A 230,686-nucleotide genomic window follows, 5' to 3' on the forward strand; every position below is an offset into this window, starting at 1 on the left:
TGAAATCATTTAAATATCCATTAGCTGGCGAATTTTCTTTTAGAAGAAATATCTTGCCAGAGTTAAGAATTTCATCGGACTGGGGGATAGAAATTGGAATTTTATCTGAGATGCAAAGAAATTTTTCACCACAAAACATTTGTCAAATTGATTTGGCTGATAGTTATGATCATAAACATCAGGATTTATCTATTGATGATGAAAAAAAAGGTCTATCAAGGATGTCTATTGATATAATAAAAACATTTATTAAAAAACTTGCTACTCAAGGACACTCCTTTAGTAGAGAACAATTAAGATCCTTAAAAGCAACGTATTACAGATCTGCTTTAGACTTAATAGATGCATATAGATCTGATGCTGAAATAAATGGTTTAAATTTTGACTCACATTCTGAAGAAAAAGCAGTTGAATTATTTTCTAAAAATATCATTAAAGCAGGAGAAGACTTTTATTTAAATCCTATGGATGCTCCATTTATACCAACATGGAGTAGAGTTAAGAGTGCTATCCCAGATTTTTTAATAAGATTAGAAGAAGCTGTTAATGAAGATAATAAATATTATCTTTAAAGAATTTTAAGTAACTTTTGTCTACCAATTTAACTACAAGGTGTTCTGTTCTGCTTTTAGATATCAATTTATATGTTTAACACAACTTGTAATTTTAAAAAAACCTTTTATGTTCAAAGCCTAATAGCTTAAACATCTTAATAAAGGTTTTAATATTTTATAATGATAAATGAAAGATATAAGAACTTCTTATCCAAAAATATATCAAATTTAAAATATTATTTATTCTATCAGTTTTTTATTAAAAAAGTAGATATCAAAACAACAAATGAGATACATGTTTTTTGTCAAGGAGAAAGTTTAACACATTATGATAATTTAACAAAAGGTAATGAAAAATTTAAACCGGACATCGCTATACTTGCAAATTTTGAAAAAAATAATTTAGTTGATAGTAAACTTAAGAAAAATTTAAAGAGTATACCATTAGTTTTTGTAGCAAATATAACCGAACCAGTTCCATATTTTTCTAACATCAATGGAATGAAATTATTTAAAGTATTTATTGGAAGATTTGTGGGTAATTATTCTCATGGAACATACAAAAGAACAAATTGTAGATTAAATAAAATTTCCAATGAAGTAAGTTACATGCCAGAAGAACTTAATTCATTTTATAATAGTCTAATAGATAATGATGGAAAAATTAATATAGGTATAATGTCTTTATTAATTGCTTGTTACTATAAACCAAAAAAAATCAAAATATTTGGATTAGATTTTTATGAAACTGAATACTTTGATGGCAATCTATTATCCGATATGACAGCAGAGCATAAAAATTTTGTAAAGAATAATTCATTTAAGGTTAAGAATAGCTTTATAAAAATTGTGCAAAACTTTAAAAATATCAATTTTGAAATTTATACAAAAAGCTCAATAGTAATTTCTGAAAAAAATATTGAGATTATTAAATTATAAGGATTTAGTTTGACCACCATCAATTGTAATTAATGAACCATTTAAAAAATTATTTTTTTGATTAATTATATAAGAAATAACATTAACTATATCGTCAACACTTCCAAAACGATTAATTGGTACATTTTTTTTTATATAATTAATAACATTTTTTTTATTTTTTTTTATTTTTTTATCCCAAACAGAATCTTTAAACATTAGATTACCCGGTAAAATAGCGTTTAGAGATTTATTAGATTTTGATAAATTGTGTGAATAAAATTTTACAAAAGCATTGACTGCTGATTTAGCAACTGAGTAGTTAATTGGAGCGCCATCCAAGTACTCTTTACCACAAATAGATGAAATACAAATTATTTTACCATTTCTTTTAACTAATTTTTCAAAATCTAATACACTATTAACTGTAGTCCAAAAATTTTTATCAATGATCTTTTTCCATGAATTAGAGGTGTTTGAATTTTTTTTAATATTCCCACCTGCATTACAAATCATCACATCTATTGAATTAAAAATCTTTTTTATTTGTTTTGAAGCAAGTTTACGACTTTTCTCATCATTTAAATCAGCAACAACAATATTTTTTAGATGAAAATATTTAATTAATTTTTTTTTGTTTTTTTGATTTCTTACGTTAACTATGACTTCATAATTATCTTCTTTTAATTTTTGAGCAAGAAATAAACCTAATCCTGAACCAGATCCTGTTATAAATATTTTTTTTTTCATAATAAATTTTTCACAAAACTAATATTTTCATGAAATTCTTTAATATCATTATTGTCTTTAGACCTGGCGCTTTGTAAAATTAAATTTCCTTTATAGTTAATTTTTTTTAAATATTTGAATAAAGCAACAAATTCACCAGAACCTTTTCCAAATTTTACTGTCTGACCCTTTAGCTTTCGGTCCTTCAAATGAATATTTTTAATAAGAGAGCTGTAAGTATCAAAGTCCTGTTTAATTTTATGTCCCAAAGACGCACTATTTCCTAAGTCATAATTAATTCCATAATTTTTTTTATTTAAATTTTTAAAAAAAAGTTTTATTTTTTTTGACTCAAAATTACTTTCAAAAAGAAAAATTAAATTTTGAAATTTTTTTTTTCTTACAATTTTATTGAGAATATTTTTTAGTATCACTCCTTGTTCATCTTTATTTATTGAACCATTATCAACTAAAGGAACAATTATTTTTTTAATTGAGATTTTTACACAATTATTTAAAAAGTTCTCAAAATCTAGTAATAATTTTTTATTATTTTTTATTTTCCAAAATGGTTTATTCATTAAAAAGTCACATGTCACACTATCTATTTGAATTTTATATTTTTTTTTTAAACTTTTAATTTCTTTATGACAGCTCTTCTTCATTAAAGGATTTTCATAGAAATAATCATAATCTATTGTCCATTCCATTTTTTTTAAATTCATTAAATTTGCAATTGGAAATTCATTTTTCCAATTTTTAATAGGAAATGATTGAATTTTATTAAACTCTTTAATAGATAATCGACCTTGCATAAAACCTATTTTATTTATTAAATTATTTTTTTTCATGATTTAAGCTCTTCCACTAATTCAACAAACAAAGAGTCATCAACTCTTGCGTAAACAACTTTTACTTTTTTATCTACTGAAAGAATTGGTTTAGATATAAATTTTATTTTATTATTTAATTTTTTATAAATTTTGTCTAAATTTTTTACTGTTAGTGCAAAGTGAGTTAATCCTAGAGAATTTACCTTAATTTTCTTTTTTCTAATTTTTGGAGTCTTGAAGCTAATTAATTCTAAAAATAATTTATTAGTTTTATCTACCAACTTTACTGATCGAATTATTGTCCCTTTAGTTCCTAAAACTTTGCTAATTTGCTCACCTTTTTCCAATTTATTTGAGGAAATTTTAAATCCAAAATTTTGAGTCCAAAATTTCAAACTTTTTTGATGATTCTTTACAACCAACCCAATATGTCTAAATTTCATAAAGCTTTCTAGTTTCAGCAATTGTATCTTCTAAAACTTTTATTCCTTCTAATATTGCACTATCTGTTATTACTAAAGGTGGTCCAATTTTTATTGCAGCTTTTTTTGTATCAATAAAAAGAACACCTTTTTGCATGCATTTAAAAACAATATGAGTAATAAATTTATTAATTTTTTTATTATTTTTATTAAATATTATTGCTGCAATTAATCCTTTTGATGAAATGTGCTTTATAATATTTTTATTTTTTATCTTAATTCGTTTCAATTCTTTAGATAAAATCTTTCCTTTTCTAGAAACCTCACTGTTTAAATTTTTTTTATTTATCTCGTCTATAACTGCATTTCCAGCCTCACAAACCAATGGATTAGCTGAATGAGTGCTGCTCATACTTCCAGTATCTGGAAGATCTAATAATTCTTTTTTCCCAATAACACCTGATATTGGAAGTCCTCCCCCCATCCCTTTTCCACAACAAATAAGATCAGGTTCCACACCATAATGCATAAATCCAAAATTTTTTCCTGTTCTTGAGAAACCAGATTGCATTTCATCAAATGCAAAAATTATATTATTTTTTTTACAGAAATTAGACAAATATTTCACAAAATCTTTAGGGTAAAATAAAGCTCCCCATCCTTGAAAAGTTTCAAGAATTAGCCCACATACATCACTTTTAAAATTTAATTTTTTATTCTTTTGCAACTTTAAAATTTGTTTTTTTGCAAAATCAGCACCTGAAATATTTTGCTCTTTTAAAATCCATGGATATGGAAAATCAATAAAATTTACATCTTTTTTATTACTTAACCATTTACTCTGTGATTTATCTGAGCTCAGAGACTGAGCACCCATTGTCCTTCCATGCCAATTACCATTTATTGAAATGACTTTTAATTTGTTTTTGTTTTTTTTTAAGCCATATAATTTCATTAATTTCAAAACTACCTCCGAAGCTTCTGTACCTGATGATAGAAGAAATCCTTTTTTAAACTTATTTCCTGCAAACTTTAATAATTTTTCCAAATATTTAGTTCTGATCTCGTTGGCAAAAGAATAAGTGCTCAATAAATTATTATTTAGAGTTTTTTTTAACCTTTTAATTAATTCTACGTTTGAGTGACCAATATTGGCAACAAAAATTGTTGAGGTAAAATCAATAAATTTATTTCCAGCAATATCATAAACATTAAAATTTTTTGCTTTTTTCCATACAATGGGCATCTGCCCATGCATTGATCTAGACTCGATTGCTTTAAGCTTTTTTAAAATTTTTTCAGTTCCAGGGGCAGGAATAGATGTATAAATAATTCTATTTTTTGTTTTTATCTTAAGGTTTTTATTTGCCATTTTCATTTATTTTTTATTTAATAAATAGTTTAAGTACAAAAAATTGTCCATATTATCTATTTCTATAACACTTTCTGTAACATACGCTGCTGTATATTTTCCATACAAACTTTTTTTTTTTAGATTTTCCGTCTTATAAATATCCATATATCCGTTTGGAAAAAAGGTGTCTGGGAAATATTGTCTTGGCTTATTAAAATAATCTAACTTTTTATTAGTTTTAACTATTGGTTTCAAAATATTTTTATTATTTATTATAAAGCTTTTGTAACTACTCTCTGTCATTTTTTGAACAGTTCTCAAGGAGTCGTATTTCTGAACGTTTTTTTTAAAAAAATTTAATATTTTTTTCATAGTGTCTAAACTTCTCAAAGGTGTTGTAGGCCTCATATGAACTAAGTAATTATAAGGCAATTTTTTTTTATTATAGAAAGAACAAATTTCGTTCAAAAAATCGATATCTTCAGATTTATCCTGAGAATTTTTTTTAGATCGTAAAAAAGGGACATCTGCACCATAAGAAATTGCAATCTTGGCGTATTTTTCTGAGTCAGTGCTGACTATAACTTTATCAAATTCTCTAATTTTTAAGCAATCTCTAATTGTCCAACCAATTAATGGTATTCCTTGTAATTTTTTAATATTTTTATGTTTAAAGCCTTTAGAGCCCGATCTTGCAGGAATTATACATAAATATTTTTTCATTATTAACTTTTATAAAATTTTAGATTTTTAATACTTGGTGGACCTATAGGTTTTGCATCTAAATATAGTATATGCATATCCAATTTTTTTACATATTTGCTTAGCCATTTTCTTCTTAAATAAGATTTTAAAAATTCAACATTTGCGCCCCGACCATCAACTACAATAATTGTTCCTGGTCTAAGGTAAAATTCAAATTTTAAAATATCCAAATTCATTGGCATCATGTCATCATTCCGGACATGAAAGTTATTTATTTTACCTTTTATTTTAAATTGATCAGGACCATCGAGGTAAATCAAATCTGGATTTATTAATGGGAGATCAGAGTATTCATGGCAAATTCTATTATCGTGTTTGCACATTTTAACATTACTAAAATGATAGTTGATATTAATTCTATTTATATTTTTGTAAAATTTTTGAATTCTCTTCCTTGCTATATTTAAAAATTTTTTTTCATTATCAACAGTCACTAAAGTAAACGGCTTTTCAAATCTTAAACTTTTTACTTTACTAGAATAATTTTTTTTATTCTCAAGTAAACCTATAGATAGTGCTAGAGTTGACCAACCTGAGCCAAATTCCAATATACTAAGTCTTTTATTTAAAGTTACGAGTTTATATAAAAAATATAAGTCATAAATTTCTGGTGGATATGGTTTAATATATTTTTCTATTTTATCAGGGTTATTATAATATTTAAATTGTTTTAAATTATTTTTTCCAATTTTTTTGATAAAACTATTTACATATTTAGAGTTAACAATTGGAATTTTAATTTTCTTGTTAATATCCATCAATTATATTTTTTAAGAGAGTGATCTTAACTTTTCTTTTATAACTTTTTCTTTCTCCGAAACAGTTTTTTTGCCTGTTCCAAGTATAAGAGGAATTTTTCTTATAGCTTTACAAAAATTTACTAATACATCAGCTTCTATTGATGCAGCTTGGTCAGATCCATACATTGCTCTATCCAAAGTAATGTGTCTCTCTATTGATGTTGCTCCAAGGACTACAGCAGATATGCACACTTTTAGAAGAGAGCTTTCGTGACCAGAATATCCAACGTGACAATCATATTTATCTTTTAACATTTTTATACAAAGTAAATTGGCATCTTCTTCTTTCATTGGATATGTGCTGTTACAATGCATTAATTCAAATGGACAATTGTTATCTTTAAATACATTTACAGCCTTATCTATTTCTTCCATTGTTGACATTCCTGTAGAAATAAATGTTTTCTTCTTTTCTGAAGAAACCAGCTTTAATAACTCTAAGTTTGTAAGCATTGGAGATGCAATTTTGTTAAATTTTAAATCATAATTTTGTAAGAATTTTTGAGACTTTAAATCCCACGCCGATGCAGACCAATCAATAGATAATTCTTTACAATATTTATCAATTTCATCATATTCTTTTTTTTCAAATTCCAGACCTTTCTTTTGATCTCTTTGTGTTTTTCCCCAAGGGCTTTCTCTGGGACTATCAAGATATTCTTTTGAATAAACAGACTCCAAATCTCTCTTCTGAAATTTAACTGCATCAAATCCAGCTTCTTTGGATTTTTTAATCAATTTCTTAGCAATGTCTAAATCACCATTATGGTTAATTCCTATTTCAGCTATCAAATAAATATTGCTACTCATTTTAATTTTAATTCAACTAACTCGCACAAATTATGCAATAAAACAAGATGCAATTCTTGAATTCTGTCAACTCGTTTAGCTGGTGCATTTATTTCAATATCAACTAATTTTTTAAACTTAAATTTATTTTCCCCTGTAAACAAAACTGTTCTCATACCTTTACGCTTAGCTGCTTTTATGCCTTCAATTATATTTGCGCTTTTTCCACTAGTTGAAAGTGCAATAAGGATGTCTTCTTTATTTCCAATTGCTCTAATTTGTTTTGAAAAAATTTCTTTAAAACTATAATCATTACCAATTGCAGTAATGATTGAATTATCTGTTGTTAGTGAAATTGCTGGTTGTTCATCTCTCTCTTTCAAGTATCTGCCTACAAATTCAGCTGCAATATGTGAGGCTTCACTAGCAGACCCTCCATTTCCACAAAACAAAATTTTTTTTCTTTTTCTTAAAGAATTAATGATTAGCTTTGATAACTTATCTATAACATCAAGCAAATCAGAATTGATAAGAGTGTCTAAATTATTTTTTGTAACTAAAATATTTTTTTTTAATATTTTAATGTTGTCTACCATGCAGTTCTACCTCCATCTATAACCAAAGTTGATCCTGTCATATAAGAAGATGAGTCGGAAATAAGAAATAAAATTGTGTTTTCATATTCACCAGGATTAGATAATCTACCTAACGGGATTAAATTAGAAATTTTTTTTATAAAGGATTTTGGCTGATTGTTAAATATTCCACCTGGAGCTAAAGCGTTGCATCTAATTTTTTTTTTTGCCCAGTAGGTTGCTGTATATTTTGTTAAACCGATAATACCATGTTTTGAAATTGAGTAGGATACTGGCTTAACAAAATCAAATTTATTTTTATTATTATAAATTCTATTGTCAGGAGAAATTAAAGCAAGATCTGACGCCACATTCAATATTACACCTCCATATTTTTTGGACATATAGCCTCCAAATACTTTAGTACACAATAAAGCTCCAATAATTGATACGTTTAAATCATTTTTAAGGTGTGAAATATTAAAATTTTCTAATTTCATAAAACTATTTTTTTTTTTTGGAGCATAATTTAAAGAGGCATTATTTATTAATATATCTAATTTTTTAAATTTTTTTAGGATGATCTTTAAAGTTGTTTGTACAAATTTTTCATTAGTAATATCACCGTTTAAAAAAATTATTTTGTTTTCATTTTCAAAATTGATTTTTTTTTTAAGTGCATTCAGTTTTTTTTTGTTAATATCAATTGCGACAACTTTGCCGCCGTTATTTAAAATAGCATTTACATGCTGAATTCCTAAAAAACCAGCTGCACCCGTTACAATACCGACTTTATTTTTTAAAATTTCCATTAAATAATTTTATAAACAACTTTCCATTTAAATTTAATTGAGCTTTTTAAATTTTATAACAAATTCTTTAAATATACTCAAAATTAATTTAAATATACTTTAATTTCTTAACTTCACTAAATGTTTTGAAAGTCTTAAACAGAGAGTCATTACAGTCCATGTAGGGTTTGTAAAGCCATTGTTAGGAAAAACATTTGAACCTAATGTATATACATTGGAATATTGATTTAGTCTAAGATCTTTATTTACGCCAATGATATTTCTCTTTCTTGTAATAGGAGTTGCGCAGCTAGGGTGAATACCTGAGTAAACATTTTTTAATGATTTAGAAAAATTATAATTAGTACTCAAACCAAAATTTTTAAGAGATTTATTTATAATGGATTTATAATATTTTTTATCTTTGTTCAAAATTTTCCAATTAATTTTAATTTTTTTTAGTTTAAATTTATCTAGTTTATTACCTAAACAAATTTTTCCTGAGTATTTATTTTGAGAGAAAGAAAATTCTAAACAATAAATTTTTCTTAAATTAACTAATTTATAAAAGTAATAGTAAAATTTAATTAAAATAAAATTAAAAAATAACTTGTATCTATTTTTTGACTGATATGTTTTTTTAATCAAATTTCGCAAAAGATCATCATATGAATAAACCGATATTTGGATAACTGCAAAAGTATTTTTTATCTGATCAAATATATTTTTTTCTAAATTTTTTTTTGATAAAAAATATTTTGAATATTCTTTAAAATTTTTAAAAGTATTTTGAGAAAAACTACCTATTTTTAAGTGCGGATGATCTACAAAATTTAAATGTTTATCTTTGAATTTTTTAAAAAGATTGAGAATAATATGTGCGTTACCTAGGCCACCGCAAGCTAAAATAAGAGATTTTTTTATGTTAATGATTTCAACTTTTTTGAAATCGTTTATAATATTTATTTTATTTACAAAACCTCTATTGTCTTCATAAATTTTTATTGGAGAACTATCTTCGATAACTGTAATATTTTTTTTATTCCTAATATTAAAATAATTAAATGTATTATTAAATTTAAACCTTATGGATTGTGAAATATTAAATTTATTTTCTTTAAAAAATTTAATTGAATTTTTAGTAATCCCAAGTTTTTCTTGAAGTTGAAGGCTATTTTCTTGTAATTCATTATATGAAAAGTTCCAATCTTTTTGCTTAAATTCATTTTTTGAAATCAAAAAAATTTTATTATGCCAAAGTTCTGAATTACCACCTGCTTTATTGCTATAATACGGCAAATAATCAAAGCTTGAAGTTTCAACAAAAGGATTTTCATAAATTATTTTGTTATTTGATCTTTCAATTATACAAATTTTATATTTTTTTTTAGATAATAACCATGCTAGCAATGAACCAGCTGGCCCAGTGCCTACAATTACATAATCATAAAAACTTTGTTTTTTCAAATTAACTAATTATTTTAAAAAATTAATTTTTATTAAATAAAACATTTTTTAACAAATCTCCTTTAATGCTCTTTCAAGATGTTTTTTGTCTAAATTACAATCTTTATAACCTTTTTTAACAATATTTAAGTATCTTTCCGTTGGAAACTTAAATTGTGATTTTTTGACCATCGTATAAGTCATCACTTTTTTTTCATAATAATAAAAAAAATACTTTTTATAAAGTATTGGGAAATCCTCATAAACATCTAATTTTTTTTCATCGCTTTTGGAAATTTCAAACAACGCCCCTGGTACAATAGAATTTATTTTAGGTTCAATATCCGCGGCTCTATATTTGCTTCTAAATGTTAATCTGAAATTTTTTAAATTTATTTTTTTTATGAAAATACTATCTTTACATCTTCTTTTCATTTGAAAATGATTAAGATTACTACCATATGCAAAGTAAAGCATTATCTATCCACTACTTTGATTTTTTTTTCATTTACAAATTTTAAAATTTGAGAATTACAATTGTCAATTTTATTTTGATCTTCTGACCTTATTACTATTGAAACACCCAATTTACCTGCATGAAAAAAAGGATAGCTTCCTATTTCAACATCTTGATTATCATTTTGAACTTTAGTTAAAGAGTTGGCTATTTCACTCTCAACAGTTTTTAAACTTATTGTCAAACTTTTTATAGGTTGCCCCCCTACAATACTGTTAGTTAAGCCACCTAGCATTGATTTTAAAATAGAAGGAACCCCTGGTAAAGAAAAAACGTTTTTTACATTAAATCCTGGAGCACCACTTGTTGGGTTTAAAATTAATTTTGCATTCTCTGGCAACCAAGCCATTTTTTGTCTTCCTTCATTAAATTCACCTGGTTGATAATAAGCCTCTAAAATTTTAAAAGCTTCTTTATGAATCTGATATTTTATTCCAAATGCTTTTGATACTGATTGGGCAGTAATATCGTCATGAGTAGGTCCAATACCTCCAGTTGTAAAAACATAATCATAATTTGATCTTAATAGATTTAAAGTTTCAACAATAATCTCCTCAATGTCAGGTATTACTCTTACCTCTGAAACATTAACCCCAATTGAATTAAGCCAAATAGCTAAAGTTGAGGTATTTGTATCTTGAGTTCTGCCAGATAAAATTTCATTGCCTATAATCAAAATCGAAGCGTTAACTTTTACTTTTTTATTCATATGAAATATATAGTTTAGTAATGGAATTTACCAAGTCTTTAAAAAAAGGCAAACTAATCAAACGTTATAAAAGGTTTTTTACTGACGTTAAGCTTGGTAAAGAAATTGTCACAGCTCACTGTCCCAATACTGGATCAATGAAAGGTTTGTTAGATAAAGGAAATGAAGTTTATTTACTTCCTAATAACGATCCAAAACGAAAGCTAAAATATGGATTGGAGATTATTAAATCTAGAAAAAATTTAGTTGGGGTAAATACTCACTTGGCAAATAGAATAGTTGAGAATGGCCTCAAAAATAATCTAATAAATGAACTAAAGAATAATGACATTATAAAGCCTGAGGTTTTTTTTAATAAAGAAACAAGATTTGACTTTTTATTAGAAAAAAAAGGACAAAAAATGTTTGTTGAGGTTAAAAATGTTACATTATTTAGAAATAAGGATACTGCCGAATTTCCAGATGCACCAACTAAAAGAGGAAGTAAGCATTTATTAACCCTTATTGATGCCATAAAAAAAAGTTATAAAACATACTTAATATTTTTAGTTCAAATTCAAAATATGAAATATTTTAAAATAGCTAAAGATATAGACGAAGAATATTATAAAAACTATTTAATAGCTAAAAAAGCTGGTGTAAATTTTTTAGCTTATAGATGTGATATAAGTTCTAAAAGAATTTTTATAGATAAAAAATTAAAAATTATTGATGACTGATTATAAGGAGAAATTTGAAAAAATGAGAGTTGCAGGAAACTTGGCTGCAAGAACTTTAGATATGTTAACTGAGAATATTAAAGAAGGTATATCCACAGATCATATCGATAAACTTGGTTATGAATTTATTAGAGATAATGGTGGCTACTCAGCACCACTATATTATAGAGGATTTACAAAATCTCTGTGCACATCTTTAAACCATGTTGTATGTCATGGAGTACCTTCAGATAGAATTTTACAAGAGGGTGATGCAATTAATGTAGATGTAACTGCAATTGTAGATGAACACTACGGGGACACAAGCAGAATGTTTTGTATTGGAAAAACCCCTGTAAAGTTAAATAATCTTATAGATGCTACTTATGAATCTATGATGAAAGCAATTAGTATTTTAAAACCTGGAATTAAACTAGGAGATATTGGTTATGAAATTCAATCTTTTGTAGAAGAAAAAGGTTTTTCAGTCGTCAGAGATTTTTGTGGTCACGGAATAAGCACCACATTTCATGAGCCACCAAATATTTTACACTATGGTAAAAAAAATACAGGCATGGAATTAAGACCTGGCATGACATTTACAATAGAACCGATGATAAACGCAGGTAAATACGATGTAAAAATGTTGAATGATGGTTGGACAGCCGTTACAAAAGATAAATCTTTATCTGCACAATTTGAACATACGTTAGGAATTACTGAAAATGGTTATGAAATCTTTACAGAATCTGCTAAAGGTTATTCAAAGCCTCCATACTTATAATTAATGATTAAAAGATACTCGCGAAAAGAATTAACTGATATTTGGTCAGAAGAAAATAAATATAAAATCTGGTTAGATGTTGAAGTTGCAGCAGCAGAAGCAATGGAAAAACTTGGTCAAATTCCAAGAGGTGTTGCTTCAATAGTTAAAAAAAAAGCTAGAATTAATGTAAGCAGAATTCACAAAATAGAATCTGAGGTAAAACACGATGTAATAGCTTTTCTAACCTCTGTTACTGAAAAAGCAGGAATTAAAGCACGTTACCTACATCAAGGAATGACATCATCAGATGTTTTGGATACTAGTTTTAATATTCAATTGGTACAATCGGGTAAAATCATTTTAAAAGATATAGATCAAATTTTAAAAGTTTTAAAAAAACAGGCTAAAAAGTATAAATTTACTCCTTGTATGGGAAGAAGTCATGGTATCCATGCTGAGCCAATTACTTTTGGTTTAAAATTAGCTTCGTTTTATGAGGAATTTAAACGAAATAGAAAAAGACTTAATGATGCCATTGATGAAGTTTCTACATGTGCAATTTCAGGTGCAGTTGGTACATTTGCTAACATAAATCCAAATGTTGAAAAACATGTTGCTAAAAAATTAGGTTTAAAAGTTGAACCAATATCTACACAAGTAATTCCAAGAGATAGACATGCATTTTATTTTTCTGTTTTAGGTATTATTGCAGGATCTATTGAAAGGGTGGCAGTTGAAATTAGGCACCTACAAAGAACTGAAGTTTATGAGCTACAAGAATATTTCTCTAAAAATCAGAAAGGATCATCAGCAATGCCTCATAAAAAAAATCCTATTTTAAGTGAAAATTTAACAGGCTTAGCTAGGATGGTTAGAAGTGCAGTTGTGCCAGCTCTTGAAAACATAGCTCTTTGGCATGAAAGGGATATTTCTCATTCAAGTGTTGAAAGAAATATCGGACCAGATGCCAATATAACAACTGATTTTGCGTTAGTTAGACTTACAAATATTTTAGATAAAATGATTATTTATCCAAAAAAAATGCTTGAAAACCTAAATTTAACAAAAGGTTTAATTTTCTCTCAAGAAGTTATGTTGGAGTTAACTAAAACAGGATTAAGCAGAGAAAAATCTTATAAATTAGTACAATCTTATGCAAAAAAATGTTTTGTGGAAAATTTAAACTTAATTGATGTCATTTCATCTGATAAATTTATAATGAGTAAAATTTCGCCAAAAAAACTAAAATCTATATTTAATTATTCTAAACACTTTAAAAATGTAAATTTTATCTTTAGAAGAGTTTTTAAATAATGAAAAAAGGTAAAAAATTATACGAAGGTAAAGCTAAAATCATTTATGCAACAAATGATAAAAATTTAGTTATTCAATATTTTAAAGATGATGCTACTGCATTCAATAATCAAAAAAAAACTACTATTGAAGGTAAAGGTGTTCTAAATAACAGAATATCAGAACATATACTCTCTAACCTCTCTCAAATAGGAATTAAAAATCATTTAGTAAAAAGGTTAAATATGCGTGAGCAAATTATAAAGCTTGTAGAAATAATTCCGATCGAATTCATTGTGAGAAATGTTGCAACAGGTTCAATTACTAAAAGATTGGGTATTGAGGATGGTACTGTTTTAAAAGAGCCTCTAATAGAATACTGCTTAAAGGATGACAGGCTTGGAGATCCATTAATATCTGAAGAGCATATTTTAGCATTTGATTGGGCGTCAAAAACAGAAATAGATAAAGTTAAAAAAATGATTTTAAGAATTAATGATTTTATGATTGGGATGTTTAGAGGTGTTGGAATTAAACTTATCGATTTCAAATTAGAATTTGGAAGAATTAAAATTGATGGAAAAAATGAAGTTATTTTAGCAGATGAAATTAGTCCTGATACATGTAGGTTATGGGACAGTATTACAGAAAAAAAATTAGATAAAGATAGATTTAGAAAAGATCTGGGAGATTTAATTCCTGCCTATACAGAGGTTGCTAAAAGATTAGGTATACTTCATGAACAATCCAATGTTACAGCAGTAAATGTAACTAAACTATCTTCGGTTAAAGGAAAGAAAAAATGAAAATTTCCGTAATCATCACTCTAAAAAAAGATGTGCTTGATCCACAAGGAAAAGTTATTCAACAAACCTTGAATGGAATGGGTTTTGATGATGTGAATGAAGTTAGACAAGGTAAATATTTTGAAATAGATTATAAAGAAACTGATAACGACAAAGCAAAAGCAAAAGTTGAAGAAATGTGTAAAAAACTTTTGGCAAATCTTGTAATTGAAAATTACAAAATTATTGATCCAAAGTAATTAATGAAATCATCAGTTATTACTTTTCCAGGTTCAAATTGTGACAGAGACATGGATGTTGCTCTAAAAAAATTTGGATTTAAAAATAAAATGATTTGGCATGCTGATACTGAATTACCCAAAAGTGACTTGGTTGTATTGCCGGGTGGATTTTCATATGGTGATTACTTGAGATGTGGAAGTATGGCGTCTAAATCAAAAATAATGCAGTCTGTTATTAATTTTGCAAAATCAGGAGGTATGGTAATGGGTATCTGTAACGGATTTCAAATATTAGTTGAAACTGGTTTAATTCCAGGTGTTCTGCTTAAAAATAAATATTTAGAATTTATTTGTAAAAATGTCTTTGTAAAAATTAATAATAAAAAAAATAAATATTTTGAAAATATTGGTAACCAAGTTTTAGAATTTCATATAGCACATAATGAAGGAAATTATTTTTGTACTAATGATCAATTAAAAGAAATTGAAGATAATAGTCAAATAGCTATTAATTATTGTGATCCAAATGGAAAAATTGAGGAAAAATTTAATCCTAATGGATCTATAAAAAATATTGCCGGTATATTTAATAAAGAAAAAAATGTTCTAGGAATGATGCCCCACCCTGAAAGAATGATTGATACATCTCTATCTGGTGAGGATGGGTCTTTATTTTTTAAAAACCTAATGGATAACTTAAAATGATTGTAAACGAACAAGTAGCAGTTGATCATGGTTTAAAAAAAGATGAATATGCTAAAATTTGTGAGCTATTGAACAGAACTCCTAATATTACAGAACTAGGAATTTTTTCTGCAATGTGGAATGAACATTGTTCTTACAAATCATCCAGATTACATTTAAAAAAACTACCTACTAAAGGAAAAAAAGTTATTCAAGGTCCAGGAGAAAATGCTGGTGTTATCGATATTGAAGATGATGATGCAATAGTTTTTAAAATAGAAAGTCACAACCACCCTTCATTTATTGAGCCATACCAAGGTGCTGCAACCGGTGTTGGAGGAATAATGAGAGACGTATTTACAATGGGTGCTAGACCAATAGCTAACTTGAACTCCATACATTTTGGATCACCACAGCATAAAAAAACAAAAAATTTATTAAGAGGTGTTGTTCATGGCATAGGTGGTTACGGAAATTGCATGGGTGTACCAACTATCGCTGGCCAAACAAGTTTTGATAGTTCTTATAATGGAAATATTTTAGTAAATGCCATGACTTTAGGACTAGTCAAAAAAAATAAGATTTTTTACTCTAAAGCTGCAGGTTTAAACAAACCAGTTATATATGTCGGATCTAAAACTGGAAGAGATGGAATTCATGGGGCAAGTATGGCTTCAGCTAGTTTTGATGAAAAAATTGAGGAAAAAAAACCAACAGTTCAAGTTGGAGATCCATTTACAGAAAAACTTTTGCTTGAAGCCTGTTTAGAATTAATGGCTGGAGACTCAATTATAGCCATTCAAGATATGGGAGCAGCAGGATTAACTTCTTCAAGTATTGAAATGGCTTCAAAAGGAAACCTTGGAATTGAAATTAATTTAAACAAAGTACCTTGTAGAGAAGCCAAAATGACTCCTTATGAAATAATGCTTTCAGAGAGCCAAGAAAGAATGTTAATTGTTTTAGAAAACGGTAAAGAGCAACAAGCAAAAAAAATATTTGATAAATGGAACTTAGATTTTTCCGTAATCGGTAAAACTACTAAATCAAAAAAAATAGAACTGTATTTTGATCAAAAAAAAGTTGCTGATATACCGGTTAACACCTTAGTTGAAAACTCGCCAATGTACGATCGAAAATGGAAAAGAGCAAAGCTTCCAAAAAAAAATAGGATTGCAAAAGAGGATATTAAACATCTAAAAATTATTGATGTTTTGAAAAAAGTTTTGGCAAATCCAAATGTATGTAGCAAAGAATGGATTTGGCAACAATATGATCACACTGTTATGGGAGATACGATACAGAAACCTGGTGGAGACGCTGGCGTTGTAAGAGTTCATGGAACAGATAAAGCTGTTGCTGCTTCAGTAGACTCTTCAGCAGTTTATTGTTGGGCTCATCCATTAACAGGTGGAAAGCAAGTAGTATGTGAAAGTTTCAGAAATCTAATATCTGTTGGTGCAAAACCAATTGCAATTACTAATTGTTTAAATTTTGGTAGTCCTGAAAAAGAGGAAAATATGGGTGAGTTTGTTGAATGTGTTCAGGGAATTGGAGAGGCAAGCGAATATTTAAAGTTTCCAGTCGTTTCTGGAAATGTATCATTCTATAACCAGACAAAAGATAAAGGTATAAAACCTACACCTACAATTGGTGGAATTGGATTAATTAAAGATTATAAAAATATGATCACTATGGAATTTAAAGAAGTTGATAATTTAGTTTTAGTAATTGGAAAAACTGAAGGACATATTAATCAAAGTTTATTTGCGAGAAATATTTTAGATGAGAAAAATGGACCACCACCAGAAGTAAATTTATTTAATGAAAAAAACAATGGAGAAACAGTGCTTAAATTGATTGAAAATAACTTAATTAAAAGTGCGCATGACGTTTCTTTAGGTGGCATAATAACTGCAGTAGCAAAAATGTGTATTAAAGGAAAAAAAGGAATAAATATTAAAAAACCTAAATATCTTATTAATGAAATAGAATACTTATTTTCTGAAGATCAAGGTAGATATATTCTAGAAATAAACAAAAAAGATTTTAAAAAAGTGGCCGATATATTGAATAAAAATGCTGTCCATTTTGATGAACTTGGAACAATTAATGAAAATGAACTATATATTAACGATAAGACAAAAGTTACAATTGACGAATTATCAACTTCTAATAAAAATTGGCTTTTGAACTATATGAGTAAATAATGGCAATGGATTTAAAAGAAATTGAGAATTTTATAAAAGAAGCAATGCCAGATGCGGTTGTAGAGATTCAAGATTTAGCCGGAGATGGGAATCATTATTCCGCGACTGTAACTTCGTCTCAATTTTCTGGTAAAAGTAAAATTGAACAACATAAAATGGTTTATAATTCATTAAAAGGCAGAATGGGAAATGAATTACATGCTTTAGCAATTAAAACAAAGGAGAACTAAAATGGATCAACAGACAAATGAATTGATTAAAAATGAAATAAAAAACAATGATGTTTGTTTATTTATGAAAGGTACACCTGATGCTCCACAATGTGGTTTTTCGATGGCTACTTCTAATATATTAAAAGTTCTTGAGGTAAATTTTAAGGGTGTAAATGTTTTAGAAAATCAAAATTTAAGAGAGGGTATTAAAGTATTTAGCGATTGGCCAACAATTCCTCAGCTATATGTAAAAAATGAATTTATTGGTGGTTGTGATATAGTTAAAGAGATGTACGAGAGTGGTGAACTAGCAAAACTTTTTGAAAGTAAAAATATAAATTTTAAGACTAAAAGCTAATTATCTAGAATAATATTCAATTACTAAATTAGGTTCCATAACAATTGGATATGGAACTTCTTCAAATTTAGGTACTCTAACAAATTTAAGTTTTTTATTTTTCTCATCCAACTGAATATATTCTGGAGTCTCTCTCTCCTTATTAGCAAGAGCAATATCGATGATTGCAAGTTGCTTAGATTTATCTCTTATTTCTATTGAATCTTCTTCCTTAACTAAATAACTTCCAATGTTTACTTTTTTACTATTTACTTTGACATGGCCGTGGTTGATTAATTGTCTGGCTGAAAAAATTGTTGTTGCAAGTTTTGCTCTATAGATCACAGCATCTAATCTTCTTTCTAAAAGACCAATTAAGTTTTCACCAGTGTCACCTTTAAGCATTACTGCTTTTTTGTAAATATTTCTAAATTGTCTTTCGTTAATATTTCCATAATAAGCTTTTAATTTTTGCTTCGCTTGAAGCTGAATTCCATAATCAGAGGGTTTTGAAGTTTTAGTTTGGCCGTGCTGACCTGGTCCGTATGCTCTAGTATTAAAAGGACTTTTAGGTCTGCCCCAAAGGTTTACTTTTAATCTTCTGTCTATTTTATGTTTAGAGTTTAATCTTTTTGTCATTTAATAGTGGGCTTTATAAACTTACTCTTAATTTTGTCAATCAACGTTTTTTACCTAAACTTGCGAATACACCTGATAAAATACGTGTTTCTTTAGATGATAATTCCATCCTATAAAAAATATTCCTTAGGTTTTCTAGCATTATCGGCTTCTTATCTTTTGTTTTGAAGAAATTAATATCCTCAAGATTTTTAATACAAAGATTTGCCATAGCAACTATTTCTTTTTTAGATGCTGATTTCACTTTATTTGATTTCTTAAAATTAGATACTTTTGAATTGATTATACTTGATAAATATTGTGCAATTATTATTAGGCTGTGTGATAAATTTAATGATTTAAAATCAGGATTTGTTGGAATTTGAAGAGTATAATTTGCATAACTTATTTCATTATTTGATAAACCTGATGCCTCTGACCCAAATAAAAAAGCTACATTTTTTTTGTAATTTATTTTTTTTAAATCTTCTAATTGAATATGTTTAATATTTTTATTTCTAAATCGTGCAGATGTTGCAATTACAATATCAATATTCTTTAAAGATTTTTCTACATTTTCAAAACTCTTAGCTTTAATAATTATATTTTTAGCTCCTACAGAAGTTGCTAAAATTTTATCATTTGGAAAAATTGGTTTGGGATCAACAATAATAAGTTTGTTAAAATTAAAATTTTTCATTCCTCTTGCACAGGCTCCAATATTTTCAGAAAGTTGAGGCTTGTGTAAAATGAAAGAAATATTATTAACAGACATTAATCTATGCCATGATTTCTGTTGTAATTTGAAATAACCGATGGCTTGATATTATTTAAATATTTAGTGTCTATTGTCCAAATAGAAACTTTTAAGGGATAACATTTTGCTACATCAGATGAATGCTCAGATCCACAATCACCACCTGGACAAGCAGAAAGTGCACCTAATAAATCTGTTTCAGCAAAAAACTCCAAATAATCACCTGGTCTAACTGGACTTGCTTTCATAAAGTATTGTTTTGTATCATTAGTAAATCCAGTTAACATAAATACATTTAATACATCATGAACAATTTTTTCAGCATGGTCTAATTGTATATTTTTTTCTTTAACTAAAGCTCTTGTTAAATTTGAATGACAACAATAGTGATAATCATTATCACTAAGAAGTTTTGATGTATAAGGATCACATCTTGTGCCAATCACATCATGAACCGATGCTCCATCTTTGTCATAATCATACCAATCTAAAGTATCCCATGTAATCGTTGCCAAAGATCTTAGATATGGAAAACTACTAAACATTTTATCTCCTACCGAAACATGAGTTCCATATAGAGCCCTTGTTTTTCCTGAATAAAACTTTTCTTCTAAATTTTTTAAATTGAATAAATTTAGATCTCCTACTTGTGGACCATCTATACTCTCAATTCTAAAGAACTCTCCAAATTTAACCTCAAATGTTTTTGCATCTCTGGGAGGAATAATTACCTCATCTTTTTTAACCAAATGTTTTCTAGCAGAATGTAAAATACTTAAATTTTTTTCTTCAATGTTTGTATTTGGATAGCAAACTATTGGTTTAGCACCAACTCTTGTTTCTAAGTCTAATGGTTTCTCTGAAAATTTTTTAATTTTCATTTTACAGACTTCCAGGAGCTTTATCCTTAAATAACTTATAATCTAGACTATCCACTAAAGCTTTGAAAGATGCATCAATAATGTTTGGAGACACCCCAATAGTAAACCAATTAATACCTTTAGAATCTGTGCTTTCGATACTTACCCTTGTTACAGCTTCAGTACCAGTATTTAAAATTCTAACTTTATAGTCAACAAGTCTTAAATCTTTTAAATATTCAGAATATTTTGCAAGCTTGGTTACATTCCTCCTAATTGCATTATCCAAAGCATTAACAGGGCCATTTCCTTTACCTTCACACAAAATCTTTTCCCCATCTACTTCTAATTGAGCTTTTGCGTGTGAAATTATTTCTCCTGCATTATCTTTTTTAACTGAAACATCATATTCATTAATAGAGATATATCTCGGTATCTCACCCATTAATCTTCTGGCTAACAATTCAAAAGATGCATCAGCGCCATCATAACTATAACCAATAAACTCTCTATCCTTAACTTCTTCCAAAAGTTTTTTAATTTTTGGATCACTTTTTTCTACATTTATTCCTATAAGGTTCAATCTTGACATAATGTTTGATTGTCCAGACTGATCTGAAACAATTATATTTCTTGAATTTCCAATCTCTTCAGGATTAACATGTTCATAAGTTTTTGGATCTTTTTGAACAGCAGAAACATGCATACCACCTTTGTGCGAAAAAGCAGAGGCACCAACATAAGGAAGATGTTTGTTTGGTTTTCTGTTTAATAGTTCATCTAATAATCTTGAGCATTGTGTTAAGTTTTTCAAATTTTCACGTTTGATATTTAATTCATAATTTTCATAAAAATCTTTTTTTAAGAAAAATGTTGGAATTAGTGAAACTAAGTTTGCATTTCCGCATCTCTCACCTAATCCATTTAAGGTACCCTGGACTTGTCTTACTCCAGCTTGAACAGCAACTAAACTATTAGCAACTGCATTTTCAGTATCGTTATGAGCATGAATTCCTAAATTTTTACCTGGAATATGTTTGATAACTTCTTTAACAATTTTTTCTACCTCATGAGGAAGAGTGCCACCATTTGTATCGCATAAAATAATCCATCTAGCACCATTATCATATGCTGCTTTTAAACATGAGATTGCATATTCAGGATTTGATTTATATCCATCAAAGAAATGTTCAGCATCAAACATGAATTCTTTGCCAGATTTAACAATATGTTTTGCGCTTTCACTAATATTTGAGAGGTTTTGATCATTTGAAATACCGAGAGCAACTTCCACTTGAAAATCCCAAGATTTTCCAAACAAACATACTGATGAACTTTTTGAATTTATTAATGAAGATAACATTGGATCATTATCAGCACTATGTTCTGTTTTTTTTGTCATTCCAAATGCTGTTAATTTTGCTGATTTAAAATTATGATCCTTGTTAAAAAATTCAGTGTCTGTAGGATTTGCTCCAGGCCATCCTCCTTCAATATAGTCAACTCCCAAAGTATCAAGAGATGAAGATATTTTTTCTTTATCATCAATTGAAAAATCAACACCTTGAGTCTGTGCGCCATCACGTAGTGTTGTATCAAAAATATATAACCGATCTTTACTCATTTAAATTTCCAGACCGTTTTACCATCTTTATCTTCTATTAAAACACCTTTGTCCAAAAGCTCATCTCTTATTTTATCAGCTTCCTCATAATTTTTATTAACTCTAGCTTCATTTCTCTGATTTATTTTCATTAAAATTTCATTTTCAGAAATTGATACCTTTTTTTTCTTAAATTTAAACCAATCCTCTTTGGTTTCATTCAATAATCCAACAAAATTACATGCTGAAATAAATATTCTTTTATCCTCATCGGATCCTTTTGATGCTTTGTCATATAATTTATGTAAATTAGCAATATAACCTGGTGTGTTTAAATCATCTAGAAGAGGTTTTAGAATTTCGTCTGAAATTTCAAGTTTTGTTTCAATGTTTAAATAAACATTATACCATTTATTAATTGTGTTTTCACAATCTTCTAAAAGTTTATCATTCCAATCGAGTGGCTGTCGATAATGTGCACTCATTAAAGCTAATCTTAATACTTGACCACTTTTATTATTTCTAAAATCTTTAATTTTTAAAATATTACCTTGAGATTTTGCCATTTTTTCATTGGACATTGTTATAAAAGCATTATGCAACCAATAATTAGCAAATACCTTACTATCGTTTGCACATCTTGATTGAGCTATTTCATTTTCATGATGAGGAAATAACAAATCAATACCTCCTCCATGAATATCAAATTCTTTTCCTAAATATTTTTTAGACATTGCTGAACATTCTAAATGCCAGCCAGGTCTTCCTTTACCCCAGGGAGAGTGCCATGATGGCTCATTTGATTCTGATGGTTTCCATAGAACAAAATCTTCAGGATTTTTTTTATTATCACTTACTTCAATTCTTGACCCTGAAACCAATTCATTTAAATTTTTATTTGATAATTGACCATAATCTTCAAATTTTTTAACCTCGAAATAAACATGCTTCTTTTTTTCATATGCAAATCCTTTGTTAATTAATTCAGAGATCATTTCAATCATCTCGGAAATATGTTCAGTTGCTTTAGGTTCATAATTTGGTTTTTCACAATTTAGATAAATACAATCTTCGTTAAAGTTTTGAGTAACTTTTTTTGTAAGATCTAAAATAGTAATTTTATTTTCATTTGCAGATTTAATTATTTTATCATCTACATCAGTGATATTTCTTACATATATTACATTTGGATATTTATTTTTTAAAATTTTAAATAAAATATCAAATATAACTACTGGTCTGGCATTACCAATGTGTGGATCGTCATAAACAGTTGGGCCACAAACGTACATTCTTACATTGTTTTTATCTTGAGGAATAAATTTTTCTTTTTTGTTAGTAAGATTATTTGTTAAAAAAATATCTAAACTCATAGCTGAAGAAATATACTTAAATTATAGATTTGTGAATCTATTTGATTAATTTGGAATTATGCACACTGGAATTGGCTCCATTTTATGCATATTTTGTTTTCTAATGTTTTCGTATTTAACACGATTCGGAGAATTTGGATTTTCCATTGCCTCTTCTAATTCATTATACTTTAATCCTAGTTGACCTTCATCAGTTCTACCATCATCCCATAATCCATCAGTTGGGGGTGCATCAATAATTTCTTTCAAAATTCCAAGCTCTTTTCCTAATTCCCATACTTGAGTTTTATTACAATCAGCTATTGGTGAAATATCTACGCCACCATCACCATACTTTGTATAAAACCCTACTCCAAAATCCTCAACTTTGTTTCCTGTTCCTACAACAATTCCTTTATTCGCTGCTGCTACCTGATAAAGAGTGGTCATTCTTAGTCTAGCTCTTGAATTAGCCATACCATGTTCATTATCAAATTTTGATAAGCTTGCATTAAATGCTAAAAATAACTCGTCTAAATTAATTGTATGCGCTTCAACATTTTTGAAATTTTTTACTAACCATTCTTGATGCTTTAAACTTAAATCATGTTGATGTGATTTCTGTTTGATTGGCATAGATAAAACAATAGTTTTTATTCCAGTCATAGCACTAAGTGTGCTCGATACTGATGAGTCAATTCCTCCAGAAATACCTATTACTAACGACCCCGCCTTTGTTGGCATGTTTTCTACATAGTTTTTGATCCAATTAGAAATAAATTTAACTTTTTCTGCAGGTGTCATAATTTGAAACTATTTATTATTAATAATTTTACAATGTATTAAGATGCCGCTCTGTCTGCATTTTTTGAATACGAGCTATTCTTTTTAATCTCATCTGATATTAAAAATGCTAATTCTAAAGCTTGATTTCCATTAAGTCTTGGATCACAGTGAGTGTGGTATCTAGAAGATAAATCTTTTTCAGATATTTTTTGAGCACCTCCTATACATTCAGTCACATCTTGACCAGTTAATTCGATATGTAGACCGCCTGCATAACTTCCCTCACTTTGATGGCATGCAAAAACCTCTTTTACTTCTTTTAAAACACTGTTGAATGGTCTTGTTTTGAACCCTGTTGCTGCTTTGATTGTATTACCATGACAAGGATCACACGACCAGATCACATTTAATCCCTCTTTTTTAATTGCTCTAATTAATTTTGGTAAAAATTTTGATACATTATCTGCTCCAAATCTTGATATTAAAGTAATTTTACCCTTTTCATTTTTTGGATTAATTCTATTACAAAGATTAATTAAATCATCAGCCTTTAAGGTTGGTCCACATTTAATTCCAATTGGATTTTCTATACCTCTGCAAAATTCAACATGACCACCATCTAATTGTCTAGTTCTATCTCCGATCCAAACAAAATGAGCTGAAGTATCATGATTTTCACCAGTGGTCGAATCTGTTCTAGTCATTGACTCCTCGAAAGGTAGTAGTAAAGCTTCATGTGATGTCCAAAAATTTACTGTGTACAATCTATTATTAAAATCTGAAGTAATTCCACATGCTCTCATAAAAGCAATAGCATCAGCAATTTTATCTTCAAGATCCTTGAATTTTTTAGCTTGTGGACTTTGTTTAATGTAATCTAAATTCCATAAGTGGACTTTATTTAAATCTGCAAAACCTCCTTTTGAAAAAGCTCTAATAAGATTAAGGGTTGCTGCTGATTGAGAATAAGCTTTAAATAATCTTTTTGGGTCTGGAACTCTAGCTTTTTCAGTAAATTCCATTGCATTTATGTTATCACCTAGGTAGCTTGGCAGTTCTACACCATCTTTTATTTCTGTTGGAGCACTTCTGGGTTTTGAAAATTGTCCAGCAATTCTTCCAACTTTTACTACTGGTAATGAAGCTGAGTAAGTTAAAACTAATGACATTTGCAACATTAGTTTAAATGTATCTCTAATATTATCTGGATTAAATTCTGCAAAACTTTCAGCGCAATCTCCACCCTGAAGTAAAAACGCTTTTCCGTCTACGACATCTGCTAACTGACTTTTAAGATGTCTTGTTTCTCCAGCAAATACTAATGGAGGGAATGTTCCTATCTTATCCAAAACTTTATCCAGTTCTTTTTTATCTGGATATTCTGGAATATGTTTTACAGGATATTTTCTCCAACTATTTTTTTTCCAACTTTTCATATTCAACCTAAGGGTGTTTTAACAGAGTTTAAAGTTTATTCAACAGTGACAGATTTAGCCAAATTTCTTGGCTTATCAATGTCATAACCTTTTTTAAGAGCAGAATAATAAGCAAGTTTTTGCAATGGAATAGTCAAAAGGAATGGAAGCAAGTCATTATTTGTATTCTCAACTTCAATAGTTTCCCAAATATTTTCTGATACAACTTCATCTTTACTTTTATTGGTTACCAATAATACCTTTGCTCCTCTAGCAATAACTTCCTGCATGTTTGAAATGGTTTTTTTATAATAAGTATCTCTAGGAGCCAAAACTACTACTGGCATCCCTTCTTCAATTAAAGCCAATGGCCCATGTTTCATTTCTCCTGCTGGATATCCTTCAGCATGAACATAGGAAAGTTCTTTAAGTTTTAATGCTCCCTCTAAAGCTATTGGATAAGAAAAACCTCTTCCTAGAAACATTGAACCTTTAGCCTCATTAAATGTCGAAGAAATTGACTGAATATCATTATCATATAATAAGGTTTTTTCTATTAACCCTGGTAAAGTTTTTAAGTCTTTAATCTTTTCTTGGTATTCTTTTTTTTTAATTTCTTTTCTTAATGAACCGAATTTTAAGGCTAATATATATAAAACTAGTATTTGACCTAAAAATGCTTTAGTTGATGCAACTCCTATTTCAGGACCACAATGAATTGGAAGAACAAAATTAGAGTCTCTTGCAATTGAGCTTTCTATTACGTTGACAACAGCACATGTTTTCATATTATTTTTGTTACAAAGATCTAGGGCTGCATAAGTATCTGCCGTTTCTCCAGATTGTGAAACGAAGATATATAAACTGTCTTTTTTAAATCTATTATTTCTATATCTAAATTCAGAAGCTATATCTATATTAACATCTAAAGTTGTTAATTCTTCAAACCAATATTTTGCCATCAAGCATGAATGATATGCGGTTCCACATCCTACTAAAGTTATTGACTTAATATCTTCAATTTTCCAAGGAAAATTGAAGATATTTATCTCTTTATTAACATTATCCACATATTCATTAATTCCAGTTTTAATTGTTGTTGGTTGTTCTTCAATTTCTTTTGCCATGAAATGTTTAAAATCACCTTTGTCGTAGCTTGTTTCATCTGAAGATAATTTTAGTATTTTTTTATTAACTTTTTTACCTTCTTCATTAAAAAAAAGAACCTGGTCTTTTTTTACAATACAAAATTCACCATCATTAAGATAAGTGATTTTGTTTGTCATAGATTTCAAAGCATAAGAGTCTGATCCTAAATAATTTTCACTAGGTCCATAACCAACTGCTAATGGCGATCCCCTTCTAGCACCAACAATTAGGTCAGGTTTATCCTTAAAAACAATACCAAGAGCAAAACTTCCATGAAGTTGTTTTAAGGTTTTTGTAATAGCTTCCTCTAATTCTGAGGTTTTCAAATGCTCAGTTATCAAATGAACAATTACCTCTGTGTCTGTTTGAGATTTAAAATTGTGACCTTTGTTAATTAAATGTTTCTTTAATATTGTAGAATTTTCAATGATGCCATTGTGAACTACAGAGACGTTATGTGAAGAATGAGGGTGTGCATTTAAACTATTAGGAATTCCATGTGTGGCCCATCTTACGTGTCCAATACCAATATTTCCTTTTAAATTTTTTAAGTCAAAATTATTTTCTAAATTATCCACTCTTCCTTCAGATTTTACTTCATTTATTTGTCCATTTGAAAGTGTTGCTATTCCTGCTGAGTCATAACCACGATATTCTAATTTTTTTAACGAATTAATTATATTTGCTGAAACCGGTTTGCTGCTTGATATTCCAATTATTCCACACATAATTTATTTTTTCTTTTTTTTGTAATTTTTAATTTCGAATTGTGGCGATCTTGTTATTGCTAAGGATTTTATTTTAACATTTTTTGTTATTACTGATCCAGCTCCAACAACACTATCTTCATTAATTGTAATTGGAGCAACCAAGGAAGAGTTTGAGCCTATAAATACTTTATCTTTAATTTTTGTCTTGTTCTTTTTTACCCCATCATAATTGCAAGTGATGGTGCCTGCTCCAATATTTACTGACTTTCCAATTTGAGTATCTCCAATATATGACAAATGATTTACTTTAGATTTATTTCCTAGAGTACTTTTTTTAATCTCTACAAAATTACCTACTTTGGATCCTTCTTTTAAAATTGTATCAGGTCTTATTCGAGCATATGGACCAATTTCAACTTTACTTTCAATTTTACACGACTCTAAATGTGAAAAAGATTTTATAATTACATTATCACCAATTTTAACCTTTGAACCAATAACAACATATGGTTCTATAGTTACCTTTTTTCCAATCTTCGTATCTTTAGAAAAAAAAATAGTTTCGGGACCTATCATCTTGACACCTGACTTAAAAAATTTTTCTCTAAGTTTTTTTTGATTTAAAACTTCCATTTAGAAATGATTTACATTAAGTATATATATTGATTAATTCACAATTTATTTCTTTAAAATACTTTTAAAATGAAACAAAAATTTACAATTTTATTTGATTTAGATGGTACATTAGTAGACACAGCACCGGATCTAATGCTTGCTCATAACCATGTTATGAAGAAATTTGGATACCCTACCAAATCTCTTGATGAGCTCAAAAGTGCTGTTGGTCAAGGAGCTGGGGTAATGATTGGTAGATCTATATGGAGCCAGGCTAAAAAAGAATTAACTTCGATTAATGAGAAAATTAAAAATGAAATGACTGATGAGTTTATTTCTTATTATGGAAATAATATTTTAAATAAAAGTACTCTGATGATTGGTGTAAAAGATTTTTTAAATTGGTGTAAAAAAGAAAATATATCAATGGCTGTATGTACTAACAAAACTGAACATCTTGCAGTAGATCTTCTAAAAAAAATTGGGATATACGATTACTTCGAGTATGTTGCTGGTTATAATACTTTTGATTATTGTAAACCTGATCCAAGACACATAACAACTATCATAGAAATTTTAGATGGTAGTAAAAATAAATCAATTATGATTGGCGATAGCGAGTCGGATGCGAATGCCGCTAAAGCGGCTGAAATCCCAATGATTTTATTAGAAGATGGATATACTGAAAAAAATATTGATGAAATTTATCACAATCACTTAATAAAAGACTTTGTAGGTATTGAAAAAATTATTTCTCAATATCTTTAATATTGATTAATTTATTTTAACTATTAAAACAAAATCACAAATTAGGAGTTATTTTGTTATTACATACAGTTAAAGTATATCCATCAAAAACTAATCTTCCAAAGAGGAATCAGCTTGCATGGAAAATTGCAGAGATAGCAAGTGACAATGCAAAATTAAATAAAGATGCAATTGAAATGGTTATCAATAGAATAATAGATAACGCTTCGGTTGCTATCGCCTCATTAAATCGAAGACCGGTAATTTCGTCTAGAGAAATGGCTTTAAGACACCCTAGAAAAAATGGTGCAACTCTTTTTGGTATTAATTCAAAGTTGAAATTTGATTGTGAATGGGCTGCATGGTCTAATGGGACTGCCGTTAGAGAATTAGATTTTCATGATACTTTTTTAGCAGCAGATTATAGTCATCCTGGAGATAATATCCCTCCTCTTATAAGTGTAGCACAACAAAATAAAAAAAGCGGTTTAGATCTATTGAAGGGAATAATTACAGCATATGAAGTTCAGGTTAATTTAGTAAAAGGAATATGTTTGCATAAACATAAAGTAGATCATATTGCGCACCTAGGTCCGAGTGTAGCTGCTGGATTAGGAACAATGTTAAAATTAAATACTGAAACTATTTATCAAGCTGTTCAACAGGCACTACATACAACAATTTCTACAAGACAATCTAGAAAAGGGGAAATTTCAAGTTGGAAAGCTTATGCTCCAGCTCATGCTAGTAAACTAGCAATAGAAGCTGTGGATAGAGCTATGAGAGGTGAAGGTTCACCTAGCCCTATATATGAAGGTGAAGACAGTGTGGTAGCAAGAATATTAGATGGAAAAAAAGCAAACTATAAAGTACCACTGCCTAAAAAAGGTGAAATTAAAAAAGCTATTCTTGAAACTTATACAAAAGAATATTCGGCAGAATATCAGTCTCAGGCTTTAATTGATCTTGCAAAAAAAATTAAAATAAAAATTCCTAAATTAAATCAAATTAATAAAATTGATATTTTTACAAGTCATCACACCCATTATGTTATTGGAACAGGTGCTAATGACCCACAAAAAATGGACCCAAATGCAAGTCGGGAAACCCTAGACCACTCTATAATGTATATATTTGCTGTAGCTTTAGAAGATGGAGACTGGCATCATATTAAATCTTATACTAAATCAAGGGCAAATAGAAAAAGCACAATTAATATTTGGAGATCAATAAAAACTTATGAAGATAAAAAATGGACAAAAAAATATCACAACCCAAACCCAAAAAATAAATCATTCGGTGCAAAAGTTGTAGTTACTCTAAATAATGGAAGGAAAATTATTGAAGAATTAGACAGAGCAGATGCTCACCCTTATGGTGCAAGACCTTTTAAAAGACAAAATTATATCAATAAATTTTTAACTTTAACTGATGGTATTTTAGAAAAAAAAGAAAGTAATCGTTTTTTAAAAAATGTACAAAATTTAAAAAAATTAAAGCCTGGACAACTTGATAAATTAAATATTGTCGTTAAAAAAAGTAAGATAAAGAAAAACTTAAAAAAAGGAATATTTTAATGCACTTTGTAGAAAAAGAACCTAGAGAAAAAAGAATTGATTTTGACACAAAATTAAAATCAAATAAGATTTTAAGAGTTCCTGGTGCATATAATCCACTCACAGCGAAATTAATTGAGGAAATTGGATATGACGCAGTTTATGTGTCTGGTGGTGTTATGGCTAATGACCTTGGTTTTCCGGATATTGGATTAACAACGGTACAAGATGTTAGTACTAGATCATATTTAATTTCTAGAGTAACAAATTTACCAACAATTGTTGATATAGATACAGGATTTAAATCTTGTAAAGAAACAATAGAAATATTTGAAAAATTTGGAATAACAGGAGTTCACATTGAGGATCAAATTGAGAGAAAAAGATGTGGGCACCTTGAAAACAAAGAACTTATTTCAAAAGATGCCATGGTAAAAAAAATTAAAGAATGTGTAAGCTCTAAAAAAGATAAAAATTTTAAAATTATTGCAAGATCTGACGCAAAAAGTGTTGAAGGTATAGAAAAAATGATTGAAAGATGTAAAGCCTATATAGATGCTGGAGCACAAATTATTTTTCCTGAGGCATTACAGGATGAAAAAGATTTTGAAAAAGTAAGAAAAGAATTGTCTGGATATCTATTAGCAAACATGACTGAATTTGGTAAATCAAAATTGTTAAACTATAAAGAATTAGAAAATTTAGGATATAACATAGTTATTTATCCTGTAACTACGCAGAGATTAGCAATGAAAAATGTGGAAGATGGATTAAGAGACATTTATGCAAATGGACACCAAAATAATATCATTGATAGAATGCAAACTAGAAAAAGATTATATGAATTAGTTGATTATGAAAAATATAATTCACTAGATGAAAAAATTTATAATTTTAGCACTAAAGGACATGAATAATGAGCGATGATATTAAGAAAGGTTTGTTAGGAATTGTTGTTGATGAGACTGAAGTTTCTAAAGTAATGCCTGAAATTAATTCTCTTACCTATAGGGGTTATGCCGCTCAAGATTTATGTGAGTATTGTAGATTTGAAGAAGTTGCCTACTTAATTTTGAATAAAGATCTTCCAAATACTATAGAACTTAGAAAGTTTGAAAAAGAAGAGAAGAACAATAGAGAATTAACAAAAAATTTATATGAAATTATAAAACATATGCCAAAAAAATCTCATCCGATGGATGTCGCAAGAACAGCTGTGAGTGTAATGGGACTAGAAGATAAAGAAACTACAGATTCTTCACCAGAAGCAAATATGAGAAAAGCGTTAAGGATTTTTGCAAAAACACCAACAGCGTTAGCTGCATTTTATAGAATTAGAAAAGGTAAAAAAATTATTAAACCAAAAAAAAATTTGACTTTTGCCGAAAACTTTTTCTATATGTGTTTTGGTAAAGTTCCTCAAAAAGAAATAGTTAAAGCGTTTGATGTTTCTTTAATTTTATATGCCGAACACAGTTTTAACGTTTCAACATTCACTGCAAGAACAATTACAAGTAGTTTATCTGATATTCATGGAGCAATTACTGGTGCTATTGCTAGTTTAAAAGGACCACTTCACGGCGGAGCTAATGAAGAAGTAATGCATATGATGAATAAAATAAAAAAACCTGAAAATGCATTAAAATGGATAAATAATGCTTTAAAAAATAAAGAAGTTATCATGGGATTTGGACATAGAGTTTATAAATCTGGTGACTCTAGAGTTCCAACGATGAGAGAATATTTTAGTAAAGTTGCTAAAGTAAAAAAAGATAAAAAATTTGAAAAAATTTATGACATTGTAGAAAAAGTAATGATTAAAGAAAAAAATATTTATCCAAACGTAGACTACCCTACTGGTCCAACTTATCATTTAATGGGTTTTGACACTGATTTCTTCACACCTATTTTTGTTATATCTAGAATTACTGGTTGGTCCGCTCACATCATGGAGCAACATGCTGCAAATAAACTTATAAGACCATTGGCTAGTTACAAAGGAAACAAGCATAGAAAAGTAATGGAATTAAATCAGAGATAGTTCAGTTTTTCTCTAGTTTTGCAAATCTATGATTATACAGTATAGAACATTTAAAGCTATTACTTAAGGTAAATTCATCTATAGCTTTTTTAACACCAGGAGCATACGATAAATTATAATCATCACAAAGTACAGTTCCACCATTTATTATAACTTCTCTACAGCAATTTAAATCATTTTTAACAGTTTGATAATCATGACCTCCGTCAAGAAAAACATAATCAATTTTAGACATATCAATTTGTTTTAATATAATATTTGAATTTCCTTTAATTAAAGAAATATTATTTTTAAATTTTTTAAGGAGATTTTCAACAGCCTCTAAACTATATGGATTTTGTTTTTTAATATAATTAAAATAAATATTTTTTAATGGATTCGAAAACTTTGTGTTAGGTATTATTTCACCTTTATTTTCTAAAGTTTCTTCAAATAAATCTAAACCTACGTATTTAAAATCTTTACCGTGAAGCCTATAAAGTAGTTCACAAACATTTCGGGCTGTAACTCCATGAAAAACACCTACCTCGAGAAGGATTTTTGGACGCTTTATAGCTATTTGATTTAAAAAGAACTCTCCCACTCCTTTTTGCTTCAAACTTGTCTTTCTAAAATACTTTTCATATTTCAAGTTTAACTCAGTCAAATTTTAAATCACCACATTGAACTCTAGAAAAAACACATGTTGAATAATGATATAAAGATTTTACATCTCTAGCAATACCTTTTCCAACTCCTGAACCTTCAACTGTATTTGTTAAAGTATTACAAGAATTTAGTGCCAGTAATAAAAATAAAATTAATAGTTTCTTGGTGAATAAAGTGATTGATTTTAAAAATTTCACCATTGCATATTGAGACTTAATCTAATCTTAAATCTCCACACTGTACTCTGGTAAATACACATGTGGAATAATGATAAACAGTTTTTACGTCTCTTACTACACCCATACCTGTGCCTTCTATACTTCCAGTTACAGTGTTACAACTTGCTAGCATTTGTATAATAAACAAAAATACTAAAGTTTTTTTAAACATTATTATGTTTTTAACTAAATGCCTCCGCCCAAGTGCCTTGAGTTGATGCTTTAGAATACTCGGTTGCCCTACCTTCAAAAAAGTTCATGTGTTCAACAGCATTAAGCATTGTATCTAACCAAGTTAGTGGATTTTTTTGAACATCATAAATTGGCTCTAATCCTAATTGAATAAGTCTTCTATTAGCAATGAACCTAATGTAATCTTTAACTTCTTGAGCAGTTAAACCTTCCATTGGACCCATTTCAAAAGCTAAATCAATAAAAGCATCCTCATGGTCAACAATTATTCTGCAAGCTTCATAAAGTTCTTTTTTAAGTTTAGGTGTCCAAATTTCAGGATTTTCTTTTATAAACTCCTTAAAAATTCTGATCATAGAATTACAATGAAGTGTTTCATCTCTTACAGACCAAGTAACTATCTGCCCCATTCCTTTCATTTTATTATGTCTTGGAAAATTCAATAAAATAGCAAAACTTGCAAACAATTGTAGTCCTTCTGTAAAAGCACTAAACACAGCAACTGTTTTTGCAATATCCTCTTTTGAATTTACATTAAAACCTTGCATATAATCATACTTGTCTTTCATCTCTTTATATTTCATGAAAGCTGAGTATTCAGATTCAGGCATACCAATTGTGTCTAAAAGATGAGAATAAGCAGCTACATGAACTGTTTCCATTGCGGCGAATGCTGTCATCATCATTAACACTTCTGTAGGTTTAAATACAGTTGTGTAATGTCTTAAATAACAATTATTAACTTCTACATCTGCTTGAGTAAAAAATCTAAATATTTGGGTTAATAAATTTTTTTCTGGCTGAGATAAATTCTTTTGCCAATCCCTAACATCATCCCCCAAAGGAACTTCTTCTGGCAACCAATGAATTCTTTGCTGAGTTAACCATGCATCATAACACCATGGATATCTAAAAGGTTTATAAACAGGGTTCTCAACTAGTAATCCCATTTTTTTTGGTTGAATAATTTCTTTATTAATCTTTTCTGCTACTGACATGATAAACACTCCTCGTACTCTTGCTCTTCGTTAGATGGTTGATTTTTAGATTTATAAACATTAGCTGTAATATCTGTTGATTTAGCATCATTAATATTTTCAGCCCTTTGAATTGATTTTGATCTACAGTAATAAAGGCTCTTTAAACCTTTCTTCCAAGCATCAAAATGAATTTTGTGTAATTCCTTCTTATGGACATCTGCAGGTAAAAATAAATTTACAGACTGCGCCTGTGAAATAAATGGAGTTCTGTCACCACTTAATTCAATTATCCAATTTTGGTTAAGCTCAAATGCAGTTTTAAATACATCTTTTTCAAGATCTGTAAGGAAATCTAGATGATTAACTGAGCCTTGATTAGTAGTAATTGTAGACCATGTTTCATCATCATTTTTACCATGCGATTGAAGAATTTCCTCTAAATATCTATTTCTAACATTAAATGATCCTGAAAGAGTTTTATGTGTATAGCTATTTGCAGCAATGGGCTCTACTCCTGGAGATGCTCCACCACAAATAATTGAAATCGAAGCTGTTGGAGCTATAGCTGTTTTATTAGAAAATCTTTCTTTATAACCATACTCAGCCGCATCTGGACATGCTCCTCTTTCTTCAGCTAAATCTTTCGATGCTTGATTTACTTTTTCATGAATGTTTTTAAATATTTTTTTATTCCAAGATTTTGCCATTACCGACTCAAGTGGAATTCTATTTTTTTGCAAAAATGAATGAAAACCCATCACCCCTAATCCAACGCTTCTTTCTCTTTCGGCTGAATATTTTGCATCTTTGAATTGATCTGGTGCTTTATTTATAAAATCAGATAAAACATTATCTAGAAATCTCATCACATCACTAATCATATCTGGATCATCTTTCCATTCATCATATTTCTCTAAATTTAAAGATGACAAACAACATACCGCTGTTCTATCTCTTCCGTCTTTATCAATACCTGTTGGTAAAGTTATTTCGCTACAGAGGTTTGAGGTTTTAACTGTAAGATTTGCTAACTTATGATGTTGCGGGATTTGTCTGTTAACTGTATCAATGTAAATTATATATGGTTCACCAGTTTCAATTCTTGCGGTTAATAATCTTATCCATAAATTTCTTGCAGAAATAGTTTGTTGAACACTACCATCAGCAGGACTTTTTAATGCCCACTGCTCATCTGTTTCAACTGCTCTCATAAAAGCATCGGAAACTAAAACGCCATGGTGTAAGTTTAATGCTTTTCTATTTGGGTCACCACCTGTCGGTCTCCTCATTTCTATAAACTCTTCTATCTCCGGATGATCAATTGGAAGATAACAAGCCGCAGATCCTCTTCTTAATGAACCTTGGCTAATTGCCATAGTTAATGAGTCCATAACTTTAATAAACGGAATTATTCCTGAGGTCTTTCCAACCTTTCCAATTTTTTCTCCAATAGAACGTAAGTTACCCCAATAACTTCCTATACCACCACCTTTTGCAGCAAGCCAAACATTTTCGCTCCAAAGATCTAAAATTCCACCCAAGCTGTCTGAAGCTTCATTTAAAAAGCATGATATTGGTAAACCTCTTTTAGTTCCGCCATTTGATAAAACTGGTGTTGCTGGCATAAACCAAAGATTGCTAATGTAATTATAAATTCTTTGAGCATGCAGATTATCATCTGCATATGTACTAGCCACTCTAGCAAATAAATCTTGATAAGATTCGTTTAAACCTAAATATCTATCTTTTAAAGTTGCTTTACCAAAGTCAGTTAGATTTGCATCTCTAGAACGATCAATTTTTATTATAATGCCTTTGTCGTTTTGAAATAATTCTGTCTCGTTATTTAAAGAAAAAAGATCAGGCTTATTTATTTTAGAAACTTCTTTAATAACTGGGCTATATTCAGAGACAGCTTTTTTGAGGGCCTGAGAAAGAATCTTATTCATAAAAGTTTAATATATTTTGTTATTAGTACGAAAACAACTATATGTTGTAGGCGTTTGCTGTCAATACACTATATAAACATTTTAACAACAGAACATTTATAGAACGCGACAATATAATTTTCAATAAAAAAATTGAATTTTTTCCAAGAAATTAACATAAAAAGGTTAAGTAAATACCTAATGAATCAAAACGTAAAAATAGACCCCTATGGATTTAGAGAATATGACGCTCGTTGGTTGTATGAAAAGGACATAAATTCAATTGGAATAGAGAATCTTGGTAAAGGACTTGGAACACAAGTAAAAATTCATACTAAAAAAGAAAATCCAAGAATAATAGTAGGTCACGATTATCGTTCATATAGTGAAGAAATAAAAACGGCTCTTAAAAAAGGATTAATATCTACTGGATGTAATATTGAGGATGTGGGTCTATCATTGTCTCCAATGGTTTATTTTGCGCAATTTAATTTGAATGCAGATGCGGTAGCTATGATTACAGCCAGTCATAATGAAAATGGGTGGACTGGTGTCAAAATGGGAATCAAAAAAGGACTTACTCATGCACCTGAAGAAATGAAAGAATTAAAAGAAATTACATTAAATCAAAATTTTTCTAAAGGAGAAGGAAATGAAAAAAAAATAAATAATTTTGATAAAATTTATAAGGATGACTTAATTAGTAAAAATAAAATTAGGAAAAAAATAAAAGCTGTAGTGGCTTGTGGAAATGGAACAGCAGGCGTTTTTGCTCCAGATATTCTAAGAGGTATTGGATGTGAGGTAATAGAGTTAGATTGTAATCTAGATTGGAATTTTCCTAAATACAATCCAAATCCTGAGGATATGGAAATGCTGTACGAAATAGTAAAAGTAGTCAAAAAAAACAATGCTGATATAGGTTTTGGATTTGATGGTGATGGAGATAGGGTTGGTGTTATTGACGATAAAGGTAATGAAATATTTTCAGATAAAATTGGTCTTCTAATTGCTAGAAATTTATCTAGTGAACATAAAAATTCAAAATTTGTAGTAGATGTAAAATCAACAGGTTTATACTCAACAGATAAAATCTTATTAGAAAACAACTGTGAAACAATTTATTGGAAAACAGGTCATTCTCATATTAAAAGAAAGGTGAATACTGAAAAGGCATTAGCAGGTTTTGAAAAAAGTGGTCATTTCTTTTTCAATCAACCTTTAGGATATGGTTATGACGATGGAATTAACTCAGCAATTCAAGTGTGTCACTTATTAGATAATCAAAATAAAAAAATGAGTGAAATTACTAGTGAATTACCTAAAACATTTCAAACACCAACAATGGCACCTTTTTGCAAAGATGAAGAGAAATATATTGTTGTTGAAGAGCTGGTTAAAAAAATTAAAAATTTACAAAAAAACAAAACTGAAATAGATGGCCAAGTTATTAATGATATTTTAACTGTTAACGGAGTTAGGTTTTCATTTGAAGATGGTTCTTGGGGACTTATAAGAGCATCTTCAAACAAACCATCTTTAGTTATTGTTACTGAAAGCCCAACATCAGATGAAAGAAAGAAAAAAATCTTTGATTTTATTGACGATTTGTTACAAAAAACAGGTAAGGTCGGTGAATATGATCAGAAAATTTAATTCTTTAAATTATCTTCATCGTTTTTATTTTCTAAGTTTTTGTTATCAGTTTTAGTTTCTAAATTATCGCCATCCTTATTATTTTCTTCTTCAGGAGTTTCGTCGCTATAAAACTTTCTAACCAATTCCTCCTCTTTAAGTCTTTGTTCTTCATCAAATTTTTTCTCCCATTCTTTCATTCGCCTATTTTCCTCATCTTCTCTCTCTTTTTGAGTAATTTCAGCTAATCTAATTCTCTCATTTTCTTCATCAATTCTTTTTTGTCTTTCCTCCTCTATTTTCAATTCTCTTTGTCTTTGACGTCTTTCATTTTCTTTGTTTATTCTCTCACGTTCAGCTTCTTTAAGTTCTTTTTCTTTATTTCTTAATTCCTCTTCTTTCGCTCTTTGCTCAGCCTCTTCTTTTAAAATTTGTCTTTGAATTTCTTGTTGTCTTTCAGTTTCTAGATCTCTTAATCTTTCTTCCATTTCTTTAAGTTTTTCTTGCTCATATTTAAGCTTCCTAGCTGCCTCTCTTAATCTTTGTTCTTCCTCAAGTCTATTTTTCCTTTCAATTTCTTTTAATCTTATTTTTTCTTGTCTTTCTTTTTCTTTTTCATCTCTTCTATTTTGAGCTTCAATTTCTTTATTTTTTAATTGTTCCTCTTTAATTTTTATATTTTCTTCTCTAATTCTTTGTCTTTCTAACATTTTTAACCTTAAATCTTCTTCTTTAAGCTTTCTGGCTTCCTCTCTAAGTTTTCTAGTTTCTTCGTCTTTAATTTTTTTCTGTTCTATTTTAATTCTTTGAGCTTCTATTTTTTGTCTTTTTTCTTCATTCTTTTTTTTTTGCTTTTCATTTTCAATGATTAATTTTTTTTGAAAAAGAAGTTTCTTTCTTTCTTCTTTAAGTTCGTCTTGTTTAGCTTTTTTTGCTAATTTTTTTTCTAAAATTAATTCTCTTTTCTTTTCTCTCTCTAATTGTTTTTGTAATGCTAAATCTTTTTTAACTTTGTTTTTTTTAAATTCTTTTAAAAGCGAGGAAAACTTATTTTTAGTTTTATCTATTGGATCAAATAAATTTTTTTTAATATTTTTATTAATGTCTTTTATTGAAACCATTTTTAAAAGTATCAATTAGAATAATAACACTAAATATTATGTGTGGCTAAATTGAGTTTTTTTTTCAAACTAAATACAACTTAAGATTGTTTGATTTTAAAATAGTTAATAAAAGGCATTTTCAACTAATAAGTGTTCTTAAATATTTAAAGAATCACTTAGTTTGAATTTGTGAGGTGATGGAGGGAGACTGAAATCACCTCTTTTTTATTGCTTGTTATAATTTTAAGTATTCGTAAAAAAATTTAATCGAAACCACTAAAAGAAAAATTCCAAAGAACTTACTAATTTTATTCTTATCAATACTGTGTACTGTTTTAGCTCCTATCCGAGCCATGAAAGTTGTAATTGGTATAAATATTAAAAATGCTGGTATGTTTATAAAACCAATACTTAGTGGAAGACTAGAATTTAAAAAACTTCCTGATAGAAGAAATCCTATTGCTCCAAATAGAGCAATTAGAAAACCTATGGCTGCTGCACTCCCTATAGCTTTATTTATTGAATAACCAAAAAACTTAAGGATAGGTACATTCATTACAGCTCCTCCTATACCCATAGGAGCAGATATAAACCCAACAAGAAAACCAAGAATTACTTTTAAATGTAATTTCATTTTAACAATTATGTTTTGCTCCTTTTCTTTTATTAAAAGTAAGTAAATTCCTAAAAATAAGATCATTATAGAAAAAAATAAAACCAAAGATTTAGTTTTTAGAGAAGCTGCAAAAACAGTTCCAACAATCACTCCTAGTACAACAAAAAGACCGTAATTCTTTACAATTTCAAAATCAACTGCTTTAAATTTATGATGTGTTAAAACTGAAACTATAGAGGTTGGTATTATGATTGCAAAAGAAGTTCCAACAGCAAGATGCATTACATATTGAGGATCAATTTCTAAAGAACCAAAAATAAAATATAAAAAAGGAACAGTTATCAACCCTCCACCTATACCAAATAATCCAGCCACAAAACCTACAGGAATAGCTGTTAAAGCCATTAATAAAATAATATAACTGTATTCGTTTGTTAGAATTGAATTAAGCAGACTGTCCTACTCTAGTATCTACATTGTTATATTTAATTTTATCCATTATGTGATCAATTTTTTTGACATCAGCATCTCTCACACACATGTTTTCACTTAAATATCTTTTCCAATAACTTGCACCTGTTTGACCATGAAATAAACCAAGAGTATGTCTCATAATTTGATTCAATCTTGTTCCTTTTTTTAATTCTTCTTTAACATAAGGAATGAGTTGTTCAATCACATCTTGTCTACTTGGCACATCTTCATTATTAAATATTTCTCTTTCAATATCAGCTAAAATATATGGGGTATGATAAGCGGCCCTTCCAATCATTACACCATCTGTTTTTTCTAAATGAGGCTTTATTTCATTTACTGAAGTTATTCCCCCATTAATAATGATTTCATCATTAGGAAAATCTTTTTTTAATTTATAAACATATTCGTATTTTAGAGGAGGAATATTTAAGTTTTGCTTAGGTGTAAATTTACCCAACATTGCTTTTCTTGCATGAATGATGAAAGTTTTAACTCCAGTTGCTTTTAAAGTAGAAATAAAACTATGTAAATTCTCATAATCTTCTACATCATCGTAACCAATTCTTGTTTTTATAGTTAATGGTAGATTTGTAACTGATTGCATTTTACTTAAACAATCTGCCACTAAATTTGGTTCTTTCATTAAACAAGCACCAAATCTATTTTTTTCAACTTTTTTACTAGGACAACCTAAGTTTAGATTAATTTCATCATAACCAAAATCTTCGCCTACTTTAGTGGCTTCAGCTAAAAGTTTAGGAGAGGAGCCTCCTAATTGAAGTGCTACAGGTTTCTCATTAATATTAAACTCCAATAACTTTTTTTTATCTCCTCTATTTATAGCTTCATCGACTACCATCTCAGTGTAAAGAAGAGTGTTTTTGGATATTAATCTTAGAAAAAATCGTTCATGACGATCTGTGCAATCCATCATAGGAGCAACTGATACTTTCCTATTCATGGTATAACTTTATATTATTTTTTTATGAGTTTGAAGCTTCAGTATCATCTAAAGATACATCTGGCTCTTGATTTTCTGATTCTGATACTTCATCTAAAGAAACTTCTCCTTGCTCATTCATCGTTTCTTCTCCCACTGAATTATCAACTTCTGCTGTAGCTGTTTCAGATAGCTCAGCCAAATCTTCTTTTGTTACTTGAATTTTTTCTGGAGTTTTTCTTGCTCTTTTAGATGGTAAAATTGGAGTACCACTTTTTGAAATTTCACCTTTGTAAAGATTTTCAAAATCATCACCTATTTCTTCATCATCCTCAGCGGTATCGTCAACTTGTTCGACATGTTTTCTAAGTTTGTAAACTGCGCTATCAGTTAAATCTGAAACTTTAATTTTTTCTTCAGCAATTTCTCTTAATGAAATAACTGTATTTTTATCGTTATCTCTATCAATTGTTGGTTCTATTCCTGCATTAAGTTGGGTAGCTCTCTCTTTAGCAACAAGTACTAATTCGTAAGGACTTTCTACTTTATCTATACAGTCTTCTACAGTAACTCTAGCCATGCGGAGTATCTACACAGTGAGTCTTTAAAAATCAAGGCCTATTTTTATAAATAATGAGGATTTAACTTATTTTTAACTAAATAAAGAAGAATAATTGATCCAAAGATATAAGTTCCTGAAACAACGGCTATGTCTTCAATTGAAAAACCAATATCAATCAGAAAACCAAATAGGGCCGTACCAAATGCTGTTGAAAACACCATCAATGCAGTTGTTAAGGCTTTTATGGACCCAATATATTTAACACCATAAATCTCAGCCCAAGTTGAGGAACCAAGAACGTTTGCCAAACCATTGGTTACCCCCACTAAACCAAAAAATACAAAAGAAGACAGCGATGCATTAAAATAGTAGAGAACTGTAGTACCAAAAAGAAGTGGGATATTCATATAGATTAATAATTTTCTACTTGAAAATTTATCAATTAAAAAACCAGATATAAAAAGAGTGATCACGGATAAAATTGAGTAAGCCATAAATGATTGAGCAATCACATAAGGACCCCATTCTTTAGATGAAGATATAAAAGACTGATAAACAAAAGATCCAGTTGCAATCCATGGCATAGCAAGCATTGTCATACAGATGATGTAAAATCTATAATCTTTTAAAACTTCAATTCTTTTCCATTGTTTGATTTCTTTATAGTTTTCTTCTATTTTAGTTTCTTCTCTGGTATCAAGCTTAACGTCTTTAACTAAAAGAAAAGTTGCAACAGGTAAAACAAGTATAACTAAGATAGATATTGAGACCCAAATATCTCTCCATTCTATAAAAGTTAATAAAAAAACAATTAAAACTGGCATTATAAATTCAGCCAATGACAATCCTAACCAACCTGTACCTAAGGCTCTGCCTCTATTTTTTTCAAAAAAACGAGATATGGTTGTTGTTGCTGTATGACTTGATAAACCTTGTCCAGCTAATCGCATTAAAAAAATTCCTACAAATAAAAAAATAACAGATGAAATTTTTGAAAATATAAAACAAGAAGCAGATAGAAAAATAATTACATAAAAAGCAAACTTTAATATGTTTACGTCATCAATTTTTTTTCCAATCCAAACTAAAACAATACTACTCAGTAAAGTGGCTGATGCATAAATTGAGCCAAATTGTCCGTGTGTAATTGATAAGGCGTCTCTAATACTAGAATTAAATAGGCCAAGAAAAAAACTCTGTCCAAAACTTGAAAAAAATGTAAAAATAAACCCAAATACAATTACTTTTAAACTTAAACTTTTAAACATAGAAATAAATTATGACTTGTAATGTTGCTTTCATAGGTCTTGGGGTTATGGGCTACCCAATGGCTGGATATATATCAAAAGCCGGACACAATGTAACTGTTTTTAATAGAACAAAATCTAAAGCTGAAAAATGGATTGGTGAATATAAAGGTAAAATGGCCAATACGCCTGCAGAGGCTGCAGATGGTGCTGATTTTATTTTTACATGTGTTGGTAATGACGATGATTTAAGAGAAGTGGCAACTGGGGAAAATGGTTTATTTAACACAGCAAAAGCTGGATCTATTTTTATTGATAACTCAACTGTATCAGCAGAAGTATCAAGAGAATTAAATAAAAAAGCAAATGATAAAGGTTTTAGTTTTTTAGATGCTCCTATTTCAGGAGGACAAGCTGGTGCTGAAGGTGGAATATTAACGGTAATGGTTGGTGGTGATGAAGAAGTGTTTAAAAAGGCTGAGCCTGTAATTGATTGTTATAGTAAAAAAGTAAAATTAATTGGTCCTTGTGGAAGTGGTCAGTTAACAAAAATGATGAACCAAATGTGTATTGCTGGAACAGTTCAAGGTTTATCTGAAGCAATCAATTTTGGAATTAACGCCGGTTTAGATATGGATAAAGTTATGGAAACAATATCTAAAGGCGCAGCACAATCTTGGCAAATGGAAAATAGATACCGAACTATGACTGATGATAAGTTTGATTATGGTTTTGCTATTGATTGGATGAGAAAAGATTTAAAAATTGCAATCGAGGAAGCAAAAAAAAATGGTTCACCTGTTCCAATAACAGAAATTATTGATGGTTATTACGCTGAGGTTCAAGAAATGGGTGGCAATCGTTGGGATAGTTCAGGTTTGATTGCAAGATTAAAAAAGAAAAAATAATTTTGTGACGGATACAGTTCCTTATTACGAGGACTTTACAGAGATCAAAAAGAAAATTTGGTCAATGTTTGATAATGCTGTTAAAGATAGAGGTTCACAATTTAGAATACCTGTATTTATTTGTGGGGATCAATCTGACTTAGATGGAAGAATTGTAGTTTTGAGAAAATCAGACCAATCAAATAATATATTGCAATATCATAGTGATATTAGATCAGATAAAATAGAAAAACTGAAAGCAAATAAAAATGCTGCAATGTTATTTTATGATAAAGATGAAAAAATACAGGTCAGATTAAAAGTAGAATGCATTATTAATCACAATAATGACGTAACAAAAGAATCTTGGTCCAAAACTCAGCATATAAGTAGAAAATGTTATTTAGTTGATAATGGTCCCGGAACTGAATCAGATCTACCAACCTCTGGTCTAAAACCGGAATTAGACAATTTTGACTACACCAAAGAACAAAGTGAGGAAGGTTATAAAAATTTTACAGTTATTCAGTGTAAAATTAAATCTATAGAATGGCTTTATTTAGCAGCTAAAGGTCATCGAAGAGCAAAGTTTAATTTAGAAAATAATAAAGATACTTGGTTAGTTCCATAGATGGTAACTGAATACATTTTTACAGCATTTCTTATAATTTTAGGATTAGGTGTAATGAGATTTGGGAGTATTCATTTTAAAAAATTTAAAGAGGGTAAAACCAAAATTAAATCTAAGTTAAGTGGGCAATTATCTTTCTTAATTTTATTTATAGTAATACTTGGATTGATCATTTATTCGGTGAACGATCTATTATTTAATTAAACCAATTATTCTTTCAAATACCTTTGATAATTATATTTGTACCTTCGGAATTATCTAATCTTATTTGTTTTATTGGTTTGTATTCTTCAGAATTGTACCATTCTAATGCTTTTTCATATGTAGGAAATTTAAGAATAATAATTCTAGGAAAATTTGTTTCACCATCAAAAATTTGAAATTCACCACCTCTTACCAAAAATTCTCCACCAAATTTTTTTACAATTGGATTAACTTTTTCAACATATTCTTTATAATTTTCAGGATTAGTTATTTTCAATTGTGCAATTACATATCCTGCCGACATTTAACTCCTTTAAAAAATTGATTTCGAATATTTTTTCCAATTATCTTGATAATGTTTTGTGTTTTCAAATACTGCTTTTTTTTCTTCCTCTGAAACTTCTCTAATAATTTTACCTGGTGAACCAACAACCAGAGAGTTATCTGGTATGATTTTATTTTCTGTTATCAAAGCTTTAGCTCCAATAATACAATTCTTTCCAATAATAGCTTTATTTAAGATAACAGCTCCAATCCCAATTAAACTATTGTCTCCAATGGTACATCCATGAAGCATAACTAAATGTCCAACAGTAACATTTTTTCCTACTTTTAAAGGACATCCAGGATCTGTGTGTAATACGCTTCCATCTTGTACATTAGATCCTTCACCAATATGAATATTTTCAATATCTCCTCTAAGCACTGCATTAAACCAAATACTTGTATTTTTTTCTAAAGTAACATCTCCTATTATTGTAGCATTCGGAGCTACCCAATTTTCGCCAGAGTTTTTTGGTTTTTTATCTTTTAAATCATAAAACATAATCTATATATTTTACATTATGCCTATACAAACTCCAATATGTGATTTTGGTCAAAAAGCTATTCCATTTGAATTAAAATCTACTGAAAATAAAATTCTATCCTTAAATGATATCAAAGGTGAAAATGGAACTTTGATAATGTTTATTTGTAATCATTGTCCATATGTAAAAGCTATTACAAAAGAATTAGTTGAAGATTGTAGCGAATTAAACAAAATTGGTATCAACTCAGTTGCGATCTGCTCAAATGACTTTGTTAATTATCCAGACGACTCATTTGATAACATGATCAAGTTTTCAAATGAAAATCATTTCAATTTTCCTTACTTACATGATGAAACTCAAGAAATTGCTAAAGCATATGATGCTGTGTGTACTCCAGATTTCTTTGGCTACAATAAAAATCTAGAACTTCAATACAGAGGACGATTAAGAGAACTTAGGAAGTTTATTCCAGTTAAAGACGGAGAAAGTGATCTGCTAACAGCTATGAGACAAATAGCTAATACTGGAAAAGGTCCTGAGGATCAGATACCCAGTGCGGGCTGTAGTATTAAATGGAAGTATGATTAATGTATCTAATTGTAACTAGATCTTTCCCACCTGAGCTTGGTGGTATGCAAAATCTAATGTGGGGTCTTTCAAGAGAATTAGCTAAAAACTTCATGATAAAAGTTTTTGCAGATCATATAGAGGGTCACAAAAATTTTGATGAACAAGCTTCCTTTTCAATCGAAAGAGTTGGTGGGATTAAATTACTTAGAAAATATAGAAAGGCACAATTAATCAATGAATATATTAAAGAAAACAAAATAGATGGCATTATTGCGGATCACTGGAAAAGTTTAGAACTTATTAAAACTTCTAAGAAAAAATACTGTTTAATTCATAGTAAAGAAATCAACCATCCTAAAGGTTCTAGTCAAAATAAAAGGGTGATTAGTGTGTTAAATAATATTGAAAAAGTTATAGCAAATTCTCAGTTTACAAAAAATCTAGCGATTGAACTTGGAGTTAATGCAAATAAAGTAATTGTAATAAATCCAGGTGTGGATCCTGTTGAAGAATTAAACAAAAAAACTTTAGATAAAGTTGAAAGCATTCTTAAAATTAAGAAACCAAGATTAATTACAGTATCAAGATTTGACAAACGTAAAAACCATGAAAAAATAATCATGGCTTTAAGAAATTTAAAACAAAAATATCCTGATATTGTTTACATTTGTGTTGGATATGGAGAGGAAGAAGAAAATATCAAAAAACTTGTAAAAGAATTAGATCTTGAGGCCCAAGTCATGTTTTTTAAAAATATAAGTAATGATCTTAAAAATGCTTTAGTTGCAAAATCAAACATTTTTGTGATGCCCTCTATAATCCACAAAAAATCTGTTGAGGGGTTTGGTATAGCGTATGTTGAGGCTGCACAGTACGGTGTTCCATCAATTGGTGGTAAAGATGGTGGGGCTGCTGATGCAATTAACCATGATAAGACTGGTTTAATATGTGATGGAAATAGTCTAGATGATATTTATTCCTCAATTAATTCAATGCTTGAAAATAAAAAGTATTTAGAACTTGGAAAAAATTCCAAAGAATTTGTTAATAAATTTCAATGGTCTAAAATAATTCAAGAATACAAGAAGATATTAAATTGATTTCAAACAATAAATTAGCAATTTTTTTAATTGTAGCTTCAGTATTATTTGGAACACTGATGCTTACATTTTTAAAATTAGCTCAAGAAGAAGTTAATGTTTACGTCGCAGGATTTTTTAGATTTTTATTTGGTTTTCTAATTATTTTGCCCTACATATTAAAATCCAAGTTCACAGTATTTAAAACAATTCATCATAAGAAACATTTTTTTAGAGCTTTTTTAAACTTACCTTCCATGCTTTTATATTTTTCAGCTTTAGTAATGATGCCAATTGAAAAAGCTACAGCAATTTCCTTTGTTGTCCCTTTCTTAGTAACAATATTAGCTGTTTTATTTCTTGGAGAAAAAATTTACTTATACAGGAGCTTTGCTTTAGTTTTAGGATTTATTGGTATGATGATAATTTTAAGACCTGGAATAATTGAAATATCTCTTGGCGTTTATATGGCTTTAGCCTCCTCTTTTATGTGGTCTGTTGTGATTATAATTACAAAAAGTATAGCAAAAGATGATAGTTCAATAACAATTTTATCTTATGGATACACATATATGACAATCTTTAGTTTTATTATTGCGTTATTTCATTGGCAAACACCTGGTTTACAGACTTTAATTTATTTATTTTTTGGAGGATTATTTGGTACTTTGTTGCACCTTTGCATTAATCATGCTTATAAATTAGTTGATGTTAGTGTCACTCAACCATATTCCTTTTTGAGTCTAGTATTTGCATCTTTGATAGGTTTCTATGTATTTAATGAAACTCCTGATTTATTTACATGGATTGGTGCAAGTGTAATTTTTTTAGGAGTTTTAATTATTTCATATAGAGAAATGAAATTAGAAAAAGAAATAATTAGAAAAAGTATAGATATTAAAAATTAAAAAATAATTTTAGATAATCTTTCAAAAACTTTTTCTACTGACAGTTTTGATAATTCAGGAGCCTGTATCGCTTTAAAATTTTCTCTTTCAATACTTACTTTAAAAGGAGTTGTATGAGATCCAAATAATGAAATTCCTTTTGATCCTAAATGAGCTGCCATGTGTGCAGGTCCAGTATCATTTGCAACAACAAATGAACTGTCTTTAATTAATGCTGCTAACTGAGAAATATCTAATGCTTTGCTGTTATCTAAAATACAAAGCGCATTAATATTTGATGCCTCTTTAATTTCATCTGGTCCAGGTGCTACAACAACTTTAAATTTATTGTCTGACTTTTTATTAATCATAGAAATTAATTCGTTATAGTAAGGCCATTTTTTAGATGTTAAATGGGGTGAGCAGAAAGGAAAAAGAAGAATATATTTATCTAATTTATGAAAATTTTTTATTTGAGATATGTCTGTTGTGCTCCATGAAAAATCAGGTTTTAAAGTATGATTTGTACTTATGCCTGAACTTTTTAATTGATAATCAAATCTAGACAAAACAGAGTCTTTTTCAAAATCTTGTTTAGTTGTTCCTTCAGGTAATGTTGTATCAGTAGATGACCAAGTATCTTTTGTTGCTTTTGGAAATAAAATTTTTTTATAAAAAGCTGTTCTGCTAGAGTTCTGTAGATCATAAACTTTATAAAAATTATATTTTTTTATACTTTTCATTAATGAATATAAATAAATGAGGTTTAATCTCGATAACCGTTTATCTATAATAATATTTGAAATATGTGGATTTTTTTTAAATAAATCAAAGTATGGTTTAGTTGTAAGCAAATGAATTTCATCTTCTTTATGATTCTCAGAAATATCTTGAATTGCCCCACATGCTTGAGCTATATCTCCCAAAGACCCATGTTTGATTATTAAAATATTCGACATATTTTTAACAATTTAACATAGTATAAAATTTAATGAATAAAATTATAGTAGAAGTATCTGTAGGTGAGCTTTTAGACAAAATTTCAATCTTGGAAATTAAAAAAGAAAAAATTAAAGATCCTGAAAAACTAAATTTTGTATCGAATGAACATTCGATTCTTAAAGATCAGTTAGAGAAAAATGTTAAATCAGACGATAAACTGAATAAACTATTCCAAGATTTAAAAGAAATTAATGCTAAACTTTGGGTTATCGAAGATAATAAAAGAGATTGTGAAAAAAATAAGGACTTTGGTGATAAATTTATAAAATTATCTAGAGATGTTCATTTTTTAAATGATGATCGAGCAAAAATAAAATTAGAAATTAATAATCACACTGGATCAAGTATTAAAGAAATTAAAGAATATACTAGCTACTAAAAACTTTAGGAAACCAATCATCTCTCATCAAATCTCCCGTTTTTAAATTAATTCCATCAAATGGAGGCGAAGTTGGCCCTCCTCTATCAATATATTTTACATCATCTCCTATAAATCGCATCGAAAATGCTCTTCGTGGTTTAGAAGAATTGTTTCCTGTTGAACCATGTACAATTTTAAAATTAAATAAAACAGCATCACCCAAACTTAATTCTGGAATTAAAATATTTTCTTCAAATTCTTTTAATGGCGGTAAATCCATGAAAGAACTATCATCATCATACCAAGATTGGTTGTTTGACCATTTTGTAGGTCTAATTAACTTTGGCCATTTGTGAGATCCTAAAATTAATTTAAGATTATTTTTCAGATCAACTTCATCTAATGGAATCCAAAAACTTCCAGTATCGTTTCCATTAACACAGTAATAAGGCATATCTTGATGCCATGGAGTTTCTTTATAAGTACCTGGATCCTTTATAAAAATGTGTTCATGAAAAATTTGAGTAGATTTAGAATTAGTTGCTTCTGCAACTATTTGAGCTCCTGGTGAATTATATAAGCAATCCTTAAATTCTTCTATCCTTTCCCAGTTGCAATAATCCTCAAAAAATCTTCCTTTATCACTGCTTACATTTTCTCTACCGTGTTTACTTGGATTATCTAATACTTTTTGAAATCCTTTTCTAAGTGGTTCAATCCAATCTTTAAATATATCCTTAATTATTATTACACCATCTTTTTGATAATAATTAATTTGTTTGTCTGATAAAAACATTTTTATTGCTGAAAGCTGTACTTTTTTTCCAAATATTTAATCACATTATGAATAATAAAGGTCATGAATAGATAAATTCCACCCGCAACAATAAATACCTCTATTGGTTTGAAAGTTGTTGAAATTATATATTTAGCAACACCAGTTAAATCCATCAGGGTTACTGTGCTTGCTAAAGAAGTTCCTTTCATCATCAATATAATTTCATTTCCGTACGCAGGAAGTGATTGTCTAATAGCAATTGGAATTTGGATTTTATAAAAAATTATTTTATTTGATATTCCCAAGCTTTTTCCAGCCTCGATTATACCTGGTTTTATTGTTTGAAATGCTGATCTTAAAATTTCTGAGGTATATGCGCCAGTGTTTAAAGTAAAAGCTATAATTGCACACCAATAAGGTTCTTTTAAAATTACCCACAGGAATGTTGTTCTTAAATATTCAATTTGACCCAATCCAAAATAAATTATGAAAATCTGGACCAATAAAGGTGTTCCTCTAAATATATATGAATAGCCATAAGCAAATTTATTAATAAATATATTTTTATTTAATCTTAAAATTGCAAAGAAAAGACCTAGGAATAATCCAAAAAATAATGATGCAGATAATAATTTTAAAGTAACTACAGTTGCTCCTAAAAGTTTGGGGAAACTAGTGATCATTAAATCAAAATCCATTAATACCCCCTGCTATACCTAACTTCTAGTTTGTTAATTAATTTCATGCTCACGTAGGTAAGCAAAAGATATAAAACTGCTGCAAAAGAATAAAAAAATAGAGGATCTCTTGTTGAACCAGCCGCAATGTATGATTGTCTCATTATTTCAACTAAACCCGTAACTGAAATTAGAGAGGTATCTTTTAAAGTTATTTGCCAAACATTGCTCAAATTTGGAATAGCCAATCTTAACATCTGGGGTAATATTATTTTATAAAATTGCCCAAATTTATTTATTCCAAGAACCTTTGCAGCTTCAAATTGACCTTTGTCTATTGATTGAATTGCTCCTCGAAATACTTCAGTCGAATAAGCTCCGGAAATAATACCAATAGCCATTGATCCTGTAATAAAAGCATTTATTTCTATGTATTCATAATAACCAAATATTGAAGCCACATACATGATAGCTCCACTTCCTCCAAAGAAGAAAAGGTAAATTACTAATAGTTCAGGTACACCTCGAATTACCGTTGTATAAAAATTGCCGACTAAATTCAGAGTTTTATATTTAGAAAGTTTTAAAGGAGTAAAAATTAATGCAAAAAAGAAACCAACTAACATTGCTGTAATTGATACAGCGATTGTCATCAAGGTTGCGTAAAATAACTCGTCACCCCATCCTGTTTTACCAAATGCTAGAAGTTCCATATAGATTGGCGACTATATATTATAGTCGCCAGATCTGAAATGAATTACATAGAAGCGTCGAAACCAAAGTGCTTAATAGCAAGTTTGCTAATAATTCCTTGTTTTCTAGCTTTGTTAATTGCTTTATTGAAGTCTTTTAAGATTTTGGCATCTCTTTTACCAATAGCACTATCGCTAGCTTGTCTTATACCAACACCTACACCATTACCAAATGCACCACCTGAAAAAGTTGGACCAACTAATACAACTGATTTACCTGATTTGTCTGCATAATCTGTAAATGCTACTGCTGCAGCTAAAGCAACATCACATCTTCCAGAAGTTAAATCTAAGTTAACTTCATCTTGAGTTTTATAAGTTCTAACATTTACACTACCTACATCACCAGACTCTAAAAAGTTTTGGTGAATTGTACCTGTTTGAGTACAAACAGTTTTACCAGCAAGTGCTCCTGTCAATGTCTTAAGAGCTTTTTTAACATCAGATCCACCCAATGATAAATTAATACCTTCTGGTGTATCCATGCCCTCTAAGCTTGAACCTTTCATTACTGCAAGAGAAGCTACTTCGTCAGCATAACCTTGTGAAAAAGTAATTGTTTTTTGTCTTTCAGCAGTAATTGACATTCCAGCCATTATTGCATCAAACTTTCTCATGACTAGAGCTGGAATCATACCGTCCCAATCTTGTTCAACAATTGTACACTCATACTTCATAATTGAACAAAGTTCTTGAGCGAGCTCTACCTCAAAACCAATAAGATTTCCTGATGCATCTTTTGAATTCCATGGAGGGTAAGCACCTTCAGTTCCAATTTTTATTTTTTCAGCGGAAACGTTTCCAATGATAAATAAAGAAGCAAGAACTGTTAAAATAGTTTTTTTGAATATATTCATTATTTTCTCCTTTAATTAAGGTGAATTATTTCACAAATTTAAATAAGAAAAAAGAAAAAATTAGTGATTTATTGATGAAGAAAAATTCCAAGAGCAATCAAAGCTGGGTATATAAACTCTTGCTAATTTTGCGTTTCCAAAATTTTGATTAAAAACATTCAACCAGTTTTCAACCTGTTGTGGTTTTTTGTCTTGACTTCCTACTTGGGCAGTAATAACTCCTTTGGGTTTTAAAATTCTCACCAATGAATCCATATTTTTAGATGCTAAATCTATACAATATTGATCATCATTAAGATCTACGAATATATGATCATAAGTATCATCACCAACTGACTTAATACTTTTGAAGGCGTCACCCCAAACACATTTCACAGAATTTTTTTCAGTCGCTTTTTTTCCAATATCCCCAAGGTGTTTGTTACAAACATCCACAACTTCAGGATCAAGTTCATACCAATCTATAAAGTTAAAATTTTTAGAAATACATTCTCTTGCAACTCCACCATCTCCACCACCAATAATTGCCACTCTTTCATTATCTTTATTTAAGTCTAAGCCCGAGCCAACAAATGTTGAGCTGTATAAATGTTCGTCTGTTGAAGCTACTTGTATTTCACCATCAATAAACAAAGATTTACCAAATTGCTCTAAATCTAAAATTTCTATGTGTTGACCTACTTTAGATTTAAAGTCTTCTAAAACATCATTTACTACATATGATTTTTGTAATCCTGGTGAACTATAAATGTCATGATAAAGAGATTTAGTGTCTCTATTGAATTCTTTTTTAACTATTCTTTTGTGTTCAAATTCTTTTTTTATAATATCTATCGCCACTGATGGGTTTACTTTTCCACATGTAAAGAAATCAAAACTTATAATTCCTTTTTCTGGAAATGTATGAAAACTAATGTGACTTTCTGCTAACAATGCAAGAATAGTAAAGCCCTGGGGTTCAAATTTGTATTTAGATATGTTTAGAATTGTTACTTTTGCAACTTTTGCAATATCATTAATTACTTTTTCAAATACTTTAGGATCGTATTCTTTTGTTGTACCAATAATGTCTAGAGTTATGTGCTCTCCAACTTTAGTCATTAGCTATCCTTTTTTATAATTCTTTGCTTTGGATAAAACTTTTTTCATTTCATTAATTGAAAGAATCTTAGGCCTACCCAATTTAAGGCTCGTTATATACTGAAGCGATATATTTTCAACCTCTTCAGCAAGTTCAAATGCTTTTGATAAACTTTCTTCAAATGCAATCTGTCCGTGATTTGAAATTAAACAAGCTTTCCGACCTTTTAGTGCTTTCAAAATATTTTCTGATAATTTTCTTGTTCCAAATGTTGCGTATTTTGCACATTTGATATCATGACCTCCAGCCATTGCTACCATATAGTGAAAGGAAGGTATTCCTCTCTTGTGAGTAGAAACTGCTGTAGCGCATGTTGAGTGTGCATGAACAATTGCTTTTGCTTCTTTTTTTTTTCTGTAAATATCTTGATGAAACTTCCATTCAGATGAAGGAATTCCTTTTTTTTTATCAAAGTATCCGTTTAAGGAAACAAAAACTATATCATTGTTCTTTAATGTTGAGTATTTTTTTCCTGAAGGAGTAATTAAAAAACCATCTTTGTACCTTGATGAAATATTGCCAGATCTTAATGCTGATATCTTTTTTGAATTCAACATTTTTGAATATTTTATTATTTCAGATCTTAAATTTTTCATTTAAACAGTTTTTTTAAACCATCAAAAGAGGCTTCGGTAATCCCTCTTTCAGTAATTAAACCTGTCACATATTTTGCAGGTGTAACATCAAATGCTAAGTTCATTGCTTTACTTTTATATGGATATATCAAAACTTTCTTAATTTTATTGTTCTCATCTACACCTTCAATATGAGATAATTCCTCTGAATTTCTCTCTTCAATTGGAATATCTTTTGCATCTTTTATTTCCCAATCTATTGTTGAACTAGGAAGAGCAACGTAAAAAGGAACATTATTATCATGAGCGGCTAATGCTTTAAGATAAGTTCCAATTTTATTGCAAACGTCTCCGTTGGATAAAGTTCTATCAGTTCCTACAATACACATGTCAACTTCATTTCTCTGCATTAAAATACCCCCTGTATTATCTGCAATAATAGTATTGGGAATTTCTTCTTCGTTTAATTCATATGATGTTAAGTTTGCTCCTTGGTTTCTTGGTCTTGTCTCATCTACCCATACATGAACTGGTATTCCTTTTTTATGAGCATGGTAAATTGGTGATGTTGCTGTGCCCCAATTAATAGTTGCCAACCAACCTGCGTTACAATGAGTTAAAATATTTACAGTATCCTTCTTTTTATTATAAATTTCCTCAATTATTTTTAATCCGTTAATTCCAATATTTTCACAAAATTTTTCATCCTCATCACATATTTCTTTAGCTTCATTTAAAGCAATATCCAAAATCTGATCACTATTAATACCTGAAATTGTTTTCAACATACGATCAATTGCCCATTTTAAATTAATTGCGGTTGGTCTTGAATCAATTAATTCTTCTGAACTTTTTTTTATAAACTTTGTGTCATTGTTTTCTTGTATTGCTAAAACTAGACCATATGCAGCCGTTCCTCCTATTAGAGGTGCGCCTCTCACTTCCATTGTTTTTATAGAGTTAATTGCGTCTTTTACTGTTTTTAATTCTTTGATTATAAACTGATGTGGAAGTTTTGTTTGATCTATTATTTTTACAATATTTTTTTCAAACCAAATGGTACGATATTCTTTGCCTTCTATTTTCATTTAGAAAATTTCTTCTAAATATTTTATTATATCTTTATTTTTCTTTTCATACTCTGCATAACATTTAGTTAGCGTTATTCCATGATAATTATTCATTGGCTCAGCTTTTTTACAACCAGAATTAGTTAAATTTACAAATTTAACTGAATTTATACTTTTAAATAAAGAATAGTCATTTGGAGAATTATAATGATCTTTATCATGTGCAATAATAATTGCATTTACTTGAGATAAATCCTCAACAAAACCATAATATCTTACGTCTTCCCACCAAGGCCAATCTTTTCTATTTTTAACAGTTCCACCAGCTCCAGGATTAAGACCTATAACACCTTTCACCAGCATTGGGAATTCTGCTTTTATTTTTAATGATTGCCAGCCACCTGATGAATGACCAGCAAGAATAATATTCTTAAATCCATCTTCAATAAAATTATCAACTTTATCTTTTATAACTCTTCTTCTTTGGTTTTGTTTTTGTTTATTAATTAATGGAATTCCATCTTTGTCTTTTAATTCTATGGCCAATTTTCCTTTTTTTTCATGAGCTTTCCACATTTTAGTTTGCTCTTTTTTTGACCATCCTTTTGCACCTGTACATAATCGATATATTTTTACTTTTAAATTTTTAATGTTTTTGTCATGTAGGTCTCTTATAACTTTGGGAACATCGTTTCCTGGAACTGCACATTTATCACTTTTTTGATCATTGTCTGAGCCATGATTGTAAATAATTAAAATTGAATTTTTTTTGTCTTTTATTTCGTTCTTGGAATAAATTTTTCCTTTGCTATCTATAAATCCATTATCTTTAGAAAATTTTTTAAGATCTTTATCAAATTTTGGGCTTGAATAAGCATTGGTTACGAAAAAACTTACAACTAAAAAAATTATTATTCTGATCATTTTAATAAAATTCTCCCAGCAACAGTTTTTAATTTCTCAATTGTTTTTTTAGTTCTTTTTTCTGGAGCTGTTATTATTGCTACATCTAGACAATTATTAGTTGGATCATTTGGATCAATGTGATTTTCAAAATTATCAATTAAACTTTTAATCATAACTTTTGCTTTTTCAGCGTTTCCTAATAGTACTTTAATCACTTGTTGTACATCAACATTTTCATGATCTGGATGCCAACAATCAAAGTCTGTAACCATTGATACTGATGCATACCGTATTTCAGCTTCTCTTGCGAGTTTTGCTTCAGGCATATTAGTCATTCCAATTACATCTGCTTTCCATGATCTATATAAATTTGATTCTGCTAATGTAGAAAATTGTGGCCCCTCCATAACAACATATGTACCATTTCTTTGATAATCTATGTTTGATTTTTTAATTGCTTCTTCGCATGCATTCATTAATCCGTTTGAAGTAGGATGAGCCATAGATACATGAGCTACAATTTCATCATCAAAAAAAGTTTTGGCTCTTGCAAAAGTCCGATCAATAAATTGATCTACGATTACAAATTTTCCAGGTGGTAAATCTTCTTTAAGCGAACCAACTGCTGATACAGAAACAATATCTGTAACTCCTAGTTGTTTAAGGGCATCTATATTTGCTCTAAAATTAATTTTTGAGGGAGAAACAAAATGTCCCCTTCCATGTCTTGGTAAAAAATAAACTTCCTTACCATTATATTTGGTTTTTAAAATTTGATCTGATGGTTTTCCCCAAGGGGTTTTAAAATCAAATAATTCTCTATCTTTAAATTCCTCAACATCATAGAGACCGCTACCACCAATTATTGCTAATTTATTTGTTGTCATAATTAAAAATATATTTATTTATACTTTTATAATTAACTATTATGAACTTAAAAAATTATATTAGGTCAATTCCTGATTATCCAAAAAAAGGTATTTTATTTAGAGATATAACAACGCTAATAAAGGATGAAAATGCATTTAAAGAAACGATCAACCAAATTATTGAAAGATCAAAAAAATACAATTTTACAAAGATTGCAGCAATAGAGTCTAGAGGATTTGTCTTTGCATCTGCTGTTTCGTTTGTGCTTAAAAAACCATTCATAATGCTTAGAAAAAAAAATAAGTTACCAGCAGATGTTCACTCAGTAGACTTTGAGCTTGAGTACGGAACAGCAACAATTGAAGTTCACAAAGACTCTATAAACGAAAAGGACACAGTTTTAATAATAGATGATCTTATTGCAACTGGGGGCACTGCTGAAGCAGCTGCAAAATTAGTTGAAATTTCTAAAGGTAAAGTTGCTGCTTTTATTTTTGTTATTAATCTTTTTGATTTAAATGGATCTGACAATTTATTAAAGAATGGTTATAATGTTGAAAATTTAATTAATTTTCCTGGACACTAGTTTTCTATATTTGGTCTATAATAAGATTTTCTACCCAATACAGCATTTAAATATCCTAAAGCTCTATGAAGATAAATTTCCTTTTTTTTGTTATTTTTAGAAACTGAATATAATAAGAATTTAATTACTGATGAAAGAAATGTTGGTAGACCTTCAAACAGAGCAATTAAATAACCTCGGTGTTTTTTGTTGTAATAAAACTTAGACCAAATCCAATGCCAATTTCTTGAGAGTTCTATTTGATAAGAAAATTTTTTGTTAACACCACTTGCACCAAGGTGATTTACTTTAGATTTTGGAACAACATAAATATTTTGATTATTATCGATTAATCTTTTGCATAAATCATCATTTTCTAAAAATAAAAAAATATTTTCATCAAAAAAATTGTAATCTTTAAAACTATCTATTTCTTTTAATTTTTTTAAATTCAATAACATCGCAAAACCATCTACACTCTTAACTTTAAACGGGTTATCATCATCACTTCTGATTTTTTTTGAATCAAATAATTTATAGTTTAAATTTTCTTTAGAGTTAATTGCTGGAGCAATAATCCCAAAACTTTCAATTTCTTTTGCAGCATCAATTAATAGATCAATTGTATTTTTTTCTAAAACGACGTCAGGATTTAAAATAAAAGCATAATCAGTGTTTATATGTTTTAACCCAAGATTATTTCCTGAGCCCATGCCTAAATTATTCGTTGAAAGCAAACATTTTACGTTTTTATATTGTTTCTCAATACTTTCTTTAAAGCCTTTATTTCCAGAATTATCAACTACTAAAATATTAACATCTTCAGGAATTGATTGGACACAGTTATGAATTACTTCTTCACTAAAAAAACTAACTATAACAACTGATAAATTTTGCCTAGATATTGACATAAGAGTTAATTAAATCAACTATACTAATACTTTTTAGTAATGTAAAAAAATAATTATAATAATGAAAAAAATAATTGTTACTGGTGGACTTGGATTTATTGGAAGTAATTTAATTAATCTATTAATAAAAAAAAATTTCTTCGTTATAAACATTGATAAAATTTCATATTCCTCAAGTTTTTATAATACAAAAGAGTTTAAAAGCTTAAAAAATTACAAGTTTATTAAGTGTAATATTGGTGAAATCAAATTTAAGAAAATACTTTTTAAATATAAACCTATTTGTATATTTAATTTAGCAGCAGAAACACATGTCGATAGGTCTATAGACAATCCAGAAAATTTTATTCAAAGCAATATAGTTGGGGTTTATAATTTGTTAGAGTATTTTAAACAGTATTCAAAAAAATTTAAAACTAAACTAGTTCATATTTCAACTGATGAAGTTTATGGAGATGTAATAAAAGGGAGAACATCTGAGAAATACCCTTATAAGCCAAGTTCTCCTTATGCAGCAAGCAAGGCTGCCTCAGATCATTTGGTCAGTTCATATATAAGAACTTATAAAATTCCAGCTATAATCACAAACTGTTCAAACAATTATGGCCCAAAACAACATCCTGAGAAATTAATACCAAAATTAATTTATAACATTATTAACAACAGAGCATTACCAGTCTATGGCAAAGGAAAAAATTCCCGAGAATGGATTTATGTGAAAGATCATTGCGAAGCTCTTATAAAAATATTTCAGAAAGGAAAAATTGGAAACTTTTATAATATTGGATCTAATAAAAATCTTTCAAATATTGAGGTATGTAAAAAATTAATAAACTATTCAAAAAAAATCATAGGTTTAGGTAATAATGTTAAAATTAAATTTGTTAAAGATAGACCTGGCCATGATATAAGGTATGCTTTAAATAGTAATAAATTGAGAAAAGAGCTAAATTGGAAACCACAGACAAACTTTAAACAAGGAATTAAACTCACTATTAATTGGTACAACAAAAATAAAGGGTATTATAAAAGCCTTAAAAAAAAAGACATCCAAAAAAGATTGGGAACAAAATGATTAAAAAAGGAATAATACTTGCTGGTGGCATGGGAACAAGGATGAGTCCTCTGACAAAGGCTGTAAACAAACAGCTGCTACCAATATATGATAAACCATTATTGTTCTACCCACTATCTATTTTAATGCTGGCTCAAATAAAAGAAGTTTTAATAATTGTTAATAAAGGTCAATTAAAACAATATAAAAAGTTAATACCTGACGGAAATAGACTTGGAATGAAAATAAATTATATAGAACAAGATAAACCCAGGGGTCTTCCAGATGCTTTTATACTAGGTGAAAAATTCATAAAAAAAAATAATGTAGCTATGATTTTAGGAGATAATTTCTTCTACGGCCAATCTTTAAGCAAAATGCTTCAGGAATGTGTTAAAATAAAAAATGGAGCTAAAGTAGTTTTGCATAGAGTTTCAAATCCTGAAAAATTTGGAATAGCAACAGTTAAAAAAGGTAGGATAATAAATTTAAAAGAAAAACCAAAAAAAACTAAATCTAACTTAGCTGTAACTGGTCTATATTTTTTCGACAATAAGGTGATTAAGTATGCTAAAGAGCTTAAACCTTCAAAAAGAAATGAGTTAGAAATAGTAGATTTATTGAATAAATATAAAAAAAGAAACAAACTTTCAGCAGAATATATAGGTCGTGGTGGTGCTTGGCTTGATACAGGTTCTATAGAAAACTTTTACAAAACAAGTGAATTTGTATCATCAATAGAAAATCTACAAGGATTTAAAATAGCTTGTCTAGAAGAAATCTCTTTAAATAATAAATGGATAAATAAAAAGAAAGTGAGGCAGTCAATCAAATTTTATGGAAACTGTGAATATTCTAACTATCTTAAAAAAATTATATTACAGTGATTAAACAAACAAAATTCAAAAATCTTTTTTTAATTAAAAATAAAACATTCAAAGACTCAAGGGGATATTTTAAAGAAATTATTAGGGAAAATAAGATTAAAGAAAAGTTTCCTTTTTTTGTCATGTCCTACTCTAAAAAAAATGTAATAAGAGGAATTCATTTACAAATCAAAAAACCGCAAGGTAAATTTATAACTGTTATAAAAGGTAAAATTTTTGATGTAGCAATTGATTTTAGAAAAAATTCGAAAACATTTGGAAAAATATTTACTTGTACTTTAAGTGAAAGAAATTCAAATTCTATATTTATTCCAGCTGGATTTGCCCATGGTTTTCAGTCTTTAGATAAAGAAAATTATATTATTTATAGTTGTACAAATTATAGAGATAAAAATTCTGAGGTTACTATAAATATTAATGATAAGAACTTAAATATAAAATGGCCACTAAAAAAACAAATAGTTTCAAAAAAAGATAAAAAAGGAATTTCATTTATAAAATTTAAGAAAAAATATTCAATATGAAAAATTTAATTTTAGTAACAGGAGGAAATGGTAGGTTTTCTAAAGTGTTAAGAAAATATAATACAGATTTAAATCTTTATTTTGCCAACAAGAAGGAATGTAATATCTTGAAATTAGAAACAATTGATAAAATTGTAAAGAAAATTAAGCCTAAAATGATTTTACATTGTGCTGCATTGTCAAGACCAATGAGCATACATGAAAAAAATATTATAAAGAGTATTGATCTTAATATTATTGGAACATCTAATGTTACAAAAGTGTGTAAAAAAAATAATATTAAATTAATTTATTTTTCTACAGGATATGTTTATGAAGGTAAAAAGGGTAATTATAAAGAGGAAGACCCTGTAAAACCTTTTAATAATTATGGTTTATCTAAGTTGGGAGGAGAGTGCGCAGTAAGAATGTATAAAAACTCACTTATTTTAAGAATAACAATGACACAAAAACCATTTAATTTTAAAGAAGCTTACTCAGATTTAATATCAAATTTTATGTTTCATGAAGATGTTGTGAAAATTTTACCAAACATTATTCATCAAAGAGGAATAATTAATATAGGTGGTAAATCGCAATCAGTATATTCTTTTGCCAAAACCTTTAATAAAAAAATAAGAAAAGTGATTTCAAAAAATAGATCCAAATTACCTGTCAGGCAAGATATGAATACCTCAAAATTAAAGAGGTTATTATCCAAAACTAACATTAAAAACTTATCCACAGGCTCTAAATTAATTTGAATTTAATATTTATAATTATAATTTAATCTTATGAGAATTGAGGAAGAATTAAAATTAGACTATTCCGATGTTTTATTCAGACCAAAAAGAAGTACTTTAAAAAGTCGAAAAGATGTAAATTTATTAAGAACATACAGATTCAAATATAGTAAAAATGAGTGGTCAGGTATTCCAATAATGGCTGCAAATATGGATGGTGTCGGGGAGTTAAGTGTTGCTGAAAAATTAAATGAGTATGGAATGATTACATCTTTAACAAAACAGCATGACATTAAAAAGATTAAGCAAAATAAAAATATTAAAAAAATATACCCCAATATTGCACTTAGCGTAGGTATAAAAAAAGAAGACTTTCGAAATTTAGATAAAGTATTAAAAGAATTTAGTTTTTTTAAATTTATTTGTATTGATGTTGCAAATGGTTACACAGAACATTTTACAAATTTTATTAAGTCAGTAAGGGATAAATATCCTACTAAAACAATAATTGCTGGCAATGTAGTAACTGCCGATATGACACAAGAACTTGTTCTGAGTGGTGCAGATATTGTTAAAATTGGAATTGGACCTGGAAGTGTTTGTACTACAAGAATTCAAACTGGGGTTGGTTATCCACAATTAAGCGCAGTTATAGAATGTGCAGATGCAGCTCACGGACTAGGTGCACATGTAATAGCTGATGGTGGTTGTACATGTCCTGGTGATGTTGCAAAAGGATTTGGAGGAGGTGCAGATTTTGTAATGCTTGGAGGTATGCTTGCAGGTCATGATGAAGGAAATGGCAAAATTGTTAAAATAAATGGGGAAAAATATATTGAGTTCTACGGTTCTAGTTCTGAAGTTGCTAATAAAAAACATTATGGAGGACTTTCAGATTATCGAAGTAGTGAAGGAAGAAAAGTAAGAGTAAAATATAGAGGAAAAATTAATGATACAATCTTAAATATTCTTGGCGGTATAAGAAGTAGTTGTACTTATGTTGGCGCTCCTTCACTTAAACAATTAAGCAAATGCACTACATTTGTGAGAGTATCTAATCAGTTTAATGATAGTTTAATTAAATAATTTATTTTTCAAACTTAAAGTCTTTTACATTTGTAGTTTCATATTTCTCAAATGGCATATGTATCCACGGAGAATTAATTAAATATTCAACAGAATAATCAGGTTTAAATTTTGATGAAGATTTATGCCATATGACTGCAGTTTTAATTTTTTCTTCTAAATAAAATCCGTAAAAATGCTCCAACCATTTAATACTTTTAATCAAAGTTTTCCCAGAGTCTGCTAAATCGTCAACCAATAAAACATGTGATCCTAAATTTGGAGTAGTTTTTGCTAAATCTCGTGAGAAGGTAAACTGTCCTTGTTGATTTTTTATATCATTACTATCACCATGATAAGATTCAACAGACAAGATGGCCAAAGGAACATTAAAAAGTCTACTAAAAACATCTCCTACTCTTAAACCACCTTTTGCAATACAAATGATTTGATTAAATTTTAAATTATCCTCATGAACCTTTTTAGCTAATTGCTCAATTTTATAATGGTAATCTTCCCAAGTAATATAGATATCTTTCATAATTCATGGTAGCGGGAAGTGGGATCGAACCACTGACCTCGGGCTTATGAGTCCCGCGCTCTAACCAACTGAGCTACCCCGCCTTAATTAATAAATGAGTTATAATAGAAATCTTTTTTGTTTCAATAAACTTTTTGAAACCAATTTTAAATTAAATAATAAAATAAACAGCCAACGAACTAACTAAACTAGCTAAAATAATTGAAAAAATAATTCTTTTTTTTAAAGTTCTTTTCTGATCTAATCTTACCCTATTCAGTAAAATATTTACATTTGTAGTTTTTATCTTTTCTATTTTTAAATCTTTGTTTGAATTAGTATTAGAATTAAATAATGCAGTTTCTTGGTTACTTTTTTTCACAGTTAATTTAACCAGCTAATTTAACTAAATTCAACAAAATTAGTAGAAACTAAGCTCTTTTAAAATCTTTTGAGTTTAGTGGTTTTGAAAGTATTTCGACTGAATATTTCGTCTTCTCAACTTCTATAAACAAATTTTTATCTCGAAGTGTTTCTGTGTTGTTTCCTGAATTAACATATCCAAATGATAAATTTTTATCAAAGCAAAATGAATAATTTCCTGATGTTGTTCTTCCAATAATTCTATCATCTAGATATATGGGTTCTTCATTAAGCAACAAAGGTTCACCTGGTTTGCTATTTTTAAACGTAAACATCATCATTGTTTTGCTCAATTTACTATCTTTAATTTTTAACAAAGCGTCCTTTCCAATAAAATCACAATTTTTTTTATAGCTTATTGCAAATTCCAAGCCAGCTTGATATTGGTTTTCCTCTGGTGAAATATCGTGACCCCAATGCACAAAACCACTTTCCATTCGCATTATATCCATTGCGTGCATACCACAATGGGATAAGTCAAATTTTTTACCGTAATTAATTAAAATTTTATATAAATCCAAAGCATATTTTTTGTCTACATATAATTCAAAACCAAGTTCTCCCACATAAGAAATTCTTTGCGCCCAAACTTTTATATTCTTGATAGATACATTTTTACCTGTGCCAAATTGAAAATTTTTTGATGAAAAATCTTCTTCACTTAACTTTTGAATCATATCTCTACTTTTAGGACCAAATAAACCCAGACAACAAATCTCTTCAGTAACATCAGAAAATTTTACATCCTCAGATAAATATTTTAAAATATGAAATTTATCTCTTTCTCTTGTAGTTGCTGAACTTACTATTCTAAAATAATTTTTATCTATACAAACTACAGTTAAATCTGTTTCTATTCCACCATCCTCATTTAACATTTGAGTATAAGTAGTTTTACCAACTTCATTTTTAATGTTAGCCGTGCAAATTTTTTGTAATTCGCCATGAGTCTTTTCACCCTTTAAATCAAATTTTGAAAAAGTTGAAAAATCAAAAAGTCCAACATTTTTTCTGGCATTTGTGGTTTCGTATTTTGCTGATGGATACCAATTTTGGTAATTAAAACTATATTTATATTTTGGCTCATCTCCATTTAAAGAGTACCACATAGGTCTCTCAAACCCTCCGGCTACTCCAAAACATGCACCTACTTTTTTTAATTCATTATGATAAGGTAATAATTTTATGTTTCTAGAAGTTGTTTGTTGTTTATATGGCCAATGCATTCCATATAAATCTCCTAAGGTTTCAGTAACCCTATTCATGATAAATTTTTTGGATGAATGAAACTTTTGAAATCTTTTAATATCTAATGAAAATAAATCTTCGTTTATATGACCATTAATCATCCATTCTGCAGTCACCCTTCCTGCTCCTCCAGAACTTGCGATTCCAATACTGTTAAAACCACAACATGTATAAAGATTTTTAACCTCTGGTGTTTCCCCAAGTAAATACTGAGTATCAGGTGTAAATGATTCAGGACCTGAAAAAAATTTTCTAATACCTGTATTTTGTAACATTGGAAGTCTATGAAAGGATTTTTTAAGGTAGGGTTCGAAGTGATCAAAATCATCGGGAAATTCACCAAATGAAAAATCATCAGGAACTCTTCCACTTTCTTTAAAAGCAGGTTTTGCATTAGGTTCGAAAATTCCAACTAACATTTTTCCAGCATCTTCTTTTAAATAAAGACAAGCATTGTAATCCCTCAAAACAGGCAAATCTTTAGGTAGATCTTTCATTGGTTCTGTAATGATATAAAAGTGCTCATTAGGATATAGCGGAACACTAACGCCAGTATCTTCTCCAATTTGTCGAGACCACATTCCTGAAGCTAAAACTACATATTCACAATCAATTTTTCCTTGAAAAGTTTCAACACCACATATTCGTTTGTTTTTTAATAAAATTTTTTTTACTGGTGACTTCTCAAATATTTGAACACCTAACATTTTAGCCGCTTTACCTAATACATTGGTAACTCCAACAGGGTCTGCCTGACCATCTTTTGGCATATAAACACCACCTACTAGATCCTCGTTTTTTAATACCGGATATAATTCTTTTATTCTTTTTTGGTTTAAAACCTCAACTTCAACATTAGATAGTTGTGCTGTTGTGGCTTGTCTTAATAATTCCTGCATCCTATCTTTAGAAGATGCAACTGTTATTGCTCCATTTTGTTTAAGACCAGTTGATAAATCAGTTATTTTTTCTAGCTCTTTATAAAGATCCAAAGAATATTTTCTTAATTTAGTAATTGTAGAAGTAGCTCCTAATTGACCTATTAATCCTGCTGCATGCCAAGTTGTACCAGATGTTAATTGATCTCTTTCTAATAAAACAACATCTTTCCATCCAAACTTTGCTAAATGATAAGCGCAAGAAGTGCCAGCAACGCCACCACCTACTACAACCACCTTTGCGCTTGAAGGATAGTTTTTTTCCATCTCTAGTGTTTGATAGCTTCTCCAGGTTCCACAAAATTATGTCCAAAGACATCCGCAACAGCTTTATAAGTTACTTGTCCTTTATAAACATTTAACCCTGCCAAAAAGTTTTTGTCTTCGCTTAATGCTTTTTGATAACCTTTATTTGCTAATTTTACTAAATAAGGAAGAGTTGCCTTATTTAATGCAAATGTAGAAGTTCTTGGAACTCCACCAGGCATATTTGCAACACAATAATGAACTACATCATCAACAATATAAGTTGGGTCTCCATGTGTTGTGGGTTTGCTTGTTTCAACACACCCACCTTGATCAATTGCAACATCAACGATCACTGAGCCTCTTTTCATTAATTTCAACATATCTTTGGTTACTAGTTTTGGAGCTTCCGCGCCTGGGATTAATACACCTCCAACTAAAAGATCTGCCTCAGCAACCAATTTGTTTAAATCAACTTTATCACTTTGTTCAGGTATAATTTTATCACCAAACATCTCTACAAGTTGTTTTAATCTTGCTTCTGATTTATCAACAATATGAACTTTCGCTTGCATCCCAGTTGCAATTGTTGCTGCATTCTCTCCAACTACACCACCTCCCAGAATTAATACATTAGCTGGTTCGCCTCCAGGAGCTCCTCCTAACAATACGCCTCTACCTTTTTGGTTTTTTTCTAAACAATGAGCACCAGCTTGAACAGACATTCTTCCTGCAACAGCGCTCATGGGTGCAAGTAATGGAAGTCTTCCATTGTCGTCAGTTACTGTTTCGTAAGCAATATTAATACTTTTAGATTTTATTAATCCCTCGGTTAATTCTTTTGCAGCTGCTAAATGGAGATAAGTATACACAATTTGATTTTCTCTAATCATATCTACCTCTACTTTTTGAGGTTCTTTAACTTTAACAATTATCTCCGCATCATTAAAAATATCACATGCAGTATCAGCAATTTTAGCTCCAGCTTTTAAATATTGATCATTCTCAAATCCAGCTTCAAACCCGCCATTGTTTTCTACTAAAACTTCATGACCTTCTGAAACTAAAATTTTAACACTTTCTGGTGTTAAACCAATTCTATTTTCTTGTGGTTTAATTTCTCTAGGAACTCCAATTTTCATAATTGAAAATTAATTTTTTTTACTTTTTGCGTAATTTGATATTCCAGTCCGAAGTTTTTCAATTATCTCATCTATGTGTTTTTTTTCACAAATAAACATTGGGGCAATGATTAAACAATCACCTGTAGCTTTGAAATTTACACCTGCTTCATAGCAATGTTTAAAACAAGTAAGTCCAGCGGCACCTGGTTTTTTATCCATTACAATATCAATACCACCCATCATTCCGTATCCTCTAATGTTGTCAACGACATCGATATCTTTTAAAGACATTAAACCCTCTTGGAAATAAGGTGCTAAATTTTTAGCCCTATTAAAAATATCATCTTTTTCAATAATATCTTGTACTGCTAATCCAGCAGCTACTGAAATTGGTATACCTGAATAAGTATATCCATGAAATAATTCTATAGTTCCTTTTGGAGCATTTTCTGCAATAGCATCATAAATATCCTCTTTACATGCAACTACTCCCATTGGACTAATACCGTTTGTAGTAGCTTTTGCCATTGTTATCATATCTGGAGTTACTCCATACTCTTGTGATGCAAATGGAGATCCAGTTCTTCCCCAGCCAGTAATTACTTCATCAAAAATTAAAAGTATTCCATGTTTATCACAGATTTCTCTTAATCTTTGCAAGTATCCTTTTGGTGGAACTAATGTACCGGTTGATCCGGCAATAGGTTCAACAATACAAGCTGCAATATTTTCAGCTCCAAAATTCATACAAATTCTTTCTAAATCCTCAGCTAACTCAATACCTGTTTCAGGTTGACCACTAACAAATTTATGCTCTGGTAAATGAGTGTGTCTCATGTGTACAACACCTGGCATTAATACGCTTGCAAAAGTTTTTACGTTGTTAACCATACCTCCAACAGAAGTCGCTCCAATATTCATTCCGTGGTATCCTCTTTCTCTACCAACAAATCTAAATCTTTGACTATCTCCTCTTGCTCTATGGTAAGCAATTGCAATTTTAATTGCAGTTTCCACAGCTGTTGAACCACAAATAGTATAAAACATTCTATTTAAATTTCCTGGGGTATGTTTTGAAATTCTTGTAGCTAATTCAAATGATCCACCAAATCCTTGTTGGAAAGGTTGACAATAATCTAATGTTTTTAATTGATTTGTTATTGCCTCAATAATTTCTTCTCTACCATGACCTAAAGGATTACAAAATAATCCTGAACTTGCATCGATTTGGGTTTGTCCTTGATGGTTTTTTAAATACACACCTTTTGCTTCAACAATTAATCTTGGGTTCTCTTTAAAATCCTTGTTAGATGTGAATGGCATCCAATGTTCATTCAAAGAATTTGGTATTGCTGTTTTGTTTTGTGTACTCATAAAAATTACTTTCTAAATATATTTTAAAATTAATCTTAAGGCCTCTTTAGACTAAAATAAATGGATTAACTACCACATTATTGACACAACCATTGATTGTATAAGCTTTCTTTTTTGTTTTACTTCAGGCACAATTTGAATTTAAATATCGATAATTTAATTAATTAAACATAGGGGTATAAATGAAAAAAATACTAAGTTTTATTCTAGGATCTATTTTTGCACTTAACCTATCAATTTCAGTTGCTAATTCAGCTGCAAATGAGGTTAGAGTTGCATACTTTCTAGAATGGCCAAGTCCAAACCTAGAGGACATGATGAAGAAAAATTACTCAAAAGCTTTAGGAGTTCCAGTCAAGTGGACAAGCTTCAATACTGGTGTGGAAATGACAGAAGCCATGCTAGCAGGAGATATTGATATTTCTTACTCACAAGGTTTAGTGCCTTTTATCAACGCTGTAAAATCTAATGCACCTATCAAACTAATTGATATTGCAATGGAATACGGAATGGGTGGAACTACATGTGTCACATCTAATGCTTCTGGAATTACAAAAGCAAACGCTAGTGAATTAGAGGGTAAAAAAGTTGCAGTGCCTTTAGGTACTATGGCTGATTATGTTTTTACTGCAAGTATGGAAATTGTTGGTGCCGATCCAAGCAAAATGACTGTTATTGATATGGTTCCAGAAGATGGAGCTGCAGCTTTAGTAAGTGGTGATGTTGCAATGGCATGTTTATTTGGTGGTAATTCAATTGCAGCAGCCACAGAAGTTGGTTCTAGATTAATTTCAGTTGAGGAAGCTAGAGCTGGAGGTATTCTAGGTATAGATATTACTTCTGTAACTAATAAGTTTATGAATGAAAATCCAGGTATGGTAAGAACTTTTGTTGAAGTTACTCATGAAGCCAATGCAAGATATAATTCAGGTAAAAGTGATATGAATTCTATGTCTAAAGCATCTGCGATGGAAGTATCAAAAATGAAAGGTACTTTAGATGGATTTAAATTCTTAACTCCTGAAGAAACTAAAAAATCTATGGAGAGTGGTAATCTAGCTGGTTTCTTGGATGGAATGGGAACACCAAAAGGAAACGTAGATACAAGTTTCTTACCTTTATAATTTAAAAGGTTTAAAACTTTTTAAATAGGCACTGATTTAATAATTAGTGCCTATTTTTTTTAAAAAATTTCAAATATAAGGGCACTATGAGTGATCTTGTTTCTCAAAATCTAAATATGATTTTTAAAACTCCAAAAGGAGAAACAGTTCATGCGCTTAAGGATGTAAGTTTTACTTTAAAAAAAGGGGAGTTGCTTACGGTTCTTGGTCCTTCTGGTTGCGGAAAAACAACTTTACTAAACATTACTGCCGGATTTTTAAGACCTACTTCAGGAAAAATTACATTAAATAATAATGAAATTGATGGGCCTGGTGTTGAAAGAGGAATGGTATTTCAACAAGGTGCTTTGTTTGAATGGTTAACAGTAGCTGAGAATGTAAATTTCGGACTTAGGATGAAAAAAGAAGATCCTGAAGTTACAGGTAATAAAGTTGAGGAATGGTTAGATATAGTTGGTTTGAAAGGATTTGGTAACACTCCTACTTATCAATTGTCAGGTGGTATGCAGCAAAGAGTTGCTCTTGCAAGATGTTTAATAAATGATCCTGATCTAATTTTAATGGACGAGCCATTAGGGGCTTTAGATGCATTAACAAGAGAAAAGATGCAGTCATTAGTTTTAAAAATTTGGAAAGAAACCGGAAAAACTATTATTTTAATTACTCACTCCGTGGAGGAAGCTCTCTTACTTGGTGAAAGATTATATGTTATGGCACCAAGACCAGGAAGAATACATAAAGAATACAATCTTCCATTTGCAGAAATGGGTCTTACACAAGATTTAAGAGAAATTAAAAAAAATAAAGAATTTTCATCTACTAGAGAAGAAATTTTATCTATGATCTGGAACATGGAAGAAGAAATAATGGGAAAAGATAATTAATGCTAACCCAAATTGTAACAATACTAATTGTAGTATCTATTATTGGATGCGTTCTTTATGGAAGAAGATTAATTAAAACTGAAAAAGTTGATGCTGTATTTGGTAATCCAGAAAGATCTAAAGGTGGAACGCACTGGGTAATTGTTGGTAGTAGTGCAATATTAATTTTGTGGCTTTATTATTCATGGGATATAGCTAGAGGTTTTTATCCAAAATCTGCAAACGAATTGTGTCAAGTTGCTAAAATAAATGAATCATTATTAGGCTTAAAATATCAATTTCCTATTGAAGAGAGAGAGTTCAAAAGTACTTCTATTATAAAAATTGAAAATAAAAATCTTATAAAAATTGCAAATGAAATTAAAGGATCCACAGATCTAAACGATCAACAAAAAAAAATCCTTGTAAGTTATATTGATAGAACCTCTAAATTAATTCCATTGTTAACAAGTGAAGAATTAATAGAAATAGAAACCAAAATTAAAATTCAAGAAATGACTGAGCAAATAAAGCAACTCAGTATTAATTTTCAAAAGGAAAATTATCCTTTTGAAACAGACGCTCAAAAAATTGAAAGACAAAAACTTGTTGATGAACAAGGTGGTTGGGGAATTGTCACAATAGACTCTGGAAGTGGCTCAATAGAAAACACTATTGAGATACCAACTGCTCCTCAGACTATTAAAGGTTTAAAATTTCATGCAGCGGCAAAAGAACTAAGTTTAATAAATGATAAGTTTTTTAAATTAAGAAATCACAATCCATTATTCAAAAGCACAATAAAACAATTAAAAGATGATATTAAAGCTTATAGAAAAAGTTTAGATGATAGTAGTGAGATAGCATCTGACTATGCAAAAAATATCGTTAAAATTGCAAGAAGAATAGAATTTGCAAGCATTTATCCTCCTAATGCTTTAAATGAAATGCAAGAAGCCATCTTAGAGTTTGATGAATTGCAAAACAAAGAACAGGGTGGATTAAGATTAATTGATATACTTTTGTTTCCTTCAGGAACAATTGTAGCAAGTGGAGCAACTTGTTCTGAACAAGGTTCAGGCAGATGGCTACCTAAACCATCTGATACATTTAATAAATTTGTTGAACTATCAAAACCAAGTGTTGGATACAAGAATGTTCCTCTTTTATGGATTGAAATGGTTGATGTCAGTAAAATGATAGGCTTCATTTTACCAGATTGGATAGCAGATATATTACCTGGTGAATATCCAGTTCATACAAAAGATGGAATTGTAAAAGAAAACTTTAAAAGTAATGTTTTAAAAGTTGCAACAGGTGACTTTAAATTACTGAAAGTTCCCGTTCCATACGGACATATCTGGGACTCTTTTATGAGGGTGTTTTTAGGATTAGTGTTTGGAATTATTATTGGTGTTCCATTGGGGTTATTTATGGGTCTAAATAGATTTGCCAAAGGTTTCTTTGATCCTTTAATTGAACTTTATAGACCGGTCCCTCCTCTCGCATGGGCACCTTTAATTATTTCTGTGCTTGGAATTGATAACTCTGGAAAAGTATTTTTATTATTTATGGTCTCGTTATCTATTATGATTATTTCTGCAAGAGCCGGTGCTTCAGGAACACAACTCTCAAAAATACATGCAGCACACTCATTAGGGGCTACTAAAAAACAAATTTTAAGACATGTAATTTTCCCAAATTCACTTCCTGAAATTCTTACAGGAATTAGAGTTGCTGTTGGTATGTGTTGGGGAACACTTGTTGCTGCAGAGTTTCTAGCAGGTACAACTGGTATTGGTTTTGTTGAAAATGTTGCAAAAAAATACTTCCAGTGGGAAGTTATTTGGATAACAATAATTATTATGGGTCTACTAGGTCTTTTGTTTGATATTACATTAAGAAAAATAATTGATAAAACTATTCCTTGGCGTGGAAAAGGATAATTTATTAAAATTAATTACTATCAATGAAAATTATTGATTGCACCACTTATTACTCAGAAGATTTAATGTTAGATATTAGATTTAACATTCTCAATGAGTTTGTAGATAAATTTATAATAGTCGAAGCAAAGCACTCACATAGTGGCGAAAAAAAAACACTTAATTTTAATATTAACAACTTTCCTAAATTCAAAGACAAAATAGAATATCTAATAATTGAAAATGAACCTGAGGGTATCATTGAAAATACTGACAAAAGCTCAGTTAAAAGAATGAATAGTTTGTTGAGAATTGAACAATCTTACAATTATATTTTAAATGCATTAAAAGATGTTTCCGAAGACGACTTAATTTGTCTAAGTGATAATGATGAAATACCAAATTTTGAATCTACAAGTTTTAAAAACTCAAAAAATGATATCTTTATTTTTAAACAATTATTTTTTTACTATAAATTTAATCTATTTTATGACTTAATGCCTTGGTTTGGCACTAAAGCATGTAAGAAAAAAAAGCTAATTTCTTTATCTTGGCTAAGAAATTTAAAAAATAAAAAATATCCATGGTGGCGTATAGATACTTACTTTTCAAAAAATAAACAAAATAATCTTCAAATTGTAGAAAATGGTGGCTGGCATTTTACTAATGTTAAAACTGCAGAGGATTTACATAAAAAACTTTTAAATTTTGGTCATCATAATGAATATGAGGTTTCTGGATTAACTGCTAAAGATATTCAATATTGTATTGATAATCGAATAGTTAATTATGATCACTTTGCTGATAAAACAAAGGAGAATAAATATAACGCAAAATACAAATTAAAATTAGCTGACGATCAAATGCTGCCTAAATTTCTTATTGAAAATAAAGAAATTTATAAAAATTGGTTTGATCATTTTTAATGATTAATTGGGGTATTTTAGGTTTAGGAAGAATGGGCATGGCTTTTGCAAATGCCATAGAGGAAACAGACAATGCACTGTTAAAAGGAGTTGCTAGCAAATCTGGTAAAAGATTTAAAAACTTCGAAAATTTTTCTTATGAAGATTTAATTCAAAGAGAAGACATTGATGCAATATATATTGCTACTTTAAACAATACTCATATTGATTTAATTAAGCATATTTCTAAAGAAGGAAAAAAAATTTTATGTGAAAAACCTGTTTCATTATCTTTAGAGGATCTAATCGAAACAGAAGCCTTAGTAAATAAAAAGAGTATTAAATTTTATGAAGCAATAGCCTATTACTCTCACCCTCAAACTACTGAAATATTAAACTTATATGGAAAGAATGACTTTGGAAAAATAAAAAGTATTGAATGTAACTTTGGTTTTAAAGCAAAATTTAAAACTAGCTCAAGACTTTTTAATAAATCTTTAGGTGGCGGCTCAATATTTGATCTTGGATGCTATCCAATAAGCTTTTTTATGTTATTTGTTGAAAATTATGAAAAAATTTCTATTACTTCGAAATCTTTAAATTATGCTAAAAATGGAGTTGATGATGAGGCAGAATTAATTTTAAATTATGATAATAAATTTGAGGGTAAATTAAAAGTCAGTCTTAAATCAGATTTAGATAATATCTGCAAAATTAACTTTGAAAATGGATATATTAAGATTAACCAACCATGGTTACCTGAAAAAAAAACTAATATTGAGGTTTTAATAAAAGATCATTACTTTATTAAAACAATACATTCAGATTTATCTGTATATGCTAATCAAATTCAAAATGTTTCGGAATGTTTTATAAACCAAAATAAACAAATTAATTTATTTGACATAAATAAATCTATAATAAATATGAAGATAATCACTGATTGGTTGAAAAAAAATGATTAAAATGAAACCTAATATTTTAAAAAAACAAATAATTAAAATATTCATGAAATTTGGTTTAAGTAATGATCATGCATTAATTTCAACTAATGCACTGATAAAAGCTGAATTAGTTGGGGCTTATGGACATGGTTTATCAAGACTTAAGATGTACTGTGATCGAATTTCTAAAAAAGTAATAAATCCAAAGCCAAAAATTAAAATTAAAAAAATTTCTCCCTCTATTTCACATATTGATGCAAATAATAGTATTGGATTTGTAGCTGCTGATCTAGGAATTAAAACTGCAATTAAACATGCACAAAAAACAGGTATTGGAATGGTGGCAGTTAAAAATAGTGGTCACTATGGTTTATCTGGTTATTACGCAGAACAAGCGGTAAAGAAAAATTTAATTACAATGATCTATACAAATGCTCCTCCAGCAGTTGCTCCGCATGGTGCATTAAAAACTTTATTTGGAACTAATCCAATTTGTTTTGGATCCCCTACTGGTTCTAAAATTCCATTTATTTTAGATACATCAATCTCAATGATTAATAGAGGAAAAATAAGAGTTGCAGCAAGAAACAATCAATCAATTCCTGCGGGTGTTGCCTTAGATAAGTTTGGCAAACCAACTATTGATGCAAAAAAAGCATTAGCGGGTGTACAATTACCAATTGCAGGATTTAGGGGTTCTGGACTTGCCTGGATGGTGGACATTTTAAGTGGAGTTTTAACTGGAGGCAATCACGCTGGAAGAGTTAAGGATCCATTTGATGATTTTTCAGGACCACAAAATATTGGTCATTTATTCATAACTTTTAGAGCAAATTTATTTCAAAAAAATTATAACCAACGAATTAAAGATAATATTAAAACAATAAAAAAACTTCCTAAGATCAAAGGAGTTAAGGAAATAATGTATCCAGGCCAAAATAAATTCAAACGGTATCAAAATAACTTAAAAAAAGAAATTTCTATACCAGATATAATAAAGAAAGATTTGGAAAACTTAATAAGTTAACATTGTTAGAGCACCTAAAGAAACTATAACAGATGATAAAATTATAGTTCGTTTAACTTTTTCCTTTTTTTTTTCTTGTAAAAGCCTTTGCTTTAAAACATCAACATTAACTCTTTTCGGAGCTTCAACAAATTGGGAAGGGGTCTCTAACTCGGATGTTCTATTTAAGCTTTCTGTACTCATTCATTAAGTAAACATAAATTTATTTTTTTTAGAATAGGTATATTTGTCCAAAATGGGTTGACTCATTATTTTATATTGTTCATATTGGGTTTTTTTAAAAATATGAATACTTTACCTAGTATATCCGAACACATTGATGAAAAAATAATCAATAAAGTAATTCAAGATAATTTTGCCGCACTAGCACCCTACTATTTTACTTTAACAAGTAATTGGTTTGTCAGAGCCTATGATCATTGGAAAGATATAGATAAGTTCGTCATTATTATATATTTGATACATCAAGATCTTGTGTATTTCAGGCAAAATGGCTTAAAAATTAATTACGAAACATTTTATGAAAAAAAATCAATTGAAATTGATAAAATAAACATTTCAGATATCTCAAAAGATCTAGGAATTCCGAAAGAAAGCATCAGAAGAAAAGTTATAGAATTAGAAAAACTAAAAGTAATTAAAAGAATTGGTAAGAAAATATTTGTTGTAAGAGATACTCTCTATTCGGCTAAAGCAGTCGATACTCTTACAGAGGTTGCAAATATCTTACATGAATTTAATAAAATTTTAATAAAGGAAAATTTAGTAAATGAAGTTTATACTGTTAAAGAAATAATATTAGCAATAAAAGAAAATTTTTCTTACTGCCTATATCAGTTTAATAAATTTTGGTTTATTTATATCAATAGATGGAGAAAAGAGCTTAAAGATTTAGAAACTTTATGTATTGGTATGGTTGTAGTAATTAATGCAGTTAAAAATAAAGATTTTAATCCAAAAAAAAATATGCGTTCATTCCATAAAGAGGTTATGGGCTCTGATAGTAGAGGTGTAAATGCTATGTCAATTTCTGAGATAACTGGTATTCCAAGGCCTACAGTTGTTAGAAAACTGAAATATTTAATTGACAAAAAATATCTTCATATGAATGAAAAAAAATTAATTTCATTTAATGCTAAAGATAGTGCATTTATAACAACTAAGGGAATGGTGAATAAAAATATGGTTAGCTTAAGTCATTTTATTTATAAAGTTTTTAATCAGATAAGAATAATAAATTCTTAATTAGACTTTCTTAAAATATAAATAAAAATAAATCCTGTAATGTACATGATTAGTGCATAAGCAGCTGTTGGTATTGCATATAATATATCAGTGCCGAAAATTTGTGTTGAAACAAATATAGCTAAAGTACCATTTTGCAATCCGCATTCTAAGGCAATACATCTCATTTGTTTAACTCCTGAAGTAAAAGCTTTTGCGATATAGTACGCAATAACCATCATCGATACATTTAATATTAAAGTAATTAAACCAGCTTGCATTATGAAACTAATTAAATTGTCTTTTTCTTCGTAAAACGCAGCGAAGAAGAAAATTACAAATAACACAATATTAAGTTTGTTAAATATTCCAACTTTAGAAGATATAAAATTTTCAGCAAATTTTCTTATAATCATTCCTAAAATTACAGGTACCGTTACAACTAAAAACATTTTTAAAGCTATTGCTGTCATTGAAATATTTCGATAGACTTCTGTTATTCCTAACATATCTGCAGATGTAAAAATTATTAATGGAACTGTTATTATGCTTAATAAACTAATTACAGCTGTTAAAGATATTGATAATGCAACATCTCCGTCAGCAAATTTTGTCATAATATTCGATGTTACTCCACCTGGAGCCGCAGCTATGATCATAACCCCAATTGCAATTTCTGGGGGTGTTTTAAAAATTAAAATTAATATGTATGCTACAATTGGAAGAATTACTAATTGAGAAATAAAACCAACTATAAAATCTTTTGGTGTTTTTAATACTCTGCTGAAATCCTCTAGTTTTAATCCTAGGCCTAAGCCTAACATTATCAATGCCAAAATAATTGGCGCAATTTTAGTTACAATCTCCAAAGTGTTAACCTGTTAATATCTAGATTATAACTTTTTTTGTAATTTGTTTAGACGATTTTTTTCTATATACATGTTGAGTTTTTTGACTTATTTAAAGAAAATGCTTTCAAACAAAGAAATTGTCTGTCCAAATAACTTATTAGATTTAGCTCATAAAAAAAAGGGAGTTAAAGTTGCAGTTGTAAATGCAGGAAAACCCTTACCCATGTTATCAGTTCAGGACGCAGTAAAAGAAAAATTAATTGAACCTATTTTTATTGGTCATGAAGTAGAAATTCAAAAATGTGCTGAAGATATAAAATGGGATATTTCTAATTATGAACTTATTCACGTGCCTGTTGAAAACGACACTGCAAAAATAGCGGCTAAATTAGCAAGTGATAGAAAAGTCCAAATAATAGTTAAAGGCCATATTCATACAGATGTTTTGATGAAAGAAGTTTTAAAAAGAGAGTATAATTTGCTTGGTAAAACAAGGCTGAGTCATATCTGGCATATGACCATTGATAAAGAGGATAAGCCTTTAATTATTACCGATGGAGCATTAAATGTTTTGCCAAATTTGAAAACAAAAATGCATATTCTTAAGAATGTTGTAAATTTTTCAAACAGAATAGGAATAGAAAGACCCAAAGTATCTGTATTGTCTGCAACTGAAGAAGTTTTAGAAAGTGTACCAAGTTCCATTGAAGCTGCTGAAATTACTAAACTAGCTACAAAAGAAAATTTAAATGCTGATGTTTTTGGTCCATTGGCATTTGATAATAGTATTTCAAAAAAGTCAGCAGCAATTAAAGGAATTAAAAACTTGGTTGCTGGAGAAGCGGATGTATTGTTGGTACCAAGTGTGGAGACTGGAAATGCATTGGTCAAAATGCTTATTTATTTCAGTGGTGCATGTGCCGCAGGAGTAGTTGTTGGAGGGAAAGTGCCTGTAGTAATAACAAGTAGATCAGATGAAGCACAAGCAAGACTAGCATCGATTGCTGCTGCTGTGGTTGCTTTAGACTAAATGTTTCATTGAAATTTAAAAAAATTTCATTTAAATAAGTTTAATTTTAAAGGAGTAAAATGGCTATTACATATCTAAAAAGATCACCTAAGACTTCATCTACAGATGATACTAAGACGCGAGAAATAGTAGAAAATATTTTAAAAGATATTGAAAAAACCAAAGAAGAGGGATGTAAAGAACTTTCAAAAAAATTTGACAAATATGAAGGTGATGTAATTGTTTCTAAAGAAAAAATTGAAGAGATTAAAAAAAATTTAGATCAAAAAACTAAAGATGATATTCAATTTTCCCATGAAAGAGTGAGGAAATTTGCTGAAGCACAATTAAAAAATTACGGTCGAGATTTTGAAGTTGAATTATCTGATGGTCTGTTTGCAGGTCAAAAATTAATTCCGGTAAATACTGCTGGTTGTTATGTCCCAGCTGGTAGGTATGCTCATATAGCATCTGCTGTAATGAGCGTAACAACAGCCAAAGTAGCAGGAGTTAAAAATATAATAGTCTGTAGCTCACCTAAACCTGGTGTTGGTGTGCATCCATCAATTGTTTATACGGCAGATTTATGTGGTGCTGATGTAATTATGAATTTAGGCGGTGTTCAAGCTATTGCAGCAATGACTAACGGATTATTTGGAAATGCACCAGCAGATATTTTAGTTGGACCAGGAAATCAATTTGTTGCTGAAGCAAAAAGACTTTTATTTGGTAAAGTTGGTATCGATTTATTTGCAGGACCAACGGAAATTGCAGTAATTGCAGATGAGACGGCTGATCCTGAAATGGTTGCCTACGATCTTGTTGGACAAGCTGAGCATGGCTACAATTCTCCTGCATGGTTATTTACAAAAAGCAAAAAAGTTGCTGATTATGTATTGCAAAGGGTTCCTGAATTGATCGAAGATCTTCCAGATTTACCTAGAGAAAATTCTGGTGCAGCATGGAGAGATTATGGTGAAGTAATATTATGTGATACTGATGAGGAAATTGCAAAAGTAAGTGATGATTATGCGCCAGAGCATTTAGAGGTTCAGACAAAAAATTTACAATGGTATCATGATAGACTTAAAAATTATGGCTCTTTATTTATTGGAGAAGAAACAACAGTAGCTTATGGTGATAAATGCTCAGGTACAAATCATATTTTACCAACGAAAGGTGCTGGAAAATATACAGGCGGTTTATTTGTTGGAAAATTTATCAAAACACTAAGCTTCCAAAGAATGAGTAAAGAAGCAACGAAAGAAGTGGGAGCAGCTTGTGCTAGAATTTCTAGATACGAAGGCATGGAAGCACATGCTCGAACAGGTGATGTTAGATTAAGAAAATACGGCTTTTCAAACTAATTTTTATTAAGTTTTAAGTCTAAGTAAAGAGCTGCTGACCAAGAAAAATTTTTTGCACCCATTGGTTTACCGTTCTTACAGCTAAAATATTCAAAAAAACCTTTTTTTTCTAATATTTGAATAGTTTTATTTCTTATTTTATTAGAAAAAAGTCTATCTTTATTTTTTAGTCCTTTATAAATAAACCAATTACAATTAATCCACACAGGACCACGCCAGTATCTTTTCTCCTCAAAACTTTTGTGATTTGATTTAATTGATGAAAAAAAATATTTTTCTTTTAAATTATGTTTTTTTAGGTTTTGGATCAATATTTTATTTATTTTATCATTATTTAAATCAGCAAATAACAAAAAATAATTTGTAATTGATGGAATAAAAATCTTTTTTTTATTTTTTATATCTTTTGAAAAAAAAGTTTTTCTTTTTTTGTCATATAATTTTAGAAAATTTTTTTCTGTTGCTTTGATATAATTTTCTATTTTTTTTTTGTTTAAACCAAATCTATCTAGTAATGTAACAAGATCTTTGTTTGCTTTTAAAAATATTGAATTAAAACCTACATCTACAACATTAAAAAATGAAGATTTATAAACTTTTTTTGGATTATATTTCAATTTTCTCAAATTGTTTTTGATTGTTACATACCGATCGTAATCAATATCTAAAGGTCTAAAATCTGGATTTACAACTTTATTATCAGCTCTCTTATATTTAATATTTTTCTCAATTTTTACTTTATTCATAGGATCATCCCATAAAGGAGAATTATCATATCCACTTTCCCATGGATGCAAAATCGATACTAAACCAGTTTTTTTTGGATCTCTAAATTGAATAAACCATTCATGAAATTTATTTATTTTTTTAATTATTTTTTTTATATTTAAAAGTTGAGTTTTGTTAATTTCATTTTTATTTAAAATTTCCTTTAAAATTGTTGCTAATATTGGTGGTTGTGTTATTCCAGATGAATGAATTTTATTACCACAATTCCACGCAGTGTAATTTGGATAATAATTTGTTTTTGTATTATGAAATAAAATATGTGGAACCATTCCATCCTTCCATTGTCCATCTAATAATGTATTAATTTCTTTTAAGGCAAAGTTTAAGTTAAAGTAAGAATACCCCAAAGCTATAAATCCTGAGTCCCAATTCCACTGAGCTGGATAAAGTTTGTTATTAGTTGGCAAAGTATACCCTCTCCTTCTATTGCCAAGTAAAGTTTTTTTTGCTTTATTAATTGAAATTTTCATTAACCTTTCACACTTCCAGCCGTGAGACCACTTACTAGATATTTTTCAAAATAAACAAATATAAACAATACGGGCAATGTAACAACAACTGATCCTGCCATTAAATATTGTCTTGGAGTTTCAGCATCACCACTTAAATATTGGATTGCCCTTGATAGTGTAAATGAATTGGGATTATCCAAGAACATTAAAGAAAATAAAAACTCATTCCATGCAATCATAAATACATATAGTGCAACAGAAGAAATAGCAGGGATACTTAATGGAATTATAATTTTTGTTATAATTCCGAACCAACTCAATTTGTCTAATATTGCTGCTTCCTCTAATTCTTTAGGTATGCTTTTAAAATAACCTTGCAGCATATAAATTGCTACTGGAAGTGTCGTTGCTGTATAAACTATCAATAATCCCTCTATTGAATTTCGCAAACCTAGTTGACTAAAAATTGTGTAAAGTGGAATTACAAGCACAATTGCTGGGAACATATATATTATAAGTATGGATGTAGACAAAAATGTTTTTCCAAAGAAATTTAATCTTGCTACTGCATAAGCAGCAGGAATTGCAAAAAGAAGAGTTATAATAACTGTGCCAACGGAAACTATTGTACTAGTCAGAATATATTTACCAAATTTATAGGATTTAAAAATAACAAAGTAGGATTTAAATAAATCTTTTATATCTTGCCCAAAATTAATACTAAAATCCAAAGGATTTACTAACAAAGCAATCTGTGTCTTAAAACTTGTAACTAACATCATATAAAATGGAAACAATATTACGAATGAAAAAAATAAAATTCCAAATAAAGTTAAAAAGTCAAATAAAATTACTTGAGTTGAGTGCTCTTCTTTTAAACCAATAAAACTATATTTGCCAATTTTATAACTAAAAAAATATAATATTAAAAATACTCCCACATTATACCAAACAGGTAATTTTTGAATTAAATAACCATCACAAAAAACAAATACTGATGAAAAAATTATTGATTTATAAATTGATTTAATTTTATTACCTATTCCAAGGTGACTTAATGATATTAAAAATCCTAGTAAGAATAGTACTTCTATATTAAAACTATTGATGCTTAAACCTTGTAACGTAGCTAATATTTTCCAAATCGAAATTAAAAAAATTAAGAATAATGTGGAAATTAATGAAAATATAATTGTGTTTTTAGTTCTCATCTACCCTCTTCCCTAAAAGTCTAAAATAAAAAAACATAAACATTAAAAGTAATACAACTATTACTATTGAAACAGCTGAACCCATTCCAATATCTGATATTGCAAAACCTTGCTGATAAACATTTATTGGTAAAGTCCTTGTTCCTGATGCGCCCCCAGTTAATAAAAAGACATCCTCAAATTTATTAAAATTCCATATAAATCTAATCATGAATAAAATCGAAATTACCGCAGTAATTTGTGGAAGCGTAATTTTAAAAAATTTTTGAAATGGACTTGCGCCATCAACATCGGCAGCTTCATATAATTCTTTTGGTATTGCTTGAAGTCTTGCAAGAATAAATAAAAAGGCTAAAGGGAAATACCTCCAAATTTCAAACATTATAACTGTAGTTAGAGCAAGTCTTAATTTAAAATCAAAACCAAAAATACTAATTTCAATATATTTTTGTCCAAGTAAATTTATTGGAGTTTCAATGATTTGATAATTTAATAATAAGCTATTAAGCGTACCACTATTTGGGTCTAATAGAAGTTCCCAAGTGTAAGCTAAAGCCACAACTGGAGCAACATATGGAAAAAGCAAAACACTTCTCATAAATGTTCTTCCATAAAACTTTTGATTAACCATTTGTGCAGTAAGAATACCAAATACTATAGAGCCAACAGTTCCAAAAAACGTGTAATAAAAAGTTGTTAGTAGTAAATCTACAAATTCATTCTCAAATAAAACTTTTTTAAAGTTTTTTAAGGTGAAGTTGGTATTTAGTAATATGTTATCAGATTTTCCATTTAGTTTCGGTTTAACTGATTTTATAATTTTTTTATCAATTTTTGATCCATCGTTTGTTGAAAAAATTACTTGAAAATTTTCCTTATATTTAGCTGGCCAATTGCCAAATTCACATTTTAGTGAGGACTTTTTATAATCACATCTTGGGTCTAAATTTTCAATTTCAAAATTTTTTGGAAAGTTATCTTTAAATGAAACTTCTCTGATTTCTTGAAGTAGTGAGCTATTTCTTAATTTATATAATATTTTTATTTTTGAGGGCTCATCTGAGATAGATTTTACAATCTTTTTAGCTCTTGGTTCAGGAATTCTAATATCTTTTAACTCGACTTCTTTAAAACTAATCCAAACATTTGCAAAAATTGGAAAGAGAATTATTGCAAAAACTAAAAGGACTGCAGGTAGAGTTAATATGTAAGCAGTTTTTTTTTCTGTATTTGCTAAAGTATCATTCATAAAAAAAGCGGATAATTCATATTATCCGCTTTTTTAAAAAATTAAAATTATTTGAATTTAGCTAATGATTTGTTAATCATATCAACAGCCTCATCAACATCGATTTGATCGTCAATATAAAGTCTAGTAACTCTATTTATAAATTGAGAATTTATGACTTTTGATGCTCTTGATAGTTCACCTTCTTTAACACCCCATCTATTTGCAGTATCTAAACCAGCTACTATATTATTTATAACATCTGGGTCATAAAGATCTGACAAAGGAGCTTTTCTATCAACTCCAACAGGTAGTTTACTCCAAGCTTTTGTGAAAGCTTCAGGGTCACTTGAATTTCCTCTTCTTACAGGAAATTTACCCTCTGGAGCAATGGATAGTGTGCTTGCATAACCTTCATCCATTGAGTACATGACAAATTGTTTAGCTTCATCAGTATCAGCATCAGCTGTTATACCGAAGTATCTAATATCTGCCCATGCAGCACCTTTTTTGTTACTAGGCCCACTAAAATTAGTAATAAAACCAGTTTTAGATGCTAGTTCAGGTGATGTTGGGTCACTGTTAATTGTTGGTGGAGCTGAGTCTCTTAAACCAGCAAGTTCATCCATGATGAATGGAGACCAAATGATCATTGGAGTTTTACCTGCAAAGTAAAGTGCTCTAGATTGCTTCCAGTACAATTCGCCTGGAGGACTTGCTTTAGCAATTACTTTATAAAACTCTAATGCCTCTTTTAGTTTCTTACCTTGTTTCTTGATACCACCCTTTTTAACAATATTAACACCGTTTGCCAAAAGAACATGCTCTAAAACCTGACTCATGAAATTTTCATCAGTTTTTGTTGCAGCAACAAAACCAAACATACCATTTTGTTTTGATAATTTCTCAACCGCAGCAACAATGTTTGCATAACTTGTTGGTGGTGCTAAATCCGCATTTTCAAAAAGGTCTTTTCTATAAACAACCATTTGTGTCCATCCATCAACTGGAACAGCTGCAATTTTTGAACCCTTTTTAGCCATATTAAGTGCACCTGGTGCAAATGTATCTTTACCTAGGTCTTTAACTACGTCATTGTTAGCGTCTACGTCTAAAATTCCTGCTTCAGCCCATGGTAATACATATTGTAGAGTATGGTAGATTACATCTGGTAAATCACCCGCAGCAGCAGCAGCTGTAGCTCTAGTTCCCAAATCTTTCTCTTCTACTGGGATCACCTCTACTTTAATTCCTGTTTTAGCTTCAAAAGCTTTTGCCATTTCCTCTTGCTTAGCCATTCGGGCAGGCTGAACTTCTGTAGTCCAAAACTTTATGTCTGCGTAAACAATACTTGAAATAAAAAAAGATATTACGCAAAACAATCTTATTATGTTTTTCATTTCCCCTCCTATTTATAATTAAAACTATATTAATTTGAGAATGTTTCGCAAACTACTCACTGTCACATATCAGATATGTGCTAGTCTCATAGCAAATATTAAAAAATTGGGGAAAAATTGAAATTTGTCAATTGTAAGTTGTGTTAAGATTTTAGTCTTCTTCCATTTTCATCAAAAATAAAAATGTCATTTAGATCAAATCCAATTTTATTTCCAATTTCTATGTTGCTAGGGATTTTGGCACTTAATTGATGTTCCTCTTTTTTCATATAAGCAATTTTTTCGTTACCTAAGTTTTCAATTAATTCAATTTCAGGATTAAAAGTAAATTGATTTTCTTGATTTGCTTTTAAGTGTTCAGGTCTAATGCCTACAAAATGTTTTGATTTATTGAGTTTTAAGTTATCAAACACAATATCATTACCTAATAACTTAATTTTATTATCAGAAATTATGTTTTTTTCATCAACTTCCAGAATATTCATTTTGGGTGTACCAATAAATTGAGCCACAAAAATATTTGCAGGGTCATTATAAATTTCTTCAGGAGTCCCAACCTGTTCAATGTTGCCTTGATTTAAAATAACTATTCTATCTGCTAAAGTCATAGCTTCAACCTGATCATGAGTAACATAAATCATATTGGTTTTTATTTGATTGTGTAATTTTGATATTTCCACCCTCATTTCAGCCCTTAAAGCAGCATCCAAATTTGATAACGGTTCATCGAATAAGAATATTTTTGGATTTCTTGTGATAGCTCTTCCTATTGCAACCCTTTGTCTTTGACCTCCAGACAATTGTTTTGGTTTCCTCTCAAGAAGTTCTTCAATTTTTAGAATTTTTGCAGCTTGCATAACTTTTGAATTGATTTCCTCCTTTGGTCTTTTTTCAATTTTTAAACCGAAAGACATGTTTTCATAAACATTCATGTGAGGATAAAGAGCGTAAGATTGAAAAACCATTGCAGTTTGACGCTTTGAAGGATGAAGTTCATTAATTTTTTGTTCGTTAATAAAAATTTCACCTTCATCAATTTTTTCTAATCCAGCAATCATTCTTAATAATGTTGATTTTCCACATCCAGATGGTCCAACAAGAACAAGAAACTCATCCTCTTTTCCTAAAAGATTAAAATCAGTAATGATTTTGTTTGATCCAAATGATTTATGTACACCAGTAAATTTTATATTTGCCATTTTATTTTTTTATATTTTCTAAAATATCTAGTCCAATTTGTTTCAATATGTGAACTATATCAATTGGAACCCAATTTTCACGAATTTTTCCTTCATCATGATGGTAAAAATCCATAACCCTCATAGTTACTTTTTGATTTTTAGCTTTATAACCTAGCCAATCTTCAGTTCCATAAGTAGCATGAATACTATTCCAGCCAGCAGTTAAGGAAAATTTTCCATCTCCTAATTCACAATAGTGACCAAGTTTCCAATAATTTCTTTCTTTAAATGTTTTTCTAAAAGGTAATTGATGATCATCAACAAACCCTTCTAAAGTTCTCGCTGTACCAATTCCACTTGGTCCATACCATACCATTTTATCATGCCAATAATCATTTTGAGGGTGATTGATTAATCTTTCCTTAAGATCTTTATCAGAAGAAACTTCTAATTCAGGTTTAATATTTAAACTTCTCTGCATAATAAGTGATTGTTCTAAACTAGCTTTAGAAACTTGCATATCTTTTTCAAAAAAATTTACACCATCTGTATTTATTGGGCTCAACCAACTACCTTCCGAGCCTCTCGAGGTCTTTAATGGATTTAATCCAATTTGATTTAAGAGATCTATTAAATCAATCAAAATATAGCTCTCAATAATTTTATTATTTTTAAGTTCATGAATTTCACAACATTTTAGATTTACCATTTTCATATTTGGTTTAATGCCTAACCACGTTTTTTTGAAAACCCCTGATAAAGTTGAGATTGTTCCAACTTGAATTTTGTCCCTAAAAGCTCCACTTATTACTAGCTGTTCTCTTCTTTCAATGTCAGGAAATGAATTAAATAAAGGCTTCCAGAACATTTCCTTAAATTCGTCTATTCCAATAAATTCATTTAATGGATAAAAACAATTAATTTTAACATTGTTAGAGAACGCATTTTGAAGATTTTGATCTAGATTAGAAATACCTTCTTTTACTATCGTACCTAAATATTTTCTAACAACCTGTTTATAATTATAATTTTCCTCAGGAGTTATAACTATTTTTTCAACATTCTCTTGACCCTTAAGACCTGTATCAAATTGTTCTATTTGCATAAATTTTTTGTTATATAAATTTAGTATCACAAAATATAGTTTAAAAAAATATGAATAATCGATTAGCTAAATTTGAGGACCTTGTTCCAAGTACTTTACCATTTGTTGAGGGAAAGCTTGAAGGACACAAAGAAAGAAAAAATTATTCTATTGTAGGTCCTGGGGTTGCCGAAGACAGTAAACAATTTGTTAAAATAGCTATGCCTCATAGCTTTAATCTAGGTGCCGTATCAGCATTGCCAAAAAATGGTTCAGGCCTACACAGTCATACTACCGCTGAAGTTTTTATTATCTATTCTGGTAAGTGGAGGTTCTATTGGGGCGCTGAAGGTAAAGATGAAACAATTCTTAGCGCAGGAGATATAATTTCTATGCCAACTAATATGTTTAGAGGATTTGAGAATGCAGGGAATAAAGAAGGATTAATTTTTGTTGTATTAGGTGGAGATGATCCTGGAATAATAACTTGGGTTCCAAGTGTCTTAGAAAAAGCTAAACAGACAGGAATGGCTCTTTTAAATGATAATTCTCTAATTGATTTATCTATAAATGATATTCCTAAAAACAAATCTCTCCTAGAACCAATTTCCTCTGAAGAAATTAAAAAATTTGATAATTATAAATTAAATGAACTTGAAAATTACATTTGTAAATTTTCTGACAGAATTAATTATGAAAATAAAATAAGTGAGGATTTTAATTTAATTCAAGTATTAGGTGATACTTTTCAAGATAAAAAGTTTAATCCTGTTATAAATCATAATACAGGTTTTAACTTATCAATTTTAAAAGCAAAAAAAGGTAAATTAGAAAATTTGAAATTTTCAAAGCCCGCAATAATGTTTTCACAGAAAGGAAGTTGGCAAATAAAAATTGATGATTTTTTAGTGAAACTCAATCCTAGAGATACAATTTCTATTCCAATTAATTCACAAGTAAATATTAAAATTAATGATCATGAAGAAAGTTTATTAAACTGTGTAACTCAAATCTAATGAAAGGATTTGATAATAAATATAAAAGTTTTCCTGATTTTATACTGAAGATTACAAAACAAATTTGGGAAGGTAAAGACGTTAAATCTATAGCAAATTTTTATACCAATGATATTCCTGTAAGATCTCCTTTTGGTGTTACCTATGGAAATAAACCAGTTATTGATGCAACGTTTAAAACATTAAAAGAATTCCCGAACAGACAATTATTGGGAGAAGATGTTATTTGGAATGGAAAAGATGATGAGGGTTATCATTCCTCTCACAGAATTTTAAGTAAAGGCACTCATCTTGGAGAAGGTTATTACGGTAAACCAACAGGAAAAAATATTTATTATAGAGTTATTGCAGATTGTGCATGTAAAGATAATCAGGTTTACGATGAGTGGATTGTAAGAGATCAAGGTGCTATGGTTAGACAGATAGGTTTTACTCCTAAAGAATTTGCTCAAAAAATTATTGAAAATGAAGGTGGACTAGAAAAAGCACAAAAATTATTTAATTCTAAATCTGATATGAAGTCAGAGTATAAACCAACTCCTGCCCCAAAAAACTCTGTTGGTATAAAATATTCAAATATACTAAATAAAATTTTCAACAATGATTATGATTTTTCTGACTATGCCAGAGCAGCGAGTATTTATTGGCCAGGTAATAGAATTGGACATGGTAGAGAAGATATTGTGAAATTTTGGAAATTAATAAAGGATGCTTTAGGTAATATTAAATTTTCTGTTGAACATATTGGGTATTTAGAGGAACCAAATAAGAATCATAAAGCATCAATTAGGTGGTTTTTAGAGGCTGATCATTTAAATGATACTTCTGAGTTTGGTGAAGCAACAAATAAAAATATTTTTATAATGGGTATTAATCATGCGGAAATAAGTGATGGAAATGTTATAAGGGAGTGGGTTCTATTTGATGAAGTTGCGATCTGGAAACAAATTTTAATGAAATAATTTATGGTCAAAATTAAAACAACACATGTTGGAAGTCTACCAAGATCAAATGAATTATCAGATCTTTTATTTAAGAAAGATCAAAAGCAAAAAATAAATTTAGGTGTATTTGATCAAATAGTTAACAGAGACGTGAATGAGGTTGTTAAAAAACAAATCGATGTAGGAATAGACTTTATCAGCGATGGTGAAATGTCTAAAATAAGTTATGCTACTTATGTAAAGGATAGAATTGATGGTTTTTCTGGTGAAAGTGAAAGAAAAGCACCAAAAGACTTAGATGATTTTCCATCTTTTAAAGAAAGAATAGCTAGAACAGGTGGAACACCTACTTATACAAGACCTTGTTGTACAAATGAATTAAAAGTAAAAGACAAGTCTTCTCTAACAAAAGATATTAATAATTTTAAAGAAGCTTTAAATAAAAATAATCACAAGAATGGATTCATGAATGCTGCATCACCAGGTGTCATATCAGCTTTCTTACCTAATAAATTTTATAAAAATGATGATGAATATTTAGAAAACTTGGCAAATATAATGAAAGAAGAATATGAAGAAATTACATCGAGTGGAATAAAACTACAGTTGGATTGTCCTGATTTAGCATTAGCTAGACACATGACATTTAAAGATTTTTCAGAAGATGAATTTTTATTAAGAGCTGAAAAACAAATTGAATGTCTGAACAGTGCGATAAGTAATATAGATAGCTCAAATATTAGACTTCATATTTGTTGGGGAAATTACGAAGGTCCACATTTACATGATATTGCACTAGAAAAAATAATGCCAATTGCATTAAAAGCAAATGTACAAACTTATCTAATTGAGTCATCTAACCCTAGACATTCTCATGAATGGCAAACTTTTGAAAATTTAAAAATACCAAAGGATAAAATTATTGCTCCAGGTGTAATAGATTCTACCACAAATTTTGTTGAGCATCCTGAAGTTGTGAAAAATAGAATTTTAACTTATGCAAAAGTGATTGATATTGAGCAACTATTAGCTGGTACTGATTGTGGATTTAGTACCTTTGCTGGTTTTGGAAATGTAGACGAAAATATAGTTTATAAAAAACTCGAAGCGCTCGTGAGGGGCTCAGAGCTTGCGTCAAAAGTGATTTAATTATCTCTTTTATTCTTTTTGAGGAATAGATATAATTTTTGAACTTAAATTATAATTTAAATAACAAACATAGAGAGAAAAAAATATGAGAAAAATACTAGTTACTTTATTGTTTCTACTATTTGGAACTTCTGCTTTTGCAGATTGTAACATTAAAAGTGGTTCAATAAATATTTTGGCTAATGATTTTCCTGCATTAAGAACTTTCGTTGAAACTTCTAAACAATGTAAAGGAAGTGCTGATTTTAAAGTGACTCACTCATCTGAGCATAATAAAATCGCAGTGCCAGCGTTAACTGCAAATCCTTCTGAGTTTTCTGCTAGGATTGCTGCTAACAGTTCAATTGTTCCTTTAATGAACCAAGATTTAATTAGACCATTAGATGATCTTGTTAAAAAATATGGTAAAGGAATTCAGGACTCACAATTAATCACAATTGATGGAAAAGTAATGGCTGTAGCTTTTATGGCTAATACTCAACACTTATACTATAGAGAAGATGTTTTGAAGGATCTTGGTATAGCAGTTCCAAAAACATACGAGGAAGTGGTTGCTGCATCTGAAAAAATTAGAGCTTCAGGTAAAATGCAATATCCTTATGCTGCTGCATATAAAGCAGGTTGGAATTTAGCAGAAGAGTTTGTAAACATGTTTATTGGTCATGGTGGTGAATTCTTTAAAGCTGGTGGTGCACAACCTAATATTAATAACGCAAAAGGTGTTGCTACTTTAAACATGCTTAAAAAATTATCTGAACTAAGTAATCCTGATTACTTAACTCACGATAGTGAAGCTATTAAAGTTGAATGGGAGTCAGGTAATGTTGCATTAATGACATTATGGGCTTCAAGATCAGGTACTCTTTTAGATGATGAAGGAGATCCAAACATTACTAAAGCAACAAAATTAACCGGACCAGCTACAGTGGGTGGTGGAAATATTCCAGCAGCTACATTATGGTGGGATGGTTTCACGCTTGCTAAAAATAGATCGGATTCAGACGCCGAAGCAACATTTAGAGCTTTAGCGCATGCAGCATCAAATAAGAAAATGGTAGCTGACGCTGCTGATCAAGCTGTTTGGTTAGTTGAAGGATTTGTACCAGGACCAAAATCTATTGGTGTAATTGAAGCTGTAAAAATGGGAGCAAAACCATATCCAATGTTACCGCAAATGGGTTTAATGCATGGTGCATTAGGAAGTGAAATTGTTGAATTTTTACAAGGAAAAGAGTCTGCAGAACAAGCATTGAAAGATGTTGAGGCTGCTTACATTAGTAAAGCTAAAGAACAAGGCTTTCTATAAAATTTAAAAACTTTTAAGTGGGGATTTATTCCCCACTTAATCAAAATTTAAATGCCTAATAAAACTTTTTTTTGGTTTTTTTTGCCAACAGGTCTAGCAATGATCCTGTTTATTGGGCTACCAATCATATCAACTGGTATCCAATCTTTTTATGCTCAACATGATCAAGTAGTTAAAGAAGTTAAAAAGTGTGACCCTTTTGGCTGTACTGTTTCAATTGTAGTTGATAACGAGTTAACAACAAAATTAAGAGAGGATAAGCCGCTTGGTAAATTTAATGGGTTTGGAACCTATATAGATAGAAATCATCTTGCTATTGATGAAATTAAAAAATTTTGGAATGAAACTGATAACTTTGGTGCTTTCGTAGATCAAGTAACCAATCTTCCATTTTACAAGGCGTTAATATTTACACTAACCTATTGTCTATTTGTTACACCGAATGTTCTTTTATTAGGATTTATTATTGCTTTAAGTTTAAATGCTGTTGCAAGAAAAATTAGGGGTCCACTAATTTTTGGTACGATATTGCCTATGATTGTTACGCCTCTAGTAGGGTCTCTTGTATTATTTTGGATGATAGATTCTCAAGGAATTATTGGAGCTAATATTCAAAATTTAATGAATGATCCGTATTTATCACTTAAATCTTCTAAAACATTAACCTGGATCACTATTATTATATATGGAATTTGGCATCATTCACCTTTTGCATTTGTAGTATTTTATGCGGCTCTTCAAACGGTCCCTCAAGAACCAGTAGAAGCTGCAATTATTGACGGCGCATCAAGATTTCAAAGAATTAAACATATAGTGTTACCGCATATTTATCCTGTGGTTACTTTTGTAGCTTTGATTTCGTTAATGGATAACTTCAGGGTTTTTGAGCCAATAATTGGCTTTAGCGCTGAGGGAAGTGCACAATCATTATCGTGGTTAATCTATGATAATTTAGTAAATGAGGAAGTAATATTATTTGGATCTGCTGCAGCAACCTCTATGATGACGATTGTTGGTATAGCAATTTTATTAGCTCCAGTTTTAATAAGGACATGGAAAGAATTTAAGACAGCGAGATAATTATGGATTATGGTTTAGATAAAAAATCAACAAGTTTAAAAACTTTTAACACAATCTTTATTATCGTTTGGCTTCTAATTGCTTGCTTTCCTTTCATTTGGACTTTTTGGGGATCATTTAAAGTTAGAGCTGATTTTTTTTCAAGATCAGATTGGTGGTATGCTATTTCTGCATTCAATACTTTAATTGAAACCGGTGGAAAATTTACAACAGATGCATATACCCAAGCCTGGACTGAAGGAGAGTTTTGGAAAGCATCCAAAAATACAATAATTGTAACTGTATTTGTTGTAAGCATTTCATTATTTTTAGGAACACTTGGTGCATATGCACTTTCAAGATCAACTGAAAGATATGCGTTTTGGATATTAATTGCAGCATTAATTTTTAGGGCAATGCCTCACATCACTCTAGTATCAGGATATCTATTTCCATTTTTTCAATTACAAATATGGGGAATTCTACCTACAACCATTATTGTGCTAGTTGCAATTAATCAACCATTTACTTTATGGTTACTATATTCGTTTTTTAAAACAGTCCCTAAAGAACTTGATGAAAGTGCTTTAATAGATGGATGTTCATACTTTCAAGCTTTCAGACATATTATAATGCCAGTGATGTGGCCAGGAGTAATTACTGCAGGATTATTTAGTTTAATGCTTGCTTACAATGATTTCACAGTAACTGCATTACTTTTAAACCAAGAAAATCATACAATGGTTCCAAAAATTCAAAGTTATTTAGGAACAAATCAACATGAAGGTAATTTAATGTGGGCAGTTTCTGCAGTAGTTTCAGCAACAGCTCCTCTATTTATGTTGGTGATGTTTTTTCAAAGACAAGTTATTAGTGGTTTAACTGCTGGAGCTGTAAAAGGTTGAAATATTACAAAGCTTTACTTTTTGGTTCTATTGGATCAATTGTCGAAACTTCAGAGATTCAAAGAAAGTCATTTAACAAAGCATTTAAACAATATGGGCTTGATTGGAATTGGACTAAGCGAGAGTATTTAAGTTTACTAAATAAATCTGGGGGAAAAGATAGAATATCTAGATACGCAAAGAAGAATAAAGAAATTGTAAATTCTACATATTTAAGAAATTTAAAAACTAAAATATTCAATAATTATCTTAAAAAAAACCAGCTTAAATTAAGACCAGGTGTTAAAAATTTAATTTTATTCTGTAAGAAAGAAAAAATAAAATTAGCTTTTGTCTCATCAACATCTACGAATAATATAAATGCAATATTATATTCATTGAGAAATTCAATAAATAAAGAAGATTTTAGTTTTGTAGGTAATTCAAAATTAGTTAAAAAATTTAAACCAAATCCTGCAATATACTTGCTAGCGCTTAAAAAACTTAAGCTTAAAGGTAATGATTGTTTGGCTATAGAAGATACTCAAGAAAGCCTAAATTCAGCTAAGCGAGCTAAAATAAAATGTATAATTTTTCCTGGAAAATTTCATTCTTCAAGAAAGTTTATTGGTGCTTATAAAAAAGTTTATAGACTTAATAAAAATATTATTCTGAGATAAATTCTTCTACTAAAATATTAAATTGATCAGGCTTTTCTAAATGAACATTATGAGCACAATCTTTAAAAATTTCTAAACGACTATTCTTAATATTTTTTTTTAATGTATCAACCTGATCAAAATTGTACGAAATATCTTTATCACCCCAGATAATCAAAGTTTCATTCTTTATATTTTTTAAATCTTCTTTTCCACTCCAGTTTTTCATTGCCAATAAAGCATTATCAGCGGTCTCTAAAGAAACATCTTTAACTGCATTTTTGCATAAATAATAATTTTTATCTTTATCTCCTTTAACAAACCATTTTTTTGGAACTCTAGAAAACGAAACTTCAGTTCCATCTTTTTTTAATTTTTCTCTTGTTTCATCTATTGTTTCAAATCTACCAGGTATTTCTCCAATTGATCCGGTAGCAAAACAAATTAATTTATTAACTCTATTACCAATTAGTTTTGTAATTTCTTGAACAATCATTCCTCCCATTGAATGTCCAATTAAATTAAATTTTTCAATATTTTTTTGATCTAGTAAATCTATTATTTGTCTGGCCATTTTATTTATAGAGTCTAAAGATTTAACATTATGACTTTCACCAAACCCTGGAAGAGCTGGAATTATTACACGATAATATTTTGAAAAAAATTCTTTTTGAAAGTTCCACATTTCAGATGAGCCTAAATATCCATGAACAAAAACAAATGGAAACCCTTTGCCTATATCCTCTACATAAATATTTTTCATAATATTTCCTTAATAATAAATAGAATTAACACAGTCATAAAACCAATAATAAAAATATTAATTACTCTCCAAACTATTTTACTTTTAGCATACTCTGATAAATAATTAGATAAATAACCCAATATAAAAAAAAATAAAAATGATGCTATAGACGCACCTACCCCAAATAAAATTTTTTGATTTAGTAAATAATTTTTTGAAAAATTTCCAAGAAAAAAAACTGTATCAGAATAAACGTGTGGATTTAAATAGGTAAATCCTAAAGTTTTAAATATGATATTTAACTTTGAAATATTATTTTGTTCAATGTTAAAATTAAAATCTGAATAATGAGATTTTATTTTTTTATAAATAAAGTGAATTAAAAATAAAATTAAAAATAAATTTAAAATTAGTTCAATTAAAGAATTAAAATATTGATTAAAATAATGGAAAAGGAAAATACCTAAAAAAATTAATATCAAATCTGATAAAGAACATATTAAACAAATAATAAATACGTGTTGTTTTTTTAAACCCTGTTCTATTACAAATATATTCTGGGCACCTATAGCTAAAATTAAGCTAATCCCTGTGAAAAAGCCTAATACTAGGTATTCCATTAAGGTTTGGATTATTCTGGATTTGCTGTTAAAGTTTTAATTTCTAGTATATTTTCGTTTGGGTCTTTAACAAAGAAAGTTTCTTGCTCGTATTTTGTTCCTTTAAATCTCAAATAAGGTTCGTCGTAATACTTAGTTCCGCTATCCTTTAATCTTTGTTTTAGAGCATCAAAGTCTTTTCTTGATAAATGAACACCAAAATGCGGAACTGAAACATTTCCCATGTCTACATCATGTCTCTCATTATCTAATTTATGTTCACTTTTATGCAAGGTTAATTCATTGCCCCAAAAATCTACATCTGCCCACTCTTGTGCTGAGTTATCTAATCTACATCCCAAAGTTTCACTGTAAAACTTTTTTGCAATCTCCAAGTCTCCACACGGGATGGCTAGATGAAAACAATTGGTGTTTTTATACATTTAAACCTCTTTAAATTAAGCAATTATGTACTATATAAGGCATATTATTTTTTAATCAACAGCAACTAAACTAAAAATATGAGCGATTTTTTACAATCCATAATTGATAGAGATCCTGCTGCAAGGTCTAAGTTAAGTTTAATATTAACTTATCCTGGTGTTAAAGCAGTTTTTTTTCATAGAATAGCAAATTTTTTTAGTACTGCAAAATTTCATTTGATAGCAAGAATCATTTCTCAATTTTCAAGATTCTTAACTGGAATAGAAATTCATCCTAATGCAAAAATTGGAAAAAATTTATTTATAGATCATGGAATGGGTGTTGTGATTGGTGAAACTTCAGACATTGGAGATAATGTAACTATCTATCACATGGTTACTTTAGGTGGAATTGCTCCAAGTATTAATTCAAATGACCAAAGAAACATGAAAAGACATCCTACTATAAAAGAAGATGTTGTTATTGGTTCAGGTGCACAAGTTTTAGGTCCTGTAGTCGTTGGAAAAGGTGCTAGAATTGGAGCAAATGCAGTTATTACGAAAGATGTTTCAGAAAATGCTGTAATGGTTGGAATCCCTGCAAGAAGTGTTGGAATAGCAGATAGTGAATTTAAACCATATGGAATTACTTCTGATAGTGATAAAAAATCAGATAATGAATAATACCCAAAACGATTTTATTTCTGGAATAGGAAATACTCCATTAATTAAACTCAGAGCAGCCTCTGAAATTACTGGGTGTAACATTTATGGAAAAGCAGAATTTTTAAATCCTGGAGGATCTGTAAAAGATAGAGCTGCACTTGCATTAATTAAAGATGCTCAAGAAAAAAAATTAATTTCTAAAGGTGGGACTGTTGTTGAGGGAACAGCTGGTAATACAGGTATAGGTTTGGGTCTTTTAGGAAATTCTCTTGGTTACAAAACAATAATTGTAATGAATGACAATCAAACACAAGAAAAAAAAGATTTACTTAGAAACCTTGGAGCTGAATTAAGATTAGTTCCACCTAAGCCTTATAAAGATGATAACAACTTTGTAAAAGTAGCAGCGAGACTTGCAAATGAACTAAGACCTACAAATAATAACGGGGTTATTTGGGCTAACCAGTTTGATAATACTGCAAATGCTAGAGGACATTATGAGGGAACAGGTAAAGAAATCTGGGAACAAACTGATGGTAAAGTTGATGGTTTTGTTTGTTCTTCAGGTACTGGAGGCACAATTTCAGGTGTTAGCAACGCTCTTAAAGAAAAGAACAAAGATATAAAAATTTATTTATCAGATCCAAAAGGTTCTGCTCTTTATAATTACATTAAAAATGGTGAACTTAAATCAGAGGGTGGTTCAATTACTGAAGGTATTGGTTCAAGTAGAGTGACTGCCAACTTTGGTGAGGCAAAAATTGATGACGCATATTCAATTGATGACCATGAGGCTCTACCTATTCTATATGATTTAATTCAAAACGAAGGTTTAAGTCTGGGAACAAGCTGTGGGATAAATATTGCAGGAGCAATTAGAATGGGAAAAGAGTTAGGGCCAGGAAAAACTATTGTAACTATTCTTTGTGATAGAAGTGAAAAATACGCAACTAAAATGTTTAATAAAAAATTTTTAGAAGAAAAAGGTTTGCCGATACCTAATTGGTTTTAAATATAAATTTTATCAGCTAATCCGTAAGTAAGAATAGCACTTAAAATCGTAAGTACTCCAGCAGCTATTACACCTTCACTGTTAGTCTTTTCAGTGTGTCCAAGTTTATTTATGTAAATGGTATAAATACCAAATATTAAGTACATTAAATTTTGAACAAATACTAAATTAAAGAACGCCCAAGTTCCATTTACTCCACCATCTCTTACAAACATGATATAAAGAGCCATTAAGAAAGACCCAACAAAAGGAGCTCCAAAAAATCTTGTGATTACTGCTGCTGAATGATCGATGTTATATTGGTCCATAAAACCTTTAGTTCCAACTATAGCTCTGAAAGCATAAACAGCATAAACAAGGAAATGAACAACAAAAATGATTAGATAAACAATTCCATTAAATTTTTCGATCATAAATAATTATTATCAAATGTTTTATTTAAATTATATAGCATAATCGACATTTTTTACACTCTCAAAATGCATATCTGTCGCGCGTTATAAACACAAGAGACTCATTGTTAAAAATGTAACACTCTTTTAAATAATTTATTAATTACAACTTATAGGAAAATAATGAAAAAAATAATTTTCACGTTTTTATTGTTTCTGCTAACAGCAACTTCACACGCAAAAATAAGTAATAAAGAAATATCAGAATCTTTAAAATGTGCAGGAATTTTTACATCTACTCAATTTATTAAACAAGGTGAGCTTCCAAGTGGAGATTTGGCTTACAAAGAAAATAGTCTGGCTGCAGCAAAGGTTACTAGAGAATTTCTTACAAATGAGGGTGTTTCAGAAGATAAAATAAATTCAAGTATAAATTCTACTGTTGATGAAATGTTTGGTAAACCTTATCAAAAAACTTTAATGGATAATTGCTATGCATTTATTTTCAAATTAATACCAAATGGTATAGAAAAAGTAGAGGAGACTTCGAAAACAATTTATGGAGGATAGAATATGATTATAAAAATAGAGGAAAATATAAAATCGTTTTCAGCATGGAGGGATATGGTTAAAGCTAATGCTGAAAAAATTAAAGGATTTGGTGCAACCATTATTTTCGCTGGTGTATCAAAAGAAGATGCTTCAAAATTTACAGTGATTGTAAAATATGCAACTATGGAAGGGTTTGAAGCATTTAAAAATGATAAAGAGCTTCACGCAGCAAGAGCTGCAGCTGGAGTTGATTTAGACTCAGCAAAAATCACTCCAATGGATGGGGACTTTATGGAAAATTTTTCAGGATAATAAAATAGGAGGTTAAAATGAAAGATATCTTAGTAGTAGGAAAGTTAAAAGAAGGAGCCTTTGAAAAGTTTATGGGCTTTATGCAATCAGATGAGGGTATGGCTGAAAGAAAAAAAGTTGCGGATGTTTCAAAAACAATAGCTAGTGTCTCACCTGATAAATCAACAATAATGTTTAAAATTGCAGTTCATGACATGGCAGCACTTCATTCATTTTTAGATGGATCAAATCCAGTCTCAAAACCTGTATTTGATGAGGTAATGGCTGGTTATGAAATTTACGAATTAGCTAAAGTATAGTAGAAGACTGAGTCTACACATACTGACCAATCTCTGCTAGACTATTTAAGTAAATAATTGGTAACAAGGAGGAAAAATGGCTGGTATAGAAGTAAAAAGTTTTGATAAAGCAGATGAAGTAAATGATAATTTTAATAATGCTAAAATCGAAGCGGTCAAAGTTGGAAATCAAAGATTGATGAAACTTACTTTGCAACCAGGTTGGCAATGGTCAAAAGATATAAAGCCAACAGTTGGTGGTGACAGCTGTCAAGCTACACATCTTGGTATAATTATCTCGGGTGCTGTTTGTGCAAAACATAATGATGGAACTGAACTAACTTATAAAGCTGGTGATGCATACTCAATACAACCAGGTCATGATGGATGGGTTGTTGGAGATAAACCAGCAGTAGTATATGAATTTCATGGGATGTGGGGTGAATAATGTCTAAATTTTATGTAATTGGAAAGGCAAGTCCTGAGTTATTAAAAAAAATGCATTCTGACCCTGCTGCAGATAGAAGTGCGGTAATGAAATCCATGTGTGATAGCTTAGGAGTAAAAGCTGTAAGTTATGAATGGTTAAGAGGACGTTTTGATGTTCTTTTTTGTGTTGAAGGAGATTATGAAAGTGTTCTTGCTATGAAAGTAACTGTTTTAAATAGTGGAATGATGTCGGATTTGATGGTTCATGAAGTATTTGATTATAACAGTGCATTTAAAAAGGCAGCTGATGTTTCAAAAAGTTATAAAAAACCAGGTGAATAAATAGAAAGGAATAATATGTCTATATTAGAAAAATATAGTGCTGCAATAAAAAACAAAGATGAAGCAGTGATGAATGATCTTTTGCATGATGATTTTAAATTCACAATGCATAAGTCAGGAAATGTTTTAGGCAAAAGTGATGTTATCAAATGGGCAATGAGTGGCGACATAAATCAAGATAAAGTAAGAGTTGTTTATGAAAATGACGAAGTTGGTGTTCATCATTCATTTGTTACTTTTGATGATGGAAATGTAGAGGCTGTAATGGCAGTTTATAAATATGATAATGGAAAAATTGTCAGTTTAGAAACTGGTGCTACACCTATGCCAAAGTAAGTGAGTGGTATTGATTTTTATTTTTCAATAGGGAGTACTTACACCTATCTTTCTGTAACCAGAATACTTGATGTTGAAAAACAACATCAAGTAAAATTTAATTGGAAACCCTTTTCAGTTAGAGCAATTATGAAGGAAATGAATAATATCCCATTTCCAAAAGACAAAATTAATAAAGTCAATTACATGTGGAGAGATATTGAAAGACGAGCAGAAGGATATGGTTTTTTTGCTAAGACACCGGTTCCCTACCCTTTATCTGAATTCGATTTAGCAAATCAAATAGCAATCTTTGGTTTTGAAAAAGGTTGGGGAGAAAAATTTGTGATGCTGACTTATAAAAAATGGTTCCAAGAAGGTAAAGAACCTGCAATTGAACCTAGCATTTCAGAGGTTTGTACTGAATTAAATTTAAATAAGGATGAAATAATAGCAGAGGCAAAATCAGAAAATATAGAGGCAAAATATAACGAAAACACAAATTCAGCTCGTGAAAATAAAATCTTTGGTAGTCCATCTTTTATAGTAAAAAATGAACTCTTCTGGGGTGATGATCGAATGGAAGATGCTATTAGATGGTCTCTTAAATAATTCTATATATTCTCTTAAAATTCATTTAAAATCATTGTATGAGTCTTGCTAGTTCATATTTATTTTTAGGTATTGCAGTATTTTTGGGTGTTACCTCAAACAGTTTTGCAAAAAGTGCTGAGGGTTTTACACTATTTGTTCCAAGTATAATTACTGCAATTACTATTGTATTGTGTATGTATGCACTTTCATTAGTAATGAAAAATATTCCTATGGGAATTACCTACGCTTCTTTCGCTGGACTTACAATTATTGCAACAGTCATTGTTGGTGTAATTAAATATAATCAAGTTCCAAATTTATATTCTATGATAGGCCTAGCATTTATTATAGTTGGAGTATTAATGGTAAATTTATTAGGAAATCAATAATATGAAACCATTGTTAGGCTATTTATTTTTAGCTTTAGGTATTTCTTTTGGAATTGCATCTAATAGCTTGGCCAAAATTTCTGAAGGATTTACAAAATTAACTCCTTCTGTTTTATGCATTCTGTTTATGTGTATTACAATGTTTTCAATTGCAAAAGCAATGCATGCTCTTCCAGTTGGTTTTGCTTATGCTACATATAGCGGACTAACAGTAACGGGAGTTGTTCTGTTTGCAGTGTTAAAACTTAATCAGGTCCCAAATATTTACGGAATTGTAGGAATAATATTAATTATTGTTGGTGTAATTATGGTTAATTATCTTGGACGGCTAAACTGATATTTTTTTAAAATCTCTGGAAGTATATGATTTCCATCATCATTTAATGGCAACTCAAACTCTTCCTCAACATTTGCAATGTCTAAAGGCGAATATAAATGAGGATACATATCTCCATTTGAAGCTTGTTCCCATAGTAAGTGCTCAAGTTTAAATGCATTCACTTTTAATAAAAATAAATTATCTTTTTTTGGATAATGTCTTCTAAGTGTTTCCTCTACTTGATCTTCTTCTGAGAAATGTATGTAACCGTCTTCAATATCTTTTTTTGATCCTCCATAAGTTCCAGTTTGTTTAGCTTTTTGCCAATCGTCTTTATCAATAATTTTGAAAATAAACTCTAGATTCATTTTACCAAGAAGAGTTTGGACCTTTTAAGAATTCTTTTTCTTCTTCGGTAGATTCTCGTCCTAACATTTCATTTCTATGTGGATATCTATGAAATAATCTAATAGCTTTTGTATGATCCTGCCAAAACTTTTTTATTTTATGATATTCTTCATGCTCTCTTAAATATTTGTTTAATAAATAATATGCCATTTCGTGATCACTAATTTCCTCACTATGAATTAAAGGTAATAGCATAAAAAATCTTTGATCAACATTCATGGCTTCTAAATAGCCAGAGTAAACTGCATCATTTACAATTAATCTTGTTTTTTGGTCCTGATCAAAAGCTTTTTTATCACCTCTAAATAAATTTCGAGAAAACTGATCAAACAAAATTACAAGAGCTAAGCAGCTCATTGGGTTATCTTGCCAGTCGTCATACTCATTATTACACGCAAGCTCATAATCTTTTAGAAAATTATCTCTGATTTTTTTATCAAAGATTTCATCTTTTTTGAAACGCGTTTCAAAAGGAGTTTCTTTAAACCAAAAATCTAAAATAACTTGTGCTCTTTCTGGTATCATTTTGATACTGGTTTTAATAATTTTAGAAAATTATTATGAATTTTTTTATTTGAAGAAACTAAGATATTTCCAGCATTAGTAGCATCTCTATTATCCCAAGTACTAATAATACCGCCTGCTGCCTTTATAATTGGTATAAGTGGGTGAATATCCCAAATTTTATTTGAGCACTGTATTACTATATCAACTCTTCCCTCCGCTAAATGAGAATAACTTAAAGCATCACTGCATGGAAATTGCATTAATTTCAAAATTTTTGGAATTTTTTTTTGTTTATTTAACGACAACCATCCATGAAATGCTGCTGAAACCTTTACATTTTTAAACGTAGCTTTTTTATTTACCAATAATTTTTTCTTTTTTCCTTGAGAAACAACATAAGCAAGTTTGTCAGAATAATTTAAATAATATTTTTTTAGAACTGGAAAGTTTGCTAATCCTAAAATTGGTATTCCTTTAAAATTTAATGAAATTAAGTTACTCCAAGTTGGGTTTCCTATAACGTAGGATCTTGTTCCATCTATAGGGTCAATTACCCAAGTATAATCACTTTTTGAATTTGTTGAACCATATTCTTCACCAATAACTTGGTGTGTAGGAAATTTTGTTTTAATTTTTGAACGTATAAATTTTTCAAAAGCCCTGTCTGAGGTAGTTACTGGATCATAACCTTTACCTTTAAGCTTGTTAGATACTTTAAAGGTTCTGTTCAATTTTGAATTATAGAACTTAGTTAAATCCTTTGCTAATTTATTTAAAAAACTAGCGAATATAGGGTATTTTTTTCTATCAAAATTAATCACACAGAACTCTTACTATTTAATTTATGTTGATTAAAGTTAAATTTTAAATAATCCTCAGGTGGTAATTATGAAAATTGAGCTAAATCAAAATAAGGTTTTTTACAATAATGGATCTGAAAAAAAAGAAATTCACCCATTCTGGTTACGTGAAAGAGTAAATGGCGAAGAATACCTAGATAAAGGAACTCAACAGAGACTTTTTGATCCTACCTCCTTAAGTAGTGATATTTCAATAAATAAGGCAAATATTAATGAAAATTATTTGGAAATTGATTTTAATGATGGTGTAACTTCAAAACTAGAAATTGATAAAATTGCTTTAGAATTTTCTAAAGAAGATATTGTTATTAAATCAATAGAAAAAACTAAATGGGACTCGCGACTTAAAAATATTAAAAATTTTCAGTACCAAAAAGATTTTTATGAAAGTAAGGAAATGCATGATTTGCTTGTTTCTTTTTATCAATATGGATTTGTTATTATAAAAAATATTCCAACATCAAAAAACTATATTGTAGAATTTGCAAATTCCATAGGAAGTGTACGAAGAACAAATTTTGGGGAATACTTTAATGTTAAATCTAAACCAGACCCTAATGATCTTGCTTACACATCCTTAGCCTTAGCTCCTCATACTGATAATCCTTACAGAAATCCTGTGCCGTGTATTCAGTTATTACATTGTATTGAAAGTAAAGTGTCAGGTGGACTATCATCTTTAGTTGACGGTTATACTGTTACAGAAGAATTAAGAAGTAAATTTCCAGAATTTTATGAAATTTTAACGGAAGTAAAAGTTAGATTTAGATTTATAGATAAAGAAGTAATATTAGAAACCATCTCTCCATTAATTGAGCTTAACGATGATAAAAGTTTTAAACAAGTTAGATTTAGTCCTAGACTAGACTACGTTCCAATTTTAGATAAAGAAAAATTAAATCTTTATTATCAAGCAAGAAAGAAACTATCTGAAATGTATAATTCTGAGAAATATAGAATTGAATTTAAACTTGAGCCTAAAGACTTAATAATGATGGATAATCATCGATTACTACATGGTAGAACATCTTATGAAACTAAAGAAGGTGAAAGATTTTTACAAGGTTGTTATATTGATTTTGATAGCACCGAGGGTAAACTTAGACATTTAAAAAGAAAGTTTAATCTTTAAATAATTTTTCAATTTGTGCCTCTGCATCACTTATTGATTTTTCATAATCTAATGCCATTTGATCTGCGCTAATAGTATCTACTTTTTCAATCCCAAAAAAATTAAGAATAAATTTTAACCAAGGGGTTAAGAAATCCTCAGAGCTATTTAATTTTGTTCCTCCAGAGGTTATTACTAAATAAGCATGTTTATTTTTTAATAAGCCTTCCCGTCTCCCATTAGGTTTAAATCTAAATGTTTCCCCTATTCTAGCTGCTAAATCTGACCAGGCTTTAAGTGTTGCGGGGGGACCATAATTGTAAATAGGAGCTGAAATTATAATCACATCACTTTCTTTTAACTCCTTTACTAATTTATCAGAAAGTTCGAACATTTTTTTGTGGTGCTCTGTCTGATCTTTTTCTTCAATTTTCATACCCGACTCCGTAAGTCCACTTACAAAAAACATCTCATCGTCTAAATCACGATAGATAACCTCATCTCCAGGTTTTTTAATTTTCTCTAAAAGTTTTTTAGCAAGTGCGCGTGAGGTTGATCCTTTTTTTCTAGCGCTTGAATCTATTTGATAAATCTTCATTAATACCTTTTATCCGAATTTTTGCATAAAAGGAAAGATTTCAATTATATAAAATCCAATTGCTTGTAATTGATTGGTTAATATTAAAATACCTGTAATTAAAAGAATTATTCCACCAATTTTTGAAATTAAATTAATATTTTTCCTAAAGTTCTTTGAAAATAATAAAAATTTTTGAATTAAATATCCTGATAAAACAAAAGGAATTGCAAGACCTAATGAATATAAAATTAATAATATTACTGCTCTTGATAAGGTTTCTTCAATAGATGCTAAAGCTAAAATTGAACCTAAAATTGGACCAATACAGGGTGTCCATCCAAAACCAAAAGCAACACCGATTACATATGGAAAAAGAATATTTCTTGATTCTTTAGCATCAAATCTTTTTTCAAAATTTAGGTAGGGGATATTAATTATTCCAATTAATTGAAGAGAAAAAATTATTATAATTATTCCTGCTGCAATTCTTAAAATTTCTGAATTTTGTAAAAGTGTCTGACCTAAAAATGATGCGGATGCTCCTAAAATAACAAAAACAGTTGAGAACCCAAGACAAAATAAAATTAACGGAAAAAAGTTTATTTCTTTTTTATTTAGTATTTCTTGTAAGGATTGACCAGAGATATAAGAAATATATCCAGGTATTAAAGGTAGAACACATGGAGATAAAAAACTTATAAGTCCTGCTCCAAAAGCAATTAAATATTCAAACATTTATCCAGTATTTTTCATCGCAGCAGATATGCCCGCGATAGATGTCATTAAAGCGTCATCAAGAAATTTTTTATCTAATTTTTTGTATTTTTTATTTGTTAATTTATTCATTATATTTGCCTGTAAAATATTTAACATCTCTGTATAATTGCTTCTAATAAATAGTGCTTTTCTAAATTTTTTTCTTTCTTGTACCACTTCCCTTGGAGTTATTTTATTATGCAATTTGACCAATGCATCAAATTGATATCTTAATTTTCTACCAATTCTCCTTAATGAAGCATCAGCCAAATTATTTTCGTATATAACTGAGATTTCTGGATCAACCTTTGAAATTACCATATCTAAAATATCCATAGTCGAAATAAAATATGGCCAGTTCTTTTCCATATCCATCATAGTTTTTTTAAACTTTTTAATTGATCCATATCTCAAAGCCTCGGTTGTTCCTAACCAAGCTGGTAACATTAATCTAATTTGTGTCCAAGCAAATACCCAAGGTATCGCTCTTAGACCTTGAATGTTATCAACATTTTTTCTTTTTGTTGGTCTTGAGCCTATAGCTAGCTTTCCTAGAGACTTGTGAGGTGTAACAGTTTTAAAGTATCTGATAAAGTCTTCGCTTTGATTTAAATATTTCCTATAAGCAGATGTAGAAATTTCAGACATATTCTGAATTAAATCTCGCCAATTAGGTTTTGATTTTGGTGGTGGATTTAAAGAAGCATCCATAACCGATCCGATATAACTACAAAGATTATATTCAGCTAGAGGCTTATATCCATATTTCTGTTGAATTACTTCACCCTGATCAGTAATTCTGATTTTCCCATTCACAGTTCCTGCTGGTTGAGATTTTAATGTTGCTTGGATTGGTCCGCCTCCTCTTCCTGGAGATCCTCCTCTTCCATGAAAAAATACTAAGTCAATTTTGTACTTTTTTGACAATGCTCTTAACTCTTCTTGAAGTTTGTATTGATGCCAACTTGCTGATAATTTTCCTGCATCTTTACTTGAGTCTGAGTATCCAATCATTACTTCCTGTTTAGAATTAATCAATTTTCTATACCAATAAAGTTTGAATAAATTTTTCATAACATCTTTGGCTTTTATTAAATCATCCAAAGTTTCAAATAATGGAACAACTCTTAATAAATTTTTAATTTTTGCTTGTTTTTGTAAAAAATATACAGACAAAATGTCAGAAGCATTAGATGTCATTGATATTACATATGCACCTAAACACTCATTTGGGGTAGATGAAATCAGCTTAAAAGTATTCCACACCTCTCTATTTTCTTTATTTTGAATTTTTATTTTATCTACAAAAAATTTCTTCTCTTTAATTGATTTATTCAATAATTTAATTTTATCTATCTCACTTAAATTAGAATATTTAATTTTACTTTTCTTATTGAAAATTTCATTTAGGAGTTTTTCATGTCTATCAGCTTCTTGTCTGATATCTAATCTTGCAAGATTAATGCCAAAACACCTAACTCTCCTCATTAAATCTAATAGATCTGCATTGGCAATATGATCTCCTTTATTTAGTTTTAATGAGTTTCTTACTTCTCTTAATGGAATAGTAATTTCATGTTTGTTTTGAATTAACTTTTTTTCATTTAAGTTTGAATTATTATTTAAATGATTTTCAATTAATTGATGGGTTAGCCTTACTTTATCTCTTATTGGCCTTAAATACACTCTATATGGCTCAAAACTATTTCCAGTCGCTTTTTTAATTTTTGCAGAACATTCTTCCATTGATAAATCTTGAATTAACTTAGTAAGTTCTTTTTCATATAATTTTGCAGCTTGCCACCTAGAAAATAATATTACTTTCTTAGTTACTTCAGCTGTCACATTAGGATTTCCATCTCTATCACCACCCATCCATGATCCAAACTGAATAGGGTTAAAATCTCTTGGTAAATCCTTTTTTAAATTTTTTCTAAATATATCGTTTAGTCTTTTGTAAACTTTAGGAATTGTGTCCCATAAACTATCCTCAATTACGGCTAATCCCCATCTAGCCTCATCTAATGGAGAGGGCTTGGTTCGTTTTAACTCATCTGTTTTCCATATAATTGCTATTTCTGAATATAATTGTCTATCTAGTTCGATAATCTTTGATGGATATTTTTTATATAGATGTCTCTGCTCCATAATATAAATCAAATTTGCATATTTTTGTATTAAAGTTCTTCTTTTTACTTCAGTTGGATGAGCAGTAAGAACAATCCCAATATCAAGTTTTTTTGCCTGCTCATAAATATTTTTGTCAGAAATTTTTTTGTTTTTAAATAAGCCTTCAATTATATCTTCTATAAATAAATTTTGATTTTTACTTTTAAAATAAGGATTTTCGTACTCATTTAACTTTCTTGATGCATCAAGGGACTCTACTAGATTCAGTAAATTTAAAATATGTGAAAATGCTCTACTTAATTTAAATGTGTTCTCCGGAGTTAGTTTTTTAACTTCATTTGAAATTCTTAATAGTACTTTTCTTTTATTTTTATCAGAGAGAGTATTTTTTGATAGCACTCTAAATTTTTCGACAATTTTAAAAAATGCTAGACCTTCTTGATCTTTAATGACTCTACCTAGGAAAGTACCTAGTAATCTAAAATCTTCTCTTAAAAGCTTAGTAGGTATTCTCTCATAGTAAAGATCTCTTTTCTTCATTATTTAAAACAAATTTTTTTTGTAAAATTCCTTTTATGTTTGTTTTTACACTAAAAAAGAAACCAGAATATCTAAATTTTTGCAAATCTGCTTTGTTCATGCCTTTAGTTGCTGTTGAAACATAAAGTTCTTTAGTATTTTTACCTCCAAATGCACAATTAGTTATATTTTTTGCAGGAAACTGAATTCTATGAATTAATTTTGCTTTTTTATTAAAAACAGAAATACAAGCACCATGAAAATGAGCTACCCATAAATTTTTATTTTTATCTAATGTCATTCCATCTGGCGAACCTTCATCAAAAGATAATTTTTTAAATATTTTTTTGCTAACTATTTTATTATTTTTATTTATTTTAATTTTATAGATAGTTTTTTTTGGACTATCTGTATGATAAAAATTATACTGATCAATAAAAGCTGGTCCATTAGTAATTCTATAATTTTTATCAACTTTTATTAATTTAAGATTTTTATCTAATTTATATAAAGAACCTTTTTCAATTTTTCTTTCCAAGTTGTCCATGGTGCCAAACCAAAGATTTCCAGCAGGATCTGTTTTACCATCATTAATTCTATTTAGTTTCAAGTTTGGTTCTATCTTTATTGATTTTAAAATTTTTTTTGATTTTAAATTTTGAATTCTTAATTCTCCCTGCAGACCTAAAATAAAAATATAATCTTTGATATGAGCAATAAAACCAATTTCTTTATTTACTTTAAAGATTTTCTTTTTTTTGTTTTTAATATTTAAAGAGCAAATTTTCTTTTTTTTAATATCTACAAAATAAATTGAGTTATGTTCACTAACCCATAATGTTCCCTCACCTAAGGTACATCTTAATTTCCAAAGGGGTTTTGGTTCTGATGTTTTAATTTTATTCATTTACTTCAAACTCTTTAATAAAATCTTCATTTGGGTTTATACCAATACCTATATTATCTGTTACTGATGCATAACCGTTATTGTTTTTAACTTGGTCTAAAATTGAAAATTCTTCATTTGGCAAATCTGTTATAAAAATATTTTTTTCTGTTGTATCAAATTCAAGCATTGATTTTGATGGAAATAAACCACCAGGCATATCTGGTTGTGCTGTCAACAAATGAAGGTTGACCGCAATACTAACTGCAGAACCCCAAACATGATTGATTACTGGTATAAAATTTGCTTGCGCTAGTGCTGCAACTTTTAAATACTCCGTAATTCCACCAAGTCCACAAACCTCTGGTTGAGCTATATCAATACATTTATTTGATATTAATTTACTCCAGCCATATTTGGTAAACTCAGCTTCTCCTCCTGCAATGCTAGTAGAGATTTTTTGTTTTAATTCTCTGTAACCCTCATAATCTTCAGGTGCCACAGGTTCTTCAAACCAATAAATATTTAGTTCATCTAAACCTTTTCCAACATAAAGAGCATCCTTCAAATTATAAGCGTGGTTGGCATCAACCATTAATTTAAAATCTTTACCAACAGAGTCTCTTACAGCTTGAACTAACTTTAAATCTTCTTTTGGACCTAATCCAACTTTCATTTTCATAGCTTTAAAATTTTTTGATTTTATTTGCTTAGACTCTTCTTTGAACAAGGTGATCAATTCATCAACTGTTTTTTTTTGTAACATCATTCCATATCCATAAACAGGAATGTCATTAGTACATTTACCACCAACAAGTTGATAAAGAGGAGAGTTTGTTTTCTTTCCAAGAATATCCCATAGAGCAATATCCACACCTGATAATGCTTGAATTGGCATTCCCTTTTGACCACTATCTCTTAAAAGGTTGTATACTTTTTGCCAGATATGCTCTTTGTTTAGAGGGTCTTCACCAATCACCAAAGGCTGTATAACCTTTTCAACAATAAACTTGTTTGCTAAAGCTATGTTTCCAGGGCCAAAACATTCTCCCCAACCAGTTATTCCTTCATCTGTTTGGACTTCAACTAAATGGGCTGTGCGATGTTTGTAATATTGTTGTGAATATCCAAGTTCTTTTTCTAACTCATATTTAAGTACATGACTTTTAATAGAGGTTATTTTCACAACAAAATTATAAAGCAACTACTTTCGAGTTTTGCTCTCCTAAGTTTTCAACTGATAATTTCATCACATCACCAGCTTTTAAGAACTGCTGTGGCTTCATTCCCATGCCTACTCCTGGAGGTGTCCCGGTTGTAATAATATCTCCTGGTAAAAGAGTCATATACTTACTCAAATAAGATACTATCACATCAACATTAAATATCATTGTGCTTGTATTACCTGTTTGCATTCTTTTTCCATTTACATCTAAGCTCATTTTTAAATTATTAACGTCTAATATTTCATCTTTTGTAACTAAATGTGGACCAACAGGGCCGTAAGTATCATGAGATTTTCCTTTAACCCATTGTCCCATTTTTTCAAGTTGCCACTCACGTTCACTTACATCATTTACTAAACAATAACCTAAAATATGATCTTTTGATTGATTTTCTGAAATATGTTTGGCTTCTTTACCAATTACAATGCCAAGCTCTACTTCCCAGTCTAATTTTTTTGATCCTGAAACTATTTCAACATCATCGTTGGGTCCAACTATACAGCTAGTTGCCTTCATAAAAACTATTGGTTCTTTTGGTATATCAGCACCAACTTCAGCAGCATGATCTGAATAATTGAGGCCTATAGCTATAAACTTACGTGGGCTTGTTATACAAGAACCTATTCTTTCATTTGAAGATATTTCAGGTAAATTCGATAAATCAGCATTTTGTAACTTTGCAAAAGTCTCAAAGTTTAAAAAATCAGGATTTAAATCTTTAATATGAGAACTTATATCCCTAATTTTACCATCCTTATCCATGACAGCTGGCTTTTCAGTTCCTTTTTGTCCTACTCTTAATAATTTCATATTTATCCTTTTGTTGTTTAATTATATTGAAATTCCACCATCAACTGAAATTGTTGTTCCTGTTGTAAATGTTGCATCATCGCTTGCCAAATATACAGCTACTGCGGCTATTTCTTCAGCAGTCCCTAATCTTCCCATAGGTTGTCTAGCAATGAAATCTTTTTTTGCCTGAACTGGATCTGGGCTTTGATTAACTCTATCTTGCCAAGATGGTGAAAAAACTGTTCCTGGTGCAATTGAATTACATCTTATATTTTGTTTAACAAAATCTGCTGCTATTGATTTTGTTAAACCAATAACTGCGCCTTTTGTTGCTCCATAAACAAACCTGTTTGGAAAACCTTTTAAACTTGATGCACATGATGATACATTAATAATGCTTCCACCATTTTGTTTAACCATTAAAGGTAGGATAGCTTTACACATAAAATACATAGACTTTACATTCACAGTTGAGGAAAAATCCCAATCTTTTTCCTCACACTCTAAAATTGTACCATGATGAACAAAACCCACTGCATTAAACAAAACATCAACTTTATCTAAAGTTTTAGTGAATTCTAAAATTGCAGTGTTATCAGTTGAGTCAAGTTTTTGAACTTTTATCTCAGGATATTCTTTATTTAAATCAGCCAAAGTTTTATCATTTAAATCCGTTGCAGTGACATTGGCCCCCTCTTTATGGAATGCAATTGCTGTCGCCTTTCCAATACCTTGACCCGCTGCTGTTACTAGAATTTTTTTACCTTCTAATCTTCCGCTCATTTTTTATTTATCCTTTCGATTTCATTATAAAGTGAACTATGATCAGTGTTTCCATGACCATTATCGACAAGAGTTTTATACATTTCTTTCACTAAATTTGAAATAGGTAAATGCGTATTATAGGAGTTTGCGCACTCTAAAATGTTGTTCATATCTTTTAAATGAGTTGATGTTTTACCTTTTGGACTAAAATCTTTATCTATCATTCTTTTTCCGTGGGTTTGTAAAATTTTACTATCCGCCCAACCTCCAGAAAGAGCTTTAATTAGTTTTATTGGATCAGCACCAGCTTTTTCACACAAGGTTATGGCCTCAGCAACTGCACCTATTGTAACCCCCACTACAATTTGATTTGCTAACTTTGAGACTTGTCCACTTCCTATAGGTCCAACTAATGTTGGGTTTCCCATGGCTTTTAAAATATTTAGAGAATTATCAAAAACACCTTGTTCACCTCCAACCATAATTGCTAAAGACGCTTCCTCTGCGCCAATAGTTCCTCCAGAAACTGGTGCATCTAAATAATTCACATTTTTTAACTTTAAAGTATGTCCATATTTTGTTGCAGTGGTTGGTTTGACAGAGCTCATATCAATAACTGTTGATCCAGATTTTAAATTTTCTGAAAGATCTGAATTATTCATAATTTCATCAACAGCACTATCATCTGTTAACATTGTAATTACATAATCTTTATCTTTAACAACTTCGCTTAATGTTTTTGATATTTCTGCACCAAACTCTTTTAAAGGTTCAGCTTTATTTATTGTTCGGTTGAAAGCACTTAATTTCAATCCTGACTTTAATATATTTTTTGCCATTGGAAGGCCCATAAGACCTGTTCCAACAAAACCAATATTTATCATGGCTTAGGTTTAAACTCGTGGAAATTTTGTGTCATTGCCTCTGGAAAGAACATAACACATGCTAATACTATTAACTGAATTACTATAAATGGAGCAAAACCTCTGAAAATATCTGTTAATGAAATATGTGGAGGTGCAACTGATTTCAAATAGAAAGCTGCAGGACCAAATGGCGGACTTAAAAAAGAAACTTGCATATTCACACAGAACAAAATTCCAAACCAAATAGGATCCATACCTAGTGCTATAACAATTGGTAAAAATACTGGCATTGCTAATAAAACAATTCCAACCCAATCCATAAATGCTCCCATAATTAGAAACATTATTTGCATCATGAAAATTAAATACATTGGTTTTAAATCATAAGCTAAAATAGTCTCTGCAACATAAGTCGGTCCACCGGCAAGTGAATAAGCACCTGCAAGTACTGTAGCACCAAAAGTAATTGTTAAAATTGTCCCCGAAGCTTTAAATGTTCTAACCAATGCATCTTTAAATAAAAACCATGTTAGCTCTCTTCTAGCAAAAATTATTATTAAAGTAGCAACAACACCCATTCCAGCCGCTTCTGTAATACCGGTCATACCAGAGTAAATTGAACCTAAAACAATTATTACAATACCAATTGGTGGCAAAAGACCTGGAAGGTAAGACATTTTTTCTTTAAAAGTTAAGGCTGGCTCATCACTTAGTGGTGCAAGATGAGGTTGCAATCTTGTTCTGATAAGAATGTAAGTAATAATTAATCCTGAAATCATTAAACCTGGAACAATTGCCTCTTGGAATAACATCGTAATTGAAGTTTCGGTTGTTAATCCATAAATAATTAAAACAATTGATGGGGGTATCATTGTTCCTAGGGAACCTGATGCACAAATAATACCTATCGACATATCCTGATCGTATTTCAATCTCAACATCTGAGGGAGCGCAATCAATCCTAATAAAACTATTTCTCCTCCAATAATTCCACTCATTGCAGCCATAATTGTTGCCATGATTGCAGTCACTACACCTACTCCACCTCTGGTTTTTCTTAACCAAGCATTTAAAGCATCATATAAATCTCTCGCAATGTTCGAGCGTTCAAGCAGGGATGCCATAAATATAAATAAAGGAACAGATAAAAAAGAATATGTAACAACAAGAGAATAATATCTTGAGAGTAAAATTCCCAATGCATGCTCACCAATATATAAAAATACAAGTACTGCACCCATAAAACCAGATGCAAATCCCATTGGAACACCAATGGATATAAGAGCTAATAATCCAACAATAAGTATGATCGAGAGTGTACCTATCTCAAATTCCATCTTATTTTAAATCTTTAGCTGGTTGGTATTGTTTTTCTTTAGGATTTTTCCAATCAATAATTAAATTATTTACAGATTGAAGTGCAATAAGAAATAAGCATATCAGTGTAAGAGGTTTCATAGTAGCTGGAATCGGTGGATCCCAATATGTTGCAAATCTTTCCCAATTTATGAATGATCTATGAGCATCTTCAAAACCGCCATAAATTACAGCAGCAGCAAAAACCACAATTATAGTAGTGCTAATTAAATCAAAAATTCTCTGAACTGGTCTGCTGACATAGTCATACAATAAAACTATTCTAATATGACTTCTTAGTCTTGTAGCATATATTCCACCTACTAAATAACAAACACCAGCTAACCACAAACATAACTCGTTAGCCCATAGGGTTGGTTTAAGTAAAACATATCTCATAAAAATTTCATACATCATCACAATTACAATTATAGGAATTAAGTATTTAATTGTGTGACTTAAAAATAAGGAAATTCGGTCTATCCAATTTATTGGAAAATCATCTTTACTTGCAACTTTTTCACTTTGCTCTTGAAGTTGTTTATCTTGTAAATCTTTATCTCGCATAAGTAAAAAATTTTTTGTTAGAAGGGCCTTTTCAGGCCCTTCAAGATTTTTTAAATACTATTAATTATAGGATACCGTTAGCTTTCATGTAAGCTTTATGTATCTCTATAAGTGCAGCAGCCTCAGGTGATTTAGTCTTCCATTCTTCCCAAGCACCAAGTGCAGCTTGTCTAAATTTAGCTCTATCTTCTTTAGACCAGTCATGAAGAGTAACTCCCATTTCATTTAAAGCTTTAACTGCTTCTGCATTTTTTCTCTCAACCAAACTAGTGATAGTTCTACCACAAATTTCGATTGCAGCTAACATAGCACCTTTTTCGTGAGGCTTTAACTTGTTCCATACTTTTGTGTTACAAGCTAAATGGTCAGCTGGCATAGAGTGGAAACCTGGGTAAGTAGCATATTTATTTTGCTCATAGTGTCCACCTGCATAGTTAGTCGCTAAAGATGAGTAATCCGCACCATCGATTAGACCAGTTTGTAAAGCAGTAGGAACTTCACCAAAGTCCATAACAATTGGCTTAGCACCTAAAGCTGTGAAGATCATACTTTCCATTCCTGGAGGCGATCTGAATTTGAAGTCTTTCAATGAAGCAACATCTGGAATTGGTCTGCTAGAAATTAAAGACTCATGTCCTGGTATCCACCAACCAATCAAAGTCATTCCATATTTGTTATAAAGTGCATCAACAGCTTCTTGAGCTCCTGGGAAATTTAGGAATTCATATTGTTGATAAGGGTTATCGTACCCACCCATTACATCTCCTGCAAATTGAAATGCTGCATTTTTACCAGTTTGGTATCCTGCACCAGTCATATCACAGTCTATAATTCCAGTTTGTGCTGAGTTAAATACCTCAGCTGATTTACCAGTTACTGACGATGAATAAAACATTTGCACTTTTAAGCTTCCGCCAGAAAACTTTTCAACGTTTTTAGCGAATTGAGCGGCAACCTCACCATTTGGTGAACTAGCAGTAAAGTGTGTTTCAATCTTTAAAGTCTTTGCATGAGCAGAGACAAATAAAGCAACTGAAACAATAGCTACTGCAGCTATAGTTTTTGATATAAGTTTAAACATTATCTTCCTCTCGTTTGTGTTTTTTTTGAAATTTAATCATAAATGTTTTTTGAGATCAACGAATTCGTTTAATGTTTATATATAGAAATTATATATATTATCTAAACTAACAACTCTCAGTTGTTTTAAACTACTTCAGAAATTAGGGGTTTTTTATTAAAAAAACAATAAATGTTATCTACTGCCATCATGCTCATTGCCAATCGAGTCTCATGAGTCGCACTTCCAATATGTGGTAAAACAAAACAGTTATCTAATTTTAAATATCTTTTATCTAAATTAGGTTCATTATTAAATACATCTAAACCAGCTGCATAGATTTTTTTATTCTCGAGAGCATCAATTAAATCATCATCATTAATAGTTGATCCTCTTGAGGTATTTATAACAACAGCATGCTTAGGTAATAAATTTATAGTTGAAGCATTTAATATGTGTTTGGTCTCAGATGTTGCTGGCGTATGAATACTAACAAAGTCACACTCGGGTAGCATGGACTTGATATCAGAAAAATACTTTGCCCCATCCTCTTGATAATCAGAGAGTTTATTTCTGTTATGATAAACTATCTTCATTCCAAATGCTTTAGCACTTTTTGCAGCCATTCTTCCGATACGCCCCATACCAATGATACCTAAAGTTTTACCTGTAACAGAGTTCCCAATCATAAATTTTGTAAGATCAGGTTTTTGATTTTTCCAATTATCTGTTTTCACTAGACTGTATGCTTCGCCAATTCTTCTTGAAGCTGCCAGAATTAATAGAATAGTCGTTTCTGCTACTGCTTCATTTAAAACATTAGGCGTATTAGTAACTTTAATTTTTTTTTCTTTTGCAGATTTTATTGAAATATTATCATAACCAACACCAACTTGAGCAATAATTTTTAATTTACCATTTAAATTATTAAAAAAATTTTCAGTAATTTTATCAAAACCAGTCGAAATCATTCCATCATAATCATTTACAATTTTTATTAAGTCGCTTTCTGGAATAGGTTCGTCTTTTGGATTTAAAGTTACTTCAAACTCTTTTTGAATTTTCTCTTCTGCTAAATCTGATATTTTTCTGGAAACTAATATTTTTGGCCTCATTAATGGGAATTTCTTGGTAAACCTTTGGTATGTGATACATCTAAGTATTTACCTCGAGAATTAATGCATGCACCATCATCCAATTGACCAACAGTATTTCTAAATATTTCCTGCCAAGGAGTTTGGTTTTTTGGCTTAAATACTTTTTTGTTTTTTCTTCGTTTTTTAAATTCAGCTTGAGAAATCAATAAATCAACTCTTCTCTTATTTAAGTCTATTTTTATTTTATCGTAAGTTTTAACAATGCCTAAATCTCCACCTACTGCTGACTCTGGTGAAACATGAAGTATTGATGGGCTCTCGGATGTTCCACTCTGTCTTCCATCTCCCAAAGTTGGTAAATGTCTTATTCCTTTTTTTAATAATCTGTCAGGTGGTTGCATATTAACCACTTCTGCTGATCCAGGATATCCAACCGGTCCGCAACCTCTGATAATTAATATTGAGTTTTCATTTATTTTTAATTTTTTATCATTAAGTCTTTTATGATAATCCTCAGGTCCTTCAAAGACTATAGCTTTACATTCAAAAACATTAGGGCGTTTAGGATTTGATAAGTATTGATCTTTAAAATCCTTACTAATTACAGACGTTTTCATTATAGCGGACGAGAAAAAATTACTTTTCATAACTAAAAAACCAGCTTTTTCAGTTAACGCATTTTTAAAAGTTTTAATTACTTTATTGTCTATATCAACTTTCTTTCTTAAATTTTCACCTACAGTTTTACCAGTGACAGTCTTTATGTTTGTATGAATTTTTTTATTTTTAATTAATTCCTTCATCACTGCAGGTATTGCCCCAGCTCTGTGAAAACTTTCCATTAAGTATTCTCCTGCAGGTTGGCAATTTACCAACAACGGTATTTTGTGCCCAAGTTTTTGCCAATCAGAAAGATCAAATTTAATTCCCATATGTTTTGCGATAGCACTTAAATGGGCTGTACAATTACTAGATCCGCCTATAGCACTTGCTACTACTACTGCGTTTTCAAAAGCTTTACGTGTCATAATTTTTGATGGGGTTAAATCTTCATAAACCATTCCAACAATTCTTTTTCCTGTTTCGTAAGAAATTTGTTCTCTTTCTCTATAAGGAGCGGGAATAACCGCACCTCCTGGCAAAGACATTCCTAATGCTTCTGCTACTGAGTTCATTGAAGAAGCTGTTCCCATTGTATTACAATGGCCAGCACTTGGTGAGGATGATGAAACCATATCCATAAATTCCTCATATTTAATCTCTCCTTTAGCTAACATTTTTCTAGCTTCCCAAACTACCATTCCTGATCCAGCTAATTTTCCCTTATAAACTCCATCTAACATAGGGCCACCAGATAAAACTATTGCAGGAATATTTACAGTCGCAGCTGCCATCAAAGCTGCTGGAGTGGTCTTATCACATCCTGTTGTTAATATAACTCCATCAAGTGGATATCCATATAAAACTTCTACTAATGACAAATATGAAAGATTTCTATCCAACATTGCAGTAGGCCTTTTTCCTGTTTCTTGAATTGGATGAGTTGGAAACTCCATAGGTATACCTCCTGCTCTTCTGACTCCATCTTTTATTCTCTTACTCAGTGACATAAAATGCCTATTACATGGTGAAAGGTCACTACCAGATTGAGCTATTCCTATTATTGGGTTTCCAGATTGCAATTCTTTTCTCGTAAGACCATAATTTAAATATCTTTCTAGATACAAAGCCGTCATATCTGGGTTTTTTGGGTTATTAAACCACTGCTGACTTCTGAAACTTTTTTTTCTTTTTTTAGGCATAATTGTTTAATGGTCTCTTTAGATTTATAGTTATATAATAATTTTATGAATAATCTAATAGTTTTAAATAAGAATGACAATGTGGGTGTTAGTCAATTTATTATTCCTGAAAAAACAAAAATTGAAGGTCATGAGATTAGTACTATCGATCCAATACCTTTTGGACATAAAGTTTGTTTAAAAACAATTAAAAAAGGTGATCCAATCATTAAATATGATCAAATTATTGGTTTTGCTTTAGATGATATTAAACCTGGACAACATGTCCACTCGCATAATTTAGAATTTAGAGAGTTTAAAAGAGAATTTAAAGTAACAGACAAAAAACACACTGTAGATGAAAAAGCAGATACCTTCTTTAATGGAATTTTAAGAGATAATGGACAGGTCGCTACTAGAAATTATATTGGAATAGTAAGCACAGTAAACTGCTCAGCAACTGTCACTAAAATGATTGTTGAAAGGATTAAATATTCTGAAATTTTAAAAGATTACCCAAATATTGATGGCATAGTGCCAATTACTCACTCAACTGGATGTGGAATGAATACAGAAAGTGAGGGAATGCAAATTTTCCAAAGAACTATAGATGGCTTTAAAAATCATCCAAACTTTTCTCATGTTTTTGTAATTGGTTTAGGTTGTGAATGTGCTCAAGTCAGTTTGTTTGATGAATCTTTAAAAAAACATAACCGAATTCATTTTCTAACAATTCAGGATGAAGGCGGAACTAAAAAAATAGTTGATAAAGTATTATCTCAAATTAAAAATCTACTTTCAGAAGCAAACAGTATTGAGAGAACTTCACAACCAGTAAGTCATTTAACTTTAGCTCTTCAGTGTGGTGGCTCAGATGGATATTCTGGAATAACTGCAAATCCTGCATTAGGTGTTGCAGCAGATCTCTTGGTTAAGAAAGGTGGAAGTTCAATTTTATCTGAAACTCCAGAGATTTATGGAGCTGAACATTTATTAATTAATAGAGCTAGCTCACAAAAGACTGCCGATAAACTAATTAAAAGAATTGAATGGTGGAAACATTATACTTCAATCAATAATAGTTCTATGGATAACAACCCAGCCCCTGGAAATAAAAAGGGTGGCCTCACAACAATTTTAGAAAAATCCTTAGGTGCTGTTGCAAAAGGAGGCAATTCTATTCTTCAAGATGTACTGCACTATGCAGAACCCTTAAAAAACAAAGGATTTAATTTTATGGACTCTCCTGGTTACGATCCTGTATCTGTTACAGGTCAAGTAGCATCAGGTGCTAATGTAATTTGTTTTACAACAGGACGTGGATCTTGTTTTGGTTGCAAACCAGTTCCAAGTTTAAAACTTTCAACAAACTCAGCAATGTTTGAAAAAATGTCTGAAGATATGGATATTAATTGTGGAACAATTGCTGAAGGTAAAGAAAAAGTTGAAGAAGTTGGTCAAAAAATATTTGAACTAATTGTTAATACTGCTTCAGGAAATAAATCAAAAAGTGAAATCAACGGCTACGGTGACGAGGAGTTCAATCCTTGGCAAGTAGGCGTAGTGATGTAATTTTAATTTCCAGTGCCACAGCAAACATCATTAATTAATGTAATTTTATTAGCTGCAGGTGGCTTTTTCATGTTTGTATGTATGGACTCCACAGCAAAGTACCTTGGTACAGTTATGCCAGTTACTCAAGCAATTTGGGGTAGATTTTTTTTTCACCTAGTTTCTTTAGTTATATTTTTTTTAATATTTAAACCTAAAGTAAATTTAAAAAAAAATTTTAAGGTTCAAATAATAAGATCAATATTGATGGTTACAGCAACGTCATTTATGTTTTATTCTTTACAAAAATTTGACTTAGTAGACATATATGTAGTTTTCTTTACAGCTCCCTTGATAGTTTCTTTGCTTTCAGCATATTTTTTAAAAGATATTTTAACACCTAAGGGTATACTTTTAATGTTACTTAGCTTTGGTTCAATTATTTACTCCTTAGGACCAAGTATGAAAATATTTAGCATTGATTTAATTTTTCCAATAGTTCCGCCAATTTGTTGGGCTCTTTATCAATTTTTTACTAAACTTGTATCAGGTGACAATGACCCATTTGCTGCGATATTCTATACCTCAATTTTAGGAGCAATTATATTTAGTATATTTATTTTTTTTAATTGGGTTCCATTAGAAAAAAATATTTTTTGGCTTTATTTATCATTACTTGGTGTGGCAGGTTTTGTTAGTCATTCTCTAATAATTTACGCAATTCAACTCTCTAATTTATCATTTGTGACAAACTTTCAATATTCACAACTCGTTTGGTCAACTATTATTAACTTCTTAATTTTTGGTGTACCCTTTGATTATAACAAAATTGTAGGTGTGGTAGGAATTATTGTTTTTGGTATAATGTTTATAAGAACTGAAGGGACAAAGAAAAGTTAATTATTGAAACAACTATGAAAAATATTGGATTTATTGGTGTTGGTTATATGGGTTATGGAATAGCCAAAAACATTTTGAAACATAAAAATAAACTTTTTGTTATTGCAAATAAAAACAGAAAACCAATTGAAAAAATTATCAGCGATGGTGCAGAAGAAGTAAAATCTTTTGAGGATTTTGCAGATAAAAATCTTGATGCTTTGTTTATGTGTGTAACAAATACCCCAATTGCAAAATCAATATCTGAAAAAATTTCAGCAATTTTAAACAACAAAACTATAATTATTGATATCACAACTCATAACAAAACTGGTTCTATCGAAACTGAAGCTATATTTAAGAAAAATAATATTAAGTATGTTGAATGTCCTGTAATGGGTGGTCCTGTTCAAGCCGAAGAAGGAGTTTTAGGAGGAATAGTAGGAGCATCAGATGAAAATTTTAAAATAGCTGAACCTTATTTTAAGTTTTTTTGTAAAGAATATTTTCATTTTGGCACCGTCGGAATGGGTGCAAAATCAAAACTTTTAAATAATTTTTTATCCCTTGGAAATGCTGCGTTAGTTAATCATTTAGCTAAAAGTGCTAAAGAAATGGGTTTGGATTTAAAAAAGATTTTTGATGTTGCTAAGCTTGGTTCGGGTAATTCTGCTGCTCTAAATAGAGTTTTTGATAATTTATTAAAAGGAGATTTTACTGGATTTAAATTTACCGCCAGTAATTCTGTAAAAGATTTAACTTATATTCAAGACTTATTAAAAGATTTTCCTGAAGCAGAAAAAGTTGCTGAAGTTAACAAAAATTATTTTCAAAAAGCTGTTGATAACGGTTTTGGTGAAAATTTTATTAGTGAATTAATTAATAAAAAATAATTTAAAGTAGATAAATTAGATACCGGGAATCTACTAAAGCACCAGGTTGTATTCAAGAATTTTATTTAACCAAAACTGAAATAAATTTATTGAATTTGTATTAAATATAATTACCTTTTTTTTAGAAGGAGGTTTATGTTAATACTTTCACCACCTGATACTTAGCTGAAGTCTTTTAAATACCAAAAAAGTTAATAACATTAAAATCCGTTTGGATTAAAATGCCAAAGAGGCTTAAAAAAGGGAGCTCTTTAGGTATTCGCTTAAAGAGCGAACCCTTGAAAACAAATTTTAATGGGGCATCCGGTACTTGCTATGACAAGCTTTGCAATTACTCCACATCAATTGTTTTAATGTACCTCTAATATCATCGCTGTCTTCAATAACAGATGCAAGTTTAACCATATCATCAGATGCTTTTTTCATTAGAGTATTAAAAGCATCTTTTTCCTCCCAAATGATTGGTAAGGCTTCTGTTTTAAAACCTTCCTTGGTGTTTTCAGGAAATAAATCAATCAGAACTTTATAATTCTCGCTCATTTCTAACATTAATTCTATTGATTTATCGAAATCTCCATTTGAAGCAAAAGCTTGAACTCTTTTAGCAGTACTATAATTCTTACTAAATAATGCTTTTCGCCCCTTTATAATATCTTCAACACTTTGTTCAGCATTACTAACTGAGACCAAAAGCACAGTAAAAATTGATAACAATAATATTTTAATAAATGAGGTTATGTGATTAAATAATTTATGCATGTTACAAATACCCTAACAGAGTATGGTATTATTTCAAAGCTGTTACATTGGCTAAGTGCGTTATTGCTTCTAATCCAAATCCCATTAGGTTTTTATTTAGTTGATTTGGATTTTGGTGAAGAAAGAATAACATTTGAAAATATTCATGTAACAATAGGTTTAACTATATTTTATTTAGTAATTTTAAGGTTATTAAATAATATACTTAATCCTAAGCCCAAACTTAATCCAAGTATTTTCGTTGGACAAAAATTTATAGCAAAATTAAACCATGTTCTTTTATATGTGGCAATTTTGTCAATCACGATTTCAGGAATTTTAAAAAAATTATTTAATGGAGAAACTTTAGTAATTTTTTTTAAAGAGATAAAAATTAAAGATAATTTTGAATTAGCAGATCAATTTTATAATATTCACATATATTCAAATTATACAATTATAGCTCTAATATCTCTTCATATTTTAGCAGTGATAGCTCACAGAATATTGTTTAAAGATAATTTATTGAAAAGAATGCTCTAAATTAATGACAAGCAACTCCATATTTTTTTAATCTCCAATAATTATAAGGCCAAGGAGTTAAAAAACCTACGATTAACATTATTGGAACAACCCACCAAGTCAATATAGCGCCACCAGTTAAAACATAATCTGTCAAATTCATCATAATTTCCATACTGATCATTGATATTAAACTCATTCCACAAGCAGTTTTAAACGCATTAATAAAATTGAAATTTTGTGTCATTAAAATAATTGTTTCTAAAATAATACTTGTAATCAAACCATTAATGATTGCTAAAATCATAATTCCTAAAACTGGAAAAGGAATTTCGGTTAATTGAAAAAATAAAATTGTACCAAAATCACCTATAGCACAACCTAATACACACCAAGCTGTATTATTTGCGCTTCTTTTCCAAGTATGTTTACAAGACCAATTAAATGTAGCAGTAGAGGTATTCACAATAATTTGATACTAATGAAAAATGATTTTTAAACAAGTATTTGATCAAAAATCGTCTACTTACACTTATTTAATTGCATCGGCAAAAGGTCGCGAAGCAGTAATTATTGATCCAGTTATTGAAAATGTTGATAGCTATATAACTTTACTAAATGAATTAGATCTTAAACTTGTAAAAGTAATTGATACACATATTCATGCAGATCACATAACAGGTGCTTCAAAATTAAAAAAAGTTACAAATTGCTCTACAATCATGGGAGAACACACTCCTGCTGATGCAGTAGAAGTCAAAGTAAAAGATGAAGAAATAATTAAAATTGATCAAATTGAAATTAAAGCAATGTATACACCTGGTCATACTTCAGATAGTTATAGTTTTTTGATGGATAAATATTTGTTTTCAGGTGATACATTGTTAATTAATGGTACAGGTAGGACAGATTTTCAAAATGGTAGCTCAAAAGATGCTTATAATTCTTTATTTAATAAACTACTTAAATTACCTGATGATACTTTGCTTTATCCAGGACATGATTATAACGGGAAACTCGTTAGTACTATTGGAAATGAAAAAAAATCAAATCCAAGACTTCAAGTTAATAACGCTGATGAATATGCTGAGATAATGTCAAATCTTAATTTATCTAAACCTAAGTTAATGGATATCAATATTAGAAGTAATATTAAGTTAGGTGCTAGCTAAAAATAACAAAAATTAAAAACCAATAAGAAACTAATCCTGCTAAAATAGTTGCAATAATATTTTTTGAAAAATAACCCACAATAACTGCTACTAATGCTCCAAAAATTTTTGGATCGTTCATTTCTATAAAAGTTCCAAAATCATTTATAAATATTCCAGGAAATATTATGGCTGGGAATACTGCAGATGGAACATATTCTAATACAGCTTTGACTTTATCTCCCAACATATCTCTACTGATTAATGCAACCATAGTCATTCTAGTGAAGTAAGTTAATATACCAGCAAAGATGATTGATACTAAAGTCACTTTTTTAACCTCAATAATAACCAAGCTACAAATAAAGCAATAACTGGTGAAATAATTATATAAGATTTAAATGGGGCTTCAAAGAATAACAATGAGCTTAAACCACAAGTGATCATTACAATTACATGATCAATTTTTTTTAAATCTTGAACAACAATAGCAATAAATGTAAGAGGGATTGCAAATTTTAATCCAAGTTCTTCAGGAACAAATGATCCCAAAATAATTCCTGAAAGTGTAGCGATTTGCCAACAAACCCACATCGTACACCCAGTTCCTATTAAATGATAATGCAAATATTCTTCGGATCTATTTTTTTTAAAAAATTTATTTGACTCTGCAAAGCCCTGGTCAACTATTACATATGATATTAATAATTTTTTAATTAAAGATAATTTATCCAAATATTCAGATAAAACTGCTCCATATAATAAATGACGAGAATTAATAATACCAACAGAAGTGACAGCAACCAAACTCGACGCACCTCCAGATAAAAGCTGCAAAAAAACTATTTGCGAAGCACCTCCAAATATAATGAAGGACATTGCATAGACTAAATAAGGATTAAAACCTAGTTCAACTCCGATAGCTCCACAAATAATTCCAAATGGAATTACTGACAACATATGCGGAGAAATATCCAGCATACCTCTGGTAAATAATTGTTTTTTTGAAAGCATTCGCTTGTTTTATTAAAAACAAACTATGTGATCAATATGAATCGGTCTTTTAATTCCAAACTTTTCGTCAGCTTCATGCTGATGCTCATGATGAGAATGAACAAATACTGGTATCAATAAATCACTACTAGTTTTTAAGGTGTAAATAAAGTTGGTACCTCTAAATTTTCTGTCAACAACCTCTAATTTTAGATTGCTTTTATCATCATGCTCAAGATCCTCTGGCTGTAATAATAATTGTACGTTCGATCCTTTTGGATAATGCTTAATAAAATTCCCATTAATCGTTCCAAGATCATCATTTTCTAATGAATTTTCTCCTGTTACTTTTGCTGGAATTAGAATTCCACGATTTAAAAAATTAACCACTTCAACTGAATTTGGAAAATGATAAACATTGTAAGGGTCGTCAAACTGTTTAATTTGACTGTCTAATATAATTGCACATTTATTACCTAAATAAAAAGCTTCATAGGAGTCATGGGTTACAATTATTGTTGTAATTTTTAATTTACTTAAAATTTTTTTTAATCTTACTTGAATTTCTTCTTTAAAACTTTGATCAACATTTGATAATGGCTCATCTAATAACAAAAGATCAGGTTGTGTTAATAAAGATCTCGCAAGAGAAGCTCTTTGTGCCTCTCCAGCACTTATTTCATGAGGATATTTTACAAGTATTTTTGAAATATCAAGTAAATCAACAATTTCCTTAAAAGTGAGTTTTTTTTTCTTTTTTGTTTTATTCCTCTCGGTGCCTAACAGTATATTCTTTTCCACAGTGTAATGTGGAAACAAGCTGTTATCCTGAAAAGCTAAAGATACATTTCTATCTTCAGGTTCAACATGTATATCTTTAGATGATATTAATTTTCCGTTTAATTTAATTGAACCTTTTTCAATTTCCTCTAAACCAGCGATAGTTCTTAGTATCGTAGTTTTTCCAATTCCTGAGGGACCTAAAATACATAAAGTCTCTCCTTCATTTTCTATAACAAATGAAGCATTTTTAACCTTAGGTTTTCCACCAATTATAAAATCAACATTTTTAATCTCTAAAAAATTATTTTTCATTTTCTCTTAGAATATATTTAGCTGTAAATATAATAAATATAGTTGCAATTAAAATTAAAAATAACGACGGAACTGCTGCAGCTTCTAATAAATCCTCAGATGCAGATATATAGGCAGTTGTTGCAAAAGTTTCAAAATTAAATGGCCTTAAAATTAAGGTTATTGGAAGCTCTCTTATAATTTCTAGAGAAATCAATATTGCCACAAATAAAAGGGAATTTCTCAGAAAAGGAACGTGAATATTGAGAAAAGTTTTTTGCTTAGAATAACCAAGCAAATATGAGCTTTCATCAACTGAAATATTTATTTTTTCGTAACCTGATTTTATTCCATTAAATGCTAATGAATAAAATCTGACAAAATAAACTAAAACCAGTCCAAGAACAGAACCAATAAAAATTTTTTTAATAGATAAAAACCCTAAGGTCTTTACAATATTTTCATCAAACCAAGCAATAAATGTAATAAAAGCTACTGCCAAAATAACACCTGGAATGGCATAACCTGAAATTGATATTGTTGATAAAAAATTCAAAATTTTATTTCTAGAAACTCTATTTCCATAATTTGAAATTAGAGAAAATAAAATTAATACGAGACTAGATAAAAGAACTAAATAAATTGTATTTAAAGTAAGTGAAAATACATCAATATCAAAAAGATTTTCTGGAAACTTTATTGTCCAATATAACATTTGACTTAAAGGAAATAAAAAACTTAAAAGAAAAATGATAAAACAAAACAAAAATGCAAAAAAAGATTTTTTTCCAGTTAAATTAATTTTTTCTTTTTGTTTAAATCCACCCTTTGAATTAAAATGGTATTTAGCTTTTTTTCTAGAATAATTTTCAATTACAAAGCATGCAAATATAAATATAAGCAAGAAAAATGATAACCTATTTGAAAAAGCTAAATCGTCAAATGTAATCCAAGAATTATAAATACCAGTGGTTAGTGTATTAATTGAAAAAAAATCAACTGCACCAAATTCTGCTAAAGTCTCCATTGCCACAAGAGACAATCCAGCGACAATTGCAGGTCTAGCAGCTGGTAGTATTAATGAGTATAAAGATTTAAATTTCGAAAAACCCAAACTTCTTCCTAGATCAATTAGGTTTTGAGATTGATACAAAAATGATGCTCTAGAAAGTATGTATACATAAGCATATAATGAAAATGAGAGTGAAAGAACTGCTCCAAGAAGACCGTCAAATTTTGGAATATATTTATTATATTCTCCCTCCCCAAATAAATTAGTTAAAATTGTAAAAGCTGTACCGTAATTTTCAAAAAAAGCTGTCAGAGAATATGCATAAATATAGGGGGGGACGGCAAAAGAAAGTATAAGAGCCCATTTAAAGAAATCACTTAAAGGAAATTTATAAAATGAGACTAAATATGCGCAAGTAGTTCCTATTATGAAAGTTAAGGCCAAAACACAAACTAATAGAAAGAAGGAGTTAAAAATATATTCAAATAAAAAAGTATCTTTTAATATTTGATAATAATTTGAAGTTTCCTCAAAAAAACTAAAAAAAACTGTAACTATTGGAATTAATACACCTATAGAAATCAATAGAGACGAGAGAAACCATATGTTAAAATTTTTTACCATTAAGGGTTTTATAGTATAAAAAAATTTTTTTAATATAATTTTACTTTGATGCAGAAAGATATTTTAGGGTGTTTTCTGGTGTTGTTTCTATATATGGATCATCATCAGAGCCTGAATTATTAATTCCAGGCTCTTGCCACCATTTTTCAACAATACCGTCATTAATAATTGCCATATATCGCCAACTTCTCTGACCAAATCCATCGTGATCTTTGGAAATTAGCATTCCCATATATTTTGTAAAAAGTCCTGACCCATCTGGAATTACTTTCACGTTAGAAATATTCATCTTTTTAGCCCATGCGTTCATAACGTAAGAGTCATTCACCGAACAACAATAAATTTCATCAATACCTAATTTTTTTAATTCATTAGCATTTTGTTCAAACCCAGGTAATTGTTGAGAGGAACATGTTGGTGTAAAAGCCCCGGGTAAACTAAATAAAATTACTCTTTTATTTTTAAAAAAATCATCAGTAGACTTGTTTGTCCACTTACCTCCAATTGCGCATGCTATTTCATTATCAGAAGTATCACCTTCTCTTATTCTAAAAGTTACTTGGGGTATTTTAAATCCTTCAATCATACTTTTTTGATGCCCACGACAATTTCTAGGAAAGGGTAAAAATCCTAGAGGAGAGTGACGCGGGCACTATCTAAAAAGAAATATATCATTATTTAAAAGGAGTGAGGATGTCTAGGGCCTCGTCTTTTTCAATCTCTGATAATTTTCTATTATTTATTTTACTTTTAATTTTTTCACACTCTGACGAGCAAGGTTCACATGTTATCTGACCCTCAAGTGAACCGCTCGATTCAGAAGAACTATTTAAATTAAAGTTAAATAAATTCTTTTTCACTTTATGTTACTTCCAACCAGCAGCTGTCATTACTTCTAATGCAGCAGCTTGATTTTTTCCATAACTAGAAACCTTAGTTACTAGATCTTGTTTAAAGTCTAGTCCTAAATTGTTTACAACTAATGGACTTGGTGAAACACCACCAATCATTGGAAACTCAAACGTATTATTTGTAAAGTGTTCCTGAGACTCTGGTGATAATAAAAAGTCAACAAGTGCAATTGCATTTGCCTTATTAGGAGCACCTTTAACTAAAGCGGCACAACTAATATTCATATGTGTTCCTCTGTCATTTTGATTAGGGAAAAATGCTTTAACTTTTTTTGCAGCTTCTTGTTGCTCAGCTCCTTTATTACCAGATAACATAAGTGCTAAGTAATAAGTGTTAGCTACAGCAATATCAGCTTCTCCAGCTGCAACAGCCATAATTTGAGCTCTATCATTACCTTTTGGAGTTCTTGCCATGTTAGCAACTACACCTTTTGCCCATTCAGCAGTAGCTTTTTTTCCATTATTTTCTATTAATGAAGCTACGAGAGATTTGTTATAAATGTTGCTTGATTTTCTTATTACTAATCTACCTTTCCATTTTGGATCAGCTAAACCTTCGTAAGTTAAACCAGATAATTCAGCACCACTTACTCTTTCAGGTGAGTAATAAATTATTCTTGCTCTTTTTGCTACTCCAACCCATTTGTTAGTTCTAAAGTTTTTTGGAACTGATGCTTTAATTGTTGCAGATGATAAACCTCCTTGAAGCAAACCTTTTTTTTCCATTGCTCCACATCTTCCAGCATCTGCTGTGATATAAAGATCAGCTGAAGAATCTGCTCCCTCTTCGGCTATTCTTTTTTCTAAGGCTCCTGATTTACCATTAATTAAATTTACTTTAATTCCTGTAGCTGCTGTAAATTTTCCATACATTTCAGCGTCAGCCTTATAATGTCTCGCATTAAATACATTAACCTCATTTGCAACAGCATAGGATGTTACAAATAAAGATGTAATTAATGCTAAAATTGATAATTTTCTCATTAAACTCCTTAGTTTATTACGTTATTATTGAGAATGAGAACTATTCACAATGCGAATGATTATCAATCGCAATAATGTCGCAGAACCTAATTTGTAAACAATTTAAAGGGTTTTTGGGAATTTACTATTTCCAGTCGCCTATTTTACTAAATAGAAAATTTCTAAAAGCTTGAACTCTAGCTGTATTTTTGAGTGATTGAGGGTAGACGAAGTGTGCCTCGGTTATTGGTCCCTCTACTTTAGGTAGGACTTTTATTATATTTGCAGAATTTGATACCAAATATTCTGGTAGTGCAGCTAATCCTACGCCAGACTCAACACCATATAGTAATCCACTTACACTATTTACTTTCATAATTGATTTTCTTTTCTTTCCATCATGCATTCCAATTTTTAAAGCCCAATCAGGATTATAGACTGGTGAAGGTGCTCCTTTTCCAAATGAAATAAATTTGTGTTTATTTAAATCATTGACTGTTTTAGGCATACCGTTTTTTTCCAAGTATCTACTTGAGCCATAAATATAATATTTAATATCTACCAACTTTTTTTGAATATAATTAAGTTGTTTTGGTCTTCTCATGAAAATTCCAATATCTGCTTGCCGAGTACTTAAATCTAACTCTTTATCATCGAAAACTAGTTCAATCTCAATTTCTGGATTAAGCCTCATGAATTCTTGAATTCTCGGTGTTAACCAGTGAGTACCAAAACTTCTCACAGTTGTAATAGTTAATTTTCCTGAGGGTTTACTTTTTTGATCACCTAGTGATGTCTCAACTTCTTTAAGTTTTGTAATTACCTCATGAGCAGTTTTAAAAACATATTCTCCATTTTCAGTTAAAGTTAATCCTCTTGCATGTCTTTCAAACAACTGCACTTTTAAATCTTGTTCTAAAGATTGAATTTGTCTGCTGATTGCAGATTGGCTTAGGTTTAAATTAATAGTAGCATTTGTAAAGCTACCAGCTTCTGCTACAGCGTGAAAAATTTTTAATTTGTCCCAATCCATTATTTATTTAAATCAACTAATACTCTACCAGAAATTTCACCTTTTAAAATTTTAGGATAAGTCTCAATCAATTCCTCCAAGCTTACTGTTAAAACTGATTTTTCTAATAAATCAAAATCAATTAAATTTTTTGCTTCTCCCCAAATGAAACCTCTTCTTTTTATACTACAATTAGCAGAGTCCATGCCCCAAACTTTAATACCTCTCAACATAAACGGTAATAAATTTGTATTAAGTTCATTACTGTTTGCATTTCCACAAACTGATATTATCCCATTTGATTTTGTTTGAGCAATTGCATTTGCTAAAATTTTTCCACCAACTGTGTCTACCACTCCGTCCCATAGACCTTTATCTATTGGTCGTGGATCTTTGTCAAATTCAGCCCTATTTATAATGTTTTTTGCACCTAATGATGTTAAATAATCTGATTTTGAATCTTTTCCAGTTACAGCAGAAACGTTGTATCCCATTTTAGTTAAAGCCATAATTGCTACACTGCCAACTCCTCCTGTTGCACCTGTTACTAAAACATCATTTACTTTTTCCCCCAATAAAATACTTTCCCTTGCTTGAATTGCAAAAGCACTCATTAATGATGTAAAACCTGCTGTACCTAAAATCATGGCTTCTTTAGTTGTTAAGCTATCAGGTTTTTTTACTAAAAAATCTGCATTTACTTTTGCAATTTGTGAATATCCTCCAAAAAATATTTCTCCAACTCTAAATCCAGTTAAAATTACCTCATCTCCTTCTTTGAATTTTGAATTTTCGCTTTCAATTACTTTTCCTGAAAAATCTATTCCTGGAATATGTGGAAATTCTTTAACTAATCGTCCACCATTTTTTAAAATCATTCCATCTTTAAAATTAAGGTCAGAATAATCGACTTTTACAGTTACGTCTCCATGCTTTAAAAAACTTTTATCAATTGATTTAACTTCTCGTGAGAAGTTTTCACCCTCTTGATTTAGAATCAGTGCTTTGAATTGGTCAGACACACTAGTCTTTTAACTCAGTGCTGATAAATCGTAAATATCTATTTTGATAACTCAGATCTTCTTTGAATTGACCTAAGTAAAAATTAGTTACAGTTGTTGCTTGTTCTTTTTTTATACCCCTCATAGTCATACACTGATGAGTTGAATCTATTGTTACAGCTACGCCTTTTGCATCTAACGCTTCCATTAAGCTGTTTGCTATCTGAACTGTTAATCTCTCTTGTGTTTGTAATCTTTTTGAAAATATTTCAACTACTCTCGCAATTTTACTCAATCCTACAACTCTCTCATTTGGTATATATGCAACATGTGCTTTACCTATAATTGGAGCCATATGATGTTCACAATGACTTTGTACTGAAATATTTTTTTGAACCACCATATCGCTATAACCTTCCACATCACCAAAAGTTTTATCTAATACTTTTTTTGCGTCCTCATTGTAACCTTGAAAATATTCTTTAAATGCTTTTACAACTCTTTTAGGTGTTTCCAACAGTCCCTCTCTTTTGGGATCTTCTCCCATCCAAGATAAAATTGTTCTGATAGCTTCCTCAGCTTCTTTATCTGAAACCTTTTTTGTTTCTAAATTGTTGTTGTCTGTGTCTTTTACTAATTTCATAGCGCCTTTTTATACAGCAAATACCTCAATTTAAAAATATTTAATATATTTAGATATGTGCTAAATAATCACCCCGTATGTTCAAAAAAAGAGAAAATATCTATGATATTGAAGAAGGAAATCTTCTTTCGCCTAAGTTTGATAATGATGGATTAATTCCTGTGATTACTATGTGCTCAAAAACAAAAGATATTTTAATGCATGGATACATGAATGTGGAAGCTCTAAAAAAGACAATTGAAACTAAAGAAGCGCATTATTATAGCAGATCTAGAAAAGCTATTTGGCATAAAGGTAAAACAAGCGGATTTACTCAAAAGGTTACTGAAATTAGAATTGATGATGATCAAGACTCTATTTGGTTAACAGTTGATATAGGTGATGGGGCAAGCTGTCATGTAGGATATAGATCATGTTTTTACAGATCAATTCCAATGGGACCAATTGATAACGGAAGAAAAGTTGAAATGGAATTTCTTGAAAAAGAAAAAAAATTTGATCCAGAAGAAGTTTATAAAGGACAACCAAACCCAACAAAAATTTAAATGAGTGAAAAACAAAAAAATGTATTAGGTGAAGACTTGGAGGAATGTTCAAATGATCCTTTAACAGGATGGTTTCGTGATGGTTGTTGTAATACTGACGAGAATGATCATGGACTTCATACAGTCTGTGCTAAAGTTACTACCGAATGCTTAGAGTGGATGAAAGAAGCAGGTAACGATTTGATTACTCCACATCCTGAATTTGGGTTTCCAGGTTTAAAAGATGGAGATGGATGGTGTTTGTGTGCTAGTTGGTATGCAAGAGCAATTGAAGCCGGTAAAGGATGTCCAATATTTTTGAAAAGAACTCATGAAAACACTCTTAAATATGTGCCTATTGAAACTTTAAAAAAGTTTGCAATAGATTTGTCATAATTTACATATTTCCATATCTTGGACCACCACTACCCTCTGGAGTAACCCAGGTAATATTTTGAGATGGTTCTTTTATATCACAAGTTTTACAATGAATACAATTCTGAGAATTGATCACAAATTTATTTACATCATTTTCTTTTTGGATTTCATACACACCTGCGGGACAATATCTTTGAGCAGGTTCATCAAATTTCTCCAAAGTATAATTTATTGGTAAATCAGGATCTTTAAGTTTTAAATGAACTGGTTGATTATCAACATGATTAGTTCCTGTAAGATAAACTGAACTAGTTTTGTCAAAAGTTATTACATTATCATATTTTGGATAATCTATTTTTGGCATCTGATTTGCAGGTTTTAATGTTTCATGATCAGCATGTTTATGTTTTAGTGTAAAAGGAAGTTTTCCTCTAAATAGAATTTGATCAATACCTGTAAAAATTATTCCTAAAATTAATCCCCAGCTAAAACTAGGTTTTACATTTCGAGCCTCAAAAAGTTCTTTATATAACCAGCTATTTTTAAATTTATCTTCATAAATCGACAAATCTTTATTTTCTTTTAAGTGTTTATTAATAGTTTCAGCAGCAATAATTCCACTTTTCATAGCAGTGTGAGAGCCTTTAATTTTTGGCATATTTAAAGTTCCGGCGTCACAACCAACTAACAAAGCTCCGGGCATAAACATTTTTGGCAAACTCTGAAATCCACCTTCAATTAAAGCTCTTGCACCGTAAGAAATTCTTTTTCCACCTTCTATAATTTTTTTAATTGCTGGATGTGTTTTAAACCTCTGAAATTCATCATAAGGAGATAAGTGTGGATTTTTGTAATCTAAACCAATTACATAGCCTAAAAAAACTTGTTTATTTTCAGCATGATACATGAAACTTCCGCCATAGGTATTGTTATCTAATGGCCATCCAGCTGTATGCATAACCAAACCTTCATCATGATTTTTATCCTCTATTTCCCAAATTTCTTTAAATCCAATTCCATATTGCTGAGGATCTTTACCTTTGTTTAATTCAAATTTTTCAATGAGTTGTTTTCCTAAATGACCTCTACAGCCCTCTGCAAAAACAGTTACTTTGCCTATAAGTTCAATTCCAGGTTCGTAACTGTCTTTTTTATTTCCTTCTTTATCTATACCCATGTCTTGAGTGGCTACACCCTTAACTGATCCATCTTCATTATATAAAATTTCACTTGCTGGAAATCCTGGAAAAATTTCAACACCAAGAGCCTCAGCGTGTTCGGCAAGCCATCTACATAAATTTGCAAGACTAATAATATAATTTTTATGATTTTGTTGAACTGCCGGAAGTAACCAAGTTGGCCAACTAAATGATCTATTTTTTCCTAAAAATAAAAATTTTTCTTTAGTTACCTTTGTTTTAATTGGTGAATTTAGTTCTTTCCAATTAGGTAACAATTCATCAAGCGCACGTGTTTCAAATACATTGCCACTTAAAATATGTGCTCCTATTTCTGATGCCTTTTCTAATAAACAAACATTCAAATTTGGATTTAATTGTTTTAATTTAATTGCAGTTGATAATCCTGATGGACCTCCACCAACAATTACAACATCATATTCCATTGATTCTCTAGACATAAACTAGTTTTTAACTGTAAGGATTATTTTTGTATAGTGTTTAATTTGTTCAACTCTTGCATGAACTGAGGTATTGCTTCAAATAAATCTGCTTCAAGACCATAATCTGCTACACTAAAAATTGGTGCCTCACCATCTTTATTAATTGCAACAATAACTTTACTTTCCTTCATTCCAGCTAAGTGCTGAATTGCACCAGAAATTCCGATAGCAATATACAAATCTGGTACAACAACTTTCCCTGTTTGCCCTACTTGATGATCGTTACTTATATAACCAGCATCTACTGCAGCTCTTGAAGCTCCAATAGCTGCACCAAGCTTGTCAGCAATTTCTGTAATTAATTTAAAATTATCTCCACTTTGCATTCCTCGGCCACCTGATACAACAATTCTAGCAGTACCAAGTTCGGGTCGATCAGATTTAATTTCTTCTCTTTTGATAAATTTTGTTTTTGAAAACTCTTCACTAGCATCAACTTTTGCAATTGAGGCTGATCCACCTGTTCTCTCACAAGGATCAAAAGAGGTAGGTCTGATTGTTACACACTTTTTAGCATCATTGCTTTTAATCGTTGCAAAAGCATTTCCAGCATAAATAGGTCTTAAAAAAGTATCTGGTGAAATTACTTTAATAATGTCACTTACCTGCGATGTATCAAGATGAGCAGCAATCCTTGGCATCAAATTTTTCCCAAATGTATTTGCCGAACAAACAATATGAGAATAATTTTCAGCAAGTTTGACAATCACTGGCGCAAAATTTTCTGCTGTGAAGTTTTCATAGTGAGCTGCTTCAACACTTAATATTTTTTTAACTACTGGAAGTTCAGATAATTGTTTTGTGGCTTCTGCAGTATCTTGACCAATAATTACAGCATGAACATCTGGATCAATTTGAGATGCTGCTGTAGCTGCATTAAGAGTAAATGGTCTTAACTCTTTATTATTATGCTCTGCTATAAGTAAAACTGCCATTATATTACCTTAGCCTCATTCTTTAATTTTTGAACTAATTCAGCAACATTTGCTACTTTTATGCCTGCTTTTCTTTTTGGAGGCTCTTCTACTTTTATTTGTTCTAATCTAGGTGACACATCCACACCTAAATCAGAAGCAGCAATTTCCTCTATAGGTTTTTTCTTAGCCTTCATTATATTTGGTAGTGATGCATATCTTGGTTCATTCAACCTAAGATCACATGTAACAATAGCTGGAACATTTATTTCAATTGTTTCAAGACCTTCGTCTATTTCTCTTGTTACTTCTAATTTATTATCCTTCACATCAATCTTTGATGCAAATGTAGCTTGAGGCCAATTTAATAAAGCACTCAGCATTTGGCCTGTTTGATTACAATCATCATCAATAGCTTGTTTGCCCATAAATACTAAATCTGGTTTTTCTTTATCGACTATTTTTTGTAAAATTTTTGAAACAGCCAAGGGCTCAAGTATTCCATCTGCTTTTACATGAATACCCCTATCTGCACCAACAGCTAAAGCTTTTCTAACTGTCTCTTGAGCTTTTTGTTCTCCAACAGTTATTGCAACTACCTCTGTGGCTTTACCTGCCTCTTTAATTTTTACAGCTTCTTCTATTGCGTTATCATCAGGAGGATTAGTCGACATTTTAACGTTGTCAGTAACTACACCAGTTCCATCTTCTTTTACTCTGATTTGAACGTTGTAATCAATAACCCTTTTTACAGCTACTAAAATTTTCATTAAGCTCTCAATAAATTATTTTCTGAATCGTATGGACTTTCATTTAGGACCGTAGCGTCGTACATTTCACCTAATATATCAACTTGTAATTTGTCGCCCACATTTGAGCAATCTGGTTTAACCATTGCAAGAGCTATTGATTTATCTAATCTAAATCCAAATTCACCACCCGTTGCTCTTCCAACAACTTTTCCATCTTTAAAAATTGGGTTATTTCCAAGTACATCTGCATCTTTAGTATTATGAACCTCTAAAGTGACCAATTTATTATCAAAACCTTTTTCTCTCCATTTATTAAGTGCCTCTAAACCAATAAAATTTCCTTTATTTGGATGAACAAATCTATCAAGACCAGACTCGTATGGTGAGTATTCAATTGATAATTCTGTACCAACTAGTTTGTAAGATTTTTCAACTCTTAAACTATTCATAGCCCTAATCCCAAAAGGTTTGATTCCTAAATCTTTTCCTGCTTCCATTAATTTATCAAAAATATGATTTTGATATTCAATTGGGTGATGTAATTCCCAACCAAGCTCACCCACAAAGTTTACTCTCATCGCATTTACTGGAGCATATCCAACATTTACATTTTTAGCAGTTAGCCATTTGAAATTCTCATTAGAGAAATCATCTGTTGAAACCTTTTGCATTAATTGTCTAGCTTTAGGTCCTGCTACAACTAAAACTCCTGTGCTGTTTGTTAAATCTTCAAATATTACTGATCCATCATCTGGCATCCATTTTTGTATCCAGTCATGATCTAATCTTAAATTTGCTCCAGCAGAGACTAAATAGTAACTATTCTCTGCTTCTTTCATTATCGTAAATTCTGAATGCACTCCACCTTTAGTGTTCAAAGCATGACATAAATTTATCCTTCCAATTTTTTTTGGAAGTTTATTAGCTACCAAATAATCTAAAAATTCCTCTGCTTTGGGTCCCCTAATTCTACATTTTGCAAATGCAGTCATATCTAAAAGGCCTACATTTTCTTTTACATTTTGACATTCTTTCTTAATTGCGTCGAACCATTTTGATCTTCTAAATGACCAATCATCTTTTTGTTCCATTCCATCTGTTGCAAAAAAATTAGGTCTTTCCCATCCAAACTTCTGACCAAACACAGCGCCTAAATTTTTCATTCGTTCATAACAAGGAGCTGTTCTTAGAGGTCTTGCTGCTGGTCTTTCTTCATCTGGATAGTGAACAATAAATACATGGCTATATGCTTCTTCATTTTTTGCTTTTAAATAAGATTTAGTTGCATAGTTACCGTAACGTCTTGGTTCTACTCCTAACATGTCAATTGTAGGTTCGCCATCAACGATCCACTCTGCTAGTTGCCAACCTGCACCACCTGCTGCTGTTATTCCAAAACTATGTCCTTCATTAATCCAAAAATTCTTAAGTCCCCATGCAGGACCAACTATTGGATTACCATCTGGAGTATAACAGATTGCTCCATTATAAACTTTCTTTACTCCAACTTCTCCAAATGCAGGAACTCTATGAATGGCTCCTTCTATATGTGGAGCTAATCTGTCTAAGTCTTCTTGAAATAATTCGTATTCAGAATTTTTTGATGGCCCCTCTACATAACAAGCTGGTGCACCATCTTCATAAGGGCCTAAAATTAATCCTCCAGCTTCTTCTCTCATATACCATCTGCTATCACTATCTCTTAAGACTCCCATTTCTGGTAATCCATCTTTTTTTCTTTTTTGAATTGCAGGATGCGGTTCTGTAACAATGTATTGGTGTTCAACAGGTATTACTGGAATATCTAATCCAACCATTTCACCTGTTTGTCTCGCAAAATTTCCAGAACAAGAAATAACATGTTCACACTCTATTGATCCCTTATCTGTTTCCACAATCCATCCATCTTTAGTTTGCCTCATTGATAGGACGGTTGTGTTTCTATAAATTTCTGCTCCTCTATTTCTTGCACCTGTTGCTAATGCTTGTGTTAAATCTGCTGGTTGAATATATCCATCTTCAGGGTGTTGTATTGCGCCAACTAAATCATCTGTATGACATAATGGCCAAATTTCTTTTACTTGTTCTGGTTTCAAAAATTTAACATCTACTCCGATAGTTCGAGCAACACCTGCGTATTGATGGTATTCATCCATTCTATCTTTTGTACTTGCTAGACGAATATTTGAAACAACACTAAAGCCAACATTTTTTCCAGTTTCTTCCTCTAATGTTTTGTAAAGATTAACTGCATATTTATGAAGTTGTCCAACTGAATAACTCATATTAAATAAAGGTAACAAACCTGCTGCGTGCCAAGTAGATCCCGAAGTTAACTCTTTTCTTTCAACTAGAACAACGTCAGACCAGCCCTTTTTTGCTAAGTGATAAAGAGCACTTACACCTACTACTCCTCCACCAACTACTACGACTTTAGTTTTTGTTTTCATTCAGCGATTCCTACTAAATTTTTAATTATTACGAAACAAAAATGTATATTGGAAATCAAATTGAGCTTCCAAGAGGGATTGGACTGGATACCATTGTGGTTAACCAACAGTCTTTCAAAGTTCCTTCAGAGGTGTATTTTTCAACTTGCCAATTAAACTTGTGATAAATCTTATTTTTATCTAGAATGATTACTTCAAATTGTGCCCATTTGTCACTACTTCCAAGCTCAGTAATTGTATGACTTAAGTGATTAATCATCATCCCATAAGAGTCACTTTTTAACATCATTTTAAATTTGCTTAATGGTCCTGTTACTCTCTTATTGTTTGGGTGAGCAAAATTCCATGTTTGTTCTATTCCACTATCCTTGAATTTAGAGTCATTTTTTTGAAGTCCATTAAGTTGAATCTTTATAACTTCTTTTGGTTTAATAGTGCTATTTGGATTTAATAATTCAGCGTTTGAAAAAGTCGAAGATATCAATAATAAAATTAATACTTTAAAGATAGTTTTCATTTTAAAAATAATTACTCCGATGTTTTGTATTTACTATTATTGATAATAATTACAAATAATATTGGAAGAATTAATGTCAAAAGTGTCACAACAATTAATAAAATCCCAAGTTCAGAATAATCTGCTGTAGTTTGAATTTCACCTGAAACTTTATCTTTTACTTCTCTTGTGACCGTAAAGATTTCATTTAAATACTTGGTCCCTAGTGCACTTGCTGATAACGCAAGATTTGTAAAGGATGCAAAAACTGCAAAAAAAGTTGCTTTTAAGTGTGCTGGAGCATTTTTTGCTATCCATGCTAAAAGAGGAATCATTGAGACTTGTCCCAAAGGAGATTCAAGAGCTGTGTTTATTAATGCGATGAACTTAGCATCAACTACTCCACCTGTTAATGAAGCTGTCCAATTATGAAAACCATAATACATTCCAACACTTGGTAAAAATAAAATTGCTCCTGCAATACTTAAAACAACAATAATTTTAGCAATGGAATTATTTGCCATAAACGGTCTTAACAAAACAATACCTGCTAATGTTAAAATTGATGCAAGTAATGATAGGACAGAAAAAAACTGCTCATTAAATCCAAGCTCATCAATTTCAAACCATGTTAATCCCGGTCCAGGTCCAGGCATTGCTCTAAATATAAAAATAATAACTGCTGTGCCTACAATAGTTAATCTTAATTCTTGAGGTAATTCTTTAATAAGTTTAAACATTAAAAACAAAATAATTATTACTGAGCCTATAAAAACAATTTCTTGTGCAAAAGGCACTTTAAAGGAACCAATAGACAATGTGAAAATAACGAAAACTAAACTCCCTCCCAATATCCACCAGTTTATTTTTGTTTTCTCGACACCTCTTTCCTCTTTAAATTCAAGGCCTTTAGATTTTAAATTTTGTATTTTTTTATGTCTTAAATAGTTTGCTAAAATTACACCTAATATAGAAACTAAAGGTATTATCAGTGCATAGATATAAATAGTTCCGTATAAATTTATCTTCTCAGTCTGTTCTAAACTCTCTACGTCTCTGAACAAAATTACATTTACCAATGCTACAAGTACTGTACCACCAATAATCGCAAACCTTCCAAGAGTTTGCATTGTTGTATGCATTACTTTTATTTGATCCTTGGAATAATCATTTCCTATCTCGTCAACTAAAGGAACAGCCTCTACAGTCATAGCATCAGCGACCACGTCCTGAACCACATAGCCAACTGGAGCTAAAATTACACTTATTACAAACCACGTCTCTACCAAAAATATCTGGGACATATCTTCAGTATGAATAATTAACCCGTACATAATCAGTAAACTGAGAGCTATTAAGGACGCTCCAAAGTAGACCATATAATTTTTTCTTTCCCAAATAAGATCTACTAGATGACCTAATGGCATTTTTAAAGCCCAAGGAATACCTGCCCAAAACCCTAATCCTGCAAGAAATGCTGCTGAAAGATTTAAATAATCTTTTACAAAGAATGTGCCAACTATACCTGTTAAACCAGATATACCTGCAGCCATATAAACCATTAATGGTGGTAAGTAAGTCCACTTAAATTGTCGACCCAAGTCTAAAAAAGTACTATCTAAAAACTTAATTACTTTGTTCATTAGTCACCCAAAACTGGAAACGCCTGTCTAACTTTCAGAAAATACTTTTGATATTCCATTTTAGTACATTTGTTTTCAACATACTTAATATCATTTTTTTCCATCAAATCTTTTGCCTTTTCGTCTCGTATACCAAGCTGTAACCATAAAACTTTAGCCCCAATTTTAACTGTATCTTCTGCTATAGCATAGACTTCTTTAGATGGTCTAAAAACATCTACGATATCAATCTTATCTTTAATATCTGAAATTTTAGCAAAAACCTCTTGCCCTAAAATTTTTTGACCCTTGGCTCTGGGGTTTACTGGATAAACTTTATATCCATATTCTTGCATATATTTCATTACAATAGTTGATGCTTTAGTGGGATCATTACTTACTCCTACCATAGCAATAGTATTATATTTTGAGAGAATTTCCTTAATATCACTCATTAATTATTTTTAATCTGTTTCTCACAAAATATTCTAGCTTCAGAAGCAGTCATTGGTTTTTCCAATGTTTTAGTTCCAGCTACACATGCCTCGATCGCTCTTTTTTGATTATGATCTTTAAAATTATAAATTACTAATGCACCAATAATAATAAAAACTACTATTAAAATATTTTTTATCACTATTTATTTTTCCAATTTGGTTTTCTTTTTTCTAAAAAGGCAGAAATTCCTTCTTTAGCATCCATTGCCATCATGTTAAGGGTCATCATTTTACTTGTATAAGCATAAGCTTTATTTAAAGGCATTTCTAATTGTTTATAAAAAGCTTGTTTTCCAATTTTAATTGTCAAATTAGATTTTGAAGCAATTTTGTTTGCAATCTTTAGAACTTCTTTATTTAATTTTGACTTTGAAAAATAATCATTTATTAATCCAATTTCTTTTGCATAATTAGCTTTGATAGGTTCTCCAGTTAGCAACATTTTCATCATTGGTTTTCGATTTATCTTTCTACTGACAGCAACCATAGGTGTACTACAAAACAAACCAATATTTACACCAGGAGTAGCAAACAATGCGTCCTTAGTACTATAAGCTAAATCACAACTTGCAACTAATTGACAACCTGCAGCAAATGCTGCACCATGAACTTTAGCAACTATTGGTTTTCTACCTTCAACAATTTGAAGCATTACTTTTGAACAAAGATTAAATAACTTAAGGTATTTATCTCTCTTTTTTAAACCTCTCACTTCTTTTAAATTGTGTCCCGCACTAAATCCTTTACCAGCACCTTCTAATATTATTACTTTAACTTTTTTATTAGTATCTAATTTTTTTAATGCCTTTAATAAATCTGAAAGATTTTTGAATGATAAAGAGTTATAAGTTTTAGGTTCGTCAATAATAATTGATGAAACCTCATTGTTAATTTTTTTGATTTTAATATTACTAGTCATTTAATCAGTTAATCCATCGGATCTAGCCTGATTTCTTTCTATATGAATTGGTAAAACTTTGCCATAAATAGCTTTAGAATGTTCTGGAGTGTTTACTCTCCATGGATCTAAAACATAAGCTGGAATACACATATATCTTGATTTTTGGCCTTCAACTTTTGTTACTCTATGCAAAGTAAATCTACCTTTAAATATTTGTAAATCTCCTGGCTCTAATTTCAATTGTCTCACTCTAGTTCTATCTCCTGCTATAACTTTTTGAACTTCTTCGAAATTTTCATTTCCTGGTTCTCTAATATTTGGACAGTACTCAAATACTCCTCCCTTCTCAGGTTTCTGTATCATTAAACTAAGTGTAAATTCACAACTATCAAAATGCCATGGGAGTACTCCATCTGGTTTCATAACATTATAAGCATGACATGCCAAAGGATCTGCCCATCTGTAAATAGGAGAAATACCTAAACAAGCAGATACAAATTTTAAAAGCTCTTCAGTTTCGTATAAATATTTCATTTCGGAATCTTTTGGAAAACAATCTGAATTTAAATATCCATTGTATCTATTCATAAAAGTTCTTTTTGGATGATCTTTTGATAATGAGGGATCGTCCTTTGCATACAAATAAGCATTTATACTCTCTTTAGACATATAAACTTCGTCTAATTGTTTTTCTAACTCTGAATTCATAACTTTAAGTGATTTAGGTAAAATAAAATTTGGAATTGTTGAACAACTATCTTGATCCAGTTCTTCTTTACATTTTTTAACTAGTTTTTTAATTATTGGTGAATTTAAATCGTGTATTGGATATTTTTCTAAATCTACAATAGTCTTAAGTCTATCGTTCATTTAATTTTATTTTAACTTTCCCTCTTCTCTCATTTTCGCTCTTATCTTAGTAGCTGATATTTTTTGAGTTTCTTCATCTAAAACTATTTCCTCAATCTTATATCCAACTCCCCTACCATAGCAAATATTTGTAATATTAGGCACTAACATAATTTTAAATTGTCCTTCAAATTCAGGATTTAATCTGTCTTCAATATTTTTTTTAACTGTTTCAAAATCAAAAGGATTATCATCAACACCTTGTACATCTCTAATTTGAATACAAACTTGTCCAGTTTTTTTAATAATTTCTTTAAACAAAGTATAATGTCCATCATGAAAAGGTTGCCATCTTCCAAGCATTTGTGCTGTTGGTTTTTTGTTATCCCATTGGTGTATCATTTTTTTATCTCCTCTATTATTTTTGGTGCCCAATTTTTTGCATCTTGAGTTGTTACATGAAAATCAAAATTCTTAGGATTAACAAACATTTGATTAGTATCTTCAAATCTACCTTCTTTAATGGTGTCGACCCAAACTCTAAAATCTGCTGGAAATAACTTTCTTGCTTCAGGGGTTGGTGCAATAAAATCAGCAATTACATAATGACCTTCTGCTTTTAATTTTAAAGCTGCTTCAGCCATTCTTTTTGCTTGTCTTACCCTTCCTTCCTCTGAAAAATCCCAATCGTTTGCAGCTTTTCTTACTTCGTCTGCATTTAATCTTTTTGCATTTAAAAGTGGTGCCATTTCATCTGCTAGAGTTGTTTTACCAGCTCCAGGCAAACCCATTACTAAAATAATTTTCATTAAATATCTTCTAACGGATGATGGGACATTAATTCAAGCCCATTTTCACCAATTAAGTACTGTTGTTCAAGTTTAACACCTTCTTTGCCACCAAATTTACCGATGTAGCTTTCAATAGTAATAGTCATATTTTTTTGAAAAGTTCCTCCACGCTCACCTCCATCTGTAGGATATCTAATTGCAGGCCACTCATCACATAAACCAATTCCATGAACCATTACTGAATATCGATTTGGATAATATTCATCAGGTAATACCCAGGATTTTTCTGTGAATTCCTGAAAAGTTACTCCATCTTTTATTAATCTAGAATTAAAATCTATTTGCTCCCTAGCCATTGAATATAATTTTTTTTGTTCGTCATTAAATTTATTACCTGCAACAAAAGCTCTAGAAATATCTGCGCAATATCCATAAGGACCAACCATATCGGTATCAAAAGCAACTATTTCTCCTTGTTGGATAACTTTGTTACTACTTTCTTGCATCCATGGATTCGTTCTTTGACCTGAAGATAAAATCCTACACTCAATCCATTCACCTCCATTTTCGATATTTGTTTTATGTAGAATTGACCACAATTCATCTTCTGTCATTCCTGGTTTGAGATCAGATCTCATCTTAGATACACCTTTTTCTGCAACTTCTATTGCTGCTTTCATACAGGTTAATTCATCAGGTGATTTTATTACTCTTGCTTGTTCTAAAATTAATTTTGCATCTACAACTTCAATACCTTCTTTATTTAAAGCTGCAACCGCAGGACCATTTAAAACATCGATTGCAATTTTTCGTGATTTAAAATAATTTTTTGATAAATCTTTAACTTCATTTGTCCATTTTAATAATTGATTGTCTGCTTGGTCTCCATTACTAAAATAATCCCATGTAATTGCTGGTCTTATTTCATCAATTAGATTTAAATGCCTCGATAATATTTCACAATTAAAATACTCATAAAGAATAGTTGGTCCGTTGACTGGTACAAAACAATATCTTGTTAAATTATGCATATTATAGACACTCATGTTCACAGTATCTAAAGCATAACGAACATTAACTGGATCAAATAGAATACAAGCCTCTAAATTGTTTTTTTCTAATTCTTTTCTAACCCTATCTAAACGATATGATCTTAACTTATCAAAATCAATCTCGTCTTCTCTTAATCTTTTTTTAGTAATAAAATTTTGTCTTGGTTTTATCTCAGGAGCTATTTTTCTACTAAACCTCATAATACCCTATACAAACCTAACCATGCGTTAACATCTTTACTTGCAATATAGTCAGATTTAAAAAATTTCACCTCTTCCCACTTCTTGCCATCTTTTAGTATATCAATTTTTTTATCAAAACCATACTCTTCATGAATTCCTTCATTAATTGTGAAACAAATTAAACCACCTGGTTTTGTTATTCTTATAAACTCATCTAATGCATTTGGTTTTACATGCCCAAAAGTAAATGTTCCAACACACATAACTCCACCATAAAAGTTATCCTCAACTTCTATTGGTTTATTTAAATCAACCTTTACTAATTTTTGATAAAGATCCTTTGGTACGGTATCTAACAAAGTTTGAGATAAATCGGCTCCATGAAAATTTTTAAAACTATATTTTTTAAGCTCCAACCCAACTAAACCCGTTCCACATCCGGCATCAAAAATTAAAGTATCTTTATTTTTTTCATATTTGTTAAATGTTTCTGCGGTTTCTTTAGGCCCTGTATAATTCCAATCAACCATGTCTTTATTGTATTTATCTTTGTCTCCCCACTCATCGTAATACTTCATAACTTCATCAGTAGTTTTAAGCTTATAAATTGGAATTTTGTTTCCTACGTCTTTTTGAGCCATTAACTTCTCATTTTTTGACCACTTGGATCATAAAGTGGTTCTTTAATTATTGAACAATTAAATAAATCTCCATTGATCTCTACTTGAATTTTATTTTCAGAATTAATGTTTTTTTGATCAATAAAAGTAAACGCTACACTTTTATTTACAAAATGAGCAAAACCACCTGAAGTTACATAACCAATGCTTTCATTTCCATTCATGACAGCTTCATTGTTTGTTACATCAATATCATTTGTTTCAACAATTAATGGTATGAGTTTATTTGAAGAAATATCCTTTTGCGCACTTTCTTTACCAATAAAATCTTTATCCCAATTAATAAAAACATCTAAGCCTGTTTCTTTTGCAGTAAAATCTGGTCTATAATCTAAAGTCCAAGCTCCCCAATTTTTCTCTAACCTCATTGACATTAATGCTCTTCCGCCAAATGGTTTAATATTAAATTCTTTTCCAGCTTCGATTAATTCTTCATAAAGTTTTAATTGATAGTGAGGTGCTACATAAATTTCATATCCAAGTTCGCCAGTAAATGAAATTCTATTTATTATTGCTGGAACTCCACCAACAAACATTCTTCTAGAATCTCTAAATTTAAATTTTTCATTTGAAACATTGTCTCTTACAATTTTTTCTAAAACTTTCCTCGAATTAGGTCCTGCAATGGACAAACCGTGATATTCATCAGATCTATTAGAATAACTTAAATTAAATTTATCTAAATGACTCTCAAACCAACGTCTATGCATTTCTTGAGCAGCTCCAGAACCAAATACAATGAATTCATTTTCATCTAAGCAAGCTACAGTTAAATCACCACATAACTTTCCTCTATATGACAACATTGGGGATAAAGATATCCTTCCTGGTTTTGGAATTCTTCCAGCCATTATGTGATCTAAAAATTTTCTAGCATCAGGACCTTTGAATTCATGTTTTGAAAAATTTGCAACTTCAATTAAACCAACATTTTCTCTTACATTAATAACTTCCTTTGATACATAATCATGAGATCTTGATCTTTTGATAGTAGGGTCTTCATGAGCATCTTCTTTATTGTTTGCAAACCACAAAACATTTTCTAATCCAAAACTATCTCCCATAACAGCACCTTGGTTTACAAAACGATCATATAGTGCAGTGGTTTTTTGTTTTCTTCCTTTTGGTAAAGTTTCATTTGGAAATGTCATAATAAATCTTCGCTCATAATTTTCTGAAGACTTTATCGTTCCATATTGAGGTGATGCATAATCTCCAAATCTTGCAACATCCATTGCCCAAACATCAATTGAAGGTTCTCCATCAATAATCCATTCTGCTATACATTTTCCAACACCACCACCTTGACAAAATCCAGCCATAACACCAACAGCAACCCAATAATTTTTCATCCCTGGCACTGGACCAATCAGAGGACTTCCATCTGGACCAAAAGTAAAAGGTCCATTAACTATATTTTTTATTCCTGCACGTTCTAGCGCTGGCATTCTTTCAAAACCAATAGCCAATCTATCCTGAATATTATCTAACTTTGGCTCTAGTAACTCATGTCCAAAATTCATTGGTGTACCATCAACTTTCCAAGGAGTTGATTTTGGCTCATAAGTTCCAAGCAACATTCCCTTACCTTCTTGTCTAAAGTAAATATTTCCCTCAAAATCGGTTCCTATTGGCAATCTTTGGTCACCCATCGCTTCAATTTCTGGAATAGGTTCAGTGATTAAATAATGATGTTCCATAGGTTGAACTGGAAGATTTAAACCAGCTAATTGTCCAACTTCTCTTGCCCAAAGTCCCCCTGCATTAATTACTATTTCTGCATTTATATTTCCTTTGTCAGTAAATACTTCCCAAGTTCCATCCTCTTTTTGTTTAGTGTCCTTTACAACAGTGTGAGTGTAATATTTTCCACCATGAACTTTTGCAGCTTTTGCAAAGGCATATGTTACTCCTGAAGGATCAACTTCACCATCAATAGGATCCCATAAAGCTAACAAATATCTAGATGGATCAATTAATGGGTGTTTCTTTTTTACTTCCTCTAGAGAAATAAATTCTTGGTCTAGCCCCATGTATCTTGCTTTTGATCTTTCCCTCTTTAAATAGTCTGCCCACACTTCATTTGACGCTAAATAAAAACCTCCGCTAGGTTTAAATCCAGTTGAGTGACCAGATTCTTTTTCAATCTCTTTATATAAACCTATTGTGTAAGCCATCATCCGAGAGATATTAGGGTCAGATGAAATGACATGAACATTACCTGCAGCATGCCACGAGGAACCTGATGTTAGTTCATTTCTCTCAAGTAGAATACAATCCTTTAATCCAAATTTCGATAGATGATAAAGTATAGAGCACCCTACTACGCCACCTCCTATGATTACTACTTTGGTATGCTTTTCCATTAATATTTAATTTCCTTATTTACTTTTTTCAAAGATTTATCAGTACCATGATGAAAATGTTTGCTCATATCTGGCATATATTTCATTGAAATTGGTTTTTTACCAATCGCAACTGACATTTCTCTAACATGGTGAGCTTCAGCTCCACAACAAATACCAATAAAATTTATTTTATTTTTTACACAATCTTTTGCAAACTCTGCCATTTCAAATCTGTTACAAAATAAATTATCTAAAGCAACTGGAAATGCATTTCCACCAGGAATACAGTCACAACCATGATCGGTAATATTTAAGAAACCAGGTTCTTCCTCAGTAGTTCTGTAAGGAACAGGAAGTCCTGATACATGGCATGAAACTTTATCTCTGACTTTTTTTAAAAGTTTCATTGTCATCTCTGGTCCTCTGTAACAATTTAATCCAACAACATCAGCACCTAGATCCTCCATCATCTTACATGCATCCTCAGCACTATGACCTTCTCGAGTTTTGTCTCCTCTAGGAATTGCAAAATTACAAACTGCAATAAGTCCAGCATCTTTAATTACTTTTAATGCAATTTTCATTTCGTCAGTCCAACTAATTGTTTCAGCAATAACAAAATCAACACCAGCTTCTTTTGCCCAAGCAACTTGTTCTTCATACATTTGTTGACACTGTTTATGAGTATTTGCATCACCAGGATCAAATACATTTGTGTTTGCAACATCTCCGCAAACCATTAAGTCTAAATCTTTGAACTCGGCAGCAGCATCCTTTGCAATTTTAAGTGCATTTTTTTGCATTGGTTCTAACAAATGTTCTTTACCAATTATTCGAAGCTTTTCTCTATGACCATAGTAAGTAAATGCTTGAACAACATCTGACCCTGCTCTGATAAATTCTCTATGTAGCTGCGTTACTACCTCTGGATGTTCTAAAACCACTTCTGGAACAAATGGTCCTGCTGAAAGATAACCTCTTCTTTCCATTGCAAAAAGGTAACCTTCTGCACACATGATTGGACCTTCATTTAATCTTGTAATTAGATCTTTTTTCATAATTTACCCTCTCATTTTGTTAAGTTGGTTGCAACCCACTTATGAAACATCAAAGTAGGAGTATCCATTACAGGTGAAAAATTCCCACCATTGTAAGCTGGGGAATTTCGCCCATTTTGCATACCCTCTATTGCAGTTACATCTTCATTCATAACATCTTGCCAAAATGCAAAATTTTTTTCTCTTATATCCTTAAACTCATCACTAGTAGCACTTTCATCTCCAACATAATATAATTCAAAATGTTCTTTAGTTTGATTGTTAGAAATTGGCTCTAACCAAAAGGCATAGAAATGATCAATATGTATTCCTAACATTACGTTTGGATATAATGATACATATTCAGATTTTTCAGAAAGTTCAGTTGGCCAATTGGGAAAGCATTTAAATTTAATATTTCCATCGAACTGTTGTGAATATTTATTACTTCCTTGTCCTGAAAAATTAAAATTCTCATCTTCAATATGGTAGTGATCTGAAATATTTGAAACTTTATTAAGTTCAGGATGTATCCACGGCAAATGATAGCTTTCACAATAATTCTCAATTGCAAATTTCCAATTACTATTTACTGTCATATTAAAATATCCGTTATCAGTTGAATGTCTTATTAATTTTTGATCTTTTTTAGAAATAAACTTAGACCATCTATCCTCTAGAGGTTTAATAAAATCTTCAAATGGTTTTGCATTAGAATTAATATTAATAAAAATTAAATCCATCCAAATATTTGATTTAATTTCTTTTAAGTTACTCTTATTTTTATCGAACCCTTCAACCTCATGTTTTCCTAGTCCTCCTATATGTGGAGTAACAGTTAATTTTCCATTAAAGTCATAGGACCAAGAATGATAAGGGCATCTTATAACATTTTTTAATTTACATTCCTGATCAACTAGTTTGAAACCTCTATGACTACAAACATTATGAAAAACTTTTACTTCATTCTCTTTGTTTCTAACTATTAATATCGGTATGCCTAAAAGATTAAAAGGTTTTGCATCGCCTGGATTTGGTACAGAACTTGCAACCCCAATCATCGTCCAATTATTTTTAAATATTTTTTCTTTCTCAAACTCTAAATAATCATTATTCAAATAACATTCATTAGGTAATCCATGAGCTTTCTCTATAGGATTTTTAACAACTTCTATTTTATTAGGATCTAAGATGTCTGATAATTTTTTATTTAAATTCATTAACCTCCTTTTTTTAATTGATTAAAAAATTAATCGAGGCTTAAAATTATCTTTCTCTAATTATGATTTGTTGAAAAACAGTTTTGCAATTTAAAATATAAACAAATTCTTTGAAAAAAAAATTTGCAGAAAAAGTCATAGTAAAACTTTAAACAAAAATTTAGGACAGATAAAGACAATTTAGCTTCAACCAATAGTTGAATTAAATTTGCATTATTGGTCTCGATATGTTCAATTTAACTTTTTAAATGAATCAAATGTTGGGAGATATAATGAAGATTAAAAGAATACTTCTTTCACTAGCTGTTGTGTTTGGTCTAACTTCTTTTGGAAGTGTTGCAAACGCAGCTTGTGGAAATATAACGATTGCTAACATGAACTGGGCTTCAGCAAACTTTATGGCTGAAGTTGATAAGATCATATTAGAAGAAGGTTATGGATGTTCGGTAGAGTTAGTACCTGGTGCTACAATGCCTACATTTACATCTATGCAAGAAAAAGGTGAGCCAGATGTTGCTCCTGAGTTTTGGGCAAATGCTGCTATCGTAGCATTAAATAAAGCTGTTGATGAAGGCAAAATGCATTCAATCAATAAAGCACCAATTACAGGTTTAGGTGAAGGATGGTGGGTATTACCTCACACACTTAAAAAGCATCCTGAGTTAACAACTGCTGAAGCAATTTTAGCAAGACCAGATCTATTTCCTCACCCAGAGGATCCATCAAAAGGTGGTTTCCATATTTGTCCTCCTGGATGGAACTGTGAATTAAGTAACAGAAACCATTTCAGAGCTTGGGACATGGAAGCTAAAGGTTGGGCTATTGTTGAAACAGGTTCCGCTGCAGGACTTGATGGTTCAATTGCAAAAGCTGCTGAAAGAGGAGAAAACTGGTTTGGTTACTATTGGTCGCCAACAGCTTTAATCGGTAAATATGATATGCAAGCTGTAGATATGGGTGAATGGGGTGGTAAAGACAATTGGGATAACTGTTTAGTTAAACCTGAGCAAGAGTGTGCCGACCCTAAAAAATCTTCATGGGTAAAATCTGAAGTTTTCACTGTAGTAACAGATAATTTCAAAAATACTGCTGGAAGTGCTGGAATGGATTATTTCAAGAAAAGAACTTATCCAGGAACAGTTATGAATGGTATGTTAGTTTGGATGGGTGAAAACCAAGCAGAAGGTGCTGATGCTGCTATTGAATTCCTAAAAACACAAGAAAGTGTTTGGAGTAAATGGGTTTCAAGTGATGCTGCAAAAAAAATAAAAAAAGCACTTTAATTTTAAAATATTATTGAACCCGTTTTTTAAACGGGTTCAATTAGTTTAAAAATTTATATGGAATTCTTTAATAAAATCCCTGTAATGGATAGAACAGCTCTTAGGGAGTTGAAAAAAAGTATTGATTTTAGTTTTAAAGAATTCTCAAGAGCATATGGTGATGCCATAGAGGGATTTTTTGATCCACTTTTATATTTTTTAATATGGTTAGAAAAACTTTTAGTTAATACTCCTTGGCCAATTGTAATTGCAGTTTTTGGATTGTTAGCATGGATAGGATCTAGAAGTATCAAGCTAGTTATTGGAACAGTTGTCTGCTTTATAGTGATTGGTTATTTTGGTATGTGGAAAAATTGTATGGCAACAGTGGCAATTATTTCTGTTTCCACTTTAGTTTGTATAGTTGTGGGAATTCCAATTGGAGTTTTAATGTCAAAGTCAGCAAGAGCAGAAAAAGCGATTTTGCCTGTTTTAGATATGATGCAAACAATTCCAAGCTTTGTGTATTTAATTCCAATAATTATGCTTTTAGGTATTGGTAAAGTGCCTGGTCTACTTGCTGTATGTATTTATGCACTCCCCCCTATTGTGAGATTAACCAACCTTGGAATTAGAGAAGTTGACAAAGAAACGCTTGAAGCCAGTGAAGCTTTTGGGGCAACACCAATGCAAAAATTAAGGTCAGTTCAGATCCCGCTTTCTCTACCAACAATTTTTGCTGGAATCAACCAAACGATTATGATGGCTTTAGCAATGGTAGTAATTGCTTCAATGATAGGTGTAAAAGGCTTGGGAGTACCTATTTTACAAGCTATTTCTAACCAATATTTAGCTCTTGGAATGATGAATGGTTTAGCAATCGTAGCACTAGCAATTATCTTTGATAGAGTAACTCAACAGTACGGACAAAGAATTCAAAAGCACAGAGGTCAGTTAAAAAAGTAAATTAGTCTCAATCGATTTTTCTAGACTCATATTTCAAAATAAATAAAGATCTTCACTATGAATTTTTCATTGGAAATTGGACCTAAAACAGAAGTTGATACAGTTCCAGCATTGTCTGACATTTATATTACAATGCTACCTGGAGGTGATTATAGAGAGACAGCTGATAAAGCGGTAGAACTTGTAAAAAAAGGATTTAATCCCGTTCCTCATTTTCCTGCTAGATCAATGCATAATGAAAAAGAACTTAAAGATTATGTTTCTAGATGCAAAGACGGAGGAGTGAAGCAAGCCTTGATTATTGGTGGTGGAAGAGAACCAACAGGTAAATTTGATAGTTCATTTCAACTTTTAGAGACAGGTTATTTTGAAAAAATGAAAATAGGAATTGCTGGACATCCTGAGGGGAGTCCTGATATATCCGATACAGATTTAGAAAAAGCTATGATAGATAAAAAGCCTTACGCTGATTATATTGTAACACAGTGGTTGCTAGATCCTCAGCCTATTATAGATTTTATTTCTAAACAAAGCGTACCAGTGCATGTGGGAATTACTGGGCCATTAAAGATATCTAGCTTAATTAAATTTGCTAATATTGTAGGAGCAAAAAATTCCTTAAACTTTCTCAAATCTAATTTTAGTAAGGCGTTGGATTTGTTGAAACCTAAAGACCCTAATGATTTAATTGGGAAAGTTAAATCGCATACTGATAACTTCCACATTTATACATTCGGCGGCTTGAAGGAAACTAACAAGTGGTTGAAGGAGAATAGTTATGTCTAAAGAATTTGACTATACTAAAGTACAACATGTTACTTCTGTTGATCAATCTGACAGAGAAGTACCATACAATTTAAGACAAAGTGGGCCAACTAAAGTTGAATTATTAATTTCAACGAGGGTAAGAAAGTCACCTTATTGGCATTTATCAATGCAGGCAGGTTGTTGGAGAGCAACTGTATACAATCGAATTTATCACCCAAGAGGATATGTAAAACCTGAAGATGGTGGAGCAATGGTTGAATACGATGCAATCGTTAACCATGTAACAATGTGGAATGTAGCTGTTGAAAGACAAATAAGAGTTAAAGGTCCAGATGCAGAAAAATTTACTGACTACGTTATAACTAGAGATGCAACAAAAATTTCTCCTATGAGAGCAAGATATGTAATATTATGTAATGCTTATGGAGGAGTATTAAACGATCCAATTCTTTTAAGAATTTCAAAAGATGAATTTTGGTTTTCGTTATCTGACTCTGATATCGGAATGTACTTACAAGGTGTAAATGCAGATGGAAAATTTAATTGTACAATTGAGGAAATAGATGCATGTCCAGTCCAAATTCAAGGTCCTAAATCAAAAGCTTTAATGCAAGACCTTTGTGGAGACCAAGTTGATTTTGATAATATGCCTTTCTATGGATTGGCAGAAGCAACCGTTGGAGGAAGAAGTTGTGTAATTTCTCAATCTGGTTTTTCAGGAGAAGCTGGTTATGAAATATATTTAAGAAATGCAACTTTATATGCTGAGGATATGTGGAATGCGGTATTAGATGCAGGAAAAAAACATAAATTGATGGTTATTGCACCTGCACACCATAGAAGAATACAAGCAGGTATTCTTTCTTGGGGACAAGACATGGATCAACAACATAATCCGTTTCAATGTAATTTAGGTTATCAAGTTTCATTATCTGGTAAAGGTGAATGGAATAAAAAAGCTGATTATGTTGGTAAAGCTGCTTTGGAAAAAATGGGAGAAGATATAAAAGCTGGAAAAAAACCATATAAACTTCAATTAGTTGGAATGGAGTTAGGCGGTAAACCAATTGATGATTATGCGCCAGACTTTTGGCTTGTATCACCAGAAAGTGGTGGAGATCCAGTTGGATTTCTTACTTCACCATGGTGGCATCCAGAGAAGAAAACCAATATTGCTATGGGATACGTTCCGTTTGATGGAACTTTAAACCCTAATGGATTTCCAAAAAATAAAGTTGGAACTAAGTTCAAAGTTCACCTTCCTGAAAAATACTCGGACACTCCAGGAACACCTGTAGATGCTGTGGTTGTGGATATTCCATTCAAAGAGTCTTTCAATGCAAATACAAGAGAAGTTGTAAAAGGCTAAAATTTACTATGGGGGAGCTAATTTCAGCTCCCCTTTTCAATTCTAATGACCAAAAGTTTTTTAATAGCAGTTTGCATTATCATTGCTATTGCTTTAATAATATTTCCATTAATTGTTTCTTATAAGGCTCAAAAAAATAAAAATAAAAAAAATTAATGTTTGCTGAATTTTTAAATATAATTTTTAAGTCAATTAAATTAGACAAAACTCTTTATTCGGATAATAAAAATTTTGGAGAAGCATCAATATACTTTGCTGGGATTATAATGATCCTAGATGGTATCGCTGGCGCAGTAGCAGCTAACACCATTATTAAAACAGCTATTGCAATGTCTGGTTTAACTGCAATAGTTACTTGGCTAATATGGGCGATTTTTATTTTTGTAATTGGAGTTAAATTGTTTCCTGATAAGCAAACCAAAGTTTCATTCAAAAAAGTTTTAACAGCTGTTGGATTTGCACATGCCCCTGGTTTATTAAGATTTTTTGCGGTCACACCAGATTTAATGATACCAATAATTTTTCTTACTCAGTTCTGGATTTTTGCAGGTTTAATAATTTCAACTAAACAAATATTAAGTTTAAAATCTAATTTTAAATCTTTTGGGATTGTACTTTTATCTTTTTTAATTATTGCATTTTTATCTATCTCATTTGTAATGAGTAGAATGAATATGCTTCCAGTAAGTCAAATCAGTTAAAGCGGAAAAATAGTCTTAGATACTCTACAAGATTTACATAATTTAAACCCAGTAAGAATTAAATTTTGAGTTACACTTTCGTCTTCCTCTTTGCATTCATCACAAATATTGTTTAATTCTTCAGTATCTACCTTTAGATTTTTTTCGTCTATTTTATCAATCATTATCTGTCAAACCTGCACCTGCCGCACCCTCTTTTAAACTGTCACTCTCTTCAACAAAAGTTTCTTCGGATAATTTGTATAAATTATTCCATTCATCGTCTGTAAAGTTATCTTCATTTTCAAGTAGATTGACCTCAATTTTATTCGCTATCCTTGGAAATTCTTGATCAATAAAATTTGAAATAATATTTACATTTAGATTTAATAACATTTTTTTTTCATCTATTTTTACATTAATCTTTTTTCCAATAATTTCTGATGAACGACTTATGAATGAAATAAAAATAATTGGATAAGCAACATTTTTAAACTCAATTTTTTTTAATTTTTCTAAAACATTTATTTGATCTAAAAAACTAACACCTAAAGTAATTGGACAGTAAGGATTATTTGATGAGGAATTATTTTCACTAATTAAATTTAAATTTTCAAATTTACTTTCATTTTTTTTATTTAAATATTCATTAAGGTGCTTAATACCCGGTAAACTAAATAGCTCTAACAACCTTATACTTTTTCCTGTTTCCTCAGAAACTCCCCAAGAATATCCTGCTGCCTTTGAAGCTCTTTTAACAGTAGTTTCAATTTCACTCAGTGATTTCATTATTAAATATTTGTTTTATATACCCACTGCTCGTCATAACTTTTTAACTCGTTTGGAAGTGGAGCTCCTTGAAACATGCAAATTCTTAACCATTTGTCAGATCGTGGATCAAATTTTAATGCCCCAAAGAAAGACAATTTTAATCTAAGCATATCAATTGGCATTAAATCTTTTCCAATTGTATTATCTTGTATTTCTGAATAAGGAAATTTTTCTACAATGAATGCCCTCCTCACTACATGTCTTAATTCAGAATTTGACGTTAAAAACTCAGCAATAGTTAAACTATTTTTTGAGACTAATAATTTGTCATAAAGTTTTTTTATATCTCTTGCTATTGCTAAAGGCTGTTCTAATTCTGATCCATGTTCTTCAAAACGATCCGCCAATCTAGGTTCTTCTTTATTTTTTGAAATAAACCAAAAGTTTTTATTATTTTCTTTTTTTTCAAAATTAATATCTAGAATATTAGGATACTTTGCTTCAATGATATTCCTCAATTCATCAACTTTTCTATAAGTTGGAATATTAAAATATTTTTCTTCGTCTGAACTCATTTCTTTTACCAAAGGATTTATAATATCGTTATAAGGTTCCATCATTATTGACACTATGTATTCAATACATTCTTCACAAGTATTGTCCTCTAACCATTGATAGATTTTGTTAAAAGGATATTCGCTCTTAAAATTAAAATCTTTATCTATAAAATTTAAGAATTTTTCTACATCCTTTAATAATGAAGAAATTTTTTTTAGCTGATATTCGCTATCAGTATTCCAGCTTGTAATATTTTTTAATGATTTTTTTACACAATCTATAAACAAATCGCTATCTTGACTTTCTACATCTTTGATTTCTCTAATTTTCTTAAGTGCTTTTTCTCTACTTAAAATCCAATTATTTAATAGAGTTGGGTGATTGACTATAAATGGAGCCATACCCAAGCCTGTGGAATTACCTATTCCCAAGTTTTTACAAATATTATCATCTAGCTTAACAGCTGTTTTTGGATTTTTATAATAAGCAACATGATTAACTTGATCAAAAGTAAATTGTCTTACCAAATAAACCAGCATCATTTCTAATCTGAATGGACCATTAATTTCTTCACGATTTTTAATTCTGAATCGATCTGCAAGACCAAATTTGCCTGAGCCATATACTGCTGTAGTCCTATATAAATAGCCTACTTTTGATAATAAGTTTGAATCTGGCTGCTCACCTTTGCTCAAACTTTCAACTACATGATTATAAATTCTTACTGATTTGTTTGCTCTTGATAAAGTTAATTCTTTATAAGAAAGTCTGCCAACTTCTTGTTTTGGAACTTCATTTTTTAATCTTTCAATGTCTTTTTTTGTAGGAACTCCATCATGTAATGTAAAAGCTGCATCCCATTTTGTTGCAATAACTCTATCTGATCTTTCTTCATCTTTGATTTCATTTGCAAAACAAATTAAAGAATAAACTCTTTTATTTTTTTTAAATGAATAAACAGCTTCTCCAAAACCATTTTCATTTAAATTAAATAAATCTCTTTTATACTCCCACTCTTTAAACTCATTAAGAAAACTTCTTAAAAAAGATAATTTTGATTGATGAAAAGATCCTAGCCTTGATAATTTCATTATTTTATTTGGGTCTCTTAATTCAACTTTCATAATTAAATAGTTTTATAAAAATTGTACCAGTTATTTCCAAGTATTCCATGTGTCTCGGTATCTGAAAAACCTGCTTTTTTTAGACCTTTTTCAATATTTAAGAACCCTCTTGCATCAAGAAACCAGTCAGGTTGTTTAGGAAAACCTGGTTTATTTTTCGAACCTTCACCATAATTTTTACTTTTAGACCAAGAACCATTTCTCATCCATTCAACAACAGTATCTGGATGATCTAAACAAAGATCTGATCCTATTCCTATTTTTTTTACATCCATTATTTCGGCTGTTTTTGCCACCATTTCACAAAAACTATCTAGAGTACAATTTGTGTTACCTTTTAAGTGATGAGGGTATAATGATAAACCCAACATACCACCACTATCACTCAAAATTTTTAATAAATCTGAGGATTTATTTCTTTTAGCTGGATGCCAAAAAGAAGGATTAGCATGAGTAATTGCTATTGGTTTTTCACTGAATTCAATTGCATCTATAGTACTTTTTTCTGCAGAATGTGACATGTCTACCACGAGCCCGACTCTATTCATTTCTCTTATAACCTCGCGTCCAAAATTTGTAACTCCGCTATCTACTTTTTCATAACAACCTGTTGCTAGCAAAGACTGGTTATTATAAGTAAGTTGCATAAATCTACATCCTAATTGATGAACCTTTTCAACAAGATTTATGTCATCTTCAATTGGTGAACAGTTTTGAAAACCAAAAAATATTGCAGTTTTGTTTTCTTTGTTAGCTTTATCAATGTCATGAAAGTTCTTACCAGGAAAAATTAAATCTGAGTTTTCATGAAACAATTTTTCCCATTTTTTAATTTCAAGTTGTAATTCATCAAAATCTTCATGGTAGACAATTGTAACATGGACAGCATCTAATCCAGCAGATCTATTTATCTCAAAGATTTTCCTAGACCAATTACAATATTGAAGATTATCAATTTTATAATTCATAGTATGCTTAACTCTAATCAATATGTATTTTAAATACTATTAATTTTATTGAAATTTTAAGTTAATTTTGAAATAAACAGATTGATCAATTTTCATGAAAAAAAATAGTAAATTAAAAGTTTCAATCATAATGGGAAGTCAATCAGACTATAAAGTAATGAAACTAGCTGAAAAAACCCTAAAAAAAATTGGAGTTTCATTTGAAACAAAAATTATATCTGCTCACAGAACACCGCAAAGAATGTATGAATATGCTGCAAAAGTTGAGCAAAATAATATAGGAGTAATTATTGCAGGTGCTGGAGGATCTGCTCATCTTCCAGGGATGATATCAGCAATTACACATGTGCCAGTACTCGGCGTTCCTATTGAAAGTAAAAAACTTAAAGGTTTAGATAGTCTGTTATCAATTGCACAAATGCCTAAAGGAATACCTGTGGGAACCCTTGCTATAGGGGAAGATGGTGCAATTAATGCTGCTTTATTGGCTGCAGCAATAATTGCTAATAATAATTTAAATGTTCGAAAAAAACTTAAAAATTTTAGAACTTCACAAACTAAATCTGTAAAAAAAACTCCAAAATAAAATGTCTGAAATAACTCTTGGTATCATTGGGGGTGGTCAACTTGGAAGTATGCTTGCAATATCAGCTAACAAATTAAACATTAAAACCGTTATTTTTTGTGATGACATAGATGCACCAGCGCAAAATTTTTGTAATCAATTTGTTACAGGAAGTTATGATAATAAAGAAAAAATTTCAGAATTCATAAATCAAGTTGATTTAGTAACTTTTGAATTTGAAAATATTCCATTTGAAACATTAAATGAAATAAACAAATTTAAACCTGTTTTACCAAAGCCTTCAGTCAATAGATTAATCCAACATAGATTGGCTGAAAAGGATTTTATTAATAAATTAAATATTAGAACAACCAGATATGTTTCAATTGATAAAAAATCTGACATAGATGCCTTAGAAGATTTTTTACCAGGAATATTAAAAACAACAACACTTGGTTATGATGGGAAAGGTCAATATCCAATCAAATCAAGTAATGAAATTAATTCATTGAACATTGATTTTTCAAAAGGGTATATCCTTGAAAAACTTGTAAAATTAAAAAAAGAAATTTCAATTATAATTACAAGATTTAGTAATAACAAATATGAAATTTACGAGCCAATAGAAAACACTCATGAAGATCAAATTTTAAAATATTCAAAAATACCTGCTGAAATTAATGAAAAGATTTTTAATCAATCTAAAGATTGGGCAATGCTTATTGCTGAAGAACTTAAATATGTTGGAACTTTATGTGTGGAATTTTTTATAGATAGAAATGATAATCTTTATGTTAATGAGATTGCTCCAAGAGTACATAACTCAGGACATCTCACAATAAATGCTTTTAATGTCAGTCAATTTGAAAATCATGTAAGAGCTGTATGTGGTTTAGAACAAATCCCTTTAAAAAAAATTTCTAATGCTAAAATGATAAATTTGCTTGGTGATCAAATTACCCATTATAGAAATTTACAAAAGTTTAGTGATAACGAATTTTTCTTTGATTATTTAAAAAAAGATATAAAAGAAAATAGAAAAATGGGTCATATCACAACTTTAGTATAAATGTTAAAATCAATAGAAGGTAATTTTGATAATCCAGAAGTAAATGAGCTTCTTACAGAGCATTTTATTGAGCTTAGAGCCGCATCTCCAGAGGGAAGTGCTCACGTCCTTGATATTCCTGGTTTAAAAGTACCATTAATTAAATTTTGGAGTTTATGGGATAATAAAAAACTGATCGGTTGTGGTGCTTTAAAATTTTTAGATAAAGAACATGGAGAATTTAAATCTATAAGAATTCATAATAACTTTAGAAAGCAAGGCAAAGGTATTGATGTAATCAATCATTTAATTAATGAAGCTAAAAAGTTAAGTATAAAAAGAATAAGTATCGAAACTGGTGCGGGAGATTTTTTTATACCAGCAAGAAAACTTTTCAAAAGAACTGGTTTCAAGGTGTGCAAACCTTTTGCGCACTATAAAAAAGACATTAATTCTGTCTATTTAACCATGCTAATTGACGATATTTAAAAATTTTTTTTAATTCTTGATATATTTTGTTGACAAAACCCAATAAAATCTAAAGAAAGCCAATATTACTTAATAATAAGTAATAATTTAACATAACAAAAAGTAAGAAGATAAATATGAGTCTACAAGGAAAAGTAAAATGGTTCAATCCAACCAAAGGTTTTGGTTTTATTGAAAGAGAAGATAAAGAAAAAGATGTGTTTGTACATGTTTCAGCGGTAAGAGATGCTGGTATGAACGGTTTAGATGAGGGTCAATCTTTGACTTTCGATGTTGAAGATGGTCCTAAAGGTCCTTCAGCAGTTAACTTAAAAACTGCATAATTTCACACTTCCTATTGGCTGAAATATTCATTTAAGTATTAATAAATTTATTATTCAGCCAATACCTAAACTAATAACAATCTTTAAACATAATTAATAATTATAGATTTAAATTTAAAAATTAATAAATTAATCAAAAATATGATTGGAATTTTAGGTGGAATGGGAACTCAAGCTGGTCTTGATTTTTGTAATAAGCTTGCAGTTCTAAATAGAGGAAAGATTGATCAAGAGTATCCACTATTTTTACTTTATAACAAATCAAATATTCCAGGAAGACCTGAGTCTATAGGGTCTCAAACTAAAAATCTTTTAAACAAGTCCACCAACAAAACAAGTAGAAAAAAATATAACAAAGTTTTAAAGAGTTTGCTCAAAGGCTGTAAGCTTCTAGAAAAGAATAAATGTAAATTTATAGTTATACCTTGTAATACGGCTCATTATTGGTTCGATGATTTACAAAACAAAATTAATATTCCAATAATTAATATGCCAAAAGAAGTTTTCAAATTTACAAAAAAAAAATGCAAAAAAAAATCTAAAGTTGGTCTACTAGCCACTGAGGGTACTCTTAAAACTGGAGTTTATAAGAAATTTTTTGAAAAAGATTATCAATTGGTAGAGCCATCTCAAAAAATACAAAAAATGTCAGTTAATAAAACAATTAAATTAGTTAAAATGGGAAATGTGAAAGCTGCTGCAAAAGCAATTAAACCTGCAATTGATTCCTTAATTAAAATGAAGTGTAAAAAAATTATTTTAGGTTGTACAGAACTCCCTATTGCAATTTTTGCATTCAAATCATTTGAAAATGTAAAATCATCAAAATTATTTTTAGACCCTAACTTAATTTTAGCTCATTCAGCTATGGTTAAGCATAAAAATTAGTGTATGTCTAACAAGACTGAAAAACCATATGTGTTGAGAGCTGCTGAATTTGTTTATTCAAACATAATAGAAATTAAAAAACAAAATCCTGAAGTCAATAATATACAAGCTTTTGAAATTTTCATGACTACTAAGGAATACGACTTTTTAAGTTCTGGAGAATTTCATGATAAATGGCTCTTAGAACTTAAGAATAATAAATTTATTGACCAAATAACTAAAAAAAAAATTAATGCAGAAACTTTAAGACTTTTAGAGTTACAAAAGGACTCGATGGTTAAATTTTTAATGAAAATACCAAAACTTTATTATACCAAGAGTCATTTTCCACTAGAAATTTCTCAGAGAGCTTTTGATCACTTGTGGAGGGTTTGTGAAAGCTATGAGATGTGGTGTAAAGAAACCAAACAAGAAAATTTGATACATCTAAATATCATTTAGTAATATTATTTATATTAAGCATGGATCTTGTAAGTTTTATTCGTTTTTTAAGTAATTTTTGTAGATTTTGATTATCTAGTTTTTGTTTCGTCATTTTAATTCTTGTTTCAACTAATTGTCTAAAGTCATCATCAAAAGAATTTTTTTTAATATTTATATCTTTTTCTTCAACTAAAGTTTCTTTAATTAAAGCTAAAGAATTTTTTCCGGTCTCTTTTTCTATACGTTGATTAACTATAAATTGTGCACTAGCTTTATAGATGTTACCTGAAGTAAGAGCAGTTACACCTGGACCAACAAATGAAAGAATGGGCACAAAGCCTGTCAATAAGAAGAAAGACAGTATAACTGTTAAAATTCGAAACAATTTAAACTTCATGGTTGAACTTTAGGTGATTTGGTATTTCATTTCCACTTCTAATTTGTTCATAATAGGTATCGATTTATTTGATTTTATTTGATTTATTTGTTTATTAAATATGATGATTAAAATTTTTCCTTTCATATTTATACTTCTATGGTCTTCCGCTTTCATAACAACCAAACCTATCATAGACAATAGTGATCCATTTGCTGCTTTAGCTTTTAGATTTGCATTAGTTGCTTTCGGTTTTTTTTTATTTTCAATTTATTCAAAACAAAAAATTCTAGTAAGCAAAAAAAATTTTTTTGAATCTTTTTTTAGCGGTGTCTTGTTTCATGGTTTTTATCTTGGTGGTGTCTTTTACTCAATTTCAATAGGCATGCCCACAGCAATAGCAGCGTTAATTGTAACCCTTCAACCAGTTCTCACAAATGCATTAAGTGGTCCAATTTTAAATGAGAAAGTATCTATAAAACAATGGATAGGTGTTTTATTGGGATTTGCTGGCGCAGGACTTGTATTAGGTTTTGATGTTGGTTCTAAAATACCAGCAGCAGGATTGATAGCAACTATAATAGCTTTGTTAGCAATTACATTTTCAACTTTATGGCAAAAAAAATTAAGCAACAACTTACCTTTGTCTGTGAGTAATATGAATCAAGCTCTTGGTGGGTGTTTGTTTCATTTATTAATAATAATTTTATTTGTTGATCCATATATTGATTTCTCACAAACTTTTGTTATTGCAATGAGTCATCAAATATTTTTAGTGTCATTTGGTGCGTTTACAATATTGATGTTTTTAATAAAAAATAATTCAGCAAGCAAAACTGTTTCTATATTTTTTTTAATTCCAGCAACTTCTGCTTTTATGGCGTGGCTTTTCTTAAATGAAAATTTAACTAGCTTAGATTTAATTGGATTTCTAATTACTTCTATAGGTGTTTATATTGCAACAAGAGATTGAAAACTAAGTTTTATATATTTTCAAAACCAAACTCTAGAGATGCATCTGTTATAGAGTGATATAGAGACTCACCAAAGCTTCTTAGCGTAAATATCCTTACTTTATTTGGATCATCACTCAACCTATCTACAGTAAAAGCTATTCCATTATAAGTTGAGTTAATTGAATTGTTTTTATCTAATTTATTAAAATTAAAAGGACATCCTTTTTTCAAAACTTCTATAGTATCATTTCCCTCGATTTCTATAATAGCTTTAGAATGAGATAAATCTGTTACAGCAAAATCTGTTTCTTTAAATTTATCTTCTACATTTTTTATTAAATCTTTTTTTATTGAAACTAAAAGCCAGTTTTTTGGTCCATTCCACATAATTCTTGTAGTTTCATTAAATACTACTGCCAAAGGTTCATTTTTTAATTTTAAACCATCAATATCAATACCCTCAAATGAAATTGAAGAATTTTTGTACTGAACTATTTGAACAATTAATAAATTTTTGATTTCAGATATTCTAAGTATATCATTTTGATTTTTACCTTCATAATCTCCGAATTGACCTTTTGTATGAACATTTGATAAAGCTGAAATTAATGTCATGATCTAACTCTTTCACCTTTCGGATCTACATAATGTGATGAAACTATCTCAACTGGTATTACTTTGTTTTTGAGTGGCGACATCGCATAAAGCTTTTGACCGATCATATTTTTTCCATCTTTCAAAATTGCCAAAGAAAAAGGATTATCATATTCAACACTCCAACAAGACGCAGAGATATGACCTAATTTTGGATTTGGTAACGGTGCTTTATCATCTTTAACTAAGTGAGAGCCTTCTGGTATACTTGTTTGTTTATCTAATGGAACTACGCCCACTATTCTTTGCCTATCTTCAGCTATAAATGCAGATCTTTGTAATGATCTTTTACCAATAAAATCTTTCTTTTTACTAACAAGACCTTCTAAGGCGTTGTCGAATGGAATTGTTCTGCCATCAAGTTCTGATCCGGCAACATGTCCCATTTCAATTCTAAGAGTTGATAATGCTTCAGTTCCATATGGTTGAATATTAAATTCTTCACCAAGTTCAATTATTTTTTCCCACATAAAATTTCCATAATCAGACTCAACATTTACCTCATAAGCAAGCTCGCCTGAAAACGAAATTCTATATATTCTTGCTTTAACACCAAATAAATCTCCCTCCATATAGCCCATAAAAGGTAAGCCTTCATTTGATACATCAGAGTTTGGAAATAATTTTTGTAATAAATCTCTAGATTTAGGTCCAGCGATAGCTGCTCCAGCCCACTGTTCTGTGGTTGAAACTACATTCACATTTAATTCAGGCCAAACGAGTTGCAAATAATATTCTAAATGCGAAAGAACGTTTGCTGCTTGAGCTGTTGTCGTCGTCATATGATAATGATTTTCAGAAATTCTTGTAGTTGTTCCGTCATCCATAACAATTCCATCTTCTCTTAACATTACACCGTATCTTGCTTTACCAACTGGTAGCTTCAACCATGCATTTGTATAAACCCTATTCAATAACTCTGCTGCATCTGGTCCTTTAATATCTATTTTACCTAATGTAGTTACATCGCAAACGCCTACATTTGTTCTTACATTTTTTGCTTCTCTTTTTGATCCCTCAAATAAATTTTCATTTCCTCTTTTATAATATCTTGGTCTTAACCAAACACCTGCATCAACAAAAACTGCATTATTTTTTTCATGCCATGAATGCATTGGAGATTTTCTTGTTGGTTTTGAATGTTTTCCAACCTCTCTTCCTACTATTGCTCCAATAGAAACAGGAGTATATGGAGGCCTAAAAGTCGTATGACCTACAGCAGGAACAACTTTATTTTCAATTTCGGATACTAATTGTAATCCATTTAAATTACTTGTTTTTCCTTGGTCTGTTGCCATTCCTAAAGTGGTATATCTTTTAACGTGTTCAATTGATCGATACCCTTCTCTTAAAGCTATTTCTACATCAGATACCGCTACATCGTTTTGAAAATCTAAAAATCTTTTATAATTTTTACCTTTTGGCAATGGAACACACCAAAACTTATCATGCTGAGAAGATTTCTTTTCAACAACATTTGGAATAGCTACCTTATTATCATTTTCAGTAATTTTTTTTGATAATTCACTTCCTGCTGCAAATGAAGTTTTTAAAGTTTCCTCTAGTGAAAATACTCCATTAGCTGCACCTAAAGTGATTTCATTTTGTTTTGATTGTCCTGGAACAAATGCGTCAATTTCCTCTTTAAACTTTGTTTTATTTCCTGATTGTGAAGCTAAATGAATAGTTGGTGTCCAAAAACCTGAAACACAAATACAATCACATTGAATATTTTCTATTTTACCAAGTTGTTTTTTGTCCTCAGAAATACTTGCAATATCTGCTGATTTTACTTTTTTGTATCCTTGTGCTGCAACAACAACATATGAATTTTTAATATTAATTCCTAAATTTTTTGCCTCATCAATTATTTCTGACTCAGGATTTTTTCTTGAGTCCAAAACAACTGGATCTACTCCATGTTTTTTAAATTCAATTGCTGTTTCGTATCCACTATCGTTATTTGTAAATACCAATGGTTTTGTTCCAACTAAAACACCATATACTTTTAAATATTCTTTAGCAGCTGAGGAAAGCATTACCCCTGGTGTATCATTATTTCCAAAAACAATTGGTCTTTCAATTGATCCTGAGGAAATCAAAACTTCTTTCGCTCGAATGTACCATAACCTTTTATTAGGGTGATATTTCTTAGTTGATGGTAAATGATCACTAACTTTTTCTGACATCACAAGCATGTTGTGATCATAGTATCCAAAAATTTGAGATCTATTTTTTACAACAACATTTGGCATTGTTTTTAACTCAGCAACTATGCTATCAGCCCAATCTTTTCCTGATTGATTACCAATATTGACATCACTAGTAAGTAAAGATCCACCAAATCTTGGTTTATCTTCGGCTAATATTACTTTAGCTCCATTTTTTGCTGCAGCATATGCACCAGCTAAACCTGAAGGTCCTGAACCTGCAATTAATAAATCACAGTATTCATATTTATGTTCATATCTTTCATTATCGTGTTTAGTTGAAGCTACACCTAAACCAGCTGCTTTTCTTATGAAAGGCTCATAGATTCGATACCAAAAACTTTTTGGCCACATAAAAGTTTTGTAATAAAAACCTGCCGGTAAAAAAATTTTTAAAAAATTATTGATTGCACCTATGTCAAAATTAACACTTGGCCAACAATTAACACTTTTCGCCTCTAAACCCTCAAATAATTCCTGCTCTGTTGCTTTGATATTGGGTTCTGTTTCACCATTTCTATAAAGTTGAACAACTGCATAAGGTTCATCTACACCTGCTCCAAAAAAACCTCTGGGTCTATGATATTTAAAACTTCTTCCTACTAAATGAACTCCATTTGCTAATAAAGCTGAAGCTAATGTATCGCCCTCATAACCAAAGTAAGTTTTACCATTAAATTTAAAAGATAATTTTTTATCCCTATTTATTAATCCCTCATTTTCAATTCTAAAAGCTTGAGTCATTAAGCTACTTCCTCATCAGCTTTAAAAGTTCTAAAAATTTCATGGGTTGCAGTATCTCTCTCAACCTTTATCCATTGTCTACATCCAGAAATATGTTGCCATAGCTCCAAATGCTTTCCTCTTAAACTTTTTCTATTGTAAACAAAATTATCCCATTCTTGATCAGAAACTTCTTTATTAAGTTCCGGTCTTTTAACGCTTGCATCGCCACCATATGAAAATTCATTTTGAGATCTCATTCCACAGTGTGGGCAGTTTATGTAAAGCATTTACGATATCCAGGTTTTTGTTCCAAGTCCTTTTTCATCAATAAGATGGCCAGTACTAAATCTATTTAAACTATAACCAGAGTTTAATTCGTGAACTCTATCTTGTGCAATTGTGTGTGCAAATGTCCATCCTGATGCAGGTGTGGCTTTAAATCCTCCGTAACACCATCCACAATTTAAATACAATCCTTCAATATGTGTTTTATCAATAATTGGTGAACCATCCATTGACATATCCATTATACCGCCCCAGGTTCTCAACATTTTTAATTTGCTCAAAAATGGCATCATCGCTATTCCCTCAGTTAAAACGTGTTGTAATGTTGGCAAATTTCCTCTTTGAGCATAACTATTGTACCCATCTAAATCTCCACCCATCACCATTTCACCTTTATCTGACTGACTTACATAAAAATGTCCTGCACCAAATGTAACTACATTATCCAACACTGGTTTAATTGGTTCAGAAACACAAGCTTGCAGTAAATGAGTTTCTATTGGTAAAGTCATGTTTAATTTTTCTGCTAAAATATTTGTGCTACCAGCAACACATAAACCAACTTTTTTTGCTTTAATATTTCCACGTGAAGTTCTAATGCCATTTATTTTTCCCGCTGAAACATCAAATCCAATTACTTCACAATTCTGAATAATATCTACCCCCATTGAATCTGCCTGACGTGCATAACCCCATGCAACAGCATCATGTCTTGCTGTACCTGCACTTGGTTGCATCAAGCCACCAAAAATTGGAAATCTTACATTTTCAGAAAAATCAGCCATTGGAATAATTTCTTTTACTTGCTCTCTATTCAAAAGAACTGCATCAATTCCATTTAACCTCATCGAATTTCCTCTTCTTGCATAAGCATTCATTTGTGCATCAGAGTGAGCAAGATTAATAATACCTCTTGGAGAAAACATTACATTGTAATTCAGATCCTGACTCATCTTTCTCCATAGATCCATTCCAAACTCACTAAACAAACCATTTTCGTCATGCATGTAATTGGATCTAATAATTGTAGTGTTACGTCCTACATTTCCTCCACCAATCCAACCTTTCTCGATAATAGCTACTTTTGTAATGTTGTGCTCTTTAGCTAGGTAATATGCAGTAGCTAATCCGTGACCACCGCCACCTATAATTACAACATCGTATTCCTCTTTAGGAGTTGGATCTTTCCATGCTAAATCCCAATTTTGATGATTAGAAAAAGCATTTTTAACTAGATTAAATATTGAATACTTCTGCATCAAATAATTTTATAACAAAGAATATAAATAGTGCTTATTTTTTTTATATATATTTTTTAGAAGTTTCCAAATATCTCAAAAAAGGATAAGAAGTCACAGGTAAATGTTTTTAATTTAAAGGATTATTCATGAGCGATGTAAAGTCAGATATTCAGATAGCTAGAGAAGCTAAAATGCAACCAATAAATGATATTTTAGCAAAAATAAATGTCCCTGATGAGAGTGAAGCTTTCAGCCCAATGGGAAGACACATCGCAAAAATAAATTTAGAATATTTAGATACGCTTAAAGATAAACCAGATGGAAAATTAATTTTAGTAACTGCAATCACTCCAACTCCAGCTGGTGAAGGTAAAACAACTACTTCTGTTGGATTGAATGATGGATTAAATAAAATTGGAAAAAAATCTATTGTTTGTTTAAGAGAACCTAGCCTTGGTCCTTCTTTTGGAATGAAAGGTGGTGCAGCTGGAGGAGGATACGCTCAGGTTGTTCCTATGGAACAAATAAATTTACATTTCACAGGTGATTTCCACGCAATCACATCAGCTCATAATTTGTTATCTGCATTAATTGATAATCATATTTATTGGGGAAATAAATTAGACATAGACGTTAGAAGAATTGTTTGGAAAAGGGTTATGGATATGAATGATAGATCTTTAAGATCAATAAACATTAATTTAGGTGGTGTTGCTAACGGATTTCCAAGAGAAGATGGTTTTGATATCACTGTAGCATCTGAGATAATGGCAATCTTTTGTTTGTCGAATGATCTAGAAGATTTAGAGAAAAGAATCGGAAATATTACAATTGGATATAACCGAGATAAAAAACCAGTTTATGCAAAAGATTTAAACGCTCAAGGACCTATGACAGTGCTTCTTAAAGAAGCTATAAGACCTAATGTGACACAAACATTAGAAAACAATCCTGCAATTATACATGGAGGACCTTTTGCAAATATAGCACATGGATGCAACTCAGTTATTGCAACAAAAACTGGATTAAAACTTGCAGATTACGTTGTGACAGAGGCAGGATTTGGTGCTGATCTAGGTGCTGAAAAATTTTTAGATATTAAATGTAGAAAATCAAATTTAAAACCAAGTTGTGTGGTTATTGTTGCAACAATCAGAGCATTAAAAATGCATGGTGGAGTTGCAAAGGAAGATTTAATAAACGAAAATGTAGATGCACTTAAAAAAGGATTGGTTAACCTTGAGAGGCATATTGAAAATGTTAAAAAATTTGGGTTACCAGTTGCTGTTGCTGTTAATCATTTTATTAAAGATACAGATAGTGAAGTAAAAGCACTAATAGATTTTTGTAATGATTTAGGAGTTAAAGCAAGCCTTTGTACTCATTGGGCAAATGGTGGTGAAGGAACAAAAGATTTAGCAGCTCATGTTGCTGAATTATGCAAAAAAGATGAGGCAAAATTTAAATTCTTATACGAAAGTAAAACTCCATTGTTCAAAAAAATTGAGACAATAGCAAAAGAAATCTATAGAGCTGATGAAGTAATTGCTGACACTAAAATTAGAGAACAGCTTAAAAACTTTGAAACAGCTGGATACGGTGACTTACCAATCTGTGTTGCAAAAACTCAATATAGTTTTTCAACTGATCCAAATTTAAAAGGTGCTCCATCTGGTCATGCTCTTCCATTAAGGGAGGTAAGGCTATCATCTGGTGCAGAATTTATAGTAGTTATCTGTGGAGCAATCATGACTATGCCAGGCCTACCAAGAGTTCCAGCAGCAGACTCGATTAAGTTAAATAAAAAAGGTGAAATAGAAGGTTTATTCTAAATTTAAATAGTCTAACCAATTCTCTAATTCTCTCATTCTAGAAACTTTATCTAATTTATTATTCTCAGTCTCTATGCGTTTAATATGATTATCTATTTCATTTTCATCTTTAAAAGCACCTTTTTCTAAGAGTCTCTTTTTTCTAAAAATAATCAAATTGATCATTTTGTTGTAAGTTATCTCAGGGTGATATTGAAGGCCCCATATATTACAGTTACCAATTTTAAAATTTATTCCTTGAACATTATTGATTGAGTTAGAAGCTAATAAAGTTGAATTTTCTGGCATTGTTACCACTTCATCAAAATTAAATGCTGGTGTGTTAAATTTTTGATCTTTATTTTTATAAAGTGGATGATTTAAACCATTTTTATTAATTTCTATATTTGAAGCAATACCTCTATGAGATCCTTTTGTACATTTTTTCACTTCTCCACCAGCTGCTGTTACAGCTACTTGCATGCCCCAACAAATTGCTAGTATTTTTTTTATTTTTTTCTGACACTCTTTCATAAAATCAATTTGTCTTTTTATTTCTGGAGTATTGTTGTAGATGTTTAAACTACTTCCTCCCCAAATAAGACCATCGTAGCTTTCAAGTGCATCAATATTTTTATCGATATTTTCGTCTGAAGAAGGATTAACCACGTGGGTTTCTAATTTATCTGTGAAAAACGCTAAACTATCTTTAAGGCTTTCTGTATGTGTTTGAATTCCAGCCTCAGAAAAACTTTGATTTTCTTCTCGTAAGTTTCCTTCTACTATCAATATTTTTTTCATTAAAATAATTCTCCAGAAATACTTTTTATATACATTTCTTTTAGATCATTTTGACTTAATTTTTTGGGATTTCCTCCTGTTGATGGATCTTCAAATGCCATTAAGGAAAGTTCATCTAAATCAATATTATTACAATCCATCACATCTGATAATTTGTGTGGAATATTTAAATTATTTCTTAATTCCAAAATCCAATCTAAAAAACTATCAAAATTTTTATTTAAATTAAGATAATCACAAATCGATATTATTTTATTCTCAATTGAGGTTTTATTAAATGTTAAAACATAAGGCATAAATATTGCGTTAGATAAACCATGGTGAACATTAAATTTACCGTTTACTGGGTGGCTCAATGAGTGAATTGCCCCCAGTCCCTTCTGAAATGCAGTCGAGCCCATTGAAGCCGCTGAAAGTAAATCCATTCTAGCGTTAACGTCTTTTCCATTTGTGAATGCTTTAATTAAAGAATTTTTAATTAACTTCATCCCTTCTATCGCCATACCATCAGCCATTGGATGATATCCTGGTGCACAAAATGCTTCTAAATTATGAGCTAGTGCGTCCATTCCAGTTGCTGCTGTTAATCTTGGAGATAAATTTAATGTAAGTAAAGGATCTAAAATAACAATTGAAGGTAACATTTTTGGGTGAAAAATAATTTTTTTTGTACCTGTTTCTTTATTAATAATTGCAGATGCTCTACCTGTTTCGGATCCGGTTCCGGCAGTGGTTGGAATTGCAATAATTTTTGAAATTTTAGAACTATCGGCTCTTGTCCAGTAATCACCAATATCTTCAAAATCCCATAACGGTCGAGATTGATTGCACATAAACGCTATAGCTTTTCCAACATCTAAACCACTTCCTCCTCCTAAAGCTATTACACCGTCACAATTAGAGGTATTATAAACTTTAACGCCTTCTTCTACATTTTCGCCAATTGGATTTCCCGTAAAATTAGAAAAGGTACCTAAATTTTTAAAACTTTTTTTTAATCTTAATATTATATTTTTTATTAAATCTAAGTTAATTAAATCCTTGTCTGTAACAAATAATGGGTTTGAAATATTTAACTCTTTACAAGCTAAGGATAAATCTTCAATTCTATTTTCTCCTATCCACATAGTGGTTGGATAATTCCAATTAATACCCATAACAAAATATAATTTTATTTTTTTAAAAATTGTTAGTAAGATATATTTATAAATTTATTAATGATAGGAAAAATTCTATGTCAAAAGTAGCAATCATAGGCGCTGGTCCATGCGGACTTTCAATTTTAAGAGCATTTGAACATTTAGAAAAAAAGGGAGAAAAAATTCCTGAAATAGTTTGCTTTGAAAAACAAGAAAGTTGGGGTGGTCTATGGAACTACAACTGGAGAACTGGCTCAGATCAATATGGAGATCCTGTACCTAACAGTATGTACAGATACTTATGGTCTAATGGACCTAAAGAGTGTTTAGAATTTGCTGATTATTCTTTTGATGAACATTTTGGTAAGCCAATTCCTTCTTTTCCTCCAAGAGAAGTTTTGCAAGATTATATTTTAGGAAGAGTGAGCAAGGGAAATATAAAAAGTAAGATTAAATTTAATACAAGAGTCACAAACACTGTTTATAAAAATGATAAGTTTGAAATTAGCTACCAGGACAAAGTAAATAATAAAGTTTTAAATGATACATTCGATTATGTGGTAGTCTCTACAGGTCATTTTTCTGTGCCTTTTATTCCTGAGTACGAAGGAATGAATTCTTTCCCGGGAAGAATAATGCACTCACATGATTTTAGAGATGCAGAAGAGTTCAGAGGAAAAGATGTGATTGTTTTGGGAAGCAGCTATTCAGCTGAAGATGTAGCCCTACAATGTAATAAATATGGTGCTAAAAGTGTAACAATTGGTTACAGGCATAACCCAATGGGCTTTAAATGGCCAAAAGGCATGAAAGAAGTTCATTACTTAGATAGGTTAGATGGAAAAAAAGCTATATTTAAAGACGGAACAAAACAAAATGCCGATGTAGTGATCTTGTGTACTGGATATCTTCATCATTTCCCATTTTTAGATGAAAGTTTAAAATTAAAAACACATAACAGATTATATCCACCAAAACTTTACAAAGGAGTTGTGTGGCAAGATAATCATAAACTTTTATACTTAGGTATGCAGGACCAGTTTCATACATTTAACATGTTTGACTGTCAGGGATGGTATGCGAGAGATGTGATCATGGGAAAAATCAAAATGCCTAGTGACGACGAGATAGATAAAGACATTAATAAGTGGGTTTCAATCGAGGAAAAATTAGAAAATCCTGATCAAATGATAGATTTTCAAACAGAATATACCAAAGAACTTCATGATATGTCTGATTATCCTAAAATTGATTTTGAATTAATTAGAAAACATTTCAAAGAATGGGAACACCATAAAGTAGAGGATATTCTAACTTATAGAAATAAATCGTTTTCATCTCCAGTGACTGGATCAGTTGCGCCAATTCATCATACACCTTGGGAAAAAGCGATGGACGACTCTATGGAAACTTTTTTAAATAAATAAAAAATTAATATTTAATTTTTAATTTTTTATTTTTAACAATTGCCTCTAATAAAGAGATCATTAAAGGGACTTTTCTTTTATTAATTTTTTTAAATACAAAAGGAGCAATTTCTATTGCTAAATCAGCACCTTCTACTGTATCGTTTTTCATAAACTTTTTCTTTGCTTGGGTAAAAGTATAGCCTTTACCTAGATATTCCCCCATTTTACTATTTCTTCCTCCCATTGCACTTACGTATAAATCTCCTAAACCTGCCAGACCATAAACAGTTTCCTTTTTTCCTTTAAAATAATTTGCAAGATATTTCATTTCATCAATTGATTTTCTGAATAAAGCCGATGATGTATTGTGCCATTGCCCGGCTCCAATTATCATAGAATAAATATTTTTTATTGCAGATAAAAACTCAACCCCATTAACATCTCTACTAAATTCAGTTTGATAATAATTTGTTGAAATTAATTTTCCTATTTTTTTTGCAGTATTTATATTTTTATTTGCAACAACAGTGAAGCTTTTAACTTTTTTAGCTAATTCTTTTGCTAAACATGGGCCTTTCAAAACTGAGATATTTAAATTTTTATTATATTTTCTTAATAAGCTAGACATTGAAATTAAATTTCTACCATCTAATTTAAGACCTTTTGTTAATACCAAAATTGGTAATTTATTTTTAATTTTTGATAGATTTTTTCCAATCAAGTCTATTCCAATAGAGCTCACAGCTATTACAATTAAGTCCCAATTGCGATTTAAAATGTCACTTGAAAATTTATTTATTTTTAATTTTTTTGGTAAATTTATATTTAATGATGGGTGATATTTTTTTTTTGAGTTTAATTTTTTTAATAATTTAGAGTTGTATGGCTCCGTTAACACAACTGAGTGACCATTATCTAACAATGGTATTGAGAAAGCAGCTCCCATAGCTCCAGCGCCAACAATTAATATTTTTTTCATTTTTATCTTTATGCTAAGGTTTTTTTAATTGCTTGCTTCCAACCATGCAATATATGATTTCTTAGCTTTTTATTAATTTTTGGCTTAAAAGCTTTATCTTTTTTCCATGCATTTTTAATTTGATTTAATGATTTGAATTCTCCTACTTGATATCCTGCAAACAGCGCAGCTCCTAGCGCAGTAGTTTCTAACACTTTAGGTCGAATTACTTTTAAATCAATTACATCTGCCAAAAATTGTGAGAACCAATTATTAGCTACCATACCACCATCAATTTTAACTATTCTAGGCTTTAAACCATCTTTATTCATTGAATAAAATAAGTCATAACTTTGATAAGCAACAGACTCGACGGTTGCTCTCACTAAAGTTTTCCAATCACTATCTCTTGTAAGTCCTGTTATTAAACCTCTTGCGTCAGGTCTCCAATAAGGTGCGCCTATTCCACTAAAAGCTGGGACAACATAAACTTCATTATTGCTTTTTGTTGATTTGGCTATTTTTTCAGTTTCATAAGCATTGTTTATTAATTTAATTTTATCCCTTAACCATTGTACGCCTGCTCCTGCTATGAAAATAGATCCTTCAAGAGCATACGTGGTCTTATTATTCAATCGATAACAAATTGTCGTTAATAACTTATTTTTTGAATTAATTTTTTTTGAACCAGTGTTCATTATTATAAATGCACCAGTACCATAAGTACTTTTTATAGATCCTTTTTCAAAACAAGCTTGTCCTGCAGCAGCTGCTTGTTGATCTCCTAAAACAGCTGAAATGGGTATTTCTTTTCCTGTAACTCTCTTGTCGGTTTTTCCAAAATTATCCGCAGAATTTTTTACCTCTGGCAATATACACTTTGGAATTTTTAATTTCTGTAATATTTCATTATCCCATTTATTGTTATTAATATTAAACAACATTGTTCTACTTGCATTGGTAGCTTCGGTTAAATGCTGTTTACCTTTGGTTAATTTCCAGATTAAGAAAGTATCCACCGTACCAAACAATAAATTATTAGTTTTTAGTAACTTTTTTGAAACTTTTACATTATCTAAAATCCATTTTATTTTAGTTGCAGAAAAATAAGGGTCTATAAATAATCCAGTTTTTTTTCTGAAAGTGTTTTCATAATTTTTATTTTTTAGAGATTTACAATATTCCTGCGTTCTTCTATCTTGCCAAACGATTGCATTATAAATAGGTTTTCCAGTTTTTTTATTCCACAAAATTGTAGTTTCCCTCTGATTTGTAATTCCAATTGTAAGTATTTGACCTTTCAAACTTATAGCTTTTTTAATTACTTGTTTTAATGCTTTAAGTGTTGTCGACCAAATTTCATTTGGATTATGTTCTACCCATCCATTTCTAGGAAAGTATTGTTTAAATTCATATTGAGAAATAAATTTAATGTTCCCTTTAGTGTCAAACAAAACAACTCTTGACGAGGTTGTTCCTTGATCAATGGAGACAATAAATTTTTTCAAAATACTAAGCTATGCCAAGATGTTTTTTTCTTTTTCCAACCCAAGTTCTAATCAAGTTATCAAAAATTAATCCTATAAACGCAACACAGATACCAAGTGTTAAACCAATTCCAGCACCATTTTTATCTGATAGTGCTTTTAAAATGTATTGACCAAGATCTTCTGTTCCAATAAAAGCTCCAATTATCACCATAAATAAAGCAAAAACTATTGTTTGATTTAAACCAAGCATCATATGTGGAAATGCTAATGGAAACTCAATTTTTGTTAATCTTTGAAATTTATTTACACCAGACATTGTTGCAGCTTCATGTAAGCCAACAGGAACACTTCTAAGTCCTTCTATTGTATATCTAGTTGCAGGAATTGTTGCATAGACAATTACAGCAATTAAAACAGATGTATCTGTTATTCCAAAAAGCATCATTACAGGAATTAAATATACAAATGATGGGAATGTTTGAAATATATCACAAACACCTAGCATAAATGCTGCTGATTTTTTGTTTTGAAAACATAATGTTCCAACTGTAAATCCTATTAAACAAGAAATAACTACACCAAAAGTTGCCATGTATAACGTTACTAATGCTCTATCCCACCATGGACTTAATGCTATAAATAAAGTCAAAGCAGCAACAACTAATGCTGATCGAACTCCTCCAATTAAATATCCTGCGCCAACTGCTAGTACCAATGTAGCTACTGCAGGCATTCTTAAATATAAAGCTCTCATCGGCTGAAGGACATCTTGAATTAACCATGTATTGAATGCTTTAATATACACGAAGAAAGTATCAAAAATCCAATCAACTCCTTTATTCCAAAAATCTGCTGTTGATATTCCTTTATTATGAGGAATTTCAAACAAGTAATTAAAACTACCTTTGAAAATAAAAGTCCCAACGTATGCAAGAATTATTCCAATTACGAATGAAGCTGCAAAAAATATTACGTTTTTATTTCTTTGGAAAAAAGTCAGATTACCAAAATAATCTGTTTGTTTATTTGCCCATGCCAAAGACATTTTATCAAGTAAAATTGCAATTAAACTAATACATAAACCAGCCTCAAGTGCCAGCCCTATATTGAGTTGATTAAGTGCTAACAACAAATTAAATCCTAATCCTTTCGCGCCAATGAACGCAGATATAACTGCCATTGAAAAACAAACCATAATAACTTGGTTAACTCCAATTAAAATATCTCTTCTTGCTGTTGGAATTAGTACCTTGAACATTAATTGCCAATTGGTACAACCACTCATTCTTCCAGCTTCAATAACTTCTGGTGGTATAGCTCTTAATCCTAATATTGTTAATAATATCATTGGTGGAACTGCAACAACCATAGTAATAATTACAGCAGCGTGATCACCTACTCCAAATAAAACAAGTGCAGGAACTAATACAGCGTATTGTGGCATTGTCTGCATTACCAGAAGAATTGGGTACAATGCTTTTTCAACACGTTTACTTTTGTAAGCTGCAATACCCAGGCCTAAACCAAAAATAAATGAAAGTGGAGCTGCAACAAGTATAAAAGAAAGCGTTTGCATTGATGGTTTCCATTGACCAAATATAGAAATATAGATCATTGTTAAACCTGCAAATAAAGCCAATCCTTTTCCACTTAATTTATAAGATAGTATAGCTGCTCCAGCTGCAACAATGGTCCAAGGTAAACCTGGCAACTCTAACCATGGATAAGCATCAATAAAATCCCAACTTGTAAATGCAACAATAGTTTCTAAACCTCCAAGTAAAATCTCCCTAATTAATTCAATTAAAAAAGTCATAAATGAAGTTAAATTTCTACTTATCTCTAATAGTAATGGTCGAGTTTTAAATTCTTGGGTATCTTCGTTCCAAAACTCCATTGGCATCCATTCATTCATTAAGAAGAATAAAGAGTCGTTTATCCAAATAGGCAGCCATCCTAGAAGTGGAGGCAATCTCCAAAATACATCAAACGCATAATACCTAACCTCTTTACCTAGAAAAAAGTAAACACTTTGGTTTGGATCTTTAACAAATTCAGCCTGGCCTCTTATAAATTTATAAGTTTCAGGAACATCAATTGCAAAACATAAAGCAAAAAATACAATTAATAAAAATAACCATTGAAATAATTTTGGATATTTTTTTAAATACTTCATATTTTAACTACCGTTTTTTCTTCCTCCAAAAACTGTATCAATTATTTTTGAAGGTTTAATTGATCCTACAATATTATTACTTGAATCAACTACTCCTACTAATTTTTCTTGAGTAAGTATTTTTTCTGCAACATTTTCTATAATTTCATCTTTGGACACTTTTAAATCTCCTAAATTATCTTTACTTGAAGCATCCATTACATCCTCAATAATCAAAACCTTCTCTCTCGGTACTTCTTCAGTAAACTTTCTTACATATTCAGTTGCTGGATTTAGTACGATATTGGCTGGCGTATCTAATTGTTCAATTATACCATCTTTCATGATTGCTATTCGATCAGCTAACTTTAATGCCTCATCAAAATCATGAGTGATGAACATGATGGTTTTCTGTAATTTTTCCTGAAGTCTTAAAAACTCATCTTGCATTTCTTTTCTTATTAAGGGATCTAATGCAGAAAAAGGTTCATCTAAAAACCATATATCAGGCTCTACTGCTAATGACCTTGCGATTCCCACCCTCTGTTGTTGTCCACCTGAAAGTTCTCTTGGAAAATAATTCTCTCTTCCATCTAGTCCAACTAGTTTAACCATATCCATTGCTCTTCTTATACTCTCTTCAGTATTAGTGCCTTTTATCTGAAGCGGAAAAGCAATATTTTCAACAACTGTTTTATGAGGTAACAAAGCAAAGCTTTGAAAAACCATTCCCATTTTATTTCTTCTAAGCTCAATAAGCTCTTTATTATTTAATTCTAATAAATCTTGACCTTCAATAAAAATTTTTCCACCGGTAGCATCAGTTAATCTTGAAATACATCTAAGAAGTGTTGATTTACCCGAACCAGATAAACCCATTACTACTAACATTTCTCCTTTTGCAACTTCAAAAGAAGCATTATTTACTCCAACTATACATCCTCTTTCCTGAAAGGTTTTTGCATCTACATTGCCATTGGATTCTTCAAGCATCTTTTTGGCATTTTGTCCAAAAATTTTATAAACCGACTCGCATTTGATTACAGTCTCAGACATAAATTGTTTTAAAGTTATATTAAATTCTATAAAATTAAAATGTTAATAATTGTTGCCTTTCCTCATTAAAAATTTTTGATAAAATAAACTCTAGTATCAATTCCAGTGCTTAAAAAACTTAAAGCTTCTCCACTTATAGTAATACTTTCATCAACACCTACATTATTTCCACTAACTGTAAAACCAGCAAAACATTTGCTTTTTTCTTCATCCCATTTGACAAAAGTCTCATCAATTTTATTTCCATTAATTGTATAAAGCTCATGTGCTCTAAAATTTAAAAAATTAGCACCCATTATTGCTCTTTGAGGAATTAGCTTTGTAGCTTTACATACTTGCTCATATACTTCATCTGTTAATTTGTAGTGATCGGTTCCATCAAATGAAACTAATATTCCAGAGGGTAGTTTAGATATTAACTCACTTAATTTTTTTTCTTCAGCAATTCTCTCCTCCTCTAACTTCATTCTTTTTACTAAATCATCACCTTGTCCAAAAATTCCATTTAAAATACTAAAGGATACAATTACTATTAGAGTAATAAATATAAGACCAATAAATTGTCTCAGAGACTCAGGTAAATCTTTAATTTTATTAATATAATTTTCTTTTAACATTATTCTTGTAACTTACCGTTCTTCCAAATGCCTGTTTTCTGTTTTCCATCAGCCCAAGTAAATGTTCCTTGACCATTCATAAAACCATTTGCCCACTCCCCTTCATAAGTAGAGCCATCAGGAAATGTTAAAGTTCCAATTCCACTCCAAACACTATTTTTAAATTCACCTTTATAAATATATCCATTTGGCCAAGTCTCTACACCTTGTCCTTCTTTTTTTGTAGAAACCCACTCCCCTTCATAAGTAGTTTTATCAGTGTAAACCCACTTGCCATAACCATTATCACAATTACCCTCTTTACAGCCGGTACTACGTGCAAGTGCAATAGAGCTTATTAAAAAGCTTAATAATAAAAAAAGGAGAAATTTTTTCATGAATTTATTTTACACAAAATCATATAAAAAAAAATCCCCCCCAACAAGTTGGGGGAGATTTAAAATTTTTAACTTTAATCCTTATTTAGTAAATGCTTGCCAAACTGACTTGTTATCAGCTAACCATTTTTTAGCTGCATCTTCGTGAGTCATTTTGTCAATGTCAACTAAAGCTGCCATTGCACCAATTTGACTTGTAGAGAATGACATTTTTTTGAACGCTGCTGCTGCATCAGGATGAGTTTTTGGGAAATCCTCATGAACTGCTTTTTTCAAGTATCCATCAGGAGAACCACATTTACCATCTCCACCATCTTCTGGTCTGCAACCAGCCGTGTATGGAGGGAAGTCAATAAATGTAAAACCAGCACCATCCGTAAAGTTAGGCGTCCAGTTGAATATAATTGTTCCTCTTCCTTCTTTTTCAGCTGCAGCTAATTCTGCCCAAAGTGCATCAGCACTTCCAGCAAATTTAACCCACCATAAATCACCTAAACCTAGTGCATCAACCCTTTGTGGAATTAAGTCACCATGCCAAGTTTGTGGACCTTCCAACATTCTTCCTTTTCCATCTGGAGAGTCAGGTGTTGTAAAGTTTTTTGCACAATCTGGATTTTTTAAAGCTGTCCAGTCTGGTAAACCTGGGCATAATCCTTTTTCAGCAACCCAGTTTGGATATCCCATATCCTCAAGAGTTCTTGCTTCATGATCACCCCAATCTAATAAACCACCTTTATCTAAAGCAGTAGTAAAAGATTTACCGAATGCAGATTCCCATACCTCGTGAGATATAGTTACGTCTCCAATTCTAATTGACTCATAAACTGCTTGTGAGTCAGCGTTTACGTATTTTACGTTATTACCCATACTTTCAAAAATTCCACCAATAACATAAGCCATTACAATTTGACTTGACCAGTTATGTGTTGGGATCACGATGGGCTTTTTGCTATCAGCATTTGAAATTCCTGCAAAACTTACAACAGAAATAACTAGAGCAGATAGTAAAGATATTATTTTTTTCATATATACCCCTCTATTATTAATATATTAATACTGAAAGTATGTTCCTATTTAAAGTTATAGTCAACTCGTTTTGATTATATTATGGTCTCACTTAAATTTAAAAAATGTTAGGCACAAGCAAAGATATCAAATATCCTGGTTTGAATATTTTACCACCTGGAGTTGAAAGACATGTTGTTAATGGTGGTGGTCTAACTGGTTTTCAAATTTTTCCTGATGATGAGGTAGAAATAATTAATAATGAGGGAAATCAAATATGTGAGATTATTTGTTTTGGAAAAGATGGAAATTCAGATCTTGGAATTTTAAATCTTAAATCAAACAATGAAAAAAACTTTATAAGAAATATTCTTAGTGGGAATGATGAAACAATTTTAGCAACCAACTATCAACTAAAAAAAAGAAATTTAAAAATTTCTAATTCAAAATCATCAATTATATTTGATCTAGACTCAGAACCTGGTGAAAAAATTAAATTAAAATCAAAAGATAAATGTTACGTAATATTTTCAGCACCTGGAGAAGATATGGATGTTACAAAACAAAATCCACCAACTGATTTAACTATATTTGTTAAAAGAGCTAAAATTGTTAATGATAAGGAATTAAATGTAATTCCTGATCCTATTTTCGAACCTGTTTATGAAGAAAATATAAATAAAGAAACTTCAATATCTTATGAGGTTAAAGAAGGAGATTATATTCAAGTGATAAGTCCGACTGGCAGACAATGTTCTGACTTTGTGGCTTTCGATACAAGAAAATTAGAAAAAGGAATTGAAAAAGGATTAGACTGGCAAACCACGAGAACATTCATGGGTAATACTTTCCCAGGACCAGGTTTGTTCTCAAAATTTTATGATACAGATCATGAGCCACTTGTTGAAGTAATAAGAGATACTGTTGGTAAACACGATACTTTTAATCTCGCATGTACTTCAAAATATTATGAAGATGCGGGGTATTTTGGTCACCCAAACTGTTCGGATAATTTAACTGAAAGTATGTCGAAATATGGTGTTCAGAAACAAAAAGGTTGGCATGCAATTAATTTATTTTTTAACACCTCGGCTGGAGGATTAAATTCTGTTATTTCTGATGAATCTTATTCAAGGCCTGGAGATTATGTAATGTTTAAGGCTTTAAAAGATTTAACAATAGGAACAACTGCATGTCCAAGTGATATAGATCCTTGTAATTCATGGAATCCTACAAATATATTTGTTAGAACTTACGATAAAAATAAAGAATTTAGAAAGTCATTTGGTTTTAGAATGAAAACGGACTCTGAAAATAAACTTACTAGAAATTCTGGCTTTTATGAAAAAACTTCAAAATTAACTAGAAACTTTGTTGATGCTAGAGGGTTTTGGCTTCCAAATGATTACACCAAGCATGGTTTGGTTAATGAGTACAATGCTTGCAGAAATGATGCTGTATTAATTGATTTATCGTCACTAAGAAAATTTGAAATAATTGGTCCTGATGCTGAAGAGTTAATGAATTACACTCTTACAAGAAACATAAAAAAACTTTCTGTTGGACAGGTTGTATATTCTGCAATGTGTTACGAAAATGGAATGATGTTCGATGATGGAACTCTTTTAAGATTAAGCGAAACAGGTTTTAGATGGATATGTGGAGATGAGTATGGTGGAGAATGGCTTAAAGAAATTGCAAAGAAAAAGAATTTTAACGCTATTGTGAAAAACTCTACTGATCAAATTAGCAATGTATCTTTGCAAGGTCCAAAAAGTAGGGAAATTTTAAAAAAAATTATCTTTACACCACCTACACAGCCTTCGATAGATGAGTTGGGCTGGTTTAGATTTACAATTTGTAGAATAGAAGAGCTTCAAGGTATTCCATTAATTGTTTCTAGGACAGGTTATACTGGTGAGTTAGGTTATGAAATTTGGTGTCATCCAAAACATGCTCCTGAAGTTTGGGATAAATTAATGGAAGCAGGTAAAGATGATGGATTGATACCAGCAGGGTTCGCTGCTCTAGATAAACTAAGAATTGAGGCAGGTTTAATTTTATTTGGCGCAGAGTTTGATGGAGAGCAAGATCCTTTTGAAGCTGGTATTGGTTTTGCCGTTCCACTGAAAACAAAAGAAGAAGATTTTATTGGTAAAGAGGAATTGATTAAAAGAAAAGCTAACCCACACAAGAAATTGGTAGGCCTAGAACTTAATGGAAAAGAAATAGCAGGCCACGGAGACTGTGTTCATATTGGAAGATCACAGGTTGGTATAGTTACCAGTGGATGCTTGTCCTCTACTTTGAATAAAAATATTGCTCTTTGCAGAATAGATGTTCAATACTCAGAAATTGGTACTGAAGTTGAAATAGGTAAAATCGATGGTCATCAAAAAAGGATTGGCGCTAAAGTTGTTGGTTTTCCATTCTACGATCCAACCAAATCAAGAGTCAGAGCTTAAAAATAATGCCAAAAGAAAAAAAGACACTATTAGATTTTTGGGAAGATCAAATGAGACAGTCGCATACAGCTAGTAACTATTTTTTTAGAAAATCTCCCTCTCACTATCATATGATGTTATTAGTAATGTCTGCACATAAAGAAAATAAAAAACTATCTGTTGAGGAACTTAAAACTAAATTATTTAAAACATCTAGACCTAAATCTGCATTAATTATTACTGAAGCTTGTGAAAAAGGATTCTTTCGTCTTGAAAAAACATCAACAGACCAAAGGGTAAAAAATATAATACCTAGCGACTCATTTATTAAAGAATTTAATGAATACCTGGATACCTTAAAAAATATAAGTTATTAGCGACAAATTTAACAAAAATTGAAATATCTAAATTATATATATAATTTTTAGTTCTATAAAAAATTATATTAATTACTATTTGCAAAAAATAATGTTTTTGTATGTCGACATTACCTTCGAAAGCAAAAGTAGTTATCATCGGTGGTGGAATTCACGGTCTTAGTACTGCTTGGAAACTTTCTGAAACTTACAAAAATCCTGGTGACATCGTTGTCTTAGAAAAAAAAGATACTGCAGCTGGTGCAAGCGGAATTGCTTGTGGTGTTGTAAGAAATAATTATTTCCAACCAGCAATGAGAGAATTAATGGCTCACTCAGTTTCTGTTTGGGAGAGTGATCCTAAAGCATTTAAATACAATCCAGTTGGTTACATGCAAATATCACCTGAGGTAATGCATGAAGATGTTGCAACAATTTATGAACAACAAAAAGCTATTGGATACGAATCAGTCTTTATAGAAGGTGAAAAAGATTGTTCAAATTATATGAAGGGCATTTTTGATGATTGGCAAGCACAAGGTATCACTTCTGTACTTCATGAAAAAAAAGGTGGATACGCATTTAACAAAGATTCAATTAAAGCACTTGAGAGTAAATCTACATCAAATGGTGTTCAAGTATTGAAAGGTGTAAAAGTAACAGGTTTTAAAAAAGGAAGTAATAGTCAAGCGGTTACAGGAGTAGAGACAGACAAAGGTACAATTGAATGTGAACAGGTTGTTGTCGGCGCAGGTCCTTGGGCAAGAGATTTTTGGAACATGTTAGAGTTACCTAAAACGGCTAACATTAAAGGCAAAGACGGTAAAATGCATGTAACAGATATGTGGACATACTGGATGTTACAAGAGGGTGTGATTGGTGTTGAGCCAGATTTTCTAAAAACAAATGATGGAAAACAACCACCTGTGGTTCATGTAGATTCGACTGCTCCGTTATATTCAGACAAAACTAAAAAATTATTAACAGATAAAATTTGGGGAATTTATTATAAACCTGATATAGATGGATTAGGTGTTCAAGGTGGAACTTCACCATACATAGTTAAAAAACATTTTGATCAAGTTAATGTTGATCCTTATGGAATTGAATCTCCTGAGTATCAAACAACTGATGCATTTAGTGAAATGTGGTGTTCAGCGTTAGCACATTGTCAAAAAAGATTTGAAGGTAAATCTGATTTGTATAGAAAAGGACCATCGGGTGGTCTTGGATGCATGACGCCGGACTCTTTTCCAATCTTTGATAGGTTTTTTGAAAACGTTTACATGATTGCAGATGCAAACCATGGATACAAGATGATCGGTGTTGGTGAGCTTGTTGCAAAAGAAATTCTTGGTACTGAAAGTGATTTGTTAAAACCATTTAGATTCAACCGTTACGAGAAGGGAGAACTTCACCCTACTTCGAACAGTCCGTTTCCTTGGAGCTAGACTCTAAGCCTGGACACAAATATATTTTTCAGCTACGTTTGAATAAATTAAATTCATTGAGGGGTGAAAATGACAGATCTAGAGAAACACGTAAACCAGCCAGGTAGAGCAAAATTAGTTAAAAAAGTTAGAGAAAAAATTAATGAACTTGGCATCACTTATATTTATTATCAATTCATTTCTGTAACAGGTAGAGTTGTTGGTAAAGGTATACCAGCAGATCACTGGGAAAGAACAGCTGAAAAAGGATTTCAATTAGTTTACGGTGCTACAGCAAACTTGTTCTTAGATCGTCATAATAATTACATTGGATATGGACCAGAGGCTATGGAGCTTGTTGGAATACCTGATCCTGAAACTTTTGTTCAACTACCATGGGATAAAAGAGTTGGAAGAGTATTTGTAACTTGTTTTAGAAACAGAGAAGAAAGAAAAAATCCAGGTGGTCATTTAACTTCAGACTGCAGAGGAAATCTAAGAATTTTTATGGATGAATTTAAGAAAAAACATGGTCTAGAATTAAGAGTTGGAACTGAGCCTGAAATGATGTGGTTAACAAAAAATGAGGATGGAACTCCTACAGGTAAAGGTTTTTCTAAACCATTCTGTTATCACATAGATCAGTTTGAATCATTGAGACCAGTATTTATGAAGGTTATTGAGTACGCAAAAGCAATGGGTCTTGATATGATTCAAGGAGACCATGAAGATGCGCCAGGTCAATTAGAATTAAATTGGACCTATGATAACGTTTTAAGGAATGCAGATAGATTATCAACCTACAGACAAATTTGTGCTCAAGTTGCTAGAGAACATAATTTAATTGCTTGCTTTATGACAAAACCATTTATGGGTGTTTCTGCTAGCGGTTGTCATACAAACATGTCTTTATGGAAAGGTGGAAAAATTAAACTTAACAAACTTGGAAATAAAACTCTACCAGGTGTTGAAGAAGTATTTAGTTATGTTGAAGGTGGAACCAATACTTTTATGCCTGATACCAAGGATATGCAATTACCAGGTAAAATTGGTTTGCAATCGATTGCAGGTATCATGAAGCACTTACCAGCATTAACAGCTCTTGGATCTTCAACAGTAAATTCTTATAGAAGATTATGGGATCAAGGATTTTGGGCTCCCGTTTATGCTGATTGGGGATATCAAAACAGAACTTGTGGTTTAAGAGTTTCTGCTCCAGGAAGATTTGAATATAGATCGGTAGATTCTATGCATAATCCTTATCTATTAGGTGCTGCTTTATTAAAAGCTTGCGATGAAGGTATAAGCAAGAAGATGAAACCAGCAGCTCCTGAGTCTAGAAATATTTATGAGGCTCAAAAAGCTGGTAAAGATGTTAAAAAACTTCCATTAAGTTTAGGTGAAGCTTTAGATAGATTGGCAGAGGATGAAGTCATCAAATCTGCAATGCCAGATGAAATGTATAAAGTTTTCCATTGGTACAAAAATGATGAGTGGGAAAGATTTCTTGGTGCTACTACACAATGGGATCTGGATACTTATCTTGATTGTCTACCGTAGGTCAAAGAAATAGATAGAAAGGGTATAAATATATGTGTGGAATAGCAGGTTTAATTCATAGAGGGAAATCTTCGAATGTTGGAAGCGAACTACAAGGAATGCTCCAAGCATTAAAGCATAGAGGAGAAGATTCTACAGGTTACGCTTTATATGGCGATACTGATGGAAAAAACTTCATTATGCGTTTTAAAGTTGGAGAAAACGTAGGAGAAGGAAGTTCATCTGTTATGGAAGATGTGTCAGTTTACGATGAAAGAAAAAAAATTGTAGATGAAACTTTGGCTGAGATGGGTGCAAAAGTTATTAAAGAAGAGAGAACTCTTCCATACTCACTAAGATATGAGATTGATTATGATACAAAAGATTTGTTAGACTTTTCGCAGAGAATTGAAAGTATTCCAGGTGTTGAAATTCTTTCTATGGGAAAATCTTTAGAGGTAATTAAAGATCTTGGAAATGCTAAAATGGTCTGTGACAGATATAGTTTAGATAAAGTAGTTGGAACACATGCTATTGGTCATGCTAGAATGGCAACTGAATCAGGTGTGGATATTAAGTCTGCTCACCCTTTCTGGGGCTATCCATTTAGCGATGTGTCTGTAGTTCATAATGGACAATTAACTAATTATTGGAATAACAGAAGAGTTTTAGAAAACAAGGGAATGAGATTTATGTCTGAATGTGACTCAGAATTAATTGCAGTTTACATTGCAGAAAAAATGAGACATGGAGCAACTTTAGAGGAAGGAATGAAAGAGTCATTGACTGGTCTTGATGGGGTTTTCACATACTTTGTTGCAACTAAAGATTCATTAGGTATGGCTAAAGATACAATGGCTGCAAAACCTTTGGTTTTGTATGAGTCTGATGATTTAGTGGCAATGGGATCAGAGGAAATTGCAATTAGGTCTGTATTACCACAAGAAATTGATACATATGATCCATTTGATGGGGAGGTAAAAGTATGGCAAATCTAAAAGCTGTGTCGAAAAAATCGAAAGCCCAATCGATGGGTATGCACACTGAGGTATTAACTGGAAGAACTCAACAAAAATTCTTTAATCCTGATGAAGCAGAAAACTTTTATTACTTTGGTACGTATGATGTAGATTTCAATAAAAGAACTGAGCTTGATGTTAAAGACATGACAGCTCCTGAGGCTAATAAAGAAATTGATAACTTAATGAGCCAAGGTTATGGAACCATAGTTATTAAAAACCCACAAGGTAAACACAGTCTTGGAGTTGGTATTTTAAATAAACTGAATTTAATTTTTGAAGGTAGTTTAGGATACTTTGGAATGGGTTCTTGTGACGGTCCAATAGTCAGAATTAACGGAAGAGTTGGATGGTCATGTGCAGAAAACCTAATGGCTGGTAAAGTGGTAATCGAAAAAAATGCTGGATCATGTTTTGGTGCGGCAATTAGAGGTGGAGATCTAATTTGCAAAGGCAGTGTTGGTGCCAGAACTGGAATTGACATGAAAGGTGGAACTATCATAATTGGTGGAGATGCGGGTGCATTTACAGGTTTTATGATGCAAAGAGGAAGAATAATTATACTTGGGGACGTTGGAATTAATTTGGGTGACTCTATGTATGATGGGACAATTTTCGTAGGTGGAGAAATTGGCTCCTATGGTAGTGATGCTGTAGATTCGGAATTGACATCAAGTGATCAAGATTGGCTGAAACGAAAATTAAAGGTTGCTGAGATTGGTGAAAATTTTGATGTAAGTAAAATGAAAAAAATTGTAGCAGGTAAAAAACTTTGGAATTATGATAATTTGGAACCTACAGAGAAGAAGGGAGCAATTTAATGCCTAAGAAAAAAAGTAAAAAAGTTAAAAAGAATGGAAAAGGTGTTGGTGGAAAAGCAGATGTCCATGCACACGAAGAAGGTAAAAGAAATAAAAGTTTATTAGGACATAATGCTATCTTCACTCCAGAAGTAATAGACGACATTCATATAAAAGCTCAATTAGGAAGATATAGAATGCGTGGAATGGCATTAATGAAAAAAATTCCTACTTTTGATGATTTAGTTTTTTTGCCTGGAACACTAACTAGATTTGTAATCGAAGGTTACAGAGAAAAATGTGAAACAAAAACAGTAATTGGACCAAGATGTGAAAATCCAATTGAGTTAGATATTCCAGTTTATATTACAGGAATGAGTTTTGGTGCTTTATCTTATGAAGCAAAAACTGCTTTAGCAAGAGGAGCAACTATGGCAGGTAGTGCTACATGTTCTGGTGAAGGTGGAATGATACCTGATGAAAGAAGATATTCTGAAAAATGGTATTACCAATGTATTCAATCAAGATATGGTTTTAACCCACACCACGCACAATTAGCAGATGGTATTGAGGTGTTTATTGGACAAGGTCAAAAAGTTGGAATGGGCGGACACTTAATGGGTCAAAAAGTTACTGACCAAGTTGCTGAGATGAGATCATTACCATCTGGTATTGACCAAAGATCTCCTGCGAGACACCCTGACTGGTTAGGTCCAGATGATTTAGCTTTAAAAGTAGAGGAATTAAGACAATTAACAAAAAATAAAGTGCCAATTCAATTAAAGTTAGGTGCATCTAAAGTTTATGATGATGTGCGTATGGCTGCAAAATGTGACCCAGACTCAATTTACTTAGATGGAATGGAAGGTTCTACTGGTGCTGGCCCACATATCGCTGCTGCAAACACTGGTATTCCAGGTATTGCTGCAATTCGAGAAGCTAGAAGAGCGATCGATGATGTTGGCAAAACTGGAAAAGTAACATTAATTTATGCTGGTGGAGTAAGAGACGGTGCAGATATGGCTAAAGCTTTAGCTCTTGGAGCTGATGCGATCGCTATTGGTACTGGTTCAATGATTGCATTAAACTGCAACAAAGATATCCCAGAGGCTGACTTTGAAAAAGAGATGGGAGTAAAAGCAGGTGAATGTTATCACTGCCATACAGGACGTTGCCCGGTTGGTGTTGCAACTCAAGATCCTAAATTAAGAGCAAGACTAAACCCTGATGATGCAGCATTAAGAGTTTACAATTATCTTCACTCAATGACTTTAGAGGCTCAACTTTTAGCAAGAGCCTGTGGTAAAACAAATATCCACTCATTAGAACCAGAAGATTTGGCTGCTTTAACATCAGAAGCTTCAGCTTTAGCAAAAGTTCCACTTGCTGGAACAAACTATACTGTTGGAGTTGATAACTATCACAAAATATAAGGTTAATAACTATGGCAAAGAAAAAGGGTAAAAAAGTAGTTAAAGCAAAAGAAAAAGAGATCAAAGGTCAGTTAGGGAAAAAAGCAGAAACAGATAGAGAAAAAATGATCGGTCAATCAATTGGTTACCGATACGATGTAAATCTTTTACCTGACTATTCCAAACTAACACCTTTTCTTAAGAAATATATAGAAGCTATGGGATGGGATGACTTAAACTGGCTAGAAGATGTGCATATGGGTTATGAGGAAGATAGACCTGCAGTTTTTTGTAGAAATGCAAATGGTTGGGTTACTATTCCAAGTTCAATAAAATTACCGAATAATCAACAAGATAGAGATATGATTGCAAGAGAACTTTTAGTTAAGTTCCAAATGTCTCCCAAACATCCTCTTGTTGATTTGAAAAAAGCATATTTAAAGTTTTAATATTACAATCAATAGTTGATTATTTTTGCAAATCTGCTGTTTATAACTATATTTTTTCACTCTCTTTATATTTGTAACGAAACGTAAAATTTAATAGGGTTTTAATAAACAAATATGGAGAGAGAATATGACTGATCAGTTAGGTGCTCTTACCACGATATTTACAGAATTTTACTACTGGACAACAGTAGTACTAATGTTTTTAATTCACGTTGGATTCTGTATGTATGAGGTCGGAGCTTCAAGATACAAACACCATCAACATACTCTTATGAAAAACACAATGCTGATACCTTTGGTAACAGTAACTTGGTTTTTGTTTGGTTGGTGGATTTATTGGGCTTTTCCAACTGGACCTGGATTAGCTCCATCAATAATGACAGAAAGCACAGGGCTTGTCCTTGGTGGTGGATTTGGAGGAAATGATCTTGCTAATCCAACAAATGCTTTGATGGCAATCAATCTTAACGACCATATAATGGGTGTGTTCTGGGCAGCATTCCTTTTATTTTCATGGACTGCAGCATCTATAGTTTCGGGTGCAGTTATCGAAAGAATAACAACATTTGCATTTGGAGTTTTGGCAATTGCAATAGGATCTGTTTTTTGGTCAATTGATGCATCATGGGGATGGCACTTTGATGGTTGGATGCTTAAAATCTTAGGTTATCATGATGCATATGCATCAGGTGTAATTCACGCTATTGCTGGTGGATTTGCTTTAGGTGTGCTTATGGTATTAGGTCCAAGAATTGGAAAATTTTCATCAAGTGGTGAACCAAGAAACATTGGTCCACGAAATCCTTGGTTAGTAACAATTGGATTGTTCTTAATTTATACTGGATTTTGGGGATTTTATGCGGCTTGTAACGTTCCAATATATGATCTTGGCCCAGAGTATGGCATGGAAGGTATATCATTTTGGACGGCAACTAATATCTATCTAACACCCACTACTTTAAGTGGAATTACAATGAACTTTTTGATGTCATTGTCAGGAGGTTTATTGGCTGGATATGTTATTGCTAAAGGTGATCCTTTCTGGACTTACTCAAGTGGATTAGCTGGCATTATTTGTGCATCTGCAGGAAACGACTTATATCATCCAATTCAAGCATTAGTTATTGGTATGATTGGAGTTGTGATTGCTTACAAACTTCATTACTGGGTTGAACGAAAGTTCAAGATTGATGATGCAGTTGGCGCAGTAGCTGTACATGGTTATGCTGGTTTTGTAGGTCTTGTAATTTGTGGATTCGTCTTAAATGGTTATCCTTCATCTGGTTACAGTGTTGGAGCTATGTTTGATGGAACAACTTATGCAACAATTAATCCATTAGGACAATTTATTGGAGCAATAATAATGTTCTTTGTTTTAGGATTAATACCTGGCTATATCATCGCTAGAGTTCTCAATGGAATGGGTAAATTAAGAATCCCGCGAGAAGTTGAAATAGCTGGACTTGACTATGAAATGATGGAAAGTGCTAAAGAAGACGAAAAAGCAGTTTCATCAGCAACCAGGTAAAGGAGAAAAATATGGCAACAGTATCAAACTGGATAGATCATCTTAATAAACCAGCTGAAGAAGTTGGCGGATCGGTTTATCCTGGGGCTGGATCTAGTGAATTTATACTAGTTCTTGTGTTAATTGCTGTGTGGATAGGATGGACTGTAATTACTAGCAAATCTGAAAGTGATGAGCTTAACGCATTATCCAGAAAAAGACACGGTGCTAACGATCATAAAAGCAATATTACCGATTGGTAATTAAAAAATAAATTTGGGCGCTACTTAATTGTGGCGCCCTTTTTTTTTAGAAAAAATATGGATGATAAAAATAACGAAGAACTAAGGCCTTCTAAAATGAGGGGCGTAGCTTTTCCAAAAGCTAAGTACGGAGTGATAGTGGCTATTATCATCATTGTAGTTGTAAACCTTATCTATTATAAAGATTTTTTTTTATCGTTAATTAATTAAAACTCTAAAGTCTATGTGTGGAATTGTTGGAATATATTTGAAAACAAAAAAATTTGAGAAAAATCTAGGTAAAATGTTATCAGGTATGCTTAACAACATGGAGTCTAGAGGACCAGATAGTGCAGGATTTGCTGTATATAAAAATTCGGACAAAAAAGAATATAAATACTCTTTATGTATTAATAATTTAGATTTTACTAAATTTAAAAAAGATATTTCAAAAAAAAATAGAAATTTAAAATTAAATCAATACTCCGATCATGTAATTGTAAAAACAGAAGAAAAACCAAAAAAATTTATTAAACTTATTAATAAAGAATTCCCTGAAGTTTCAATTGTTGGATATGGACATTCTATTGAAATTTTTAAACAAGTTGGAAATCCAAAAGATGTAGTTAAAAAATTTAATTTGAAAAGTTTTAGTGGCACACATGGTATTGGACATACAAGAATGGCAACCGAAAGTGCAATAACTACTGATGGTTCTCACCCTTATTCAACTGGAGAGGATGAATGTTTAGTTCACAATGGTTCTTTATCTAATCACAATAACTTGAGAAGAGAGCTCAAGAAAAAAGGAAATATTTTTACCTCTGAAAACGATACCGAAGTTGCTGCCGGCTACGTTTCAAATAGTCTTTCAAACAATAAATCGTTAAAAAATACACTTGTTTCAGGTCTGAAAGATCTTGATGGCTTTTATACATTTATAGCAGGAACGAGAAAAGGATTTGCAGTAGTAAGAGATGAAATTGCATGTAAACCTGCAGTTATAGCAGAAACAAAAAATTATGTTGCAATCGCATCTGAATTTCAAGCAATGGCACATCTTCCAGATGTTAACAATGCAAAAATTTTTGAGCCAGAACCTGGCATTGTGTATTCTTGGGGAAATTAATGAAATTAGATTTAAAAAAATTAAAGTTGAGAAAAGTAAACGAACAATTGCAAAATATAGATAGAAAAATAAATGATAGGAATTTCACTATAATAAATCCTGAGGGTAATCACGCTGTATGTGCTGGACTTACTGAAGAATTAAATATTAATATTAAAGGTCATGTTGGATATTATTGTGCTGGAATGAATCAAAAAGCAAATATTACAATTGAAGGTAATGTTGGAACTGGTGTAGCTGAAAATATGATGTCTGGTAAAGTTCATGTAAAAGGCAATGCATCTCAATCAGCAGGGGCAACTGCTCATGGTGGGCTTTTAATTATTGATGGTGATGCTAGTTCGAGATGTGGGATATCCATGAAAGGAGTCGACATAATTGTTAAAGGTTCAGTTGGCCATATGTCAGGTTTCATGTCTCAGGCAGGGAACTTGGTTGTATGTGGTGATGCTGGTGAGGCATTAGGTGATAGTTTGTATGAGACAAACATATATATAAAGGGTAGAGTTAAATCACTTGGTGCAGATTGTGTTGAAAAAAAAATGGATAAAAAACATATTAAAAAACTAAAATTACTTTTACAGGAAGCAAATATTAAAAATCAAAAAGCTGAAAGTTTTAAAAGATATGGTTCAGCAAAAAAGTTATACAATTTTAAAATAGATAATATTTCTAATTATTAATTATGAAAAAAAATAATAGAACTCATCCACGTCAATCATGGACTTTTGACGAATATACAAATTCAGAAATAAGAAGAGCTGCAGCGACAGGTATTTATGATATTAGAGGTGGAGGATCAAAAAGAAAACTTCCCCACTTTGATGATTTATTATTTTTAGGAGCATCAATGTCTAGATATCCACTAGAGGGTTACAGAGAAAAGTGTACTACAAATGTAACTCTTGGAACAAAATTTGCCAAAAAACCACTTGAATTAGATATACCAATTACAATTGCAGGAATGAGCTTTGGTGCATTATCGGGCCCAGCAAAAGAGGCTTTAGGAAGAGGTGCAAGTGCTGCTGGTACATCTACTACTACAGGTGATGGAGGAATGACACCTGAAGAAAGAGGACAATCTAAATATTTAGTCTACCAATTGTTACCGTCTAGATACGGAATGAACCCAGACGATTTAAGAAAAGCAGATGCAATTGAAGTTGTTATAGGTCAAGGTGCAAAGCCTGGTGGTGGAGGAATGTTATTAGGTCAAAAAATAAACGATAGAGTTGCAAAAATGAGAACTTTACCTAAAGGAGTAGATCAAAGATCTGCTTGTAGACATCCTGACTGGACTGGTCCAGACGATTTAAAAATAAAAATTTTAGAATTACGTGAAATTACAAAATGGAAAGTTCCTATCTTTATAAAAATTGCAGGAGCAAGACCGTATTACGATACTGCTTTAGCTGTAAAAGCGGGTGCTGATGTAATTGTACTAGATGGAATGCAAGGTGGAACGGCTGCTACTCAAGAAGTTTTTATTGAAAACGTTGGTCAACCTACTTTAGCTTGTATTAGACCTGCAGTAGATGCTCTACAAGATTTAAACTCTCATAGAGAAGTACAATTAGTCATATCAGGTGGAATTAGAAATGGTGCAGATGTTGCAAAAGCTTTAGCGCTAGGAGCAGATGCGGTATCAATAGGTAGCGCTGCAATGATAGCTATAGGTGATAATGATCCAAAGTGGGAAAAAGAGTACAACAAATTAGGTTCAACTGCAGGGGCTTATGATGATTGGCACGAAGGTAATGACCCTGCAGGAATCTCGACTCAAAATCCAACTTTAATGAAAAGATTAGATCCAGTAAAAGCTGGTAAAAAGTTAACCAATTATCTAAAAGTGATGACGCTAGAAGCGCAAACACTTGCTAGAGCATGCGGAAAAAATAGTTTACATAATTTGGAACCTGAAGATTTATGCGCACTAACTGTTGAAGCTGCTGCAATGGCTAGAGTTCCTTTAGCAGGAAGTAACTGGATACCGGGGATAAAAGAAAAAAAGTGATTGATACAGATCTTTAATATTCATAAAATCAATTATGCCAAAAAATTTATTTAAGATAGCAAAAGCTAAAAAAATAAAATATTTTTTAATAAGTTTCGTGGATCTGTTTGGAGTTTTAAGATCTAAATTAGTTCCAGCTCAAGCAATTAGCGATATGCAGAAAGATGGAGCAGGATTTGCAGGATTCGCGACTTGGCTAGACATGACTCCGGCTGACAGTGATATGTTTGGTGTCCCAGATCCAGATAGTCTCATTCAACTACCATGGAATAAAGAAATTGGCTGGCTCGCCTCTGATTTATATATGGATGGTAAACCTGTTAAAGCCTCTCCAAGAATAATGCTTAAAGAGCAAATAAAAAAAATGTCACAAAAGAAACTCCAAATGAAATCAGGTGTTGAATGTGAATATTTTTTAATTTCTGAGGATGGGCATTCTTTGGCTGACAAAAGAGATATTCAATCTAAACCTTGCTATGACCAATCCGCTCTTATGAGAAGGTATGATTTAATAAAAGAAATTTGCAATTGTATGCTGGAAATGGGTTGGAAACCTTACCAAAACGATCATGAAGACGCCAATGGTCAATTTGAAATGAACTGGGATTATTCAGATTCTCTTGTCACTGCAGATAGACATGTTTTCTTTAAATTTATGGTTAAAAGTTTAGCGGAAAAGCATGGCTTAAGAGCAACTTTTATGCCAAAGCCGTTTAGTAATTTGACTGGTAATGGTTGTCATGCTCACGTTTCCGTTTGGAATGGTAAAAATAATAAATTTTTAGATAAAAAGGATGCACTTGGCTTAAGTAAACTTGCATACAATTTCTTAGGGGGAATAATGAAAAATACACAAGCATTGTCAGCATTTTTTAATCCAACAATAAATAGCTATAGACGAATTAATGCTCCACCAACAAAATCAGGAGCAACTTGGTCTCCAAGTAGTATTTCTTACACAGGAAACAACAGAACTCACATGATTAGGATACCTGATAAAGGTAGATTTGAATTAAGATTAATGGATGGTTCTGCAAACCCTTATCTACTTCAAGCAGGCATAATAGCTGCTGGGCTTGAAGGAATTAACAAAAAACTAAATCCTGGAAAACCATTACATTGCAATATGTACAAAGACTATAAAAAATATCCTAAATTAAAAAAATTACCTAATGATATAAATCAAGCTATTAACATGCTTAAAAATAGTAAATCGTTATCAAAAGCTTTTGGTGCAGAAGTAATCAAAAGCTACATAAAACTAAAAAATTCAGAAATACAAAATTTCAAAGATAAAAATAATTTTAATAAAAAAAAACCTGTATCTCAATGGGAAAAAGATAATACATTAGACTGTTAAGGTGAAGAGTTTAAACAGTATTAAGAACTGGAAACTTACAAAATCTTTAAAAAATAATAATTTTAGTTTTAAAAGAAATTATGTTTTAAGATTTGCACCTTCATTACTATTAACAAACGCCTATAAATCTATTTCCAGCTGGAAAAATTATAAATCAACACCACTATTAAAACTTGATAAATTACAAAAAAATTTAAAATTAAATAATGTTTTTTATAAGGATGAGTCTAAAAGATTTCATTTAAAGTCATTTAAAGCTTTGGGTGGTGCTTATGCTGTTGAAAAAATATCTAAAGGAAAAAAAAATATAATTATTTCCTCGGCTACAGCTGGTAACCATGGAAGATCTGTAGCATGGGGTGCCAAAAGGTTGGGGTTAAAATGTAAAATCTTTGTTAGTCAATATGTTAGCGAAACAAGAGTTAAAGAAATTCAAAAATTCGGTGCTGAAGTAATAAGAGTTAAAGGAGATTATGAAAATTCACTCAACGAGTGTAAAAAATTATCAAAAAAAAATAATTGGAAAATTGTTCAAGATGTTTCAACAAAAGATTACAAATTAGTTCCTCAACTTACTATGGCAGGGTATTCCATAATGATTAGAGAAATTTCTAAACAAACAAATCAATATATAACCCATATTTTCTTACAAGCTGGTGTAGGTGGTATGGCTGCTGGTGTAGTAGCTGGTGTTGCAAAATATTTTAAAAGAATTCCAAAAATAATAATAGTTGAGCCTGATAAAGCTGATTGTGTTCTCCAAAGCATAAAACACAATAAATTAAAAAAAATTAAAATTAAAAAGGAGAGTATCATGGGTGGTATGTCATGTAATGAAATGTCATATATTCCATGGCAAATATTAAAAAAAACAAGCAATTGTTGTGTGTCTGTAAGTGATCGAAATATTGCTAGAACCATAGCGATGTTGAAAGACAAAAAGCTTAGTAAAAATTCAATAATTGGTGGAGAATGCTCTGCACCTGGTATTATAAGCCTAGTAGGCGTTTGTAACAATGCTAAAACTAAAAAACTCATCGAACTTAACGAAAATTCTAATGTTTTAGTAATAGGATGCGAAGGTAATGCAGATGTGAAACTTTACAAACAACTGCTATCTAAAGGTAGAAAATAAGTTTACATGAAAAAAAACGCAATATTTTGGATCAGAGAAGATTTTAGAATTGAAAATAATCCTGCACTATCTTTTGCAAGTCAAAATCATGATAACGTCATTGCATTATTTATTTATAATAAAACTGATTTTGATAAAAAACGAGAAGCACAAAAATGGTGGCTGTATAAGTCTTTAGAGGAATTTAAAACAGAATTATTTAAATACAAAATCAATCTTCAAATATTGGAGGGAGACGAGCTAGAAGTATTATCAAAAATAAAAAAAAAAGATAATATTTCTGTCTATTGGAATAAAGTATATGAACCAGATGTAATTACTAAAGGTAAAAAAATAAGAGACGCTTTTTTAAAAAATGAAGTTGAGTTCAAATATTTTAAAGGAAATATTCTTAATGAATTTCAGGAAGTAACTAAAAATGATGGTACACCTTTTAAAGTATTTAGTCCATTCTGGAGAAATGCTGAAGAGAAATATCTAAGTCTACCTCCAAGAAAAAATTATGTTGTTAAAAAAAAAATTAAATTATTTTCTTTTTATAAAAATAGTATTGAGCCTAAAAAAATTTTACCTAAAAAAAATTGGTATAAAAAATTTGAGAAATATTGGAAAGTTTCTGAAAATGAATCGAAAAAAATTCTTAATAATTTAATTGAAAAAAAAATTAAAGATTATGGAACAGCTAGAGATTACCCATCAATCAAGGGTACATCGAGATTATCTCCATACATAAAACATGGTCAAATTCACGTAAGTACTATTTGGCAAAAATGTATTGAAATAAAATCTAAAGGAATCGGCTATAGGAAATATATCAATGAATTAGGCTGGCGTGAATTTTCACATAGTTTAATTAATTATTTTCCTGAATTTTTAAAAGGTAACTACAGAAAAGAATTTGATAAATTTCCATGGATAAAAAATGAAAAATTTTTGAAGGCATGGAAATCGGGAATGACAGGCTATCCTATTGTGGACGCTGGGATGCGAGAATTATATGAAACAGGATGGATGCATAACAGAATTCGAATGGTTGTTGGTTCCTTTCTAGTAAAACATTTAAGAATAAATTGGATGGAAGGTGAAAAACATTTCAGAAATTGCTTGTTAGATTTCAATAAAGCAAATAATGTAGCTCAATGGCAATGGGTTGCTGGTTGTGGGGCCGATGCTGCACCATACTTTAGAATATTTAATCCAATTTTACAGGGAGAAAAATTTGATAAGGAAGGCCTGTATGTTAAAAAATGGGTTCCTGAGTTAAACCAAGTTCCTAAAAAATTTATTCATAAACCATGGGAAATGGAGCTCAAATACCAGGAGGCAATAAAAACTATAATAGGTAAAGATTATCCTAAACCTATTGTAATACATGAAAAAGCAAGAGCTGCGGCTTTAGAGGCTTTTCAATCACTGAAAAAATAACTCGTTTATTCACCGATAAAATGGTGAATAATTGTTCTATTTTGCTGCTCTAAACGATGTTCAAATAAAAATAAACCCTGCCATGTACCAAGTAATAATTCTCTGTCCTTAATACTTAGTGAAATTTGATTATTAGTTAAAGCTGATTTGATATGAGCAGGCATATCATCTTTTCCCTCGGTCGTATGAACGTATAAATTGTTATCCATAGGGGCTAATTTATCAAAATAATTTATTAAATCAGTTTGTACATCTGGATCTGCATTTTCTTGTACAATTAATGAGGCACTCGTGTGCTGAATACTTAAATTAAGAATACCATTATTTAAATTATTTTGACTAATCCAACGAATTGTATCATTGGTAAATTCATATAACTTTTGACCATTAGTATTAATTTGAAGATTATAGAATTTTTGTTTCATTAATTGTACTTTTTCGATGTAAGCTCATGTAAACGACTGATAGTACGTTTAAATGGTTTCTCTAACAATCTTGAAGAGGTAAATTGATCTAAATTTTGATTAGCTGTAACTGCTAATGAAATATTTTTATCATAAATTAAATCTAACAAAGTTATAAAACGTTGTTGTTGATTTGAATTCACATCATTAAATTGAGGTATTTGATCTATTACCATAAATTTACAATTTTTGATTATTTCTAAATAATCTTCCGCTCCTAAATTTTGATTGCAAAGTTGATTAAAGTCAAATCTAACAATTCCTTCATAAAAGTTTTCTATTTTAAATTCTCTACCCTTTACATTAATTGTCACTGAAGATTGTTTTCTTTTCTTTGTTATAGTTCTAAAAAATTTGTTAATCATAAAATTAGTTTCTTTATTAAGTGGGAAAAAATATCTTTGTTTTTGATTATTATTAGATTTTCTATAATCATCTTCAATTTTTAATTCATGTTCAATTGATTGATCTTCCATTATTTTAATAAAAGGTATAAATTGTTCACGTTGAAGGCCATCTTTATAAAGATCTGAAATTTTAGTATTTGATGTAAGAATAATTTTAATATCCTCTTTAAATATTTGATCAAATAGTTTTCCTAAAATCATTGCATCAACAATATTTGTTACTTGGAACTCATCAAAATAAATTAAAGAGGCTTTTGATTTTAAATTTTTAACAAATTGATTGATTACATTTTCTTCATTTTTTTCTTTCTGTTTATGTACAAAATCATGAAAACCTAACATAAACTCGTTAAAATGCTGTTTTAATTTTTTTTCTAGAATATGATCATAAAAGAAGTTTAAAATCATTGTTTTACCAACCCCTACACCACCATATAAATAAAATCCTTTTTTAGATTTTTGTTTGGAAAATAATTTTGAAAAAAATGATTTATAGTTAGAATGGTGATAATAATCTAATTTTTTAATTACAGTGATTTGATTATAGTTTACTTCTAAATCTTGATTTTCACAAAATGATATAAAAATTTTTTCAAATTTTTTTGGCATCAATTTTTTTTAGTTTTAAAATCAATACCATACTCTGATCTTGGTCCTTTCCTTAAACCAAATGGACCTGAGATAAACAAAGTTAATGGTTTAGTTCCTGGTTCCAAATCTACTCTATGTAAATTATTTGCCGATCTAAAACCAATATACCCCGGTGGACGCCAAAACTTGCCAGTGCTTAATGTTTCCCAATAACCTCCTCTCAAAATTATAGTAATATAAGGAAATGTATGATTATGTACTCCTTCTCCATGATCATCTGCTAGCATCTCATGAATTAATATATTGAATGGGAACCATTTAGGTCGATACCTCATCAAAACATAGTAACGGTTCATCCAAGGCTTTGCCTCTTTAAAATTAGGATGTGAAGGTCCTCTATCTAATACAACTTTTTTTCTGCCAATCTTTTCTAAAAATTTTAGGAACATACCTAATCATATTTTACAATAGAACCATTTCTTACTACATATAAATTTTTATTATATATAAATGGTTCAGAAATTAATCCACCTGATACTTTTTCAATATGAATTACATTTCCGTCTTCGATACTCGCTACAATCATTTTTCCATCCGAGTTAGTTAAATATAAATTTTTGTTACCAATTGCGAACCCTATGGGACTAACATTTTTTCTTTTTTTATCTTTATAATTAAAAAAAAGATCTGTAATTCTTAATATATTTCCTTTATTTTTATCAATTAAGAATAAATAACCTTCATTAGAAATCGTAAAAATAAAGTTTCCAATTAAAACAGGTCGAATATTTGAATTGATTTCATTTATCCAGTTAGTGGTACCTGTTTTCAAATCAATTGAATAAAACTCGTTTTTATTATTTGAAAAAAATATTGAATTTCCATCTGATACGAGTCTAGAAGACTTAAAATTATAGGTTTCATTTATTATTGAACTACTCTGTGTAGGTAGTTGCCAGGCAATTAAACCAGTTTCAATATCTACAGCTGTAATATCTCCTATAGAATTGTTGAAGATAACATTATTATTATAAATAATTAGTGAATATTTAATGTTAGAAATTGTAAATGAATCCTCTGTTTGTAAATTCCAATATTCAGAACCATCTTTAATTTTGTAGCACCTCAGTATATTTTTATAATCGATAACAAATATTTTATCTTTATACTTTTTAATACTTGAATTAAATGGATAGTCATTATTTTTTGACCAATTTAATTCGCCAGTACTAATATTCACAGAATAATATTTAGATATACTATCAGTCACTAAAAGATTTTTACCATCTACTAAAAAATTTAATTTTGGTTTTAATTTTTTTTCAGCTTTTGAATAATGATTTTTTTTCCAAATAACTTTATTATTATTATCATATCTAATAATTGTGCCCTTTTTATCAAAAAATATAATTCCATTACTTAAAAAAATCGGTTCGAAATTTAATTGATCAAGTTCATCTAACTTTGAAAATTTAAAGTTACTAATCTTTATTAATTCACCTTTATAATTTTGAGAACCTAAATTATTTTGATTATCAATTATCTCGTTATTTATTTTAATTTTTGAGAAATCTAATTTAAATCCCTGATTAAATTCAGAAATAACTTTTTTCTTCTTAGTCAAAACTTTAGTTACATTTTTTTTTGTATTTAGATTGTTTTCGTTATCTTTCCAAATTTTAGAATTTTCGTTAAAAGAACAGCTATTTAAAAATATTAATGCAATACAAGTAAAAATTAATTTATTCACTCAGATCTCTGTTCAATCTTTTCTCTGCTTGCAACCTAATATCTGGATTTGAATTTTCTAAAGTCATTATTTGATTGAAAAATTCTTTAGCTTTTTGTTTCTGATTATTCGCATAAAAATATTCTGCCATCAAATACAAAGAATGTGACTTCCAAACACTTTTTGAATTAATAAGTGGATTTAGCATGTTTAGAAGATCACTTTCTTGAGAATTATCTGCATTGTAGAGAGCCTTTTTATATATAATTAAATTTTTAATTTCAGTATCTAATGAAGTATCCTTTATTAATATATCAAACAAAGAATTAATTTTTGACTGGTCACTTATAAGATTATTATCGATGATAAAATATAGTGATAAAGGTGAATAAGTTGGATTTTTCTTTTTTACTATTTCGATCAAGCTATTAGCTGTCTTTTCTTTTGTGTTATTTGAGTAATCTATTGTTATAGAGTTAAATTTATCCGATATCTCTTTTTTTTTAGATATTAAATACTTATCATAACTAAAAACACTTATTATAATAATAATTAAAAAAATTATAGCTGATATTATTTTGTTTTTATTATTTACAATAAAATTTTTAATTTTTTGATTTCTTGTATTGCTATTTATAATTGATAAATCTTCGTCCATATCTAAATCATATTCCTTAAAACGTATTGCAGAATACCTCCATTCTTATAGTACTCTAATTCATTTTTTGTATCAATTCTGCATAAAGATTTAATTTTCTTTATTTCGCCTGATGCATATTTAATTTCCACTGTTACCTCATCAGAAGGATTAATACCCTTCTCTAAATCCATAATACTAAACAATTCAGATCCTATTAATTTAAGATTTTTTCTATTAACATTGTTTATAAACTGTAAAGGCAATACTCCCATTCCAATTAAATTAGATCTGTGAATTCTTTCAAAGCTCTCAGCGATAACTGCTTTAATTCCTAACAGTTTTGTGCCTTTTGCAGCCCAATCTCTTGAAGATCCAGTTCCATATTCTTTTCCACCAATCACAACTAAATCAGTCCCTCTTTTTTTATATTCAACCACAGCTTCATAAATAGGAAGAACTTTTTCCTCTGGGTATAACTTTGTAAAACCACCTTCTGTGCCTGGTGCCATTTCATTTCTAATTCTTATATTTGCAAAAGTACCTCTCATCATAACTTCATGGTTTCCTCTTCTTGAGCCATAAGAATTAAAGTCTTTTGGTAAAATCTGATGCTCCATAAAATATTCACCAGTTGGACTATCTTTTTGAATACTGCCAGCAGGTGATATATGATCTGTAGTTACCATATCTCCTAATATTAATAATGGCCTTGCATCTCTAATTTCTTTAAATCCCTCTGGTTTATCTGGCAAAGAGTCAAAGAATGGAGGTTTTTTTACGTAGGTTGAGCCTTCATCCCAATTGTAGATACTACTTTTATCCGTTTTAATTTTTTGCCATTGAGTTGGGCCTTCCGATACATTGGAATACCTTTGTATAAACATCTCTGCATTAAGTGAATGTTTTAAGGTATCCTCAATTTCTTTATTAGAAGGCCAAATATCTTTTAAAAAAACTTCGTTACCGTTTTTATCTTTTCCAAGTGGATCTTTGTATAAATCAACTTCCATATGTCCAGCAATTGCATATGCTACAACAAGTGGAGGTGAGGCTAGATAATTAGCTTTAATATGCGGTGAAATTCTTCCTTCAAAATTTCTATTCCCTGATAAAACTGAAACTGCATAAATATTTTCTTTTTGTATCGCCTCTACAATGTTTTCTGGTAGTGGACCTGAGTTACCAATACACGTAGTACATCCATAGCCTACTAGATTAAATCCTAATTCATCCAAATATGTATTTAATCCAGCTTTTTCTAAATAATCAGTTACTACTTGAGATCCAGGTGCTAAAGAAGTTTTTACCCATGGTTTAACTTGTAATCCTTTTTCAATTGCCTTTTTAGCCAAAAGTCCAGCTCCAATCAAAACATTTGGATTTGATGTATTCGTGCAAGAAGTAATTGCAGCAATTAAAATAGATCCATCTTTAATAACGAATTCGGTATTAGCCACTTTTGAAACCGATTTTTCGTTTTTGCTTTTGGCTTCTTTTAATACTTTTTTAAAAGAACTATGTGCGTCAGTTAAAAGTACTTTGTCTTGAGGTCGCTTTGGGCCTGAAATAGTTGGAACAACTGTAGACATATCTAAAGATATGATATCAGTAAATTCTAAATCATTACTTGCCCATAGCCCTTGTTCCTTGGCATAGTTTTCAACAATATTTACAGTATGTTGATCTCTTCCTGAAAATTTTAAATATTTCAAAGTTTCTTCATCAATAGGAAAGAACCCACATGTAGCGCCATATTCTGGTGCCATGTTAGCAATTGTCGCTCTATCAGCAAGAGTTAAATTTTTTAAACCTTCTCCATAAAACTCAACGAATTTTCCCACAACTCCTTTATCTCTTAACATTTTAACAACAGTTAAAACTAAATCAGTAGCTGTAGTACCTTCAGGCATTTTATTTTTCATCTCAAAACCAATAACTTCAGGTATTAACATTGATATTGGTTGCCCAAGCATTCCTGCTTCAGCTTCAATTCCACCAACTCCCCATCCTAAGACAGATAAACCATTTACCATTGTCGTGTGGCTATCAGTTCCAACTAAAGTATCAGGAAATAAATAATTGTCTCCTTTGAATTCTTCTGACCATACTACTTTTGACAAATACTCAAGATTTACCTGATGGCAGATTCCTGTTCCAGGTGGCACAATTCTGAAGTTATTAAATGCTTGTTGTCCCCATTTCAAAAAAGAATACCTTTCTCCATTTCTTTCAAATTCTATATCAACATTTTTTTCGAAAGAATCAGCTTTAGCAGACTGATCTACCTGAACAGAATGGTCAATTACAAGGTCTACTGCGGATAGAGGATTGATAGTATTAGGATCTTTATTTTTATCTTTTACCGCTTCTCGCATTGCTGCAAGATCAGCCACAGCTGGGATACCGGTATAGTCCTGAAGGAGTACTCTTGCTGGTCTATAAGCAATTTCAGTTTTAGATTTTTTTGTTTTTAACCAGTCTTTTACAGCTACAATTTGAGACTTTGTAACACTCAAGTCATCTTCATATCTCAATAAATTTTCTAACAAAACTTTAAGGGATTTGGGGAGTTTGCTTATACCATCTAGGCCATTTTTTTCTGCTTCAAGTAAAGAGTAATAATTAAAATCTTTACTATCTATAGAAATTTTTTTAAGAGAATTGTAAGAATTTTTGTTTCCTGGTTTCATGTTATAAATAAAAAGTTAATATGCTTAATAAAAGAAGCAGTGACATAACATAATTAAAATAATTAATAAATTTCTGATTTGTCGCAAATTTCCTGAAAAATTTACCTAAAAATGTCCATAATGTAATACTAGTTACTGAGACTAACAAAGCCAATATAACAATTTGAGTTGTATGACTTACAAAATTTTCTCCTACTTTAATATAAGTTGATACAATTATAATTGAAGCAATTACAGCTTTTGGATTTAAAAATTGAAAAACAAATGTTTCTATAAATTTTACTGGATTTTTATTTTTGTTTTCTTGGTTTTTAGAATTAGAGAAAGAAATTTTGTATGCTAAATAAATTAAAAACAGTGTTCCAAGGTATTTTAATATTTCTTGAATTAGTGGATAAAGTTTAAATACATTTATCAAACCTAAAGCTACACATAATAGTAAAAAGGGGAAACCAAAAGTTACTCCAATAATATGTGGAAGTGTTCTAGTAATTCCAAAATTAAATCCAGAATAAAAAGCAACAAAATTATTTGGCCCGGGTGAATAAGCAGCTACAATTCCAAATAATGTTATCGATAAAATTTCAGGATGCATTTTTATGCAATAGGTAAACCATTCTCAGATTTTTGAGATGGATGGACCAAAATTACTTTGCCCTCCTTATCAATTGAGCCAAGAATAAGTATTTGAGAAACTACACCAGCTATATTTTTTTCAGGAAAATTACAAACACCTATTACTTGTTTTCCTTTAAGATTTTCTTCATTATAATAATGAGTAATTTGGGCAGAAGATTGTTTAATTCCAATTTCTTTTCCAAAATCTACTTCTAAAACTAAAGAAGGTTTTCTGGCCTTTTCATTTTTTTTTACAGAAATTACTGTACCAATTCTAATGTCAACTTTATCAAAAATATCATAGGTAATTTGTTCTTTCATATAATTAATATATAATAGATGAAAATTATGAGTACAGAAAATAATTCAGAGCTTTTATTCAAAAATTCAATAAAAATATTAACAGATCTAATTGGTTTCAAAACAATTTCAGGAGAAGATAATAATTCTCTAATTGATTATTGCGATAAAATTTTAAAAGATCTTGGTGCTAGCTCTTTTAGAACATTTGATGAAGATAAAAAAAGAGTAAATCTATTTGCTACAATTAAGGCAAAAAATACCAGTAATAAAAAACCAATAATCTTATCAGGACATACTGATGTTGTTCCTGTATCGAAAGGTTGGGCAACTGATCCCTTCCAAGCAACAATAAAAGACAATAAACTTTTTGGAAGAGGTTCATGTGATATGAAAGGTTTCATTGCTTGCACTTTAGCTTTTGCTCCAATTTTTTCAGAGTCAAACCTAGATAGAGATATACATTTCTCATTTACTTTTGATGAAGAAACTGCATGTCAAGGAGCACCTATTTTAATTGAAGAATTAAAAAAAAGAGATATCAAAGATGGAATTTGTATTGTTGGTGAACCAACTAATATGAAAATTATCGATGCTCATAAAGGATGTTATGAATACACCACTTATTTTAAAGGTTTAGCTGGACATAGTTCAGCGCCCCATAAAGGTGTAAGTGCGGTTGAATATGCTTCAAGATATGTAAATAAATTAATTGAGTTGAGAGAAAAACTTAAAGAAAGATCTCCTAAAGACTCTATATTTGACCCCCCTCATTCTACTTTATCAATCGGAGGTATATTTGGTGGAATTGCTCATAATGTAATTGCAGATAAATGTCATGTTAATTGGGAGACAAGACCAGTAGTAAAAGAGGATGCAGTTTTTCTAAACAAAGAACTAGACAAATATGCAAATGAAGTTTTATTACCAGAAATGAAAAAAGTTTTTCCTAATTCCTCAATTGAAAAAGAAATAATTGGAGAGATAGTTGGCTTTGATAGAGAGCAAAAATCAGATGCATGTGAATTAATATCTAGTTTAACTGGAGATAATTCGCGCCAAGTAGTTTCATTTGGAACGGAAGCAGGTTTGTTTCAAGAAATAGGTATTAGTACAGTTGTCTGTGGTCCTGGCTCAATTGAACAAGCTCATAAAATTGATGAATTTATTATTTTAGATGAACTAAAAAAATGTTTGAAACTTCTCGATGGTATAAAAGATCAGTCTACTGTAAATTAACTCCAGCCGCCTACAGCTTTAACTTCTAAGAATTCTTCTAAACCGAACTCCCCTGCTTCTCGACCTATTCCAGAATGTTTAAAACCTCCAAATGGTGCATCAACTGCAATACCAGCTCCATTTACATCAACCATTCCAGATCTTAATTTTCTAGCAACTCGTTTTACTTTATCATGATCTTGTGATTGAATATAATTTGTTAATCCATAAGTGGTATCATTTGCAATCTTAATTGCATCCTCCTCTGAATCAAATGGTATAACAGATAGCACTGGACCAAAGATTTCTGTTCTTGCAACTTCCATATTGTTATTAACGTCAGCAAATACTGTTGGTTTTACAAAATAACCTTTATCAAGGCCATCTGGTTTTCCGGTCCCTCCAGCAACTAATTTTGCACCTTCATCAATACCTTTTTGAATTAAAGCTTGTATTTTTTTAAATTGATTTTCTGAAATGACAGGACCAATATGCTCACCTTCTTTTTTTGGATCACCTACCTCAAAATTTTCTGTATATTTTTTTAATCTCTCAATAGCCTCGTTGTACATAGATTTTTCAACTAGCATTCTTGTGGGTGCATTACAAGATTGTCCTGAATTTCTAAAACATCTAAAAGCACCTCTTTCTATAGCTTCAGGATCAGCATCTTTAAAAATTATATTAGCCCCTTTGCCTCCAAGCTCTAAACTTACCCTTTTAAAATCCTTTGCAGCGTTTTGTGAAATTAGAGCTCCAGCCCTAGTCGATCCAGTAAAAGAAATCATATTTATATCTGGATGACTTGTTAATGCATCACCAGTAGTTGCTCCATCACCATTGACTAAATTAAATACACCTTTTGGAAACTTTACTTCATCCACAATTTCAGCAAGTATCATAGACGACAAGGGTGCAAGTTCAGATGGTTTTAATACCATAGTACATCCTGCTGCCATGGCAGGCATTACTTTCAAACAAACTTGATTCATTGGCCAATTCCAAGGTGTAATTAATGCACAAACACCTTTTGGTTCATAAATTAGTCTTTGATTTGGAGCATGTTCACCCAATGGCTTTTCAAATTCAAAATTTTTTAAATATCTTATGAATGATTTAATATGACTTGCTCCTGTACCTGCTTGCAATTTAGATGCAAAATCTTTTGGAGCGCCCATTTCAAGAGTTATGGCTTTAGCAATATCCGCCCATCTTTTTTTATAATTTTCGTAGAGTTTTTCTAATAATCCAATTCTATCTTCCTTAGACGAGAAGGCCCATGATTCATATGCATTTTTTGCTGCTTTTACAGCCTTATCAACATCAATTTTGTCACCTAAAGTAATTACAGCACAATTTTCTTCTGTAGCTGGATCTACTACTGTAATTTCTTCTGAACTGTTTGGTTTTATCCATTCACCATTTATATAAAAATTTTTTTTATTTAACATGCTAAGAAGTTATCTTTTATCTATGATTTTGCAAATAAATTAGTTAACTCATAAACAATAGTGGCTGCTGCTAAGGAAGTTACCTCTGCATGATCATATGCTGGTGAAACTTCGACTACGTCAGCAGAAACTAAATTTAATCCTGACAAGCCTCTAAGAACATTAACCATTTCTCTTGTTGTCATTCCTGCAATTTCTGGTGTACCAGTACCTGGAGCAAATGCAGGATCTAAAACATCAATATCAATTGACAAATACAAAGGATTATTTCCTACTCTATTTTTTATTCTCTCAGCAATTTTATCCGTACCTTCTGTTTGAAACTCATCACAATGAATTATTTTAAATCCAAAACTTTCATCATTTTTAATATCATTTCTACTATAAAGTGGTCCTCGAATTCCAACATGCATAGAAGCATCATCTAAAAATAATCCTTCTTCTCTAGCTCTTCTGAATGGAGTTCCGTGAGTATAAGGTGCACCAAAATATGTGTCCCAAGTATCTAAGTGGGCATCAAAATGAACTAAAGATACAGGACCCTTATTTTTTTTATTGATTGCTCTTAACAATGGTACTGCAATAGTGTGGTCTCCACCTAAACTTATAATTCCTCCAACCTTATTTAATAAATCTGTTGCACCTACTTCTATTTGTTTAATTGCTTCATCAATACTAAATGGGTTGCAAGCGATATCACCAGCATCAGCTACTTGTTGGATTTTAAAAGGCTCAACATCATAATTAGGATGATAATTGGTTCTTAAATGTCTAGAAGCTTGCCTTATGCTTTGTGGACCAAATCTTGCTCCGGGTCGATAACTTGTGCCAGCATCAAACGGAATTCCAACAATTGCGACGTCACAGCTTTCTACATCTCTTAGCTCAGGAAGTCTCGCAAAAGTACTTGGACCAGCAAATCTTGGAACTTTAGTTCCGCTAACTGGTTGAATTGGATTTTTGTTTCTTTCTTTTTTCATTTTTTAATAATCTAAGATAATATTATCTCATCTAATTCGTCTATAATAATTTAATGAAAATTTTATTTTTATTTATTCTTATTTTTCATATTTCGCATGTAAATGCTGATGAAATTTATAATCTGATAAAAATTCCAAATTTAGAAATTTATAAATTAAAAAACGATAATAATATTCGTTATTTGAGCGCTAAAGGTAATTTTAAAATTGGTATAAATAAGAACATTTCTTGCGATAAAGTTAGTATCAATAATTTAAATTCAAAATTTCCTTTAATTGAAAAAAATCTTAATCGATATAATTCTGATTTTCTTAATAAGATAAAATTAAAATATATTGTATTTTGTGAAAATTTATTCATCTCTGAAATTAATACTGGAGGAATACCTGATAATAAAAACAGGACATTAATTTTAGATATTAATTTTAATAAAAAATATTTTGAAAGAATGATGCATCATGAAATTTTTCATATGATACAAAACACTCACATTGAATATTTTGATGAGGATAAATTTTCCTCTTTTAATCTAACATCATTTAATTACGCTGAATGTTCGACTTGTTCTGATAGATTAAATTTAGATCTATATAAAAAAACTGATGGTTTTTTAACAGAATATTCTAAATCTATCCCATCTGAAGATATGGCAGAAATTTTTTCATTTTTAATGACTGATAAGGAAACAATCGAAGATAAAATTAATAGTGACAAAATTCTAAAAAACAAAGTGAATTTTATAAAAATAAATTTAGCTAAAATAGATAAAAATATTTTATGATTAAAACAATTAAAGCCTCAAAATCAGAAAAAATTTTATTTATATTTTTAATTTGTCTTTCAATTTTTGTTTTTACATCTTTTTTTTTATTAAAAAATAAATGTCTATTTGTAGAAAAAAATAATTTAAGTAAACTTAATTTTAATAATCCAGATAATATTGTAGTAATGAATGTTGAGTGTGGAAATGTAATAATTGAACTTTATCCAGATATTTCTCCTAAAGCGGTGAAAAGATTTAAAATTTTAATTGAACAAAAAATGTATGATGGTTCTGCTTTTTATAAAGTTTCAGAAAATACTTTTGTACAAGCTGGAGATATCGAGTATGGAAATATAAATAATTTAGATTATTCTAAAATTGGTAGCGGAAAGTCTGGACTGGGATTGTTAAAATCAGAACTCAGCATCGATTTTAAATTTACGGAAGGAAGTGTTGGTTTTGCTAGAGCAACAGAATTTGATACAGAAGATAGTGAATTCTTTATTACATTAAAAGAAATTCCAATTTATCAAGGTGAATATACTCCAATTGGTAAAGTAGTTTATGGCTTAGATATATTAACTAAAATTAAAAAAGGTAATAAGGCAATATATGTTTTAAGACCTGATTATATTAAAACCTTTAGAATGTTTAATTCTAATTAACTAAAGGTTTACCTGTCGATAATGTATGTTTAATTCTTTCTTGAGTTTGTTTTGTTTCTATCAATCTCATAAAAGAATCTAGTTCTAGTTTGTACAGATCATCCTCTGACAATACTTTTTCAATAGTAGTGTTTCCACCACTTAAAACGTTTGCAAGCTCAGTTCCAACATACATTCCATGATCTAAAATTACCTTTTCGTTATATAATTTCTCTAAAACCTTAATCATTTTATCTTTCAACGGCTTTCCAGAAAGCTTAAATTTACACTGTTCTGGAGGAACAAAATCAGTATTTTGATTAATTAAATTTTTTGCTTCCTCAAAAAGGCTATTTCTGTTCATTATTTTTTTATCTTCTGGTCTTAAATACTTTAATGGCTCAGCCTCGATTGGAGATGTGGCTGTTTTAGCATAACCAATAATATCAAAAACTTTTAGTGGGGCATAATCTGGATCTGATTTTGCTTCCTCTGTTTGTGACCATCTCCACAACATTTCTTTACATCCTCCGCCTGCAGGAACTAACCCAACAATAGTTTCAACTAATCCAATAACTAAATTTGTATGTGAGGCAACAAAATTACTTTGAACTAAAACCTCAAAGCCTCCTCCAAGTGTAAGTCCAGAAGGTGCTGATACAACTGGGTACTTAGAGTATTTTAAAGTTTTGCAAGTATCTTGAAAATATTTTATAAATTTTTCAATTGATTTAAAATCACCTTTATCAGCAAAATTCATAGTATAACTTAAATTCACACCTGCTGAAAATTGCATGCTTTCATTAATTACTATTAAAGGTTTGTCGGTTGCATTTTTCAGTGCATCCATTGAGTCATAATCTAATGCACAGGCTTTTGTCGTAAACTCAACAATATTAAAATCTTTAAATCGATGAATTTCAGCTGAATTATTTTTATCTACTTTAATTGCTGATGGCCTTATTTTTCCTAAAGTTTGAATGTCTGTATAAATTTGTCTTTCTCCATAGAAGTTTTCATCTTTTGTTTTTGATAAATTTTCTAAAAATATATTATTTTCAAAGTCATCTATTCTTTCAAAGAAATTCTTTACCCCTATAGATTTCAACATTTCAAAAGGACCCATTGCCCAATTAAAACCAAGTCTCATAGCTTCATCAATATCATTGAACTTATCAGTAATTCCTGGAACAAGTGAAGATGCATATTTAATTATTTTTGAGACTACAATCCAAGCATACTCACCAAACTTATCTTTTCGATTAATTAAATTATTTATGTCAACTGTCTCAATTCCTAAATCTATTTTTTTTGTTGCTGAATACTCTCCTGTTTCTAAATTAATTGCTTCTAAAATTTTTTGATCTCCACTTTTATTCATTCTGTAAAAGCCACCTTTTCCTTTACGGCCGGTGTAGCCTGTCTCAATTAATTTTTTTACTAATGGAATTTCTTTTGCAACAATTATAAATTCATCTTTATCTGAAAGTTCCTTTATAAAACTTTTTAATACATCAGCCATCAAATCAATTCCAATTAGATCATACAATCCAAATACTCCTGTTTTAGGTATACCCATCGGTCTACCAAAAACTGCATCTGCTTCTTCTATTGAAAGTTTCATTTTGAATGCTTCCGTCATAGCAACCTGCATAGCGTAAACACCAATCCTATTACCGAGAAAACCTGGCGTATCGTTGCAAATTATTGCTCCTTTACCAAGCTCAACTTCACAAAATTTCTTTAAAGAATTAATTTTATTTAAGTCATTATTTTCGTTTTTAACAATTTCTAACAATCCCATGTATCTGACAGGATTAAAAAAGTGAGTGATACAAAAATCTTTTTTTTCTTCGTCATTTAGTTTTTCCGATAGAACTTTAATTGGAATTGATGATGTATTTGATGAAACTATCGCACCTTTTTTTCTGTTCTTAAATATCTTCTCATAAATATTATGTTTAATATCAATTCTTTCCACTACTGCCTCTACCACCCAATCTGCATCTTTTACTACGTCAAAATTTTCTTCAATATTTCCGACATTAATATTGTTAATTTTGCTCTTATCTATTAGCAAAGGAGGTCTAGATTTATGTATTCTATCTCTAGCTTTTTCGCTGATTTCAGTAGACAAATCTAAAAGAGTAACTGGAACACCAGCATTACATAAATGTGCTGCTATACCACTTCCCATTGTACCAGATCCAATGACTACAACTTTTCTAATTTCCATAAAGAACTCTATATATGAATAATTTATTTGGGTAAATTACCTATTTATTCCTCTTAATCTTTCAGATCTTCTTCTTAATAACTCTGCACTAATTAATATCAAGGTAGATAAAAGAATTAAACAAGTTGCAACTGCAAGAATTGTGGGGCTTAGTTGTTCTCTCAAACCAGTCCACATCTGTATTGGGATAGTTGTATTTTCTAATCCTGCTAAGAATAATACCACAACAACTTCATCAAAGGATGTTACAAAAGCAAATAATCCCCCAGAAATTACTCCTGGTAATATTAAAGGGAGTGTTATCTTCATAAATGTGTTAACTGGGTTACTACCCAAACTTGCGGCAGCTCTTGTTACGCTATGATCAAAACCTGAAAGTGTAGCTGTTACAGTAATAACAACAAACGGTGTTCCTAATATAATATGTGCCAAAACTATTCCTGTGTGAGTTGCTGCTAAACCAGCTTTTGCCATGAAAAAGAAAATTGCAACGCCTGATATAATTAATGGAACAATCATTGGAGATATTAAGGTCGCCATTATCAATCCTTTATAAGGCATATGTCTACTGCTGAGTCCTAGTGCAGCTAATGTACCTAAAATAATTGATCCAATTGTTGCAAAGATTGCAATTATGAAGCTATTTTTTGCCGCTAGTCCCCATGGATTTTTAGTTCCATAAATCATATCTTTATACCATCTCAAAGAGAATGCATCTGGATCAAGATTTTTCATTCCTTCAGAAAAAACTAAAAATTCTTCTGCATTAAATGATAAAGGAAAAATTACAAATAAAGGTGCAATCAAAAAGAAAAAAACAAAGGTACAAATCGTAAGATAAATATAATGCCAAATTCTATATCTAGTTTCTGTATAACTTGGTAATGCCATAATTATCCTAATTTAATGTTATCAACTCCAACCAATTTATTATAAATCCAATAAATAACCAAAACTCCTGTCAAAAGCATTAATCCCATCGCTGATGCAAAACTCCAATCAAGCGTTGTCTTCATATGAAATGCAATTTGATTACTTATTAAAGTTCCTGATGCTCCACCAACTAAAGCAGGGGTTATGTAGTATCCTATCGCTAAAATGAAAACTAATAAACATCCAGCTCCTATTCCTGGAATTGTTAAAGGAAAGTAAACTTTCCAAAAAGCAACGAAAGGTGTTCCGCCTAATGATTTTCCTGCTCTCATTAAACTTGGTGATATTGTTTTCATGACACTATATAAAGGTAGAACCATAAAAGGTAATAATATTTGTGTCATAGCAACGTAAGTTCCAACTTTATTGTACATCATCTCTGGCCGGTTATCGTCTCCAACTAAACCAATCATTACAAAAAAATCATTTACCACTCCTTGCTGTTGCAACAAAATCATCCAACTTGCAGTTCTGACCAGCAAAGATGTCCAGAATGGGAGCAATACACAAATCATCAATAAATTGCTGTACTTCATCGGAAGTGTTGCAAGCAAATGAGCTATTGGATAGCCCATAAAAAAGCTAAAAAGTGTAACAAAAAATGCAATTTCTAATGTTCTAAGCCATAAAATTCTGTGAATTCTTCTGTCTTCGTCTACTTGAGCTATACTGCCATCTGAAGCAACATACATATCCATACCCTTCAAATATTTTGCCATTGTATAAGGAGGGGCAGTTCTTTTAATTGCTAACCAAAACTCTACATTTCTCCATCTCTTATGAATTTTGTTAATTTGTTCTTTTATACTAATACTTTCATCAATTTTATTTCTTTTTATTTGTCTAAAAAGTCTTTTAGTAATTGTATTAAAACCATTTTTTTCTTTATTTAACCTTTGTCCTAATTTTCCATGCTCTTGCTTCTCAACAAGTACTTTATAATCTTCATAAAATCCTCTATATACTTCTTCGGGTGGTAATTCTTCAAGATTTTCCCATTTTTCCATTGCTTTGAAAGTTTTTGGAAGCATATTAGTAACCATTCTGTCATCAACACTCCTCATAAACATGTCGCCAATTGGAAATATATAAGTGATAACAAGAAATAATAGTAATGGAGCTACAAGAAGAAATGCTTTTATTTTATTCTTCTTTTCTGCTTTTTTTAAACTAACTTCTAAAGGTATTCCGTCAGTTGTTAATATTTGTTTTGTTTCAGAGCTCATAAAAAAATAGGGCGGTTAAAAATAACCGCCCTAAATATATTATATAAATTCAGTGTTTAAAACTGAAATTATAGTCCCGCTTTCATTGCTTCCCACTTCTCACTGATTTCAGTATTGTTATCAGCCCAGAAGAATGGGTCTACTAAGAAATAATTCTTAGTGTTTGCGGGAGCTGTTGGCATTTGTGGCATCATTTCAGTTTTACCGTCTTTGTACCAAGGCTCACCAGCAGTAATTACATCAAGAGATGATTTTCTGTATGGTGCATAAGCAATATACTTCGCACTACCAGCTAACATTTCTGTGTTAGTCATCATTGCAAGAGCTTTTTTAGCATCAGCTTCGTTTGGTCCACCTTTAACTAATGCAAAGTATTCATAATCAAGACCTTGACCATCCCATACTTGTACAAGTGGTGCACCTTCACCAACTATTGCATTAAAAAATCTTCCGTTCCAACCAGTTGCCATAACAACTTCACCACTCATTAAAAGTTCTGGTGGTTGAGCACCTGCAGACCAGAATACACATCCACCATTTGGATCTGTACATAATGCTTTGATTTTATTCATTGCTCTGTCGATTCCACCATCTTCTAAAAGTTTTCTGTAAACTCTAGTTCCGCCATCACCCAACTTAACACCGTCAGCTGCTAAAGCGATTTCTAGGTTTGTTAAAGCACTTTTATAGATAGCTCTTTTTCCAGGAAACTTTTTAGTATTAAAGAAATCTTTAATAGTCTTTGGAGTGCCTTTAACATTATTTTTGTTATAAGCATAATTCCAAGAATATAAAATGTTACCTACAGCACATTCACTCGGCATTGGTGCAAAGAAATCTTCACTTGCTTTAGTTCCATCTGGTGCTGCTGGGAAATCTTTGTCAAAATCAAATTTAACAAATATTCCTTCGTCACATCCGTTAATAGTGTCGAATGCAAATACATCTATGATATCCCAAGTGATTGCACCTGCTTCTTTCTGTGCTTTGATCTCTGATAAACCACCAGAATAGTCAACCCAATTGATTTCTATTCCAAGTTTTTTAGCAGTAGGATCACCATACCCTAGCTTTTGAGACTCTGTATAAGCTCCACCCCAAGATGCTACAGTAACAGCAAAGGCTGAAGATGTTAGAGACACAACAAAAGAAAGAGCTAGTAATAATTTACTTATTTTTCTCATTATTCCTCCGTTTAAACGTTGATATAAATTAATTTATATAAGTAAAATTACAACAAATAGGGATGATTAAGTCAACAGCTGATTTTGTCGTTAGATACATGTATTAAACATATATATTTTTAAATGAGATTATTTTGGGTCTAATGCTCTAGCATCAACACTATTCCAGCCAATATTTATATCTTGACTTACTTTTAACTCTAAATTGGATGTGCTGTTGGGTACTTTAAGAATAAACTCTGAGCTTCCTAAAAGATTTAATCTAACTCTTGTATGATCGCCGTGATAAATTACTTCTTCAATCTTTCCAGTAAACATATTATCCATCTTATCAGTCGGATTAATTAACGCTCTTTCAGGTCTTAAAGAAACAGTTGTTTTCTCACCTTTAGACTTTACAGAAATTGGATTGGCTAGTATTTCTGAATTGGCTAATTTAACTTTGCATTTATCTTTATCGATATCCACAACTTCACCATTGAAAGTATTGTTCTCACCAATAAACTCAGCAACAAAAGAATTTACTGGCTTCTCATAAAGTTCAGCTGGATTTGAAAGCTGTTGAACTTTTCCATCATTAAATACCGCAATTCGGTTTGACATAGTTAATGCCTCACTTTGATCATGAGTTACATATACAACTGTTACACCAATACTTTCATGAATATGTTTTATTTCATATTGCATGCTTTCTCTTAAATTTTTATCTAATGCTCCAAGTGGTTCATCCATTAATACGACTGCTGGATCAAATACCAAAGCTCTTGCAACTGCTACCCTTTGTTGCTGACCACCAGAAAGTTGAGCGGGCATTCTGGTTTCAAAACCACTTAATGAAACCATCGATAATGCTTTATCAACTTTTTTATCTATTTCGTCTTTTTCAACTTTTCTTACTCTTAACGGAAAAGCTAAGTTTTCATAAACTGTCATATGTGGAAACAATGCATAGTTTTGGAAAACCATACCAATACCTCTTTTATGAGGAGGAATGTTAGAAATTATATTTCCATCTAATAATATTTCACCATGAGTTGGTGTTTCAAAACCAGCCAACATCATTAGACACGTTGTTTTACCTGAACCAGATGGACCAAGCATTGTTATGAATTCGCCTTCTGCAATATCTAATTGAAGATCTTTAACGACAAGAACTTTGCCGTCGTAACTTTTATCTACTTTATCGAATTTTACAAATTCTTGATTTTTAGACATAAAGGAGAATATAAAACATTTGTGTAAATATATTTCAATAGCTAATTAACTCTTAATATGAAGCTCTTTTGGAAAATTACAGAACAATTCTGATCCATTCTCTGTAACTCTTATGGCCTCAGACGCTTCAACACCCCAATCACCGAACTGCATTACTGCTATCATATGAAAACAAACATTGGGTTCAAGAACTGTCATATCTCCTTTATAAATATTAAGTGTATGCTCACCCCAATCAGGAGGATAACCAATTCCAATCGAATAACCCGTTCTAGATTTTTTTTCTATTCCATATTTATCTAATATTTTCCAAAAGGCTTCTGCAACATGATCTGCTGTATTTCCAGGTTTAATTTGACTTATGCCAGCATTTAAAGCTTCAATTGTTTTGTTCATTGTATCAATCTTTAATTGATTGGGTTTTCCAAGCAGAACTGTTCTCGCCATTGGAGCGTGATATCTCTTATAAACACCAGATAATTCAATAATTGTAGCCTCACCTTCTACAAATTTATCTTGTGTTGCTGTTAAATGTGAAGCTGAAGTACCTTTCCCTGTTGGAAGTAATGTTGCAATACTAGAATATTCTCCTCCAAATTCTTCTGTTCCATAGAATAAAGTTTTTTGAATTTCACCTACTGCATCGCACTGTCTTACTCCTGGGTTAATAACCTCCATTGCAGTTTTCATTCCTTTTTCAGAAATTTTTGCAGCAGATTTCATGAAACCTATTTCAGCATCTGATTTTACTAACCTTGCCCAATTAACTAAACGATCACTATCTTTGATTTTTGCATTAGGTAATCCTTGCTTTATTTTTTCATAACAAAACGCAGTGAAGTAATGCGCATCCATTTCTAATCCAATGCATATCTTATCCCATTTTCTTTCTTTTATAATCTCTACCAAATTATCATAAGGATGTTTTGGCCAAGTATGGATATAATTTTCGTCATAAACTAAAATATTCTCATCCTTTAAATAAGTTTTAATATATGCGCCACCTGCATCTTGAGCCCTAACAAAACATAGAGGCTCGTCTGCATCTATATGAACAATTGCACATTGAGCATAATAAAAAGACCATGCATCATAACCTGTTAGGTAATTCATGTTGTTAGTGTCATGTGAGATTAAAAGATCGATGCCTTTTTCTTGCATCATTTTTTTAACTTTTGTTAATCTTTGCTTATATTCTTCTTTTGTGAACGACATTAATTTTCATTAAATAATTTACCAAATCCTTCGACGGAATTATTTTTGTTTATTTTAACAAGCGTATCCCAAATTAAAGCCTGATTGCTAGATAAAACTGTAGTATTTAATTTTTTTTCTAATTTATCAATAATTGGCAATACTGGTAAAGCAGTACAAGAAACAAAGAGAGCCTCTGCTCCATTTAAATTTATTTCTGATAGAACGTTAAATAAATAATTTTGATCAACTTTTCCGATATCGTAATCAGCTTCTATATCAAAGTAAGAATTTGAAGTAACTTCAAACCCTTCGTTTTTAAAATATTCCAAAACTTCATCGTTAAGTTTTTTGCTATAAGGTGTAAATAGACTTATCTTACTTATATTTAACTTCTTTAAAGCTTTAATTGCAGCGGTACTTGGAGTTGTCACCTCTGCCATAGGTTTTGCAGCTTTTACTTTTTTCTCTATAGATTCATAACCTGCAGCTATTGTTCCAGAGGTACAGCCATAAACAACACAATCGATATCCTGATCAGGTAATATATCTTTTGTTACCTCGGTTACTTTGTTTGACATTTTGATCAAATTTTCTTTTGTTAGCGGGTTATAGCATTCAATACGATTTACAAAAAAATCAACTTCTCTGTCTTTAATTACGTTTATAAAATCTCTTTCAATCATAAAATCGCTTGCAAGCGCAATAAGTCCAATTCTTGGATTTGATTTGGTGATGTATTTAGGATCTATTTTTGTTGAATTCATATTTTAAAAGGTGAATATATCAGAAGTTCTTTAATAATCATTAATATAAAAAAATAGGTATGAATATAAAAGATACTTTCGTAGCATCCTTGGTGCCTATTTTTTTAGGCTTTGGTTTTGTAATAGCTAAACCAGCATTTGAATCTTTTCCTCCTATTCTTTTAATGGGTATCAGATTTACATTTGCTGCATCATTATTAATTTGGTGGTTTCCAATACCAAGAGGATATTTAAAAAGAATTTTTGCTGCATCATTAGTCGCTAATACATTGCAATATAGCATTACCTATACTGGTTTAGATTTAATTGATGCATCTTCAGCAGTTCTTTTAGTTCAGATGGAAGTTCCGTTTGGAGTTATTTTTGCTTACTTCATGCTTAAAGAAAAGCCAACTATTAGAGCTTTGATTGGTATAGCTATCGCATTTGTTGGTGTTTATATTTTAACTGGATCTCCTAACTTGGATGGAAAATTTATTGGAATTGGACTTACGATTTTAGGTTCAGCTGTATGGGCTCTCGGTCAAGTTATGGTTAAACCTTTAAGTAAAGAAATAAATCCTTTAGCGTTAGTTGCTTGGTTAGCATTATTCTCTGGACCAATATTGGTAATGTTATCTGCAATAATTGATGGAAACACAATTAATTATCTAACAAATGCAAAATTTGATCATTGGATTATTGCTATTTATATTGGTTTCATCATGCAGCCAATTACATACGGTTGTTTCTATTATGTTTTAAAAAATAACCCACTTTATAAAGTGCTTCCAATTGTTACTATGGGGATACCACCAACAGGTTTATTGGCTGCTATATTTCTTTTAGGTGAAAAACCAACGCCAGAATTATTTATAGGTGGTGCAATAATCATTATTGGTGTGATTTTAATTGTATTTACAAAAAACAAAAAAGAAGAGGAAATAAAATGAAAATTGGATTTATTGGTTTGGGTAATGTTGGTAGAAAACTTGCAGGAAGTTTGTTAAGAAATAATTTTGATCTTACGGTAAGAGATTTAGATGAAACTTTAACAAATTCTTTGAAAGACTTAGGTGCTAAAGTTGCAAAGTCTCCAAAAGAATTAGCTGAAAAATCTGATTTAATCATCACCTCTCTTCCATCGCCTGAGGTGTCTGCTGAAGTAATGGAGGCTGACGATGGAATTCTAAATGGTTTATCAAATAATAAAATTTGGCTAGAAATGAGTACCACAGACGAAAATGAAGTTAAAAGACTTGGGAAAAAAGTAATAGAAAAAAAAGCTACACCAATGGATGGGCCTGTGAGCGGTGGATGTCATAGAGCAGCAACAGGTAATATTGCTATATTCGTTGGTGGAGAAAGAAAAGCATTTGAAAAAATTTTACCTGCATTAACTGTTATGGGAAGAAAAATATTGCACACTGGTGAGCTTGGTACAGCAAGTGTATTAAAAGTAATTACAAATTATCTAGCATCTGCACATTTAGTTGCATTAGGTGAGGCTTGGACTGTAGCAAAAAAATCTAATTTAGATCTATCAAAAACTTATAAAGGAATTGCCATTTCATCTGGTAATTCATTTGTGCATGAAACCGAAAGTCAGGTTATATTAAATGGATCTTACAATATAAATTTTACAATGGATTTAGTTTTAAAAGACACAAGTCTATTTGATAATCTTGCAAAAAAACTAAATGCCCCTTTAGAAATTTCTCCACAAATCGTTGAAATTTTTAAAGATGGTCAAAAAAAATATGGCTCTAGAGCTTGGTCATCAATGATTGTGAAAAGGATGGAGGATTTAAATAATATTAATTTTAGAGCTAATGGTTTTCCCGATGAGTTGGTTGATAATGAACCTGAGGAAAAAGGATATGAAATTTAATTAATGTGTTAAGATAAAAAATGTTAGATAAAAGAAAATTTTACATAAATGGTCAGTGGGTTGAACCAATTAAAAAAAATGATTTTGACGTAATTAATCCATGCAATGAAGACCCATTTGCTGTTATTTCTTTAGGTTCAAAAGAAGATACAGATTTAGCTGTTAAATCAGCAAAAAATGCCTTTGATACTTGGAAAGAAACTAGCAAGGAAGAAAGGCTCAATTTACTTGAAAAATTATCATCAGTTTATAAAAAAAGATTTAATGAAATGGCCGAGGCTATTTCTCTAGAAATGGGTGCACCAATGGATTGGGCAAAAGATGTTCAAACAGCTTCAGGGAAAGATCATTTAGATGATTTTATTTTAAGATTAAAAAATTTTAAATTTGATGAACACTTTGATAATAAATCAAATAATCATATCTATTATGAACCAATTGGAGTTTGTGGATTAATCACACCGTGGAATTGGCCAATTAATCAAATTGCTTTAAAAGTCGTTCCTGCATTCGCAACTGGATGTACAATGATTTTAAAACCATCAGAAATTGCTCCTATTTCTGGAATGATATTTGCAGAAATGATTGATGAAGCAGGTTTTCCAAAAGGTGTATTTAATTTAGTAAATGGAGACGGTGCAGGAGTGGGAACCCACATTTCAAGCCACCCTGATATTGATATGGTTTCTTTCACAGGTTCAACACGAGCAGGAAGATTAATTTCAAAAAACTCTGCAGAAACAATTAAAAGAGTTTGTCTTGAATTAGGTGGAAAAGGTGGAAATATTGTTTTTGCTGATAGTTATAAAGATGCAGTAAGAGACGGTATTAGAAATGTAATGAGTAATTCTGGTCAATCTTGTGATGCACCAACAAGGATGCTTGTTGAAAAATCAATTTATGAAAGAGCTGTTAAAGAAGCTGTAGATGAAGCAAACAAAATTAAAGTAGATCAAGCTTCAAAAAAAGGAGATCATATAGGACCAGTAATTTCTAAAATACAATATGATAAAATTATAAATCTTATTGAAAGTGGAATTTCTGAAGGCGCAACTCTAGCAGCAGGTGGACCTGAGCTACCAAACGGTTTGAACAAAGGATACTTTATCAAACCAACTATATTTACAGATGTAACTAATGAAATGAGAATTGCTAAAGAAGAAATTTTTGGACCTGTGTTATCTATAATTCCCTTTGAAACTGAAGATGAGGCGGTCAATATTGTAAACGATACTTCTTATGGTCTTGGAAATTATTTGCAAACTGAAGATAGAGAAAAAGCACATCGTGTTGCTAAAAAATTAAGATCAGGCTGTGTTTACATTAATGGAAATGGAGCAGATGCCGGAACTCCATTTGGTGGTTACAGACAATCAGGTAATGGGAGAGAAGGAGGTGTTTGGGGCCTTGAGGAATATCTTGAAGTAAAGAATGTTACTGGTTGGAGTTAACCGAATTTTTTAAATATCTTAGTCTTCCAATAATTTCATCTCGATCCATGTAATAACCTTGTAAATGTCTATGTCCTGAGTTTGGATCATATTCAGTTCTACCGTGTAATAATCGTCTGTTGTTAAAAGAAAAAATATCACCTGGTCCTAATCTAAATTTAATCTGGAATTGATCGTCATGAAGCAAATTTCCAAATCGATGATGAGCTTTGTAAACTTTATCCATCAAGTCAGGATGACAGTCTAAAGCATCCATAGTTGCTACGCTAAACCGAATATCATGGTAATCATTATCTTTTGTTAGAGATATCGCGGGTGCGTAATAACTTCTAACAGACTCTTGTGTATAATCCATGTCTCTAAATTTTAAATGAACGTTTACTAGCGTATCAAATATTTCTTTCTCATTTTTTCTTAAATAATCTGCAACTGCAAAGCCGTCTACGGCGGATGAGTCTCCTCCAGTTGCAGAATTTACTAAACAATGAAGAAACTGATATCCAGGTGGTGTTTCAAACCAAGGTAAATCCATATGATTTCTTAAAGCATGCGCTGTGTAAGCAGAATTATTTGGTTTAGGAATGTTTATTACTTCAAATGGTGTTTTAAAAAAAGTTTCTCTGGTATGGCTAATTCTGTTTAAAATTTTAAAGCCAGAATTATTTTCAGTTGGAGCATTTTTTACTATAGCAATTCCAGTATGATGTAAAAGCTCTAACCATCTGATAAGTCCTTCATCTGAACTAATAATTTCATCATGCTCAATCTCGATTGACTTCAGGTCATTTTGTAAAGAATTGTCCCAAAGTTGATATGGTGATTTATATTCTAAATTATTTTTTATTGTATAGCAGTTTTCTCTTAACCAATTTTGATCAAAATAACTAACGTGGTCTCCTTCACTCCATTCAATTTCAAGCTTACCTTCGTTATTTACTACAAATTTTTTTGGGTTAATATTATTTGATACTTTTAAAATATTAAACATTCTATGACGTGAGTCTTTATCGTGTGCAGTTGGACAATTGTCTCTTAGCCATAAATAATTAAATTTACTTTTTTTTCCATCGCTCCAATCAACTTCTAAATTTGTAGAATTTTTAGTTATATTTTTAATTGTAAAATTTTGTTCCATTAATTTTTATAATTTGAATGTTCTCTCTCTAGTTTTCTTAATAAAGCAGCCCACTCTGTTTTTCCATCATAATTATAATCATGAGAGTAACTCATGTTTTCCCAGAAATATGCAGCTTTTTGTTTGTCTATTTCATGTTTGTTTAAACCCATAGCAAGATTTTTTACCTGAACTGAACATGCTTGCTCCAGATAATAAGCTCTGAAAAATGCTTCTGCAGCAGTTTTTCCTACTGTGTAATATCCATGATTTCTAGTAATCAAAATGTCGTGTTTACTAATTAGGTTTTCAAATTTACTTCCAAATTCTTTGTCCTCAACAAATTCATAATCAATATATCCAACAAGATGATTTAAATAAACTGCAGCCTGTGAGAGATACATTAAACCCTCTTTAGTACCACCAACTGCCATCACATCGTTGGCATGTCCGTGAACATAAAAGTTTACATCATTTCTTTTGTTAAAAATCCATTGAGCAAGATTAATGCATCCATCATTTAACCAAGGTCCATCTGAGTCTAATTTTTTTCCGTTCTGATCAATTTTAACTAAAGATGAAGCGGTAATTTCTTCATAAAACATTCCGTATGGATGAACAAAAGAACAATTTTTATCTTCAGCAGATCTTGCGCCCGCGCATTGATTTGCAAGATCAGTCATACCGTACATATGTAAAATTCTATAGAGAGCGGACAACTCTAGTCGCACATCTTTATCTGTTTGCGCCATATATAAAATTCTTATTTAAAAAATAAGTAAAAGCAAATAAATACAACCGTTATTTCTTAAAACAATTATAAGTTGTATAATATTTGTTTTACATATGATGATTGTAACTGTTAGAACATTACATCATGTCAAAAATTGAGATCAACAACGTATACAAAATTTTTGGAAACAACCCGTCTTCTGTACTGCCAATGGTAAAAGAAGGTGCAACAAAAGATGAAATTTTAGAGCAAACAGGTCATACCGTTGGATTAGATAATGTTTCGCTTAAAATTGAAGAAGGAGAAACCTTTGTTTGTATGGGTTTATCAGGATCAGGGAAATCAACACTAATAAGACATCTAAATAGACTAATCGATCCAACTGATGGCGAAATTTTAGTTGAGGGTACAAATGTAATGTCACTTGATAAAGATAAGCTTATCGAATTTAGAAGACATAAAATGAGCATGGTATTTCAAAGATTTGGTTTATTCCCACATAAAACAGTGATTCAAAATGTTGGTTACGGACTAGAAATGCAAGGGAAAGGTGAAGATGAAAGAAATAAAATCTCAATGGAAAAAATTGATGCAGTTGGTCTAACTGGTTTTGAAAATCAATATCCTGCTCAATTATCAGGAGGAATGCAGCAACGTGTTGGGTTAGCAAGAGCATTAGCTACTGATACAGATATCATGTTAATGGATGAAGCTTTCAGCGCTCTAGATCCTCTGATTAGAAGTGATATGCAAAAACAATTAATTGATCTTCAAGCAGAACTAAAAAAAACAATTGTATTTATTACTCACGATCTAGATGAATCATTAAGATTGGGTGATCATATCGGGATATTAAACTCTGGAAAATTAGTACAAGTAGGAACTCCCGAAGAAATTATTATGAACCCTGCTGATGATTATGTAAAAGCTTTTGTAAAAGATGTGAATAGAGCAAAAGTTATAAAGGCAAAAATTATTATGAAAACTGCTGATCAAGCTAATGACATAGATAAATCAAACTTAATAAAAGTAAATGAAGACGAATTTATAGAAGATTTTTTACCAAAAATCGTTTGTTCTGACTCAAATTGTGAAGTGGTTGATAAAAGTGGAAATGTAAAAGGATACATTTCAAATCAAGAATTACAGTCTTCATTAACAAGATCATAAAGTGTTATTAAAAACTTTCGAGGTAAAAAAAGAATGGGTTGATTACAACAATCATATGAATATGGCTTATTATGTGCTTGTTTTTGATCAAGCATGGGAAGTTGCTCTTGAAAAATTTAAAATGGGTGGAACAGCAGCAAAAAATCTTAATAGAAGTACAATGGTTGTTGAAACTAATACTAAATATTTAAATGAGGTAAAAGAGGGAGAAATGGTCAATGTTAATCTGACTTATTTTGATCATGATAAAAAAAGATTACATTTAAAAATGGAAATGATTTCTCAAAAAACTAACAAACTTTCAGCTTCTATGGAATGGATATCGCTTTATATTGATTTAAGCAAAAGGAAAGTTACTGAATTTGAAGAGGAAAAAGTAAAGTTAATGAAAGATTTTATTGAAGAAAATAAGTCAAAATTTTCAAGCGAAGGTCTTCTATTCTCTTCTAAATTAAAGAAATAATTAAATATTCTATACAATTTTTTTTTGATATAGGTGCATAATGGACGCTAATAATAATTCAAAAGGAATACTTTTAATTATTACTGCAATGACATTTTTTGCAATGCAGGATGCTTTAATTAAATTCATTTTTGAAAAAGCAGCTTTGTATGAAATATTTTTTGGAAGATATTTTGTTGCAGCAATTTTGCTATTTGGTTATATAAAATTCAGAAAACAAAAAGTCTCTCTTAAAACTTACTATCCTTTTTTAACAATACTAAGAGTGATTTTGCATTTTATTGCTTTTTCTGCTTTTTTTATCTCATTAACTTTTATGCCTTTAGCAACAGCAAATGCTCTATTCTTTTCCTCCCCTTTTTTCGTATCAATATTTGCAAAATTGTTTTTAAAAGAGACTATTGGTATTAGAAGGTGGTCAGCAATTGTTTTTGGTTTTATTGGTGTTTTTATAGTCTTAAATCCAAATTTTTCAGACTTTGAATATCGGAGTCTTTTACCAGTTTTTTGTGCATTTTGTTATGCTGCTTCGATGACAATCACTAAATATACATCTGATAAAGATGATGTTAACACCCAATTATATTACTTTTATCTTATTGCAATATTGCTGTGTATAATTTTATATATTTTTATGGGTAGTGGTCAGCTTAATAATCCAAACTTTGATCCAACAATACAATTCATCTTTAGAGAATGGTTTTCAAATATTGAATATACATGGAAATTTATTTTATTTTTTGGTTTTGCTGCATCAATAGCTTTTGTTTGTATTTTTTCAGCATATATAGTTGCATCACCATCAGTTGTTTCTTTGTTTGAGTACTCATTAATAATTATGTCTATGATACCTGGCTACTTTTTATTTAATGAAGTACCAACAACCAGAACATTTATTGGTGTTGCGTGTATTATAGCAGCTGGAATTTATATTTACATGAGAGAGCGAGTTAGAGATCAGTATATTGCAACTGAAACTCCAGTAAGAAGATGAGTAAAAGCTATATACCTACAATCAATATATCTTCACTAATTAAAAATAATTTTGAAACTCAAAATGCATTCAAAACAATTAAAAAAATTGAAAAAGCTTGTGTCAATGTAGGATTTTTTCAAATTACTGGACATGGAATTAATCTGAAAGAAATAAATAAAACATGTGAAGTTGCCAATAAATTTTTTAATTTACCAGACAGCACGAAAAGAAGATTAGCACCTAAAAAATGGAATAAAAAAAATAAAAATTTATACAGAGGATATTTTCCTAATGATGTTAATGGAAAAGAAGGTCTTGATATAGGTGATTTAAAAGTAACTAAAAAATATTCTTCAAATCTCAAAAATCAATACATAGAGTTTATTAATCTAAGCATTTGTTTTAATAGAAGCTCAATTAAAATTCTAAACATATATTTTGATAACATTTATAGATTGAGTGAAATATTGTTTAAAAGTTTAATAAAACTTTATAAAAAAAATCCTGAG

General features: G+C 30.4%; 247 protein-coding genes and 1 tRNA gene (2 of these 248 running past the window's edge). 104 read left to right on the forward strand and 144 right to left on the reverse strand.

Features of this window, described 5'->3' with window-relative positions; translation table 11 throughout:
* On the forward strand, window positions 1-572 hold the 3' end of the coding sequence (locus ACTT9X_RS03960) for a glycosyl transferase (protein WP_440934370.1). Its footprint begins 649 nt before the window's first position; only the last 572 of its 1,221 coding nucleotides appear in the window; its start codon lies off the left edge, out of view; its stop codon occupies window positions 570-572.
* A 162-nt stretch (window positions 573-734) separates the two neighbouring features.
* A complete protein-coding gene (locus ACTT9X_RS03965) occupies window positions 735-1,493 on the forward strand; it encodes a hypothetical protein (RefSeq protein WP_440934371.1) in 759 nt (252 codons plus the stop codon).
* On the opposite strand, the gene ACTT9X_RS03970 is transcribed toward ACTT9X_RS03965, so the two are convergent.
* The 12 genes from ACTT9X_RS03970 to ACTT9X_RS04025 all read right to left on the reverse strand — a co-directional run bounded on the left by ACTT9X_RS03970 (window position 1,488) and on the right by ACTT9X_RS04025 (window position 11,202).
* A complete protein-coding gene (locus tag ACTT9X_RS03970; protein WP_440934372.1) occupies window positions 1,488-2,222 on the reverse strand; it encodes an SDR family oxidoreductase in 735 nt (244 codons plus the stop codon). The genes ACTT9X_RS03965 and ACTT9X_RS03970 overlap by 6 nt on opposite strands.
* Window positions 2,219-3,052, reverse strand: a complete 834-nt coding sequence (locus ACTT9X_RS03975) for a sugar phosphate isomerase/epimerase family protein (protein WP_440934373.1) — start codon at window positions 3,050-3,052, stop codon at window positions 2,219-2,221. Before ACTT9X_RS03975 ends, ACTT9X_RS03970 begins: the two co-directional genes overlap by 4 nt.
* Complete coding sequence (locus ACTT9X_RS03980; RefSeq protein WP_440934374.1) at window positions 3,049-3,477, reverse strand: VOC family protein; 429 nt, start codon at window positions 3,475-3,477, stop codon at window positions 3,049-3,051. Before ACTT9X_RS03980 ends, ACTT9X_RS03975 begins: the two co-directional genes overlap by 4 nt.
* Window positions 3,467-4,828 carry an aminotransferase class III-fold pyridoxal phosphate-dependent enzyme gene (locus ACTT9X_RS03985; RefSeq protein ID WP_440934375.1) on the reverse strand — a complete coding sequence of 454 codons (1,362 nt, stop codon included), beginning with the start codon at window positions 4,826-4,828 and terminating at the stop codon, window positions 3,467-3,469. Before ACTT9X_RS03985 ends, ACTT9X_RS03980 begins: the two co-directional genes overlap by 11 nt.
* 6 nt (window positions 4,829-4,834) lie before the next feature.
* Window positions 4,835-5,533, reverse strand: coding sequence for an acylneuraminate cytidylyltransferase family protein (locus ACTT9X_RS03990; protein WP_440934376.1), 699 nt, complete (start codon window positions 5,531-5,533; stop codon window positions 4,835-4,837).
* 2 nt (window positions 5,534-5,535) lie between these two features.
* Entirely contained in the window at window positions 5,536-6,333 is a 798-nt protein-coding gene (locus ACTT9X_RS03995; protein ID WP_440934377.1) for a hypothetical protein, read from the reverse strand.
* A 12-nt stretch (window positions 6,334-6,345) separates the two neighbouring features.
* Window positions 6,346-7,185: an N-acetylneuraminate synthase family protein gene (locus ACTT9X_RS04000; protein ID WP_440934378.1), complete on the reverse strand. Its 840-nt coding sequence runs from the start codon at window positions 7,183-7,185 to the stop codon at window positions 6,346-6,348.
* The gene (locus ACTT9X_RS04005; protein WP_440934379.1) at window positions 7,182-7,760 is read right to left on the reverse strand and encodes a D-sedoheptulose-7-phosphate isomerase; all 579 of its coding nucleotides are present in this window, start codon (window positions 7,758-7,760) and stop codon (window positions 7,182-7,184) included. The genes ACTT9X_RS04000 and ACTT9X_RS04005 overlap by 4 nt, the downstream gene beginning before the upstream one ends.
* Window positions 7,754-8,551 carry an SDR family oxidoreductase gene (locus ACTT9X_RS04010; RefSeq protein WP_440934380.1) on the reverse strand — a complete coding sequence of 266 codons (798 nt, stop codon included), beginning with the start codon at window positions 8,549-8,551 and terminating at the stop codon, window positions 7,754-7,756. Before ACTT9X_RS04010 ends, ACTT9X_RS04005 begins: the two co-directional genes overlap by 7 nt.
* 99 nt (window positions 8,552-8,650) lie before the next feature.
* On the reverse strand, window positions 8,651-9,997 hold the full coding sequence (locus tag ACTT9X_RS04015; RefSeq protein ID WP_440934381.1) for an NAD(P)-binding protein: 1,347 nt from the start codon (window positions 9,995-9,997) through the stop codon (window positions 8,651-8,653).
* A gap of 48 nt (window positions 9,998-10,045) precedes the next feature.
* Window positions 10,046-10,453 carry a gamma-glutamylcyclotransferase family protein gene (locus ACTT9X_RS04020; RefSeq protein ID WP_440934382.1) on the reverse strand — a complete coding sequence of 136 codons (408 nt, stop codon included), beginning with the start codon at window positions 10,451-10,453 and terminating at the stop codon, window positions 10,046-10,048.
* A complete protein-coding gene (locus ACTT9X_RS04025; RefSeq protein ID WP_440934383.1) occupies window positions 10,453-11,202 on the reverse strand; it encodes a competence/damage-inducible protein A in 750 nt (249 codons plus the stop codon). Before ACTT9X_RS04025 ends, ACTT9X_RS04020 begins: the two co-directional genes overlap by 1 nt.
* 20 nt (window positions 11,203-11,222) lie before the next feature.
* Between ACTT9X_RS04025 and sfsA the strand changes: the two genes are divergently transcribed.
* From sfsA to grxD, 9 genes are read left to right on the forward strand one after another with little or no spacing between them, the layout of a single operon-like run.
* Window positions 11,223-11,921 (forward strand): DNA/RNA nuclease SfsA, encoded by a 699-nt coding sequence (gene sfsA, locus ACTT9X_RS04030; protein WP_440934384.1) that lies wholly within the window; start codon window positions 11,223-11,225, stop codon window positions 11,919-11,921.
* Window positions 11,914-12,684, forward strand: a complete 771-nt coding sequence (gene map / locus ACTT9X_RS04035; protein WP_440934385.1) for a type I methionyl aminopeptidase — start codon at window positions 11,914-11,916, stop codon at window positions 12,682-12,684. The genes sfsA and map overlap by 8 nt, the downstream gene beginning before the upstream one ends.
* Before the next feature lie 3 nt (window positions 12,685-12,687).
* The gene (gene purB / locus ACTT9X_RS04040; RefSeq protein WP_440934386.1) at window positions 12,688-13,980 is read left to right on the forward strand and encodes an adenylosuccinate lyase; all 1,293 of its coding nucleotides are present in this window, start codon (window positions 12,688-12,690) and stop codon (window positions 13,978-13,980) included.
* Complete coding sequence (gene purC / locus ACTT9X_RS04045; protein WP_440934387.1) at window positions 13,980-14,765, forward strand: phosphoribosylaminoimidazolesuccinocarboxamide synthase; 786 nt, start codon at window positions 13,980-13,982, stop codon at window positions 14,763-14,765. The genes purB and purC overlap by 1 nt, the downstream gene beginning before the upstream one ends.
* A complete protein-coding gene (purS, locus tag ACTT9X_RS04050) occupies window positions 14,762-15,004 on the forward strand; it encodes a phosphoribosylformylglycinamidine synthase subunit PurS (RefSeq protein ID WP_440934388.1) in 243 nt (80 codons plus the stop codon). The genes purC and purS overlap by 4 nt, the downstream gene beginning before the upstream one ends.
* Window positions 15,005-15,007: 3 nt before the next feature.
* Entirely contained in the window at window positions 15,008-15,691 is a 684-nt protein-coding gene (gene purQ, locus ACTT9X_RS04055; protein WP_440934389.1) for a phosphoribosylformylglycinamidine synthase subunit PurQ, read from the forward strand.
* Window positions 15,688-17,880 carry a phosphoribosylformylglycinamidine synthase subunit PurL gene (gene purL, locus ACTT9X_RS04060; protein ID WP_440934390.1) on the forward strand — a complete coding sequence of 731 codons (2,193 nt, stop codon included), beginning with the start codon at window positions 15,688-15,690 and terminating at the stop codon, window positions 17,878-17,880. Before purQ ends, purL begins: the two co-directional genes overlap by 4 nt.
* On the forward strand, window positions 17,880-18,110 hold the full coding sequence (locus tag ACTT9X_RS04065) for a BolA/IbaG family iron-sulfur metabolism protein (RefSeq protein WP_440934391.1): 231 nt from the start codon (window positions 17,880-17,882) through the stop codon (window positions 18,108-18,110). The genes purL and ACTT9X_RS04065 overlap by 1 nt, the downstream gene beginning before the upstream one ends.
* Window position 18,111: 1 nt before the next feature.
* Window positions 18,112-18,450, forward strand: a complete 339-nt coding sequence (gene grxD, locus ACTT9X_RS04070) for a Grx4 family monothiol glutaredoxin (RefSeq protein ID WP_440934392.1) — start codon at window positions 18,112-18,114, stop codon at window positions 18,448-18,450.
* On the opposite strand, the gene rpsD is transcribed toward grxD, so the two are convergent.
* From rpsD to ACTT9X_RS04115, 9 genes are read right to left on the reverse strand one after another with little or no spacing between them, the layout of a single operon-like run.
* Entirely contained in the window at window positions 18,451-19,068 is a 618-nt protein-coding gene (gene rpsD, locus ACTT9X_RS04075) for a 30S ribosomal protein S4 (protein WP_440934393.1), read from the reverse strand.
* A gap of 40 nt (window positions 19,069-19,108) precedes the next feature.
* The gene (locus ACTT9X_RS04080; RefSeq protein WP_440934394.1) at window positions 19,109-19,822 is read right to left on the reverse strand and encodes an RNA methyltransferase; all 714 of its coding nucleotides are present in this window, start codon (window positions 19,820-19,822) and stop codon (window positions 19,109-19,111) included.
* Entirely contained in the window at window positions 19,822-20,685 is an 864-nt protein-coding gene (locus ACTT9X_RS04085; RefSeq protein WP_440934395.1) for an urea carboxylase-associated family protein, read from the reverse strand. Before ACTT9X_RS04085 ends, ACTT9X_RS04080 begins: the two co-directional genes overlap by 1 nt.
* A 1-nt stretch (window position 20,686) precedes the next feature.
* Window positions 20,687-22,288, reverse strand: a complete 1,602-nt coding sequence (cimA, locus tag ACTT9X_RS04090; RefSeq protein WP_440934396.1) for a citramalate synthase — start codon at window positions 22,286-22,288, stop codon at window positions 20,687-20,689.
* On the reverse strand, window positions 22,285-23,640 hold the full coding sequence (gene cysS, locus ACTT9X_RS04095) for a cysteine--tRNA ligase (RefSeq protein WP_440934397.1): 1,356 nt from the start codon (window positions 23,638-23,640) through the stop codon (window positions 22,285-22,287). Before cysS ends, cimA begins: the two co-directional genes overlap by 4 nt.
* Before the next feature lie 45 nt (window positions 23,641-23,685).
* On the reverse strand, window positions 23,686-24,423 hold the full coding sequence (nadE, locus tag ACTT9X_RS04100) for an NAD(+) synthase (protein WP_440934398.1): 738 nt from the start codon (window positions 24,421-24,423) through the stop codon (window positions 23,686-23,688).
* A 38-nt stretch (window positions 24,424-24,461) separates the two neighbouring features.
* A complete protein-coding gene (locus ACTT9X_RS04105) occupies window positions 24,462-25,841 on the reverse strand; it encodes a class II 3-deoxy-7-phosphoheptulonate synthase (protein ID WP_440934399.1) in 1,380 nt (459 codons plus the stop codon).
* 35 nt (window positions 25,842-25,876) lie between these two features.
* The gene (gene glmS / locus ACTT9X_RS04110; protein ID WP_440934400.1) at window positions 25,877-27,697 is read right to left on the reverse strand and encodes a glutamine--fructose-6-phosphate transaminase (isomerizing); all 1,821 of its coding nucleotides are present in this window, start codon (window positions 27,695-27,697) and stop codon (window positions 25,877-25,879) included.
* 3 nt (window positions 27,698-27,700) lie between these two features.
* Window positions 27,701-28,312, reverse strand: a complete 612-nt coding sequence (locus ACTT9X_RS04115; RefSeq protein WP_440934401.1) for a DapH/DapD/GlmU-related protein — start codon at window positions 28,310-28,312, stop codon at window positions 27,701-27,703.
* A 69-nt stretch (window positions 28,313-28,381) separates the two neighbouring features.
* Between ACTT9X_RS04115 and ACTT9X_RS04120 the strand changes: the two genes are divergently transcribed.
* The 4 genes from ACTT9X_RS04120 to ACTT9X_RS04135 are packed head-to-tail and all read left to right on the forward strand — an operon-like array spanning window position 28,382 to window position 32,638.
* The gene (locus tag ACTT9X_RS04120; RefSeq protein WP_440934402.1) at window positions 28,382-29,062 is read left to right on the forward strand and encodes an HAD-IA family hydrolase; all 681 of its coding nucleotides are present in this window, start codon (window positions 28,382-28,384) and stop codon (window positions 29,060-29,062) included.
* A 53-nt stretch (window positions 29,063-29,115) separates the two neighbouring features.
* Entirely contained in the window at window positions 29,116-30,618 is a 1,503-nt protein-coding gene (locus ACTT9X_RS04125) for an MmgE/PrpD family protein (protein ID WP_440934403.1), read from the forward strand.
* A complete protein-coding gene (prpB, locus tag ACTT9X_RS04130; protein WP_440934404.1) occupies window positions 30,618-31,514 on the forward strand; it encodes a methylisocitrate lyase in 897 nt (298 codons plus the stop codon). Before ACTT9X_RS04125 ends, prpB begins: the two co-directional genes overlap by 1 nt.
* A complete protein-coding gene (locus ACTT9X_RS04135; RefSeq protein ID WP_440934405.1) occupies window positions 31,514-32,638 on the forward strand; it encodes a bifunctional 2-methylcitrate synthase/citrate synthase in 1,125 nt (374 codons plus the stop codon). The genes prpB and ACTT9X_RS04135 overlap by 1 nt, the downstream gene beginning before the upstream one ends.
* A 1-nt stretch (window position 32,639) precedes the next feature.
* Here the strand turns inward: ACTT9X_RS04135 and ACTT9X_RS04140 are convergent, their stop codons facing one another.
* The 5 genes from ACTT9X_RS04140 to ACTT9X_RS04160 are packed head-to-tail and all read right to left on the reverse strand — an operon-like array spanning window position 32,640 to window position 36,625.
* Window positions 32,640-33,284 carry a class I SAM-dependent methyltransferase gene (locus ACTT9X_RS04140; RefSeq protein ID WP_440934406.1) on the reverse strand — a complete coding sequence of 215 codons (645 nt, stop codon included), beginning with the start codon at window positions 33,282-33,284 and terminating at the stop codon, window positions 32,640-32,642.
* On the reverse strand, window positions 33,277-33,486 hold the full coding sequence (locus ACTT9X_RS04145) for a hypothetical protein (protein ID WP_440934407.1): 210 nt from the start codon (window positions 33,484-33,486) through the stop codon (window positions 33,277-33,279). Before ACTT9X_RS04145 ends, ACTT9X_RS04140 begins: the two co-directional genes overlap by 8 nt.
* A 13-nt stretch (window positions 33,487-33,499) precedes the next feature.
* Window positions 33,500-33,676, reverse strand: coding sequence for a hypothetical protein (locus ACTT9X_RS04150; protein WP_440934408.1), 177 nt, complete (start codon window positions 33,674-33,676; stop codon window positions 33,500-33,502).
* Between the two features lie 10 nt (window positions 33,677-33,686).
* Window positions 33,687-34,694: a ribonucleotide-diphosphate reductase subunit beta gene (locus ACTT9X_RS04155; protein WP_271559742.1), complete on the reverse strand. Its 1,008-nt coding sequence runs from the start codon at window positions 34,692-34,694 to the stop codon at window positions 33,687-33,689.
* The gene (locus ACTT9X_RS04160) at window positions 34,685-36,625 is read right to left on the reverse strand and encodes a ribonucleoside-diphosphate reductase subunit alpha (protein ID WP_440934409.1); all 1,941 of its coding nucleotides are present in this window, start codon (window positions 36,623-36,625) and stop codon (window positions 34,685-34,687) included. The genes ACTT9X_RS04155 and ACTT9X_RS04160 overlap by 10 nt, the downstream gene beginning before the upstream one ends.
* Before the next feature lie 180 nt (window positions 36,626-36,805).
* Between ACTT9X_RS04160 and ACTT9X_RS04165 the strand changes: the two genes are divergently transcribed.
* Window positions 36,806-38,260 carry a phosphomannomutase/phosphoglucomutase gene (locus tag ACTT9X_RS04165; protein WP_440934410.1) on the forward strand — a complete coding sequence of 485 codons (1,455 nt, stop codon included), beginning with the start codon at window positions 36,806-36,808 and terminating at the stop codon, window positions 38,258-38,260.
* Here ACTT9X_RS04165 and ACTT9X_RS04170 read toward each other — a convergent pair.
* The 5 genes from ACTT9X_RS04170 to ACTT9X_RS04190 form a co-directional block, all read right to left on the reverse strand.
* A complete protein-coding gene (locus tag ACTT9X_RS04170) occupies window positions 38,257-39,360 on the reverse strand; it encodes a hypothetical protein (protein ID WP_440934411.1) in 1,104 nt (367 codons plus the stop codon). The two genes, ACTT9X_RS04165 and ACTT9X_RS04170, sit on opposite strands and share 4 nt — an antisense overlap.
* Before the next feature lie 217 nt (window positions 39,361-39,577).
* Window positions 39,578-40,363, reverse strand: coding sequence for a sulfite exporter TauE/SafE family protein (locus ACTT9X_RS04175; RefSeq protein ID WP_440934412.1), 786 nt, complete (start codon window positions 40,361-40,363; stop codon window positions 39,578-39,580).
* A gap of 40 nt (window positions 40,364-40,403) precedes the next feature.
* Window positions 40,404-41,396, reverse strand: coding sequence for a tRNA dihydrouridine(20/20a) synthase DusA (dusA, locus tag ACTT9X_RS04180; protein ID WP_440934413.1), 993 nt, complete (start codon window positions 41,394-41,396; stop codon window positions 40,404-40,406).
* 22 nt (window positions 41,397-41,418) lie between these two features.
* Window positions 41,419-41,955 carry a DNA-directed RNA polymerase subunit omega gene (gene rpoZ / locus ACTT9X_RS04185; protein ID WP_440934414.1) on the reverse strand — a complete coding sequence of 179 codons (537 nt, stop codon included), beginning with the start codon at window positions 41,953-41,955 and terminating at the stop codon, window positions 41,419-41,421.
* 44 nt (window positions 41,956-41,999) lie between these two features.
* Window positions 42,000-43,205 carry an MFS transporter gene (locus ACTT9X_RS04190; protein ID WP_440934415.1) on the reverse strand — a complete coding sequence of 402 codons (1,206 nt, stop codon included), beginning with the start codon at window positions 43,203-43,205 and terminating at the stop codon, window positions 42,000-42,002.
* 11 nt (window positions 43,206-43,216) lie between these two features.
* Between ACTT9X_RS04190 and ACTT9X_RS04195 the strand changes: the two genes are divergently transcribed.
* Genes ACTT9X_RS04195 through ACTT9X_RS04205 form a run of 3 tightly spaced genes read left to right on the forward strand, consistent with a single transcriptional unit; the run spans window position 43,217 to window position 44,906 of the window.
* The gene (locus ACTT9X_RS04195; RefSeq protein ID WP_440934416.1) at window positions 43,217-44,092 is read left to right on the forward strand and encodes an NAD(P)-dependent oxidoreductase; all 876 of its coding nucleotides are present in this window, start codon (window positions 43,217-43,219) and stop codon (window positions 44,090-44,092) included.
* Between the two features lie 4 nt (window positions 44,093-44,096).
* The gene (locus tag ACTT9X_RS04200; RefSeq protein WP_440934417.1) at window positions 44,097-44,702 is read left to right on the forward strand and encodes a flavin-binding protein; all 606 of its coding nucleotides are present in this window, start codon (window positions 44,097-44,099) and stop codon (window positions 44,700-44,702) included.
* Window positions 44,703-44,906: a hypothetical protein gene (locus tag ACTT9X_RS04205; protein WP_440934418.1), complete on the forward strand. Its 204-nt coding sequence runs from the start codon at window positions 44,703-44,705 to the stop codon at window positions 44,904-44,906.
* Window positions 44,907-44,919: 13 nt separating this feature from the next.
* On the opposite strand, the gene ACTT9X_RS04210 is transcribed toward ACTT9X_RS04205, so the two are convergent.
* Together ACTT9X_RS04210 and ACTT9X_RS04215 are read right to left on the reverse strand one after the other, a co-directional pair.
* Window positions 44,920-45,210: a DUF1330 domain-containing protein gene (locus tag ACTT9X_RS04210; RefSeq protein WP_440934419.1), complete on the reverse strand. Its 291-nt coding sequence runs from the start codon at window positions 45,208-45,210 to the stop codon at window positions 44,920-44,922.
* A gap of 9 nt (window positions 45,211-45,219) precedes the next feature.
* Window positions 45,220-45,732, reverse strand: a complete 513-nt coding sequence (locus ACTT9X_RS04215) for a gamma carbonic anhydrase family protein (protein WP_440934420.1) — start codon at window positions 45,730-45,732, stop codon at window positions 45,220-45,222.
* A 19-nt stretch (window positions 45,733-45,751) separates the two neighbouring features.
* On the opposite strand from ACTT9X_RS04215, the gene ACTT9X_RS04220 reads away from it, so the two are divergent.
* The 3 genes from ACTT9X_RS04220 to ACTT9X_RS04230 are packed head-to-tail and all read left to right on the forward strand — an operon-like array spanning window position 45,752 to window position 48,275.
* Complete coding sequence (locus ACTT9X_RS04220; protein ID WP_440934421.1) at window positions 45,752-46,306, forward strand: thioredoxin family protein; 555 nt, start codon at window positions 45,752-45,754, stop codon at window positions 46,304-46,306.
* The gene (locus ACTT9X_RS04225; protein WP_440934422.1) at window positions 46,306-47,388 is read left to right on the forward strand and encodes a glycosyltransferase family 4 protein; all 1,083 of its coding nucleotides are present in this window, start codon (window positions 46,306-46,308) and stop codon (window positions 47,386-47,388) included. The genes ACTT9X_RS04220 and ACTT9X_RS04225 overlap by 1 nt, the downstream gene beginning before the upstream one ends.
* Window positions 47,385-48,275 (forward strand): DMT family transporter, encoded by an 891-nt coding sequence (locus tag ACTT9X_RS04230; protein ID WP_440934423.1) that lies wholly within the window; start codon window positions 47,385-47,387, stop codon window positions 48,273-48,275. The genes ACTT9X_RS04225 and ACTT9X_RS04230 overlap by 4 nt, the downstream gene beginning before the upstream one ends.
* On the opposite strand, the gene ACTT9X_RS04235 is transcribed toward ACTT9X_RS04230, so the two are convergent.
* Complete coding sequence (locus tag ACTT9X_RS04235) at window positions 48,272-49,213, reverse strand: glycosyltransferase family 9 protein (RefSeq protein ID WP_440934424.1); 942 nt, start codon at window positions 49,211-49,213, stop codon at window positions 48,272-48,274. The two genes, ACTT9X_RS04230 and ACTT9X_RS04235, sit on opposite strands and share 4 nt — an antisense overlap.
* 32 nt (window positions 49,214-49,245) lie before the next feature.
* Here ACTT9X_RS04235 and ACTT9X_RS04240 point away from each other — a divergent pair, with 32 nt between their 5' ends.
* Window positions 49,246-49,635 (forward strand): DUF6165 family protein, encoded by a 390-nt coding sequence (locus ACTT9X_RS04240; RefSeq protein ID WP_440934425.1) that lies wholly within the window; start codon window positions 49,246-49,248, stop codon window positions 49,633-49,635.
* Here ACTT9X_RS04240 and ACTT9X_RS04245 read toward each other — a convergent pair.
* From ACTT9X_RS04245 to ACTT9X_RS04285, 9 genes are read right to left on the reverse strand one after another with little or no spacing between them, the layout of a single operon-like run.
* Complete coding sequence (locus ACTT9X_RS04245) at window positions 49,625-50,413, reverse strand: phytanoyl-CoA dioxygenase family protein (protein WP_440934426.1); 789 nt, start codon at window positions 50,411-50,413, stop codon at window positions 49,625-49,627. The genes ACTT9X_RS04240 and ACTT9X_RS04245 overlap by 11 nt on opposite strands.
* Before the next feature lie 2 nt (window positions 50,414-50,415).
* The gene (locus tag ACTT9X_RS04250; protein WP_023855077.1) at window positions 50,416-51,093 is read right to left on the reverse strand and encodes an ABC transporter permease; all 678 of its coding nucleotides are present in this window, start codon (window positions 51,091-51,093) and stop codon (window positions 50,416-50,418) included.
* Window positions 51,093-51,785, reverse strand: a complete 693-nt coding sequence (locus tag ACTT9X_RS04255) for an ABC transporter permease (protein ID WP_023855076.1) — start codon at window positions 51,783-51,785, stop codon at window positions 51,093-51,095. Before ACTT9X_RS04255 ends, ACTT9X_RS04250 begins: the two co-directional genes overlap by 1 nt.
* Before the next feature lie 44 nt (window positions 51,786-51,829).
* Entirely contained in the window at window positions 51,830-52,681 is an 852-nt protein-coding gene (locus ACTT9X_RS04260) for a transporter substrate-binding domain-containing protein (protein WP_440934427.1), read from the reverse strand.
* Between the two features lie 60 nt (window positions 52,682-52,741).
* Window positions 52,742-53,782, reverse strand: a complete 1,041-nt coding sequence (gene speD, locus ACTT9X_RS04265; RefSeq protein ID WP_440934428.1) for an adenosylmethionine decarboxylase — start codon at window positions 53,780-53,782, stop codon at window positions 52,742-52,744.
* Window positions 53,783-53,785: 3 nt separating this feature from the next.
* On the reverse strand, window positions 53,786-54,418 hold the full coding sequence (locus ACTT9X_RS04270) for a class II aldolase/adducin family protein (RefSeq protein ID WP_440934429.1): 633 nt from the start codon (window positions 54,416-54,418) through the stop codon (window positions 53,786-53,788).
* On the reverse strand, window positions 54,415-55,485 hold the full coding sequence (gene mtnA / locus ACTT9X_RS04275; RefSeq protein ID WP_440934430.1) for an S-methyl-5-thioribose-1-phosphate isomerase: 1,071 nt from the start codon (window positions 55,483-55,485) through the stop codon (window positions 54,415-54,417). The genes ACTT9X_RS04270 and mtnA overlap by 4 nt, the downstream gene beginning before the upstream one ends.
* Window positions 55,486-56,391, reverse strand: a complete 906-nt coding sequence (locus tag ACTT9X_RS04280) for a hypothetical protein (RefSeq protein ID WP_440934431.1) — start codon at window positions 56,389-56,391, stop codon at window positions 55,486-55,488. It lies immediately after the preceding gene.
* Window positions 56,388-57,260 (reverse strand): S-methyl-5'-thioadenosine phosphorylase, encoded by an 873-nt coding sequence (locus ACTT9X_RS04285; RefSeq protein WP_440934432.1) that lies wholly within the window; start codon window positions 57,258-57,260, stop codon window positions 56,388-56,390. The genes ACTT9X_RS04280 and ACTT9X_RS04285 overlap by 4 nt, the downstream gene beginning before the upstream one ends.
* A gap of 41 nt (window positions 57,261-57,301) precedes the next feature.
* Here ACTT9X_RS04285 and ACTT9X_RS04290 point away from each other — a divergent pair, with 41 nt between their 5' ends.
* A complete protein-coding gene (locus ACTT9X_RS04290; RefSeq protein WP_440934433.1) occupies window positions 57,302-57,829 on the forward strand; it encodes an adenine phosphoribosyltransferase in 528 nt (175 codons plus the stop codon).
* On the opposite strand, the gene ACTT9X_RS04295 is transcribed toward ACTT9X_RS04290, so the two are convergent.
* On the reverse strand, window positions 57,826-58,719 hold the full coding sequence (locus ACTT9X_RS04295) for a glycosyltransferase (RefSeq protein WP_440934434.1): 894 nt from the start codon (window positions 58,717-58,719) through the stop codon (window positions 57,826-57,828). The two genes, ACTT9X_RS04290 and ACTT9X_RS04295, sit on opposite strands and share 4 nt — an antisense overlap.
* 61 nt (window positions 58,720-58,780) lie before the next feature.
* On the opposite strand from ACTT9X_RS04295, the gene rfbB reads away from it, so the two are divergent.
* From rfbB to ACTT9X_RS04320, 5 genes are read left to right on the forward strand one after another with little or no spacing between them, the layout of a single operon-like run.
* Entirely contained in the window at window positions 58,781-59,794 is a 1,014-nt protein-coding gene (gene rfbB, locus ACTT9X_RS04300) for a dTDP-glucose 4,6-dehydratase (protein WP_440934435.1), read from the forward strand.
* Window positions 59,791-60,660 carry a sugar nucleotidyltransferase gene (locus ACTT9X_RS04305; protein ID WP_440934436.1) on the forward strand — a complete coding sequence of 290 codons (870 nt, stop codon included), beginning with the start codon at window positions 59,791-59,793 and terminating at the stop codon, window positions 60,658-60,660. The genes rfbB and ACTT9X_RS04305 overlap by 4 nt, the downstream gene beginning before the upstream one ends.
* Window positions 60,657-61,184 (forward strand): dTDP-4-dehydrorhamnose 3,5-epimerase, encoded by a 528-nt coding sequence (rfbC, locus tag ACTT9X_RS04310; protein ID WP_440934437.1) that lies wholly within the window; start codon window positions 60,657-60,659, stop codon window positions 61,182-61,184. The genes ACTT9X_RS04305 and rfbC overlap by 4 nt, the downstream gene beginning before the upstream one ends.
* Entirely contained in the window at window positions 61,181-61,927 is a 747-nt protein-coding gene (locus ACTT9X_RS04315; RefSeq protein WP_440934438.1) for a sugar nucleotide-binding protein, read from the forward strand. Before rfbC ends, ACTT9X_RS04315 begins: the two co-directional genes overlap by 4 nt.
* A 30-nt stretch (window positions 61,928-61,957) precedes the next feature.
* On the forward strand, window positions 61,958-62,992 hold the full coding sequence (locus ACTT9X_RS04320; protein ID WP_440934439.1) for a GMP reductase: 1,035 nt from the start codon (window positions 61,958-61,960) through the stop codon (window positions 62,990-62,992).
* A gap of 1 nt (window position 62,993) precedes the next feature.
* On the opposite strand, the gene ACTT9X_RS04325 is transcribed toward ACTT9X_RS04320, so the two are convergent.
* The 6 genes from ACTT9X_RS04325 to ACTT9X_RS04350 all read right to left on the reverse strand — a co-directional run bounded on the left by ACTT9X_RS04325 (window position 62,994) and on the right by ACTT9X_RS04350 (window position 68,844).
* Window positions 62,994-63,512, reverse strand: a complete 519-nt coding sequence (locus tag ACTT9X_RS04325; protein ID WP_440934440.1) for a phosphoribosyltransferase — start codon at window positions 63,510-63,512, stop codon at window positions 62,994-62,996.
* A gap of 6 nt (window positions 63,513-63,518) precedes the next feature.
* Window positions 63,519-63,595 (reverse strand) — tRNA-Met (locus tag ACTT9X_RS04330).
* Between the two features lie 68 nt (window positions 63,596-63,663).
* The gene (locus ACTT9X_RS04335) at window positions 63,664-63,873 is read right to left on the reverse strand and encodes a hypothetical protein (protein ID WP_440934441.1); all 210 of its coding nucleotides are present in this window, start codon (window positions 63,871-63,873) and stop codon (window positions 63,664-63,666) included.
* A 49-nt stretch (window positions 63,874-63,922) separates the two neighbouring features.
* The gene (locus ACTT9X_RS04340; RefSeq protein ID WP_440934442.1) at window positions 63,923-66,367 is read right to left on the reverse strand and encodes a GcvT family protein; all 2,445 of its coding nucleotides are present in this window, start codon (window positions 66,365-66,367) and stop codon (window positions 63,923-63,925) included.
* Between the two features lie 2 nt (window positions 66,368-66,369).
* Window positions 66,370-67,488, reverse strand: a complete 1,119-nt coding sequence (gene ald, locus ACTT9X_RS04345; RefSeq protein ID WP_440934443.1) for an alanine dehydrogenase — start codon at window positions 67,486-67,488, stop codon at window positions 66,370-66,372.
* A 9-nt stretch (window positions 67,489-67,497) separates the two neighbouring features.
* Entirely contained in the window at window positions 67,498-68,844 is a 1,347-nt protein-coding gene (locus ACTT9X_RS04350) for an aminotransferase class III-fold pyridoxal phosphate-dependent enzyme (protein WP_440934444.1), read from the reverse strand.
* A 182-nt stretch (window positions 68,845-69,026) separates the two neighbouring features.
* Between ACTT9X_RS04350 and ACTT9X_RS04355 the strand changes: the two genes are divergently transcribed.
* The 6 genes from ACTT9X_RS04355 (at window position 69,027) to ACTT9X_RS04380 (ending at window position 75,632) form a co-directional block, all read left to right on the forward strand.
* The gene (locus tag ACTT9X_RS04355) at window positions 69,027-69,968 is read left to right on the forward strand and encodes an ABC transporter substrate-binding protein (protein ID WP_440907728.1); all 942 of its coding nucleotides are present in this window, start codon (window positions 69,027-69,029) and stop codon (window positions 69,966-69,968) included.
* Window positions 69,969-70,054: 86 nt separating this feature from the next.
* Window positions 70,055-70,852, forward strand: a complete 798-nt coding sequence (locus ACTT9X_RS04360; protein ID WP_440934445.1) for an ATP-binding cassette domain-containing protein — start codon at window positions 70,055-70,057, stop codon at window positions 70,850-70,852.
* Window positions 70,852-72,777, forward strand: a complete 1,926-nt coding sequence (locus ACTT9X_RS04365; protein ID WP_440934446.1) for an ABC transporter permease — start codon at window positions 70,852-70,854, stop codon at window positions 72,775-72,777. The genes ACTT9X_RS04360 and ACTT9X_RS04365 overlap by 1 nt, the downstream gene beginning before the upstream one ends.
* 23 nt (window positions 72,778-72,800) lie before the next feature.
* Window positions 72,801-73,682, forward strand: a complete 882-nt coding sequence (locus ACTT9X_RS04370; RefSeq protein ID WP_440934447.1) for a hypothetical protein — start codon at window positions 72,801-72,803, stop codon at window positions 73,680-73,682.
* Complete coding sequence (locus tag ACTT9X_RS04375) at window positions 73,682-74,626, forward strand: Gfo/Idh/MocA family protein (protein WP_440934448.1); 945 nt, start codon at window positions 73,682-73,684, stop codon at window positions 74,624-74,626. Before ACTT9X_RS04370 ends, ACTT9X_RS04375 begins: the two co-directional genes overlap by 1 nt.
* A 1-nt stretch (window position 74,627) precedes the next feature.
* Window positions 74,628-75,632 carry an Ldh family oxidoreductase gene (locus ACTT9X_RS04380; RefSeq protein WP_440934449.1) on the forward strand — a complete coding sequence of 335 codons (1,005 nt, stop codon included), beginning with the start codon at window positions 74,628-74,630 and terminating at the stop codon, window positions 75,630-75,632.
* Here ACTT9X_RS04380 and ACTT9X_RS04385 read toward each other — a convergent pair.
* A complete protein-coding gene (locus tag ACTT9X_RS04385; protein WP_440934450.1) occupies window positions 75,621-75,815 on the reverse strand; it encodes a hypothetical protein in 195 nt (64 codons plus the stop codon). The genes ACTT9X_RS04380 and ACTT9X_RS04385 overlap by 12 nt on opposite strands.
* 102 nt (window positions 75,816-75,917) lie before the next feature.
* Here ACTT9X_RS04385 and ACTT9X_RS04390 point away from each other — a divergent pair, with 102 nt between their 5' ends.
* Window positions 75,918-76,877, forward strand: coding sequence for a MarR family transcriptional regulator (locus tag ACTT9X_RS04390; protein ID WP_440934451.1), 960 nt, complete (start codon window positions 75,918-75,920; stop codon window positions 76,875-76,877).
* Here ACTT9X_RS04390 and ACTT9X_RS04395 read toward each other — a convergent pair.
* Window positions 76,874-77,725 (reverse strand): bile acid:sodium symporter family protein, encoded by an 852-nt coding sequence (locus ACTT9X_RS04395; protein WP_440934452.1) that lies wholly within the window; start codon window positions 77,723-77,725, stop codon window positions 76,874-76,876. The two genes, ACTT9X_RS04390 and ACTT9X_RS04395, sit on opposite strands and share 4 nt — an antisense overlap.
* Before the next feature lie 100 nt (window positions 77,726-77,825).
* On the opposite strand from ACTT9X_RS04395, the gene ACTT9X_RS04400 reads away from it, so the two are divergent.
* Entirely contained in the window at window positions 77,826-78,737 is a 912-nt protein-coding gene (locus tag ACTT9X_RS04400; protein WP_440934453.1) for a bifunctional enoyl-CoA hydratase/phosphate acetyltransferase, read from the forward strand.
* Window positions 78,738-78,796: 59 nt separating this feature from the next.
* Window positions 78,797-80,083, forward strand: a complete 1,287-nt coding sequence (gene hisD / locus ACTT9X_RS04405; protein ID WP_440934454.1) for a histidinol dehydrogenase — start codon at window positions 78,797-78,799, stop codon at window positions 80,081-80,083.
* Here the strand turns inward: hisD and ACTT9X_RS04410 are convergent.
* The 6 genes from ACTT9X_RS04410 to ACTT9X_RS04435 all read right to left on the reverse strand — a co-directional run bounded on the left by ACTT9X_RS04410 (window position 80,080) and on the right by ACTT9X_RS04435 (window position 87,449).
* A complete protein-coding gene (locus ACTT9X_RS04410) occupies window positions 80,080-81,342 on the reverse strand; it encodes an MGH1-like glycoside hydrolase domain-containing protein (protein WP_440934455.1) in 1,263 nt (420 codons plus the stop codon). The two genes, hisD and ACTT9X_RS04410, sit on opposite strands and share 4 nt — an antisense overlap.
* Complete coding sequence (locus tag ACTT9X_RS04415) at window positions 81,342-82,535, reverse strand: carbohydrate ABC transporter permease (protein ID WP_440934456.1); 1,194 nt, start codon at window positions 82,533-82,535, stop codon at window positions 81,342-81,344. The genes ACTT9X_RS04410 and ACTT9X_RS04415 overlap by 1 nt, the downstream gene beginning before the upstream one ends.
* Complete coding sequence (locus ACTT9X_RS04420) at window positions 82,525-83,784, reverse strand: carbohydrate ABC transporter permease (RefSeq protein ID WP_440934457.1); 1,260 nt, start codon at window positions 83,782-83,784, stop codon at window positions 82,525-82,527. The genes ACTT9X_RS04415 and ACTT9X_RS04420 overlap by 11 nt, the downstream gene beginning before the upstream one ends.
* Before the next feature lie 47 nt (window positions 83,785-83,831).
* Window positions 83,832-85,163 carry an ABC transporter substrate-binding protein gene (locus ACTT9X_RS04425; RefSeq protein WP_440934458.1) on the reverse strand — a complete coding sequence of 444 codons (1,332 nt, stop codon included), beginning with the start codon at window positions 85,161-85,163 and terminating at the stop codon, window positions 83,832-83,834.
* A gap of 143 nt (window positions 85,164-85,306) precedes the next feature.
* Window positions 85,307-86,362 (reverse strand): ABC transporter ATP-binding protein, encoded by a 1,056-nt coding sequence (locus tag ACTT9X_RS04430; RefSeq protein ID WP_440934459.1) that lies wholly within the window; start codon window positions 86,360-86,362, stop codon window positions 85,307-85,309.
* A gap of 1 nt (window position 86,363) precedes the next feature.
* Window positions 86,364-87,449, reverse strand: a complete 1,086-nt coding sequence (locus ACTT9X_RS04435) for an ester cyclase (RefSeq protein WP_440934460.1) — start codon at window positions 87,447-87,449, stop codon at window positions 86,364-86,366.
* A gap of 50 nt (window positions 87,450-87,499) precedes the next feature.
* Here ACTT9X_RS04435 and ACTT9X_RS04440 point away from each other — a divergent pair, with 50 nt between their 5' ends.
* The 7 genes from ACTT9X_RS04440 to ACTT9X_RS04470 all read left to right on the forward strand — a co-directional run bounded on the left by ACTT9X_RS04440 (window position 87,500) and on the right by ACTT9X_RS04470 (window position 94,466).
* The gene (locus tag ACTT9X_RS04440; RefSeq protein WP_440934461.1) at window positions 87,500-88,444 is read left to right on the forward strand and encodes a cupin domain-containing protein; all 945 of its coding nucleotides are present in this window, start codon (window positions 87,500-87,502) and stop codon (window positions 88,442-88,444) included.
* Window positions 88,444-89,406 (forward strand): ester cyclase, encoded by a 963-nt coding sequence (locus ACTT9X_RS04445; protein ID WP_440934462.1) that lies wholly within the window; start codon window positions 88,444-88,446, stop codon window positions 89,404-89,406. Before ACTT9X_RS04440 ends, ACTT9X_RS04445 begins: the two co-directional genes overlap by 1 nt.
* 3 nt (window positions 89,407-89,409) lie before the next feature.
* Complete coding sequence (locus ACTT9X_RS04450; RefSeq protein ID WP_440934463.1) at window positions 89,410-90,537, forward strand: cobalamin-independent methionine synthase II family protein; 1,128 nt, start codon at window positions 89,410-89,412, stop codon at window positions 90,535-90,537.
* An 85-nt stretch (window positions 90,538-90,622) separates the two neighbouring features.
* Complete coding sequence (locus ACTT9X_RS04455; RefSeq protein WP_440934464.1) at window positions 90,623-91,843, forward strand: ABC transporter substrate-binding protein; 1,221 nt, start codon at window positions 90,623-90,625, stop codon at window positions 91,841-91,843.
* A gap of 51 nt (window positions 91,844-91,894) precedes the next feature.
* Window positions 91,895-92,923 carry a carbohydrate ABC transporter permease gene (locus ACTT9X_RS04460; protein ID WP_440934465.1) on the forward strand — a complete coding sequence of 343 codons (1,029 nt, stop codon included), beginning with the start codon at window positions 91,895-91,897 and terminating at the stop codon, window positions 92,921-92,923.
* 2 nt (window positions 92,924-92,925) lie between these two features.
* Window positions 92,926-93,807, forward strand: coding sequence for a carbohydrate ABC transporter permease (locus ACTT9X_RS04465; protein WP_075484542.1), 882 nt, complete (start codon window positions 92,926-92,928; stop codon window positions 93,805-93,807).
* Window positions 93,804-94,466 carry an HAD-IA family hydrolase gene (locus ACTT9X_RS04470; RefSeq protein WP_440934466.1) on the forward strand — a complete coding sequence of 221 codons (663 nt, stop codon included), beginning with the start codon at window positions 93,804-93,806 and terminating at the stop codon, window positions 94,464-94,466. The genes ACTT9X_RS04465 and ACTT9X_RS04470 overlap by 4 nt, the downstream gene beginning before the upstream one ends.
* Here ACTT9X_RS04470 and ACTT9X_RS04475 read toward each other — a convergent pair.
* From ACTT9X_RS04475 to ACTT9X_RS04485, 3 genes are read right to left on the reverse strand one after another with little or no spacing between them, the layout of a single operon-like run.
* Window positions 94,453-95,208 (reverse strand): alpha/beta fold hydrolase, encoded by a 756-nt coding sequence (locus ACTT9X_RS04475; RefSeq protein WP_440934467.1) that lies wholly within the window; start codon window positions 95,206-95,208, stop codon window positions 94,453-94,455. The two genes, ACTT9X_RS04470 and ACTT9X_RS04475, sit on opposite strands and share 14 nt — an antisense overlap.
* Entirely contained in the window at window positions 95,205-95,810 is a 606-nt protein-coding gene (locus ACTT9X_RS04480; RefSeq protein ID WP_440934468.1) for a LysE/ArgO family amino acid transporter, read from the reverse strand. Before ACTT9X_RS04480 ends, ACTT9X_RS04475 begins: the two co-directional genes overlap by 4 nt.
* An 11-nt stretch (window positions 95,811-95,821) precedes the next feature.
* The gene (locus ACTT9X_RS04485) at window positions 95,822-96,232 is read right to left on the reverse strand and encodes a VOC family protein (protein WP_271560141.1); all 411 of its coding nucleotides are present in this window, start codon (window positions 96,230-96,232) and stop codon (window positions 95,822-95,824) included.
* 78 nt (window positions 96,233-96,310) lie between these two features.
* Between ACTT9X_RS04485 and epsC the strand changes: the two genes are divergently transcribed.
* Both epsC and ACTT9X_RS04495 read left to right on the forward strand, forming a co-directional pair.
* A complete protein-coding gene (gene epsC / locus ACTT9X_RS04490) occupies window positions 96,311-96,895 on the forward strand; it encodes a serine O-acetyltransferase EpsC (RefSeq protein ID WP_440907704.1) in 585 nt (194 codons plus the stop codon).
* Window positions 96,888-97,889 carry a cysteine synthase A gene (locus ACTT9X_RS04495; RefSeq protein WP_440934469.1) on the forward strand — a complete coding sequence of 334 codons (1,002 nt, stop codon included), beginning with the start codon at window positions 96,888-96,890 and terminating at the stop codon, window positions 97,887-97,889. The genes epsC and ACTT9X_RS04495 overlap by 8 nt, the downstream gene beginning before the upstream one ends.
* On the opposite strand, the gene ACTT9X_RS04500 is transcribed toward ACTT9X_RS04495, so the two are convergent.
* Window positions 97,886-98,302, reverse strand: a complete 417-nt coding sequence (locus ACTT9X_RS04500; protein WP_440934470.1) for a hypothetical protein — start codon at window positions 98,300-98,302, stop codon at window positions 97,886-97,888. The two genes, ACTT9X_RS04495 and ACTT9X_RS04500, sit on opposite strands and share 4 nt — an antisense overlap.
* A 162-nt stretch (window positions 98,303-98,464) precedes the next feature.
* Here ACTT9X_RS04500 and ACTT9X_RS04505 point away from each other — a divergent pair, with 162 nt between their 5' ends.
* The 9 genes from ACTT9X_RS04505 to ACTT9X_RS04545 all read left to right on the forward strand — a co-directional run bounded on the left by ACTT9X_RS04505 (window position 98,465) and on the right by ACTT9X_RS04545 (window position 101,829).
* Entirely contained in the window at window positions 98,465-98,851 is a 387-nt protein-coding gene (locus ACTT9X_RS04505) for a hypothetical protein (RefSeq protein ID WP_440934471.1), read from the forward strand.
* A gap of 3 nt (window positions 98,852-98,854) precedes the next feature.
* A complete protein-coding gene (locus ACTT9X_RS04510) occupies window positions 98,855-99,145 on the forward strand; it encodes a hypothetical protein (RefSeq protein ID WP_440925102.1) in 291 nt (96 codons plus the stop codon).
* A gap of 17 nt (window positions 99,146-99,162) precedes the next feature.
* Entirely contained in the window at window positions 99,163-99,444 is a 282-nt protein-coding gene (locus ACTT9X_RS04515; RefSeq protein ID WP_440934472.1) for a hypothetical protein, read from the forward strand.
* A gap of 76 nt (window positions 99,445-99,520) precedes the next feature.
* Window positions 99,521-99,871, forward strand: a complete 351-nt coding sequence (locus ACTT9X_RS04520) for a cupin domain-containing protein (protein WP_075484761.1) — start codon at window positions 99,521-99,523, stop codon at window positions 99,869-99,871.
* Window positions 99,871-100,194 (forward strand): hypothetical protein, encoded by a 324-nt coding sequence (locus ACTT9X_RS04525; protein WP_440934473.1) that lies wholly within the window; start codon window positions 99,871-99,873, stop codon window positions 100,192-100,194. Before ACTT9X_RS04520 ends, ACTT9X_RS04525 begins: the two co-directional genes overlap by 1 nt.
* 15 nt (window positions 100,195-100,209) lie before the next feature.
* Window positions 100,210-100,530, forward strand: coding sequence for a nuclear transport factor 2 family protein (locus tag ACTT9X_RS04530; RefSeq protein WP_440907701.1), 321 nt, complete (start codon window positions 100,210-100,212; stop codon window positions 100,528-100,530).
* On the forward strand, window positions 100,531-101,121 hold the full coding sequence (locus ACTT9X_RS04535) for a 2-hydroxychromene-2-carboxylate isomerase (RefSeq protein WP_440934474.1): 591 nt from the start codon (window positions 100,531-100,533) through the stop codon (window positions 101,119-101,121).
* A gap of 38 nt (window positions 101,122-101,159) precedes the next feature.
* Window positions 101,160-101,492, forward strand: coding sequence for a DMT family transporter (locus ACTT9X_RS04540; RefSeq protein WP_440927929.1), 333 nt, complete (start codon window positions 101,160-101,162; stop codon window positions 101,490-101,492).
* A 1-nt stretch (window position 101,493) separates the two neighbouring features.
* A complete protein-coding gene (locus ACTT9X_RS04545; protein WP_075484748.1) occupies window positions 101,494-101,829 on the forward strand; it encodes an SMR family transporter in 336 nt (111 codons plus the stop codon).
* Here ACTT9X_RS04545 and ACTT9X_RS04550 read toward each other — a convergent pair.
* The 3 genes from ACTT9X_RS04550 to ACTT9X_RS04560 are packed head-to-tail and all read right to left on the reverse strand — an operon-like array spanning window position 101,808 to window position 103,547.
* The gene (locus tag ACTT9X_RS04550) at window positions 101,808-102,179 is read right to left on the reverse strand and encodes a DUF952 domain-containing protein (RefSeq protein ID WP_440934475.1); all 372 of its coding nucleotides are present in this window, start codon (window positions 102,177-102,179) and stop codon (window positions 101,808-101,810) included. The two genes, ACTT9X_RS04545 and ACTT9X_RS04550, sit on opposite strands and share 22 nt — an antisense overlap.
* A gap of 1 nt (window position 102,180) precedes the next feature.
* Window positions 102,181-102,744, reverse strand: coding sequence for a DUF924 family protein (locus ACTT9X_RS04555; RefSeq protein ID WP_440934476.1), 564 nt, complete (start codon window positions 102,742-102,744; stop codon window positions 102,181-102,183).
* Window positions 102,741-103,547 (reverse strand): inositol monophosphatase family protein, encoded by an 807-nt coding sequence (locus ACTT9X_RS04560; protein WP_440934477.1) that lies wholly within the window; start codon window positions 103,545-103,547, stop codon window positions 102,741-102,743. The genes ACTT9X_RS04555 and ACTT9X_RS04560 overlap by 4 nt, the downstream gene beginning before the upstream one ends.
* Before the next feature lie 67 nt (window positions 103,548-103,614).
* Between ACTT9X_RS04560 and ACTT9X_RS04565 the strand changes: the two genes are divergently transcribed.
* Window positions 103,615-104,718, forward strand: a complete 1,104-nt coding sequence (locus tag ACTT9X_RS04565) for a TauD/TfdA family dioxygenase (RefSeq protein WP_440934478.1) — start codon at window positions 103,615-103,617, stop codon at window positions 104,716-104,718.
* Here the strand turns inward: ACTT9X_RS04565 and ACTT9X_RS04570 are convergent.
* The 13 genes from ACTT9X_RS04570 to ACTT9X_RS04630 form a co-directional block, all read right to left on the reverse strand.
* Window positions 104,708-105,295: an FMN-dependent NADH-azoreductase gene (locus ACTT9X_RS04570; RefSeq protein WP_440934479.1), complete on the reverse strand. Its 588-nt coding sequence runs from the start codon at window positions 105,293-105,295 to the stop codon at window positions 104,708-104,710. The genes ACTT9X_RS04565 and ACTT9X_RS04570 overlap by 11 nt on opposite strands.
* A 9-nt stretch (window positions 105,296-105,304) precedes the next feature.
* A complete protein-coding gene (locus ACTT9X_RS04575) occupies window positions 105,305-106,012 on the reverse strand; it encodes a cytochrome c biogenesis CcdA family protein (RefSeq protein ID WP_440934480.1) in 708 nt (235 codons plus the stop codon).
* Complete coding sequence (ppc, locus tag ACTT9X_RS04580; RefSeq protein ID WP_440934481.1) at window positions 106,013-108,703, reverse strand: phosphoenolpyruvate carboxylase; 2,691 nt, start codon at window positions 108,701-108,703, stop codon at window positions 106,013-106,015.
* A complete protein-coding gene (locus tag ACTT9X_RS04585; RefSeq protein ID WP_440934482.1) occupies window positions 108,678-109,589 on the reverse strand; it encodes an SMP-30/gluconolactonase/LRE family protein in 912 nt (303 codons plus the stop codon). Before ACTT9X_RS04585 ends, ppc begins: the two co-directional genes overlap by 26 nt.
* Window positions 109,582-110,754 carry a mandelate racemase/muconate lactonizing enzyme family protein gene (locus ACTT9X_RS04590; RefSeq protein ID WP_440934483.1) on the reverse strand — a complete coding sequence of 391 codons (1,173 nt, stop codon included), beginning with the start codon at window positions 110,752-110,754 and terminating at the stop codon, window positions 109,582-109,584. The genes ACTT9X_RS04585 and ACTT9X_RS04590 overlap by 8 nt, the downstream gene beginning before the upstream one ends.
* Before the next feature lie 7 nt (window positions 110,755-110,761).
* Window positions 110,762-111,604, reverse strand: coding sequence for a fumarylacetoacetate hydrolase family protein (locus tag ACTT9X_RS04595; RefSeq protein ID WP_440934484.1), 843 nt, complete (start codon window positions 111,602-111,604; stop codon window positions 110,762-110,764).
* Between the two features lie 21 nt (window positions 111,605-111,625).
* The gene (locus tag ACTT9X_RS04600; RefSeq protein WP_440934485.1) at window positions 111,626-112,369 is read right to left on the reverse strand and encodes an SDR family oxidoreductase; all 744 of its coding nucleotides are present in this window, start codon (window positions 112,367-112,369) and stop codon (window positions 111,626-111,628) included.
* The gene (locus ACTT9X_RS04605; protein WP_440934486.1) at window positions 112,366-113,235 is read right to left on the reverse strand and encodes an NAD(P)-dependent oxidoreductase; all 870 of its coding nucleotides are present in this window, start codon (window positions 113,233-113,235) and stop codon (window positions 112,366-112,368) included. The genes ACTT9X_RS04600 and ACTT9X_RS04605 overlap by 4 nt, the downstream gene beginning before the upstream one ends.
* On the reverse strand, window positions 113,232-114,554 hold the full coding sequence (locus ACTT9X_RS04610) for a TRAP transporter large permease (RefSeq protein WP_440927941.1): 1,323 nt from the start codon (window positions 114,552-114,554) through the stop codon (window positions 113,232-113,234). Before ACTT9X_RS04610 ends, ACTT9X_RS04605 begins: the two co-directional genes overlap by 4 nt.
* A 1-nt stretch (window position 114,555) precedes the next feature.
* The gene (locus ACTT9X_RS04615) at window positions 114,556-115,140 is read right to left on the reverse strand and encodes a TRAP transporter small permease subunit (protein ID WP_440934487.1); all 585 of its coding nucleotides are present in this window, start codon (window positions 115,138-115,140) and stop codon (window positions 114,556-114,558) included.
* 64 nt (window positions 115,141-115,204) lie between these two features.
* Entirely contained in the window at window positions 115,205-116,221 is a 1,017-nt protein-coding gene (gene dctP / locus ACTT9X_RS04620) for a TRAP transporter substrate-binding protein DctP (protein WP_440934488.1), read from the reverse strand.
* A 125-nt stretch (window positions 116,222-116,346) separates the two neighbouring features.
* Window positions 116,347-117,315, reverse strand: a complete 969-nt coding sequence (locus ACTT9X_RS04625; RefSeq protein ID WP_440934489.1) for a 2-hydroxyacid dehydrogenase — start codon at window positions 117,313-117,315, stop codon at window positions 116,347-116,349.
* Window positions 117,315-119,099 carry an IlvD/Edd family dehydratase gene (locus ACTT9X_RS04630; protein WP_440934490.1) on the reverse strand — a complete coding sequence of 595 codons (1,785 nt, stop codon included), beginning with the start codon at window positions 119,097-119,099 and terminating at the stop codon, window positions 117,315-117,317. Before ACTT9X_RS04630 ends, ACTT9X_RS04625 begins: the two co-directional genes overlap by 1 nt.
* A gap of 45 nt (window positions 119,100-119,144) precedes the next feature.
* Between ACTT9X_RS04630 and ACTT9X_RS04635 the strand changes: the two genes are divergently transcribed.
* Genes ACTT9X_RS04635 through ACTT9X_RS04645 form a run of 3 tightly spaced genes read left to right on the forward strand, consistent with a single transcriptional unit; the run spans window position 119,145 to window position 122,401 of the window.
* On the forward strand, window positions 119,145-120,650 hold the full coding sequence (locus ACTT9X_RS04635) for a UxaA family hydrolase (protein WP_440934491.1): 1,506 nt from the start codon (window positions 119,145-119,147) through the stop codon (window positions 120,648-120,650).
* 12 nt (window positions 120,651-120,662) lie between these two features.
* Window positions 120,663-121,529, forward strand: a complete 867-nt coding sequence (locus tag ACTT9X_RS04640) for a DMT family transporter (RefSeq protein ID WP_440934492.1) — start codon at window positions 120,663-120,665, stop codon at window positions 121,527-121,529.
* A 14-nt stretch (window positions 121,530-121,543) separates the two neighbouring features.
* A complete protein-coding gene (locus ACTT9X_RS04645) occupies window positions 121,544-122,401 on the forward strand; it encodes an NAD(P)-dependent oxidoreductase (RefSeq protein WP_440934493.1) in 858 nt (285 codons plus the stop codon).
* Window positions 122,402-122,692: 291 nt separating this feature from the next.
* Here the strand turns inward: ACTT9X_RS04645 and ACTT9X_RS04650 are convergent, their stop codons facing one another.
* On the reverse strand, window positions 122,693-123,097 hold the full coding sequence (locus ACTT9X_RS04650) for a cytochrome c (protein ID WP_440934494.1): 405 nt from the start codon (window positions 123,095-123,097) through the stop codon (window positions 122,693-122,695).
* 57 nt (window positions 123,098-123,154) lie between these two features.
* On the opposite strand from ACTT9X_RS04650, the gene ACTT9X_RS04655 reads away from it, so the two are divergent.
* Window positions 123,155-123,682 (forward strand): cytochrome b, encoded by a 528-nt coding sequence (locus ACTT9X_RS04655; protein WP_440934495.1) that lies wholly within the window; start codon window positions 123,155-123,157, stop codon window positions 123,680-123,682.
* Between the two features lies 1 nt (window position 123,683).
* Here ACTT9X_RS04655 and ACTT9X_RS04660 read toward each other — a convergent pair whose 3' ends face one another.
* Window positions 123,684-124,127: a DUF4396 domain-containing protein gene (locus tag ACTT9X_RS04660; protein ID WP_440934496.1), complete on the reverse strand. Its 444-nt coding sequence runs from the start codon at window positions 124,125-124,127 to the stop codon at window positions 123,684-123,686.
* A gap of 22 nt (window positions 124,128-124,149) precedes the next feature.
* On the opposite strand from ACTT9X_RS04660, the gene ACTT9X_RS04665 reads away from it, so the two are divergent.
* The gene (locus ACTT9X_RS04665; RefSeq protein WP_440934497.1) at window positions 124,150-124,833 is read left to right on the forward strand and encodes an MBL fold metallo-hydrolase; all 684 of its coding nucleotides are present in this window, start codon (window positions 124,150-124,152) and stop codon (window positions 124,831-124,833) included.
* Here the strand turns inward: ACTT9X_RS04665 and ACTT9X_RS04670 are convergent.
* The 10 genes from ACTT9X_RS04670 to folE all read right to left on the reverse strand — a co-directional run bounded on the left by ACTT9X_RS04670 (window position 124,826) and on the right by folE (window position 133,045).
* Window positions 124,826-125,143, reverse strand: a complete 318-nt coding sequence (locus ACTT9X_RS04670; RefSeq protein WP_440932633.1) for an AzlD domain-containing protein — start codon at window positions 125,141-125,143, stop codon at window positions 124,826-124,828. The genes ACTT9X_RS04665 and ACTT9X_RS04670 overlap by 8 nt on opposite strands.
* The gene (locus ACTT9X_RS04675) at window positions 125,140-125,826 is read right to left on the reverse strand and encodes an AzlC family ABC transporter permease (RefSeq protein ID WP_440934498.1); all 687 of its coding nucleotides are present in this window, start codon (window positions 125,824-125,826) and stop codon (window positions 125,140-125,142) included. The genes ACTT9X_RS04670 and ACTT9X_RS04675 overlap by 4 nt, the downstream gene beginning before the upstream one ends.
* Before the next feature lie 12 nt (window positions 125,827-125,838).
* The gene (locus tag ACTT9X_RS04680; RefSeq protein WP_440934499.1) at window positions 125,839-126,900 is read right to left on the reverse strand and encodes an ABC transporter ATP-binding protein; all 1,062 of its coding nucleotides are present in this window, start codon (window positions 126,898-126,900) and stop codon (window positions 125,839-125,841) included.
* Complete coding sequence (locus ACTT9X_RS04685; RefSeq protein WP_440934500.1) at window positions 126,890-128,515, reverse strand: ABC transporter permease; 1,626 nt, start codon at window positions 128,513-128,515, stop codon at window positions 126,890-126,892. Before ACTT9X_RS04685 ends, ACTT9X_RS04680 begins: the two co-directional genes overlap by 11 nt.
* 40 nt (window positions 128,516-128,555) lie before the next feature.
* Window positions 128,556-129,098: a peroxiredoxin gene (locus ACTT9X_RS04690; protein ID WP_440934644.1), complete on the reverse strand. Its 543-nt coding sequence runs from the start codon at window positions 129,096-129,098 to the stop codon at window positions 128,556-128,558.
* A 91-nt stretch (window positions 129,099-129,189) separates the two neighbouring features.
* Window positions 129,190-129,375 (reverse strand): hypothetical protein, encoded by a 186-nt coding sequence (locus ACTT9X_RS04695; RefSeq protein WP_440934501.1) that lies wholly within the window; start codon window positions 129,373-129,375, stop codon window positions 129,190-129,192.
* Window positions 129,376-129,381: 6 nt separating this feature from the next.
* Window positions 129,382-130,410, reverse strand: coding sequence for an extracellular solute-binding protein (locus ACTT9X_RS04700; protein ID WP_440934502.1), 1,029 nt, complete (start codon window positions 130,408-130,410; stop codon window positions 129,382-129,384).
* Window positions 130,411-130,534: 124 nt separating this feature from the next.
* A complete protein-coding gene (locus tag ACTT9X_RS04705; RefSeq protein ID WP_440934503.1) occupies window positions 130,535-131,422 on the reverse strand; it encodes a LysR family transcriptional regulator in 888 nt (295 codons plus the stop codon).
* Window positions 131,422-132,423 carry an MDR family oxidoreductase gene (locus ACTT9X_RS04710; protein WP_440934504.1) on the reverse strand — a complete coding sequence of 334 codons (1,002 nt, stop codon included), beginning with the start codon at window positions 132,421-132,423 and terminating at the stop codon, window positions 131,422-131,424. Before ACTT9X_RS04710 ends, ACTT9X_RS04705 begins: the two co-directional genes overlap by 1 nt.
* Window position 132,424: 1 nt before the next feature.
* Window positions 132,425-133,045 carry a GTP cyclohydrolase I FolE gene (gene folE, locus ACTT9X_RS04715; protein ID WP_440934505.1) on the reverse strand — a complete coding sequence of 207 codons (621 nt, stop codon included), beginning with the start codon at window positions 133,043-133,045 and terminating at the stop codon, window positions 132,425-132,427.
* A gap of 77 nt (window positions 133,046-133,122) precedes the next feature.
* Between folE and hisI the strand changes: the two genes are divergently transcribed.
* Window positions 133,123-133,590, forward strand: a complete 468-nt coding sequence (gene hisI / locus ACTT9X_RS04720; RefSeq protein ID WP_440934506.1) for a phosphoribosyl-AMP cyclohydrolase — start codon at window positions 133,123-133,125, stop codon at window positions 133,588-133,590.
* Window positions 133,591-133,965: a DUF2237 family protein gene (locus ACTT9X_RS04725; RefSeq protein WP_440653916.1), complete on the forward strand. Its 375-nt coding sequence runs from the start codon at window positions 133,591-133,593 to the stop codon at window positions 133,963-133,965.
* A gap of 1 nt (window position 133,966) precedes the next feature.
* Here ACTT9X_RS04725 and ACTT9X_RS04730 read toward each other — a convergent pair whose 3' ends face one another.
* Genes ACTT9X_RS04730 through ACTT9X_RS04810 form a run of 17 tightly spaced genes read right to left on the reverse strand, consistent with a single transcriptional unit; the run spans window position 133,967 to window position 151,420 of the window.
* Complete coding sequence (locus tag ACTT9X_RS04730) at window positions 133,967-135,586, reverse strand: electron transfer flavoprotein-ubiquinone oxidoreductase (RefSeq protein ID WP_440934507.1); 1,620 nt, start codon at window positions 135,584-135,586, stop codon at window positions 133,967-133,969.
* A 23-nt stretch (window positions 135,587-135,609) separates the two neighbouring features.
* Window positions 135,610-136,563, reverse strand: a complete 954-nt coding sequence (locus ACTT9X_RS04735; protein WP_440934508.1) for an electron transfer flavoprotein subunit alpha/FixB family protein — start codon at window positions 136,561-136,563, stop codon at window positions 135,610-135,612.
* A complete protein-coding gene (locus tag ACTT9X_RS04740) occupies window positions 136,563-137,312 on the reverse strand; it encodes an electron transfer flavoprotein subunit beta/FixA family protein (protein ID WP_440934509.1) in 750 nt (249 codons plus the stop codon). Before ACTT9X_RS04740 ends, ACTT9X_RS04735 begins: the two co-directional genes overlap by 1 nt.
* Complete coding sequence (locus tag ACTT9X_RS04745) at window positions 137,312-139,744, reverse strand: GcvT family protein (protein WP_440934510.1); 2,433 nt, start codon at window positions 139,742-139,744, stop codon at window positions 137,312-137,314. The genes ACTT9X_RS04740 and ACTT9X_RS04745 overlap by 1 nt, the downstream gene beginning before the upstream one ends.
* 55 nt (window positions 139,745-139,799) lie before the next feature.
* Window positions 139,800-140,261, reverse strand: a complete 462-nt coding sequence (locus ACTT9X_RS04750) for a hypothetical protein (RefSeq protein WP_440934511.1) — start codon at window positions 140,259-140,261, stop codon at window positions 139,800-139,802.
* Window positions 140,262-140,272: 11 nt separating this feature from the next.
* On the reverse strand, window positions 140,273-141,883 hold the full coding sequence (locus tag ACTT9X_RS04755) for a hypothetical protein (RefSeq protein ID WP_440934512.1): 1,611 nt from the start codon (window positions 141,881-141,883) through the stop codon (window positions 140,273-140,275).
* Window positions 141,883-142,317, reverse strand: coding sequence for a CoA-binding protein (locus ACTT9X_RS04760; protein ID WP_440934513.1), 435 nt, complete (start codon window positions 142,315-142,317; stop codon window positions 141,883-141,885). Before ACTT9X_RS04760 ends, ACTT9X_RS04755 begins: the two co-directional genes overlap by 1 nt.
* Window positions 142,317-142,499, reverse strand: coding sequence for a hypothetical protein (locus ACTT9X_RS04765; protein WP_440934514.1), 183 nt, complete (start codon window positions 142,497-142,499; stop codon window positions 142,317-142,319). Before ACTT9X_RS04765 ends, ACTT9X_RS04760 begins: the two co-directional genes overlap by 1 nt.
* A complete protein-coding gene (locus ACTT9X_RS04770; protein WP_440934515.1) occupies window positions 142,499-143,278 on the reverse strand; it encodes an enoyl-CoA hydratase in 780 nt (259 codons plus the stop codon). Before ACTT9X_RS04770 ends, ACTT9X_RS04765 begins: the two co-directional genes overlap by 1 nt.
* Entirely contained in the window at window positions 143,279-144,130 is an 852-nt protein-coding gene (locus tag ACTT9X_RS04775) for a HalD/BesD family halogenase (RefSeq protein ID WP_440934516.1), read from the reverse strand.
* A 6-nt stretch (window positions 144,131-144,136) separates the two neighbouring features.
* On the reverse strand, window positions 144,137-144,511 hold the full coding sequence (locus ACTT9X_RS04780; protein WP_440934517.1) for a cytidyltransferase: 375 nt from the start codon (window positions 144,509-144,511) through the stop codon (window positions 144,137-144,139).
* Window positions 144,508-144,918, reverse strand: a complete 411-nt coding sequence (locus ACTT9X_RS04785) for an adenylyl-sulfate kinase (protein ID WP_440934518.1) — start codon at window positions 144,916-144,918, stop codon at window positions 144,508-144,510. The genes ACTT9X_RS04780 and ACTT9X_RS04785 overlap by 4 nt, the downstream gene beginning before the upstream one ends.
* Entirely contained in the window at window positions 144,918-146,153 is a 1,236-nt protein-coding gene (locus tag ACTT9X_RS04790) for a M24 family metallopeptidase (protein ID WP_440934519.1), read from the reverse strand. Before ACTT9X_RS04790 ends, ACTT9X_RS04785 begins: the two co-directional genes overlap by 1 nt.
* Complete coding sequence (locus tag ACTT9X_RS04795; protein ID WP_440934520.1) at window positions 146,150-146,776, reverse strand: class I SAM-dependent DNA methyltransferase; 627 nt, start codon at window positions 146,774-146,776, stop codon at window positions 146,150-146,152. Before ACTT9X_RS04795 ends, ACTT9X_RS04790 begins: the two co-directional genes overlap by 4 nt.
* Entirely contained in the window at window positions 146,776-149,181 is a 2,406-nt protein-coding gene (locus tag ACTT9X_RS04800; RefSeq protein ID WP_440934521.1) for a GcvT family protein, read from the reverse strand. The genes ACTT9X_RS04795 and ACTT9X_RS04800 overlap by 1 nt, the downstream gene beginning before the upstream one ends.
* A complete protein-coding gene (locus tag ACTT9X_RS04805) occupies window positions 149,181-150,221 on the reverse strand; it encodes a homocysteine S-methyltransferase family protein (protein ID WP_440934522.1) in 1,041 nt (346 codons plus the stop codon). Before ACTT9X_RS04805 ends, ACTT9X_RS04800 begins: the two co-directional genes overlap by 1 nt.
* An 11-nt stretch (window positions 150,222-150,232) precedes the next feature.
* Entirely contained in the window at window positions 150,233-151,420 is a 1,188-nt protein-coding gene (locus tag ACTT9X_RS04810) for an aromatic ring-hydroxylating oxygenase subunit alpha (protein WP_440934523.1), read from the reverse strand.
* 272 nt (window positions 151,421-151,692) lie between these two features.
* Here ACTT9X_RS04810 and ACTT9X_RS04815 point away from each other — a divergent pair, with 272 nt between their 5' ends.
* From ACTT9X_RS04815 to ACTT9X_RS04835, 5 genes are all read left to right on the forward strand, one after another.
* On the forward strand, window positions 151,693-152,703 hold the full coding sequence (locus tag ACTT9X_RS04815) for a glycine betaine ABC transporter substrate-binding protein (RefSeq protein WP_440934524.1): 1,011 nt from the start codon (window positions 151,693-151,695) through the stop codon (window positions 152,701-152,703).
* A 57-nt stretch (window positions 152,704-152,760) separates the two neighbouring features.
* Window positions 152,761-153,648: an ABC transporter permease gene (locus ACTT9X_RS04820; RefSeq protein WP_440934525.1), complete on the forward strand. Its 888-nt coding sequence runs from the start codon at window positions 152,761-152,763 to the stop codon at window positions 153,646-153,648.
* A gap of 57 nt (window positions 153,649-153,705) precedes the next feature.
* Window positions 153,706-154,434: a methylenetetrahydrofolate reductase gene (locus ACTT9X_RS04825; RefSeq protein WP_440934526.1), complete on the forward strand. Its 729-nt coding sequence runs from the start codon at window positions 153,706-153,708 to the stop codon at window positions 154,432-154,434.
* Entirely contained in the window at window positions 154,427-155,785 is a 1,359-nt protein-coding gene (locus ACTT9X_RS04830; protein WP_440934527.1) for an aminomethyl transferase family protein, read from the forward strand. The genes ACTT9X_RS04825 and ACTT9X_RS04830 overlap by 8 nt, the downstream gene beginning before the upstream one ends.
* Window positions 155,786-155,940: 155 nt before the next feature.
* A complete protein-coding gene (locus ACTT9X_RS04835; RefSeq protein ID WP_075503920.1) occupies window positions 155,941-156,486 on the forward strand; it encodes a hypothetical protein in 546 nt (181 codons plus the stop codon).
* Here ACTT9X_RS04835 and ACTT9X_RS04840 read toward each other — a convergent pair.
* The 4 genes from ACTT9X_RS04840 to ACTT9X_RS04855 are packed head-to-tail and all read right to left on the reverse strand — an operon-like array spanning window position 156,483 to window position 159,886.
* Entirely contained in the window at window positions 156,483-156,650 is a 168-nt protein-coding gene (locus ACTT9X_RS04840) for a hypothetical protein (protein WP_168189248.1), read from the reverse strand. The two genes, ACTT9X_RS04835 and ACTT9X_RS04840, sit on opposite strands and share 4 nt — an antisense overlap.
* The gene (locus ACTT9X_RS04845; protein ID WP_440934528.1) at window positions 156,643-157,254 is read right to left on the reverse strand and encodes a DUF3726 domain-containing protein; all 612 of its coding nucleotides are present in this window, start codon (window positions 157,252-157,254) and stop codon (window positions 156,643-156,645) included. The genes ACTT9X_RS04840 and ACTT9X_RS04845 overlap by 8 nt, the downstream gene beginning before the upstream one ends.
* A gap of 2 nt (window positions 157,255-157,256) precedes the next feature.
* The gene (locus ACTT9X_RS04850) at window positions 157,257-158,918 is read right to left on the reverse strand and encodes a hypothetical protein (RefSeq protein WP_440934529.1); all 1,662 of its coding nucleotides are present in this window, start codon (window positions 158,916-158,918) and stop codon (window positions 157,257-157,259) included.
* A 2-nt stretch (window positions 158,919-158,920) separates the two neighbouring features.
* On the reverse strand, window positions 158,921-159,886 hold the full coding sequence (locus ACTT9X_RS04855; protein WP_440934530.1) for a membrane dipeptidase: 966 nt from the start codon (window positions 159,884-159,886) through the stop codon (window positions 158,921-158,923).
* Between the two features lie 94 nt (window positions 159,887-159,980).
* Between ACTT9X_RS04855 and purE the strand changes: the two genes are divergently transcribed.
* The 6 genes from purE (at window position 159,981) to ACTT9X_RS04885 (ending at window position 163,640) form a co-directional block, all read left to right on the forward strand.
* Window positions 159,981-160,472 carry a 5-(carboxyamino)imidazole ribonucleotide mutase gene (purE, locus tag ACTT9X_RS04860; RefSeq protein WP_440934531.1) on the forward strand — a complete coding sequence of 164 codons (492 nt, stop codon included), beginning with the start codon at window positions 159,981-159,983 and terminating at the stop codon, window positions 160,470-160,472.
* Between the two features lies 1 nt (window position 160,473).
* Window positions 160,474-161,520 (forward strand): 5-(carboxyamino)imidazole ribonucleotide synthase, encoded by a 1,047-nt coding sequence (locus tag ACTT9X_RS04865; protein WP_440934532.1) that lies wholly within the window; start codon window positions 160,474-160,476, stop codon window positions 161,518-161,520.
* Window positions 161,521-161,988 carry a GNAT family N-acetyltransferase gene (locus tag ACTT9X_RS04870; protein WP_440934533.1) on the forward strand — a complete coding sequence of 156 codons (468 nt, stop codon included), beginning with the start codon at window positions 161,521-161,523 and terminating at the stop codon, window positions 161,986-161,988.
* Window positions 161,989-162,104: 116 nt separating this feature from the next.
* Window positions 162,105-162,311: a cold-shock protein gene (locus ACTT9X_RS04875; RefSeq protein WP_440934534.1), complete on the forward strand. Its 207-nt coding sequence runs from the start codon at window positions 162,105-162,107 to the stop codon at window positions 162,309-162,311.
* A 141-nt stretch (window positions 162,312-162,452) separates the two neighbouring features.
* Complete coding sequence (locus ACTT9X_RS04880; RefSeq protein WP_440934535.1) at window positions 162,453-163,199, forward strand: aspartate/glutamate racemase family protein; 747 nt, start codon at window positions 162,453-162,455, stop codon at window positions 163,197-163,199.
* A 3-nt stretch (window positions 163,200-163,202) separates the two neighbouring features.
* Window positions 163,203-163,640: a hypothetical protein gene (locus tag ACTT9X_RS04885; protein WP_440934536.1), complete on the forward strand. Its 438-nt coding sequence runs from the start codon at window positions 163,203-163,205 to the stop codon at window positions 163,638-163,640.
* On the opposite strand, the gene ACTT9X_RS04890 is transcribed toward ACTT9X_RS04885, so the two are convergent.
* A complete protein-coding gene (locus tag ACTT9X_RS04890) occupies window positions 163,633-163,968 on the reverse strand; it encodes a hypothetical protein (protein ID WP_440934537.1) in 336 nt (111 codons plus the stop codon). The two genes, ACTT9X_RS04885 and ACTT9X_RS04890, sit on opposite strands and share 8 nt — an antisense overlap.
* A gap of 154 nt (window positions 163,969-164,122) precedes the next feature.
* On the opposite strand from ACTT9X_RS04890, the gene ACTT9X_RS04895 reads away from it, so the two are divergent.
* Window positions 164,123-164,971 (forward strand): DMT family transporter, encoded by an 849-nt coding sequence (locus ACTT9X_RS04895; RefSeq protein ID WP_440934645.1) that lies wholly within the window; start codon window positions 164,123-164,125, stop codon window positions 164,969-164,971.
* Between the two features lie 10 nt (window positions 164,972-164,981).
* On the opposite strand, the gene ACTT9X_RS04900 is transcribed toward ACTT9X_RS04895, so the two are convergent.
* Genes ACTT9X_RS04900 through ACTT9X_RS04915 form a run of 4 tightly spaced genes read right to left on the reverse strand, consistent with a single transcriptional unit; the run spans window position 164,982 to window position 170,088 of the window.
* The gene (locus tag ACTT9X_RS04900; protein WP_440934538.1) at window positions 164,982-165,569 is read right to left on the reverse strand and encodes a sarcosine oxidase; all 588 of its coding nucleotides are present in this window, start codon (window positions 165,567-165,569) and stop codon (window positions 164,982-164,984) included.
* Complete coding sequence (locus tag ACTT9X_RS04905) at window positions 165,566-168,562, reverse strand: sarcosine oxidase subunit alpha family protein (RefSeq protein WP_440934539.1); 2,997 nt, start codon at window positions 168,560-168,562, stop codon at window positions 165,566-165,568. Before ACTT9X_RS04905 ends, ACTT9X_RS04900 begins: the two co-directional genes overlap by 4 nt.
* The gene (locus ACTT9X_RS04910; RefSeq protein WP_023854156.1) at window positions 168,562-168,831 is read right to left on the reverse strand and encodes a sarcosine oxidase subunit delta; all 270 of its coding nucleotides are present in this window, start codon (window positions 168,829-168,831) and stop codon (window positions 168,562-168,564) included. The genes ACTT9X_RS04905 and ACTT9X_RS04910 overlap by 1 nt, the downstream gene beginning before the upstream one ends.
* Entirely contained in the window at window positions 168,832-170,088 is a 1,257-nt protein-coding gene (locus ACTT9X_RS04915) for a sarcosine oxidase subunit beta family protein (protein WP_440934540.1), read from the reverse strand.
* 128 nt (window positions 170,089-170,216) lie between these two features.
* Here ACTT9X_RS04915 and ACTT9X_RS04920 point away from each other — a divergent pair, with 128 nt between their 5' ends.
* Entirely contained in the window at window positions 170,217-171,902 is a 1,686-nt protein-coding gene (locus tag ACTT9X_RS04920) for a formate--tetrahydrofolate ligase (protein ID WP_440934541.1), read from the forward strand.
* Here ACTT9X_RS04920 and ACTT9X_RS04925 read toward each other — a convergent pair.
* Both ACTT9X_RS04925 and ACTT9X_RS04930 read right to left on the reverse strand, forming a co-directional pair.
* Complete coding sequence (locus ACTT9X_RS04925; RefSeq protein ID WP_440934542.1) at window positions 171,894-172,682, reverse strand: type 1 glutamine amidotransferase; 789 nt, start codon at window positions 172,680-172,682, stop codon at window positions 171,894-171,896. The two genes, ACTT9X_RS04920 and ACTT9X_RS04925, sit on opposite strands and share 9 nt — an antisense overlap.
* Entirely contained in the window at window positions 172,682-173,839 is a 1,158-nt protein-coding gene (locus tag ACTT9X_RS04930; RefSeq protein ID WP_440934543.1) for an iron-containing alcohol dehydrogenase, read from the reverse strand. Before ACTT9X_RS04930 ends, ACTT9X_RS04925 begins: the two co-directional genes overlap by 1 nt.
* Window positions 173,840-173,916: 77 nt before the next feature.
* Between ACTT9X_RS04930 and ACTT9X_RS04935 the strand changes: the two genes are divergently transcribed.
* Window positions 173,917-175,248, forward strand: a complete 1,332-nt coding sequence (locus ACTT9X_RS04935; RefSeq protein ID WP_440934544.1) for an NAD(P)-binding domain-containing protein — start codon at window positions 173,917-173,919, stop codon at window positions 175,246-175,248.
* A gap of 4 nt (window positions 175,249-175,252) precedes the next feature.
* Here ACTT9X_RS04935 and ACTT9X_RS04940 read toward each other — a convergent pair whose 3' ends face one another.
* The 7 genes from ACTT9X_RS04940 to ACTT9X_RS04970 all read right to left on the reverse strand — a co-directional run bounded on the left by ACTT9X_RS04940 (window position 175,253) and on the right by ACTT9X_RS04970 (window position 182,909).
* Entirely contained in the window at window positions 175,253-176,209 is a 957-nt protein-coding gene (locus ACTT9X_RS04940; protein ID WP_440934545.1) for a glycerol-3-phosphate dehydrogenase, read from the reverse strand.
* 8 nt (window positions 176,210-176,217) lie between these two features.
* On the reverse strand, window positions 176,218-177,696 hold the full coding sequence (gene glpK, locus ACTT9X_RS04945; protein WP_440934546.1) for a glycerol kinase GlpK: 1,479 nt from the start codon (window positions 177,694-177,696) through the stop codon (window positions 176,218-176,220).
* A 4-nt stretch (window positions 177,697-177,700) separates the two neighbouring features.
* On the reverse strand, window positions 177,701-179,854 hold the full coding sequence (locus ACTT9X_RS04950) for an ABC transporter permease (RefSeq protein ID WP_440934547.1): 2,154 nt from the start codon (window positions 179,852-179,854) through the stop codon (window positions 177,701-177,703).
* 3 nt (window positions 179,855-179,857) lie between these two features.
* Window positions 179,858-180,889 carry a quaternary amine ABC transporter ATP-binding protein gene (locus tag ACTT9X_RS04955; protein ID WP_440934548.1) on the reverse strand — a complete coding sequence of 344 codons (1,032 nt, stop codon included), beginning with the start codon at window positions 180,887-180,889 and terminating at the stop codon, window positions 179,858-179,860.
* 65 nt (window positions 180,890-180,954) lie between these two features.
* Window positions 180,955-181,506 carry a hypothetical protein gene (locus ACTT9X_RS04960; protein WP_440934549.1) on the reverse strand — a complete coding sequence of 184 codons (552 nt, stop codon included), beginning with the start codon at window positions 181,504-181,506 and terminating at the stop codon, window positions 180,955-180,957.
* On the reverse strand, window positions 181,506-181,883 hold the full coding sequence (locus ACTT9X_RS04965) for a hypothetical protein (RefSeq protein ID WP_440934550.1): 378 nt from the start codon (window positions 181,881-181,883) through the stop codon (window positions 181,506-181,508). The genes ACTT9X_RS04960 and ACTT9X_RS04965 overlap by 1 nt, the downstream gene beginning before the upstream one ends.
* A gap of 81 nt (window positions 181,884-181,964) precedes the next feature.
* Window positions 181,965-182,909 (reverse strand): ABC transporter substrate-binding protein, encoded by a 945-nt coding sequence (locus ACTT9X_RS04970; protein WP_440934551.1) that lies wholly within the window; start codon window positions 182,907-182,909, stop codon window positions 181,965-181,967.
* A gap of 104 nt (window positions 182,910-183,013) precedes the next feature.
* Here ACTT9X_RS04970 and ACTT9X_RS04975 point away from each other — a divergent pair, with 104 nt between their 5' ends.
* The 16 genes from ACTT9X_RS04975 to ACTT9X_RS05050 all read left to right on the forward strand — a co-directional run bounded on the left by ACTT9X_RS04975 (window position 183,014) and on the right by ACTT9X_RS05050 (window position 201,149).
* On the forward strand, window positions 183,014-185,353 hold the full coding sequence (locus ACTT9X_RS04975; RefSeq protein WP_440926133.1) for a DUF1989 domain-containing protein: 2,340 nt from the start codon (window positions 183,014-183,016) through the stop codon (window positions 185,351-185,353).
* Window positions 185,354-185,358: 5 nt separating this feature from the next.
* Entirely contained in the window at window positions 185,359-185,709 is a 351-nt protein-coding gene (locus ACTT9X_RS04980; RefSeq protein ID WP_440926132.1) for a hypothetical protein, read from the forward strand.
* Between the two features lie 101 nt (window positions 185,710-185,810).
* Window positions 185,811-187,139: an NAD(P)/FAD-dependent oxidoreductase gene (locus tag ACTT9X_RS04985; RefSeq protein WP_440934552.1), complete on the forward strand. Its 1,329-nt coding sequence runs from the start codon at window positions 185,811-185,813 to the stop codon at window positions 187,137-187,139.
* A 69-nt stretch (window positions 187,140-187,208) separates the two neighbouring features.
* Window positions 187,209-188,678 carry a glutamine synthetase family protein gene (locus ACTT9X_RS04990; RefSeq protein ID WP_440907613.1) on the forward strand — a complete coding sequence of 490 codons (1,470 nt, stop codon included), beginning with the start codon at window positions 187,209-187,211 and terminating at the stop codon, window positions 188,676-188,678.
* Between the two features lie 32 nt (window positions 188,679-188,710).
* Window positions 188,711-189,655 carry a glutamine amidotransferase gene (locus ACTT9X_RS04995; protein ID WP_440934553.1) on the forward strand — a complete coding sequence of 315 codons (945 nt, stop codon included), beginning with the start codon at window positions 188,711-188,713 and terminating at the stop codon, window positions 189,653-189,655.
* On the forward strand, window positions 189,643-190,497 hold the full coding sequence (locus ACTT9X_RS05000) for a GXGXG motif-containing protein (protein ID WP_440934554.1): 855 nt from the start codon (window positions 189,643-189,645) through the stop codon (window positions 190,495-190,497). Before ACTT9X_RS04995 ends, ACTT9X_RS05000 begins: the two co-directional genes overlap by 13 nt.
* Complete coding sequence (locus ACTT9X_RS05005) at window positions 190,497-191,909, forward strand: FMN-binding glutamate synthase family protein (RefSeq protein WP_440934555.1); 1,413 nt, start codon at window positions 190,497-190,499, stop codon at window positions 191,907-191,909. The genes ACTT9X_RS05000 and ACTT9X_RS05005 overlap by 1 nt, the downstream gene beginning before the upstream one ends.
* 11 nt (window positions 191,910-191,920) lie before the next feature.
* Window positions 191,921-192,337, forward strand: coding sequence for a hypothetical protein (locus ACTT9X_RS05010; protein WP_440934556.1), 417 nt, complete (start codon window positions 191,921-191,923; stop codon window positions 192,335-192,337).
* A gap of 127 nt (window positions 192,338-192,464) precedes the next feature.
* A complete protein-coding gene (locus ACTT9X_RS05015) occupies window positions 192,465-193,865 on the forward strand; it encodes an ammonium transporter (RefSeq protein ID WP_440925001.1) in 1,401 nt (466 codons plus the stop codon).
* 11 nt (window positions 193,866-193,876) lie between these two features.
* The gene (locus ACTT9X_RS05020) at window positions 193,877-194,107 is read left to right on the forward strand and encodes a hypothetical protein (protein ID WP_440934557.1); all 231 of its coding nucleotides are present in this window, start codon (window positions 193,877-193,879) and stop codon (window positions 194,105-194,107) included.
* 223 nt (window positions 194,108-194,330) lie between these two features.
* The gene (locus ACTT9X_RS05025) at window positions 194,331-195,215 is read left to right on the forward strand and encodes a class II glutamine amidotransferase (RefSeq protein ID WP_440934558.1); all 885 of its coding nucleotides are present in this window, start codon (window positions 194,331-194,333) and stop codon (window positions 195,213-195,215) included.
* A complete protein-coding gene (locus ACTT9X_RS05030; RefSeq protein WP_440934559.1) occupies window positions 195,215-195,898 on the forward strand; it encodes a protein glxC in 684 nt (227 codons plus the stop codon). Before ACTT9X_RS05025 ends, ACTT9X_RS05030 begins: the two co-directional genes overlap by 1 nt.
* A gap of 2 nt (window positions 195,899-195,900) precedes the next feature.
* Window positions 195,901-197,229, forward strand: a complete 1,329-nt coding sequence (locus ACTT9X_RS05035; RefSeq protein WP_440934560.1) for an FMN-binding glutamate synthase family protein — start codon at window positions 195,901-195,903, stop codon at window positions 197,227-197,229.
* 34 nt (window positions 197,230-197,263) lie between these two features.
* A complete protein-coding gene (gene glnT / locus ACTT9X_RS05040; protein WP_440926121.1) occupies window positions 197,264-198,589 on the forward strand; it encodes a type III glutamate--ammonia ligase in 1,326 nt (441 codons plus the stop codon).
* Between the two features lies 1 nt (window position 198,590).
* Entirely contained in the window at window positions 198,591-199,724 is a 1,134-nt protein-coding gene (locus ACTT9X_RS05045; RefSeq protein WP_440934561.1) for a diaminopropionate ammonia-lyase, read from the forward strand.
* Between the two features lie 6 nt (window positions 199,725-199,730).
* Window positions 199,731-201,149, forward strand: a complete 1,419-nt coding sequence (locus ACTT9X_RS05050) for a cryptochrome/photolyase family protein (RefSeq protein ID WP_440934562.1) — start codon at window positions 199,731-199,733, stop codon at window positions 201,147-201,149.
* Between the two features lie 5 nt (window positions 201,150-201,154).
* On the opposite strand, the gene ACTT9X_RS05055 is transcribed toward ACTT9X_RS05050, so the two are convergent.
* The 8 genes from ACTT9X_RS05055 to ACTT9X_RS05090 are packed head-to-tail and all read right to left on the reverse strand — an operon-like array spanning window position 201,155 to window position 208,609.
* The gene (locus ACTT9X_RS05055; RefSeq protein WP_440934563.1) at window positions 201,155-201,574 is read right to left on the reverse strand and encodes a secondary thiamine-phosphate synthase enzyme YjbQ; all 420 of its coding nucleotides are present in this window, start codon (window positions 201,572-201,574) and stop codon (window positions 201,155-201,157) included.
* Window positions 201,574-202,629 (reverse strand): cell division protein ZapE, encoded by a 1,056-nt coding sequence (zapE, locus tag ACTT9X_RS05060; RefSeq protein WP_440934564.1) that lies wholly within the window; start codon window positions 202,627-202,629, stop codon window positions 201,574-201,576. The genes ACTT9X_RS05055 and zapE overlap by 1 nt, the downstream gene beginning before the upstream one ends.
* Window positions 202,629-203,060 carry a hypothetical protein gene (locus ACTT9X_RS05065; RefSeq protein ID WP_075504010.1) on the reverse strand — a complete coding sequence of 144 codons (432 nt, stop codon included), beginning with the start codon at window positions 203,058-203,060 and terminating at the stop codon, window positions 202,629-202,631. The genes zapE and ACTT9X_RS05065 overlap by 1 nt, the downstream gene beginning before the upstream one ends.
* Before the next feature lie 2 nt (window positions 203,061-203,062).
* Window positions 203,063-204,361 (reverse strand): outer membrane protein assembly factor BamB family protein, encoded by a 1,299-nt coding sequence (locus ACTT9X_RS05070; protein ID WP_440934565.1) that lies wholly within the window; start codon window positions 204,359-204,361, stop codon window positions 203,063-203,065.
* A complete protein-coding gene (locus ACTT9X_RS05075) occupies window positions 204,354-204,998 on the reverse strand; it encodes a hypothetical protein (protein WP_440934566.1) in 645 nt (214 codons plus the stop codon). Before ACTT9X_RS05075 ends, ACTT9X_RS05070 begins: the two co-directional genes overlap by 8 nt.
* A gap of 2 nt (window positions 204,999-205,000) precedes the next feature.
* On the reverse strand, window positions 205,001-207,670 hold the full coding sequence (gene acnA / locus ACTT9X_RS05080; protein ID WP_440934567.1) for an aconitate hydratase AcnA: 2,670 nt from the start codon (window positions 207,668-207,670) through the stop codon (window positions 205,001-205,003).
* A gap of 1 nt (window position 207,671) precedes the next feature.
* The gene (locus ACTT9X_RS05085; protein ID WP_440934568.1) at window positions 207,672-208,265 is read right to left on the reverse strand and encodes a LysE family translocator; all 594 of its coding nucleotides are present in this window, start codon (window positions 208,263-208,265) and stop codon (window positions 207,672-207,674) included.
* A 2-nt stretch (window positions 208,266-208,267) separates the two neighbouring features.
* The gene (locus tag ACTT9X_RS05090; protein WP_440934569.1) at window positions 208,268-208,609 is read right to left on the reverse strand and encodes a tRNA-binding protein; all 342 of its coding nucleotides are present in this window, start codon (window positions 208,607-208,609) and stop codon (window positions 208,268-208,270) included.
* Window positions 208,610-208,636: 27 nt separating this feature from the next.
* On the opposite strand from ACTT9X_RS05090, the gene argE reads away from it, so the two are divergent.
* A complete protein-coding gene (argE, locus tag ACTT9X_RS05095; RefSeq protein ID WP_440934570.1) occupies window positions 208,637-209,827 on the forward strand; it encodes an acetylornithine deacetylase in 1,191 nt (396 codons plus the stop codon).
* Here the strand turns inward: argE and ACTT9X_RS05100 are convergent.
* Both ACTT9X_RS05100 and speB read right to left on the reverse strand, forming a co-directional pair.
* Window positions 209,824-211,257, reverse strand: a complete 1,434-nt coding sequence (locus ACTT9X_RS05100; protein ID WP_440934571.1) for an aldehyde dehydrogenase family protein — start codon at window positions 211,255-211,257, stop codon at window positions 209,824-209,826. The genes argE and ACTT9X_RS05100 overlap by 4 nt on opposite strands.
* Window positions 211,258-211,277: 20 nt before the next feature.
* On the reverse strand, window positions 211,278-212,237 hold the full coding sequence (speB, locus tag ACTT9X_RS05105) for an agmatinase (protein WP_440934572.1): 960 nt from the start codon (window positions 212,235-212,237) through the stop codon (window positions 211,278-211,280).
* Between the two features lie 53 nt (window positions 212,238-212,290).
* On the opposite strand from speB, the gene ACTT9X_RS05110 reads away from it, so the two are divergent.
* Together ACTT9X_RS05110 and ACTT9X_RS05115 are read left to right on the forward strand one after the other, a co-directional pair.
* Window positions 212,291-213,019, forward strand: a complete 729-nt coding sequence (locus tag ACTT9X_RS05110) for a putative zinc-binding metallopeptidase (RefSeq protein ID WP_440934573.1) — start codon at window positions 212,291-212,293, stop codon at window positions 213,017-213,019.
* Complete coding sequence (locus ACTT9X_RS05115; protein ID WP_440934574.1) at window positions 213,016-213,666, forward strand: peptidylprolyl isomerase; 651 nt, start codon at window positions 213,016-213,018, stop codon at window positions 213,664-213,666. The genes ACTT9X_RS05110 and ACTT9X_RS05115 overlap by 4 nt, the downstream gene beginning before the upstream one ends.
* On the opposite strand, the gene ACTT9X_RS05120 is transcribed toward ACTT9X_RS05115, so the two are convergent.
* The 7 genes from ACTT9X_RS05120 to ACTT9X_RS05150 all read right to left on the reverse strand — a co-directional run bounded on the left by ACTT9X_RS05120 (window position 213,659) and on the right by ACTT9X_RS05150 (window position 222,400).
* Window positions 213,659-215,881 (reverse strand): 3-hydroxyacyl-CoA dehydrogenase NAD-binding domain-containing protein, encoded by a 2,223-nt coding sequence (locus ACTT9X_RS05120; RefSeq protein ID WP_440934575.1) that lies wholly within the window; start codon window positions 215,879-215,881, stop codon window positions 213,659-213,661. The two genes, ACTT9X_RS05115 and ACTT9X_RS05120, sit on opposite strands and share 8 nt — an antisense overlap.
* 36 nt (window positions 215,882-215,917) lie before the next feature.
* A complete protein-coding gene (locus ACTT9X_RS05125; protein WP_075484335.1) occupies window positions 215,918-216,772 on the reverse strand; it encodes an ABC transporter permease in 855 nt (284 codons plus the stop codon).
* Window positions 216,773-216,774: 2 nt separating this feature from the next.
* Entirely contained in the window at window positions 216,775-218,040 is a 1,266-nt protein-coding gene (locus ACTT9X_RS05130; protein ID WP_075484336.1) for an ABC transporter permease, read from the reverse strand.
* A gap of 68 nt (window positions 218,041-218,108) precedes the next feature.
* The gene (locus ACTT9X_RS05135) at window positions 218,109-219,224 is read right to left on the reverse strand and encodes an extracellular solute-binding protein (RefSeq protein WP_440934576.1); all 1,116 of its coding nucleotides are present in this window, start codon (window positions 219,222-219,224) and stop codon (window positions 218,109-218,111) included.
* Window positions 219,225-219,353: 129 nt separating this feature from the next.
* Window positions 219,354-220,439, reverse strand: coding sequence for an ABC transporter ATP-binding protein (locus tag ACTT9X_RS05140; protein ID WP_440934577.1), 1,086 nt, complete (start codon window positions 220,437-220,439; stop codon window positions 219,354-219,356).
* A 45-nt stretch (window positions 220,440-220,484) separates the two neighbouring features.
* Entirely contained in the window at window positions 220,485-221,654 is a 1,170-nt protein-coding gene (locus ACTT9X_RS05145) for a M24 family metallopeptidase (protein WP_440934578.1), read from the reverse strand.
* Complete coding sequence (locus tag ACTT9X_RS05150; protein ID WP_440934579.1) at window positions 221,654-222,400, reverse strand: maleate cis-trans isomerase family protein; 747 nt, start codon at window positions 222,398-222,400, stop codon at window positions 221,654-221,656. Before ACTT9X_RS05150 ends, ACTT9X_RS05145 begins: the two co-directional genes overlap by 1 nt.
* Window positions 222,401-222,459: 59 nt before the next feature.
* Here ACTT9X_RS05150 and ACTT9X_RS05155 point away from each other — a divergent pair, with 59 nt between their 5' ends.
* From ACTT9X_RS05155 to ACTT9X_RS05165, 3 genes are read left to right on the forward strand one after another with little or no spacing between them, the layout of a single operon-like run.
* Window positions 222,460-223,332 (forward strand): DMT family transporter, encoded by an 873-nt coding sequence (locus tag ACTT9X_RS05155; protein ID WP_440934580.1) that lies wholly within the window; start codon window positions 222,460-222,462, stop codon window positions 223,330-223,332.
* Window positions 223,296-224,270 (forward strand): NAD(P)-dependent oxidoreductase, encoded by a 975-nt coding sequence (locus ACTT9X_RS05160; protein WP_440934646.1) that lies wholly within the window; start codon window positions 223,296-223,298, stop codon window positions 224,268-224,270. Before ACTT9X_RS05155 ends, ACTT9X_RS05160 begins: the two co-directional genes overlap by 37 nt.
* 20 nt (window positions 224,271-224,290) lie before the next feature.
* Entirely contained in the window at window positions 224,291-225,721 is a 1,431-nt protein-coding gene (locus ACTT9X_RS05165; RefSeq protein ID WP_440934581.1) for an aldehyde dehydrogenase family protein, read from the forward strand.
* On the opposite strand, the gene ACTT9X_RS05170 is transcribed toward ACTT9X_RS05165, so the two are convergent.
* Together ACTT9X_RS05170 and ACTT9X_RS05175 are read right to left on the reverse strand one after the other, a co-directional pair.
* Window positions 225,705-226,856, reverse strand: a complete 1,152-nt coding sequence (locus ACTT9X_RS05170; protein ID WP_440934582.1) for a TauD/TfdA family dioxygenase — start codon at window positions 226,854-226,856, stop codon at window positions 225,705-225,707. The genes ACTT9X_RS05165 and ACTT9X_RS05170 overlap by 17 nt on opposite strands.
* Window positions 226,856-227,587 carry a class II aldolase/adducin family protein gene (locus ACTT9X_RS05175; protein WP_440934583.1) on the reverse strand — a complete coding sequence of 244 codons (732 nt, stop codon included), beginning with the start codon at window positions 227,585-227,587 and terminating at the stop codon, window positions 226,856-226,858. Before ACTT9X_RS05175 ends, ACTT9X_RS05170 begins: the two co-directional genes overlap by 1 nt.
* A gap of 125 nt (window positions 227,588-227,712) precedes the next feature.
* Between ACTT9X_RS05175 and ACTT9X_RS05180 the strand changes: the two genes are divergently transcribed.
* The 4 genes in view from ACTT9X_RS05180 to ACTT9X_RS05195 are tightly spaced (at most 40 nt apart) and all read left to right on the forward strand, a layout consistent with a single transcriptional unit that may run on beyond the window.
* Window positions 227,713-228,738, forward strand: a complete 1,026-nt coding sequence (locus ACTT9X_RS05180) for a quaternary amine ABC transporter ATP-binding protein (RefSeq protein WP_440934584.1) — start codon at window positions 227,713-227,715, stop codon at window positions 228,736-228,738.
* A gap of 1 nt (window position 228,739) precedes the next feature.
* Entirely contained in the window at window positions 228,740-229,201 is a 462-nt protein-coding gene (locus ACTT9X_RS05185; RefSeq protein ID WP_440934585.1) for a thioesterase family protein, read from the forward strand.
* Between the two features lie 40 nt (window positions 229,202-229,241).
* Window positions 229,242-230,195 (forward strand): DMT family transporter, encoded by a 954-nt coding sequence (locus ACTT9X_RS05190; protein ID WP_440934586.1) that lies wholly within the window; start codon window positions 229,242-229,244, stop codon window positions 230,193-230,195.
* Window positions 230,192-230,686, forward strand: the 5' portion of a protein-coding gene (locus ACTT9X_RS05195; RefSeq protein ID WP_440934587.1) for a 2OG-Fe(II) oxygenase family protein. It continues 474 nt past the right edge of the window; the window shows 495 of its 969 coding nt (coding positions 1-495); the start codon lies at window positions 230,192-230,194; its stop codon lies beyond the right edge, outside the window. Before ACTT9X_RS05190 ends, ACTT9X_RS05195 begins: the two co-directional genes overlap by 4 nt.

This window comes from Candidatus Pelagibacter sp. (genome assembly GCF_052049855.1).
Taxonomy (GTDB): Bacteria; Pseudomonadota; Alphaproteobacteria; order Pelagibacterales; family Pelagibacteraceae; genus Pelagibacter.

Excerpts from the sequence above, each read along its gene's own strand:
- dctP (WP_440934488.1), bottom strand. The coding sequence starts at position 116,221 with ATGTTTAAACTTATATCAAAAACTATAGCTGCAGTAGCTATTGTTTCA.
- ACTT9X_RS04145 (WP_440934407.1), bottom strand. The coding sequence starts at position 33,486 with ATGGTGAAATTTTTAAAATCAATCACTTTATTCACCAAGAAACTATTA.
- mtnA (WP_440934430.1), bottom strand. The coding sequence starts at position 55,485 with ATGAAAATAGAAGGCAAAGAATATCGTACCATTTGGTTTGAAAAAAAT.
- ACTT9X_RS04975 (WP_440926133.1), top strand. The coding sequence starts at position 183,014 with ATGTTAGGCACAAGCAAAGATATCAAATATCCTGGTTTGAATATTTTA.
- ACTT9X_RS05115 (WP_440934574.1), top strand. The coding sequence starts at position 213,016 with ATGATTAAAACAATTAAAGCCTCAAAATCAGAAAAAATTTTATTTATA.
- ACTT9X_RS04505 (WP_440934471.1), top strand. The coding sequence starts at position 98,465 with ATGAAAAAAATAATTTTCACGTTTTTATTGTTTCTGCTAACAGCAACT.
- ACTT9X_RS05015 (WP_440925001.1), top strand. The coding sequence starts at position 192,465 with ATGACTGATCAGTTAGGTGCTCTTACCACGATATTTACAGAATTTTAC.
- ACTT9X_RS04855 (WP_440934530.1), bottom strand. The coding sequence starts at position 159,886 with ATGAATTATAAAATTGATAATCTTCAATATTGTAATTGGTCTAGGAAA.
- ACTT9X_RS04375 (WP_440934448.1), top strand. The coding sequence starts at position 73,682 with ATGATTAATTGGGGTATTTTAGGTTTAGGAAGAATGGGCATGGCTTTT.
- ACTT9X_RS04880 (WP_440934535.1), top strand. The coding sequence starts at position 162,453 with ATGATTGGAATTTTAGGTGGAATGGGAACTCAAGCTGGTCTTGATTTT.
- ACTT9X_RS04495 (WP_440934469.1), top strand. The coding sequence starts at position 96,888 with ATGAATAATACCCAAAACGATTTTATTTCTGGAATAGGAAATACTCCA.
- ACTT9X_RS04760 (WP_440934513.1), bottom strand. The coding sequence starts at position 142,317 with ATGAGTGATATTAAGGAAATTCTCTCAAAATATAATACTATTGCTATG.
- ACTT9X_RS04315 (WP_440934438.1), top strand. The coding sequence starts at position 61,181 with ATGAAAAATTTAATTTTAGTAACAGGAGGAAATGGTAGGTTTTCTAAA.
- ACTT9X_RS04565 (WP_440934478.1), top strand. The coding sequence starts at position 103,615 with ATGAAAATTGAGCTAAATCAAAATAAGGTTTTTTACAATAATGGATCT.
- ACTT9X_RS04260 (WP_440934427.1), bottom strand. The coding sequence starts at position 52,681 with ATGAATATATTCAAAAAAACTATTTTAACAGTTCTTGCTTCTTTATTT.
- ACTT9X_RS04770 (WP_440934515.1), bottom strand. The coding sequence starts at position 143,278 with ATGACTAGTAATATTAAAATCAAAAAAATTAACAATGAGGTTTCATCA.
- ACTT9X_RS04350 (WP_440934444.1), bottom strand. The coding sequence starts at position 68,844 with ATGAGTACACAAAACAAAACAGCAATACCAAATTCTTTGAATGAACAT.
- ACTT9X_RS04420 (WP_440934457.1), bottom strand. The coding sequence starts at position 83,784 with ATGAATGATACTTTAGCAAATACAGAAAAAAAAACTGCTTACATATTA.
- ACTT9X_RS04750 (WP_440934511.1), bottom strand. The coding sequence starts at position 140,261 with ATGAAAACTATCTTTAAAGTATTAATTTTATTATTGATATCTTCGACT.
- cysS (WP_440934397.1), bottom strand. The coding sequence starts at position 23,640 with ATGAGTTTAGATATTTTTTTAACAAATAATCTTACTAACAAAAAAGAA.
- hisD (WP_440934454.1), top strand. The coding sequence starts at position 78,797 with ATGGCTATTACATATCTAAAAAGATCACCTAAGACTTCATCTACAGAT.
- ACTT9X_RS05150 (WP_440934579.1), bottom strand. The coding sequence starts at position 222,400 with ATGAATTCAACAAAAATAGATCCTAAATACATCACCAAATCAAATCCA.
- speB (WP_440934572.1), bottom strand. The coding sequence starts at position 212,237 with ATGAAAAAAGAAAGAAACAAAAATCCAATTCAACCAGTTAGCGGAACT.
- ACTT9X_RS04190 (WP_440934415.1), bottom strand. The coding sequence starts at position 43,205 with ATGTTTAAAAGTTTAAGTTTAAAAGTAATTGTATTTGGGTTTATTTTT.
- ACTT9X_RS04585 (WP_440934482.1), bottom strand. The coding sequence starts at position 109,589 with ATGAATAAAATTAAAACATCAGAACCAAAACCCCTTTGGAAATTAAGA.
- ACTT9X_RS04280 (WP_440934431.1), bottom strand. The coding sequence starts at position 56,391 with ATGATCAGAATAATAATTTTTTTAGTTGTAAGTTTTTTCGTAACCAAT.
- ACTT9X_RS04270 (WP_440934429.1), bottom strand. The coding sequence starts at position 54,418 with ATGAAAAATTTAAGATCTGAAATAATAAAATATTCAAAAATGTTGAAT.
- ACTT9X_RS04970 (WP_440934551.1), bottom strand. The coding sequence starts at position 182,909 with ATGAAAAAAATAATATCTTTACTATCTGCTCTAGTTATTTCTGTTGTA.
- ACTT9X_RS05145 (WP_440934578.1), bottom strand. The coding sequence starts at position 221,654 with ATGTCGTTCACAAAAGAAGAATATAAGCAAAGATTAACAAAAGTTAAA.
- ACTT9X_RS04990 (WP_440907613.1), top strand. The coding sequence starts at position 187,209 with ATGACAGATCTAGAGAAACACGTAAACCAGCCAGGTAGAGCAAAATTA.
- dusA (WP_440934413.1), bottom strand. The coding sequence starts at position 41,396 with ATGAATAGGAAAGTATCAGTTGCTCCTATGATGGATTGCACAGATCGT.
- ACTT9X_RS03970 (WP_440934372.1), bottom strand. The coding sequence starts at position 2,222 with ATGAAAAAAAAAATATTTATAACAGGATCTGGTTCAGGATTAGGTTTA.
- ACTT9X_RS04910 (WP_023854156.1), bottom strand. The coding sequence starts at position 168,831 with ATGCTTTACATAAACTGCCCACACTGTGGAATGAGATCTCAAAATGAA.
- ACTT9X_RS04410 (WP_440934455.1), bottom strand. The coding sequence starts at position 81,342 with ATGAAAATTTCAATTAATAAAGCAAAAAAAACTTTACTTGGCAATAGA.
- ACTT9X_RS05155 (WP_440934580.1), top strand. The coding sequence starts at position 222,460 with ATGAATATAAAAGATACTTTCGTAGCATCCTTGGTGCCTATTTTTTTA.
- ACTT9X_RS05050 (WP_440934562.1), top strand. The coding sequence starts at position 199,731 with ATGAAAAAAAACGCAATATTTTGGATCAGAGAAGATTTTAGAATTGAA.
- ACTT9X_RS04165 (WP_440934410.1), top strand. The coding sequence starts at position 36,806 with ATGAATCAAAACGTAAAAATAGACCCCTATGGATTTAGAGAATATGAC.
- ACTT9X_RS05090 (WP_440934569.1), bottom strand. The coding sequence starts at position 208,609 with ATGAAAGAACAAATTACCTATGATATTTTTGATAAAGTTGACATTAGA.
- ACTT9X_RS05190 (WP_440934586.1), top strand. The coding sequence starts at position 229,242 with ATGGACGCTAATAATAATTCAAAAGGAATACTTTTAATTATTACTGCA.
- ACTT9X_RS04135 (WP_440934405.1), top strand. The coding sequence starts at position 31,514 with ATGAGCGATGATATTAAGAAAGGTTTGTTAGGAATTGTTGTTGATGAG.
- ACTT9X_RS04850 (WP_440934529.1), bottom strand. The coding sequence starts at position 158,918 with ATGAAAGTTGAATTAAGAGACCCAAATAAAATAATGAAATTATCAAGG.
- grxD (WP_440934392.1), top strand. The coding sequence starts at position 18,112 with ATGGATCAACAGACAAATGAATTGATTAAAAATGAAATAAAAAACAAT.
- ACTT9X_RS04285 (WP_440934432.1), bottom strand. The coding sequence starts at position 57,260 with ATGACAACAAATAAATTAGCAATAATTGGTGGTAGCGGTCTCTATGAT.
- ACTT9X_RS04085 (WP_440934395.1), bottom strand. The coding sequence starts at position 20,685 with ATGAAAATTAAAAAATTTTCAGAGAAACCATTAGACTTAGAAACAAGA.
- ACTT9X_RS04435 (WP_440934460.1), bottom strand. The coding sequence starts at position 87,449 with ATGCAAATAGAACAATTTGATACAGGTCTTAAGGGTCAAGAGAATGTT.
- ACTT9X_RS04805 (WP_440934522.1), bottom strand. The coding sequence starts at position 150,221 with ATGAAAAAAGATCTAATTACAAGATTAAATGAAGGTCCAATCATGTGT.
- ACTT9X_RS04255 (WP_023855076.1), bottom strand. The coding sequence starts at position 51,785 with ATGGAACTTCTAGCATTTGGTAAAACAGGATGGGGTGACGAGTTATTT.
- ACTT9X_RS04755 (WP_440934512.1), bottom strand. The coding sequence starts at position 141,883 with ATGAACAAAGTAATTAAGTTTTTAGATAGTACTTTTTTAGACTTGGGT.
- ald (WP_440934443.1), bottom strand. The coding sequence starts at position 67,488 with ATGAAAATTGGAGTTCCTAGAGAAATTAAACCACAAGAAAATAGAATT.
- ACTT9X_RS04160 (WP_440934409.1), bottom strand. The coding sequence starts at position 36,625 with ATGAATAAGATTCTTTCTCAGGCCCTCAAAAAAGCTGTCTCTGAATAT.
- ACTT9X_RS05135 (WP_440934576.1), bottom strand. The coding sequence starts at position 219,224 with ATGAGAAAAATAAGTAAATTATTACTAGCTCTTTCTTTTGTTGTGTCT.
- ACTT9X_RS04810 (WP_440934523.1), bottom strand. The coding sequence starts at position 151,420 with ATGAATTTAAATAAAAAATTATCAGACATCTTAGATCCTAATAAAATA.
- ACTT9X_RS04415 (WP_440934456.1), bottom strand. The coding sequence starts at position 82,535 with ATGAGAACTAAAAACACAATTATATTTTCATTAATTTCCACATTATTC.
- ACTT9X_RS04800 (WP_440934521.1), bottom strand. The coding sequence starts at position 149,181 with ATGGAAAAGCATACCAAAGTAGTAATCATAGGAGGTGGCGTAGTAGGG.
- ACTT9X_RS04840 (WP_168189248.1), bottom strand. The coding sequence starts at position 156,650 with ATGATTGATAAAATAGACGAAAAAAATCTAAAGGTAGATACTGAAGAA.
- ACTT9X_RS04485 (WP_271560141.1), bottom strand. The coding sequence starts at position 96,232 with ATGTATAAAAACACCAATTGTTTTCATCTAGCCATCCCGTGTGGAGAC.
- ACTT9X_RS04360 (WP_440934445.1), top strand. The coding sequence starts at position 70,055 with ATGAGTGATCTTGTTTCTCAAAATCTAAATATGATTTTTAAAACTCCA.
- ACTT9X_RS04465 (WP_075484542.1), top strand. The coding sequence starts at position 92,926 with ATGGATTATGGTTTAGATAAAAAATCAACAAGTTTAAAAACTTTTAAC.
- ACTT9X_RS05125 (WP_075484335.1), bottom strand. The coding sequence starts at position 216,772 with ATGGCATTACCAAGTTATACAGAAACTAGATATAGAATTTGGCATTAT.
- ACTT9X_RS04790 (WP_440934519.1), bottom strand. The coding sequence starts at position 146,153 with ATGAGGTTTAGTAGAAAAATAGCTCCTGAGATAAAACCAAGACAAAAT.
- ACTT9X_RS04845 (WP_440934528.1), bottom strand. The coding sequence starts at position 157,254 with ATGAAATCACTGAGTGAAATTGAAACTACTGTTAAAAGAGCTTCAAAG.
- ACTT9X_RS04605 (WP_440934486.1), bottom strand. The coding sequence starts at position 113,235 with ATGATAAATATTGGTTTTGTTGGAACAGGTCTTATGGGCCTTCCAATG.
- ACTT9X_RS04370 (WP_440934447.1), top strand. The coding sequence starts at position 72,801 with ATGAAAATTATTGATTGCACCACTTATTACTCAGAAGATTTAATGTTA.
- ACTT9X_RS04245 (WP_440934426.1), bottom strand. The coding sequence starts at position 50,413 with ATGTTTTTATCAGACAAACAAATTAATTATTATCAAAAAGATGGTGTA.
- ACTT9X_RS04925 (WP_440934542.1), bottom strand. The coding sequence starts at position 172,682 with ATGAAAAAAATATTGATAGTAGAAGGAAACTTACGAGAAGAAAATCAA.
- ACTT9X_RS04305 (WP_440934436.1), top strand. The coding sequence starts at position 59,791 with ATGATTAAAAAAGGAATAATACTTGCTGGTGGCATGGGAACAAGGATG.
- ACTT9X_RS04540 (WP_440927929.1), top strand. The coding sequence starts at position 101,160 with ATGAGTCTTGCTAGTTCATATTTATTTTTAGGTATTGCAGTATTTTTG.
- ACTT9X_RS05085 (WP_440934568.1), bottom strand. The coding sequence starts at position 208,265 with ATGCATCCTGAAATTTTATCGATAACATTATTTGGAATTGTAGCTGCT.
- ACTT9X_RS04635 (WP_440934491.1), top strand. The coding sequence starts at position 119,145 with ATGAATAATCTAATAGTTTTAAATAAGAATGACAATGTGGGTGTTAGT.
- ACTT9X_RS04445 (WP_440934462.1), top strand. The coding sequence starts at position 88,444 with ATGAAAGGATTTGATAATAAATATAAAAGTTTTCCTGATTTTATACTG.
- ACTT9X_RS04680 (WP_440934499.1), bottom strand. The coding sequence starts at position 126,900 with ATGAAAAATAATTTTTTAGAGATTAAAAATGTTGATTTTATAATTGGT.
- epsC (WP_440907704.1), top strand. The coding sequence starts at position 96,311 with ATGAGCGATTTTTTACAATCCATAATTGATAGAGATCCTGCTGCAAGG.
- ACTT9X_RS04195 (WP_440934416.1), top strand. The coding sequence starts at position 43,217 with ATGACTTGTAATGTTGCTTTCATAGGTCTTGGGGTTATGGGCTACCCA.
- ACTT9X_RS04500 (WP_440934470.1), bottom strand. The coding sequence starts at position 98,302 with ATGATCGAAAAATTTAATGGAATTGTTTATCTAATCATTTTTGTTGTT.
- nadE (WP_440934398.1), bottom strand. The coding sequence starts at position 24,423 with ATGACACCTGCAGAAAAAGTTAAATTTATTTCTAATTGGATCAAAAAC.
- ACTT9X_RS04115 (WP_440934401.1), bottom strand. The coding sequence starts at position 28,312 with ATGGAAGTTTTAAATCAAAAAAAACTTAGAGAAAAATTTTTTAAGTCA.
- ACTT9X_RS04730 (WP_440934507.1), bottom strand. The coding sequence starts at position 135,586 with ATGTCTAGAGAATCAATGGAATATGATGTTGTAATTGTTGGTGGAGGT.
- ACTT9X_RS04430 (WP_440934459.1), bottom strand. The coding sequence starts at position 86,362 with ATGGCAAATATAAAATTTACTGGTGTACATAAATCATTTGGATCAAAC.
- ACTT9X_RS05025 (WP_440934558.1), top strand. The coding sequence starts at position 194,331 with ATGTGTGGAATTGTTGGAATATATTTGAAAACAAAAAAATTTGAGAAA.
- ACTT9X_RS04530 (WP_440907701.1), top strand. The coding sequence starts at position 100,210 with ATGTCTATATTAGAAAAATATAGTGCTGCAATAAAAAACAAAGATGAA.
- ACTT9X_RS04295 (WP_440934434.1), bottom strand. The coding sequence starts at position 58,719 with ATGTCAATATCTAGGCAAAATTTATCAGTTGTTATAGTTAGTTTTTTT.
- ACTT9X_RS04900 (WP_440934538.1), bottom strand. The coding sequence starts at position 165,569 with ATGACATTAATTTCAGCTTTATCAAATGTTCATACAAAAGGTCAATTC.
- ACTT9X_RS04215 (WP_440934420.1), bottom strand. The coding sequence starts at position 45,732 with ATGTTTTATGATTTAAAAGATAAAAAACCAAAAAACTCTGGCGAAAAT.
- ACTT9X_RS05100 (WP_440934571.1), bottom strand. The coding sequence starts at position 211,257 with ATGTTAAATAAAAAAAATTTTTATATAAATGGTGAATGGATAAAACCA.
- ACTT9X_RS04510 (WP_440925102.1), top strand. The coding sequence starts at position 98,855 with ATGATTATAAAAATAGAGGAAAATATAAAATCGTTTTCAGCATGGAGG.
- rpsD (WP_440934393.1), bottom strand. The coding sequence starts at position 19,068 with ATGACAAAAAGATTAAACTCTAAACATAAAATAGACAGAAGATTAAAA.
- ACTT9X_RS03990 (WP_440934376.1), bottom strand. The coding sequence starts at position 5,533 with ATGAAAAAATATTTATGTATAATTCCTGCAAGATCGGGCTCTAAAGGC.
- prpB (WP_440934404.1), top strand. The coding sequence starts at position 30,618 with ATGCACTTTGTAGAAAAAGAACCTAGAGAAAAAAGAATTGATTTTGAC.
- ACTT9X_RS04570 (WP_440934479.1), bottom strand. The coding sequence starts at position 105,295 with ATGAAGATTTATCAAATAGATTCAAGCGCTAGAAAAAAAGGATCAACC.
- ACTT9X_RS04965 (WP_440934550.1), bottom strand. The coding sequence starts at position 181,883 with ATGAAAAAATTTCTCCTTTTTTTATTATTAAGCTTTTTAATAAGCTCT.
- ACTT9X_RS04455 (WP_440934464.1), top strand. The coding sequence starts at position 90,623 with ATGAGAAAAATACTAGTTACTTTATTGTTTCTACTATTTGGAACTTCT.
- ACTT9X_RS03975 (WP_440934373.1), bottom strand. The coding sequence starts at position 3,052 with ATGAAAAAAAATAATTTAATAAATAAAATAGGTTTTATGCAAGGTCGA.
- ACTT9X_RS04820 (WP_440934525.1), top strand. The coding sequence starts at position 152,761 with ATGGAATTCTTTAATAAAATCCCTGTAATGGATAGAACAGCTCTTAGG.
- purL (WP_440934390.1), top strand. The coding sequence starts at position 15,688 with ATGATTGTAAACGAACAAGTAGCAGTTGATCATGGTTTAAAAAAAGAT.
- ACTT9X_RS04705 (WP_440934503.1), bottom strand. The coding sequence starts at position 131,422 with ATGGATTGGGACAAATTAAAAATTTTTCACGCTGTAGCAGAAGCTGGT.
- ACTT9X_RS04210 (WP_440934419.1), bottom strand. The coding sequence starts at position 45,210 with ATGTCGGCAGGATATGTAATTGCACAATTGAAAATAACTAATCCTGAA.
- ACTT9X_RS04700 (WP_440934502.1), bottom strand. The coding sequence starts at position 130,410 with ATGAGAAAATTATCAATTTTAGCATTAATTACATCTTTATTTGTAACA.
- ACTT9X_RS04615 (WP_440934487.1), bottom strand. The coding sequence starts at position 115,140 with ATGCGAGATAAAGATTTACAAGATAAACAACTTCAAGAGCAAAGTGAA.
- ACTT9X_RS04870 (WP_440934533.1), top strand. The coding sequence starts at position 161,521 with ATGTTAAAATCAATAGAAGGTAATTTTGATAATCCAGAAGTAAATGAG.
- ACTT9X_RS05110 (WP_440934573.1), top strand. The coding sequence starts at position 212,291 with ATGAAAATTTTATTTTTATTTATTCTTATTTTTCATATTTCGCATGTA.
- ACTT9X_RS04515 (WP_440934472.1), top strand. The coding sequence starts at position 99,163 with ATGAAAGATATCTTAGTAGTAGGAAAGTTAAAAGAAGGAGCCTTTGAA.
- ACTT9X_RS05065 (WP_075504010.1), bottom strand. The coding sequence starts at position 203,060 with ATGTTCCTAAAATTTTTAGAAAAGATTGGCAGAAAAAAAGTTGTATTA.
- purC (WP_440934387.1), top strand. The coding sequence starts at position 13,980 with ATGAAAAAAGGTAAAAAATTATACGAAGGTAAAGCTAAAATCATTTAT.
- ACTT9X_RS04355 (WP_440907728.1), top strand. The coding sequence starts at position 69,027 with ATGAAAAAAATACTAAGTTTTATTCTAGGATCTATTTTTGCACTTAAC.
- ACTT9X_RS04600 (WP_440934485.1), bottom strand. The coding sequence starts at position 112,369 with ATGAGCGGAAGATTAGAAGGTAAAAAAATTCTAGTAACAGCAGCGGGT.
- zapE (WP_440934564.1), bottom strand. The coding sequence starts at position 202,629 with ATGCCAAAAAAATTTGAAAAAATTTTTATATCATTTTGTGAAAATCAA.
- ACTT9X_RS04390 (WP_440934451.1), top strand. The coding sequence starts at position 75,918 with ATGAATACTTTACCTAGTATATCCGAACACATTGATGAAAAAATAATC.
- ACTT9X_RS04575 (WP_440934480.1), bottom strand. The coding sequence starts at position 106,012 with ATGTTTGAATATTTAATTGCTTTTGGAGCAGGACTTATAAGTTTTTTA.
- ACTT9X_RS04450 (WP_440934463.1), top strand. The coding sequence starts at position 89,410 with ATGGTCAAAATTAAAACAACACATGTTGGAAGTCTACCAAGATCAAAT.
- ACTT9X_RS04725 (WP_440653916.1), top strand. The coding sequence starts at position 133,591 with ATGAGTGAAAAACAAAAAAATGTATTAGGTGAAGACTTGGAGGAATGT.
- ACTT9X_RS04080 (WP_440934394.1), bottom strand. The coding sequence starts at position 19,822 with ATGTCTGTTAATAATATTTCTTTCATTTTACACAAGCCTCAACTTTCT.
- ACTT9X_RS04550 (WP_440934475.1), bottom strand. The coding sequence starts at position 102,179 with ATGAATCTAGAGTTTATTTTCAAAATTATTGATAAAGACGATTGGCAA.
- ACTT9X_RS03980 (WP_440934374.1), bottom strand. The coding sequence starts at position 3,477 with ATGAAATTTAGACATATTGGGTTGGTTGTAAAGAATCATCAAAAAAGT.
- ACTT9X_RS04630 (WP_440934490.1), bottom strand. The coding sequence starts at position 119,099 with ATGCCTAAAAAAAGAAAAAAAAGTTTCAGAAGTCAGCAGTGGTTTAAT.
- ACTT9X_RS04905 (WP_440934539.1), bottom strand. The coding sequence starts at position 168,562 with ATGACTCAAGCTTTTAGAATTGAAAATGAGGGATTAATAAATAGGGAT.
- ACTT9X_RS04340 (WP_440934442.1), bottom strand. The coding sequence starts at position 66,367 with ATGGAAAAAAACTATCCTTCAAGCGCAAAGGTGGTTGTAGTAGGTGGT.
- ACTT9X_RS04950 (WP_440934547.1), bottom strand. The coding sequence starts at position 179,854 with ATGAAGTATTTAAAAAAATATCCAAAATTATTTCAATGGTTATTTTTA.
- ACTT9X_RS04150 (WP_440934408.1), bottom strand. The coding sequence starts at position 33,676 with ATGTTTAAAAAAACTTTAGTATTTTTGTTTATTATACAAATGCTAGCA.
- ACTT9X_RS04835 (WP_075503920.1), top strand. The coding sequence starts at position 155,941 with ATGTTTGCTGAATTTTTAAATATAATTTTTAAGTCAATTAAATTAGAC.
- ACTT9X_RS04775 (WP_440934516.1), bottom strand. The coding sequence starts at position 144,130 with ATGAACGATAGACTTAAGACTATTGTAGATTTAGAAAAATATCCAATA.
- ACTT9X_RS04155 (WP_271559742.1), bottom strand. The coding sequence starts at position 34,694 with ATGTCAGTAGCAGAAAAGATTAATAAAGAAATTATTCAACCAAAAAAA.
- ACTT9X_RS04685 (WP_440934500.1), bottom strand. The coding sequence starts at position 128,515 with ATGGTAAAAAATTTTAACATATGGTTTCTCTCGTCTCTATTGATTTCT.
- ACTT9X_RS04525 (WP_440934473.1), top strand. The coding sequence starts at position 99,871 with ATGTCTAAATTTTATGTAATTGGAAAGGCAAGTCCTGAGTTATTAAAA.
- ACTT9X_RS04935 (WP_440934544.1), top strand. The coding sequence starts at position 173,917 with ATGTCAAAAGTAGCAATCATAGGCGCTGGTCCATGCGGACTTTCAATT.
- ACTT9X_RS04065 (WP_440934391.1), top strand. The coding sequence starts at position 17,880 with ATGGCAATGGATTTAAAAGAAATTGAGAATTTTATAAAAGAAGCAATG.
- argE (WP_440934570.1), top strand. The coding sequence starts at position 208,637 with ATGAGTACAGAAAATAATTCAGAGCTTTTATTCAAAAATTCAATAAAA.
- ACTT9X_RS04995 (WP_440934553.1), top strand. The coding sequence starts at position 188,711 with ATGTGTGGAATAGCAGGTTTAATTCATAGAGGGAAATCTTCGAATGTT.
- ACTT9X_RS05180 (WP_440934584.1), top strand. The coding sequence starts at position 227,713 with ATGTCAAAAATTGAGATCAACAACGTATACAAAATTTTTGGAAACAAC.
- map (WP_440934385.1), top strand. The coding sequence starts at position 11,914 with ATGACTGATTATAAGGAGAAATTTGAAAAAATGAGAGTTGCAGGAAAC.
- ACTT9X_RS04865 (WP_440934532.1), top strand. The coding sequence starts at position 160,474 with ATGTCTGAAATAACTCTTGGTATCATTGGGGGTGGTCAACTTGGAAGT.
- ACTT9X_RS04825 (WP_440934526.1), top strand. The coding sequence starts at position 153,706 with ATGAATTTTTCATTGGAAATTGGACCTAAAACAGAAGTTGATACAGTT.
- ACTT9X_RS04895 (WP_440934645.1), top strand. The coding sequence starts at position 164,123 with ATGATTAAAATTTTTCCTTTCATATTTATACTTCTATGGTCTTCCGCT.
- ACTT9X_RS04675 (WP_440934498.1), bottom strand. The coding sequence starts at position 125,826 with ATGCTTTCAAAAAAACAATTATTTACCAGAGGTATGCTGGATATTTCT.
- ACTT9X_RS04005 (WP_440934379.1), bottom strand. The coding sequence starts at position 7,760 with ATGGTAGACAACATTAAAATATTAAAAAAAAATATTTTAGTTACAAAA.
- rfbB (WP_440934435.1), top strand. The coding sequence starts at position 58,781 with ATGAAAAAAATAATTGTTACTGGTGGACTTGGATTTATTGGAAGTAAT.
- ACTT9X_RS04930 (WP_440934543.1), bottom strand. The coding sequence starts at position 173,839 with ATGGGTATTAATTGGAATTATCCAACCACTATGTGGATAGGAGAAAAT.
- ACTT9X_RS04320 (WP_440934439.1), top strand. The coding sequence starts at position 61,958 with ATGAGAATTGAGGAAGAATTAAAATTAGACTATTCCGATGTTTTATTC.
- ACTT9X_RS04625 (WP_440934489.1), bottom strand. The coding sequence starts at position 117,315 with ATGAGGCCAAAAATATTAGTTTCCAGAAAAATATCAGATTTAGCAGAA.
- ppc (WP_440934481.1), bottom strand. The coding sequence starts at position 108,703 with ATGAAGAAAAGAGATCTTTACTATGAGAGAATACCTACTAAGCTTTTA.
- ACTT9X_RS04325 (WP_440934440.1), bottom strand. The coding sequence starts at position 63,512 with ATGAAAGATATCTATATTACTTGGGAAGATTACCATTATAAAATTGAG.
- speD (WP_440934428.1), bottom strand. The coding sequence starts at position 53,782 with ATGACTAAAGTTGGAGAGCACATAACTCTAGACATTATTGGTACAACA.
- ACTT9X_RS04250 (WP_023855077.1), bottom strand. The coding sequence starts at position 51,093 with ATGGATTTTGATTTAATGATCACTAGTTTCCCCAAACTTTTAGGAGCA.
- ACTT9X_RS04170 (WP_440934411.1), bottom strand. The coding sequence starts at position 39,360 with ATGGTTTCAATAAAAGACATTAATAAAAATATTAAAAAAAATTTATTT.
- cimA (WP_440934396.1), bottom strand. The coding sequence starts at position 22,288 with ATGAGTAAAGATCGGTTATATATTTTTGATACAACACTACGTGATGGC.
- ACTT9X_RS04985 (WP_440934552.1), top strand. The coding sequence starts at position 185,811 with ATGTCGACATTACCTTCGAAAGCAAAAGTAGTTATCATCGGTGGTGGA.
- ACTT9X_RS04365 (WP_440934446.1), top strand. The coding sequence starts at position 70,852 with ATGCTAACCCAAATTGTAACAATACTAATTGTAGTATCTATTATTGGA.
- ACTT9X_RS04225 (WP_440934422.1), top strand. The coding sequence starts at position 46,306 with ATGTATCTAATTGTAACTAGATCTTTCCCACCTGAGCTTGGTGGTATG.
- ACTT9X_RS04205 (WP_440934418.1), top strand. The coding sequence starts at position 44,703 with ATGGTAACTGAATACATTTTTACAGCATTTCTTATAATTTTAGGATTA.
- ACTT9X_RS04240 (WP_440934425.1), top strand. The coding sequence starts at position 49,246 with ATGAATAAAATTATAGTAGAAGTATCTGTAGGTGAGCTTTTAGACAAA.
- ACTT9X_RS04815 (WP_440934524.1), top strand. The coding sequence starts at position 151,693 with ATGAAGATTAAAAGAATACTTCTTTCACTAGCTGTTGTGTTTGGTCTA.
- glmS (WP_440934400.1), bottom strand. The coding sequence starts at position 27,697 with ATGTGTGGAATAATTGGAATATCAAGCAGCAAACCGGTTTCAGCAAAT.
- ACTT9X_RS04885 (WP_440934536.1), top strand. The coding sequence starts at position 163,203 with ATGTCTAACAAGACTGAAAAACCATATGTGTTGAGAGCTGCTGAATTT.
- ACTT9X_RS04440 (WP_440934461.1), top strand. The coding sequence starts at position 87,500 with ATGAATAATCGATTAGCTAAATTTGAGGACCTTGTTCCAAGTACTTTA.
- ACTT9X_RS04785 (WP_440934518.1), bottom strand. The coding sequence starts at position 144,918 with ATGAAAATTATTTTAGTAATGGGTTTGCCTGGAGCTGGTAAAACAACT.
- ACTT9X_RS05035 (WP_440934560.1), top strand. The coding sequence starts at position 195,901 with ATGAAAAAAAATAATAGAACTCATCCACGTCAATCATGGACTTTTGAC.
- ACTT9X_RS04025 (WP_440934383.1), bottom strand. The coding sequence starts at position 11,202 with ATGAATAAAAAAGTAAAAGTTAACGCTTCGATTTTGATTATAGGCAAT.
- ACTT9X_RS04480 (WP_440934468.1), bottom strand. The coding sequence starts at position 95,810 with ATGGAATACCTAGTATTAGGCTTTTTCACAGGGATTAGCTTAATTTTA.
- purB (WP_440934386.1), top strand. The coding sequence starts at position 12,688 with ATGATTAAAAGATACTCGCGAAAAGAATTAACTGATATTTGGTCAGAA.
- ACTT9X_RS03985 (WP_440934375.1), bottom strand. The coding sequence starts at position 4,828 with ATGGCAAATAAAAACCTTAAGATAAAAACAAAAAATAGAATTATTTAT.
- ACTT9X_RS04425 (WP_440934458.1), bottom strand. The coding sequence starts at position 85,163 with ATGAAAAACATAATAAGATTGTTTTGCGTAATATCTTTTTTTATTTCA.
- ACTT9X_RS05005 (WP_440934555.1), top strand. The coding sequence starts at position 190,497 with ATGCCTAAGAAAAAAAGTAAAAAAGTTAAAAAGAATGGAAAAGGTGTT.
- ACTT9X_RS05165 (WP_440934581.1), top strand. The coding sequence starts at position 224,291 with ATGTTAGATAAAAGAAAATTTTACATAAATGGTCAGTGGGTTGAACCA.
- ACTT9X_RS04745 (WP_440934510.1), bottom strand. The coding sequence starts at position 139,744 with ATGAAAACAAAAACTAAAGTCGTAGTAGTTGGTGGAGGAGTAGTAGGT.
- ACTT9X_RS05055 (WP_440934563.1), bottom strand. The coding sequence starts at position 201,574 with ATGAAACAAAAATTCTATAATCTTCAAATTAATACTAATGGTCAAAAG.
- ACTT9X_RS05030 (WP_440934559.1), top strand. The coding sequence starts at position 195,215 with ATGAAATTAGATTTAAAAAAATTAAAGTTGAGAAAAGTAAACGAACAA.
- ACTT9X_RS04830 (WP_440934527.1), top strand. The coding sequence starts at position 154,427 with ATGTCTAAAGAATTTGACTATACTAAAGTACAACATGTTACTTCTGTT.
- ACTT9X_RS04120 (WP_440934402.1), top strand. The coding sequence starts at position 28,382 with ATGAAACAAAAATTTACAATTTTATTTGATTTAGATGGTACATTAGTA.
- ACTT9X_RS04400 (WP_440934453.1), top strand. The coding sequence starts at position 77,826 with ATGCTTTCAAACAAAGAAATTGTCTGTCCAAATAACTTATTAGATTTA.
- ACTT9X_RS04000 (WP_440934378.1), bottom strand. The coding sequence starts at position 7,185 with ATGAGTAGCAATATTTATTTGATAGCTGAAATAGGAATTAACCATAAT.
- ACTT9X_RS04105 (WP_440934399.1), bottom strand. The coding sequence starts at position 25,841 with ATGAAAAGTTGGAAAAAAAATAGTTGGAGAAAATATCCTGTAAAACAT.
- ACTT9X_RS05130 (WP_075484336.1), bottom strand. The coding sequence starts at position 218,040 with ATGAGCTCTGAAACAAAACAAATATTAACAACTGACGGAATACCTTTA.
- ACTT9X_RS04520 (WP_075484761.1), top strand. The coding sequence starts at position 99,521 with ATGGCTGGTATAGAAGTAAAAAGTTTTGATAAAGCAGATGAAGTAAAT.
- hisI (WP_440934506.1), top strand. The coding sequence starts at position 133,123 with ATGTTCAAAAAAAGAGAAAATATCTATGATATTGAAGAAGGAAATCTT.
- ACTT9X_RS04555 (WP_440934476.1), bottom strand. The coding sequence starts at position 102,744 with ATGATACCAGAAAGAGCACAAGTTATTTTAGATTTTTGGTTTAAAGAA.
- ACTT9X_RS04220 (WP_440934421.1), top strand. The coding sequence starts at position 45,752 with ATGCCTATACAAACTCCAATATGTGATTTTGGTCAAAAAGCTATTCCA.
- ACTT9X_RS04940 (WP_440934545.1), bottom strand. The coding sequence starts at position 176,209 with ATGAAAAAAATATTAATTGTTGGCGCTGGAGCTATGGGAGCTGCTTTC.
- ACTT9X_RS04175 (WP_440934412.1), bottom strand. The coding sequence starts at position 40,363 with ATGGCTTTAACAGCTATTCCTGTAGGTTTTGTGGCTGGATTATTTGGT.
- ACTT9X_RS04740 (WP_440934509.1), bottom strand. The coding sequence starts at position 137,312 with ATGAAAATTTTAGTAGCTGTAAAAAGGGTTATTGATTACAACGTTCAA.
- ACTT9X_RS04290 (WP_440934433.1), top strand. The coding sequence starts at position 57,302 with ATGAACTTAAAAAATTATATTAGGTCAATTCCTGATTATCCAAAAAAA.
- ACTT9X_RS04380 (WP_440934449.1), top strand. The coding sequence starts at position 74,628 with ATGAAACCTAATATTTTAAAAAAACAAATAATTAAAATATTCATGAAA.
- ACTT9X_RS04955 (WP_440934548.1), bottom strand. The coding sequence starts at position 180,889 with ATGTCTGAGACTGTAATCAAATGCGAGTCGGTTTATAAAATTTTTGGA.
- ACTT9X_RS05010 (WP_440934556.1), top strand. The coding sequence starts at position 191,921 with ATGGCAAAGAAAAAGGGTAAAAAAGTAGTTAAAGCAAAAGAAAAAGAG.
- ACTT9X_RS04475 (WP_440934467.1), bottom strand. The coding sequence starts at position 95,208 with ATGAAAAATATTTATGTAGAGGATATAGGCAAAGGGTTTCCATTTGTT.
- ACTT9X_RS05000 (WP_440934554.1), top strand. The coding sequence starts at position 189,643 with ATGGCAAATCTAAAAGCTGTGTCGAAAAAATCGAAAGCCCAATCGATG.
- ACTT9X_RS04980 (WP_440926132.1), top strand. The coding sequence starts at position 185,359 with ATGCCAAAAGAAAAAAAGACACTATTAGATTTTTGGGAAGATCAAATG.
- ACTT9X_RS04920 (WP_440934541.1), top strand. The coding sequence starts at position 170,217 with ATGAGCGATGTAAAGTCAGATATTCAGATAGCTAGAGAAGCTAAAATG.
- ACTT9X_RS04875 (WP_440934534.1), top strand. The coding sequence starts at position 162,105 with ATGAGTCTACAAGGAAAAGTAAAATGGTTCAATCCAACCAAAGGTTTT.
- ACTT9X_RS05120 (WP_440934575.1), bottom strand. The coding sequence starts at position 215,881 with ATGGAAATTAGAAAAGTTGTAGTCATTGGATCTGGTACAATGGGAAGT.
- ACTT9X_RS04735 (WP_440934508.1), bottom strand. The coding sequence starts at position 136,563 with ATGGCAGTTTTACTTATAGCAGAGCATAATAATAAAGAGTTAAGACCA.
- folE (WP_440934505.1), bottom strand. The coding sequence starts at position 133,045 with ATGAAATTAGTAAAAGACACAGACAACAACAATTTAGAAACAAAAAAG.
- ACTT9X_RS04915 (WP_440934540.1), bottom strand. The coding sequence starts at position 170,088 with ATGCAGAAGTATTCAATATTTAATCTAGTTAAAAATGCTTTTTCTAAT.
- ACTT9X_RS04655 (WP_440934495.1), top strand. The coding sequence starts at position 123,155 with ATGCATGTTACAAATACCCTAACAGAGTATGGTATTATTTCAAAGCTG.
- purE (WP_440934531.1), top strand. The coding sequence starts at position 159,981 with ATGAAAAAAAATAGTAAATTAAAAGTTTCAATCATAATGGGAAGTCAA.
- ACTT9X_RS04610 (WP_440927941.1), bottom strand. The coding sequence starts at position 114,554 with ATGGAATTTGAGATAGGTACACTCTCGATCATACTTATTGTTGGATTA.
- rpoZ (WP_440934414.1), bottom strand. The coding sequence starts at position 41,955 with ATGGCTAGAGTTACTGTAGAAGACTGTATAGATAAAGTAGAAAGTCCT.
- ACTT9X_RS04595 (WP_440934484.1), bottom strand. The coding sequence starts at position 111,604 with ATGAAATTATTAAGAGTAGGACAAAAAGGAACTGAAAAGCCAGCTGTC.
- ACTT9X_RS05170 (WP_440934582.1), bottom strand. The coding sequence starts at position 226,856 with ATGGAACAAAATTTTACAATTAAAAATATAACTAAAAATTCTACAAAT.
- ACTT9X_RS04385 (WP_440934450.1), bottom strand. The coding sequence starts at position 75,815 with ATGAGTACAGAAAGCTTAAATAGAACATCCGAGTTAGAGACCCCTTCC.
- ACTT9X_RS04780 (WP_440934517.1), bottom strand. The coding sequence starts at position 144,511 with ATGATACACCAATGGGATAACAAAAAACCAACAGCACAAATGCTTGGA.
- ACTT9X_RS04665 (WP_440934497.1), top strand. The coding sequence starts at position 124,150 with ATGATTTTTAAACAAGTATTTGATCAAAAATCGTCTACTTACACTTAT.
- ACTT9X_RS04645 (WP_440934493.1), top strand. The coding sequence starts at position 121,544 with ATGAAAAATATTGGATTTATTGGTGTTGGTTATATGGGTTATGGAATA.
- ACTT9X_RS05075 (WP_440934566.1), bottom strand. The coding sequence starts at position 204,998 with ATGGACGAAGATTTATCAATTATAAATAGCAATACAAGAAATCAAAAA.
- ACTT9X_RS05140 (WP_440934577.1), bottom strand. The coding sequence starts at position 220,439 with ATGTCTAAAAATCAAGAATTTGTAAAATTCGATAAAGTAGATAAAAGT.
- ACTT9X_RS03995 (WP_440934377.1), bottom strand. The coding sequence starts at position 6,333 with ATGGATATTAACAAGAAAATTAAAATTCCAATTGTTAACTCTAAATAT.
- ACTT9X_RS04545 (WP_075484748.1), top strand. The coding sequence starts at position 101,494 with ATGAAACCATTGTTAGGCTATTTATTTTTAGCTTTAGGTATTTCTTTT.
- ACTT9X_RS05020 (WP_440934557.1), top strand. The coding sequence starts at position 193,877 with ATGGCAACAGTATCAAACTGGATAGATCATCTTAATAAACCAGCTGAA.
- ACTT9X_RS03965 (WP_440934371.1), top strand. The coding sequence starts at position 735 with ATGATAAATGAAAGATATAAGAACTTCTTATCCAAAAATATATCAAAT.
- purQ (WP_440934389.1), top strand. The coding sequence starts at position 15,008 with ATGAAATCATCAGTTATTACTTTTCCAGGTTCAAATTGTGACAGAGAC.
- purS (WP_440934388.1), top strand. The coding sequence starts at position 14,762 with ATGAAAATTTCCGTAATCATCACTCTAAAAAAAGATGTGCTTGATCCA.
- sfsA (WP_440934384.1), top strand. The coding sequence starts at position 11,223 with ATGGAATTTACCAAGTCTTTAAAAAAAGGCAAACTAATCAAACGTTAT.
- glnT (WP_440926121.1), top strand. The coding sequence starts at position 197,264 with ATGCCAAAAAATTTATTTAAGATAGCAAAAGCTAAAAAAATAAAATAT.
- ACTT9X_RS04020 (WP_440934382.1), bottom strand. The coding sequence starts at position 10,453 with ATGCTTTACTTTGCATATGGTAGTAATCTTAATCATTTTCAAATGAAA.
- ACTT9X_RS04235 (WP_440934424.1), bottom strand. The coding sequence starts at position 49,213 with ATGTCGAATATTTTAATAATCAAACATGGGTCTTTGGGAGATATAGCT.
- acnA (WP_440934567.1), bottom strand. The coding sequence starts at position 207,670 with ATGAAACCAGGAAACAAAAATTCTTACAATTCTCTTAAAAAAATTTCT.
- ACTT9X_RS04960 (WP_440934549.1), bottom strand. The coding sequence starts at position 181,506 with ATGTTAAAAGAAAATTATATTAATAAAATTAAAGATTTACCTGAGTCT.
- ACTT9X_RS05175 (WP_440934583.1), bottom strand. The coding sequence starts at position 227,587 with ATGGCGCAAACAGATAAAGATGTGCGACTAGAGTTGTCCGCTCTCTAT.
- ACTT9X_RS04795 (WP_440934520.1), bottom strand. The coding sequence starts at position 146,776 with ATGGCTCAAAAAGACGTAGGAAACAAAATTCCAATTTATAAGCTTAAA.
- ACTT9X_RS04460 (WP_440934465.1), top strand. The coding sequence starts at position 91,895 with ATGCCTAATAAAACTTTTTTTTGGTTTTTTTTGCCAACAGGTCTAGCA.
- ACTT9X_RS04010 (WP_440934380.1), bottom strand. The coding sequence starts at position 8,551 with ATGGAAATTTTAAAAAATAAAGTCGGTATTGTAACGGGTGCAGCTGGT.